This is a genomic window from Nonomuraea solani (assembly GCF_900108335.1).
GTDB lineage: Bacteria > Actinomycetota > Actinomycetes > Streptosporangiales > Streptosporangiaceae > Nonomuraea > Nonomuraea solani.
This window is the reverse complement of the sequence record NZ_FNVT01000002.1, coordinates 943,076-1,172,027: the sequence shown is the minus strand read 5'-3', so window position 1 is coordinate 1,172,027 and position 228,952 is coordinate 943,076. Positions and strand designations below refer to the sequence as shown.

Sequence of the window (228,952 nt, the reverse complement as noted above, 5' to 3'; positions counted from 1 at the left end):
GTAGGGCTGGTAGGGGCGGCAGGGCGGCAGGGCGGCAGGGCGGCCACTTATCCACAACCCAGACCCACTCACCTACCGTCATCCACAGAACCGCATTCGCCCCCGCGGCACGGCCTCCACCCTCGGCACCCTATGGGCCATGACGAGCAACCGCCCCATCCCCACCCCCGCTCCTACCTCCACCCCAACGCCTGCTCCAAATTCCACCTCCGCCTCCACCCCCACCCCTGAGCCCTGCCTGACCCTCAGCACCCCGACCGACATCCTGGCCGCCGTCCCCTACCTGGTCGGCTTCCACCCCCGCAGCAGCCTCATCGTCATCGGGCTCAACCGCGGCCAGGCCAAATTGGTCGCCAGATGGGGCCTGCCGTTCCCGGCCGGAACCCTCGACCCCCTGGCCCCTCTCTTCGACCGAGAAGGCGTCACAGAAGTCGTCACCGTCGGCTACGGCCCAGGCGACCTGGTGACCCCAGCCGTAGACGCAATACGCCTACTGGCAGCCAAATCCCATGTCCGCGTAGGGGAGGCGCTGAGGGCTCACGAAGGCCGCTACTGGTCCTACATCTGCGACCTGACAACCTGCTGCCCCGCAGAAGGCACCCCTTACGACCTGTCCACCAGCCAGATATCAGCCGAAGCCACGGTGCACGGCCTCGTCGCCTTCCCCGACCGCGAGGCCCTGGAACGCACACTGTCCCCCATAACCGGCCCCGTACGAATGGCGATGCGCCGCGCCACCGCCGACGCCATCGCCGACTTCCGAGCCAACCTCATGACCGCCACCGACCTGGACGCCTTCACCACCCAGTTCGTGTCCGACGGCCTGGCCAGAGTCAGATCAGCCCTGCACACCCACACCGAGGGCGGCCGCCTGGACGACACCGAAGCCGCCCACCTGGGCCTGGCCCTCACCATCATGCGAGTCCGCGACGAAGCCTGGACCCTGATGAACGAATCCCACGCGGCCCTATGGAAGGACCTGACCCGCAGACTGGAGCCCCGCTTCATGCCCCCGGCCGCGTCCCTCTTGGCCATGGCCTCCTGGCGAGCGGGAAACAGCGTCCAAGCCACCATCGCCCTCGAACGAGCCCTGACCACCGACCCCCACTACTCGATGGCCAACCTCCTCATGCACGCCCTGCAGAATCTCCTCTCCCCGACCATCCTCAGAGACCGCCTACCGGCCCCAGAGGAACTGGACGCCGCCATGGGCCCCGCCACCGCCGCCTGGCTAGTCCCCCTCGTCAACCTGCTAGAAGAAGAAGTCCTCCACCCCACCCCCGACCCCCCACTCTGACCACCCACACCACCAGAATGCATGGCGACGACGGGCACAACGGCGCCGGCATGGACCCGGTGCCACGATCGGACGTCCGGCCGGTCCGCACAATCCCAGAACCCTGAGCGGTCGAGTGGGACCGGCCGGGCTTCGCCACCATGCCGCGCATCAGATCAACCATCAAGCGTCAGGCCATCGCACCGCGTCAGGTGGTCGAATCACGCTGGGCGGTCGAATCGCGTCAGGCCCTAAAGCCGCTCGTCCGGCCAACAGCCACTCGTCAGGTGATGGTCGGGTGTCGTCTCGCCGAGTGGTGGATCGGCGATCTAGCGGCGGGTCACCCACTGGGCCGCATCAGGTCGCCCACCGGGTCGCATCAGGCTGTCCACCCGGCGAGGAGATCTGGCTGGACCAGCCGGCGCTGACGCACGCCTGGCCTGTGTTCCGGCGCCGGATCTCCACCACCTGCGGCGGGCTGGCGGTGCACTGGGCCCACTGGGCCGCAGCCGTGCCGCCCACTGGTCCGCCCGCTGTGCCGCAGTCGGGTCGTTTGCCGTGCCGTTCCGTACCGCTCACTGGCTCGCCCACCGGGCCGCAGTCGGGTCGTTCACCCCGCTGGTTTGCCCGCTGTGCCGCGGTCGGGTCGTGCACCAGGGTCGTACCCGTGCTGCTCGCTGGTCTGTCCGCTGTGTGGCAGTCGGGTCGTTTGCCGTGCCGTTCCCGTACCGCTCACTGGTTCGCCCACCGGGCCGCGGTCGGGCCGTCCAGTGGGCCGCGGTCGGACCGCCCGCCAGGCCGTACCCGGGGGAGGAGCTATATCGCTCGGCGGGGTGGCGCCTCGGGTGTTGCCCCGCCGAGTGTCAGGTCAAGCCGAGTGTCAGGTCAAAGGGTGCCTTCCTCCTTGCGGCGTCGTTCGTTGTAAGCGCGCATACGCTGCGGATACCCGGTGAGTTGAACGTCGTAGACCGGCAGGGCAAGGTCGCGGGCGACCTTGTGGATCACTGCCGGCGATCCGACCCTGCGCCTGGTCCACTCGCCGTCGTCGGCCACCGCCACAGCGGTCGTGTCGGTGGCAAAAGTCTCTGGCTCGACATAAAACTCGACGCCCCGCCGCGAACGAGCAAAGGCGATTAGCGCCTCGATGTCGGCGTCTGTCGCCTCACGGTCGAACTTCGCGATCTTGCGGCCGCGGAGTCGACGAATGCCGTAGCGGTCTCGCCATCTCATGAATCCTTTTTATACCGTCTGAAGCCCTCGCGTCGGGGATGATCTAGGGGACAGATCCGGGATTCTCCCGATAGCACCTGGGGCGTGGACGACGCAGTATGAGTGGTGACTGCCCGATTCTCAAAGGAGAGGCATGACGATTATGGCTGGGGTACCGAAAACCCCCGGGCCGGGACAGGTGCCGCCAGCTCAACTGCGCGTCACCAACCAGGACCGCGATCACGTTGTCGAGCACGTCAAGTCGGCCTACGCGGAAGGCCGTTTCGACAAGCTCGAGTTCGACGACAGGTTGGAGCGCGCCATGACGGCGCGCACGCACGGTGACCTGATGCCCATCATGACCGAGCTGTACGGTACCCAGGCCGTCCCCAGGCTCGCCCCGCCGCCCCCGGCCCGCTCGGGGCGGGCACCGGAGAGCAACGAGCGCCTCGGCGCCGCCGTCGGCCACGGACTGATGGCCCTCGGCATCCCGATCATCGGCCCGCTGCTCCTGATGCTCATCGGCGGCAAGACGTCGCCCTACATCCGTCGGCAGGCGGTGGAGGCGCTCAACTTCCAGCTCACGGTGGTGGGGGCGTCGATCCTGCTGCCGTTCACCGTCATCGGCATCCTGCTCGTCCCGGTCATCTGGGTCGTGGCCTTTGTTCTCGCCATCGTCGGCGGCATCTCGGCCCTGACCGAAGGCGACTTCCGTTACCCCCTTACGGTGCGCCTGGTGAAGTGAGATCCAGCCCGGCTACAAATCCGCCACCGCAATCTCTCCGCCCTGCCGAGGCCACCGCGCCTCTGCGGGGCGGCCTGTTTTCCCGCGACGTGATGCGACGTGATGCGACGTGATGCGACGTGATGCGACGTGATGCGATGCGATGCGACGCGACATGAGCGAGTGACCACATTGGCCCAGCGTTGGATCGGTCGGGTGATCGCGTCGGCCGGAGGGTGGGATCGGTCGGGTGATCGCTTCGGCCGGGTGGTGGGATTGGTTGAGTGATCGCGTTGATCTGGATGGCCGGATTGATCGGTGATCGCGTCGGCCGAATGAGGGGATCGGGCGGGTGACCGCATTTGGTCCGGCTGTGGGATCGGTTGGAGGATCGTCTTGCCCGGCGGTGGGGGATCGGGTGGGGGATCGGGTGGGGGATCGGGTGGGGGATCGTATTGCCTGGCAGCGGGGATCGGGTGGGTGGTCGCATTGGCCCTGTGGTGGGATCGGGCGCGTAGCGGTATTGGTGGGTGATCGTATTGGTCGGGTGGCGGTGTTGAGGGCTGTCGACGGTCGTGCCTTTCCGTCGTGATCGCGTGGGTGGGACGAAGTCAGTCGTCTGGTCCGCGCCTCTGGAACTTCGCTGTAAGTTCGTGCAAATCCATCGTGCCGGGGTCAAGGTGGGCGAGTTCGTGCTGCTCACGGGCGTCATGGCGGACGAAGACGGCCATTGCGGCGGCGAGCAGGGATGCGGCGCCCGCACTGTCGCCGCTCGCCGCCCGTACCGCCGCGAGGTCGCGTCTGGCCCGGGCGGCGGGGAGCGGCGTGTGCAGGGCCTCCGAGATCGCGATCGCCTGGGTCAGGTGGTCTTCGGCGAGTTCGAGGCGGCCGCAGGAGAGGTGCAGTTCGCCGATGGTGCGTTGCATGAGGGCCTCGCCGTACCGGTCGAAATGGCGGCGGCACACTTCGAGGGCGTCCAGCAGCGATGGCAGCGCGCCGGTGCCGCGTCCCTGCCGGAGCTGTGCTTTGACCAGTGCCTGTACGGCGAAGGCGATCATCAGGCGGTCGCCGCTGTCCCGCAGCAGGTCCAGGGCCTCGCCGCTGAGCCGCTCCGCCTCGGCGTAGTCGCCCAGCGCGCGGTGGACGAGGCCCCTGGTGCGCAGCGTGAGCGCCTCGCCGCGCCTGCTGCCCGCGCGGCGGTAGGCCAGCATGGCCTGTTCGAGCAAGGGCCAGGTTGCTTGGTATTCGCCGAGTTCGAGGTGGATCGCGGCGGATGTACGGGCGGTGTAGCCGATGGCCGAGTCGTCGCCCAGGGTGTGGAAGATCGCCGCGGACTTCGCGAGGTGGTCGAGTCCTTCGCGCAGGCGGCAGTGCTCCCTGCAGGCGCTGCCCATGCCCGCCTGTACGACCGCCTCACCCCGTACATCGCCTGCCTCCGTGAAGAGGGGCAGGGCCTGGGACAGATGCGCGTACACCTGCTCGAACCGGTCGAGCTTGTAATGGATCTGGCCGAGACCGGCGAGCAGCGCCGCCTCGCCCAGCCGGTTGCCCGCCCGGCGGGCCGCCGCCAGCGCGGCATCGTGGCTGGTACGCCACTCGTTCAGCCGGTTGGCCATGAACACGTGCGAGAACGACAGCGCCGCCGCCAGGTCGCAGGCCGCCACATCCAGCCCGAACGCCGCCGCCCGCGCCACGGCCACGATCAGCGCGGGCGTCTCGGCCTCCAGCCAGGCGGCGGGATCGGCCAGCACCTCCGCGGAGATCCGGTCGTCGACGGGGCGCGCGGAGGCGTACTCGGCACGCAGCTCGACCTCGCCCGACGGGGAGCGGGCGCCCGCCTGCGTGATCAGCCACAACCAGCTGCCCAGCGTACGTGAGAGCGCCGCGTCCCGATCCTCAAGATCGTCGTACGCCACCGCGCACTCGGTCGCGAACACCCGCAGCAGGTCGTGCAACCGGTACCGGGCCCGGCCGGTGGCGTCCACGGCGGCGAAGTCCACGAGCTGGGCGTCCATGAGCCGCTCGATCACGTCGTCGGCGGCGTCGGCGGACACGTCCAGCAGCGGAGCCGCGATCCAGGACGCGAAGTCGGGCACCCCCAGCAGCCCCAACCGGCGAAACGCCGCCTTGGCCTGTTCGTCGAGCAGCCGGTAGCTCAGGCTGACGCTGGCCCGCACCTCCAGGTCGCCCGCGGCCAGTTCGTCCAGCCGGCGGTGCTCGTCGGCGAGCCGGCCGGTCATGGTGGCCAGCGTCCAGTGCCTGCGAGTGGCGAGGCGCGCTCCGGCCGTGCGTACCGCGAGCGGCAGCAGCCCGCACAGACCGACGATCGTCCGGGCGGCGTCCGGTTCGGCGGCGACCCGGCTCGATCCGGCGATGGAGGCGAGCAGGATGAGCGCGGAGTCGGCGTCCAGCACGTCGAGGTCGGTCAACTGGGCTCCCGCCAGGCCGGCGAGCCGGCCGCGCGAGGTGACCAGCACCGCGCAGCCACCACCGCCGGGTAGCAGCGGGCGGATCTGCCGTTCGCCCCGGGCGTCGTCGAGGACCAGCAGGACGCGGCGCTGGGCCAGCACACTCCGGTACAGGTCGGCGCGGTCTTGCGGCGATTCGGGCAAGGCCGTCGATTCGATGCCCAGTGCGCGCAGGAACCGGCCGAGGATCTCGTGGGCGGTGGCCGGGGTGTCGCTGGTGCCGCGCAGGTCGGCGTAGAGCTGGCCGTCGGGGTAGCGGCCGGCCGCCCGGTGGGCGATGTGCACGGCCAGCGTGCTCTTTCCGACCCCGCCCTTGCCCGAGATGACCAGCACGGGTGGTGCGGCGCCGCCTGTCGAGGTCAGCAGCGGAATCAGGTCGCTGATGAGAGCGGTCCGGCCGGTGAAGTCGGGTACGTCGGGCGGGAGTTGCGCGGGTACGACCGGGGGCGCCTGCTGCCAGGTTGCGAGCGGACGGGGCTGCCGCATGCTTCCGGGCTCCGCGGGGGGTCGCGTGGCGGGTTGGGTGGCGGGTTGGGTGGCGGGGGGCTCGCCGGGTTGGGCTGCGTCTGGAGTGGTGGGGGAATGGGTGCCCGGCTGGGCGTCAGGGCCTCGGGGAAACTGCGCGCCCGATTGGGGCGGCCTGGGCGGAGTGACGTCGTCGGTGGCAAGGAGCTGGGCAGCTTCGGAGGTGGCGTAGGTGAGTGGAGCGGCTTCGGAGGTGGCGTAGGTGGGTGGAGCGGCTTCGGGGGCGGTGGGAGGCTGGGGGCCCGGCGGGGTGATGCCCCCGTGGGGGGTCGCTGAGGGCGGGGAGGTCCGGGCTGTGGCACCGGATGGGGAGGTCCAGGCTGCGGTGGCGGGCGTGGTGGGGTCGCTGTGGGGGATGGGCGGGGAGTGTCCGCCCAGCAGGAGGGTCGTGTCGCCGCGCAGGATGGCCTGGTGCAGCTCCTGGAGGTGAGGGCCCGGGTCGATGCCGAGGCGGTCCGCCAGTGCCGCCCGGCCGTCCTCGTACACCGCCAGCGCCTCGGCCGAACGTCCCAGCCGGTAGAGCGCCATCATGAGGTGACCCCGTACCCGCTCCCGGTCGGGATGCGCGCCGACCAGCGCGGTCAGCTCGGGTACCAGTTCGGCGTGCCGGTCGAGGAGCAGTTCGGCGGCGACCCGTTCCTCGATCGCGGACAGGCGCAGCTCGTCCAGACGGGCGGCCTCCGCCGACAGCGCCTCACCGATCCCGCCCAGCGCGGGCCCGCGCCACAATGCCTCCGCCTCCCGCAGCAGCCGCGCCGTCTCTTCGTGGCGCTGCGCGCCCGCCGCCCGGCGGCCCTTGGCGAGCAGGCGCTCGAAGACGTCGAGATCCAGTCGCGTTCCCTCCAGTCGCAGCAGGTAGCCGGGCGGCCGGGTCTCGATCAGGTTCGGCTCGCCGCCGGGTGACAGGCCGCGCCGCAGCGACGAGACGTACGTCTGGATCAGCGCGCGGGCGGTGTCGGGCGCGTGATCGTCCCAGATGAGCTCCACCAACCGGCTCACCGGCACAACCTGACCGGCGCCGAGCAGCAGCGCCGCCAGCAGCGCGCGCGGTTTGGGACCGCCCACAGCCAGCCGTCGGTCCGCGTGCCATACCTCGACCGGGCCGAGCAGCCGAAACTCCACCGCCACCTCTTATACGGGGATTGCAGAGAACTTACAGCAGCCGACCTCATGATCGGACAGGAGCGATCCGTTTTGAAGAGGTGTGAAGAAAATGAACGGTGCACCGATCGTGCTGATGTCCGACCAGAGGGTGTCCGCGATTCCGGTGATCGACTGCGGGGAGCCGCTGTTCGATCTGCGCGACGTACCGGAGCTGCGGCTCGACAAGCGCCTGGCCGACGAGCGGGGCGCCTTCGCCCACCTGCGCGTCGGGCTCATCGACCGGCTCCTGACCGCCCAGGCGATGCTCCCCGACGGGCTGCGGCTGCTGATCGTGGAGGGTTACCGGCCGCTGTCGCTGCAGCGCCACTACTTCGCCCGGTACGCGGGTGAGCTCCGTACGGCCAATCCGTCGTGGAGTGAGGAGTTCGTGCACATCCAGGCCAGCCGCTCGCTCGCGCCGCCGGAGGTGGGTCCCCATGTCTGTGGCGCCGCCGTCGATCTCACGCTCGTCGGGGACGATGGTGTCGAACTGGACATGGGTACGCCGGTCAACGCCAGCCCTGAGGAGAGTGGCGGGGCCTGCTACACCCACCACCCGTCGCTCGACGACGCGGTCAGGGCCAACCGGCGGCTGCTGTTCCACGCGCTGGCGGCGGCCGGGTTCGTCAACTACCCGACCGAGTGGTGGCACTGGTCCTGCGGCGACCGCTACTGGGCCTACACCACCGGCTCCACGGCGGCCCACTACGCACACGTCGACTGGCCCAACTGATCCCGCCGGGCGACCTGTCGAGAAGGATGGAGCGCATGTGTCTCATGGAGGTCGCGCCGGCGTACCGGGCCCTGGTGCCGGAGGGCGCCACTCTTCACCAGGGGCAGTTCCACCAGGTGGTGATCGGCGAGGATCGGGTCATTTGCCTGCCTCGTACCGAAGCGGCGGCGGCGCGGCTGCCGGGGCGGGCGGCTCTGCTGCGGGTGCTCGCCGGGCTCGATCTGGGCGTTGATGTCCCCCGGCCGTTGCGGGAGCAGGCGGTGGGTGAGCCGCCGTACCTGATCCTCAGCCGGGTGCCCGGAGCGCCGCTGGAGGCCGGAGTACTGACGGATCCCCAGGTGGCGGAGGTGGTCGCCGGACAGTACGCCGGGCTGCTCGCCGGACTGGCCGCGGCCGGTGAGCGGGCCCGGGCGGTGCTGCCCGTGCCGCGCGGGCGGTGGGGGAGGTTCGCGGCGGAGGTGCGCGCCGAGCTGTACGGGCTCATGTCCGAGGCCGGACGGCGGCGGGCCGAGCGGGAGCTGGCCGCTCTCGATGGCCTGCCCGACGGCGGTACGGCGGTGGTGCACGGTGATCTCGGTCCCGAGAACGTCCTGTGGGAGTACGACGGCGGGATGCCGCGGCTCAGCGGGGTGATCGACTGGGACGAGGTCACCATCGGAGATCCGGCGGAGGACCTCGCGGCCATCGCGGCCGGGCACGGGCAGGCCCTTCTGAACCGGGTGATCGAGCTGGGCGGCCTGGCGAACGGGGGCCTGGCCGCCCGCATCACCACCATCCGAAGAACCTTCGCCCTCCAGCAGGCCCTGGCCGCCCACCGGGACGGCGATCAGGACGAGCTGGCGGACGGCCTGGCCGGCTATGTGACACCGCAAGCCGACCGTGCCGGGGGCTAGTTCCAAGGCCGTGAAGTTAGTGGGTGGGTGAGGTTGTCCAGGGGGCCGTAAGCTGCGGTTTCACCGGACATGAGGAGCGGAGCCCCGGTAGAACTGGCAGTCGACCAAGACAAGCCGTTCACAAGACCGGAGGCTCCGCTGTCCGGACAGTCTGCCATCACGCGTGTCATCACGGTGGCCGGAGGCCGGTTTGCGCCCGGTCATCTCGGCGAACTCACCCAGCTCATACCTTTCGAGATGGTCGACGAGGCGCTCAGAGTTACCAGGACCGTGCAATCGCGGCTGCGAGATCTGCCCTCCCGGGTCGTGGTGTACCTGGTTTTGGCCGCCTGTCTGTTCCCAGAGGTGGGATACCCCGACGTGTGGCGCAAGCTCACCGGCGCGCTGTCGGGCCTGCCGCTGGCCGCTCCGACAGCGAGCGCGCTTGCCCAGGCCCGCCGACGTATCGGTGCAGATCCCCTGCGGTGGCTGTTCGGCCTGCTGAGGGGCCCGGCGCCCACCATGCACCCACCAGCAGCCCGCTGGCGAGGGCTGCTGGTGGTCGCGCTCGACGGCACCACCTTGACCGTCCCCGACACCCCTGCGGTCCTGACCCGGTTCACGAAGCAGGCGGGCAACCACGGCGGCACCGGCTACCCGCAAGTCCGGCTGCTCGCCCTGGTCGCCTGCGGCACCCGCACCCTCATCGACGCCGTCTTCGGCCCGACCACCTCGGGTGAGACCACCTACGCCCCGCGCCTGCTGCCCAGCCTGCGGCCCGGGATGCTCCTGCTCGCCGACCGCAACTTCGCCGCCCAACGGCTTGTGGCCGACATCGCCGCCACCGGAGCCGACCTCCTGATCCGCCTCAAGAACGGCCGCAGGATGCCGGTCCTGTCCCGCTTCCCCGACGGGTCCTACCTCTCCACCCTCGGCCCCGTGCGCGTCCGCGTCGTCGATTGCAAGATCACCGTCACCACCACCGCCGGGAAGCACACCGGCCTCTACCGGCTGGCCACCACCCTGCTCGACCACCACCGCCACCCCGCAACCGAACTGACCACCCTCTACCACCAGCGTTGGGAGATCGAAACCGCCTACCTGGAACTGAAGTCGACCATCCTGGGCGGCCGGGTCCTGCGAGCCCGCACCCCCGAAGGCATCACCCAGGAGATCTACGCCCTGCTGGTGGTCTACCAGCTGCTGCGGACCGTCATGGCGGACGCCACCAGCACCCTGCCCGGCACCGATCCGGACCGGGCCGGCTTCAGCATCGCCTGGCAAGCCGCCCGCGACCAGATCATCCTGGCCGCAGGCATCATCGCCGACACGGTCGTCGACCTGGCCGGCACCATCGGACGGCACGTCCTGGCCAGCCTGCTGCCCCCGCGGCGCCTCCGCATCAGCCCTCGCATAGTCAAACGCGCCATCTCCAAATACCAGGCCCGAGGACCACGCATCGACCGGACCAGCTACAAAGCCACCACCGGCATCGAAATCCTCTCGCCCACAGGCCCTTGACAAGCCCACACACCCACAAACTTCACGACCTTGGGGCTAGTTCTTGGCCAGGACCTCGTACTTGACGCGCATCACGCCAGCACCGATGTTGCCGATGGCGGCGAAGGCGGCCCTTGAGAGGTCGAGGCAGCGGCCCCCGATGTACGGGCCGCGGTCGTTGATGCGGACCGTGACCGAGTCGCCGTTGTCCGGGTTGGTGACGCGGACCTTGCTGCCCAGCGGCAAGGTCTTGTGCGCGGCGGTCATGGCCGCCGGGTTGAAGCGTTCGCCGCTGGCCGTCATCTGCGGGTCGCCGTAGTACGAGGCGCCGCACCTGCCGGTCGAGAGCACCTTGAACCTGGGCTTCGCGGCCTTCGTCTTGATCGGCTTGGCGACCTGTGAGGGCTTGGCGGTCTGTGAGGGCTTGGCGGCCCGTGGGGGCTTCGCGGGAGACGCCGTGACCTCCGAAGACGAAGGCGACGACGACGAAGGCGAAGACGAGGGCGAAGGCTGGGCGGCGGCCGGGGGTTTGGGGGCCGGGGTGGAGGGGCGCGACGGGTTGGGAGCCGACTTGGCGCTCAAGGACGTGTCGCGCTTCGGGGAGTCGATGGCGGCCCAGGCGGTGGTGGAGGCGGCGGCCACGACGGCGGCGCCGGCGGCCACCGCTGCCCAGCGGCGCTTGCCGGAGGAGGACGGCTTCCGCTCCTGGGGAGACGGCTGACGTGTGTGCTGGCCCAAGGTAAACCACGGTCCTAGCTAGGGGACAGGGCGAGGAAAGGCCGGACCGTCAGGGGGGCGGGGGCATACGGGGGCCGATCCGCGGGCGCGGCAGGGGATCCCGCGCAGCGAGCACGAACATATGCGACAAACAGCAGGTAAAGGCAACTTAATGGGATGTCCAGTGAAATATCTCACTTATGCCACAAGTCGCCTAGAACGCCGAGCGTACGCCGAGGATCTTCAGGTTTCCGGCGAACCGGAGAAGTCGGCGCTCAGAGCATCAGCGAGCGAACCGTCTCCACCGTGTCGGCCTCCTCGACCCGCTTGTCCGGCCGATAGCGCAGCACCCGCGCGAACCGCAGTGCCATGCCCCCCGGATAACGAGGCGACCGCTGCACCCCGTCGAAGGCGATCTCCACCACCAGCTCGGGCCGCAACATGACCGTCCACTCGTCGGTGGGCCCCTCGGCCAGCTCCAGAAAGCGCTCGGTCTGCCAGGCCAGCAGCTCGTCCGTCAGCCCCTTGAACGTCTTGCCCAGCATCACGAACCCGCCCTCCGGGTCACGAGCCCCCAGATGCAGGTTGGACAGCTTGCCCTCGCGCCGCCCATGCCCCCACTCGGCGGCGAGGACCACCAGGTCGAGCGTGTGGCGCGGCTTGACCTTGATCCAGCCCGCGCCCCGCCGGCCCGCCGCGTAAACCGAAGCGGGCGACTTGACCACCAGGCCCTCGTGGCCCGCCTTGACCACGTCGGTGAAGAACTTCTCCGCCTCCGCCACATCGCCCGTCACCAGCCGGGGCGTCAGCAACTCCGGCGGCACCGTACGCGCCAGAGCCTCCTGACGCTGGGAGTAGGGCAGATCGAGCAGGTCGGCGCCGTCGACCCGCAGCGCGTCGAAGAAGAACACGCTCAGCGGCGTCCGCTCGCGCAGCCGCGCCACCTCCAGCTTGCTGGAGACGCGGCTCGCCGTCACCTGGAACGGATGCGGCCGCCCGTCGGGCCGCAGGGCGAGCACCTCGCCGTCGAGCACCAGATCGGCCGACGGCATCGCCAGCACGGCCTCGACCAGCTCGGGCACCTGCGACGTGATGTCGTCGAGCGTGCGGGTGAAGACCCGCACCTCCGATCCCGACCGATGCGCCTGCACGCGCACGCCGTCGAGCTTCCACTCCAGCGCCGCCGGGGCGCCGGCCTTCTCCAGCGCGGCGGTCACGTTGGGCGCGCTGCCCGCCAGCATCGGCGAGACCGCCCGCCCCACCTCCAGCCGGAACTCGCGCAGCGCCGCCACCCCACCGGCCAGCGCGGCCGCCCCCACGGCGGGCAGCCAGCCGCGCAGGGTGAGCGCGCGGCGCACGTCGGCCGAGGGCGCGCCGGACGCCTTGGCCACCGCCTCGATCATGACGCCGTCGAGCGCGCCCTGCCGCAGCTCACCGAAGAGCAGGCGCCGCATGAACTGCTGCTCCTGGCTCGTCAGCCCGGCGAACAAGTCGGTCACCAGGGCCCGGCGCGCCGCCTGCGAGCCCTGCCCGGAGACGGCCTTGATCCGGCTGAGCAGCTCGTCCGTCTGGGTCAGCGTGGCGGTGGCGGCGAGTTTGGGCTGCGGGGTTTCCTCAAGCGTGCGCCAGCCCACGCCCACCTGCCGCTGGGGCAGCTCACCCGAGAGGTAGGAGATGGCGATCTCCGCCTCGTCGGGGCCCACCCGGCCAAGGAGCTCCGCCAGATGGCCGATCTTGCCAAGCCTGGCGGACGTGCGCGTCACCGCCTCGGAAACTCGTACCACGTCGATCAGAAGCACACGCCTATCGTGCCTCACGCCGCCGACAAATCCCCACTTGATATCGACATGTCGGTGGCGGGTGTCGGCGCGGGCCGCCACACCAGGCGGCCCGCGCCAGTGATCAGCAAAGACCGATCAGCAAAGACTGATCAGCTCACGCCGAGCAGGTCGACGACGAAGATCAGCGTCTCGTTGGGCTTGATCCGCGGCGGAGCGCCACGGGTGCCGTAACCGAGGTGCGGCGGAATGACCAGCTTGCGCCGGCCACCGACCTTCATGCCCTGGACACCGCGGTCCCAGCCCCCGATGACGCGCCCCCCGCCGAGGGGGAACTCGAACGGCTGGCCGCGGTTCCACGACGCGTCGAACTCCTCCCCGCTCGAGAACGAGACGCCCACGTAGTGCACGCTTACGTTCTGACCGGCCTTGGCCTCCGGGCCGTCGCCCACGGTAAGGTCCTCGATCTCCAGGTCGGCGGGCGGGTTGCCCCCCGGGAAGTCGATCTCGGGCTTTTCGAGTGCCACGAAGTGCTCCTGTTAACGGATGAGAATGGACCCGACGACTCTATGCCGTCGGGATATCGTCATCGTTCATGGCCGCCCTTTCTCCCGACGCGATCCTGCTCACCGGCCGCGTGGCCGTCGTCACCGGGGCGGCCAGAGGCATCGGGCTGGCCATCGCCGAGGCTTTCGCCGCGTTCGGGGCGCATGTTGCGGTCTGTGACCGTGACAAGCCGCAGGCGGAGCTCGCGATGACGCTCGACGTGCGCGACCAGGTGGCGGTGGAGGTGTTCGCGCAGGCCGTACGCGAACGCTGGGGCCGGGTGGACGTGCTGGTCAACAACGCCGGCGGCACATTCCACGCCGGCTTCGCCGACACCTCGCCACGCGGCGAGCAGATCCTCATCGAGGAGAACTTCACGCAGGTCACCGGCATGATCAGGCGGCTGCTGCCGATGATGCCGCCCGGCTCCTCGATCATCAACGTGACGTCGAGCGAGGCGCACCAGGCGGCGCCCGGGTTCGCCGTGTACGCGGCCATGAAGGCGGCCCTCGACAGCCTCACGAAGACGCTCGCGCTGGAGCTGGCCCCCAGGGGCATCAGGGTGAACGCGATCGCCCCCGACGCGCTGCAGACCGAGGGCGAGGCGGGCGTCCGCGAGCGCATGCTGGCCCGCCCGCTGCCCTACGACCCGGTCCGCGTCCCGCCGCTCGGCCACCTCGGGCGGCCCTGCGACGCGGCGGGGGCGGCGGTGTTCCTGGCCGGCGAGCTGGCCAGGTTCGTGACGGGCACGACGGTGCACGTCGACGGCGGCATCAACGCGGCGGGCGGCTGGCGCAGGACCTAGGTCACCAGCTCTGGTGCAGTGGCATGCCCTCCGCGTATCCGGACGAGCTCTGGACCCCCACGACCGCCTGCGCGTGAAACTCCTCCAGCGTCGCCGCCCCCGCGTACGTGCACGACGACCGCAGCCCGGCCACGATGGCGTCGATCTGGTCCTCCACGCTGGGCCGCTTCGGATCCAGATACATCCTGGACGTCGAGATGCCCTCCTCGAACAACGCCTTCCTGGCCCGCTCGAACGCCGAGTCCTCGGCCGTCCTGAGCCGCACGGCCCGCGCGGAGGCCATGCCGTAGTTCTCCTTGTACTCGCGCCCCTTGGCGTCCGTGTGCGTGTCGCCCGGCGACTCGTACGTCCCCGCGAACCACGACCCGATCATCACGTTGGACGCCCCGGCCGCCAGCGCCAGCGCCACGTCGCGCGGATGGCGTACGCCGCCGTCGGCCCACACGTGCCGCCCCAGCCGCCGGGCCTCGGCCGAGCACTCCAGCACGGCCGAGAACTGCGGCCGTCCCACCCCGGTCATCATCCGGGTGGTGCACATGGCGCCGGGGCCGACGCCGACCTTGAGGATGTCGGCACCGGCGTCCACCAGGTCGCGCACGCCGGCGGCGGTCACCACGTTGCCCGCCGCGACGGGCACGCCGGGGTCGAGGGCCGTGACGGCGCGCAGGGCCGCGATCATCTTCTCCTGGTGGCCGTGGGCGGTGTCCACGACCAGGCAGTCGATGCCGGCTTCGAGGAGTTCCTTGGCCTTGGCGGCGACGTCGCCGTTCACGCCGACGGCGGCCGCGATGCGCAGCCGTCCCCCGGCGTCGACCGCGGGCTGGTAGAGGGTGGCGCGCAGCGCCCCCGTACGCGTGAGGATGCCGACCAGCCGCCCCTCCTCGTCCACGACGGGCGCCAGCCGGTGCCGGCCCCCGTGCAGCCGCTCGAAGGCCAGGTGCGGGTCGAGCCCGGCGGGCAGCGTCAGCGGCTCGCTCGACATGACCTGCGAGAGCTGGGTGAACATGTCGACGCCCTGGCAGTCGGCGGTGGTCACGACGCCGACGGGCCGGTTCTGCCAGTCGACCACGATGACCGCGCCGTGCGCGCGCTTGGGCAGCAGTTGCAGGGCCTCGCCGACGGTGGCGTGCGAGGTGAGGGTGAGCGGCGTGTCGTGGACGAGGTCGCGCTTCTTGACCCAGTCGACGACGTTCGCCACGACGTCCATCGGAATGTCCTGCGGGATCACGGTGATGCCGCCCCGCCGCGCCACCGTCTCGGCCATGCGCCGTCCGGCGACCGCGGTCATGTTGGCGACGACGATCGGGATGGTGGTGCCCGTGCCGTCGTTGGTCGACAGGTCGACTGCGAGCCGGGAGCCGATCGAGGACCGCGACGGCACCATGAACACGTCGCTATAGGTCAAATCGTATTGAGGCTCGAGGTCATTGAGAAATCTCACGTTCATCCATCTTATGTGGTGACAGGTTCATCAAGGGGTTTCCCCCATTCGCGGGGGCTTATGATCGGCCGGGACACTTTTGGGGAGGGAGGACCTGTGGACGTCACAGAACGGGCCGAACTGGTGGTGGTCGGTTTCGCCGTACGCACCACCAACGCCGAGGAAATGGATCCGGCGCGGGCCAAACTGCCCACGCTGTGGCAGCGGGCGGGCGCGCCGGGGGCTTTCGCGCACGTACCCGGCCGCCTTGACGAGAATCTGTACGCGGTGCTGACCGATTACGAGAGCGACCACAACGGCGCCTACACACAGATCGTCGGCACCGGGGTGCGCACCGTGCCCCGGCTGCCCGAGGGCATGGTGGCCGTGCGCGTGCCGGCCGTGCAGTCGCTGAAGCTGGCGGCCCGCGGCCCGATGCCTCAGTCGCTGGTGGAGGCGTGGCAGCAGGTGTGGAAGCACACCGAGTCGGGGGGAACGCCGTCGCGGGCGTTCACGACGGATCTCGAAGTGCACCACCCGGACGGCGCCGATCTCTACATCGCCGTCTGAAGTCCGAGCGCGGCGGCCGCCGCTTCGACGGCCGCCGGCTTGACCTCCTCCGGCGGCAGGTGGGCATATTCCACCGTGCAGTCGGACATTCCGCCGAGCGCCACCGTCGCCCGGATGTGCTGCGCCTGGGTGAGCTCCGGGCCGAGCAGCAGCGTGATCAGCCGCCGCCGCCAGTCGAACATGCGCTGGCCCAGGTCGAGATACGCCAGCGTGGACATGTCCTGCATCACCATCACGATCACCTCGCGGTGCTGCCAGACGAGGTCGAAATAGTCCTCCAGCAGTTTCCCCGCCTCGCCCTGACCGCGCGTGGCGACGAACCGCTCGACGTCCTCCACCATCGGCTGCACGATGCTGCGCACCAGGTCCTCGCGTGAGGAGAAGTGGTAGTAGAGCGCCGGCTTGGTAATGCCCAGCCGGTCGGAGATCTGGCGCAGGCTGGTGTTCTGCACGCCCTGCCGCATGAACAGCTCGCGCGCCACCGCCTGGATGCGTTCCTTGGTGTCACTGGGCATGATGCCAAATATATCCCTTACCTTCCGTTAAGTAAGCCTGCGTGTTACCGTCCTTACTTAACGGAAGGTAAGGAGGGGGTCATGAGGATCCTGATCTCGGGAGCGAGCGTCGCGGGGCCGGTGCTGGCGTACTGGCTGCACAAGTACGGCCACGACGTCACCGTCGTCGAACGGGCCCCGGCGCTGCGGAAGACGGGCGGCCACGCGATCGACCTGTTCAGGCCCGCGATGGACATCGTGGAGCGGATGGGCGTGCTGGAGCCCGTGCTGGCCGCCAAGACCGGCACCGAGCGGCTGACCATGTACCGGGAGGGCGTCGCGCGCCCGGTGGAGCTGGAGGTGCGCCGCCTCATGGCCGCCGTCTCCAACCGGCACGTCGAGATCATGCGCGACGACCTCAGCGAGATCCTCTACGACGCCACCCGCGACGACGTCGGCTACGTCTTCGGCGACTCCATCGCCTCGATCGCGGACAACGGCGAGGTGGCGTTCGACAGCGGCCGGACCGACTCCTACGACCTCGTGGTGGGCGCCGACGGCCTGCACTCCAACGTACGCCGCCTGGTCTTCGGCCCCGAGTCGGACTTCACCACCTGGATCGGCGCCTATCTGGCCGTCGTCTCGGTGCCCAACCACCTGGGTCTGGACGGCCGCATGGAGGGCATCGCGGGGGTGGGCAGGATGGCCGGAATGTACGGCGCCGCCCACATGTCCGACGCGCGGGCGGTGTTCCTGTTCAGGACGCCGGAGCCGCTCGACTACCACCACCGGGACGTCGCCAGGCAGAAGGAGCTGCTGCGTGAGCGCTTCGCGGGCATGGGCTGGCAGGTGCCCAGGCTCATGGCGGAGCTGGACCGCACGCCCGCGTTCTACTTCGACTCGATCACCCAGCTCCGCATGGACACCTGGTCACGCGGCCGGGTGACGCTGGTGGGCGACGCGGGCTACTGCCCCGGGCCGGCCGTCGGGGGGAGCACGAGCCTGGCGGTCGTGGGGGCGTACATCCTGGCGGGAGAGCTGGCCGCGCACGGCGGCGACCACACGCGCGCCTTCCCGGCCTACGAGGCCGAACTGGCCGAATACGTCCGCCGCAGCCGCGCCTTCGCCGTCCGCGCGGCCAGGAGCATCGTCCCCGGCAGCCGGTTCGACCTGTGGGCGCTCACCCAGGGCGTGCGCCTGGTCACCCGCCTGCCCGTCGCGCTCACCAGGGCCGTCGTCAAGGCCGGCAGCAAGGGTGTGCGCCTGCACGACACGATCGAGCTCAAGGACTACGCAGTTCGACAGGGAACGACGTCACGCCCCTGACGAAGGCGTTGGGCAGGATCCGCGGCCCCTCCGCGTCCGCCCAGGCGGCCGAGCCGACCCGGTCCAGCCACTCCTCGAAGAAGATCCGCAGCTCCAGCCTGGCCAGCGCCGCCCCCAGGCAGAAGTGCGTGCCCAGGCCGAACGCGATGTGCCCGCCCGGCCTCCTGGTCACGTCGAACACCTCCGGATCGGCGAACACCCCGGGATCCCGGTTCGCCGACCCGTACATGAGCAGCACCTGCTGCCCCTCGGCGATCCGCTGCCCGTGCAGGGAGGTGTCGCGGGTGGCCGCGCGGCACATGTTGAGAATCGGTGTGGTCCACCGGATGAACTCCTCCACCGCCCCCTCCATCAGCCCCCGGTCCTCGCGCAGCAGCCGCCACTGGTCCGGATGCCGGATCAGCGCGTCGATCGCGGTGGCGATGACCGTCCTGGTGGTCTCGGCGCCGCCGTCGAGCAGCAGCAGGGCCTCGTTCGCGAGGTGGTGGTCGTCGTACGCGGGGCTGGCGCACCAGAGCGACAGCAGATCGTCCTGCGGGCAGGCGCGGCGCTCGGCGGCCAGGTCGAGCACGGCCTGGCCGTACTCGCCCGCGGCCACGGCGGCCTCGTGCGTGACGTAGCGCAGCCCGCCCCCGGCCACGATCGTGGTCTCCGACCAGTGCTTGAGCCGGGGCCACTCCTCGTCGGGGAACCCGAGCAGCCAGCCGATCATCCGGGCCGGCAGCGGCGCGGCCAGGTCGGGCACCACGTCCACCGAGCCCTTCTCCAGCGCCCGGGTCAGCAGCTCGACGACGACCTCGCGCACACGGTCGGCGTAGCGTTCGTGTACGTAGCGGGGGGTGAAGCGGCGGTAGACGAGCCGGCGGCGCTCGGCGTGCTCGGGGTCGTCCAGGCCGATCATGGACGGCTCCGAGGGGAGCTGGGGACGGTAGCCGACCGTGCTGGTCCAGAGCTTGGGGTCGCGCTCGATGGCGGAGATGTCGGCGTGGCGGGAGACGCCCCACAGGTTGTTGGCCGTGTCGTGGTAGGCGGGGGCGTGCTCGCGCAGCCAGGCGTAGGTGGGGGTGGGGTCGCCGGCGTACAGGTCGCCGTCGAGTAAGTCGATCATGCGAGCACTCCTTGGCCGCGTAGCTTGTCCGCCTCCTCCTGGGACAGGCCCCATCCGGACAGGTCGGCCAGGCGGGTGGCGGGGGAGAGGTCCTGCTCCGGGACGCCGAGCAGGCGGGGGGCGGGCACCGGGTGGGTGATGCCGCCGACCTGGACGAAGGAGCCGCGCGCCACGTTGTGCGGATGGGCGGCCGCCTCGGCCATGGACAGCACGGGCGAGACGCAGGCGTCGGAGCCCTCGAAGAGCGCCTCCCACTCGGCGCGGGTCCTGGACCTGAACTCCTCGGCCAGGCGGGCCTTGAGCGCGGGCCACTGGGCCCTGTCGTTCCTGTCGGGCAGGTCGGTCAGGCCCATGAGACGCACCATGGTCTCCCAGAACTGCGGCTCCAGGGAGCCGACGGCGACGTACCGGCCGTCGGCGGTTTCGTACGTGTCGTACTGCGGGGCGCCGGTGTCCAGCAGGTTCGTGCCTCGTGGTCCCCAGTGCCCGCTCTGGGCGGCCTGGTAGAACATCGAGAACAGGATCGCCGCCCCGTCCACCATGGCCGCGTCGACCACCCGGCCCTGACCGGTGCGCTCCCGTTCGAACAGGGCGAGCAGCACCCCGTACGCGAGCATGAGCCCGCCGCCGGCGAAGTCGCCCAGGATGTTGATCGGCGGCGTCGGCTTGTCCCCCTCGCGGCCCAGCATGGACAGGACGCCGGAGACGGCGATGTAGTCGATGTCGTGCCCGGCCGTCGGCGCCAGCGGCCCGTCCTGGCCCCAGCCGGTCATGCGGCCGTACACCAGCCGCTCGTTCACCGCGCGCAGATCCTCGGGCCCGATGCCGAGCCGCTCGGCCACCCCCGGCCGGAACACCTCGATCACCACGTCGGCCCGCCGCGCCAGCTCCTTGAACGCCGCCACGCCCTCGGGGGCCTTCAGATCCAGGCCGATCGTGTGCTTGCCGCGATCCATGACATCCGAGCGCGGCTGGTCGGAAACCCCCTTGATCCGGTCTACTCGGAGGACTTCCGCGCCGTGATCGGCTAGCATCATCCCCGCGAACGGTCCAGGCGCGAGCCCCGCCAGCTCCAGCACGCGCACCCCGGACAGCGGACCTCGGCGAACCTCAGACATTCGATCTCTCCTCGACTGTGGACCCTGCCTCAGTAGAACAACATTCGGTGATCTACTGCAAGCAGCCTTCGCGACCTTCCGGCGAACTCGTGGGAGGTATGGGAAACTTGCCCACTGTTGTGGCGGTCTACAGGGGTAGGACATGGTTTCGGACAGCAACCGGCTGGTGGCGCAGCGTTATCAGCTCACGCGCGAACTGGGCCGCGGGGGTATGGGCGTGGTCTGGGAGGGCCGCGACACACTGCTGAACCGGCAGGTCGCCATCAAGGAGGTACTGCTCCCGGACGGGCTGTCGCCGGGCGACCAGGAGCGTCAGCTCCTGAGGACCGCCCGCGAGGCCCGCACCGCGGCCAAGCTGAACCATCCTTCGGTCGTCGCGATCTACGACGTGGTCGAGGAGGGCGGCCGGCCGTGGATCGTGATGGAGCTGGTCAGCCATCCGTCGGTCGAGCAGGTCGTGCTCACCACGGGCGCGCTCCCGGTGCGCGAGGCGGCCGCGCTGGGCAGGCAGGTGCTGTCGGCACTGAAGTCCGCGCACGAGGCCGGCATCCTGCACCGCGACGTCAAGCCGAGCAACATCCTGCTGGCCGACGACGGCCGCGCGGTGCTCATGGACTTCGGCATCGCGACCGTCGAGGGTGACTCCTCGCTGACCAGCACGGGCATGGTCACCGGCTCGCCGAGCTTCCTGGCCCCCGAACGGGTCCGCGCCGACGAGGCGGGGCCCGCCTCCGACCTGTGGTCGCTGGGCGCCACCCTCTACGCCTGCATGGTCGGCCGCTCGCCCTTCGAGCGCGGCGACCCCATGGCGACCCTCAACGCGCTGCTCACCGAGGAGCCCGACTACCGCAGGATCCCGCCGGCCATGCATCCGATCCTGCGCGGCCTGCTCCAGAAGGAGCCCCAGGACCGGGTGAGCGCCGAGGAGGCCGACCGGCTGCTCGCGGCCATCGCCACCGCCCGGCCCGCGCACAGCGACCTCGACGACATGCCCGAGCGGCGCAGCCGGCGCAAGAAGCGCCAGGGTCCCGGCCGGGCGATGCTCGCCGTGGTCGCGACGGTGGTGCTGGTCGGCACGGGCGGCGCGGTGGCCTACTTCAGGGGCTCCTCCCCGGCGGAGGGCGCGCCGCGCGCCACCACCATGCCGGCCGCCGTGACCAGCCCGCTCACGCCGACCGCCACGGCCACCCCGGAGCCGAGCGCGACGCCGTCGGCGACCCCGACGCCGACCCCGGAAGTCCAGATCGTACGGATGTGGAAGGCGCGCGACGGCGCCTGGTCGGTGATGCGGCCCACGGGCTGGCGGGGCGCGCTGAAGGAGGCGTACACGGAGTGGACCCGCAGGGACGGCAATGCCCATTTCGGGGTCGAGGCCGTCTACTCCATGACCGACGCGAACCAGATCATGCGTAACTCGGAGGAGACCCTCAAGCAGAGCGCCCAGAACGTCGTCGGCCGCGGCCGCAGGACGGTCACGCACCAGGGCGTCAAGGCCGTGCAGTGGGAGTTCTCCTGGACCGCGGGCCCGGCGAGCGACCAGCCGTGGGTCAAGCCCGGCATGCGCTACCACGAGATACGCCGGGCGCTGGCGATCGGCGACACCGCGTACCTGCTGTCGTGGACGGTCGCCGAGAACCAGTGGCAGCGCAACAGGGCCCTTATGCGGCAGGTGATCAACAGCTTTACTGTGGGGGCATGAGCCCCTGGAACCTGCTCGCCCTGCCCCCGCTCCCCGAAGAGCTCATGCGCCGCCTGCTCGCCCCGCTCGGCGACCAGGTGACGGTCAGGGTCCCCGCCGCCCGTGACCGGGACGCGCTGATGGCCGCGCTGCCCGAGGCCGACATCGTGCTTGGCGACTGGACGGCGACGCTGGCCCTCGACGCCGAGGCGGTCAAGGCGGCGCCGCGGCTGTCGTTCGTGCAGCAGCCATCCGTGGGTGTGGACGGCCACGACCTCGACGCCCTGGCCGCGGCCGGGATACCGCTGGCCAACACGCCCGGCGTCAGCGCCGTCGCGGTCTCTGAGTGGTGCGTGGCCGCCACGTTCTCGCTGTCGCGCAAGCTGGCCGCCGCCGACGCCGCCGTACGCGCGGGCGAATGGCCCCAGCAGGGACTGCAGCCGCACGAACTGCGCGGCCGCCGCGTGGGCGTCGTCGGCTACGGCCCGATCGGCGCCACGTGCGCGGAGATGTTCCGCGCGCTCGGCTGCCAGGTCACCTACTGGACCCGCACGCCGCGCGAGGACCCCGGCTACGAGGAGCTGGCGCCGCTCCTGTCCGGCAGCGACGTCGTGGTCGTCGTGATCGCGCTGTCGGAGGAGACCCGCGGCCTGGTCGATCCCGGCCGGATGAAGCAGGGCGCGCTGCTCGTCAACGCCGCCAGAGGCGGGGTCGTGGACCAGCCCGCGCTCGTCGAGGCCCTGCGCGCGGGCCACCTGGGCGGCGCCGCCCTCGACGTCTTCGACGTGGAGCCCCTGCCCGCCGGCGACCCCCTCCGCGACCTGCCCGGCGTGCTGCTGTCCCCGCACGTCGCCGGCGTCACGCCGGAGGCCACCGGCCGGCTGCTCGCGGCCACCCTGGACAACCTGGCCGCGGCCGTCGAAGGGCGCGAGGTCGACGGCGTGCTGAACGGCGTATCACCGGTGATCACCAGGAAGTTCGCGTAAACGCCTGCAGCGGGGCGGAATCACCTGCAACGATGAACAGTTTTCGTGTCTTTAACGACCCCGGTCTGTTCCGGATAGGCCACGAGAGATACGGTCTTACGGACGATCTCTACCAGCTCAAGGGGGTGCTTTCGTGACGACGACGATGTCGACACACCAACGGGCAGTAGAGCAGATCAGGAAGTCGTACGCCGAGATCCCCGGCGACGCCTCGCCTCGTCTGGCCAAGGCCACCTCCAACCTTTTCCGGTTCCGCGACGGGGGCAGGACGGCCAAGCTGTCGGCCCGGGACCTCGACGAGGTGATCAGCGTCGATCCCGAGACCATGACGGCCGAGGTCCAGGGGATGACGACGTACGAGCACCTGGTGGACGCCACGCTGGCGCACGGGCTCATGCCGTACGTGGTGCCGCAGCTCAAGACGATCACTCTGGGCGGCGCCGTGACCGGGCTCGGCATCGAGTCCACCAGCTTCAGGGACGGGCTCCCGCACGAGTCGGTCGAAGAGCTCGAAATCCTCACCGGCGACGGGCGCGTCATCGTCGCCCGCGACGACAACGAGCACCGCGACCTCTTCCGCGCCTTCCCCAACTCCTACGGCACGCTCGGCTACGCGCTGCGGATCAGGATCAAACTCCGCAAGGTCCAGCCGTACGTGCACCTCACCCACGTCAAGTTCACCGACGCGGGCAAGTGCATGCTGGCCATGCAGGAGATCTGCGACAGCATGGTGCACGACGGCGAGGCCGTCGACTTCGTGGACGGCGTCTTCTTCGGCCCCGGCGAGATGTACCTCACGGTGGGCCGCTTCGCCGACCGCGCCCCCTACCTGTCCGACTACACGGGCATGCGGATCTACTACCAGTCGATCCAGCAGCGCACCCGCGACTGGCTGACCGTGCGCGACTACCTGTGGCGCTGGGACACCGACTGGTTCTGGTGCTCGCGCGCCTTCGGCGTCCAGCAGCCCATGGTCCGCTCACTCATGCCGCGCCGCTGGATGCGCTCCGACGTCTACCGCCGCCTGGTGGCCCTCGACCGCAAATACCGCCTGACCGACCGCATCGACCGCTGGCGCGACCAGCCCGTGCACGAATCGGTCATCCAGGACGTCGAGACGCCGGTCGAGCGGGGCGCCGAATTCCTGGAGTTCTTCCACGCCCAGGTGGGCATGACACCGGTGTGGATGTGCCCCCTGCGGGCCTCCTCGCGCTGGCCGATCTACCCGCTGGAGCCTGGCAGGCTCTACGTCAACTTCGGATTCTGGGGAATGGTCCCGCTGCCACGGGGGCAGTTCGACGGTTACTACAACCGGCTGATCGAGCACTCGGTGCACGAGCTCGACGGCCACAAGTCGCTCTACTCGACCTCCTTCTACGCCCGTGAGCAGTTCTGGCAGCTCTACAACGGCGACGCCTATTGGCCGGTCAAGCGGGAATACGACCCGAATGGTCGCCTGCTGGACCTGTACGAAAAGTGTGTACGGGGAAGGTGAGCAGATGGCTCTGGCAACCATCTTTGAAAAGATCGTCGGCTCGGACGCGAACATCGCGTTCATGGCGTACGACGGCAGCAAGGCCGGGCCGGACGGGGCCGACCTGGCGCTAGAGGTGAAGTCCCCCATCGCGGTGGCCTACATGGCCCAGGCTCCGGGTGAGCTGGGTTTGGCCAGGGCGTACATCGCCGGGCACATCGACGTGCACGGTGACCTGTACGCCCTGCTCGACCGCATGTGGAACATCACCACCAACGACCTGACCGCCTCCGAGAAACTGTCCGCAGTGCGTTCCCTGGGCGTCAAGCCGCTGCTCATGCGCGTGCCGCCGCCACCGCAGGAGATGCGCAGGAGCGCCCTGGCCAAACTGGGCTCCCGCCACGCCAAACAGCGTGACGCCGAGGCCATCCACCATCACTACGACGTCTCCAACCGCTTCTACGAGTGGGTGCTCGGGCCGTCCATGGCCTACACCTGCGCCTGCTTCCCGGAAGAGGACGCGACGCTCGAAGCGGCCCAATACGCCAAGTTCGACCTGGTGGCCCGCAAGCTCGACCTCAAGCCCGGGATGCGCCTGCTCGACGTGGGCTGCGGCTGGGGCGGCATGGTCATGCACGCCGCCAAGCACTACGGCGTCAAGGCCCTCGGCGTGACGCTCAGCCGGCAGCAGGCGGAATGGGCCCAGAAGGCCATCGCCGAGGCGGGCCTGCAGGAGCTCGCGGAGGTCCGCTTCATGGACTACCGCGACGTCCAGGAGACCGGCTTCGACGCCGTCAGCTCGATCGGCCTGACCGAGCACATCGGCAAGGCGAACGTGCCGTCGTACTTCGAGTTCCTGTACGGCAAGCTCAAGCCCGGCGGCCGCATCCTCAACCACTGCATCACCCGGCCGACCGGCAAGGAGAAGACGTTCAACAAGGGCGGCTTCATCGACCGGTACGTCTTTCCCGACGGCGAACTGGAGTCGGTGGGCTGGCTGATCCGGCAGATGGAGGACCTCGGCTTCGAGATCCGCCACGAGGAGAACCTGCGCGAGCACTACGCGAAGACCCTGCGGTTCTGGTGCGACAACCTGAGCCTGAACTGGGACGACGCGGTGCAGGAGGTCGGCATGGGGACGGCTCGCGTGTGGGCCCTGTACATGGCGGGCTGCATCGTGGGCTTCGAACGCAACAAGGTCCAGCTCCACCAGGTCCTCGGCGTCAAACTCGACCAAGACGGCCGCTCCGGAGTCCCCCTGCGCCCCGCTCTCAACTGGCCCTGAACAAGGCCTTCGCGCCTTTGGTTCAGGCCCTGCCTCCCAGGGGCTGCGCCCCTTCGACCCCCTAAAGGCGCGGTCCTCGCTTGCGCTCGGGCGTCCTGGCCCAGAGGTTCGTGGCTTCACCCCGAACCTCTGGGCGAGAGGGCTTTCCCGGTCGTGGGCCACCTTCGTCGCGTCCTTCTTTGTCGGCGAGCGGGAGCAGGGTCACGATGTGCTCGGTACGTTCGCAAATAGTCGGCTGCGGCGAGCCTGGCTCTTGTCCGCAGGGCCGGGCGGATTGAGCGTTACCCACGGCAGGCAGACCCACTGCACGACGATCACGATGCCGCCCGGTGGGCCTCTTGCTCGTGCTGTTCCGCGAGGTCGAGCCACGCGGCGGCGGCGTACCCGTAAGGGCCTCGGGCGGTCTCCTCGAACCTGGCGAAGTCGACACGGCGCAGGACGTAGTACTGGGCTCCCTCGGAGCACAGGATGTACGCCTCGCAGCAGGAGGCTTCCTTGACGTATCGCAGCCTTTGCGGGGTGTGCGGTTCCCAGATGTACACGGTGATCACTTCCGGTGGCGCGTCGTGTGCGGGGTCGCGCCTTCCTGCCCTGGGCGGCTATGCCGGGCGCCCGGCTTGGATCCCCTCAACCCGCCCAAGACGGACCGATGACGGGCTGGGGAGCTTCGCGGCTAGCCGGCGCGGGCCCGCCAGCAGTTGAACAGGTAGGTCTGCCAGGCGAGCACGGCCGCGAGGGCGATGGGGTCCGCCTCTTCGACCTCCTGCGTGATGCCGGTTGCCGCCATGGCAGGGGTGACCTCGTGGCGGAGGCGGGCCGCCCACCACATCCGTCCCGTCGCGTCGCATCCGCGCTCGATGTGCCACAGCGGGTAGGTGCCGCACAACACGGAGAGCTGAAGGAGCGTCCAGTCCTCGGCATCTCCCGATAGCGACACTACTCGAAGCAGGTCTCGATTCGCCGCGTCGAGTAGCTCATTGAGTTCGGCATCCGTCAGGGACATATCAATCGCCGTGAGCAAGGGACATTTCGGGTCTCCGTTCAAAAGTGAACCGTCAATGGCGGTGGTGTTCAATGCGTGATTCCGGAGGACGTTCACGTCGTTCAGCAGTAGCGTGGCCAGCAGACGCGGCCGGGTCCAGATAAAAGACGTTCACTCTCTTGAAGCGTCTTTCACTGGGCTCGGTGGAAAAGAGTGGAAAGATGTTGGGCGCGCTGGAGGCGGCATGGACGGCGAGACGTTCGGGCAGGTCCTGCGCCGCCTGCGCGGCAAGCGCACTCTCCAGGCGGTGGCCAACGCGGCGGACATTTCAATCAGCTACGTCCATAAGCTTGAAAACGGCCATGGAACGCCAACCCTTACAGTGGTCGAGGCGCTGGACGCGGCCACCCATGCGGGCGGTGAGCTAATTGAGGCATATGAGAGAAATGAGACGCCCACCGCTCCCATTGCGGAGTTTCGCCCCTCTACCGCCACAATGAGTCCCGTGCGTACTCTGAAAATAGACGACGCATATGGGGAGGACACCACGGAACGCCGCCGACTACTGCAGATGGCCGCCGGACTAGGAGCCGTCGGACCAACCGAGGCCCTCCGACAGCTCATCGACCTCAGCATCCCCGGCTCACGGCCGATCGAGGACTGGGAGCTGGCGTGCGCCGACCACCTGCACGCCATCCGGCATCGACCACCGGCCCAGGTACAAGCGGACGTCCGCATCGACCTCACCGCCGTCCTGCACCAGTTGCGACAGGCCACCGCGCAGCTCGGCGCTGACCATGCGCAAACGCGGGGGCTGTACCGCGCCCTGTCGGCCTTGAGCACGTTGCACGCCAACGTCCTCACCCGGCTCGGCGACCACGGGGCCGCGATCCGCTGGTGGCGCACCGCCCGCCACGCGGCCGACGCGTCCGGCGACCTGCATCTCCAACTCGGTGTCCGAAGCACCGAGGCCGGTCACGGAATCTCCGGAAGCCAGCGCGATCCGATGACGGTGCTGAGGATGCTCGACGCCGCCCAGCCGATCATGGCCCGGGCTCCAAGCTCGTACGGCGCCGCTCTGATCGATTACACCCGGGCAAAGGCGCTGTCCATGGTCGGACGCCACGATGAAGCGTGCGACACCCTGGAGCGGATCAGCGAACGGTTGGCCACTGAGCAACTCCCGGTCGGCATCATGGCCGACTACTGGCGCGCGGGCCAGCTCCCGTTCGCCCGGGTGTGGGTGTACAGCGCGGCCGGCGACGAGAGCCGCGCTGTTGACGCGCGGGAACAGGTCATCGCATCGAACCCGGACCGCCAATACCCGGTCATCGCGCGCCTGCTCACATCGCAGTGCACGGTGGTGAACGGTGGCATCGACGAAGGGCTACGAGAGGCGGCCGACATTCTGGACGAGCTGCCGGCCATGCATCGGACGACATTGGTGATGCGGGCCGGGCGGATGGTGCTGAGCGCCGTGCCGGTGGAGCAGCGGGGGCGGGCGGCGGTGGGTGATCTTCGGTCGATGCTCGCCATCGAGGCGTGACGCGGCGCCGGTGGGACCCGGCGGCATAGGGCGTCCCACGCGCTCTTGGAGCGCTGCGGCACACCCTGCCGCAGGCCGATCGAGACGACGGCCGCCCGCGGAACCCCTGCTCAGGACTATGAGATTGAGGTGACGTCGGTAAGGGCCTGGAACAGGCGGGTCGGGTCTTCCGCGATGCGGTTGCAGACGTACAGCCACCATTCATCGCCGAAGACCACGTACTCGCGGACGCGGTGGCCGCGTTCCTGCATTCTGGCCAGCAGGTCGGTGCCCAGACCGAGCAGCATCTCGTACTCGTGCCGCCCCGAACCCCCGCGCTCGTGCAGCTCGTCCAGGAGGTCGGCGTCGTGGGTGGCGATGGAGCAGGGGTGGCCGCTGCCGAGGAGCTTGGCGGCGTGGTCGAGGTAGGCGGTCCGCAGTTCCCGGCTGCCGCGCGGGTGGGCGATGGACTCGGGTTCGAGGTAGGAGCCTTTGGCCAGGCGGATGCGTCCGGGGCGGTCGAGCAGGCGGGGCAGGTCGTCGGCGGTCCTGCGCAGCCGCGCCTGAATGGTGACGCCGACGTGGTCGAAGCGTTCGCAGAGGCGCTCGTGGGTCCACAGGATGAGGTCGGTACGGTCCGAGCCCTCCATCGAGATCATCATCTCCTGTCCCGCGCCGGCGGTGGCCTCGGCCAGCCGGGTGGCGTTCGCCAGGCCGAGATCGCGATCCACCACCGAGCCGATGTGGGACAGGTCCAGGGAGACGGAGCAGTCCAGCCCGCGCTCGGCCATCTCCCGGGACAGGTTCACGAAGATCTGCGTCTCGGCCGTGGCGCGTTCGGCGTCGCGGCAGCTCTCGCCCATGTAGTCGATGGAGGCGGCCTGCCCCCGGGCGTTGATGAGGGCGGCGCGGTCGAGTGCCTCGGAGAGGGTGCGTCCGCCGACGTACCGCTGGGCGGCCCGCCAGGCGAGCTCGCGCAGCGCGGGGTCGGAGGCGATCCGGTCCTTGAGGTCTTCGTCCAGGGCCAGGGCTCGCAGGGTTTGGGCAGCCTGCTCCATCACCGTCATGGTGGTCCTTTCGGTCGGGCAGGCGGACTCTATCATCAATATAGATTTTTTTAGAAGCCGCTAGAAGGGCCGCATCTGGTCGATGACCCTGGTCGCGATCTCCATGATCGCCTCTACCTTGGGGATGTCGGCACGGACCTCCTCCGCGCTGAATCCGGGAGAACCCGGTCGCGGGTATTCGGCCTCGTTCCGGCGGCGTCGCATCCGGTCGAAGGGGCGCAGGCTCTTTCCCAGCGGTGGGTCGAGCTGCGCGACGACCGCCTCGTAGACCGCGATGTGGCCGCCTCGGCTGCTCGCCCTGAGGCCCTGGTTCTCCAGGATCGCGCCGAGTGACTTGCGTGCCGCGTCGTACAGCAACTGATAGGCGCCGATCGGATCCGACTCCATCGCCAGCCGGGCCGTCGCCACATGTCTTCCCGCCTGGTCGAGCAGGGCTTCGGCTTGGGGGCGACTGGCGGCGACCTTTTCGAGTTCGCCGCGTCCCAGCATGCCTTCGAGCGTCGCGCGCCCCTGTTCCCACCTCATTGGCCCTCGCCCATCTGAAGCCGTACCAGCGGTCGTGTCTTCACCGTTTCCAGGAAGGGGTCGCCTTCCGGGGACGCCCACGCCTCACGACTCAGCCGCCGGATGTTCACTTCCCTTCCGAGTACTCCCTCGGCGGCCCTGGCGGCGTCGTAAAGATCATCTTCGTCCGCCGAACCCACGACGAGAACGTCCACGTCGTTCGGCACGCGGCCCGGTTCGCCCGAGTATCGGGCGGCCCAAGAGCCATAGATGAAAGCCTCCTCGACGCCCGGGACCTCGGCCAGTCGCTCACCCAGCACCGCGATCGGGCCATAGGTCAACGCGAGCAGCTCGGTCAGGGGCCGGGCCACGGGGACGTCCGTGTCGGCACGGATCATGCGCATGTTGCCGGCCCTCCGCGTGGCGAGCAGCCCCGCGGCGGACAGGCGGTCGACCTCACGGGTCACGGACGCCGGCGACACCTCGAATCGCCTGGCCAGGTCCACCTGCGCGTATTCCTCTTCGGGATGCAGGAACAACCAGGCCAGCAGCTCACCCTGGAAAGGGGAGCGCAAGAGCGGAAGCAAGACGGAGGGCGGCTGTTTCATAAACTGAAACATAGCTTGCAGTTTATGCAACTTCCAGGCCCGGGGAGCCGGAACGTCACGTGCCGGCCTGAGTGGCCGCCCCCCGCCGCGCGTCAGTTCAGGTCGCCGACCCCGAGGGGGACTCGATCGCTTTCCCCCGCGCACCGCTGTCTGTCCTTGGTGTGCCGCCCCCGGCTCGGGTGATGCTCTTCCCCGTTGGAGTCCTCTTTGGGCTCCTGTGGCTGCTCTTTGGGATTGTGGCGCTTCGCGTGCCTGCCCACGTGCTCTCCTTTGCCTCTCCCAACTGCTTATCGTGACCGTATGGCTACCGACCGCATGCGGGCAAGCGTGAGAATGGCGAAGATGAATCCGTTTCCAAAGCGCAACCTTCCGTGTACGGAAAGTACCGGCCCGCTGGTCCCGGATGTCCAGCGGGCCGGTAGCCGGGAAGTCAGGCCACCGTGCAGGCGGTGCCGTTCAGCGTGAAGGCGGCCGGTTCGGCGGTGTTGCCGTTGTGGGTGGCCTGGAAGCCGAACGAGGCGGACGCGCCCGGCGCGATGGTGCCGTTGTAGCTCGCGTTCTTGGCCGTGACCTGGCCGCTGGCCGGCGTGACCGTCGCGTTCCAGGCCGAGGTGATCGCCTGGCCGGCGGGCAGGGTGAAGGCCAGGCTCCAGGAGGTGAGCTGGGTCGTGCCGGTGTTGGCGACCGTGACGGCGGTGGTGAAGCCCGTGTTCCAGGGCTGCATGGTGTACGTGATCCGGCACGCGCCCGTGCCCGGCGTGGGCGTGATGGTGGGCGTGATGGTGGGCGTGGGAGTGGTGGTGGGGCCGACGCCGCCGGACAGGCCGAAGAAGTCGATGACCCGGGCCGCCATCCCGCCCTGTGGCAGGCTGTGGCCGACACCCTGCAGGCTGATCGCCTCGACGGCCGCCATGGTGCCGGTGCCGCCGTAGCGGGTCCTGGTCCAGCCGGACTGGGGCTGGTCGGTGAGGCTGGGGGTCTGGCTCAGGCCGTGGACGTTGGTCCACTGCTTGATCTGTTCCTGGAAGTTCGGATAGCGCAGCGTGCTGTCCTCGGTGCCGTGCCAGATCTGCATGCGCGGCCGCGGCCCGCTGTAGCCCGGGTACGCCCCGCGTACGAGGTCGCCCCACTGCTGCGGCGTCTTGGTGACCTGGCCGTTGGCGCAGGCGCTGTTCCAGCTCGATCCGTCCGTGGTGGCGAAGCAGGCGAACGGCACGCCCATGAACGAGGCGCCCGCCTTGAACACGTCGGGATAGTCGCCCAGCAGGACGTTGGTCATCATGCCGCCGGAGGAGGCGCCGGTCACGTACGTGCGGTCGGGGTCGCCGCCGTGGCGCTGCTGGACGTACCTGACCATGGAGACGATGCCCACCGGGTCACTGCCGCCGTCGTGCCGGAGCGCCTGCGGGGAGGAGACGTCATAGCAGGAGCCGCTGCGGGTGGCGGAGGGGTAGATGACGATGAACTTGTACCGGTCGGCGAGCGAGGCGAATTCGGTGCCCGAGTAGAACGCCGGGCCGGAGCCGGTGCAGTAGTGCACGGCCACCAGGACCGCGGGGCGGGCGGGGACGCCGTCGGGGACGTACAGGTGCATGCGCAGGTTGCTGGGGTTCGTACCGAAGCCGGTCACCTCCGTCAACTGCGCCGACGAGGCCGGGGGCGCGGTGATCAGACCGGCGACGACGAGGGCCGCCGCGGCCGCGACGGCGCCTGCTATTCGAGCTCTCAGCTTCATCGAGTTCCTCCCGCTGCTGCTGCCGAAACGTTGCGAGTCTGTACAGAAAATTTCGGCATGACAACAGGCGGGGCATCGGGGCTGGGACGGCGAAGCGGTGAGCAGCCAAGAGGTGATGTTGGTAGATGAAAGTTTCCGAGGGTCAGGACAGCTCGGCGAGTGTGCCGGTGAGCCCTTTCCAGGACTGCTCGGCGTCCGGTGTGCGGCCGTGGGGTGAGCGGAACCACTGGATGAACTCCGCCACGTCGTCGAGCGCCCACCGCAGCCGGTAGAGCGCCAGTGCGTCCGGGTCCGGGACGCGGCCGGTGGTCTCCGCGTAGCGGGCCAGGTCGTCGTCGGACCCGGCCACCAGCCACAGGTCCCGCTCCGGTACGGCCATCCCGACCGTGTCCCAGTCGACCAGCAGCCGCCGTTCGCCGTCCCGCAGCAGGTTGCCGGGGTGCGGCTCTCCGTGGGTCACCACCGGCTCGCCGGGCTTGAGGGCCAGGCGGTCGAAGTCGGCCAGCCTGTGCCGAAGCATCGGGGCGTGACGGGCGATCAGCTCCTGGGCGGGTTCGGAGTACGGGCCGCCGAGCCAGGGGAGGGAGGAGCCCTGGAGGGACTGTTCGAGCGCCGCCCGGCCCGACAACTCCACCGGCCGGTCAGGGGTGGAGAGCGGGGGCGGGGTGGCGTGCAGGCCGGCCAGGAGGTCGATGATCAGCTCGCGCTCGGCGGCGGAGCGCTCGTCGCCGAACGCGCCGGGGACGCCGTCGGCGAACGGGAACACGCTCATGGCGTACCGGTGGCGGTCGAGGCGGCGCAGCGTGGTGCCGTCGGTGGCGCGCAGCGGGGCGACGACGAACTCCAGGCCCGCCTCCTCGCGCAGGGCCGCCGCCGTGTCCATGGCCAGCCGCAGCCCCTCGTACGTGTGCCGCCGCACGTCCGCCACGGTGACGAACCAGCGCCGCCCGCCCCGGCCGCCCGCGATCCAGTGAAAGTCGCCGAACCCCACCGGCGCGTAGTCCAGGGTGGCGGCCTCGATGCCCCACTCGCTCAGCGCGGGCCGCAGCAGCCCCTCGTCGAAGTCGTCCGGTCGATCCTGCATGCCGGTCACGCTATCGGCCCACGCCGGGCACTTTCATCCAGAATATGACCGATGGCCGCGACAACGTCCGTCACGACGTGGTCGGCGGCCCACCGCTTGAAGGCGGCCAGCCGGTCGATCAGCGTGTTGTCCAGGTCGAAGAGGGCGAGCATCAGGCGTTGCGCGCCGAGATGAGCTCGTCCGTGGCGTCGCGGTAGGCGGTGGAGGCGCGCTCGAAGTAGCCGTGCAGGGTGGCGAGTTCGGCCTGCGAGCAGCCCGCGAACACCTCGGCCAGCCGCCGCCGGGTGCCCTTCAGCACCTCGTCCAGCCCTTCGGGGGTGCCGGCCGATTCGACCATGACCTTGCGCCGGTCCGCCGGGTCGGGCGATCGCCGTACATATCCGGCCTGTTCCAGGCGGTCGATGAGCCGCGTCGTGGCGCCGGTGGTCAGCCCCGTCTGCGTGGCCAGCTCGCCGGAGGTGAGCGGCCCGGTGAGGTCGAGCAGGTTGAGCGCGTAGTAGTCGGTCGCGTTGAGCCCGGCGGCCTCGGCGGCGGCCAGGCTGTTGAGGACCATCGCGCTCATGTAGCGCCGGAACGCCCGGCTCAGGTCGGTCGACGAGGTTGACGGGTCCAAGTCCTCTTCCTTAATCTAATATCTGCATGAGAGCAGATGAACGCGCAGTGCAGATACTGCACGCTATCAGAGGAGTAATGTCATGGACCAGGGCATCCGCGACCTGTTCGCCGACCTCGAAGCCGCCTGGAACCGGGGCGACGGCGACGCCTACGGCGCGTGCTTCACCGAGGACGCGACCTACACCACCTTCGTCGGCACCGTCTACCGCGACCGCGCCGACCTCGCCGCCGGCCACCGGGCGCTGTTCGGCAGCGTGCTGAAGGGCACCAGGATGTTCAACGAGATCACCGAGATCCACTTCCACGGCCCCGGCACGGCCGTGGTCATCGGAAGGGGAGACGTGGCCAGAAAGCGGCCGGCCAGGCTCGGCAAGGTGCAGACCTACACCCTCGTCCGCCAGGCCGACGGCCGCTGGCTCATCGCCTCCTTCCACAACACCCGGCGCCGGCCGCTGATGGAGGCCGTGTCGTTCAGGTTCGTCCCGGCGAGCGCGCCCCGCCGCTGAGGCTCGCTACCGCAGCTCGCGCTTGAGGATCTTGCCCGTGGCCGTCATCGGCAGGGCGTCGCGGAACTCGACGACCCGGGGGTACTTGTAGGCCGCCATGTTCTCCTTGGCCCAGGCGATCAGGTCGTCCTCGGTGAGCGTGGCCCCGGGGGTGCGGATGACGTACGCCTTGATCTCCTCGCCGTGCGACTCGTGCGAGACCCCGACGACCGCGGCCAGCGACACGGCCTCGTGGGTCATCAGGACCTCTTCGACCTCGCGCGGATAGACGTTGAACCCGCCCCGGATGATCATGTCCTTGGCCCGGTCGATGATCGAGTAGTAGCCGTCGGCGTCGCGCGTGGCGATGTCGCCCGTACGGAACCAGCCGTCGTTCATGACCTCCGCCGTCGCCTCCGCGCGGCCGTAGTAGCCCTTCATGACGTTGTGGCCGCGGATGGCGATCTCGCCGGGGCCCTCGCCCTCGACGGTCTTCCAGTCGCCGTCGACCAGCTTCATCTCCACGCCCCAGATCGGGGTGCCGATCGTGCCGGGCTTGGCGGGCCGGCCGGGCTGGTTGAAGCTGGCCACCGGGGAGGTCTCCGAGAGCCCGTACCCCTCCAGGATGCCGATGCCGAAGGTCTGCTCGAAGTCCTTGAGCACCTCCACCGGCGAGGACGCGCCGCCCGCCACGGACACGCGCAGCGAGCGCGGCACCTCGGCGCCCTCCGCGTGGATCTTCGTCAGCATGGCCCAGTACATCGTGGGCACCCCGGCGAAGAACGTCACGTTCTCCTTGGCCATGAGCGCGAGCGCGTCACCCGGGTCGAAGCGCGGCATCAGCACCACCGTCGCGCCGCGCAGGAAGCCGGTGTTCATGACGACGCTCTGGCCGAAGGAGTGGAACAGCGGCAGCACCGCCAGGTAGGTGTCGGCCGCGTCCTCGGCCGAGGGGAACATCTTGTCGCTGACCATGGCGTTCATCAGCATGTTCTGGTGGCTGAGCTCGGCGCCCTTGGGCTGGCCCGTGGTGCCCGAGGTGTAGAGGATCACCGCGGTGTCGTCGGGCGCCGTCTGTACGGTCTCGAACGTGCCGGCCATCCCGCCGAGCGCGGCCCAGATCGACTCGCCGTACTCCGACTCGGTCGCCAGCGGGGTCGCGGGCAGCACGAAGAAGTGGTCGCAGCCCTCGGCGGCCTCGAAGCCCGCCTTGCCGCGCTCGCCCAGCGGCAGCTCGGGCGTGCCCTCGAAGCAGAACAGCGCCTTGGCGTCACTGTCGTCGAGGTGATAGGCGATCTCGCGCGACTGCAGCAGCACGTTGAGCGGCACCACCGTCGCGCCGGCCTTCAGGATGCCGTAGTAGACGAACGGGAAGTACGGCAGGTTCGGGCACGCCAGCGCGACCTTGTCACCCTTGCCGACACCCCGCGCCACCAGCAGGTTCGCCACCTGGTTGGCCACAGTGTCGATCATTGAGTAGGGCAGCCGCATGTCGCCGAAGACGATGGCGGTGCCGTCGGGGGTGTTCCTGGCGCTGTCCTCCAGGACGACCGACAGATTGAGCATGACGCCTTCCTCCCTCTAGAACGGCTTCGGCGCCATCCTCGCAGCCCGGCCATACCGCTTGGTAGGTAACGCAGGTCACAAGTGAATATGGACGCGGTCCGCCTACGTGGAGTAAGCAAGTAGGAAGTTACTTACCCCTTGGAGGGGTCATGGAGTACGACTACGTGATCGTCGGGGCCGGCTCGGCCGGATGCGTCCTGGCCAACAGGCTGTCCGCCGACCCCGGCGTGTCGGTGGCCCTCGTCGAGGCGGGCGGGCAGGACGACAAGCTTGAGATCCGCATGCCGGCGGGTTTCGCCAAGCTCTTCAAGACCGACTACGACTGGAACTACACCACGTCCAAACAGAGCGAGATGTCCGGCCGCGAGCTCTACTGGCCCAGGGGCCGCGTGCTGGGCGGCTCGTCCTCGCTCAACGCCCAGATGTGGGTACGCGGCTGCCAGCAGGACTACGACCAGTGGGGCGTACCCGGCTGGGCGTACGACGACGTCCTGCCCTACTTCACCAAGGCCGAGCGCCGCGTCGGCAGCAACCTGGGCGGCGTCTACGGCACCGCCGGCCCCCTCTACATCTCCGAGCTGCGCAGCCCCAACGTCACCACCGCCGCGTTCCTCAAGGCGTGCGAGGAGCTGGGCCTCACCCGCCTCGGCGAGCTGAACGGCCGCTCCAACGAGGGCTACTGCCAGACCCCCGTCACCCAGAACCGGGGCAGGAGATGGAGCTCCGCCGACGCCTACCTGCGCCCGGCCCTCTCGCGGCCCAACCTGCACGTGATCACCAAGGCGACCGTGGACCGGATCACGTTCGACGGCCGGCGCGCGACGGGCATCGAGCACAGCGGCGGCACCCAGGTCCGGGCCAAGGTCGAGGTCATCCTGGCCGCGGGCACGATCGGCTCTCCCTACCTGCTCATGCGCTCGGGCGTGGGCGCGCCGGGCGAGCTGCGCGACGCCGGGATCCCGGTCGTGCACGAGCTGCCCGAGGTCGGCAAGAATCTCCAGGACCACCTCTCGACCGGCGTGTTCGTCGAGTGCAAGCAGCCGGTCACGCTGTCCAAGGCCGAGGGCATCGTCAACCTGCTGCGCTACATCGTCCTGCGCTCCGGCATGCTCACCACGAACGTGGGCGAGGCGGTCGCGTTCATCAAGACCTCGGCCGAGGAGCCGGCGCCCGACGTCGAGCTGATCTGGGTGCCCGGGCCGTTCCTCGACCACGGGCTCACCCCGCCGACCGGCCACGGGCTCACCGTCGGGGTCGTGCTGCTGCAGCCGGAGAGCCGCGGCCGGGTCGGGCTCAGCGGCAGGGAGCCGATGATCGACCCCGGCTACCTGAGCGCGGAGGCCGACGTCAGGCGCCTGGTCGCCGGGCTGAAGACGGCCAAGCAGGTGGTCGCCACCGCCGCGATGAAGCCGTGGGCGGGCGGGCCGATGGCGCCCTACTGGGCGCCGGAGAGCGACGAGGAGCTGGCCCAGTGGGTACGCGAACGCGGCGAGACCCTCTACCACCCGGTCGGCACCTGCCGCATGGGCACCGACGACGCCTCGGTCGTGGACCCGGAGCTGCGCGTGCGCGGCGTCGAGGGCCTCAGGGTCGCCGACGTCTCCATCATGCCGACCCTGAACCGCGGCCACACCCACGCGCCCGCCATCATGATCGGCGAAAAGGGGGCGGATCTGATCAGGGGCTACAAGGCTTGACGTAAGTGGCCACTTGCACAAGGCTTGACGGGTATGACGCTGCCCGCCGAACTGGACATGTCGCAGATCCCGTTCTGGGGATTGCCGCAGGCCGAGCGCATGGACGCCTTCCGCCGGCTCCGTGAGCTGGACCACCCGGTGTTCATGCCGGAGCAGACCGTGCCGTTCATCGGTGGCGGCCCCGGCTACCACGCCCTCGTCCGCCACGCCGACGTGACCGAGGCCAGCAGGAACGCGGCCGTGTTCAGCAGTGAGCCGTGCTCCAACAGCATTCCCGACATGCCCCGCTGGCTGAGCGTCTATTTCGGCTCGATGATCAACATGGACGACCCGAAGCACGCCAGGCTGCGGCGGATCGTCTCCAGGGCGTTCACGCCGCGCATCCTGTCGAAGATGGAAGAAGACCTGGCCAGGGCCGCCGCCGAGATCGTCGACCGGGCGGTCGAGGAGGGCCCTGGCGACTTCGTCGCGCAGGTGGCCGCGCAACTTCCGGTACGCGTCATCTGCGACATGATGGGGATTCCCCCGAAATTTCATGATCTGGTGTTGCGGCGTACCAACGTCATCCTCGGCAACGCCGACCCCGAATACACCGGCATCGACCCCGGATTCAGCCGCGTCAACGTCGCCCGCGGCCTGGCCAAGCTGCTGCGCGCCGGCTTCTCGCTCAACCGGATGGCCGCCCGCCTGGGCGACGAGCGGCGCAAGCGGCCCACGGGCGACCTGGTGAGCCTGCTGGTCAACGGGGAGGAACGGCTGAGCTCGCAGGAGCTGGGCTCGTTCTTCATCCTGCTGGTGGTGGCCGGCAGCGAGACCACCCGCAACGCGATCGCGTACGGGCTCAAGCTCTTCACCGACCACCCCGAGCAGCGCGAGCTGCTGCTGGCCGACTTCGACGGCCGCGTGGTCGGGGCCTGCGACGAGATCGTCCGCTACGCCACCCCGGTGATCCAGTTCCGCCGCACGCTGACCCGCGACCACGAGATGAACGGCACCTCCTACCGCAAGGGCGACAAGGTGCTGCTCTTCTACAACTCGGCCAACCGGGACGAGAGCGTGTTCAAGGACCCGGACACGTTCGACATCACCCGCGACCCCAACCCGCACGTCGGCTTCGGCGGCCCCGGGCCGCACTACTGCCTGGGCGCCCATCTGGCGCGCAGGGAGATGACCGTGATGTTCCGCGAGCTGTTCACTCGCCTGCCGGCCATCAGGGCGGAGGGGGAGCCCGACTTCCTGCTGTCGAACTTCATCAACGGCGTGAAGCACCTGCGTTACACCTTCTGACGTGCTGGAGGCTTGCGGGGGTGCTAGGTTTCGCAGTCATGGAGATCAGGACTATCCACGCCAACGGGGTGGAGTTCGCGTATCTGACATTAGGTGAGGGACCGCTGGCGCTGTGCCTGCACGGTTTCCCCGACACCGCCCACACCTGGCGGCACCTGATGCCCGCGCTGGCCGAGCGCGGCTACCGCGCGGTCGCGCCGTTCATGCGCGGCTACGCGCCCACCGAGATCCCGGCCGACGGCGCGTACGAGGCCGCCGCGCTGGTCGCCGACCTCCGCGCCCTGCACGAGGAGCTCGGCGGCGGAGACGACGCCGTCGTCATCGGGCACGACTGGGGCACCTTCCCCGTCTACGCCACGGCGGGCCGCTTCCGGCGATCCGTGGCGCTGGCGGTGCCGCCGCCGGGCTCGCTGGCGGCCGTCTTCTCCGAGTACGAGCAGCTCAAGCGCTCGTTCTACATCTTCCTCTTCCAGACCGCCCTGGCCGAGTCGGCCGCCGCGGCCCCCGGGTTCATGGAGGGCCTCTGGCGCGACTGGTCGCCCGGCTACGACGCGAGCGAGGAGCTGGAGTTCGTCCGGCGCAGCATCGGCCAGCCCGCCAACCTGAGCGCGGCCATCGGCTACTACCGGGCGATGCTCGGCACCACGCCGCCCTCCGGCCGCTATCCGGCGGTCGAGCCCGGGATCGGCGGGCCCGTGCTCTACCTGCACGGCGCCCAGGACGGGTGCCTGAGCGCCGAGATGGCCAAGGGCGCGCTGGGTCACCTGCCGCCGGGGTCGAGGGCGGAGCAGGTGGCGGGGGCGGGCCACTTCCTGCACCTGGAGCGGCCCGCCGAGGTCAACCGGCTGATCCTGGACTGGCTCGACCAATAGCTACAGTCTGAGCACCGCGAGCACCGGGTGCTGCCCTGACAGGCTCACCGGGACCGCCGTCTCCACCGTGAACCCGCGCGGGATCCCGTCGTGGACCAGCGCCACGACGAGCCCGCCGGGGGCCAGCACCCGGCGGACCTCGCGCCACAGCGGGCCCAGCCCGCCGGCCAGCGACCCTCTGGGCGGCACCTGCCGTCCCCAGGGCGGGTTGACCAGCACCCGGTCCGCGCTGCCGGCGGCCACCGGGAGCCGCCCCGCGTCCGCCACGCCCCACGCCGGCGACCGCCGGGCCGCGCGGGCGTTGGTGGCGGCGGCCGCGACGGCGGCCGGGTCGTGGTCGAAGCCCAGCAGCCGCACGCCCGGCGCGCCCGCCGCCGCCTCGATCAGCGTGGTGCCCGCCCCGCAGCAGGGGTCCAGCACCGTCCCGGCCTGATCCAGCCGGGCCAGCTCCGCCATGGCGGCGGCCACCGGGGGATGCAGCGTGCCCCGGATCGACGCCGTCTTGTACGCCCTGCGGTGCAGTGGCCGGTCCGCCACCCGTACCGCGATGACGGCCTGGTCGCCCTCGATCGTGACCCGCCACGCCATCGCGTCGTGCGGCGGCCGCCTCCCGTCCCGCCTGGAGTGGTACGCCACCCGCAACGGCCGCGCCAGCTCGGCCCCGACCGCGTCCTCGATCTCGAACCTGGTGTAGTTGCGCCGCCCCACGAACGACGCCGACACCTCCAGCCCGTCGCCTGGCTTGACCAGCCGTCCCGCGTCGACCGTCCGCGCCGCCCGCGCCAGCCGTCGCAGCGCGGCGCGGTCCTGGCCGATCCCGTCCACCACGGCGACGGCGATCAGCACGTCGTCCGCGGTGCGCAGCCGCAGCGGATCGGCCTCCGGTGCGGCCTCGAACCACACCTCGCGATGACGCAACCCGCGCACCACACCGATGCGCGAACGTCGAATCTCCGTGGCCACCAGGGACTCCATGCCACGCACGGCCCTGGCCACGCCAAAGGTTGACACCTGTCTTCTCCCACGTCGCGAACCGGGACGGCGGTAGTCCGGCCGTCCCGCATCGCCGGCGGTGGGTGTCCGCGACCCGCCGGCGGATCGCTAGCGCAGGAAGAAGAAGTAGGTCGTCACGGCGCACACCCTAGGGCTCGCCGGGCGGCGGGCGCCACAGGTTTTTCCGCGCCGCGTACGTACGGTGTACGTCCTACCCATTGACGTAAGTGGCCGCTTTTCGAATGATTGGCTCATGAGCGTCCTGGACTTCGACCTGTCGGAGCGCGACTTCTGGGCCAAGCCCATGAGCGAGCGCGAAGAAGCCTTCGAGCGGCTGCGCGCGCGTGACACCCCCGCCTTCTTCGAGGAGATGGAGATGTCGTACGCGCCCAAGGGCCCCGGCTACTACGCGCTGGTCAAGCACGCCGACATCCTGGAGGCCAGCCGCAACCCGGAGGTCTTCTGCTCAGGCGACGGCGGTGCGACGAACATCCCCGACATGCCCGCCGAGTTCGCCGAGTACTTCGGCTCGATGATCAACATGGACGACCCCCGCCATGCCCGGCTGCGCAGGATCGTCTCGCGAGCGTTCACGCCCAAGATGATCAAACAGTTCGAGGCGGACGTGGAGTCGGCGGCGGCCGCCATCGTCGACGACCTGCTGGCCAAGGGCCCTGGCTGCGACTTCGTCACCGAGGTCGCCGCGCGCCTGCCCCTGAAGATCATCTGCGACATGATGGGCATCCCCGAGAGCGACTACCGGTTCGTCTTCGACCGCTCCAACCTCATCCTCGGCGGCTTCGACCCCGAATACACCGGCGGCGACCTCGACCAGCTCGCCGAACGCCTGCTCAACGCCGGCATGGAGCTGCAGCAACTGGTCCAGGACCTGGCCGCCCACCGCGCCGGCCACCCCACGGGCGACCTGATCTCGTCGCTGGTCAACGCCAACATCGACGGCGAGCGGCTGACCATGCAGGAGCTGGGCTCGTTCTTCATCCTGCTGGTGGTGGCCGGCAACGAGACCACCAGGAACGCCATCTCGTACGGCCTGCGCCTGCTCACCAACAACCCGGACCAGCGCGCGCTCTGGCTGGAGGACATCGACGGCCGCGCCCCCGGAGCCGTCGAGGAGATCGTCCGGCTGGCCTCCCCGGTGAACTTCATGCGCCGCAAGCTCACCCGCGACTTCGAGATGAACGGCCACCTCTACCGCAAGGGCCAGAAGGCTGTCCTGTTCTACTGGGCCGCCAACAGGGACGAGAGCGTGTTCGCCGACCCGCTGCGCTTCGACATCACCCGCCACCCCAACCCGCACGTCGGCTACGGCGGCCCTGGCCCGCACTTCTGCCTGGGCGCCCACCTGGCGCGCAGGGAGATCACGGTGATGTTCCGCGAGCTGCTGCGCCGCGTGCCCGCCATCGAGGGCGGCAAGCCGGACCGCCTGCACTCCAGCTTCATCAACGGCATCAAGCACATGGAGTGCCGCTTCTGAGGAACTTCAGGACTGGCCGGCGAGCTTGAGCTGGTTCATGACGACGCGGATATCGGGCAGGAGCTGCCTGCTCTCCGTCGGGATCGCGATGTAGACGATGGCCGGGACGTTGGCGCCGGTGTTGACGGCCATCGTCACGATCGTGGCCTTCTGGGTCTCCGACGTCAGCGAGTACGCGATCAGCCGTCCCGTCTGGTCGCCCACCTTGATCGCCTGCTGGGCGATCTTGCGGACCTTGTTGCCGGCCGGGAAGAAGCTCTTGCGGGCCGACAGCACGACCTGCTTGATCACCGGCTCCAAATCGTCCTGCTGGTAGTACGAGGCCAGCCGCTGCGACAGCGGGCCCGACATGACCGAGGCGTACCGCTCGGGCGCCACCTGGATGTACTGGCGGGTGTCGAAGCCGAACGTGCCCTTGACCGTGGGTCGCTGGTCGAGCTGCCAGTCGCCGCCCAGTCGCGGCACCGAGATCCCGGCCCCGGCGTCCTGGACACGGCCGATGACCGGCGAGGCCTTGCCCGAGTAGCGGGGCAGCGGGCCGATCGAGGTCGCGGTGCGGGTCGTACGCGGCTTCGCCGAGGTCGTCGCCTTGTCGGACCCGGCGAGTTTGGCACCGGCCGGCTCCGCGGTGGCCAGCGGCCCCCAGAGGAACGCCCACAGCAGCGCGACGACCAGCGCGACGGCCACGGAGCCGCCTAGCGCGTAGATCCAGATGGGCTTGCCGGGCTCGTCCTCCAGGGCATCCTGGTCGCCCATGGCCTGGTAGTTGTCGCCGAAGACGGTGTTCCAGAGCTCCTGCTGGCGCTCGGGCGGCGGGGTGCGCGAGCCGCTGATCTGGCCGGCCGTCACGAACGGGCGGTCGGGGTCGGAGGGGTCGCGGCTGAGGTTCGAGCCGGGGCGGGGGCCGGCGGCGTGGCCCTCGGCGGGGGGCGCGCCGGCGGTGGGGGGCGTGCCGATGTGAGCGGAGTCCATGGGAGGGGAGGGCACCGCGCGATCGTTGAGCAGGTTCTCGGAGTGCTGGCCGTAGGTCACCGTACGGTCGTCGGCGGGGTGGGCCTGGGGCGGCGCCGGAACCGGGGCCGCCAGCGGGACCGGAGGCGGGGCGCTCTGCTGGTCGTGGATCATCGTGCGCTCGCCCGCGTCGCCCGTGTCGCGCTCGCCCTGCGGCCAGGGGGCGGGGGTGGACAGGTTGGACCAGGCGCCGGGGGTGGGGGACGGCGGCTGCGCCCACGCGGGCACCGGGTCGGGAACCGGCTGGGACGGTGCGCCCTTGGACGAGACGTCCGGCCAGGCGGTGGGGCCTCCGGTGCTCTGCGGCGGCGCGTCGGGCCACGCCGACGGCGCGCCCTGCCCGGACGACGCCTCGGGCCAGGAGGTCGGCACGTCCTCGCGGCGGCCGGCGTCGGGCCGGGTCAGCTCCGGCCATGACTGCGCGGGCTCGGCGGCGCGGGGCGGCTCGGGCCAGGAGGGGTCCGGGCGCGGCGGCTCGGGCCAGGATGGGTCGGTGTGGGCCGGCCGCGAGGCGTCGGGCCAGGACGTGGGAACGTCGGCGACGGGGGCGGCGGCAGGAGCGTCGGCCCAGGCGGGAGCCGTGTCGCGCCGCGGCGCATCCGGCCAGGACGATGGCAGGTGAACTCCGGAATCATCCGTTGCCATTGCTGCCGGCCCTCCCGAGGTTGTGTCCGGATGTCCCGTTATATCCGGATTTGACGTCTCACGCATGATCTCATGGGATTTTCCAGGAGATGCAGGTGGTTCCGCAGCGAAACGAGCGAAGCCATGCGGATCCGTGGGCGGGTCCTGCATGGGCAGGCCGTCCTCCGGTCGATCAGGCTCAACTGGGTATACCACCGCGACAAGGCTATTCTTCTGGGACGAATGAGGTCACAACGGATACATCACCATCAGGTCTCGCCGGACCTGAAGGGTCCATTGTGCCCGTGGACGTCGATCGAGTACCTGCATTCAGCCGAAGACGTGCGCTAGGCTTGACACGTGCGTTCCGCGACCCTGCTTCTTAGCGGGCCGCGACGGCCCTGAAGATCTCGCCGTCGCGGCTCCACCCCTCGTTGTCTCTACGAGGGGTTTTCTTATGGGTCCGAATCAAGCCAGAAGGACAGTAGCCGTGAGTGAGTACGACCCGCAGGCGCTGCAGGCCAAGTGGCAGCAGCGATGGGAGGAGCAGGACACCTTCCGGGCGAGCGAAGACCCCGCCGACCCGCGTGAGCGCCGCTACATGCTCGACATGTTCCCCTACCCGTCCGGCGACCTGCACATGGGCCACGGCGAGGTGTTCGCCATCGGCGACGTCGTCGCGCGCTACTGGATGCAGCAGGGCTACAACGTCCTGCACCCGATCGGCTGGGACTCCTTCGGCCTGCCCGCCGAAAACGCCGCGATCAAGCGCAACGCCCACCCCGCCGAGTGGACCTACGCCAACATCGAGACGCAGGCCAACTCCTTCCGGCGCTACGGCATCGCCTTCGACTGGTCACGCCGCCTGCACACCAGCGACCCCGACTACTACCGCTGGAACCAGTGGCTGTTCAACCGCTTCTTCGAGCGCGGCCTGGCCTACCGCAAGGGCGGCCTGGTCAACTGGTGCCCCAACGACCAGACCGTGCTGGCCAACGAGCAGGTCGTGGCCGGCAAGTGCGAGCGCTGCGGCGCCGACGTCATCCGCCGCGAGCTGACCCAGTGGTACTTCAAGATCACTGACTACGCGCAGCGCCTGCTGGACGACATGGCCCAGCTCGACGGCTGGCCCGAGCGCCTGCTGACCATGCAGCGCAACTGGATCGGCCGCTCCGAGGGCGCCGACGTGCTGTTCGAGATCGAGGGCCGCGACGAGCCGGTCCACGTCTACACCACGCGCCCCGACACCCTGTTCGGCGCCACGTTCTTCGTCGTCGCGGTCGACGCCGCGCTGGCCGCCGAGATCGTCACCGACGAGCAGCGCGCCGCCTACGAGGCCTACCGCGCCGAGACCGCCAAGCTGAGCGACATCGAGCGGCTGGCCACCGACAAGGAGAAGACCGGCGTCTTCCTGGGCCGTTACGCGATCAACCCGGTCAACGGCGAGCGCATCCCGGTCTGGGCGGCCGACTACGTGCTGGCCGACTACGGTCACGGCGCCATCATGGCCGTGCCCGCCCACGACCAGCGCGACCTGGACTTCGCGCTGAAGTTCGAGCTGCCGGTCAAGGTCGTCGTGCACACCGGCCTGGCCGACCCGGGCGAGACCGGCGAGGCCACGCCCGGCGAGGGCGTCCTGGTCAACTCCGGCCCGCTGGACGGCCTGGACAAGACCGAGGCCATCGCCAAGATCATCGAGGTCCTGGAGGTCGACGGCAGGGGCACGGGCGCGGTCAACTTCCGGCTGCGCGACTGGCTGCTGTCCCGCCAGCGCTACTGGGGCACGCCGATCCCGATCATCCACTGCCCCGACTGCGGCGAGGTTCCCGTACCCGACGAGCAACTGCCCGTCACGTTGCCCGACCTGCGCGGCGAGGCGCTGGCGCCCAAGGGGGTCTCCCCGCTGGCCAGCGCCACCGAGTGGGTCAACGTCGAGTGCCCCAAGTGCTCGGGTCCCGCCAAGCGCGACACCGACACGATGGACACCTTCGTCGACTCGTCGTGGTACTTCCTGCGTTACTGCTCGCCCGGCTTCAACGACGGCCCGTTCGACGTCGAGCAGGTGCGCAAGTGGGGCCCGATCGACCAGTACGTCGGCGGCATCGAGCACGCGGTGCTGCACCTGCTCTACTCGCGCTTCTTCACCAAGGTCCTGCACGACATGGGCATGGTCGACTTCAGCGAGCCGTTCCTGCGCATGCTGAACCAGGGGCAGGTGATCAACGGCGGCAAGGCCATGTCGAAGTCCCTGGGCAACGGCGTCGACCTGGGTAAGCAGATCGACGACTTCGGGGTCGACGCCGTCCGCCTGACCATGGTGTTCGCCGGGCCGCCCGAGGACGACATCGACTGGGCCGACGTCTCGCCGGCCGCGTCGCAGAAGTTCCTGGCCCGCGCGCTGCGCGTGATGTCCGAGGTGACCAGCGAGCCGGGCGTCTCGTTCGACGACGGCGACCCCGAGCTGCGCAAGGTCACCCACCACACCATCGACGAGGCCACCAAGCTGGTCGACTCCTACCGCTTCAACGTGGCGGTGGCGCGCATGATGGAGCTGACCTCTGCCGCGCGCAAGGCCATCGACACCGGTCGTGGCCCCGCCGACCCGGCGGTGCGCGAGGCGGCCGAGACGCTGGCGATCCTGCTGTCGCTGGTGGCCCCCTACACCGCGGAGGAGGGCTGGGAGCGGCTGGGCCGCACCGGGTCCGTCTCGTTCGGCGGCTGGCCGGTGGCCGACCCCGCGCTGCTGGTGCAGGAGTCGGTCACGTGCGTGGTGCAGGTGGCGGGCAAGGTGCGCGACCGCCTGGAGGTGCCGCCCGGCATCGGCGAGGACGAGCTGCGGGAGCTGGCCCTGGCCTCGGAGAAGGTCGCCTCCTACCTGCGGGGCACGCCCCGTAAGGTGATCGTCCGCGCGCCGAAGCTGGTCAACATCGTTCCCTAGATAGTTCGCAGGGCCGGCAGCAGTTCCTCCTCCGCCCAGGTGAAGAAGGGCTGCTGCTGGTCGTGGCCGATCTGCACCAGGGCCACGTGCGTGTAGCCCGCGTCGGCGAACTTCTTGACGCCCTGCACGACGGCGTCCACGTCATTGCCGCACGGCACGCTCTCGGCCACGTCCTCGGGCCGCACCGTGCCGGCGGCCGCGGCGAAGTTGACCGGGCCGGGCAACTCGGCCATCACCTTCCAGCCGCCGACGCTCGACCAGCGCCACAGCTTGTGCGCGCGCTGCTTGGCGGCCTCGGCGTCGGTGTCGTACGCGATCGGCAACTGGCCGTAGATCGGCCTGCCCTCGCCGCCGAACGCCTTGAACTGCCGCACCACCTCGGGCATCGGCTCGTTGATGACCAGCACGTCGCCGAACTGGGCGGCCAGCTCCGCCGACTGACCGCCCGAGGCGGCGATGCCGATCGGCACCGGCTGCTCCGGCAGGTCGTACAGCTTGGCGGAGTCCACGTCGTAGAACTCGCCCTGGCGGGTGATGTAGTCGCCGCTGAACAGCTCCTTGATGATCTGGACGGCCTCGGCGAACATCCGGTGCCGGGTGTCGACGGGCGGCCAGCCCTCGCCGATGACGTGCTCGTTGAGGTTCTCGCCGGCGCCCAGGCCGAGGGTGAACCGGCCCTCGCTCAGCACGCCCATGGTGGCCGCCTTCTGCGCCACGACGGCCGGGTGGTAGCGCATGATGGGGCAGGTCACGTACGTCATGAGCGGCAGCCGCTCGGTGACCTGGGCCGCGGCGCCGAGCACCGACCAGCAGTAGGGCGAATGCCCCATCTCCTCGATCCACGGGAAATAGTGGTCGGAGATGACCGCGTAGTCGAAGCCGATCCGTTCGGCCGTGGCAGCGTAGTCGACCAGCTCGCGAGCCGGGGTCTGCTCGGACATCAAGGTGTAGCCGATTTGTACCATGTGTCCCGGGCTACCCGACTTGGCCGTACTTAGTGGTCAGGGCGCGGAGATCAATCATGGTCGCGCTCGCACAGTTCCTCGATCACCAGCCCGAGGCCGATGCCCAGCAGCCAGAGGTCCTTGACCATGCCGATGCCCTGCTGCGTGGGGCGCAGACTGCCTTCCTGTCGCAGGCCCGGCACCTTGACGTAGAGGCCGAGCAGGCTCGCCGCGAACCCCGTCAGCGCGGCCCCGGCCAGCAGCGACGGCACGAACGGGGCCAGCAGCGCGGCGCCGAGCACGATCTCGCCCCTGGACAGCAGGCGGGCGAAGGTCACCGGGTCCATGCGGCCGAGGAACGGATAGGCGGTCGTGGCCATGCCCTGCAGGCCCGCCGCGGTCTCCGCGTCGGCGCCGGCCTTGCCGAGACCGGAGTTCAGAATGACGGCCGCGGCGGCCAAACGGCCCGGGAGCTGATGCGGGCGAACGAACATCTTCATGGCTCTCCTCCGAAAGCAGGCCTTTCACCTCCTTCCCGGCAGATGCCGGTGCTTGCGCTGGTGGGGAAATTTTGGGCTGCGCTTGGCATCCCGCATTAGTGTGCAGCTGTGACAAATGGCGCATACCTGAGATATCCGCATCTGCATGGTGACCTGGTCACCTTCGTCGCCGACGACGATGTCTGGCTGGCTCCGCTCGCCGGGGGAAGGGCCTGGCGGTTCACCGCCGACCGCGTACCGGTGTCGCATCCGAGGTTCTCACCCGACGGCCGCCGCATCGCGTGGACCGGCACCAAGGAGGGCGCCTCCGAGGTGTTCACGGCCGAGGTCAACGGCGCGGACGGCGAGCGGCTGACCCACTGGGGCAACAGCGCGACCTCGGTCCGCGGATGGACCGGCGACGGCGACGTGCTCGCGATCAGCGCGGCCGGGGAGAGCTCGGACGCCAGGAGCTGGGCGTACGCGGTGCCGCTCGACGGCGGCCCGGCCGCGCGGCTGCCGTACGGGTGGCTGAGCGACGTGGCGGTCAACGGCGAGAAGGTCGCCACCGTGTCGTCGATGTGGCGCGAGCCGTCCCAGTGGAAGCGGTATCGGGGTGGCACGGCGGGCAAGCTCTGGGTGGACGCCACGGGCGACGGGGAGTTCGCCCGGCTGTTCGCCGACAGCGCGGCGCAATACTGGTCGGTGAGCTGGGCCGGGGACCGGCTCGTGTTCCTGGCCGACACCGACGGCATCGGCAACGTCTACTCCGCCCTGCCCGACGGGTCTGAGCTGCGCAAACACAGCTCCCACGAGGAGTTCTACGCCCGGCACGCCACCGGTGACGGTGAGCGGGTGATCTACAGCCACGCCGGTGACCTGTGGCTGATGGAGAGCCTGGACGCGGAGCCGTACCGGCTGGAGATCACGCTCGGCGGCCCGCGGCCCGGGCGGGCCAGGCGGCCGGCGCCGCTGCGCGCCGGCGCGTTCTCGCCGGACGCCACCGGGCGGGCCAGCGCGGTCGAGATCCGCGGGACCGCCCACTGGGTCACCCACCGCGACGGGCCCGCCGGCGTGCTGCGGGCCGAGCCCGGCGTCCGCGTACGGCTCCCGCGCGCGCTCGACGCCGACGGCAAGGCCGTGTGGGTGTCCGACGCCGGCGGCGAGGACGGCCTGGAGATCGGCACCCCCGGCGGCGAGGTCAGGACGCTGGCCACCGGGCAGCTCGGACGCGTGCTGGAGCTGGTCGCCGCGCCCGATGGCAAGCACGTGGCCGTGGCCACGCACGACGGGCGGCTGCTGGTCGTCGGCCTGGAGAGCGAGAACGTCCGTGAGCTGGCCAGGACCACGCAGGGGGACGTGAGCGGGCTGGCGTTCTCGCCCGACTCCGGCTGGGTGGCCTGGGAGCACCCGCACGACGTACGGCTGACCCAGATCAGGATGGGCCGGGTGGACGGCGGCTCGGTGATCGAGGTGACGCCGCCACGGTTCGTCGACTCCGACCCGGCGTTCACCAAGGACGGCAAGCACCTGGCGTTCCTGTCGGTGCGGACGTTCGACCCGGTGTACGACGAGCACGCCTTCGACCTGTCGTTCCCCTCCGGGTGCCGGCCGTACATCGTGCCGCTGCAGGCCACCACGCCGTCGCCGTTCGATCCGTCGCTGCAGGGGCGTGGGTGGAACGGGGAGGACGACAAGCCCGCCAAGGACGACAAGAAGGACGACGCGCCGCCGCGTACCGACGTCGACCCCGACGGGATCGCCTCCCGCGTGGTGCCGGTGCCGGTGCCGGCGGGCCGCTACACGAACCTGCGCACCGCCAAGGACGCGCTGCTCTGGCTGCGTTCCCCGCTCACCGGCCTGCTCGGCGACGGCACGGAGCACACCTCCGAGATCGTGCTCGAACGGTACGACCTCAAAAAGCGCGCCAAGGCCGAGCTGGGCAAGGAGGTGCGGTCGTTCGAGGTCAGCGGCGACGGCTCCCGGCTCGTCACCAACGGCAAGAACGGCCTGCAGACCCGCGCCGCGAGCGAGGGCGACGAGGTCGTCACCATCGAGCTCGACCGGATCAACGTCCAGGTCGACCCGGTGGCGGAGTGGCGGCAGGGCTACCGCGAGGCGGGCCGGCTCATGCGCGACCACTTCTGGCGCGACGACATGAACGGCGTGGACTGGCAGGGCGTGCTCGACCGCTACGAGCCGCTGGTCTCGCGCATCGGCTCCCGCTCCGAGCTGATCGACCTGCTCTGGGAGACCCAGGGTGAGCTCGGCACCTCGCACGCCTACGCCTACGCCGTCGGCCCCGGCGCCGACCCCCGGCGCCGCCAGGGCCTGCTCGGCGCCGACCTGGCCAGGGACGACGAGGGGGTGTGGCGGGTGACGCGCATCCTGCCCGGCGAGTCGTCCGACCACGGCGCCCGCTCGCCGCTGCTCGCGCCCGGCGTCGCGGTCCGCCCCGGCGACGCGATCCTCGCGGTGGGCGGCCGCCCGGTCGATCCGGTACGCGGACCGCTCGCCCTCCTGGCCGGCACCGCGAACCAGCCCATCGAGCTGACCGTGCGGCACGCCTCCGGCGGCGACGTGCGCCGGGTCGTGGTCAACCCGATCGCCGGCGAGTCGCGGCTGCGTTACCACGAGTGGGTGGAGGGCCGCCGCGCCTTCGTCAGGGAGGCGTCGGACGGCCGGCTGGGCTATCTGCACGTACCGGACATGGTGGCCTCCGGCTGGGCGCAGTTCCACCGCGACCTGCGGACCGAGATGGCCTACGACGGGCTGGTCGTGGACGTGCGGGAGAACAGCGGCGGGCACCTGTCGGAGCTGGTGCTGGAGAAGCTGTCGCGCAAGGTCACCGGCTGGGCGCTGGCCCGCGGGTACAAGCCGATGCGCTATCCCGAGGACTCACCCCGCGGCCCCGTCGTCACGGTCACGGACGAGTTCGCGGGCTCCGACGGTGACATCGTCAGCGCGGGCATCAAGAACCGCGGGATCGGGCCGCTGGTCGGCGTGCGGACCTGGGGCGGGGTGGTCGGGATCGACTCTCGCTACTCGCTGGTGGACGGGACGCGGGTCACCCAGCCCCGGTACTCGTTCTGGCTCGACGGGCCCGGCTGGGGAGTGGAGAACCACGGCGTCGACCCGGACATCGAGGTGGTGATCACGCCCCAGGATCGCGTGGCGGGGCGGGATCCCCAGCTGGAGAAGGCCATCGAGCTCGCGCTGGCCGCGCTCGGCGAGAGCCCGGCCGCCACGCCGCCGGAGCTGCCGCCGCTGACCTAGAGGGCTTTGGCGAGGCGCGTCAGGATCTCGTCCAGGATGGCCTCGGTGGTGGCGAAGTTGAGCCGGACATGGTGCTCGCCGCCGGGGCCGAAGGTCGCGCCGTCGTTCAGGCGTACCTTGGCCTGCCGTTCGAGCACCTCGGCCTGGCCCGGCCGGCCCAGGTCGAGCCAGGCCAGGTACGTCGCCTCCGGGATCCGGTAGCCGACCGTGGCGGGCAGGCGTTCGGCGATGGTGCGCCGGTGGCGGTCCAGGAGGGCCACCGTGCGCGCCAGCCAGGCGTCGCCGTGCCGCCAGGCCGCGACCGTGGCCTCGACACCGAACACGTTGGCGGAGCCGTACACGAAGGGGGGCTGGGCCGCCAGGGCCTCGCGGACGCCCTGGTGGCCGAAGTGGGCCACCGAGCAGCGGATGCCGCCCAGGTTGAACGCCTTCGTGGCCGACGTGATCGTGACCGTGCGCTCGGGCAGGATCGTGGCGAACGGGATGTGCCGGTGCGGTTCGTACACCAGGTCGGCGTGGATCTCGTCCGCGATCACCAGCAGGTCGTGGCGTTCGGCGTGCTCGGCCAGCTCGGTCAGCTCCGCGCGGGTCAGGACGCGGCCGGTCGGGTTGTGCGGGTTGACCAGCAGGAGCACCCGGCAGCCTGTCAGGTCCGGCACCTCGTAGCGCCAGGAGTCGCCGTCCGGCTCGAACCGGATGGGGCGCAGGGGGCGCCCCATGACGCGCAGCGTGTCGAGGAACGGGTGGTAGGCGGGGGTGTGCACGGCGACGCCGTCCCCGGGCCTGGTCCAGAGGTGGAGGAGCACCTGGAGGGCCTGGTTGAGGTCGTTGAACGGGCGTACGTGGCCGGGGTCCGGCGCCCAGTCGTAGCGGCCGGACATGCGCTCGGCGAACGCCTCGGCCAGCGGCCCGGCGTTCGGCTCCAGCAGCCAGGCGGGGTAGCCGAGGTCTCCGGCGGCCCGCCGCCGCAGCGCCTCGGTCACCTCGGGGGCGGTGGGCAGGTCCATGTCGGCGACCCAGGCGGGGATGACACCGGGTTCGACGGCTGCCCACTTAAGGCCATCATGTGTGGATTTGAGGTCTACGGGGGGATATGCGTCGTTCACCCGGTCATTCTAGGATTCTTGAATCCGATAGGTCCGTCGCGTGGATTGTGGCAGGCTGGGAGGTCATGACGCCCCACCCGAAGATCGATGCGATTGTCGAGACGTACCTCTCTCTGGCCGACGCTGAGGCTCCCGGGCTGGTGGAAGGTCTCTATCTCGAGGGTTCGGCGGCGCTGGGCGACTACCGGCCGGGCACGAGCGACGTCGACTTCGTCGCCGTGACGGCCGAGCCGCCACCGGCCGAGGTGCTCGAACGCATCCACACCAAACTCGGCGCCCACCCGTTCGACGGCGTCTACCTCACCTGGGACGATCTCCGGCGCGACCCCGGCTCGCTGGGCGAACGCCCGCAGGCGCACGCCGGTCGGCTCAACCGGCGGGGCGCGGTCAACCCGGTCACCTGGCACACGCTGGCCGCCTGCGGGCTGACCTGCCGCGGGCCCAAGCCGGGCGAGCTGGAGCTCTGGAACGATCCCGGCGCCCTGGCCGCCTGGACCGACGCCAACCTCGACCGCTACTGGCGGCGGCTCGTCACCCGCGCCTCGAATCTGGCCACGCCCTGGGGGCTGACCTGTCTGGGCGGTTATGGGGCCGTGTGGGTGGTCACGGGGGTTTCGCGGCTGCACTACACGCTCGCCACCGGCGAGATCACGTCCAAGACCGGGGCGGCGCGGCACGCGCTGGAGGCGTTTCCCGAGCGCTGGCGCCGGGTGGTGGGGGAGGCGCTCCGGCTGCGCGAGGAGGACACGGCGCTGCCGACGCTGGCGAGCGCCGTCTCGGGGCTGGGCGATCACTTCGGTACGCCGCGGGCCTCCCTGTACGGCTCGCCGTTCGAACGCAGGCGTGACGTGCTGGACTTCGCCGATCATGTGATCACCTCGGCCCACGGGCTTTACCGGTCTTGACTGGGCGGGTCGGCCGGGATACGAATACGCGCGAACGCCATCACCACACCGTCGTGGGGGATGTTAACGCTAACATCACCTTCCGTGGAGGGCCGGATGCGTCTGATCCTGGTGTTGTTACTGGCCGCCGTCCTGATGCCCGTTCCGGCTGCTCACGCCGCCGGGCCCGCGCCCCATTACCTGATGACGGCGTTCACGAACGCCAGCGAGTCGAACATGTACGTCTACGACTCCGCCAACGCCACCGGCTTCAACCTCGTCCGGGCCAACGCCTACACGCCACCGTCCGGGCTGATCCGCGACCCGAGCGTGATCCGGCACACCGACGGCTACTACTACCTCGTCCACACCACGAACTGGACCGGGGCCACCATCGGCTTCGCCCGCAGCGCCGACACCGTGAGCTGGACGTTCCTGCGCAACGTCACCGTCGGGCTGAACGGGGCCACCGGCAGCACCTGGGCGCCCGAATGGTTCAAGGACTCCGACGGCAGCGTGCACGTCATCTTCTCGGCGTCCACGACGGGCACGGCGGGGCAGTTCAGGCCGTACCGGATCACCGCCACCAACACCGCGCTCTCCACCTGGAGCGTCCCCGTGGCGTTGGGCATCCCGGCCAACTACATCGACAGCTTCGTGGTCAAGTCCGGCTCGACGTACCACAACTTCCTGAAGAACGAGACGACCAAGTACATCGAGCACGCCACCGCCACCTCGCTCACCGGGCCGTGGACGTTCACCGGCACGGGCAACTGGGCGGGCTGGGGCTCCGGGCTCGAAGGGCCGGCGCTGACCCGGCTGCCGGACGGCAGGTGGCGGATCTACTTCGACAACTACACCGGCGGGCGCTACTACTACGCCGACAGCTCGAACCTGTCGTCGTTCGGCGCCAAGGTGGAGCTGGCCGGGCTGTCCGGGACGGCCCGGCACTTCACCGTGCTCCGCGAGGACGTCGGGGACAGCACGGCGGTGCCCACCGGCAACCGGTCACTGCGCTCGGCCAACTTCCCCGACCGGTATGTACGCCATCGCGGTGGCCTGGGCTACATCGACCCGCTGTCGGCCGCCAGCCCGCTCGCCGACCGCCAGTCGGCGACGTTCACCGTCGTCGCCGGGCTGGCGCACTCGGGCTGCTACTCCCTCCAGTCCGTCAACCAGCCCGGCTACTACCTGCGGCACTTCAACCTGCGGCTGACCCTGCAGCGGGACGACGGGTCGGCCATCTTCAAGGGCGACGCCACGTACTGCGGGCGGGCGGGGCTGGCGGGCGGGGGGACGATCTCGCTGGAGTCGTACAACCTGCCGGGGCGTTACCTGCGCCACTACAACTACGAGCTGCGGATGGACCTGCGGGCGTCCGACTCGGTCTTCGCCTCCGACGCCTCGTTCACGGTCACCTCGCCGCTCGCCTGATCGCCGCCTGATTGTCGCCTGATTGGATGACGCGCCCATGCACCCCCTCCGCCTACTGGTGGTTACGCTCCTCATCGTGACCGTCAACCTGCTCTTCCCGGGCGCCGCGCACGCCTCTCCCGCCGTGCAGTACACCAACCCGATCGCCGCGCAGCGCGCCGACCCGCACATCTTTCGCCACACCGACGGCTACTTCTACTTCACCGCCACCGCCCCCGAGTACGACCGCATCGTGCTGCGCCGCGCCACCACCATCCAGGGCCTCGCCACCGCTCCCGAGACGGTCATCTGGCGCAGGCACGCCAGCGGGGAGATGGGTGCGCACATCTGGGCGCCGGAGATCCACTTCATCAACGGCAAGTGGTACGTCTACTTCGCGGCGGGCCGCGCCGACGACGTGTGGCGCATCCGCATGTACGTCCTCGAAAGCTCCAGCGCCAACCCTCTGACCGGCGCCTGGACCGAACGCGGCCGCATCACCACCCCGTGGGACACCTTCTCCCTGGACGCCACCACGTTCGCCGTCAACGGCGTGCGCTACCTGCTCTGGGCGCAGCAGGAGCCCGGCATCGCCACCAACTCCAACCTGTACATCGCGCGCATGGGCGCCAACCCGTGGACGATCACGGGCGCGACGACCCGGCTCACGGTGCCCGCACTGGCCTGGGAGACCCGGGGCTACAAGGTGGCAGAGGGCCCCTCGGTGCTGCAACGCAACGGCCGGCTCTTCCTCACGTACTCGGCCAGCGCCACGGACGCCAACTACTGCCTCGGCCTGCTGACCGCCGCCGCCACCGCGAACCCGCTCCAGGCCGGCTCCTGGACGAAGAGCCCCAACCCGGTCTTCGCCACCAACGCCACGACCAGCCAGTACGGGCCTGGGCACAACTCGTTCACGGTCTCGGAGGACGGGCAGAGCGACCTGCTCGTCTACCACGACCGCAGCTACCGCGACATTTCCGGCGACCCCCTCAATGACCCGAACCGCCGCACCCGGGTCCAGAAGGTCTACTACCGAGCCGACGGTACCCCGGACTTCGGCATCCCGATCCCGGACGGCCTCACGCCCGCCCGGCTGATCTCCTACGACACGCCGGGCGCCGCCGTACGGCACTGGGACTTCCGGGCCCGCCTGGAAACGAACGTCACGCCCCTGGCCGACTCCCAGTTCCGCCTCGTCGCCGGGTTGTCGGGCTCAGGCACGGTCTCCCTGGAGTCAACGAACTACCCCGGCTACTACCTGCGGCACCGCAACCACGAGGCCTGGGTACAACAACGCGACGGAACCACCCTGTTCAACGCGGACGCCAGCTTCATCCGCCGAACCGGCCTGACCGGCTCAGGCACGATCTCCCTGGAGTCGGCCAACTTCCCGGGCTACTTCCTGCGGCACCGGGCGGGGCAGGTATGGGTGGAGCAGAACGACGGCTCGGCCACGTTCCGCAACAACGCCAGCTTCACCCTGGAGTAACCACCCCACGCCCCTGACCGCCCCCCGCAACCCGCCACTGACCCTCACACCTGGGCTGACCTCAGCAACGCGGCAGTACCTCCCACGTTTTTGACTGACCTCCGGCGACCCCGGCAGACCCCCCACCCCTTTGGTTGACCTCAGCCACCCGGTGTCGACCCCACGCTCCTGATCGCCCCGAGTGACCCCCCGGCAGCGACTTCCACGCCCTTTGACTGACCTGAGCCACCCCGCAGTGACCACCCATGCCGCCTTCAGCCACCTGGTGGGCCCCCCAGTAGCTCTGCGCCAACCCACTGACCCGGCATCGACCCGGTGAGTTCGGTGCCACTCTCCGCTGGCCCCCGGTGGCTCTGCACCAACCCCTGCTGCCTTTGCGTGGGTCTATGCCCTTGCCCCGATCTCTTGGCTCCACGCCGACCCACTCGCCCCACACGACCGCCGCCTCACGCGGACCGTTCTCCCAAGGCCCCACTCCGCGCCGGCCACCCCGGCCCGCCCCGCCCGCACCGGCCATCCCAGCCTGACCCGGCCACCCGGTAACAGCCCTGTCACCCATCACAGGACAACCGCGCCACCCGTCACGGTCGCTGCGTCTGGCGTCGTCCTGGGAGATCTTCACAAGGGGAGCTCCGAAGCCCAACACGACAAAACCCGTCACCAGCCCAACGTGGCCGGTGGCGGTGGCGTACCCCGTATTCGTGTGTTTTTGGCGCGCGCCGATGCGCGGCGCGGCGATTGGACGCGCGCCCGAGTCGTCGCCCCTGCTACTTACTAAAGGAGCCCAGAGACGCTAGAGGCGGCGCAGGACCGCTACGACCTTGCCCAGGACGCTGGCCTCATCGCCCGGGATGGGTTCGTAGTTGGGGTTGTGGGGGACAAGCCAGACGTGGCCGTCCTTGCGCTTGAACGTCTTGACGGTGGCTTCGCCTTCGATCATGGCGGCCACGATGTCGCCGCTCTCCGCCACCGGCTGCTGGCGTACGACGACCCAGTCGCCGTCGGCGATGGCGGCCTCGATCATCGAGTCACCGGCGACCTGCAGGAGGAACAGCGTGCCCTCGCCGACGAGCTGCTTGGGCAGCGCGAAGACGTCCTCGACACTCTCCTCGGCCAGGATCGGGCCACCGGCTGCGATGCGGCCCACGAGGGGGACGTAGGCGGCCGTCGGGCGGCTGATCGTGGGCTCCACGTCGGAGGAGGCGTCGGGGTCGACCCACAGCACGGGCTCGCCAGGAAGGCGGACCTCGAGTGCGCGCGGCCGGTGCGGGTCGCGGCGCAGATAGCCCTTGCGCTGTAGCGCGGTGAGCTGGTGCGACACGCTGGACGTGCTGGTCAGCTGCACCGCTTCGCCGATCTCGCGCATGGACGGCGGATATCCGCGCTGTTGTACCGAGTCGCGGATCACTTCGAGGATCTTGCGCTGCCTGGGCGTCAGGCCCAGGGAGTCTCGTCGGCGCACCGCGAGGTCGCTGACCCCGTTTGCGTCATCCCGCTCGGTCATGCTCTGCCTCCTCGCCTGGCGGCCCGCCTCACCGGCGAACCTCCCAGTCCGTGGTCTTGATGTCGCACACAGCGACCGTATCGCTGATGAAGATCATCTTCAAACAATTGTTCGAGTCTTCCTCGAAATTGTCGCCAGCGTGGTGTACAACATCGTACGGGAGTTCGATCGACACCGTGTTCGATTTGCTGATCTTTATTTGGCCTTTTCCTCAGGCCACACGGCAGGAGGTCAACCATGCGAACACCCACAAATACGGACATGACCAGCGAAGACGCCAACCGGTTGACGCTCATCGCCGATGCCACGCAGAGTAATGATCGACGGGGAGACAATACGCGGACGGAGCCCGATCCCCGGCGGAATTCGGGGAAGAGGTTGGGGCCCCGTTCGACTCGTGGGGGAAGGCCCCATTTGCGACTCGTCCCGCCACCACGTACGGGCAATGACACGGACGACACGGTGCCTCCGGCGAGAGGGAGAGCCCGTGCGGACGGCGGGGTGCCGGATAACGACGACGAAACGATGACGGACAGAAGACCACCCCCGCCGGCCTCGGACGGCACCCGAAGGGATGGGCCGTCTGCCTCGAGTGGCCTTCGAAGGGGTTCGAAGGCTGCCCGGGGGGACAGGTCACCCGGCTCGGGTGGTCCGCGAAGAGGGTCGGGGGAGGGCCGGGGAGGCGGGTCGTTCGGTTCGGACGCCACCCGGAGGAGTTCGAAGGGCTCCCGAGGGGACAGGCCGCCTGGTGCGGATGCCCGGCGAAGGGAGGACGGCCGAGGGGGTGCGCCGCTTGGTTCGGAAGTCACCGCAGGGGGATCGAAGGGTGCCCGCGGGGATGGGGCGCCTGCTTCGAGGGGCGGCCGAAGAATGCGGTTGTTCGGTTCGGGCGGGGGTGGCGCGGCGAGGTCGGTCGCCGGTCCGGATCAGGGTTCAGGAGGTAAGGCGGCAGGACGAGGTATGCGGGGGCGGTCCGCTGCCGCGGATGCGCGGAAGCGGGCGGCTGCGGTCGCCGGAGCGGGATCGGGGAAACGATGGGGCAGGCGCAAGAGCGGTGAGAGCCGGGCCGGTGGTCCAGGGGACGCGACCTCCCGCCGCCGTCCAGACGCCGGCGCGGGGTTCGACGGCGGTTCTGAAATCGGTGGGGTGTTCAGGGGCGTTTCTGCGCCCGGCAGAGCGGCCAAGGGCGGCCCCGCGGATGGTGGGGCGGCCAACGGTGGTCCCAGGGATGGCGGGGCGGCCGCCGGCAGTTCCGGGGTTGGTCGGCTGGCCAAGGTCGGATCTGCAGTCGGCAGGTTTCTCAAGGGCGGCTCCGGGCTTGACAGGGTCGCGAAGGGCGGTTCTGGGGTTGGCAGGGTCGCCAAGGATGGTTCTGCGGTTGGCGACGGCGCCAAGAGCGGTTCTGCGGTTGGCGGGACGGCCGAGGCCGGAATTGGCGTCGGTGGCGCGTTCGAAGGCGGCGGCTCTGGAGTTGGCGGGGTATTCAGAGGCGGTTCTGGTTTTGGCAGAGCGACCAAAGCCGGCGCTGGAGTTGTCAAGGGGACGAAGGCCGGCGCTGGAGCTGGCAGGGCGACCAAGGCTGGCATTGGCGTCGTCAAGGGGAGCAAGGCTGGCACCGGAGCTGGCAGGGAGACCAAGCCTGGCACTGGAGTCGGCAAGGGGACCAAGGGCAGCTCTGGGGTCGGCGGGGCGTCCAGGGGCGGTGCCAGGGGCGATAAGGCGACCGAGGGCGGATCTGGAGTAGACGGGGGGCGGCAACGTGCCGGAGGTAGGGGCTTCCGGAGGGGTGGTGGCCGGATGGCTGGCCGGTCGTGGAGTGATATCAAGCGCAGGAAAGAGACGAAACGGCCGTGGGGTCGGAGGGTTGCGCGGCGGCGTGATCTGCTGGCCGATCGGCGGGTTACGGCGCGAGTCGGTCAGGAGCGGCGGTCCACTCCGCCGGTGCGGCTGACTCGGCGGGGGCGGTTTGTGCTGGTTGTCGCGGTGGCGCTGCTGTCGCTGGGCGGGTTCTGGCTCGGTACGCGCGCGGCCGGGCATGCGGAGGTGCGGGTCGTGGTGCCCAGCCACGCGGGGCTGCCCTGGGTGGAGGTTCACGAGGGCGACACGCTGTGGAAGGTCGCCGACGCGCTCTCCGGAGGAAACGACCCCGGAGCCGTGGTGGAGGAGATCAAGCGGCTGAACGGCCTGCCCGACTCCCTCATCCGGCCCGGCGCCCGCCTCTACGTCCCGGCCGACATCGCCACGTTACGTTGATCGCCACGCTGCGGATGTGGGCGCCGCCGTGGTGAACGCCGCCGTTGCGGAGGGCGGCGGACTGTAGACCGGCCCACGCCGGCGACACCACCAGCCTCGATGCCTGGCACATCTGGATAGAGGCTGGTGACCGCCCCTTGCAGAGCCCGGCGCCGTTGCGAAGCTCGCGTTGTGATCGATGGTCCTCTCTGTGCTCGTGAGCCTTCAGGTGATCGTCGTCACCCAACTCCGGGACGTTCGTCGTAACGCGGCACCGTTCTATGGGATGTCACTTCGGCGAGTGGCGAGTGGCGAGTGGCGAGTGGCGAGTGGCGAGTGGCGAGTGGCGAGTGGCGAGTGGCGAGTGGCGAGGCAGGGGGTGGAGGTCGTTTCCGCCTGCGGCTGGTATCTGTGACCGGCACTTGCGGGCAGCGCTTGTCGGCGACACTCGCCAACGGCGTTCCTGCGGCCGGTTTGGGTCGGCCGTTCTGGACGGTGCCTCTGGGCGGCGTCTCTGGGTGGTGGTTCGCCACGGCGGTTTCGGGTGGCGTCTTCGGGCTGCGGCTTTGGGCGGCGCTTTGCGATGGAGTCGCTGGGTGGTGGTGTTCCGGGCGGCGCTCGCCAATGGCCGGTCCCGGGTCGGTTCGGGCGGCAGTTAGCGACGGCGGTTTCGGGCGGCGGTTTCGAGTGGTGGTTCGCAACGGCGGGTTCCGGATGGCGCCTTCGGATGGTGGCTTCGGGCGGTGGTACTCCACGGCGGTTTCGGATGGCGCCTTCGGGTGGCCGGTTTGGGTGGCGCTTCGCGATCGAGTCGCCGGGCGGTGGTTCCGGATGGTGCTTGAGGGTGGCGCTCGCCAACGGCGGGCCCGGTGTCGGCTCGGGGTGGCGATTCGCGACGGCGTCGCCGGAGGGTGGTTCGCCACGGCATTGCCGGATGGCGCCTCCCTGGTGTCGGTGCCGCCGGGCGGTGCTTCGCCAAGGCGTTTCCGCCTGCTGGCTCCGGCGGTGGTTCGCCTGACGGTTCTGGGTGGCGCTTTCGGGCGGCGTTTCCAGGCGGCGTTTCCGGGTGGCGGTTCGACGCGGCGCTTCTCAGCGGAGCCTTTGATGGCCTTTTCGTGGTCTGGGGTGATGGGTTGCTCTGTTCGATCCGTCACACGTCGGAGGTAGCGATGGGGGTCTTCGGGGGTGGGATTGGGCTCCCCGCAGACCTGCCCCGGTGGGTGGGTGAGTGGGGGCCGAGTTGGGGTAGTGGCATCCGGTACCTTTGTGAGGTTTGTTCACGAGCGAGGCCCGGCGCAACTCATGTGACGCCCTCACCTGCACAAAGATCGTCAGAAGGCGGCGACACGCCCGGGGCGGCTGGGGATGGTGGGCTGATCAGCGACTTCGGCTCGAAGGGGTCGCTCAACTTGCGTTCATGGTCGCTCGCTTCTACGGTTGGACCACAACATCTAGTAGTTACACCGATGTAGTTCACCACACCTTGTGTTTCCGTGACCGCTCCATGGTCAGCCGTGGAGTGTGCGCGAGCGTCCCGTCATGACGGTTGTGCGCGTGTGGTGGCCGCAGGTCTTGGAGGCGAGAAGCGTGCACTGTCCGTTCTGTCGCCACCCTGACACCAGGGTCATCGACAGCCGCTCCACGGACGACGGGGCGGCCATCAGGCGCCGTCGTACCTGCCCCGAATGCGGGCGCAGGTTCACCACGCAGGAGACCGTACTGCTCATGGTGAGCAAGCGCAGCGGAGTCACGGAACCGTTCTCGCGGGACAAGGTGGTCGCGGGCGTGCGGCGGGCCTGTCAGGGCAGGCCGGTCAGCGAGGATTCGCTGGCGCAGCTCGGGCAGCGGGTGGAAGAGGCGATCAGGGCCAAGGGCGCGGCGGAGCTCCCGTCCAACGAGGTGGGCCTGGCGATCCTCGGCCCGCTGCGGGAGCTCGACGAGGTGGCCTACCTGCGATTCGCATCGGTATATCGCGGTTTCGAGAGCCTGGCGGACTTCGAGGCCGAGATCTCACAGTTGAAGGCGGAGAAGGGGGAGTCATGACGGAGACGGCGAGCGGTTCAGTGGCGCGCGGGGGTAAGCGTCCGCGTAAGGGGCTGAAGATGAAGCGGATCTTCACCAAGCCCGGTGTGCACCCATATGACGAGATCCAGTGGGAGCGCCGCGATGTCGTCATGACGAACTGGCGCGACGGGTCCATCAACTTTGAACAGCGGGGCGTCGAATTCCCCGAGTTCTGGTCGGTCAACGCGGCCAACATCGTGACGACGAAATACTTCCGCGGCGCCGTGGGCACCCCGCAGCGCGAGTGGAGCCTGAAGCAGCTGATCGACCGCGTCGTCGGCGTCTACACCAAGACCGGGATCGAGCACGGCTACTTCGCCACCGACGAGGACGCCGAGATCTTCGACCACGAGCTGAAGCACGCCCTGGCGCACCAGGTGTTCGCGTTCAACTCGCCGGTCTGGTTCAACGTGGGCACCGCGTCGCCGCAGCAGGTCAGCGCCTGTTTCATCCTCTCCGTGGACGACCAGATGGAGTCGATCCTGGAGTGGTACAAGGAAGAGGGCGTGATCTTCAAGGGCGGCTCCGGGTCGGGCGTCAACCTGTCCAGGATCCGTTCCTCGAAGGAGCTGCTCAGCAGCGGCGGCACGGCCAGCGGGCCGGTGTCGTTCATGCGGGGCGCCGACGCGTCCGCGGGCACCATCAAGTCGGGCGGCGCGACGCGCCGGGCGGCCAAGATGGTCGTCCTCGACGTCGATCACCCCGACATCGAGGAGTTCATCGAGACGAAGGCGCGCGAAGAGGACAAGGTCCGCGCCCTCCGTGACGCCGGGTTCGACATGGACCTGGGCGGCAAGGACATCGTCAGCGTCCAATACCAGAACGCCAACAACTCCGTACGCGTCTCCGACGAGTTCATGCGCTCGGTGGAGAAGGGTGGCGACTTCGGCCTGCGGGCGCGCCTGACCGGCGAGATCATCGAGAAGGTCGACGCCAAGGACCTGTTCCGCAAGATGGCCAAGGCCGCCTGGGAGTGCGCCGACCCCGGCGTCCAGTACGACGACACGATCAACGACTGGCACACCACCCCCGAAACGGGGCGGATCACGGCCAGCAACCCGTGCTCCGAGTACGTCCACCTGGACAACTCCTCCTGCAACCTGGCCAGCATCAACCTGCTGAAGTTCCTGAAGGACGACAACTCCTTCAACGTCGCCGACTTCGTCAAGCTGACCGAGCTGATCATCACCGCGATGGACATCTCGATCTCCTTCGCCGACTTCCCGACCGAGAAGATCGGCGAGACCACGCGGGCCTACCGCCAGCTCGGCATCGGCTACGCCAACCTGGGCGCGCTGCTCATGGCGACCGGCCACGCCTATGACTCCGACGGCGGCCGGGCGGTCGCCGGGGCGATCACCTCGCTGATGACCGGCGTGTCCTACCGCCGCAGCGCGGAGCTGGCCGGCGTCGTGGGCCCGTACGACGGTTATGCCAGGAACGCCGAGCCGCACAAGCGCGTCATGCGCAAGCACGCCGCGGCCAACGACGACCTGCGCACGGTCGGCTCCATGGACGCGAAGATCCACACCGAGGCGTCGCGCCAGTGGTCGGAGTGCCTCAAGCTGGGCGAGAAGAACGGCTACCGCAACGCCCAGGCCAGCCTCCTCGCGCCCACGGGCACGATCGGCCTGATGATGGACTGCGACACGACCGGCATCGAGCCCGACCTGGCGCTGGTCAAGTTCAAGAAGCTCGTCGGCGGCGGCTCCATGCAGATCGTCAACCAGACGATCCCGCGGGCGCTCAAGCAGCTCGGCTACCAGCAGGAGCAGATCGAGGCCATCGTCGAGTACATCGCCGAGCACGGTCACGTCGTCGACGCCCCGGGCCTGCGCCTGGAGCACTACGAGGTGTTCGACTGCGCGATGGGCGAGCGGGCGATCGCGCCCATGGGCCACGTACGGATGATGGCGGCCACCCAGCCGTTCCTGTCCGGCGCCATCTCCAAGACGGTCAACCTGCCCGAGTCGGCCACGATCGACGACATCGAGCAGGTCTACCTGGAGGGCTGGAAGCTCGGCCTCAAGGCCCTGGCCGTCTACCGCGACAACTGCAAGGTCGGCCAGCCGCTCTCGGTCGGCAACGGCTCCAAGAAGGAGGAGCCGAAGGCGGCGGCGGAGCCCGAGGTCAAGGTCATCGAGGTCAACCGGCCGACCAGGCGGCGCATGCCGAACCAGCGGCCGAGCATGACCACCCGCTTCACGGTGGGCGGCGCCAAGGGCTACATGACCGCTTCGTCCTACCCTGACGACGGGCTCGGCGAGGTCTTCCTCAAGATGTCCAAGCAGGGCTCCACCCTGGCGGGCGTCATGGACGCGTTCTCCGTGGCGATCTCCATCGGGCTCCAGTACGGGGTGCCGCTGGAGACGTACATGAGCAAGTTCGTCAACATGCGCTTCGAGCCGGCCGGGATGACGGACGACCCGGACATCCGGATGGCCACGTCGGTGATGGACTACATCTTCCGCCGCCTGGCCCTGGACCACCTGCCCTACGACGAGCGGGCGGCGCTCGGCATCTTCTCGGCGGCCGAGCGCGCCGCGCAGCAGCGCGGCGAGGACCCGGCGGCCCTGCAGGAGACGGTCGAGGCGCTGGCCCAGTCGGCGCCCATCGAGGCTGCCAAGCCGAAGGGCGAGGTGGAGCAGCCGGCCCAGGCCCAGTCTCAGGAGCTGACGCTGGAAAGCCACCAGCGCTTCACCGCTGACGCGCCGCTGTGCATGACCTGCGGCACCAAGATGCGTCCGGCGGGCAGCTGCTACGTCTGCGAGGGCTGCGGCTCGACCAGCGGCTGCAGCTGAATTTTGGGCTCCAGCTGGATGTGAAATGCCTGGTCGGCAACGGGGCGTCGGTGACGTGCTGACGCTCCGTCCCCAAATCTGGTGCCAGTTGTTGCGCTCGATGCAATTGTACGGCCGGCCGTACGGCTTGATGATCAGTACGCGACGTACTTGACGTACTTACGAGAGCGTGGCATCGTGGAGGTGCGCTTAACTGGGAGGTTCGTCATGGCCGCTGTTCACTTCGACAGCTATACGGAAGCTCGTGCACATCTCAAGGCGCTTTTGGATGCAGCCGAGAGAGGTCGCGTGGCAACGGTGCGTCGTGAGTCGGCCGTGACCGCCTTCGTGGATGTTGAAAGACTCCGGCACTACCTCGCGGTGGTCACTCCTTCTCGAGCACAGGTGCTTCCTGAAGCTGGCGGCTGGTCGGTTTTCATTCCTGGGCTACCTGTCGCCGCGGACGGTGCGACCTTTGATCAAGCCACTGCGGAGATGATCGAGGCCCTCCGTGAGTACGCGGAGGATTGGCAGAGCCGTCTGCTCGACGCGCCGAACCACCGCGAGAACTGGGGGCTTGTGCAGTTGATCAGCCTCAGTGATGACGAGCAACTGCGCGAATGGCTGGTAGGGAAGGACCGGTGAGCTGGCCTCAGCCTGCCCGTGAGCATCACGACCGGTTCTGTCGGATCGAGGGCTGGCGTCTGGTGCGGAACGCCCGGGGAGGCACGGGGACGCACCATGTCACCTACGAGCTGGATCTTGCCGATGGCAGAATTCTGAGAACCCGGATCTCTCACCCGGTCGACCGAAGCACCTACGGCCCGGGTATTTGGAGTCATATTCTCCGCGATCAACTTCAGGTGGACGAGGCGACCTTCTGGGCGTGCGTTCAGAACGAGGTGAGACCCGATCGCGGAGCCCCCGAGCTGCCATCGGAGTCCCTGCCCGCAGACCTCGTGTTCATGTTGATCTCCAGGGTGGGTCTTGACGAGACGACCGTGGCGGGGATGAGCAAGGAGGAGGCCATCGCGCGGCTTCAGAAGTACTGGACCGACGGGACCTGATCCTGAGGAATACCGCACCTCTCGAATAAGTGCACTGCCCCAGTAGTTGCGGCGGATGCGACAACTGGGCAACCGCTTGGACGAACTGCGGATACCTCAATAGAGGTGGTTCCCTCCGGGTCATGGCCTGGAGGGACAACCAGGTTCCGTCTTGGTCGTCGGTATGACGGCCGATACGCCGAGCGCCTAGCCTTCCACAAGGCCAGGCGCTCGGCGCGATCAGGAAGCCGATGTTCCTGGTCGGAGCAGGAACCTGCATGACATCGGCTTCCGGGTCGCCATGCAAGCGACTCGGAAGCGAAACCTGCGCCAGACCAGCAGTAAGGCTGCGTCTGCCGCCGGCAGGACGCGGTCCAGCTCGAAGTCGAGCAAGGCGGCTCGCGCGCTTTCCCAGACACCGACGCGCGGGCGTCGGAAGTGATGCAGGCCGTCCGAGGCCCACACCTCGGGCGGCTCAAGTGTGCCGTGGCACAACTCCCCCCGTATCGCGGGCGTCGAGGCGAGTAATGCCTGGTCAGGGCAGAGCGCCGGCATCTCTGAAGCCCAATCGCGGACCGCCGTCGGAGGCGTTGCCCGCCGATCTCGTCGTCATGTTGATCTCAAGGTGGTCTCGACGAAATGACTGTCGCAGCGATGAGCAGGCCATCGTCAGACCGCGGAAGTACTGGATCGACGGCCCCTGATCAGAGGCAGTACAGCGCCCTTCGAATAAGCGCACTGCTCGACCGGCCACTGGCGGCGACCGGCCACGGGGGGCTCTTCGGTCGCTGGTCAGGCGGGGAATGGGGATGCCCCGGTTCCCTGTCTGGGCCTACGGTTGAATCTTGTGACGGACGACTATTCCGACGTGTTCGCAAGGTTCGGCATCGAGCCGCAAAGATCGATATACCCCTACGCTCCCGTTTTCCGTGGCGTGATCGGCGGCGTGGCCGTTGCCGTGAAGCGCACCCACTCGGCCGAGGCCATGGGCCGGTGGGTGCGCTCCCTGGCGGAGGGTGGGTTTCCGGTGGTTTCGCCAGTGGTGGGGCCGTATCGGATCGGTGAGGACGACTGGGTCGCCTATCCGTGGGTCGAGGGGCGTGCCTACGACGGCTCGGCGGCGGATATTCGGGCTGCAGGTGATCTGCTGGGACGCCTGCATGCGGCCGGTGACGCGGCAGCCGGTCTGGCCGGCTTCGAGTGGCCTGATCATGACGAGGAGTCGGTCGAGGAAGACGTCACGGGCCTGGACAAGGTGCTCGCGGCCTACCGGCCCGGGCTCCGGCGCGAGGTGCTCGGCCGGTTCGAGCCGTTGCTGCGGTCGTTCATGACCACCACGCTTCCGGCCATCCGGGACGCCGGTCTGCCCGTGGCCGACGTCTCCATGGACTACAAGGCGGTCAACCTCGTGTACGGCGAGGCCGGGCCCGTCCTCGTCGACCCCGACAACGGGGAACGGGCGCCGAGACTGCTCGACCTGGCGCTGGCCGTGCTGCTGTTCCACAACGATCTGCCAGGTCGGCCGGGGAGGTTGTTCGACGAGACGGAGTGGGTGATCTTCCGCGACGCCTACCTGGGACACGTGTCGCTGACGGCGCGGGAAGAGCGGCTCTGGCCGGCCGCTCTTACGTACATGCTGCTGGAGTGGGGGGTGTGGACGGCCATCAACGGGGGTGAGGTCGGGGACTGGGATGATCCGCGGCAGGCGGATTTCCTCACCGGCCTGCTCACCGTGGACGTCAGCGCGTTCAAGCTTGGATGACGTCGTCCAGTACGTCGGGCCTGTTGGTGATGATGCCGTCCACTCCGTAGCCGAGCAGGCGGCGCATGGTGGCCGGGCTGTCGACGGTCCAGGTGAGCACCTTCATGCCGAGGGCGTGGACGCGCCGGACGTACGCGGCCGTGAGGGTGCCGTAGGGCGGGTTGATCTGGTCGGCGTACTTGGCCAGTGCGGGCAGTTCGCCGGTCGAAGGCGTGCCCAGCAGCCCGATCGGCACGTCCGGCAGCCGCCGGTGGAACTCCCGCATCGATCCCCAGTCGAACGACTGCACCACCAGCCGGCCCGGCGAGAGCCAGGAGGAGTGGCGGCGCAGCTCGGTGGCGACGCGGGCCTCGATGCCCGGGTAGAGGTTCGGGGCCTTGACCTCCAGCAGGAGCCCCATGCCGGAGCCGCTCATCTCACTCAGCGCCTCGCCGAGCGTGGGCACCCGTTCGTCGTCGTAGGTGCCGGACAACCACGACCCGGCGTCGAGCTTGCGGATCTGGGCGAGCGTGAGGTCGCCGACGTTCCACGGGGACAGGCCGGGAAAGACCTGTTCGGCGTTGGTGGTACGGGCCAGCGTCGTGTCGTGCATGAGCACCAGCTCGTGGTCCTTGGTCTCCTGGACGTCGAGCTCGAACATGTCGGCTCCCTGAGAGCCGGCGAGGTCGAAGGCGGCGATCGTGTTCTCGGGGGCGTAGGCGGAGGCGCCCCGGTGCGCGACGTTGACGGCGGTCGCGGCGTTGGCCGGTGCGATGAGGAAGGTGGCGAGGGTGGCGGCGAGGAAGATCGCGAGGATGATGGCGAGCCGTCTGAACATGGGTCTCCTCTGACGGAGGGAGGCCGACGTCTCGACGGTGACAAGATCTCATGACTTGAAGTTGATGGAAGAGTAACTCGCCGGTGCCGCGCAAATGAGCATTGAACACGGGTGCCCCGGGGGAGGGGACGCAGGGCAAACGTTCTAGCCTGAATATCGTGAAATATGGCGGAACGCTGGCCATCCTGCTCTCGGCCTGGTTCATGGCCCAGTTCGACTTTTTCGTGGTCAACGTGGCCGCTCCCTCCATCGAACGCGACCTCCACGCCGGCCCCGCCGCCCTGGAACTGATCGTCGGCGGCTACGCCTTCACCTACGCGGCCGGCATGATCACCGGCGGCCGGCTCGGCGACCGCTACGGCTCCAAGCGCATGTTCGTCTGGGGCGTGGCCGCGTTCACGATCGCCTCACTCCTCTGCGGAATCGCCGCGGACCCGATCCAACTGGTCGCCGCCCGCCTGCTCCAAGGGCTGGCGGGCGCCGTGATGGTGCCGCAGGTGCTGGCCACGATCTCGGCCGCGTTCCCGCCGGAGGAGCGGGGCAGGGCCATCGGCTGGTACGGCGCCGCCGGCGGCCTGGGCTCCATCGCCGGTCAGGTGCTCGGCGGGCTGCTGCTGACCGCCGACGTGCTCGGCCTCGGCTGGCGGATCATCTTCCTCGTCAACCTGCCGATCGGCCTGGCCCTCGTACCGCTGGCCGCCTGGCTCCTGCCCGAGGTCGAGACCGCCCGGCGGGCCAGGCTCGACCTGCCGGGAGCGGCCGGACTGGCAGCCGCGCTGGCACTGGTCCTGGTGCCGCTCGGCCTCGGCAACAGCCTGGGCTGGCCGGTCTGGACCTGGATCTGCCTGGCGGTGAGCATCCCCGTGTTCGTGCTGACCTGGCGCCGCCAGCGGACGCTCGGAGCGCGCGGCGGGCAGCCGGTGCTCGACCTGGAGCTGCTCAAGGTGCACTCCTACCTGGCGGGCGTCGGGGCGATCGTCGCGTTCATGGCGTACTTCGCCGCGTTCATGTTCACGCTGACGCTGCTGCTGCAGGGCGGGTTCGGGCTCACCGCGTTCCAGGCGGGGCTGGCGTTCGCGCCGATGGGCGTGCTGTTCTCGATCACCTCGCTGCTGGGGACGCGGCTGGTCAGGAGGTACGGCCTCGTCGTCGTCATGGTCGGCGGCACGATCACGGCGCTCGGTCTGGGCCTGCTGGTGATCACGGTGGGGGAGGGGCTGCCGTACGTCATGGCCGCGATGATCCTGATCGGCGCGGGCAACGGCCTGGTCCTGCCGCAGCTCATCGGCGCGGCGCTGGTCGAGGTGGCACCGCACCAGGCCGGCATCGGCTCCGGCATCCTCAGCACGGCCCAGCAGTTCGCGGGCGCGGGCGGCGTGGCCGTGATCGGCGCGGTCTTCTTCGCGACGGCGGGGTCCACCACCGCAAGCGCGCAGCACGTCCTGGCGATGCGTTACTCGGCCGCCATCGACCTGGCGCTCGTCCTCGTCGTGATCGCGACCGTGGCCTACAACAGGCGCCGCGCTATTCGGAGGGAACAGGCAGAGCGGTCCCGTACAGTCGCGACACCCGGATCCTGATCACCAGCCGCCGATCGGCGACCATCTGCGCCAGGAACGCCTGCGCGTCTGTCGGCTCGGCGAACGGCGGCTGCATGGCCAGCAGTTCCAGGCCCGTCTCGTCACCCGGCGTGGTGCTCACCGGCGACAGCTCCGCCTTGCCCTCCGCGACGGCGTACGACCAGAAGTCGTCACTGGCCACGTAGAGCGCGCAGCGCGGGTCCTTGTGCAGTTGCCGCACCTTGAGCCGGTCGTCGATGGTCGAGATCCGCACCACCCGCTGCTCGGGATCCCAGGAGTAGACGACCGTGGACATGTGCGGGTGACCGCTGCTCTTGTTGGTGGCGAGCGCGCCGAACCGCTGCTGCGTCAGCAGCTTCGTCAGCTCGTCGTCCTGCAGGGACCGAGGCCCGGGGCCCGCGCCAGGCCCGTAGTTCTCCGACATCCACCATCCCTCGTCCTATGAACGGAGATGTCAGCCTATCCCGAGCTGCCTGCCGAACGTCTGCGCGTCCGAGATCACCCAGTACTCGGAGAACCGCCCGTCCCGAGCACGCAGGATGTCGTGCCCGCTGAAGGCCACCCTGGTGCCCTCGGCCGCGGTCGCGCCCGGAATGCCGCCCCGGTAGGCGCCGCCGAACGTCCACCGGGCCGACACCAGGTCCCCGTCCACGATCGGCCCCACGTCCAGCGTCACCTTGACGTCGCCAAACGGTTCGTGGCCTTGCCGGAGCGCCTCGATCAGCCCTTCGGGCCCGGACACGTCCATGCCGGGCCAGTGCCCGGTGAAGTCAGGGGTGACGAGCTCGTGCGCCAGCTCGAAGTCGCCGTTCCACAGGTCGAGCAGCCATCGTCTGTACAGGTCGGCCATCATCTCGGCCCCCTACCCGCCCAGCGGTAGGTTACGACTCATGAATATCGCCATTACCAGCGGATATGTCGTCCCGGTCGACGGAGAGCCCATCGACGGTGGCACCGTGCTCATCCAGGACGGCAGGATCACCGCGGTCGGCCGCGACGTGACCGTGCCCGACGGCATCACGGTCGTGGACGCCACCGGCGGCTGGGTGCTGCCCGGCTTCGTCGAGGCCCACGGCCACCTGGGCGTGTACGAGGAGGCCGAGGGCTGGGCCGGCCAGGACACCAACGAGATGACCGACCCGAACGGCGCCCGCCTGCGCGCCCTCGACGCCATCAACCCGGCCGACCTGGGCTTCGGCGACGCGCTGTCCGGCGGCGTGACGACCGCGGTGATCAAGCCGGGCTCCGGCAACCCCATCGGCGGCCAGACGGTCGCGGTCAAGTGCTGGGGCAGGTCGGTGGACGAGATGCTGCTCAAGCAGCCGGTCAGCGTCAAGAGCGCGCTGGGCGAGAACCCCAAGCGCGTGTACGGCGACCAGAAGAAGCTGCCCTCCACCCGCCAGGGCGTGGCCGCCGTCATCCGCGACGCGTTCATGAAAGCCCAGGACTATCAGGCCAAGAGGGCCGCCGCCGAGGAGGAGGGCAAGCCGTTCGACCGCGACGGCACGCTGGAGATCCTGTCCCGCGTGCTGGACGGCGAGCTGCCCTGGTGCCAGCACACGCACCGCGCCGACGACATCGCCACGGCGCTGCGGCTGGCGGACGAGTTCGGCTACCGGCTGGTGATCAACCACGGCACCGAGGGCCATCTGCTGGCCGACACGCTCGCCGAGCGGAACGTTCCCGTCATCATCGGCCCCCTGTTCACCAGCCGCTCGAAGGTCGAGCTGCGGCACCGCTCGCTGCGCAACCCGGGCATCCTGGCGCGGGCGGGCGTCGAGCTGGCGATCACCACCGACCATCCCGTGGTGCCCATCCATTTCCTGGTCCACCAGGCCACGCTGGCGGTCAAGGAGGGGCTGGACCCGGTCGAGGCCCTGCGCTCGATCACGCTCAACCCGGCCCGCATCATGGGGCTCGACGACCGGGTGGGCGCGCTGCGGCCGGGGCTCGACGGTGACGTGGTCATCTGGTCGGGCGATCCGCTGGATGTCATGAGCCGGGCGTTGAGGGTGTTCATTTCCGGCCGGGAGGTGTATTCGTACACGGACGGTAATGCTGTCGTGGCGGATCCGTACTACCGCGAATCAAGTGACCGTTAAGCGCCTGTAGATGCTGGGCGCGCATAGTGGAGCGGATCAATGGGAAGAGAGGCAGCACAATGACAGCTCCGTCGCTCGCCCAGCGCCCCAGCAAGGCACTGCTGATCGGACTCGTCGTCTCAGGCGTTCTCGCGCTCGTCGTGCTGGCCATCATGCTGTACGACGGCGGCCCTGTCGGGTTCGGCCTGTCCGCGCTGCTGGCGGTGGCGCCCCTGCCGGTGCTGCTCGCGGCCGTGCTGTCAGTCGACAGGCTGGAGCCCGAGCCGAAGCTGCACCTCGCCTTCGCCTTCGTGTGGGGCGCGGGGCTGGCCATCGTGCTGGGCGTCGCGCTGACGCTCCTCGGCCAGCAACTGTTCCTCAGAGCCGGCTACGGCTCCGCGATCACCGAGGACATCGGCGCCGTCATCCTGGCGCCGGTGATCGAGGAGGCGCTCAAGGGCTCGGCCCTGCTGCTCCTCCTGCACCGGCGCAGGGAGATCGACGGGCTGACCGACGGCATCGTGTACGCCTCCATGGCCGGCCTCGGCTTCGCCGCCGTCGAGAACGTCGGCTACTACCTGCTCACGTTCAAGGCGGAGGGCGCCGGCGCCACGGTGCAGCTCTTCGTGATCCGCGGGCTCATCGACCCGCTCGGCCACCCCATCTACACCTCGATGATCGGCCTCGGCGTCGCGTACGCGCTCACCCGCCGCACCGCCGGCCGCTACGCCGCCATCCCGCTCGGCTACCTGGCCGCGGTCTTCCTGCACGCCCTCTGGAACGGCGCCGCCACCACCGGCGTCCTGAACTGGGTGATCGGCGCCTACCTGGTGATCATGGTCGCGCTGGTCCTCCTCATCGTCGTGACCGTCGCCGAGCGCCGCCACCTCGTCGCCAAGATGCGCGCCTACCTGCCCGGATATCAGCAGACCGGCCTGATCACCGACGCCGACGTCACCATGCTCAGCACGCTGCCCGCCCGCAAAGCGGCCCGCAAGCAGGCCAGGAGGGCCGGGTTCGGCCGGGCCATGAGCGACTACCAGCAGGCGGCGACCGAGCTGACCATGCTGCACCTGCGCGCTGAGCGGCAGGGCATGGACCCGGTCAAGTTCACCCAGGAGCGCGACACGTTCCTGAACGCGATGGCGTACGCCCGCCGTTGGTGAGTGAATCCCTGACAAAATGGGGGAAAGCCCCCGAAGGGAGATCATATGAGCTGGGCGGAGATCGGGTCGGAGGCCGAGCTGCGCGAACTGCTCGGCGAGGTCATGCCACGGGCCGTGACCAAAGAGCGGGTACGCCTGCACGAGCGCGACGTCGAGTGGCTGGCGGCGACGCCGTTCTGCCTGATCGCCACCTCGGACGAGGCGGGCAACTGCGACGTCTCACCCAAGGGCGACCCGGCCGGCTTCGTCCACGTCATCGACGACACCACGATCGCCATCCCGGACCGCCCCGGAAACCGCAGAGCGGACGGATTCCTCAATATCCTGAAAAATCCGCATGTGGGGTTGATCTTTCTCATCCCGGGCCGCAACGAGACCCTGCGTATCAACGGCCGCGCCCGGCTCGTCCGCGAGGCCCCCTTCTTCGACCAGTTGATCGTCAAGGGCCACCGCCCGCACCTCGCGCTCGTCGTCGAGATCGAGCAGATCTTCTTCCACTGCGCCAAGGCGTTCCTGCGCTCGTCCCTGTGGAAGCCTGACAGCTGGGGCGCCGACACCCTGCCCTCACACGCGAGGCTGGTCAAGGACGTCCAGAAGGTGGAAGAGAGCGTCGAGGAACTGGAGAGCTATTACGGCGACGCGTACACCAAGCGCCTCTACGCCACCTGATCAGGCGGCGGGCGTGGGGCCGCCGGGGAAACGGATGACGTTCCTGCCGGAGTAGGCGCGGAGGTCGATCACCTTGGGATCCGTGGGCGGCTTGTGGCGGTCGCCCGCGTGAATATCGCGGACCTTGTGCCTGGCAACGTGTGGCGGCACCACCACAAGCCTCTTCATCGTAAGCCCCCCGTGATGTTTCTGTTACCTATGTTATCTACAGATACCCCCGTAAGTTCGCTGTAAGGAGGAAGTCAGTAGGGGAGTGTGCGACCCGCCGGTGATCGCAGATCCAGCTCTGTGGCCAGGCGTGTGCGCCGCTTGCCGGCCTTCGTGACTCTGACGCGTTTCATGGTCTCCCCCTCTCGAAGCGCGTCTCTCCTTCACCAACCGTGCCCGCCGCCGCTTGCCGGCGGCATGACGGGCGCTTGCCGCCCGCCATGCGCGCCAACCTAACCGGCCGGTCCGGTTCGCTCAACGTATTTCTGCTGAGTGGCTCACGCCCCCGGGACGAGCCGCGCGGTGACGCCGATCCGGTTCCAGGCGTTGATCATCGCGATCGCCACAATGAGCAGGGAGAGCTGCTTCTCGCTGTAGTGCTCGGCCGCCTCCTGCCACACCGCGTCCGGCACCGCCTCGCGGTCGGCCAGCCTGGTCGCCTCCTCCGTCAGCGCCAGCGCGGCCCGCTCGGCCGGGGTGTACACGGTGGCCTCGCGCCAGGTCACCACCGACCACAGCCGCTCGTCGCTCTCGCCGGCCTTCTTCATGTCCCGGCTGTGCAGGTCCACGCAGTAGCCGCAGCCGTTGATCTGGCTGGCGCGCAGCTTCACCAGCTCGCGGGTGGCGGCGGGCAACTCGCTCTCGCCCAGCAGCTTCTCCACCGCTATGAACAGGTGGTAGGCCTCCGGCAGGTGCTTGGCGACGTTGATCCGCTGAGTCATCTCAACCCTCCGTAGTTTCGGTCATACGCCTGTTGGACGAGACGGCTCGTCCCGATGTGACAACTTCGGAGGTGCTTTTTGAGGGTCAGCCCCGGCAGTTGCCCCAGGACTTGCGCTCGCCCCACGCCTCGACCCGGCCGCGCGGGTCCTTGGTCCAGCCGGCGTACCGCACGCACTTCCACCTGCCGTCGATGTGGCCGGTCTCGGCGTAGTACCGGTACTTCTGCTCGTCCTCCGTCCTGCCGCCGCCCCTGACCTCGAGGTAGGCGCCGGTGACCGTGCGGGTCCCCTTGAAGGCGGTCTTGATCGCGGCGACGCAGTTCTTGCCGCTGCGCGCGTTGTACATGAGATACACGTGCCCGAAAACGGCGCCTTGGCGCGTCTTCATGGCCCGGTGGCCGTCCTTGACCTTGTGGAAGCCGGAGCCGCAGACGCGTTCGGGGGTATAGGCGGCCGAGCCGGCGTACGCGGCGGAGGGGGTGGCGGCGATCCCGGCGGCGACCAGGGCGGCCGCGATGACCGTACGGGTGAACACGAGGTTCCCTTCAGTTGAGGGTAATAAGGACATCGACGATCTTTGCCATGACTTGACCGAATTTCAAGGGGGCCGGTCGAATGCCGCTCATCGCGGTCTGCGCCGTTTGGGGCGTCTTCTGGGGCGCGTGGTCGGCCCTGCTGCCCGCCATCAAGCTGGAGCTGGGCATCTCGGCGGGCGATCTGGGGCTGGCGCTGAGTGCCGTACCGGTGGGGGCGCTGCCCGCGATGGCGCTGGCCGGGCGGCTGGCCCGGGGGCGGGAGCGGACGGCGCTGATGGCGGTCATGGTGCTGTTCGCGCTCAGCGTCGCCGGCATCGGCCTGGCCGGCACCGCCTGGCAGCTCGCGCTGGCGCTGCTGCTGGTGGGCGCCACCAGCGGCGCGCTCGACATCGCGCTCAACCTGGCCACAGGGCGGGTCGAGCGGGAGAGCGGCCGCCGGCTCTTCAATCCGGTGCACGCCGCCTTCCCGGTCGCGGTCATCGCGGCGGCCCCGGCCACCGGGCTGGCGCGTTCGCTCGGCCTCGGCGTCGGGGCGGTGCTCGTGGTGATCGCCCTGATCGTGCTGGCCACGTCGCTGGCCGTGCTGACCCTGCCCCTCGGCCCCGGCCCGCGAGAGGCCCAGGACACCGACCGGCGCCGGCTCTGGGGTGCCGCGCTCGTGCTCGGGGCGCTGATGGGCTGCGTGCTGATCATCGAGAACTCGGTCGAGCAGTGGTCGGTCCTGCTGCTCGAAGAGCACCGCGGCGCCACGCCGCTGGTCGCCAGCGCCGCGCCCGCCGTCTACATGGCGGCGCTGACGGCCGGGCGGCTGGTGGTGCAGGCCCTGCCGCGGGTGCCGCTGAGGGTGCTCTACCTGGTGGCGGGGGTGGGCGGGGGAGTGGGGATCGCCGTGGCCGGGCTGGGCGGCGGTGTGCTGATCTCCCTGGCCGGGTTCGCGGTGACCGGGCTGGCGCTCGGGCCGATGGTGCCCGCCCTGCTCAGCCATGCCGCCGCCGACGACGTGAGCGGGCGGCTGGTGTGGGGGGTGTCGACGATCTCGTACACGGGGTTCGTGGTCAGCCCGCTGCTCGTGGCCGGGCTCAGCGGCCCGTTCGGGCTGCCCGCCGCCCTGGCCGTGCTCGGGCTCCTGGGCCTGCCGCTGGTGGTCCGTTTCGCCGTACCGTGAGGGGAATATGGTGGTCTCTTGGGGAGAAGCCACCACGGAACCGGGTATCCCCCCGGCGCATCGACTGCAAAGGGGATCACCATGGCTGTCTGCGAGACCTGTGGCAACGACTACGACATGGCGTTCGAGGTGCACGCGCAGGGGGCGGTGCACACCTTTGACTGCTTCCAGTGCGCGATCGAGGCGATGGCGCCCATCTGCGAGCACTGCGGCACCAAGGTCATCGGGCACGGGGTGCAGTCGGGCGAGCACTGGTACTGCTGCGCCCACTGCGCCCGCGAGGAGGGCAACAAGGGCCTCGTGGACCGCGTGATGGCGGGCACCGCGGCCCCCTAACCGGCCACAAGGGCTCTGACGCGGGCGACGGCCGCGTCGAGCGGTGCCTGCGGCACGGGTTCGGCGAGGTCGAGCGCGATCTCGCCGCCCTTGGCCTCCCACGTGCCCGCGACCCGCCCTTCGTGGACGACCACGGGGGAGATCCACCCTGCCTGCCGGCTGACCTTGGACTTGAGCGCCGGCGGCACGAGCGGCGCGAGCGTGCGCGGCGCGCCCAGAATGTACTGATCGAAGCCGGGCAACAGGTGCACCTCCGACGACGGCGCGGTGGCCGCTAGGTCGTCGAGGTGCTCGGTCAGCGCGAGCAGCGGCATGCCGTCGTCCGCCTCGATCTCCGTCAGCTCGGGCCCCAGCTCACCGAACCACCCCTTCAGCACGCCCTTCCTCGCCACACCGCCGAACAGCCACTTGTCGAACATCTCGGGCGTCGCCGGCCCGTGCGCTCCCAGGAACGCCCGCGCCACCCGCACCCCGGCCTCCTCATAGGGCGGCAACCCGCCAGGCCACCCCGGCACCCAGGATCGCGGCGCGGTGAAGGTCACCTTGCCGTCGCGGGGCGGCCCATAGCACAGCTCGCCCAGCCGGCTCAGCGGCTTGAGCAGCACGCCCCAGCCGGACGTCAGCGCCTGCCTCAGATGGGCGTCACCTGTGGCCGCCACCACGGCGTCGACCAGCTCCTCCCTGGTCAGCGCCCGTTCCCCTAAGGCGGAGGGCACCGCGTCGATGATCGCCGCGATCTCGGCCGCCGTCACGCCGTGCCCGCGCTGCCAGGACCCCTTCTCCCAGAAGCGCAACGAGGCCAGGGCGGAGCAGTGGCCGGCCAGCTCACCGGCGGGCAGCAGGTGCAGGGTGCCGCGCATGAGCCACGTCTTCACCAGTGTCCGGTCGGTCCACAGGGCCCGGTCGATCGCGCCGGGGTCGGGCTCGGCGCTCCTGACCGCCACGGCCAGCCGGGCCGACGAGGCGACCTGGGCCTGCACGCCGCACAGCCTCTCGACCACCGCCACGGCGCCGGGGCCGTCGGCCGCGCTCACGAACTGCCGGCGCAGCCGCCAGGCGAGGATCTGCGGCCAGGTCACTTTCGTCGTCATGCACCCGTTCTAACGCATGAAGCCGATGTCCTCGTAACGCAGGGCGTAGAAGCCGCGCGCGCCCACGTTGGCGAGCGCCTGCCGCACCGCCACGTTCTGCGGCCGCTGGTAGAGGGGCAGTACGTTCACCTCGGGCCAGAGCAGCCGGTCGGCCGCGTTCGTCTCCGTACGGGCCCGGTCCGGGTCCAGGCTCTGGCCCGCCCGGCTCATGGCCTCGTCGATGGCCGCCGACCCGGTGCGTCCGAAGTTAGCGTTCCAGTTCTCGCCACTCGGTGCGTCGGCGTAGATCCCGTAGCTGCTGGAGATGGGGAACGGCGTGCCGATGTAGGCGAAGGGCGTGATGTCGAAGTTCCCCGGGATGACGTACTTGGTGAAGAAGTCGTCGCTCGGCACCGGCTGGAGGGTGAGCTTCACCCCGATCTGGGCGAGCATGCTCTGCGCCAGCTCCCCCTCCGACTTGCTGAGCTGCACCCCGGACGGCACCACGAATCGCAGGTCGAGCGGCTTGCCGTTCTTCTGCCTGACGGCACCGTTCAGCTTCCAGCCGGCCGCGTCCAGGAGCTGCTTGGCCTTCTCCGGCTGGTACGTCCCGAGCTCGCCGGCGTTGTCCTGGTAACCCTCTTGCGTGTTCATGAAGAAGTGGTTGTTCAGCAGCGTGGTCGGCCAGTCGAGCCCCTGCAGGTCGGACTGGGCGATGGCCTGGCGGTTGATGCCGAGCTGCACGGCCTGCCGGACGGCACGCTCCTTGAGGAGCTCACTGGAGCCGTTGAAGGTGAAATGCCGGAAGTCGGGCCCGGCCGCCTGCCGTACCTGGGCTCCCGAGGTGGCCTTGGCGCGCGCGTAGTCGGGTGCGGACGGCCCGACGTCGATGACGTCCAGCTCGCCGTTGCTGAACGCGCCGATCAGCGAGTCCTGCTCGGAGGCCCGGAAGATGATCTTGTCGAGCTTGGCCCTGGCGCCCCACCACTTGTCGTCCCGTACCAGCGTGATCGTCTTGGCCGTCTGGTCGAACCCGCCGAACTTGAACGGCCCCGCCGTCACCGGGATCTGGTTCAGCCAGGCGTTGTTGAAGGCTTCGGCCGACCCGTTCGTGGCGGCCGGCAGCAGCGGCCCGAACAGCGACTGCCAGTCGCCGAACGGCTTGCCGAACGTCACCACCACCTGATGGTCGTCCTTGCCCCGCGCCACCTTCTCGATGTCCTGGTAGCCGGTGGACGAGACGATGCGGAACGCGGGATCGCGCCCGCTGAGCGCCTCCCACTGCGCCCGGTAGTCGGCCCAGGTGATCGGCTTCCCGTCGGACCACCTGGCCTTCGGGTTCAGCGTGTACGTCACCACCTGCTTGGGCCGCTGCGCGGTCACCTTCGCGTCGAGCACGTAGTTCTGGTCCGCCGAGATCTCCGCCTTCTCGTTGGACACGAACGGCCCCGGCAGCAGCGCGTTACTGATCACCGCCGCCATGGCCAGGTTGCCGTCGACGTGGTTCCTGTTCCACTGCGCGGGGAACTCGTTGATGCCCCAGCGCAGCGTCCCGCCGTCCTTGATCTTGTCGCGCGGCTGCGGGTTGATGTCGAAGGCCCTGATCGTACGCTCGTCACCGCCGCTGGCCGGGCCCCCCGTGCCGCTCCCCGGCCCGCCACCGCAGCCCGCCAGCAGCAGCGAGCCCGCCACAGTCACAGCGACAAGACGTGATGCTTTCATCGAGCGATTTCCTCCTGATATGAGCGAGATCTAGACGACCTCGCGCCTCTCGGCGTAGTGACAGGCCGCCCCCTGGTCCTCGCCCAGCGACCGCACCTCGGGCTCGGCGGCCACGCAGAGCCGGCGCTCCACGTCGTCGAGCTCGGCGCGGAACTTGGGGCACCTGGTGCGGAATCGGCAGCCCGTCGGAGGGTTGGCCGGGCTGGGCAGGTCGCCTTCGAGCAGGATCCGCTCCCGCGAGCGCTCGTGTACCGGATCGGGCAGCGGGATCGCCGAGAGCAGAGCCTGCGTGTACGGATGCGCGGGCGCGTCATAGACGCGGTCCACCTGGCCGATCTCGGCGATCCTGCCGAGATACATCACCGCGATCCGGTCGGCGAGATAGCGCACCACGGCCAGGTCGTGCGCCACGAACAGATAGGACAGCCCCAGCTCGGCCTTCAGCGCGTCGAGCAGGTTGAGCACCCCCGCCTGGATCGACACGTCGAGCGCCGAGACCGGCTCGTCCAGCACCAGCAGCCGGGGCTCCAGCGCGAGCGCCCTGGCGATGGCGATGCGCTGCCGCTGCCCGCCGGAGAAGTCCTGCGGGTAGCGGGCGGCATGGGAGGGGGCGAGCCCGACCAGCGCCAGCAGCTCGGCGATCCGCCGGCCGGGCCGCCGGTGCCCGTGGGTGACCAGCGGCTCGGCCAGGATGTCGTGGACGGTCATGCGCGGATCGAGCGAGGCCATCGGGTCCTGGAAGACGACCTGCATCTCGCGCCTGATCTCGGTGCGCTCGGTGCGGTTCAGCCGCGCGATGTCGTGCCCGAGGACGACGATCCGGCCCTCCTGCGGCGGCGTCAGCTCCAGGATCTGCGTCAGCGTGGTCGTCTTGCCGCTGCCCGACTCGCCGACCAGCGCCAGCGTCTCGCCCTGCCGGATGTCGAAGCCGACCCCGGCCACCGCGTGCACCGTGCCGACCCTGCGCTTGAACACCGCGCCCTTGAGCAGCGGATAGTCCTTGACCAGGCCGCTCACCTCCAGCACGGTGCGTTCGCCACGCACCCGCGGCTCGCGCGGGCCGGCGGCGGCCTGCGCGCCCGGGCGCACCTCCTCCCAGCGGATGCACGCGGCCCGGTGCCCGTCGGCCACGTCGAACAGCGGCGGCTCGGCCGCGTCGCACGCGCCGATCCGCATCGGGCAGCGCGGCGCGAACGGGCACCCGGGCGGCAGCTCGGCGGGCGCGGGCGGGTTGCCCTCGATGGGCGTCAGCGCCGCGCGGCCGCCGTCCACGCGCGGGATGGAGGCCAGCAGCCCCGCTGTGTACGGCATCCGTGTCCGGTAGAAGATGTCGTCCACGTCGCCCACCTCGACCGGGCGGCCGGCGTACATGACCAGCACCCGGTCGGCGAAGCCGGCCACCACGCCCAGGTCGTGCGTGATCATGATGATCGCGGCGCCGGTCTTGCGCTGCGCCCGCTTCAGCACCTCCAGCACCTGCGCCTGGATGGTGACGTCGAGCGCCGTCGTCGGCTCGTCGCAGATGATCACGTCGGGGTCGTTGGCGATGGCCATCGCGATCACCACGCGCTGCCGCATGCCGCCGGAGAACTCGTGCGGGAAGGCCAGCGCGCGCTCGGCGGGATGCGGGATGCCGACGAGTTCGAGCAGCTCGATGGCCTTGACCAGGGCGGTCTCCCTGCTCACCCGCTGGTGCACGCGCACGGCCTCGGCGATCTGGTCGCCCACCCGGTAGACGGGCGTGAGCGCGGAGAGCGGATCTTGGAACACCATCGACATGGTCTTGCCGCGAAAGGCCGTCAGCGCCCGGTCGGAGGCGCCGATCAGCTCCTTGCCGTGCAGCCGCGCCGACCCCGTGACGCGGGCCCCCGGCGGCAGCAGCCCCATGATGGCCGCCGAGGTGACCGACTTGCCGGAGCCGGACTCGCCGACGATGCCGAGCACCTCGCCGGGACGTACCGAATAGCTGACCCCGCGCACGGCGTGCACAGCGCCGAACGACACGTTGAGGTCCTCGACCTCCAGGACCGGGATCATCGGCCCCCCTTCGCCGACGGGTCGAACGCGTCGCGCAGCGCGTCTCCGATGAGGTTGACCGCCAGCACGGTCACCACCAGCAGCCCCGCCACGAACCAGAACGTCCACGGCGCGTAGACCGCCGTCTTCGAGCCGTCGGCGATGAGCGTCCCGAACGACACGTCCGGCGGCTGGATGCCGAGCCCGAAGTACGACAGCGAGGTCTCGGTGAGGATCGCCGTGCTGACGTTGAGCGTGGCGTCCACGATCAGCAGCGACGACAGGTTGGGGATCACGTGCCGGAAGATGATCCGCACCGGCGGCACCCCCATGTAGCGCGCGGCCCTGACGAACTCCCGCTCCTTCAGCGAGATCGACATCCCGCGCACGATCTTCGAGGTGACCATCCACAGGAAGAGCGCCAGCATGATCACGAACAGCGGCCACTGCCCCGACCCGAACAGCGGCGACATGATGGCCAGGATGAGGAACGCCGGCAGCACCAGCAGCAGGTCGGTCACCCAGCTCAGCGCCCGGTCGGTCCAGCCAAGGAAATAGCCGGCGAACGCGCCGACGACGGCCGCCAGCGCGGTGGACACCAGCGCCGCCAGCAGGCCGACGACCAGCGACTTCTGCATGCCGCGCAGCGTTACCGCGAAGACGTCGGCGCCCGTTTGGAGCGTTCCGAACCAGTGGCGCGGCGACGGCGGCTGCAGGAACGCGGTGAAGTCCTTGTCGGTGTAGGTCCACGGGCTGACCAGCGGCCCCGCGAAGGCCAGCACGAACATCAGCGCCAGCACCGCGAAGCCGATCCGCCCCTGCCCGGAGCGGAAGAAGTCGCGGGTGACCGTCCGCGCCCGCGACGGGGCCCTGGGCAGGGTCAGCTCCTCGGCCAGCTCCTCCTCGGCGAGCGTCATCAGGCCCGCACCCTCGGGTCGAGCGCCGCGCGCAGCAGGTCGGCGGCCAGCGAGGCGGCGAGCACGGCGATGGCGGCCAGCAGGGAGATGGCCGCCACGGTGTTGACGTCGTTGCTGAAGACGGAGTTGATGAGCTGCTCGCCCAGCCCGTGCCAGCCGAAGATCTTCTCGGTGAACGTGGCCCCCGTCAGCAGCGCCCCGAACGTGAACGCGAAGTAGGTCACCACCGGGATCAGCGCCGTCCGCAGCGCGTGCCGGGTCAGCGCCCGCAGCCTGCTCAGCCCCTTGGCCCTGGCGGTGCGGACGAAGTCGGCCCCGATCACGTCGAGCATCATGTTGCGCTGGTAGCGGCTGAAGACCGCGATCAGCCCGACCGACAGCGAGATCGTCGGCAGCACCAGGTGCTGCAGCCGGTCCGTCACGTGCCCCCAGAACCCGGTGTCGAGGCCGTCGCTGTATTCGCCGCTGACCAGGAACAACTGACGGCCGAACAGGTGCTCGTTGGCCCAGGTGGCGACCAGGATCAGCATGTTGGCCAGCACGACCACCGGCACCGCGAGCACCACGAACGACAGGCCGGCCGAGAGCCGGTCGAACCAGCCGTACTGGCCGACCGCCGCCAGCGCCCCCGCGAACACCCCGAGCAGGCTGCCGAAGATCAGGCCCAGCACCACCAGGCGGAAGGTGACGCCCATGCGGCGCTTGAGGTCCGCGCCGACCGGCGAGCCGGCCACGGTCTTGCCGAAGTCGCCGTGCAGCACGCCGCCGGCCCAGGTGGCGTAGCGCTCAAGGAGCGGCGTGCGGTCATTGAGGTTGAGGGCGGTGAGCTGGGCGTCGACCACGGCGGGCGGCGGTTTGGGGGTGCGGTCGGCGTAGTTGGAGCGGGGATCGAGGGCGACGGCGGCCATCAGGTAGGCGAGGCTGGCGGCCACCACGACGAGCACGGCGTAGTTGAGCAGCCTGCGGGCCAGGAACCCCGCCATCGCTCCCCCTCCGACGCGCGACCCACACGGGCCGCTCCACACGGCGCACAGTAGTCATATTGCTACACCATGTGTGCATCCCGGCGCACGCAACCTGCGAAAGAGGTCAACGTCCGGTCAGTTCGTCGACCGCGGTGCGGACGTCCTCGCCGGTGATGGTCGTCAGGTCGGCCGAGCTGGCGGAGCCGCCGCCGGCGGCGTGGGCGGCCAGGCGCACGTCGCGGCGCATGGCGGCCCGCTCGAAGAGCGACCTGGCGAAGCGGCCGTTGCCGAGCCCGTCGATCAGCCGCTGCTCGCACACGTACGCGAACACCTCGTCGAGCCGGACCAGCCCCTCGTCGTCGAAGGTGTCGCCGGACTTCTCCGCGAGCAGCACCGCGATCTCGGTCAGCTCGGGCGGCGAGTAGCTGGGGAAGTTCACTCGCTGGTTGAACCGGCTGGCCAGGCCGGGGTTGCTGGCCAGGAAGGTGCTCATCTCGCGCTCGTAGCCGGCCAGCACGATGACGAGCCGGTCGCGGTCGTCCTCGGCCCGTTTGAGCAGGGTCTGCACGGCCTCGGCGCCGAACGCGTCGCCGCCCTGGTAGCCGGGGTTGACCAGGCTGTAGGCCTCGTCGATGAACAGCACGCCGCCGAGCGCCCGGTCGACCAGCTCGTTGGTCTTGATCGCGGTCGCGCCCAGGTGCTGGCCGACCAGGTCGGCCCGGTGCGCCTCGACCACGTCGGGCCTGGCCAGCAGGCCGAGCGCGGCGAACACCCGGCCCAGGACCCTGGCCACGGTGGTCTTGCCGGTGCCGGGCGGCCCCGCGAACACGAAGTGCCGCATCTGCGCCGGCGTGGGCAGCCCGCGCTCCTGCCGCATCCTGGCCACCTGGAGCTGGGCCGCGATCGCGTGCACCTGCCGCTTGACCGGCGCCAGCCCGGCCATCCTGTCGAGGTCGGCCAGCGCCTCCTCCAGCGTGGGCGTGGCCACGTAGCCGCGGAAGCGGGCGGTCAGCTCGCCGAACGCCTTGGTCACGTCGGGCGTGGTGGTCGTCACCAGGTCTTCGGTGGTGGGGGTGCCGCCGGCGCCCACCACGCGGACGTCGCGGGCCTGCGCGGCGGCCTCGGCCAGGCTGCGCGCGAACCTGGCGTTGCCCAGCTCGTCGATCAGGCCGCGCCGGTGCACGTCGTCGAAGAGGCCGAGCAGCACCCGGCGCGTCTCGTCGCTCATCGTGTCGCCCCTGCGCCGCTGCAGCAGCCCGGTGACCTCGACCAGCTCGGCGGGGGAGTAGCCGGGAAAGCGCACCCGGGTCGCGAACCTGCTGGCCAGGCCCGGGTTGCTGGACAGGAACGAGCCCATCTCCTGCTCGTAGCCGGCCAGGATGATGATCAGGCGGTCGCGGTCGTCCTCGGCCCGTTTGAGCAGGGTCTGCACCGCCTCGGCGCCGAACCGGTCGGGCTGGCCGTCGGAGGAGTTCATCAGGCCGTACGCCTCGTCGATGAACAGCACGCCGCCGAGCGCCCGGTCGACCAGCTCGTTGGTCTTGATCGCGGTCGCGCCCAGGAACTCGCCCACCAGGTCGGCCCGCTGCGCCTCGACCACGTAGGGGGTCTCCAGCAGGCCGAACGCGTAGAAGATCTTGGCCAGCGCGCGGGCGACGCTGGTCTTGCCGGTGCCGGGCGGGCCGGCGAAGACGAAGTGCCTGGTGGGCCGCTCGGTGGTGTAGCCGGCCTCGGCGCGCAGCCTGGACGCCTCGATGGAGGCGGCGATGGAGCGCACCTGCTCTTTGACCGGCGCCAGGCCGATCATGCTCTCCAGCTCGCTGAGCGCCTCCTCGACGGAGATCTGCGGCGGCGCGCCCGTCCGGTCCTGCGGCGCCTCGGGCCTGCCCTCGCGCACCCTGACGCGGACCTGCCGCTCCTCGGCGGCGGCCTTCGCGGCCCTGGCCTTGCGGGCGAGCACGAACCGGTAGACGAGGACGGCCGTGGCCGCGGCGTAGGCCGCCCAGAGCGAGGCGCCCTCGGAGGCGGGGGAGACGGCGGCGCCGAGCAGGCCCGCGGGCACGAGCGCGAACAGCGTGCTCACCCACGGCGTCACCCAGGCGATGAGGTGCGCGGCGGCGGCCACGGGCAGCGCGAGCGCGACCATCAGGTGCACCGAGGCAGAGCCCGGGGGGAAGAGCCCGGAGAAGACCGGCAGGGCGAGCGCCACCCAGCCCGCGACCACCAGGGCGGTGGCGGCGGCGCGGGGAAAGCGCATGGTCAGCGCGACGAAGGCGAGCAGCATGAGCACGAGGGGGAAGGTCTGGATCAGATCCCAGCCGAGTGCGGCGCCCACGCCCATGGTGACGACGAGGACCGCCACGTAGAGCACCCGGCGCACCGCCGGGGGGATCTGGAAATAACGCTGCCGCACCTTCTCGAACAGATCCCGCGCCGCGGCCCGCCCCGCGGCCTGGGTCCTGCCGGACTCCTGCATCACGCCTCCCCGGTCCGCCCCCGGTTATACCGCACCGGACGGACGATTGGGCGGTCCTGACACGCTAGGTGGAGGTCACGAAAACGGCGATCTGACGCCCCAGATCGGAGCCCGCGTCCTCCTGGAGGAAGTGCCCGGCGCCCTTGATCACAGGATGTCGCAGGCCAGACGAGGTCCACCGCGATCGCGCGCAGCCCGGCCGCGGCCAGCTCGCGCATGACGTGCCGGTAGAGGAACGACCAGCTCGGCTCGCCGTGCAGCAGCACGACGGGCTCGCCGCCGGTGGGGCCCGCCTCGACGTAGGCCATCCGCGGGCCGCCGGGGAGGTCGGCGTAGCGGGGCTCGTAGGGGAAGCCGGGGAGGTTCGCGAAGCGCTCTTCGGGGGTGCGCAATACTCGCATAGAACAACATTCTAGTTCAGCGCCGCTGGTGCCGGCCGGGGAATTCGCCGACGAGGACCTGCTTGGGCGTGACGCGCAGGACGTCCGAGTCGGCCAGGGCGATCCCGCGCACCTCGACCCAGAACCGCCGCTGCAGCGGGTCGGCGGCGAACACGGCCACCCGGGGGTCCTCCTCGATGGCGTCCCAGGCCTCGGTCTCGGCGATCAGGCGCAGCTCGCCCGATGAGGTGACCGAGGCCACGGCGCCGGCGACCCGGGGGCCGAGGGCGTCGCCGTAGGACAGGACGATGCCGCGGGCATAGGAGAAGGTCTGGCGTACCTCCGAGTCCAGCGCGACCGACGGCTCGGCCCCCATGGGCAGGTCGCACATGAGCAGGGAGGAGCGCCACGGCCCCGGGCCGCCCCGCCACCACGCGCGCAGGGCGCGCGCCACGAACACGACCACCGTCGCGCCGAGCGCGCCCAGCCCGATCCGCCACGCCCACGCCGACCCCAGCGGCCCGGCCACTGCGCAGGCGGCGGCCGACAGCACGACGAGCCCGGTCGCGGCGAGCAGCCACCCGTCGTCGCCGTAGCGGGCGCGCAGGCAGCTCCGCACCAGCGGGTACGGCACCACCACCGCCACCACGGCCGCCGCCGGCTCCACCACGAGGGCCACGGCCACCACGAGCACCAGCACCGACCAGGTCCTGCCGAGCAGAGTCCAGAGTGTGATGCCGAGGTTCCTTCTGGCCGACCGCTCGGCCGCCCGCGCCCGTTCCAGCTCGGCCAGGGCCCGCAGCGGCCGCCCGCGCCAGGCCTCGGTCAGCGCGCGCACCGCCGCCAGCGCCGGCCAGCCCAGCATCAGGATGCCCGCCAGGCCGGCCCGTACGGGATCAAGGGTGGACGGCGGGACCGGGCCCAGCAGCAGCCAGACCGCGAACACCGCCACCGACAGCGCCGCCGCCGCGACGGACGCCCCCAGCCAGGGGTCCGCGCGGAACATCGCCGGCACGTACGGCCAGACGCCGACCCGCCGCGCGTGCCTGACCGTGAGCGGCACCAGCAGGGCGAGCACGGCGAAACCGCCGATCTGCGCCCCCAGATCGAGAAGGAGCGCGCACGCGGCGATCGCGACCGTGGCCACGGCGACCAGCAGGCGCACCTGACGGGACCAGACCTCCAGCGCGCGCCTGGCCCGGCCGGTGTCGCGCGGATCGACCGGCCAGGCCGGATCGTGGTGCGGACGGGGCCGTTCCCAGCGCAGCAGGGCCAGCCCCAGGTTCACACGGGCCTGGGCGGCGCCGGGGTCAATGGCCAGCGCCTCCCGGTAGGACCGCTCGGCGCGGGCGTGCTCGCCGCGCAGCAGGGCCAGGTCGCCCAGCATGATCGCGGGCCACGGCCGCTCGGGCGCGAACTTCCCGGCCAGCGTGGCGTGCTCGGCCGCCTCCCGCCAGCGGCCGGGCACCCGGCGCAGCAGCGAGGCCAGCCGCAGCCGGGCCGGCCAGGAGCCGCGGGCCAGCTCCACGGCCCGCTCGGCGGCGGGCAGCGCGTCGGCGTCACGGCCCAGCCGCTCATGGGCGAGGCTGATGAGCCGGTGCGGCCACTCGGCGGCCGGATCGAGGTCCGCGGCCCGGCGGGCGGCCTCCAGCGCTGACTCGGGACGGCCCGCGGTGAGCCTGGTCAGAGCCTCGTCACACCAGTCGCGTGCGGACCGGTCGGATAGGTTGCCTTTTCTGCCACGTCCATCGGTCCCCACGAGTCCCATGATCGGTTGGCGGACGAATGTTGGATAGATACCGACATATGGCTGTATCTCTCTAGAGAGGTACGGGCTGACCCCGGATCAGCCGATACCGCTATGACAAGTCCCTGGCATGGCCTAAGCTGCCACGCAAGCCGGAGCGCCGGAGCCAGGTGGCCGAGCTCGGGAGGAGCGAGCGCCAGGTCGCGGCTCCGCCGACCAACAGCACGCGCGGGCCCTGTGACACGGATTCGGCCTGCAAGGAGGCCCATGACCGTCACACAGGCCGCACCCCTCGTACGGACTGCCGACCGGGAGCACGGAGACCACCGCTGGTCCATTCTCGTGCTGCTCTGCCTGAGCCTGCTGCTGATCACGGTGGACGCGACGGTCCTGCACATCGCGGTGCCCGCCCTCACCGCCGCGCTCGAACCGTCCGCGGTCCAGCTCCTGTGGATCATCGACATCTACTCGCTGGTGGTCGCGCCGCTGCTGATCATGTTCGGCACGCTCGGCGACAAATACGGCCGCAAACGACTGGTCCTGCTCGGCTTCGTGCTGTTCGGCGTGGCCTCGGCCGCGGCCGCGTTCGCCCCCACGGCGCTGAGCCTCATCCTGGCCAGGGCGCTGCTCGGCGTCGGCGGCGCGATGATCATGCCGGCCACCCTCTCGCTCATCCGCCAGGTGTTCACCGACCGGCGCGAGCGGGCCATCGCGCTCGGCGTCTGGAGCGCGGTCGCCGCGGCCGGCGCGGCCGTCGGGCCGCTCATCGGCGGCGTGCTCGTCGGCTGGTGGTGGGGCGCGGTCTTCCTCATCAACGTGCCGATCCTGCTGGTGCTGCTGCCCGCCGCCGTCCGGCTGCTGCCGGAGTCGCGCCTGCGCCGGGACCGGCCATGGGACGCCGTCAGCGCCGTGCTGTCCGTGCTCGGCATCCTGGCGCTGGCCTTCGGGCTGAAGGAGGCGGGCTCGGGCAGCCTGATGCCGCTCTGGGCCTCGATCCTGGTCTTCCTGACCGGGCTGGGGCTGCTGGTGGCGTTCGCGCGGCGGCAGACCCGGCTGCGGGCGCCGCTGCTGGAGGTCGGCCTGTTCAGGCGGCGCGAGTTCACGACCGGGGTCGTGGGCGTGCTGCTCGGCGTGTTCGCGCTGGTGGGCCTGCAGCTCATGCTCGCCCAATATCTGCAGCTCGTGCTCGGCGACAGCCCACTGCGGGCCGCCGTCAGGATGTTGCCCCTGGTCGTCTCCGCCATCTCCGGCGGGCTCGCCGCCGCCCACATCCTGCCGAAGATCGGCCTGCGGGCCACGATGAGCGGCGGTCTCGCGCTCGTCGCGCTGGCCCTGACCCCGACGCTGACGTGGGGCGTCGAGGGCCACCCGGTGATGCTGGCGCTCTGCTTCATCGGCATCGGGTTCGGCGTGCAGGTGGCGCTGCTGGCCGCGTCCGACACGATCATGTCCTCGGCGTCGGAGTCCCAGGCGGGCGGCGCCGCGGCCATCGAGGAGACCGCGTACGAACTGGGCGCCGGCCTGGGCGTGGCCGTGCTCGGCACGATCACCGCGATCGTGTACGCGCCCGGCCTGCCCGCCGTGCCCGGAGTGTCCGAGGGTGGAATGGACAAGGCCCGGCAGTCGCTGGCCTCCGCCGCGCACGTCGCCGGCGAGATCGGCGGCGGCGCGGGCGGCGCGCTCCTCGACGCCGCCCGATGGGCCTTCGTCAACGCCCTGCACACGACCGTGGTCGTGAGCGTCGTCCTGCTCAGCCTGACCGCCGTCGCGGTGGCCATGCTGCTCAGCCGTGATTGAGGTGTGCCATGTCCCGATTAGGGCAGACAAATAGCGTGAAACAGGTCCTTCGTGATCTTGCTGCATTAGTCGCCCGCGTAGGTGTGGGCGGTATTTTCTTCGCCAATGGCTGGACCAAGCTGGAAGACGGTCTGATCACCACCGGCGCGAAATTCCTTGAGCAGGGCGCCCCGGCTCCCGGAGCCTGGGCCACGGTCACCATGCTGGCCGAGCTCATCGGCGGCGCGCTGCTGATCGCCGGTCTGGCGGTCTCCACCACCGGCCTCATCCTCTTCGCCGAGGCGCTGGCGGTCTTCCTCGTGGCCCCGCCGCTCAACCCCATCAGCCTCAACGAGCTGATCCTGCTCGGAGCCGCCTCCCTCCTGCTCGCCGTCGTCGGCGCGGGACGGGTGTCGGTCGACCACATGGTGGTGATCCGCCGGAGGGAATCGGAGGCGGCGAGCGAGTTCGCCGCCGACAACGAGGCCGACCAGGTCATCGCCTCGCTGCGCGATCCGGACAAACCAGCCGAGTCCGCGCAGGAGAAGAAGAAGGAGCCGGAGGCGTCGGCCTCAGAGGACACCAAGCCGCATCCCCGGGTTCGCGCGCAGAGCGGTGAGGCGAAGCCGAAACCGGCCGAGGAGTCCGCCCCCGCTCCTGGGGACACGCTGGTGGCCGGTCGCAAGAAGCCGCCGCCCCGCGGTCGCCGTACCACCGCCGAATAGCGGGCGGCAGGGTGCGCGCGACCGTGCGCGACGTCGCCGCCGAGACCGGCCTGTCCATCGCGACCGTCTCACGGGTGCTCAACGGCCGGTCCAACGTCGCCCCGCACACCCGCGACCTGGTGCTGCGGGCCGTCGGCCGGCTCGGCGACCAGGCGCCCAGGCCCCGCGTGGCGCCGGACGCGCCCGTGGGGGCCGTCTACGTGCGCTGCCCGTACCTGCTGACCGACTATTTCGGGCACATCGTCTCGTCGGTCGGCGAGACCATCGAGCTGCACGGCCGCCAGATGATTTTGGGGGCGGGGGAGGCGGCCCAGGAGAGCGAGGTGCTGCCGGGGCTGCCCGACCGGCCCGGGGTGGCGGGCGCGATCCTGATCCTGCCGCCCGAGCCGGGCGACGAGCTCGTACGCCTGCGCGACCGCGGCTTCCCCTTCGTGGTGATCGACCCGAGGACCCCGCCGCCGAAGGACATCGTGGCCGTGTCCGCCGCGAACTTCGCCGGCGGGCGCACCCTGATGGCCCACGTGGTGGAGCTGGGCCACCGCCGGGTCGGGATCATCGGCGGCCCGGTGGAGTGGCTGCCGAGCGGGGCCCGGCTGGCGGGCTACACCGCCTCGCTGGCCGACGCCGGGGTGCTGCCCGCGCCCGAGCTGCTGCGCCAGGTGCCCGAGCCGAACACCGAGCACGGCTATCGGGCGGCCTGCGAGCTGCTCGACCTGCCGGAGCGGCCGACGGCGCTGGTGGCGTTCAACGACAAGATGGCGGTCGGGGCGCTGCTGGCGGCCGCCGAGCGCGGGCTGAGCGTGCCCGGTGACCTGTCGGTGGCGGGGTTCGACGACATCGACGTCAGCAGGGCGACCTCGCCCGCGCTCACCACGGTGCGCCAGCCATTGCAGGAGATGGGGCGGATGGCGGTGACGCTGCTGATGCGGCTGCTCGGCCGGCACACGCTGGAGGCGCTGCACGTCTCGCTGGGCACCGAACTGGTCGTCCGGGGCTCCACGGGGCCGGTCTGACGGCGGTTGTTTCATTTGTTTCATCGCATTGACGCGTGCCTTGACACATGTTGCACTGCTTTTGCGAAGGAAAGTTTCCTTTTTGTTTCATGTGTTACAAGGGCATACCCCCCGAAAGGACCCCAGCCGTGCTCAGGATCCTTCTCGCGTTAGCCTGGGCGGTGGTCACGCCCGTCCCGGCCCTGGCAGCCGGCGAACCGGTGGACGTCTGGCTCACCACCACCTCCGACGCGGGCGGCCGCACCGTCACCCGCGGGCTCCAGCAGCAGTCGCCCCTCGCCTTCGGCCCCGCCGGCGGCAGCGCGAATCACACGATCACCGTCAACGAGGGCACCACGTACCAGCAGTTCGAGGGCGGGGGTGCGTCGATCACGGACACGACCGCGTACCTGCTGCGTGGCGGCCCCGTCAGCGCCGCCACGCGCGACGCGACGATGCGCCGGCTGTTCTCGCCGACGGACGGGATCGGCCTGTCGTTCGTCCGCAACCCGATCGGCGCCTCCGACCTGTCCCGTCCCGGGATGGTCTCGCTCGACGACACCTGCTGCGACCTGAACGACTTCGGCGCCAACGGCTACGACACCGACGTGCGGCTCCTGACCGCCCAGGCCAAGCAGCTCAACCCGGCGCTGCGGGTCAAGGGCGTGCCGTGGAGCGCCCCCGGCTGGATGAAGGACAACGGCCGGATGGACCAGATGGGCTGGCTGAAGTGGGAGCACTACGCCACCTACGCTCAATACCTGGTCAAGTACGTCCAGAGCTACCAGGCCGCCGGGATCCCGGTGAACTACGTCTCCGTCCAGAACGAGCCCAACTGCTGCCAGGCGTCCAACCCCACGGCCATGAACTACCCCGGCATGTCCTGGAACGCCTCCGGCCTGATCGAGCTCACCAAGAACTTCGTCTACCCGGCCTTCCGCGCCGCCGGGATCACCACGAAGGTGCTCGTGCACGACTGGAACTACGGCGACTACGGTCAGATCGGCAGCCCCATCCTGGCCGACGCGGCGCTGCGCGGCGACCCGCTGTTCGGCGGCATCGCCTGGCACGGCTACGGGGGCGACCCGGCGGTCGGCACGCAGGTGCACCATCAGTATCCGTCGGTACGGCAGTTCAGCACCGAGCACTCGGGCGGCACCTGGATCGGCAACCAGCACAACGAGGACATGGCCGACATCGTGACGTACGCCCGCAACTGGAGCGGCAGCCTGGTGAAGTGGTCGCTGGCGCTCAACCAGAGCATGGGGCCGCACAACGGCGGCTGCGGCACGTGCACCGGCCTGATCACCGTCCAGGAGGGCGGCTCGCGGGCGGGGCAGGTGGACTACACGATCGAGTACTACACGACCGGGCACCTGACCAAGTTCGTCCGGCCGGGGGCCTACCGGATCGACTCGACGGCCAACGGCACCGTCCAGAACGTCGCCTGGCGCAACCCCGACGGCTCCAAGGCCCTCATCGCCCACAACGGCGGCACCTCGGCCCAGTCCGTCAGGGTGAACTGGGGCGGCCAGTCCTTCACGTACACGCTGCCGGCCCGTACGACGGCGACGTTCACCTGGTCCGGCACACCGGGCTCAGACGGTCAGATCACCGGGCTGGGCGGCAAGTGTGTGGACGTGGCCGGCGGCAGCAGCGCCGACGGCGCCGCAGTCCGGCTCCACACCTGCAATGGCACCGCCGCCCAGCAGTGGACCCGGCCCGGCGACGGCACGCTGCGCGCCCTCGGCAAGTGCCTCGACGTCGTCGGCCACGGCACCGCCGACGGCGCCAAGCTGCAGTTGTGGTCGTGCGGCGGCACCCCCAACCAGCAGTGGGCCTACACCGGCGGCCGCGACCTGGTGAACCCGGCCGCGAACAAGTGCGCCGACGTCACCGGCAACACCGCCGCCGACGGCACCCGCCTGCAGATCTGGACCTGCACGGGCGCCGCCAACCAGAAGTGGACCCTCTCGTAGGTGACGCGGGCCCGGCTCACATCTCCGCGGTGAGCCGGGCGACCGTCCGCATCTTGTTCATCGCGTCGAGCGCCGCCACCTTGTACGACTCCGCCAGCGTCGGATAGTTGAACACCGCGTTGACCAGGTAGTCGATCGTCCCGCCGCACCCCATGACCGTCTGCCCGATGTGCACCAGCTCCGTCGCCCCCGTGCCGAACACGTGCACGCCGAGCAGCCGCCGGTCCTCGGAGGACACCAGCAGCTTGAGCATCCCGTACGAGTCGCCGATGATCTGCCCCCTGGCCAGCTCCCGGTAACGCGAGATGCCCACCTCGAACGGCACCTTCTCCCTGGTCAGCTCGTCCTCGGACTTCCCGACGAAGCTGATCTCGGGAATGGTGTAGATCCCGATGGGCGGCAGCTCGTGCAGGTCGCCGGCCGGTTCGCCGCAGGCGTGCTGCGCGGCCAGCCGGCCCTGCTCCATCGACGTGGCCGCCAGCGCCGGGAAGCCGATCACGTCGCCCACCGCGTAGATGTGCGGCACCTCGGTGGCGTAGTTCTCGTCCACCGCGATCCGGCCGCGGTCGTCGGCGGCCAGGCCGGCGGCCTCCAGGAACAGCTCGGAGGTCTTGCCCTGGCGGCCGGCCGAGTACATGACGCAGTCGGCGGGGATCTTCTTGCCGCTCTCCAGCAGGGTCAGCGCCCCGCGCGGGCGGCGCTCGACGGCGGCCACGCTCTCGCCGAACCTGAAGGTCACCGCCAGGTCGCGCAGGTGGTATTTCAGCGCTTCGACGATCTCCAGGTCGCAGAACTCCAGCATGCGCTCGCGCCGCTCCACCACCGTCACCTTGGTGCCGAGGGCGGCGAACATGGAGGCGTACTCGATGCCGATCACCCCGGCGCCCACCACGACCAGCGTCTCGGGGACCCGGTCGAGGTGCAGGATCGCGTCGGAGTCGATGACCGTCCTGTCGTCGAACTCGACGCTGGACGGCCGGGCGGGCGAGGTGCCCGTGGCGATCACGATCTTCTCGGCGGTGATCTTCTTCTCCTCGCGCTCCTCCTCGGCGGTGATGCCGATCGTGTGGGCGTCGAGGAAGCGGCCGGTGCCCTGCAGCACGGTCACGTGGTTGCGGGCGAGCTGGCTGCGGATCACCTGGATCTCGCGGCCGATCACGTGCTGGGTGCGCATTCCGAGGTCGGTGACCGTGATCTCGTCCTTCACGCGGTAGCTGGCGCCGTACAGCTCCCGCTGGTTGAGTCCGGTCAGATAGAGGACGGCCTCGCGCAGCGTCTTCGACGGGATTGTTCCCGTGTTGATGCAGACGCCGCCGAGCATGTGTCGTTTCTCGATCACCGCCACGCGCTTGCCGAGTTTCGCCGCGGCGATCGCGGCCTTCTGCCCACCAGGTCCGGAACCCAGGACCACAACATCAAAGTCCGCCACACCGTCCAGTCTGGGGGCGGCGTGTTAACGGGAAAAGACCTGTCTGGGAGACTCCGGAGTATGTTGCGCCGATTCACGCAGGTCGATGTGTTCCCCTCCGGCCCCTATCTGGGCAACGCGCTCGCGGTCGTGCTGGACTCCGAAGGGCTGAGCACGGAGGACATGCAGCGGTTCGCCAGGTGGACGAACCTGGCCGAGACCACCTTTCTGCTGCCCCCGAGCACGCCCGAGGCCGACTATCGGGTACGGATCTTCACCACCGAGTCCGAGCTGCCCTTCGCCGGGCACCCGACCCTGGGCACCTGCCACGCCTGGCTGGAGTCGGGAGGCCGGCCGCGCAAGGACGGCGAGGTGATCCAGGAATGCGGCGCCGGGCTCGTGCCGCTGCGCATGACGGACGACGGGCCGGCGTTCCAGGCGCCGCCGCTGATGCGCTCGGGGCCGGTGGCAGAGGAGCTCCTGGAGCGGATCGCCGCCTCGCTCGGGATCGGGCGGGGCGACATCGTGGGCGCCGAGTGGGCCGACAACGGTCCCGGCTGGATCGGGGTGCTGCTCGCGGACGCCGCGACGGTGCTCGCGCTGCGTCCCGGTGCGGTGCCGCACGAGGTGGGCGTGGTGGGGCCGTATCCGGCGGGGTCGCCGTACGCGTTCGAGGTCAGGGCGTTCATCGCCCATGAGGGCGCCACCACGGAGGACCCGGTGACGGGCAGCCTGAACGCTTCCCTGGGCCAGTGGCTGCTGCGCACGGGCCGCGCCACCTCGCCCTACGTGGTCTCCCAGGGCACCGCGATCGACCGCGCAGGCCGGATCCACGTCTCAGCAGACCCCGAGGGGAACGTCTGGGTGGCCGGCGCCGTCCGCACCTGCGTCAACGGCCACGTCGAGTTGTGAACCGCACCTCGTCACCCGGCCTGAGCTGCGCGGCGACGGGGATGTCCGCGGTCCTCACGACCCCGATGACGGGGTAGCCGCCCGTCGGCGGGTGGTCGGCGAGGAACACGATCGGCTGCCCGTCCGGCGGCACCTGGATCGCGCCGGCCACCATGCCCTCGCTCGGCAGCTCGCCCTCCTTGGCCCGGGCCGGCCCGGGCCCGGTCAGGCGCACGCCGACGCGGTTGCTGTCCTGACTCACCGTGTACGGCCCCGCGCACAGCGTCTCCAGCGCCTCCGGCACGAACCAGTCGTCACGCGGCCCCGGCAGGATCCCCAGCACGGCCGGCCCGTCGGCGGGCCCCGGCAGCGGCGCCAGGTCCACGGAGATCACCCCCTCGGGCCGCCCCACGGGCAGCAGCGTGCCCGCCCGCAATGGTTCGGGCCCGAGCCCCGACAGCGAGTCGGTGGAGCGGCTGCCGAGCACCGGCTCGACCGCGATCCCGCCGCGCACGGCCAGGTAGGTGCGCAGCCCGCGCACGGGCGCCCCGAGCCGCAGCTCACCGCCCGCCGGCACCCAGAACGGCGCTCCCATCCCGGCCTCCGACGCCAGCGGCGCGCCCGCCAGGGCCACCCAGGCCGCGTCCAGGAAGCGCAGCCGGGCCCGCCCGAACGTCAGCTCGATCCCCGCCAGCCTCTCGGGGTTGCCCACGAGCCGGTTGGCCAGCCGCAGGCTCGGCGCGTCGGCCGCCCCCGACCGGGGCACCCCCAGGTGGGCGAGGCCGGGCCGCCCCAGATCCTGGACGGTCGCGTACGGGCCCGGCGTCACGACCTCGATCATGCGGGTTCGAACCGCACGCGTGTCCCCGGCCTGAACAGCGACGGCGGGTCCGCCGCCACGTCCCACACCCGCACGGAAGTGCGCCCGATCAGCCGCCACCCGCCGGGAGAGGCCGCCGGATAGACGGCCGAGTAGGGCCCCGCCACCGCCACCGACCCGGCGGGCACCGACGTGCGCGGCCTGTCCAGCCTGGGCGTCTCCAGCAGCGGATCCAGCCCGGTCAGGTAGGCGAACCCGGGCGCGAACCCCAGCCACCCCACCACCAGCTCCCGCCCGGTGTGCCGGGCGACCACCTCGCCGGCCGGGATCCCCGCCAGCTCCGCCACGGAATCGAGATCCGCGCCGTCATAGACGACGGGAATCGTCACCACGGGCCCTTCCGCCGCCCCGCCGCTTTTGCCGCGTTCTTCGGCGACGAACGCCTCCAGCCGCGCGCGCAGCCGCGCCCGATCCACGCCGGGGGCCACCACGAGCACGGTGTCGGGCCCGGGAACGATCTCCACGACCCCTTCCGGCCGTTTCGCCCGCAGCGCCGCGTCCAGCCGGTGCGACAACTCCAGGGAGCCGGTCTCCACCAGCAGCCCGTGCTCCCCGGCCGCCCGGATCACGCGAACGCCTGCAGGACCACTCCGGCGGCCAGCAACTCGTCACGTACGCCCTGCGCCAGACGTACCGCGTCAGGCGTGTCTCCGTGCACGCAGATGGAACGCGCCGAAATCCGCACAGAACTCCCGTCAGCGGCCACTACAGAGCCGTCCACGGCCATCTGGCGCGCCCTGGCGGGCACCGCGGCGGCGTCATGGATGACCGCGCCCTCCTCGCGGCGCGGCACCAGCATGCCCTGCGGCGTGTACGCCCGGTCCGCGAACGCCTCGCTCACCGTCGGCACGCCCTCGGCCGCCGCCACCTTGTGCACCACCGAACCGGGCAGCGTCAGCACCGGCAGCGACGGGTCGTAGTCGGCCACCGCGTCGATCACGGCCGCCGCCTGGATCTCGTCGCGGCAGATCCGGTTGTAGAGCGCGCCGTGCGGCTTGACGTAGGAGACCCGGCCGCCCATGGCCCTGGCGATGCCGTCGACGGCCGCGAGCTGGTAGAGCACCTCGGCGCACAGCTCCTCCGGCTCGACGTCCATCTCCCTGCGCCCGAAGTGCGCCAGGTCGCGATAGGACACCTGCGCCCCGATCGTGACACCGCGGTCGACGGCCGCGGCGCACGTGCGCCGGATCGTCACCGGGTCGCCCGCGTGGAAGCCGCAGGCCACGTTGGCGCTCGTGACGATGTCGAGCAGCGCGAGGTCGTCGCCGAGCCGCCAGATGCCGAAACCCTCACCCAGGTCCGCGTTGAGGTCGATCACCATGCACAGAGGCTATCCCGGGGAGGCTACCTAGGGGTCACGAAGAGTGTCTGCGTCGCCGTGCCGAGTTCGCCGGTCTCGTCGTACAGCGTGGAACGGGTCAGGCCCCGGCCGCCCGGGCCGATGACGGTGGTGGCGTCCATGCAGAACCACTCGCCGGCCGGGGCGCGGAACAGGGAGATCGTCAGATCCACGTTCGCGAACACGTAGGCGTCGAAGTCGAGGGCCATGCTCACGCCGTTGCCGCTGTCGGCGAACGCCGCCAGGCCCTCCATGGGCGTGAGCTCCTCGCCCTCGACCAGCGGCGTCGTGAGCCTGCCCCAGACCGTGGCGGGGCCGAGCCGCAGGGGGCCGCCGGTGACGAAACGCCAGTCGAGGACCTTGCCGTACCCGAAGCCCGAGCCCAGCCACGAGCGGCGGTGCTCCTCCGAGGGCGGCGGGATGGGGGCGGGCGGTCCCGGCACCGGCGTCGGCGGCGTGGCGGCCGCGCGGATGCGCCAGGCGCTCGCCCTGACGTATTCGCGGCCGCCGGACGAGACGCTCGCCGTCAGGCACTGCACCCGCTTGCCGTCGCGCGCCACCTCGGTCGTGACCTGCAGCTCGGCCAGCGGCACCGGCGCGAACACGTCCACCACCAGCCTGGACGGCTCCAGCCCCGGGCGTGGCGCGGTCAGGGCGAGCTCGTGCGCGATCAGGGCCGTGACGGGCCCCATGTGCTGGGTGCCGGGATCCCAGGGCCCCTGCGTGTGCTCGGATGCCAGGTAACGGCCTTCACCGATCCGGCTGTACATCGCCATAGAACAAGATTCTAGATCTCGTCGGGTATGTCGGCGATGTCGTCGAGCGCCGCCGCCAGCTCCTCCGGGTCGCCGCCGATCCGCTCGGCGATCTCGATCAGCACGTGGAGCACGTCGTGGCGGTCGTGCCCCAGGTCGAGCAGCCGCTGCGCGGCCTCCCAGAGCTGCGGCGGGTCGCCGTCCCACAGCCGGGTGGCGATCTCCTCGTGCCAGGCCAGGTGCTCCTGGTCGATCGCGCCGCCGTGGTCGATCTCGAGTAACGTACGGCGGTCGGCCTGGTCCGCCGGGTCGAGCCGGTCGAGGTCGATGCCGTTGTGCACGCCCTGCAGATAGGGGAACGCGAAGGCCCGCCTGGCCAGCGCCGACAGGTCGCCGTCGGGCAGCAGCCGCTCCAGCAGCGGCCGGTCGATGCCGAACGACGTCGGGTCCCGGTAGGCCTCGGGGAACTTCCCGATCGCCTCCCACACCGCGTCCAGCGTGGCCTTCAGCCCCTGCTCGGGCAGCGCGGTGCGGCGGGCGGCGAAGCGTACCCACGCCGCCAGCACGTGCGGCATCGCCTCCTGCTCCGCCTCGCTCAGCATCACCTTGCGCGGCAGCCAGTCGAGCAGGAAGGTCTCGCACTTGGTCGGGCTCACCCGCAGCGGCCGGTTGAAGTCCTGCTCGCACCCGTAGTCGATGATGTGGTCGGCGCAGCGCGAGGCCGCCGACGGGTCGGACAGGTGCTCGGCCGCGTCGGACGCCAGGAACTCCGCCGCCAGCATGGCCCGCCGCTCCCTGCTGTACGGGGCCTCGATGTGCAGCGGCGCCGGCCGCTTGCGCCCCGGCGGCAGCGCCTTGAGCCGGGCCCTGGCGAAGGCGTGGTAGGCGCTGAAGCTCTCGCTCACCGGCGGCGGCGTCTTCGGCTCCCTGGTCGCCTTCATGGCCGACTCGAGCAGCGCCCTGGCCTGCTCGGGCTGGATCTCCTCGAACAGCAGCAGCGGGTTGCCCGCCGCCTCGGCCCTGGCCTCCTCCAGCAGCTTGTCGACCTGGGAGGACACCCACGCGTCGCGGGCCATGCCCCTCATGTTGTAGTCGACCACCATGACCAGCGCGTGCCGGTCGATCGGGTGCTCGCTCTCGTTCCAGCGATAGTCGAAGGTGCAGATCACCGTGTCCTGGTCGCCGTAGGCGTCGCGGGAGACGTAGCAGCCGGCCGGCTTCACCGCGCCCACCCGGTCGGCCCAACCGGGCCTGGCCACCCCCGTCTCCATCATCGCCAGCGCCACGCCCTCGGCCTTGGCGCCCTGGCGGGCGGTGCCCAGATAGGCCAGGCAGATCATCAGCGTCAGCGACGCCGGCGTGCCGGCCTTGGCGGCGTAGTCGACGAGCCCTTCGCCGAGCACCTGCTCCACGTCGCCGCCCCGCACCCGCCTGCCCCACCAGGCGCCGATCATGTCGGAGACCATCAGCTCCGCGTCGAGGGGGGTGCGCACGGCCAGCAGCTCACGGGCCGCCTGCACCATCTCCTTGAACACGTCGTCCGGCGGGGTGCTCTCCCTGGGATCTCGTCGGTGTCGGCGCACACCCTCACTCTCTCGTATTCCAGGCGCAAACGGTGCGTACAACTCGGCCTGGTGACCCCGATGTTATCGGGGAAGGTCGCGCGGAGGGCGCGCTAGCGGAGGCTCCTGGGCGGCGGTGCGGAGTTCACGATGGCGAGCAGATGCTCGCGGGCGATGCGTTCCACGATCTCGGGCGTCGCCGAGACGCCGAGGTGCTGCGTGCACGCGCACGCGTCGGCGACGCAGCGGTCGATCGTGTCCACGGGTACGGTCAGGAACTCTTCGGCCAGCCGGAGGCTGACCGGCTCCCGGAGAAACCGTGTGGCCAGAGCGAGCATAGATGTGAGATTCCTCTGGAGGCCCTGGGGCAAACCCCCAGGAATGTCTGCAGGGCGACTTGCGCTCTCATTTCATCTTTTCTCGGGCTGGTGTCAAGCCTCCGCGACGCCTGTGTTCACTTCATCGGGCGCCCATCCGTGCGAAGCTGTCTTCATGCGCATCCAGCTCGCCCAGCGGAGCGAGGCAGACGAGCTCCTCGGCCGCAGCCCGATCGCCTTGCTCGTCGGCATGCTGCTCGACCAGCAGATCCCCATGGAATGGGCGTTCACGGGGCCGCATACGATCTCCGAGAGGCTCGGCCACGACCTCACCGCGGCCGAGATCGCCGCGTATGATCCGGAGGCGTTCGCCGCGCTACTGGCGGACAAGCCCGCCGTGCACCGTTACCCCAAGTCCATGGCGGCCAGGGTCCAGCAACTGGCGGCCTACCTCGTCGAGCACTATGACGGGGAGCCGGAGCGGATCTGGGCCGACGCCCCGGACGGCAAAGAGTTGTTGAAACGACTGATGGCCCTGCCGGGATACGGCAAACAGAAGGCTCAGATTTTCTTGGCATTGCTGGGGAAGCAGTTGGACGTCCAGCCGTCAGGCTGGCGGGAGGCAGCCGGACTCTACGGCGAGGAGGGGTCACACCGATCGGTCGCCGACGTGGTCGACGCCGACAGCCTTGCCCGCGTGCGAGCAGCCAAGCAGGAGGCGAAGCGCGCGGCGAAGAATCCGTAGCGGTGGCAGAAATCCGCCGCGGCGAATCCGTAGCCGTGGCAGAAATCGGCCCCGGCAATCGGGCGCTGTAACCTGATCTTGCTGCGCAACGTGGAGCGACTTTGACAGGATGCGTAGACCCTAGAGGCGACCGGGCATCGGCGGGGGCTTCCGTCCGCACATGCCCATCGCCGATGATGTACTGCAGGATCCGGTCGCCCGGAGCTGCGCTACGCCGATACATAGTTATGGAGATGTGCCGCGTGGGAGACCCTGGCACGCGACGGAGGTGCGGACTATGAGCGCCGAGACCTCCGTTCCCCGTCCCCGGGAGTCGGATGTGGACATCTCAGACTCCGCCCTCTTCAAGGGCATGCTGTCGGAGGCAGAGTTCGCCTTCGCGTTCTTCGACGGCGATGGCCGCTTCCAGCGGGTCAACGCCGTGTTCAGCGATGTCGTCAACGTGCCCGCGGAACGCATGGCCGGCCGGCCGCCCGTCGAGGTGCTCGCCGCCGACCTGAGCCAGATCATCACCCACGCCGTGCAGGCCGTCATCGAGAGTGACGCGCCGGTCACCGAGGGGCGCGTACGCGTGCGCTCCGCCGAGGGCGACACCAGGCACTGGTCGCTGTCGTTCTCGCCGGTCCACGAAGAGGGCGGCGAACTTCGCGCCATCGCCCTGGTGGGCCTCGACGTGACCGAGAGCCGCCAGACCGAGGAGGCCCTGCGCCGCAGCGAGGAGCGCTACCGCTCGCTGGTCGAGGCGCAGTCCCAGCTCGTCTGGATCACCTCGCCCACCGGCGCCGTCGTCGAGGACGCGCCCCAGTGGCGCGCCATCACCGGCCAGGGCCTGGAGGAATACCTCGCCAACGGCTGGCTGGAGGTCGTCCACCCCGAGGAGCGCCCGCAGACCGAGGAGGCCTGGCGGGAGGCGCTGCGCGGCCGCACCATGTTCGAGTGGAACTACCGGGTGCGCACCCGGGCCAGCGGCTACCGCCACTTCGAGGTGCGCGCGGTGCCGATCATCCGCCACGGCAGGGTGGTCGAGTGGGTCGGCGCCAACACCGACGTGACCCCGCAGCGCGAGGCCGAGGAGATGCGCGGCCGGCTGACCGACCAGCTCGGCGCCGCCGCCCTGCGCACCGCCCGGCTCCAGGGCGCCACGGCCATGCTGGCCGAGGCGCTGACGGTCGAGCAGGTGGTCCAGGTCATCATCGACGTGGGCCGCACCGCCCTGGCCGCCGACCGCTCGGCGGTCGCGCTGCTCGACACCGATCGCGCCACGCTCAAGCTGATCAACGGCGAGGGCATCATCGAGGCGTCGGGCGCCACCGGCGACGAGATCCCGCTGTCGCACTCCAACGTGATGACCATGGCGGTCAACAGCCGCCGGCCCGTGTTCGCCGAGTCGCCCGAGTCGCTGAAGGCCCAGCTCCTGGAGGCCGGCGGCGACGAGGAGGTCCTGGCCGGCTTCCTGGCCCACGGCGACGAACGCGCCTGGGTGGGCCTGCCGCTGCTGGCCGCGGGACGCGCTCTGGGAGCGCTCCGATTCTCCTTCACCCGGCCACAGAAGATCTCCCAGGAGGACGGCGTCTTCCTGGAGGCGCTGGCCGGTCAGTGCGCGCTGGCGGTCGAGCGGGCCACGCTCTTCGAGCGCGAGCACCGCACCGCCGAGACGCTCCAGCGCAGCCTGCTGCCCGACCGCCTGCCGGTGGTCAAGGGCCTGGTGCTGGCCCAGCGCTTCCGCTCGGGCAGCCGCCACGTCCAGGTCGGTGGCGACTGGTACGACGCCTTCGTGCTGCAGGACGGCCGCGTGGCGGCCGTCGTCGGCGACGTCATGGGCAAGGGCGTCAAGGCCGCGGCCGGCATGGGCCGCATCCGCAACGCCATGCGCGCCCTGGCGCTGACCAACCCGCCGCCCGCCGCCGTGCTCACCGGGCTCGACCGGGTCTTCGAGGCCACCGAAGAGGAAGAGCAGGTCACGACCCTGGCCTACATGGTCGTCGAGCCCGTCACGGGCGAGGGGACCCTGGCCATGGCCGGCCACCCGCCACCCGTCCTGGTCTCGCCGCAGGGCACCGCCATCCTGTGCGACGCCGAGCCGGGCACTCCGCTAGGCTGGCCGACCAGCCGACGGCAGTTCCGGTTCGTGGTGCCGCCCGGCCATACCGCCGTGCTCTACTCCGACGGTCTCGTCGAGAACAGGAAGCGCGGGCTGGATGCCGGTCTCGCAGAGATTTGCAGTGTTGTGACCGAAGCGCCACCTGAGGTCGTGAGTAGTCCGCACATGTTGCTGGACTTCCTGGTTGACCGGATGTTGTCTGGATATGAACAGGATGATGACGTTACCGCGCTCGCTATTCACGTCCCGCCAGCCACGAAGAGTGACTGAATGAAACAGTCATAACGGTTGCTTTCGGGTATCAGTGCCCCGCTTACGTACGCACTACTGTCTCGGTCGGCCTAGGGTGGAGGTCAACCGCCGGGAGGTGGCCGTATGGATTGCGGGGCCGTGCCACAATGCTGTGCAGGTCCGTCGCGGTCCGCACGGCCTCACCGTTCTCCGAGAGAGGCAACAGCCCCCCAGCGGGCATCTGGGTCCATTGTCGCCACGCGTTCGTTCGAGAGGTGTTCGTGTCGCCTGCAAGTTCGACTCGCTCGAAGCCACAAGAGCTGAACGAGCCCGTCATTCAGCGACTGCTCGAGCGTGGGCGCTCGCAGGGTTTCCTCGAGTCCGAGGATGTCCGTCAGGCCTTCGAGGAGGCGGACATCCCGATGTCGCACGCCGCCGCGTTCTTGCGGAACCTCAGCAAAGAGGGCGTGACCCTGAGGGTGACCGCCGCGGATTCGGCTGCGCCGAAGAAGTCTCGTCCAGCTAAGCGCCGCACCGCCGCCCCCGTCAAGACCAAGACGGCGGCGGCCGCCAAAGAGCAGCAGCCCGAGACCGTGACAGCGGTCGTGGGCACCGCTGAAGCCGAGTCGGCCGCCAAGAAGGCGGCCCCTGCCAAGAAGGCCGCGGCTCCCGCCGCCGCCAAGAAGGCCGAGCCGAAGAACGGTGGGCCTGCCGACACCAAGCCGAAGGACCCCGGGGCCAGGGGCGACGCGGACGATGACGAGGATCTCGAGCTCGACGGCGACGTGGAGCTGGAAGACCTCGAGGACATCGACGTCGACGACGAGGAGATCGTCGCCGAGGCCGACGCCGACTCCGAGGGTGACTCCGACTCCGACGACGACTCCGAGGAGGAGCCCAAGGCCGCGGTCGAGGTCGTCAAGGAGAAGACCGAGGACGAGGTCCTCATCCTCTCCGACGACGACGATGACGCCCCTGTGGCGCAGGTCGCCGCCGCCGGTGCCACGGCCGACCCGGTCAAGGACTACCTCAAGCAGATCGGCAAGGTCCCCCTGCTCAACGCCGAGCAGGAGGTCGAGCTGGCCAAGCGCATCGAGGCGGGCCTGTTCGCCGAGGAGCAGCTGGGCGGTGGGGAGACCGAGGGCCTGCCCGTCGACGTCAAGGCCGAGCTGGAGTGGATCGCCGAGGACGGCCGCCGGGCCAAGAACCACCTGCTGGAGGCCAACCTCCGGCTCGTGGTCTCGCTGGCCAAGCGCTACACCGGGCGCGGCATGCTGTTCCTCGACCTGATCCAGGAAGGCAACCTGGGCCTGATCAGGGCCGTCGAGAAGTTCGACTACACCAAGGGTTACAAGTTCTCCACCTACGCCACGTGGTGGATCCGGCAGGCGATCACCCGCGCCATGGCCGACCAGGCGCGGACCATCCGCATCCCGGTCCACATGGTCGAAGTGATCAACAAGCTGGCCCGCGTCCAGCGGCAGATGCTGCAGGACCTGGGTCGCGAGCCCACGCCGGAAGAGCTCGCCCGTGAGCTGGACATGACGCCCGAGAAGGTCGTCGAGGTCCAGAAATACGGGCGCGAGCCCATCTCGCTCCACACCCCGCTGGGTGAGGAGGGCGACAGCGAGTTCGGTGACCTCATCGAGGACTCCGAGGCCATCGTGCCGGCCGACGCCGTCAGCTTCACGCTGCTCCAGGAGCAGCTGCACTCCGTTCTCGACACGTTGTCGGAGCGGGAGGCGGGCGTCGTGTCGATGCGCTTCGGTCTCACCGATGGTCAGCCGAAGACGCTGGACGAGATCGGCAAGGTTTACGGGGTGACCCGTGAGCGCATCCGGCAGATCGAGTCGAAGACCATGTCCAAGCTGCGCCATCCGTCGCGCTCCCAGGTCCTCCGGGACTACTTGGACTAACCAGCACCACCCAACGCCCCGCCCGGGATCTTTCCTGGGCGGGGCGCTGGCATTCCGGCCCTTCACCCCCGACCTGACCCTGTCCGATCGGGCCATGCCCGGCTGGGGTCATTTGACCGGCTCACGTCCGGCTGGGGTCGTTTGGTCGGGTCACGTCGGGTTGGGGCTGTCCCGATTGGGCGATGCCCGGCTGGGGCCGTCCGATCAGGCCACGTTCGACTGGGACAGTACGCCCGCCCTGCCCCAGCCGGCCCCACTGCCATCGGGCCGGGGCTCGCCGCTTTCGGGCTGGGGAGTGTGGCCGGGATCGTCCGTCTGGAGTAGTCCGATCGGCGTGGTCTGACCGGCGCCGGCGAAGGTCGGGACCGTGCCCCGGAGCCTCAGGCTTCACGTCGTCACGGCGATCGCCCGGCCCGCCGATGGCGAGCCCATCGGCCATGCCTCACCACCATCGGGTTGGGGTCGTGCGGTCGGGATCGGCTGGGAGGGTTTGATCGGCGCGGTCCGACCGGCACTGGCCGAGGGCGGGACCATGCCCCTGAACCCCGGGCTTCACCGTCACCGTGGTCGTCCGGACGGCGAGCCCGCCGGTCAGGGCCCCGCGCCCATCCGGCCAGCGACCGTTCCACTCCCCAAGCGCCCGTCCACCTGGCGGCATCACCTTCGAAAACCGCATCGAGCCGCGCCGTCCTGCCGGACCCCACAGAGCCAAACGGAGGCACCGCCCAGCCTCGGCAAACGTCGTCAGGCCGCGACGCACTGCAGCATTGCCGGACACAGGTCGGATGGTGGCTTGGTGGGCGGTGTCCCGGTTGGGCGGTGCCCCGGTTGGACGGAGCCTCGGGTTGGACAGCGAGTCGATCGGATGCTGCTCCGATTGGGCGGTGAGTCGGTCGGATGGTGCTGCTCGGCAAGCGAGTTGGATGGCACTGGCCGGTCGGATGATGCCCGGTCAGATGATGTCTGGTCAGATGGCGAAGAGCAGGGCGGCGCTGAGCAGGACGATGATGGCGGTCGCGAAGTGGATGCCGAACGCGGTCGCCTTGGGGCCACCGTTGCGCAGCACGATCAGGGTGTCGCCCAGCGGGATCAGGGCGACGATCAGCATGAACCAGGCTTCGGCACTGGGGCCGGCGAAGGCCAGCAAGGCCAGGCCGACCAGGCCGAAGGTGCCGTCGCGCAGGCCCTTGACCGTCAGGTAGGCGCTGTCCTCCCTGGCGGGCACCCCATAGCCGATGGCGGCGGCGCGTGGTGTGAACAGAAAGCGGTACCCAAGGAACAGGCAGAACAGATTGAGGACGATGGCAAGGCCGTAGGCAATGGTGGTGAGCATGCTTATCTCCAACATCTAGCGCTGCTAGGAACAGAAATTATGCTAGCCGAACGCGGCCACTTGCGCTAGCAGTGCTAGATTTCAAAGCATGTCGATCCAGGGGCGCAAGGAGCGCGAGCGTGCGCAGCGGGAGAAGCTCATCATCACGGCCGCCCGCGAGCTGGCAGAGGCCGAGGGCTGGGAGGCGGTGACCACCCGGCGGCTGGCCGAGCGGGTCGAATACAGCCAGCCCGTCCTCTATAGCCACTTCAAGGGCAAGGACGCGATCATGACGGCCGTGGCCCTGGAAGGCTTCGCCGACCTGGTCACAGAGCTACGCGCGGCCCGAATGGGGGCGCCGGACCCGAGTCGCGCCCTCGCCGAGATCGGTGCCGCTTATGTGGCGTTCGCCGAGCGGCGGCCGGCGCTGTACGACGCCATGTTCAGCCAGAGCGTCAACCTGCCCTTCGCCACACCTGAGGCTCCGGCCACGCTGCACGCCGGGTTCAACGAACTAGCCGAGGCTGTCGGCCCACACGCGAACGGCACCGACCTGGGCGCGATGACCGAGACCTTCTGGGCCGCCCTGCACGGCCTGGTGACCCTGATGCGCGGCGGCCGGCTCCTACCCGAAGCCCACGACCGCAGGCTGGCGATCCTCCTGGCGCTCTTCACCCAGGAGCCACCAGGCACCGATCACTCCCCCTGACATCCCAGCCACCCACACCGGCCCCGGGTCCCTCGCGCCGACCTCGGCGCTCGGGTCGCGGCGATGGGTCGCGGTGCTCGGGTCAAGGGGACTGGGCTACGGGATGGGTTGGGGGAGATTCCGGCCAAGAGGTAGCCGTCACGAGCGGCTTGGCTCACGGGCCTGGGTCATGTCCACGGGCCGGGTTGCGGTGCTGAGGTCGTCCGAGGGCTGAGGTTGCGCGGGTCTGAATCGCGGCGCGTGGGTCGCGGTGCCCAGAAGACAGTCCTGAGCCGGCTCGCGGCTTCCATGCTGCGACTGGTCGTCGTGGGCCAATGGGTTGTGGCGCAGGCGCCGATGTTGGGCTGCTGAAGGCTGAGGCCAGGCGGGCGCGGTTTGTGGCACGTGAGTCACGGCGCTCGGGCCACATGGCTGAGCCGGCCTGCGGGTTCCCACGTTCCTGCTAGCCGCTTTGGGTCGATGGGCAGTGGTGCGGCCCGAGTTTGGCTCGCGGTTCCCACGTCTCTGCCCGGCCGCTCTCGTAGGCCGAGAAGCCGTGGGTGGCAGTGGTGGCAACGGCCGCGTGTAGGTGCCAGGTGCCCCGCTCTTCCCCGGCTCTCGTGATGAGGGTTCTCGGGTGCCCGGTCGGGTCAGGAGAGGTCGGTTATGTGGACGTCCAGGGTCCAGGGGCGGTTGGGGCGGGGTGGGGGTGTGAGGTTCAGGGTGTAGCCCAAGGTGTCGAGGGTTTTGGCCAGTTCGTCGGGTGTGGAGGGGGAGGTGTCCTGGTGGAGGAGGGCGCGGGCTATCTCGCCCCTGGTCGCCTTGGCCATGTGGCTGACGACCTTGCCGTCTCTGAAGACGCGTACCGTCACCGAGCGCTCGCCCGGTTGCCAGGCGCCCGCGTACGTGGCCGAGCGGAGATCCACCACCAGGCCCGGAACCCGATCCAGTTCCTTCGACACCGCCGGGCGCCAGAACGACGCCAGACCCCCGAGCGGTGGGAGGTTGACCCCCATCGAGAGGCGGTACGGCGGGATCTGGTCTGTGATCTTCACCACACCCCATAGGCCGGAGAAGATCAGTACGGACTCCTCTGCCCGGTTTCTGGCCTCGTCTTCCAGGGTGTCCAGGCCGAGGTTGTCGTAGAGGACGCCGGTATAGAGGGCGGCGGCGGGCAGTGTGGGGGCGGTCTTGAGGGCCGTGTTCTTGGCCAGTTCGCCTGCCAGCCCCGGCGTCAGGCCGAGCGTGTCGAGGGCGTCGCGGCGTTTGGAGGCCCGGATGAGTGCGTTCAGTACGCGTTTGCGGGCCTTGTCGAGGGCGGGCATGGACAGCTCGCCGACGGGCGGCCCGTTGCCTTCGGACGCCTTGCCTTCGGACGGTGGCAACAGGATCAGCACAACCACCTACCTTATTGGCCCTGGCCCGTGCCCCTTTCCGGTGGCCGGCTCACGCGGTGCGGCGACGTCTTCTGGGAAATGATGGCGTCGGTCCGCATATGCGCTAGTTGTCCGTGGGGGTGCCACGGAGGGGATCAGGCATGGGTCCGCACGTAGATGGCGAGCTACTGCGCCAAGCTATTGGGACACATGCTGACTTATCCCCTCGTCTGCGGCGTGTTTGGGCGATTCTTCGCAAGGTGTCGCGTCAAGGGGTCGTCGTCGGGTCCGCAGTACCGACCTCGACGCCGCATTGGCCGACCGGTGCGGAAGCTTCCGGACGGCGGGGCCAAGGGAGAGGTAGGCGCTCGGGAGTCTGTCCGATGGGGCTGGGGGATGCTTTCGCAGGTGGGCTAGGCTGCGTCGGTGGATTTCGACCTTCTTGTCCATAATGCCTGGCCTGCCTATGAGCAGCGTTCTCATGATGGATGGGTGCTGCGGTACGCCGGTGGCGTGACCAAGCGGGCCAACTCGGTGCTCGCGCTGGACGTACCGGATGATTTGGACGATGCCATCGCGGCGGCGGAGGCGTTCTACGGCGAGCGCGGGCTGCGGTGTGTGTTCTCCGTGGGGCCGGGCGCCACGCCCGGGCTGGATGCGGAGTTGGAGCGCCGAGGGTACGAGGTGGTCGATCCGACGGTCATCATGGCCGGTACGCCCGTTGCCGAGCCCGATCGCGAGGTCAGGATCGAGGAGCGGCCGTGGCGGGCCTGGCTGGAGGCGTGGTGGGCGGTGGACGGCCGCTATGGCAGTGGTGTCGATGAGGCCGAGCGCATCTGCACCGGCGTACCGGCTTGGTACGCGGCGGTCGAGGAGGACGGCGTGCCACTGGCGGTCGGGCGGGGCGTACCGCAGGGCGACACGCTCGGGATCTACTGCATGGCGACCATGCCCGAGGCCCGCCGCCGTGGGCTGGCCAGGGCGGCACTTCGAGGGTTGGTACGGCATGCGGGCGCCGGCTCGGCCTACCTGGTGACCACGGCGGGCAACGAGGGTGCGCAGGCCCTGTACCGGAGCGAGGGTTTCGAGATCGCCGACCGGTATCACTACCGCGTCCGCTGATCTCGTCGCGCAGACTGGCCGGCCGAGGGGTCTTGGAGGGACCACCGCCCGGGGACGAGTGCCAGCGGCAGGAGGTTCAGGTGGCGCTGGTGGGACGGTCGAGCCCATGGGTGGCCCAGTCGGGTGCCGCTGGCGGGCGGCCGCGTGTCGTTGACGGAAACGCTCGGTGTCCGCTGGCGGGAGGGCCCGGTTGCCGTCGGTGGGCGGGTCGCCGCGTGTCCTGGGCCGAACGTCCCAGGTGCCCGCTGACCGGGCGGTTGGCATTGATATGTGGACGGGCGCCGTGGCTGGCCCAGCAGAAATGGTCGGCTGGCCGAGTGCCATCGGCGAACGCTGGCGGGAGGGCGTCGGTAGCCATCGGCATGGGCGGAGTTTCACGTGTCCCCTGGCCAGACGGGTGGCGTTGGCTGAATGCCCTGGGCGGGAGCGGGCCTGTAGCCGTTGGCGGGAGCGGCTCGGTCGCCGTTGTGGGTTGCCGCGTGTCAAGGGCGGAATGCTCAGGTGCCCGCTGGCCGGGCGGCCGGCGTTGGCGGAGCCTCCGGTGTCCACTGGCCGGACGGGTGGTGTTGGCCGGCTGGCCGAGCGCCATTGGCAGGCCGGTCGGGGGCGGCTGGCAGGCTGGGCGGGCATCGTCGGGCGAACGCTGGCAGGCAGGCTGGGCTGGCATCATCGGGCAAACGCTGGGAGGTTGGCCGGGCGGAACGGCTGAGGTGACCGCTGGCAGGTTGCCGCGTGCCACCGGCAGAACGGGTTGGGCGACCGTCGGCAGGTTGGGCATGTGCCGTCGGCAGAAACGGCCAGGGCGACCGTTGGCGGGTCGGCCGCGTGTCGTCGGCGCAACGGCTCAGGCGGCCCGCTGGTGGCGGGACGCCGGGTGGCGTCGGCGCAACGGCTCAGGCGGCCCGCTGGTGGCGGGACGCCGGGTGGCGTCGGCGGGGCGCTTGGCTGGGCGCTCGCTGAGGCAGGCGGATGTTCCCGGCCAGACGGTCCGGGGCGGGCCGGTGTGGCTTTGGGAACGTTAAGGAGAGCAGGCGGACTACGGGGCGCCTGCTCGGGGTTTTACCCAGAACGGCGGCCCCGGGCGGGCCGGGGTCGCCGTTCTGGTCACGCAATATGTGGTTATCTCATCACGACCAGCGCTGGGTCAGCGTTCGTCGTTGGGGGCATTTGAAGGGGTTTCGCTGAGTCGAGCCGACTCGTCCAAGATGTCGGCGCCCTTTTCGCGCAACGCTGCAACGTGCTGACGCCCATGGTGAGCGCAGAACAGCAACTCCCCACCCACAGGCAGGGTTGCGCGAATGTAGGCCTGGGCGCCGCAGCGGTCGCAGCGGTCGAGGGCCGTCAGCGGCTTAACGGGGGCGAGAGCTCCAGTCACGTATCGCCTTTCGGGTCACCCCCGCCGAAGCGAGGATCTGGCGTCAGTCACTTGGAACAACATCTAACCGGACCTGGACGTTCCCAACCGCCCGCTCTCTACGCCGAGAGCGGAATGTGTCCCAAAGTAATGACGATCAGCCGGTTGGTAACGGCAAACGTGACGCCATGGCAAGCTTGTACGCGCGCGTAGGGGAAGAACGGTAGGCTACGCACACCTGTTCGATGCCTAAACCAGGGGAGCTGGAGTGACGCTAGTGGAGGCGGGTTACACGGCTCGTCACCTGTCGGTGCTTGAAGGCCTGGAGGCCGTACGCAAGCGCCCGGGCATGTACATCGGGTCGACCGACAGTCGCGGGCTCATGCACTGCCTCTGGGAGATCGTGGACAACGGTGTCGACGAGGCCCTGGCGGGGCACTGCGACCGGATCGAGGTCGAGCTCTTCGCCGACGGTTCCATCGAGGTGCGCGACAACGGTCGTGGCATCCCGGTCGACATCGAGCCCAAGTCCGGCCTGGCCGGCGTGGAGCTCGTCTACACCAAGCTGCACGCGGGCGGAAAGTTCGGCGGCGGCTCCTATGGCGCCTCCGGCGGTCTGCACGGCGTGGGCGCCTCGGTGGTCAACGCCCTGTCCGCGCGGGTGGACGTCGAGGTCGACCGCCACGGCAAGGTGCACGAGATCAGTTTCCGGCGCGGCGTGCCCGGGATCTTCGACGGCGACGGCCCGACCGCGAAGTTCAAGAAGAAGTCCGGCCTGCGCATCGGCGACAAGCAGCCGGCGAATCCCACCGGCACCCGCGTGCGCTTCTGGGCCGACAAGCAGATCTTCCTGCCCGACGCCGAGGTCTCGCTCGACGAGATTCACGTGCGCCTGCGGCAGACCGCGTTCCTGGTGCCGGGGCTGACCCTGGCCGTTCGCGACAGCAGGCACGAGGAGCCGGTCGAGGAGGAGTTCCGCTTCGACGGCGGCATCTCCGAGTTCACCGAGTTCCTGGCCCGCGACGAGGCCGTCTGCGACGTGCTGCGCCTGCAGGGCGTCGGCCACTTCCACGAGACCGTGCCGGTCCTCGACGACCAGGGCCACATGACGCCCACCGAGGTGCAGCGCGAGCTGACGGTGGACGTGGCGGTCCGCTGGGGCAAGGGCTACGAGTCCACCGTGCGCTCGTTCGTCAACGTGATCGCCACCCCCAAGGGCGGCACCCACCTGACCGGCTTCGAGCGCGGCCTGGTCCGTACGATCAACGAGCTCCTGCGCGAGACCCGCCTGCTCAAGAACGGCGACGACCCGGTCACCAAGGACGACATCTCCGAGGGCCTGACCGGCGTGGTCACGGTCCGCGTGCCGGAGCCGCAGTTCGAGGGCCAGACCAAGGAGGTGCTCGGCACCTCGGCGGCCACCCGCATCGTCTCCCACGTGGTCTCGCGCGAGCTCAAGGAGCTCTACGCCAACCCGCCGCGCGGCTACAAGCAGCCGCTGCGGGCCGTGCTCGAGAAGATCGTCGCCGCCGCCAAGGCCCGCATCGCGGCCCGCGAGCACCGCGACAACCAGCGGCGCAAGAGTGCGCTGGAGAACTCCGCGCTGCCGGCGAAGCTGGTCGACTGCCGCAGCGACGACGTTGACCGCAGTGAGCTGTTCATCGTCGAGGGTGACTCGGCCCTGGGCACCGCCAAGCTGGCCCGCGACTCGGAGTTCCAGGCGCTGCTGCCGATTCGAGGCAAGATCCTCAACGTGCAGAAGGCGTCCGTGAGCGACATGCTCAAGAACACCGAGTGCGCCGCCATCATCCAGGTGGTCGGGGCCGGTTCCGGGCGCTCGTTCGACATCGAGGCCGCCCGCTACGGCAAGGTCATCCTCATGGCCGACGCCGATGTGGACGGCGCCCACATCCGCTGCCTACTCCTGACCCTTTTCCACCGCTACATGCGGCCGATGGTGGAGGCGGGCCGGGTCTTCGCCGCGGTGCCGCCGCTGCACCGCATCGAGCTGACCAACCCGGGCCGGGGCAAGGAGAAGTACATCTACTGCTACTCCGACGCCGAGCTGCACAAGGTGCTGCGCGATCTGGAGCGGCGCGGGAAGCGGTGGAAGGACCCGGTGCAGCGCTACAAGGGTCTGGGGGAGATGGACGCCGATCAGCTCGCCGAGACGACGATGGATCCGCGGCACCGGATTCTGCGGCGGGTGCGGATCGAGGACGCCGAAGGGGCTGAGGGCATCTTCAACCTGCTGATGGGGAGTGAGGTCGCTCCTCGGCGGGAGTTCATCGTGAACAGTGCGGCCGAGGTCGATCGCGACCACATCGACGCTTAGGAGTCTTGGGTCCGGGCCAAGGGCGGTTGGGCGGCAGAGGTGAGGGTGCCTCGGGGGCGGTAGAGGGTCTCCAGGGGCCTCTGAGCCTCTCCCCGGACTCTTGCCCTGGGTCAAGCGGCCCTGGGGGTCTGTAGACGCGCTGGGGCTGGCTGCCTGGGGTGGGGTGACGCAGGGTTCGCCATCCGGCCGGGGTGTGATGACGTTGGCGGCCTGCGGGCCTGCGATGGTCCGCCGGAAGCGGGCTGGGGCGCGGGCGGTCAGGCCTTGCGTGCCCGCTGGAGGTGCTGCGGCTGGGCGAGTCCTGATGGAGCGCGGTCGGAGCGTCTTGCCGCACAGGCATGGTGACGACTGCTGGAGCGTTTGCCTCACGGGCGTGGTTGCGGCTGCGGGAGTTGCTTGCCAGGGGGCACGGTGGCGGCTGCGGGGACGTTCTTGCTCGCCGGGCTTCGCAAGCATGCTCGGCGGGTGGGTTCGCGGAAGGTCGCGGGGTGTGCTCGGCGGTTGGGTTCGCTGCACGTGGCGGGATGTGCTGGGCAGGTTCGCTGCACGTCGCGGGATGTGCCCGGCCGGTGGGTTCGCCGAAGGTCGCAGGATGTGCCCGGCGGGACGCTGCGGGAGCGCTCTTGGTGGGTGTGGGGCTGGGTGAGGAGAGGTGCGGCGGAGCCGGGGGCTCCGCCGCTTTTGCGTTAGTGGGTGGAGGCGGTCAGGCGGCCTGTGTGGACGTCGTAGATGCCGCCGGCCACCGGCATGCCCTCGGGGAAGAACGGGGTGGTGCGGATGCGGGTCAGGTCGTGGCGGAGGGCTTCGTTCTGGTCGGGCACCGTGTGGAACTCCAGGCTGCGGGTGTCCACGCCTCGTTCGCTGGTCAACATGTGTACGTCCGCGTCGGAGACCTTGGCCATGCCGCAGTCCGTATGGGGCATGACGAACACGCGCTCCACCCCGAGCAGGTAGACGGCCAAGACCAGGGTCCGGAGGACGTCGTCCGTCACCCGGGCGCCCGCGTTCCGCAGGATCTTGGCGTCGCCGGGCTTGAGGCCGAGCAGGCCCAGAGGGTCGATGCGGGAGTCCATACAGGTCACGACGGCTAGCCCACGGGCTGCGCGGCCGGTTAGCCCAGAGTTGCCGAAACGCTTCGCGAACTTCGCGTTGGCGGCATACAGGTCGTCGAACGCACTCATGTCACAAATGATGGCTGACGCCCCAGAGCTGCTGTCTTGCGGGGTGGCGACTGGCCGGACTTGGCCAACCTCCCACGGAAAGCCTTCACTTTGAGTGATGATGTCGTAGCCGTATGTACGTGATCGAAGAAGGTTTTGTCGTGAGTAGGTCTGAATCGCTTGCCGCGTACCTCCGAGCTCAAGCCCGGCGCCGTCTCGACCGCGTGGAGTCCAAGGACGACGGCCGCAACGCCAAATGTGCCCTGGCACTCCTCGACACCGCCGCCTACGCGGCGAGTCTGCCCGAGGACGACCCGCTGATCCTGATGCTGGACCAGGCGGGATGTTACGGGCCCTTGGGGTGTGAGCGGTTCGACCCGGGGGAGGCCGGCGCCGGTCTGATCCGGCACTGGCGGGGTGGCGAACCGCACGAACTGCTGCTCGCCCTCCCGGCCGCCATCGCCGCCGCCACCTAAGCGGGTCAGGGCTTGTGGGCCACGCCTACGTACCACCATTCGCTGCCCGCGAGCTCCTTCTCCCAAGCCTCGTCAGGCCGCCAGTCGGCCACATGCGTGACCCCGGGATCGACCAGGTCGAAGCCGTCGAACATGTGGGTGACCTGCTTGTGGCTGCGATGGATCAGGGGCGCGTCGGCGTCCTCGTACACCTCGCGGGCCGCCACCCCCACCTCCGGGTGGGCGTCGTCGGTGAGGTGGGAGATGACCACGGCGCTCCCGGGGGCCATGCGGTCGCGGAACTCCGCCACCACGCCCCACGGGTCGTCCTTGTCGGTCAGGCAGTGCAGGACGCCGAGGAAGATCACGCCGACCGGCTTGCTGAAGTCGATCAGCCGCCTGGTCTCTGGGGCGTCGAGGATGGCCGCGGGCTCGCGTACGTCCGCGTGCACGATCGTGATGCCGGCGTCGGTGCCGGCCAGCAGGGCGCGGGCGTGGACGATCACCACCGGGTCGAAGTCCACGTAGACGATGCGCGCCTGCGGGTGCGCCTTGCGGGCCACCTCGTGGACGTTGTTCTGGTTGGGCAGCCCGGTGCCGAGGTCGATGAACTGGTCGATGCCCTGCGCGGCCACATGGCGTACGGCCCTGCCCAGGAAACGCCGGTTGGCCAGGCAGATCTCCCTGCTCGGACCCAACGCCATGATCTTTTCCGCGGCCTCGCGGTCGGCCGCGAAATTGTCTTTTCCGCCGAGGTAGTAGTCGTACATGCGCGCCGAGTTGGGGATGCTGGGATTGATCCCCTTCGGGACGCGCGAGGGGTTGGTCATCTCGGCCCTTCGAAATCCACACCGCTGACTGCTCAGCAGATCGTAACGCTCATGTGACAGATTTGTGGATCTTTCGCGCTAATCCATCCGATGTCTGAGGGCGTGATCCAGGCTGACGGCACCCAGGATGAGCAGCCCCTCGACCATCGGACGATATGTGGAGTTCCAGCCGAGCAGGTTGAAGCCGTTGCCGATGAGCGTCAGGATCAGCACGCCGACCATGCCGCGCCAGATCGCGCCCCGGCCGCCCAGGATGCTCGTGCCGCCGATCACGGTCGCCGCGATGGCCGTCAGCTCCAGCAGCGTACCCATGTCGGGCTGGGCCGAGCCGCCGCGCGCGGCGAGCACCAGGCCGGCCAGGCCCGCGCAGATCCCGCTGATGGCGAACACGCCCACCCGGACCGAGCGCACCCCGATCCCAGACAGCCAGGCGGCCGAGGGATTGCCGCCGACGGCGTACACGCGCCTGCCGAACGTGGTGCGCGCCAGCAGCACCGACGTGACCACGGCCACCGCGACCAGGAGCAGCGAGGACGCGGTGACGCCGCCCAGGACCGTGGGCCAGCTCAGCGACTGGAACTCCTCCAGCCGGGCCGGGCCCGGATAGACGATGGCGCCGCCGGCGATGACCAGCGCCAGGCCGCGGTGCACGATGCCGAGCGCGAGCGTGGCGATGAACGAGTGCACGCGCGACAGCACCACGACCACGCCGTTGAGGGTGCCGAGCAGGCCGCCCGTGATGACGGCGGCCGCGTACCCGGCGGGGACCCCGGCACGCTCGGTGACGATGACGGCCACGATCGCGCTCACGGCGAGCACCGCGCTCGCCGACAGGTCGAAGACGCCGCAGATCACGCACAGGGTCATGCCGCAGGCGAGCAGCCCGGCCACGACGGCCTGGTCGAGCAGGTTGACCAGGTTTCCCGAGGTCAGGAACGTGTCCGTGGACAGGGAGAGCACCGCCACGAGCGCGGCCACGGCCAGGAGGATGCCGTGGTCGCGCAGGGAGCTCGCCGAACGGGCAGAGCCGATGACGCGTAAGAAGCGCACGCCGTCACTCGTCGTATTCGCCGGTCACCTGGGCCAGCGCGTCCTTGGTCCCCATGCTCGTGCCGGGCTCGACGTCGGTCATCACGTTCGTGTCGGGCACCTGCTCGCCGAGCGCCTTGTTCAGGCCCAGCTCGGCCGCCTTCGCGCCGAGGGTCTTGACCGGCAGGTAGTAGGCGGCGTACCAGCGTCCCTCCTGGACCGCCTTGACGGTCTGGCGGGAGGCGCCGTTGGCGACGTACATGATGTCCTTGCCCTTGGCCACCGCCTCGGCCCCCAGGATGGCCTGCGACGCGCCGATGATCACGTCGATGCCGGGGTCCTTCTGCAGCACGTCCTGCATGGCCTTGCGCCCGCTCTCCTGCGTGTACCCGCCTTCGAGCCGGGCCTTGACCTCCACGCCCGGCGCCGCCTCCAGGACGCCGACGGCCGCCTGGGTGCGGGCGTTGTCGAGCGGCAGCGCCTTCAGGCCCTCCAGGTAGCCGACCTCGCACGGGTTCAGCTTCTTGCTCTCACACGCCTGGACGGCCAGCCTGCCGAGCCCCTCGCCGTTCAGCGCGGGCGGGTCGATGAGCGTGATCGTGCCGTCGACCTGGGGCTGGGCGGTGTCGTAGCGGGTGCCGACGGGGGTGAAGTGCACGACGACGGAGATTCCGGCCTGTACGGCGGAGCGGATCGCCGGCACCACGGCCGCCCCGTCGTTGGCCTGCACCACGAACACGTCGAACCGCCTGGCCGTCACCGCGTCCTGGAGCTGCCTGACCTGCGCCTGGGCGTCGAAGTTCGGGTCGAGGAACTCGGCCGTGGCGCCATTGGCCCTGGCATACTCCTCGACCCCGGCGAACGTCGCCGCCGCGAACGAGTTGGCCTTGGCGAAGCCGAAGAACCCGATCCGCTTGGGCCCGCTGGAGGCGGTGGTGGCCGACGGGGTGGCGGACCCCGCGGTGGAGCTGGGATTGACGCAGGCGGTGGCGAGCAGGGCCACCGCGGCTAACGCAGTCCATCGTGCGAGCATCTCGATCTCCATTCGCATCGTCGGCGACTCACCCGGGACTTCGTGGTGGTGATCATAGAGAAACCCGGGAGGTTCCGGGACTTCTCAGGCCGACGAGGCGAAGGATTCAGGCGGGCTCGTTGCCCGGCTTCCACTTGATGCCGCAGCCGAGCGACGGCACCTGCTCCTCGGGCACCGGCGTGTCGTCCAGCAGGGCGTCGATGGCCGCGCGCAGGGACGAACCGGTGACCGGTACGGCGTTGCCCGGCCGCGAGCCGTCGAACTCGCCGCGGTAGACGAGCCGGAACTGCCCGTCGTACAGGAAGAAGTCCGGTGTGCACGCCGCCTGATAGGCCTTGGCCACCTCCTGGGTGTCATCCAGCAGGTACGGGAACGCGAACCGGGCCCTGGCGGCCTGCTCCGCCAGGTGTGTCGGGTCGTCGTCGGGGTAGTTCACGGCGTCGTTGCTGCAGATGGCGACGATCGACAACCGGGCGCCGTAGTGCTTGGCCAGGGCGCCGAGGCCGGATTCGATGTGCCGCACGTACGGGCAGTGGTTGGACAGGAACATCACGAGACTGGCGGGAGATCCCTTGAGGTCCTCCAGCGAGACGCTGCCGCCGTCGATGGCGGTCAGATCGAAGGCCGGTGCGGGAGTGCCGAGCGGAACCATGAACGAGTTGGCAGCCATGGCATCCATTGTCGTCTGAGAGAGGATGGAAACGATGGGCGGTATCGCCGAGTTCCGAAGTGTCGTGCTGGACTGCGCCGATCCCAAGGGCCTGGCCGACTCGCCCCCGGCCACCAGCCGCCCCGCTGGCCCGACCCTGGCCGCCCGCAGCAGATCCATCTCGATCTGGACGTGGCGGACCTGGACGAGGCCGAGGCGCGGGCGATCGAGATCGGGGCGACCAAGCACGAGCACCAGCCGAGCGAGGACGACGAGTTCCGGGTGTTCCTCGACCCGGCCGGGCACCCGTTCTGCCTCTGCCGCACCTGACGGGACCGCTCAGGGGCCGGCCCGGCCTTGCGACCGGCCCTCTCAGGGACCGGTCCCGCTGAAGGACCGGTCCCTGACGGTCAGGCGATGGATCGGGTCAGCAGGTCCACCGCCTTGCGCAGGTTGCCCGCCGCCAGCTCGTGGTCGGCCGACGCCTGCAGGTCGGGCCGCCTGCCGGCGCGCTGTGCCACGTCCCTGGCCACCGAGACGACGGCGTCGTCCACGGCGTACGAGTCGCTGGCCGACTGTTCGAGCAGCGACGCCGCCGTGGCCAGGCGGCCCAGCACGGTCCGCGCGTCGCCGACGGAGCCGTCGGCGTTCCAGTAGCGGGCGCCCAGGGCCAGCAGCAGCTCCGCGGCGGCGTCCTTGGAGCGCCGGTCGCCGCCGGCGAGCTCCTGCTGGGCGGCGTCGAGCCGGTCCCGCGCCCGGTCGGTACGCAGCCCCCACCCATACGGGAACAACGGGTCATACGAGGCATCGCCCACGTTGATCGGCACCTGCGCCACCGAACGGAACCACGTGAACGGCAACCGCCCGGTATACGGCCGCGCCCCGAACAGCGGATCGGCCACCCCGTCGCCCTCGGTGCCGGGCAGCCAGGACGCCACCACGGCCTCGACGCCCGACAGGTCGCCGAGTCGCATCGGCCGGCCGGACACCACGAGCACGACGCACTTCATCGCCCCGCACACCTTGGCGACCGCGGCCTGGTCGGCGGCGGACAGGTCCAGCGTGCGCCCGGCGCGCCCCACATCGCCCTGCCCCTCGGCGTACGGCGTCTCGCCCACCACCACGACGCCCACGTCATGCCCGGCCAGGCCGGCGGAGGCGTCGCGTGAGTAGGTCACGGAGGCCGCGCGCGAGCGGATGCCCCGCAGGATCGTGGTGCCCTCGGTGATCGGGCCCGGCGAGCCCTGCCAGGTGATCGTCCAGCCGCCGCTCTGGTTGCCCAGGTCGTCGGCGTTCGAACCGGCCACGTACACCTTGGCGTCGCGGCGCAGCGGCAGCAGCCCGCCGTCGTTCTTCAGCAGCACCTGCGATTTGGCCGCCGCCGTACGGGCGACCGCCCGGTGCGCCGCCGAGCCGACGTCGCCGATCCGGGACCGGTCGGCGTACGGGCGCTCGAACAGCCCCAGCCGGAACTTCTGCGTCAGAATCCTGGCCACCGCGTCGTCCACCCGCGCCACCGGCACCCGCCCGGCCTCGACCTCGGCCTTCAGCGTGCTCGTGAACTGCGGATACGCGTACGGCACCATGATCATGTCGAGCCCGGCGTTGATCGACGTGCGCACGTCGCCCGGGTAGTCGCCGGGGATCTGGTCGATGGCCTGCCAGTCGCTGATCACGAAGCCCTTGAAGCCGAGCCGGCCCTTGAGCGTGCCGTTGATCAGCTCGGCGTGGGCGTGCATCTTCAGCGGCCCGGCGCCGGAGTCCACGCTGGAGAACGACGGCATCACGGTGGCGACGCCCCGTTTGACCGCTTCGGCGAAGGGCGCCAGGTGGACGGCCTCCAGCTCCTGCCGGCTCACCTTGGTGACGCCCTGGTCGATCGTGTAGTCGCCGGTCGTCGAGGACCCGTACGCCGTCCCGCCGTCGCCCACGTAGTGCTTGGCCGTGGCCAGCACCCCGTGGTCCTGCAGGCCGTCGATGACCGTGGCCATCCGGGTCACCAGTGCGGGGTCCTCGCCGAACGACTCGTACTCCCGGCCCCAGCGGTCGTCACGCGCCACACACAGGCAGGGCGAGAAGTTCCACGGGATGCCGGTGGCCTTGACCTCCTTGGCGGTGATCTCGCCGGCCCGCTCGACCAGGCCGGGGTCGCGGGTGGCGCCCATGCCGATGTTGTGCGGGAAGATCGTCGCGCCCACGACGTTGTTGTGGCCGTGCACCGCGTCCACGCCGTAGATCAGCGGCACCTGCAGGCGCGTCTGCCGGGTCTGGAGCTGGAAGACGTCGATCATGTCGGCCCACGCCGCCGGGGTGTTCCGCGGGGGCGTCGAGCCGCCGCCGGACAGCAGGGAGCCGAGACGGTAGGCGGCGATGTCGCTCTGCTTGGCCAGCGCGCCGCGTTCGGCCTGCGTCATCTGGCCGATCTTCTCGTCCAGGGTCATCCGGCCCAGCAGGTCGGCGACGCGCTCCTTGACCGGTTTGTGGGCGTTCAGGTACGGAAGGCCGTGCGCGTTGATCACGATGACCGGGGACTCGGCGGGCGGCCTGGTGCCGGTGCCGGACAGCTCGACCGGGATGGTCTCCGCCACCTCGTCCTGGCCGTCGCGCAGCGTCCTGACCGTGAACGTCTTCGCCGATCCGGAAGCCGTGCCCGCCGGGAACCTCAGCGTGCCCTGGGCCGCCGTGTAGTCGCCGCCCGGGGTGGCGGTGCCGGTGCCGGTCTTGTAGTCCACCGCCAGGTCGGCGGGGAGCGGCGCGCCGTCGGCCGTGGTGACCGTGACGGCGATCTCCGCCTCGCCCCGCTCGTTCACCGGGTAGACGGGTTTGTCCGTGGACAGCCGGACCGGGCGCGGCGGCGCCGTGCCGTAGATCTGGAACTCGTCCCAGGTGAGCGTGCCCGACGTGGCGGGCAGGCGCATCGCGTAGCCCCAGATGGCGACCAGGTCCAGCTCGCCGTCGGTCGGCGCGCCGCCCGGCTGGTAGTCGGTGCGGCGGGTGAAGCTCGAGAACGGCACCACCACCTTCCGCCAGCCGGCCGTGTCATCGGTGAACGACGACTCGAACAGCTCGGAGGAGGCCGGGCCGCCGCCGTCCTTCAGCTCGAAGAAGATCCGCTGGCCCGAGCCGGTGCCGTTCACCCAGAAGGAGAAGCCTTCGTACGGGGACCAGTCCTGCGTGGCGGGCAGATCGTGGGACCAGCCGCCCCACTGGCTCACGTTGTAGACGGACTTGAGCACCCGGTTCGTGGCGGGCGCGTCCGGCCGGTCGGCGCCGGGCTCGACGGTGAGGGCCGGGGTCGAGGCCGCGTCGTTGCCCCAGGCGTACACGCCGGTGGGCACGCCGTCCGACTCGAAGTCGGTGATCGTGAGCGGCTCGGCGGCCGCCAGGGCGGGCGGGGCGGCGAGGAGTGAGGCCAGCAGGGTGAGGGCCACCCATAACGGGCGGCTGGATCGGAACACGGTACCTCCATCAGGGGAGAGAGCGCTCTCCCAGATGAGATCGGCACCGGGGCCGGTTTCATAACAGCGAAACGCACTGGGGCCGGTTTCATAACTGCGAAACAGCGCGCCACCGCTCGGGTGACGCGCTGTCATCGACGCCGAGGCCGTCCGGTGCGGCCAGGACACGGCCACTCCATCCGGCGGGCCGGCCCTGCTCGGTCTGGAGCGGTCGGGGCTACTCCTCCGGCAGGGCAGGGGGCTGCTGTGCGGTGTCGCCGGGCAGGAGCTCAGGCCCGGCGGCCAGGGCGCCACCGATGGCGCCGATGGTGTGGGTGAGCCGGACGCCCGACCCGTCGCGGCGCCCGATCTCCTCCGGCAGCGGCACCGGCTTGCCCACCGCCGACACCGCCTTGGCCGGCGCCGGGCCCGCCCAGGCCAGCAGCAGTTCGTCCTCGCCCTTCAGGAACCGCTGGGCCCGGACACCACCCGTGGCGCGCCCCTTGGCGGGGAACTCCGCGTAGTCGGACACCTTGCCGCCGCCCACCTGCGTGCCGGGCAGCGCCGTGGAGGACCCCGCCACCGTCACCACCTGCGCGGGCAGCTCGGGATCCACCACGCCGAACCAGATCACCCTGGCCGGGCCGTCGAGCCGGATGCCGGCCATGCCGCCCGCCGGACGGCCCTGCGGCCGCACCAGCGCGGCCTGGTAGCGCAGGAGCTGGGCGTCGGAGGAGATGAACACCAGGTCGTGCTCTTCGGAGACCAGCTCGACGGCGCCCACCACGGTGTCGCCGTCCTTCAGGGTGATCACTTCGAAGTCGTCGCGGTTGGCCGGGTAGTCGGGCACCACCCGCTTGACCACGCCCTGCGCCGTGCCCAGGGCCAGCCCGGGGCCGTCGGGATCGAGGGAGCCGAGGCCGACCACCTTCTCGTCGGGCTGCAGCGACACGTATTCGGACACCGGATGCCCGCCCGACAACGACGGCGGGTTGGCCACGGGCGGCAGCGTCGGCAGGTCGACCACCTGGACGCGGATCAGCCGGCCCAGCGACGTCACGACGCCGACCTCGCCGCGCACGGTGGTGCGTGCGACGCTGACCAGCACGTCATGGGCCGAGCGTTCGCCCTCGCCCGGGAGCGGCTCGGCGTCGGAGGTGCGGGCCAGCAGGCCGGTCGAGGACAGCAGCGCCAGGCACGGGTCGTCGGCCACCTGCAGGTCCGTCGCCGGGACCGGGGTGCGGGCGACGCCGGGCGCCTCCAGCAGGACGGTGCGGCGTGGGGTGCCGTATTTCTTGGCCACCTCGGCCAGCTCGCCCGAGACGACCTGGCGCAGCTTGGTCTCCGAGGAAAGGATCTCCGTGAGCTTGGCGATCTCGTCGCTCAGGACCTCCTTCTCGCGGTCGAGCTCCAGCTTGTCGTAGCGGGTCAGGCGGCGCAGCGGCGTGTCGAGGATGTAGGCGGCCTGGATGTCGGTCAGGTCGAACACGTCCATCAGCCGCGTGCGGGCCTGCGCCGAGTCGTCGGAGGCCCGGATGACCTGGATGACCTCGTCGATGTTCAGCAGCGCGATGATGAGGCCGTCGACCAGGTGCAGGCGCTCCTCGCGCTTGCGGCGCCGGTATTCGGACCTGCGGCGCACGACCTCGATCCGGTGGTCGACATAGACCTGCAGCAACTGTCGCAGCCCGAGCGTGCGGGGCTCGCCGTCGACCAGGGCGACGTTGTTGATGCCGAAGGTCTCCTCCATCGGCGTCAGCCGGTAGAGCTCCTCCAGGACGGCCTCGGGGATGAAGCCGTTCTTGATCTCGATGACCAGCCGCAGGCCCTTGTGCCGGTCGGTGAGGTCTTTGAGGTCGGCGATGCCCTGGAGCTTCTTGCTGGTCACCAGCTCCTTGATCTTGGTGACCACGCGCTCGGGGCCGACGTTGTAGGGCAGCTCGGTGACGATGATGCCCTTGCGGCGCGGCGTGATCTGCTCGACCACGCACTTGGCCCGCATGCGGAACGTGCCACGCCCGCTCTCGTAGGCGTCGCGCACGCCCTGCAGCCCGATGATCGAGCCGCCGGTCGGCAGGTCGGGGCCCGGCACGAACCGCATCAGCTCGTCGAGCGTCGCGTCGGGCTTCTTGATCAGGTGCCGGGCGGCGGCGACGACCTCGGTGAGGTTGTGGGGGGCCATGTTGGTGGCCATGCCGACCGCGATGCCGCTGGTGCCGTTGACGAGCAGGTTGGGGAACGCCGACGGCATGACCCCCGGCTCGGTCTCCTGGCCGTCGTAGTTGGGCTTGAAGTCGACGGTGTCCTCGTCGAGCGACTCGACCATGAGCATCGCCGCCGGGGCCAGCCTGGCCTCGGTGTAACGCATGGCGGCGGGCATGTCGTCGGGCGAGCCGAAGTTGCCGTGGCCGTCGACGAGGGGCAGGCGCATGGAGAACGGCTGCGCCAGGCGGACCAGGGCGTCGTAGATCGCGCTGTCGCCGTGGGGGTGGAGCTTACCCATGACGTCGCCGACGACGCGTGAGGACTTGACGTGCCCACGGTCGGGGCGCAGGCCCATCTCGCTCATCGAGTAGAGGATGCGACGCTGCACCGGCTTGAGGCCGTCACGAGCGTCGGGCAAGGCCCGCTGATAGATCACCGAGTAGGCGTACTCGAGGAAGCTCGTGCGCATTTCCGAGGACACGTCGATGTCGACGATCCGCTCCTCGAAGTCCTCAGGCGGGGGTGCTGTCGTGCGTCGGGCCATCTTGTGCTGCGCCGGCTGCCCCGGCCGTCGCGCCGAGGGGAAGCGCATCCTCCTTCTGCTCTTGTGCTGTAACCGTAGCCGTCAGCCCGCTGAAGAAGCGTCAGATCGGCGTGCGAGGCTTCGACGTAACCTGCCCACGTCGTGACGCGATGACGGCCGGAAGTGCGAACGGCCACGCGACCGGAATGGGTACCAACGTGTTTGCCCCTGGAGATGATGGCACGAGCCAGGTCCCTGTGGCGTATCCGAACGCATCGAAGCCGCCTCCTTGTCGCCGACCGGGCCCGTCTTCCACAGAAGGCAGATCCTACTCGATCCCCGCCACTTCTCGCTGACTTGTTCGATTGGCGTTTTCCATCTTGACCAAGCAATTGCTTGGGTCGTACGTTCGTGGCGTGGGCTCTCACCTGTCACCGGAGGCGTCATGATCGAGTTCCATCCCGTGACCAAGCACATCGGCGCCGAGGTCACCGGGGTCGATCTGCGCAAGCCGCTCTCCCAGGAAGAGGTCGCGACCCTGCGGGCGGGCTGGCTCAAGCACCTCGTGCTGTTCTTCCGCGACCAGCCCATCGACGACGAGCAGCACCTGCAGTTCGCCCTCAACTTCGGCACGCTCAACCACCCGGCCTTCAAGAAGGACTCCACCAGCCCCATCCACATCCTCGACCAGACCTCACCCAAGGGCGAGGGCGGCGACGAGTGGCACAGCGACAACACCTTCGAGCCGACGCCGCCCATGGGGTCGCTGCTGCGCTGCGTGCAACTGCCCAGTGTGGGCGGGGACACGTGCTGGGCCAACACGTACCTGGCGTATGAGACGCTCTCGCCGTCGATCCAGCGGCTGTGCGACGAGCTGACGGCCGAGCACGACATCACGATGTCGATGAAGAAGGCGATCTCGAAGGGGCACCCGTTCGACCTGGCCGAGATCCAGGCCGCGTGGCCGCCCATCGAGCGGCCGGTGGTGCGGGTGCACGCCGAGACCGGGCGCAAGGCCCTGTTCGTCAACCGCGCCTCGACGACGCGGCTGGTGGGGCTGAGCGATCGGGAGAACGAGGCGCTGCTGCCGTTCCTGATCGATCACATCAGGTCGCCGGAGTATCAGCTCCGCCTCAGGTGGCGCCCGGGCACGCTGGCCTTCTGGGACAACCGCCCGACCCAGCACTACGCGGTCGCCGACTACACCGAACGCCGCCGCATGCACCGCGTCACGATCAACGCCTTCCCGGAGCACACCGACAAACCCTGACCATCCCGTACGGCTTCGCCACCTTGGCCGCCACCCGCCGCACGTGGCCGGCGGCCTCCAGGAACACGGCTTCTGACCCGCACGTGGCCGGGCGCCGTCACGTGCGCACACTTGACCGTCTGGGTGGTCAAGCGGTTCCCGCCCGATGACACCGGACCACCCCCCAGTGGCTCGCCGCCGGTGTCATGTCTTTCCTGGGGGAACTGTTGTCACCACCCAGACGGCCCACGATGCGCGCGTGGCGGCGCCCGGCCCTGTGCGGGTCAGAGGGCGTGTTCCTGGAGGTCGGAAACCCTGTGCGGCGGGTGGCGGCCGGGGTGGCGAAGCCGTACGGGATGGAAGTTGGGAGAGCACGCGGCGCAAAGGAGCGGCCGAGCAAACGGGGGATGCATATATCGTCGGGGGCATGATTGACGCGCCGGACGCCGGGATGCTGCGGGAAGAGGCTGAGGAGCGGCTGCGGGCGCTGGCCGGGGAGCACGCCCGGCTGCGCGACGACCAGTGGTCCGCCATCGAGGCCCTCGTCCTCGACCGCCGCAGAGTCCTCGTCGTGCAGCGCACCGGCTGGGGCAAGTCGGCCGTCTACTTCGTGGCCACCGCGCTCCTGCGCGAGCTCGGCGAGGGCCCCACCGTCATCGTCTCGCCGCTGCTGGCCCTCATGCGCAACCAGATCGCCGCCGCCGAGCGCGCCGGCATCAGGGCCGTCACGATCAACTCCGCCAACCCCGAGGCGTGGGAGGAGATCTACGGCCAGGTCGCCGAGGGCATGGTCGACGTGCTGCTGGTCAGCCCCGAGCGGCTCAACAACCCCGACTTCCGCGACAACGTCCTGCCCGAGCTGGCCGAGAGCGCCGGGCTCGTGGTGGTCGACGAGGCCCACTGCATCTCCGACTGGGGCCACGACTTCAGGCCCGACTACCGCAGGCTGGCCACGCTGTTCGCGGAGCTGCCGCCCGGCATCCCCGTCCTGGCCACCACCGCGACCGCCAACGCCCGCGTCACCCGCGACGTGGCCGAGCAGATGCGCCTGCCCGAGGAGCTGCGCCCCGACGGCGAGGACACGCTCGTCCTGCGCGGCGCGCTGGAGCGCGACAGCCTGCACCTGAGCGTCGTCCGCCTGCCCAGCGCCGAGCAGCGGCTGGCCTGGCTCGCCCAGACGCTCCGCGACCTGCCCGGCTCCGGCATCGTCTACACCCTCACCGTGGCCGCCGCCCACGAGATTGCCGGCTACCTGCGCGAGCAGGGGCTGGAAGTGGCCGCCTACTCCGGCCAGACCGAGCCGTCAGAGCGGCTGGCGGCTGAGGAGGCGCTGCTCAACAACAAGATCAAGGCGCTGGTGGCCACGAGCGCGCTCGGCATGGGCTTCGACAAGCCGGACCTCGGGTTCGTGGTCCACATGGGCGCGCCTCAGTCGCCCGTCGCCTACTACCAGCAGGTCGGCCGGGCCGGGCGTGGGGTCGAGCGGGCCGAGGTCATCCTGCTGCCCGGCACCGAAGACCGCGACATCTGGGCCTATTTCGCCTCGCTGGCGTTCCCGCCCGAGCCCGTCGTACGCGCCACGCTGCAGACCCTCGAAGAGCGCGGCCTCATGTCCACCCCGGCGCTCGAAACCGCCGTCGACCTGAGCCGCAGCCGCCTGGAGATGATGCTCAAGGTCCTCGACGTCGACGGCGCCGTCCGCCGCGTCAAGGGCGGCTGGGAGGCCACGGGGCAGCCGTGGGAGTACGACACCGAGCGCTACGGCCGCATCGCCGCCGAGCGCAAAGCCGAGCAGGACGCCATGCTCGCCTACCTGACCACGACCGAGTGCCGCGAACAGTACCTGCGCAGGCACCTCGACGACGACGGCGCCACACCGTGCGGCCGCTGCGACAACTGCACCGGCCGGCACCGTTCGCCGGAGATCGGCGCGCAGGCCGTCGAGACCGCCCGTGAGCGGCTGAGCAGGCCCGGCGTCGAGATCGAGGCTCGCAAGCAGTGGCCGACCGGCATGCCCGACCTGTCCGGGCGGATCAAGCCCGACCTGGGCGCCGAGCCCGGCCGGGCGCTCGGGCGGCTGACCGACATCGGGTGGGGCAACCGGCTGCGTGAGCTGTTCAACGCCGAGGACGGGCCGATGGCCGACGACATGTTCGCGGCCGTGATCAAGGTCCTGTCGTCCTGGGAGTGGCGTGAGCGTCCCGTGGCCGTGGTCAACGTGCCGTCGGGGGCGCGGCCCAAGCTCGTACGCGGGTTCGCCGAGCGGCTGGCCCAGGTCGGGCGGCTGAACTACCTGGGTGAGCTGGGCTATCGGGCGGGCTCGCCCGGGCAGCAGTTCAACAGCGCCAAGCGGGTGCAGGCGATCAGGGGCACGCTCGCCATGCCCAAGGATCTTGGGGCGGCGATCGCGGCGTGCGGCGGGCCCGTTCTGCTCGTGGACGATCGCGTCGACACCGGGTGGACGATGACGCTCGGCGCCGCCCTCATCCGCCACGCGGGCGCCCCGGCCGTCCTGCCCCTGGCCCTGGCGACCGTCAGCTAGGCATTGCGACCGGCCAGTCGACACCGCGACCGGCCGACTGACACCGCGACCGGCTGAGTGGCACCGTGACCGGCCAGTCGACACCGCGACCGGCCGACTGACACCGCGACCGGCCGACTGACACCGTGACCGGCCGACTGACACCGTGACCGGCCGAGTGGCACCGTGACCGGCCAGTCGACACCGCGACCGGCCGGCGGTTTGTCCGCCGGTCAGCCGACGTGGGCGGCGATGGTCCGCGCGCACGCCAGAGACTCGGTGCGCGTCGTGTCCACCTCCAGGTCGTAGGTCACGCCCTTGTGGACGATCTCCGCCTGCAACGCGGCCATGCCCTGGACCCGATCCCCGCGTGCGACCTCACGGCCGGCGGCGACCTCGCTGTCGCACTTCACGCCGACCCACAGCACGTCCAGGTCGCCCAGAACCTGCTGCCAGCGCCGCTGGGACGCCGGTCCGCCGAGAAAGACGTCGTCGACGATGACCTTGGCGCCCGCACGGGCCATCGCCACGATGCCCCGCATCCATGCCGCGTCCAGCGCCGTGAAGTCCGCCCCGACGTTCACCGAGCCGTCCGCCCCGATCTGGAGCCCGTCGTCCGACGCCTGCAGCCTGGCGGGCAGCGCCTCGACGAACGAGTCGACCCCGAGCGCCAGCCACGGATCGGGAAGCACGGCCTGCAGGCAGCGGACGATGCCGGACTTTCCCGAGCTCGAACCGCCGTTGATAATGATCATCTGCGTCGTCACCACGCCACAGTAGGACACCGCCCGCACGGTCCGGAAACGCATTTCGGCAGGCGACGCCCTGGAACGGCGGACGGCTGGAACGGCGGACGGGCTAGAACGGTGGGCGCGCGCCCAGGTGCATGATCGCCTTGGCCGCCAGCCGGCAGCCGGCGGTGAGCGCCTCGGCCGGAGGCTTGCCCTCGAGCCAGGCGGGCAGGAAGCCGGCGGAGAACGCGTCGCCCGCCCCCGTGCCGTCCACGATCTTGTCGACCGGCTCGGCGGCCACGCGGACGGGGTCGGGGCGGCCGTTGCTGTACCACAGCGCGCCCTGGTCGTTCATCTTGATCACGACCTGCGGGAACCACGCGGTCAGCACCTTGGCGGCGGCCTCGGCGTCGTCGCGGCCGGTCAGCACCTTGGCCTGGTCGGCGTTGGCGAACAGCAGCTTGACCCCGTTGGTCCACTCGAGGAAGGGCTCGGCGCCCGTGCGCTCCAGCGGCGCGGACGAGGCGCAGTCGACCGAGATCGACATCCCGTTGCGGCGAGCCATGTCGAGCGCCGCCAGACCGGCGTCGCGCGACCCCTCGTTGATCAGCGTGTAGCCGGAGATGTGCAGATGTGTGCCCTGGGCGAACAGGTCGCGCGGCAGATCCTCCGGCGAGAGCGCCGCGTTGGCGCCGGGGTCGGAGAGCATGGTGCGCTCGCCCTTGTGCGTGACGAGCACGACACACGTGCCGGTCGGCCGCTCAGGATCCATGACGAGCCGGGCGTCGACGCCGTAGCCCATCAGCTCCATGTCGCGGTTGCGCCCCGTGATGTCGGCGCCCCTGCGGCCGATGTAGGCCACCTCGGCACCCTCGACGGCCAGCCACGAGGCGATGTTCGCCCCTGAGCCGCCGCCGTGCATGGTCACGATCGCCGGGGTGTCGCTCGCCCTGGCGAGCGCATAACGGGCGCGCGCGACCGCGTCGGTCATGAGATCGCCCACCACGACGACCCGCGTCATGATGTCACCACCTTGCTGCCTTCAGAACGAGCCTGGCCACGGCAAAACTAACAGCTTCCGGGCTGCCCGTGGGGCGGACCGATGACACCGGCCGATAGTCGATGCACAAGCGTTGCCCAACAGGCCCCCCGGTCTTGGCATTTGGGATGCGGGTTTACGCTCGAGGCTGTGGAGGCACAATATCCGGCCCATTGGGAAGCTGACGTCGTCCTGGCCGATGGCGGCACCGCGCACGTCCGGCCGATCAGGCCCGCCGACGCGGACCGCCTCCGTTCCTTCTACTCCCGTCTGTCCGACGAATCGATCTATTTCCGGTTCTTCGGGCCACGGCCCCGGCTGTCCGACCGGGAGGTCGAGCGGTTCACCAACGTCGATTACATCGGCCGGGTCGCCCTGATCGCCACGATCGGCACCGAGATGGTGGCCGTCATCCGCTACGACCGCACCGGTCCCGGTGAGGCCGAGGTGGCCTTCCTCGTCGAGGACGCCCACCAGGGCAGGGGAGTGGCCTCCGTCCTGCTGGAGCACCTGGCGGCCACGGCTCGCGAGCGCGGCATCGAACGGTTCATCGCCGACGTGCTGCCCGCCAACATGCGCATGACGGGGCTGCTGCGCCAGGCCGGTTACACGGCCCAGAGCCAGTTCGAGGACGGCGTCGTACGCATGACGCTCGACCTCACCCCCACCGACACCTCGACAGAGGTGACGGCCGCGCGCGAGCACCGGGCCGAGTCCCGGTCGATCGCCAGGCTGCTCACCCCAGGCTCGGTCGCGGTCATCGGCGCCTCGCGCGAGCCGGGCGGCGTCGGCCAGACCGTGCTGCGCAACCTGCTGGCCGCCGACTTCACCGGCCCCGTCTATCCCGTGCACCGGGAGGTGCGCGCGGTGGCGGGCGTGCGGGCCTATCCGAGCGTGGGCGAGATCGACGGCGACGTCGACCTGGCCGTGGTCGCCGTCCCGGCCGAGGGCGTGCTCGACGTCGTCAAGGAGTGCGCGGAGAAGGGCGTGCACGGCCTGATCGTGGTCTCGTCCGGGTTCGGCGAGACGGGCGCGGAGGGCAGGGCCAGGCAGGACGAGCTGGCCCGCATCGCCCGCTCCTACGGCCTGCGCGTCGTGGGCCCCAACTGCCTGGGCATCGCCAACACCGACCCCGCCGTCAAGCTCAACGCCACCCTCGCCGCCACCGTTCCGGGGCGGGGCAAGGTGGGCTTCTTCAGCCAGTCGGGCGCGCTCGGCACCGCGCTGCTGCAACGGGTGGCGCAGCGCGGGATGGGCATCTCGTCGTTCGTCTCGGCCGGCAACAGGGCCGACGTCTCGGGCAACGACCTGCTGCAATATTGGGAAGAGGACGACTCGACCGAGGTGATCCTGCTCTACCTGGAGTCGCTGGGAAATCCGCGCAAGTTCACCCGGCTGGCCAGGCGCATCGCCCACCGCAAGCCGATCGTGGTGGTCAAGAGCGGGGGCACGCCGACCGGCCACTCGGCCGAGGAGCTCGGGCTGCCCGACTCGGCGATCAGCTCCCTGTTCGCGCAGGCGGGGCTGATCAGGGTCGACGACCTCATCCAGTTGTTCGACGTGGGGCAGTTGCTGGCGTATCAGCCGTTGCCGGCGGGGCCCCGGGTCGCGCTCGTGACCAACTCCGACGCGCTCGGCCTGCTCGCCGCCGACTCCTGCCTCGCCGCCGGTCTGGAGCCCCGTAGCCCGGTCAACCTGGGTCCCGCCGCTGGTCCGGCCGAATTCGGTGCTTCCCTCGCCGGCGAGCTGGCCTCCCCCGACGTCGACGCGGCCGTCGTCGTCTACATGCCGCCGATCCCCGGCAAGACGGACGAGGTGGCCGCCGAGCTGCTGCGGGTCTCGAAGGACTCCGGCAAGCCGGTGCTGGCCACGTTCCGGGGGCATCTGGGCATGGATCCGGCGCTGCGCGTCGAGGCGCCCGGCTCGGTTCCGGCGCGCGGCTCCATCCCGTCCTATGCGGCGCCGGAGGAGGCGGTACGCGCCCTCGCCCACGTGGTCCGCTACGCCACCTGGCGCGCCCACCCGGCGGTGCCGCCGCCGGAGCTGGACGACATCGACACCGCCTGCGCCCGCTCGCTGGCCCGGAACACGCTGGCCGCGGCCGTCCCCGACGTCGAGGGCGCGGTGGCCGGGTTCGCGCAGGCCGGGCCGCCGGTGGAGATCGACGCGGCCGAGCTGCTGTCCTGCTACGGCCTGACCGTCTGGCCGGCCGAGGTCGTGCGCTCGCCCGATGAGGCGCTGGCCGCCGCCGAGCGGCTGGGCTGGCCCGTGGTGCTGAAGGTGGCCGGCCCGGAGGCCTCGCGCCGTGCCGGGACCGTGCGGCTGGGGCTGACGGGGCCGGAGATGGTGCGGCACGCGTACGCCGAGTTCACCGAGCAACTGGGCGAGGAGGTGGAGCTGGCGGTGCAGCGGATGGCGCCGCAGCCGGCCGTCCCGACGGTCGTGGGCGTGGTGGAGGATCCCGCGTTCGGTCCCGTGGTGTCGTTCGGGCTCGGGGAGGTGACCGCGCGGCTCCTGCTCGACCAGGGGTTCCGGCTGGCCCCGCTGACCGGGGAGGACGCCTCGGAGCTCGTACGATCCGTACGCGCCGCGCCCCTGCTCTTCGGCCAGTACGGCTACCCGCCCGTCGCCGTGGACGCCCTCGAAGACCTGCTCGTGCGGGTCGGCCGGCTGGCCCACGACCTGCCCGAACTGGCCCGGCTGGACCTGGACCAGGTGCTGGTGGGGGAGTCGGACGTACTCATCCTCGGCGCCCGCGCCACCCTGCGCACCCCGGCGGGCCCCCGCCTGGACGGCGGCCCCCGCAGACTCTCCTGACCCACCCGCTCTGCTTTCCCGATCCGCTCTCAGCGAAGGGCGGGAACCGAGTGCCCCAAGGTGCACGGACAAAAGACGTTATAGAGCGTTATGTCCGGCGGGTGAGTGCACTGCCCGGTCCTGGCAGGATGGAGCCATGAGGGAAACCCGAGTCTCAGCCGCGGGCCTGCGTGAAGCGATCGAGCGCAGCGGCTACTACCCCGACCTCGTCACCGATGCGGTCGAATCCGCGCTGGGCAAGGAGGCCGTGACCGCGTTCGTGGTCCATCACGAGGCCACCTTCGATCCCGCGATGGAGGTCCGCAGGCACGTCACCGTCCTGGTGCTGTCGGCGACGCGGCTGCTCGTCTGCCACACCGACGAGCACCCGGCCGTCGAGGGCGTCTCGGCCTCCCACGCCTCCACCACCACGGAGGCCGTGCGCCTGAGCCGCGTCCAGTCGGTGGCGGTCACCCGCGTCGTGCCCGACCCCGCCTCCTACGTCCCCGGCGTCCCTCCCACCGAGGTGACGCTCACGATCGGCTGGGGTGCCATCTCCCACGTGGACCTCGAGCCGGCCACCTGCGGAGACGAAAACTGCGAGGCCGACCACGGCTACACGGGCGCGATCACGGCCGACGACCTGTCGCTCCGCGTCAGCGAGGCGGCCGACGGCCCGGAGGCCGTCACCCACGTCCTCGCCTTCGCCAAGGCTCTGTCCGAGGCCACCGCCCGCGCCGCCTCCTGACCCCGGCCTTCCCCCGCAGACCCACCCCCTCCTGACACCCGGCCCTTCCGGAACACCCGCCCCCTCCAGGCCCCAGCCCCTCCCGACCCCAGCCGCTTCGGGCCCGGCACCCTCGACGCCCTGCAGCGCTTCAAGTCCCGTAACGCGCTGTCGACCTGGGACAGCGCGATCGCCGCCCTCCTGGAGCGAGCGGAGACCGGGCCATGATGACGCGTCTGCCGGCGGCGGTGGTGGTGATCGTGATCATCGACTCCCTGCCGGACATCAAGCGCTCCCTGACGATCCGCGCCATGTGACCAGGTGATCGGGGGTGGGAGATCGCGGAGGGCTACACTGAGCGCCATGCTGACGCCGGGATACGGCGGCGGATCACTCACGGATCTGCCCGACTCGCTGCTGGCCGCGCTGGGCCTGCGCGGCCCCAACGCGCTCGCCCTGGAGCCCGCCGACCGGGTCTGCCTGTTCCTGGTCGACGGCCTGGGCGCCGACCTGCTGCGCGCCCATCCCGAGGCCGCGCCGTTCCTGTCCGGGCTGGCGGGCCGCACCCTGACCGCCGGATTCCCCGCCACCACCGTCACCAGCCTCTGCTCCCTGGGCACGGGCCTGACGCCGGGCGAGCACGGCATGCTGGGCCTCATGCTCGCCGTGCCGGGCACCGGGCACCTGTTCAACTGCCTGCGCTGGACCCTGCCCGGCCACCAGGTCATGGACCCCGAGGAGTGGCAGCCCGCCACGACCGTCTACCAGCGCGCCGCCGAGGCCGGCATCCAGTCCGTCTACGTCGCCCCCGCCGAGTTCGAGGGCACCGGGCTGACCCAGGCCGTCTACCGCGGCGTCCGCTACGCCTCCGCCGAAACCGTCGACGAGCGCGTCGCCCGCGTCCACGAGGCGATGCGCGAGCGGCCCGCCCACGTCACGGTCTACTACGGCGACCTGGATGCCATGGGCCACATGGTCGGCTGGGGCGGCGACGATTGGCTGCGCCAGCTCGCCATCGTCGACGACATGGCCCAGCGCATCGCCGAGGGCCTCCCGCCCGGCTCGGCCCTCTACATCACCGCCGACCACGGCATGGTCAACGCCACCGAGAAGATCGACGCGGAGAGCGTCCCCGAGCTGGCCGAAGGCGTCGCCCTGCTCGGCGGGGAGGCCAGGGCCAGGCACGTGTACGCCCGTCCTGGAGCCGCGAAGCAGGTGCTGGAGTCCTGGCGCGCGACCCTGCGCGACAAGGCGTGGGTCGTGTCCAGGGAGGAGGCCGTCGAGTCGGGCTGGTTCGGGCCGCGCGTGCGCGACGCCTGGCTGGAGCGCATCGGCGACGTCGTGGCCGTGCCGCACACCGACCTGGCCATCACCGCCTCGGCGACCCACCCGTTCGAGGCGCTGTTCACCGGCTACCACGGTTCGCTGACGCCCGCCGAACAGCACGTCCCGCTTCTGGAGGTACGCACGTGACGAGCCCGCTGATCACCCCTGCCGAGTTGGCCGCCCTCGACGGGGCGACCGTGCTCGACGTGCGCTGGCGGCTCGGCGGCCCGCCCGGGGCGGAGTCCTACCGCGAGGGCCACATCGAGGGCGCCGTCTACTGCGACCTCGACACCGATCTGGCGGCCTCGCCCGGCGAGGCCGGTCGCCACCCGCTCCCCGGCGCGGAGGCGTTCCAGGCCGCGATGCGCCGCCTGGGTGTCTCGGACGACCGCCCGGTGGTGGTCTACGACGACGCCGCCTCCACGGTCGCCGCCCGGGCCTGGTGGGTGCTCCGCTACTACGGCCACCGGCGGGTCCACGTCCTCGACGGCGGCCTCCCCGCCTGGACCGCGGCAGGTCTCCCCGTCACCAGGGACGTTCCCGAGCTGCGGGAGGGCGACTTCACCGCCCGCCCCGGCGCCATGCCCACCCTGACGGCCGGCGAGGCCGCGACCCTGGCGGCGGAGGGCACGCTCCTTGACGCCCGGGCCGCCGAACGCTACCGGGGCGAGGTGGAGCCGGTCGACCCGGTGGCCGGCCACGTCCCCGGCGCGATCAGCGCCCCGACCACGCAGAACGTGGGCCCCGACGGCAGATTCCTGCCCTCCGCCACCCTCCGCACCCACTTCACGGACCTGGGCGTCCGCGAAGGAGCCCCGACCGGCGCGTACTGCGGCTCGGGCGTGACGGCCGCCCACGAGGTGCTGGCCCTGGAGGTGGCGGGCATCCCGGCGGCCCTCTACGTGGGCTCCTGGTCGAACTGGGTGGCGGACCCGTCAAGGCCGGTGGCGACAGGTCAGTAGAGGGCTCCGTCGCCGGCGCCGAAGCACGAGAAGCCCAGCTCGCCCGTCTTGGCGGCCGCCAGGGCCAGCGCCGCGTCCGGCGCCTGCCCTGACGCCACCAGCTCGTGGAAGGTGCTCATCAGCGCCCGCGCCGACTCGTCCCGCACCGGCACCAGGCCCGCGATCACGCACGACGACCCCTTGGCCAGGAACGTCCCCGGCAACCCCAGCGGTGCCCCCTCCATCGGTGTCCGCGACATGCCCGAATTGCACGCCGACAACACCACCAGCCCGGCCGCCCGCCCCAGGTCCAGCAGGTCGTACGCCATCAGCGACCCGTCCTCCAGCGTGATCCCCGACACCAGCGGGCTGCGCGCGTGGAACACCCCGTGCGCCGCCAGGTGCACCACGTCCGCCGTCCCCAGCGCCTCCAGCACCGTCTCGATCCGCCCGGGCACCTCGCGCCCGCCCCGATGGCAGGACAGCACGTGCGCCACCTCGGCGTGCGCGTGCGCCAGCGCGGGCCCGGCCGCCGCCACCACCGAGACGGGCCCGCCCGAGCGGGCCACGCGCTGCTGCCGGGCCCGCACCCAGGCGGCCGCGCTCGCGGCCACGCTCACCGGCCGCTCGCGCAGGCACGGCAACGCCCCCCAGGGCAGCGTGTGCAGCGCGCCCACCGGCACCACCACCAGCGGCCGGTCGCCCAGCTCGGGCGCCAGCGGCCGCAGCACCAGGCGTTCGACCTCGACGGCCGCGGCCTCCACGTCGTGCGGGGCCCCCTGCCGCCGCAGCGCGTAGCGCAGTCGTACGATCGCCTCCCCGACCTGCCGCATGCCGCCCAGCCGCCGCAGCACGGTCCGCTCGTCGGCGACCAGCACGGCCAGCAGCGTGTCCTGGTCGGCCACGAACTCGACCAGGGCGCCGTGCCCCAGCTCGGCGCGTACGCGGCCCGGATCGACCAGCGAGCAGGCGTGCGCGGGAGCCGCCACCGCCCGCCACCGCTCGGCCCACTCGAACACCTCGTCCGCGCACCCGTCGCGCACCGCCAGCCCCAGCCCGAACGCCGCGAGCTGCTCCCCGGCCCGGGCCGCGTGGGCGCGCAGCGACGGGTCCTCGAACGTCTCCACCCGCCCGCTCACCTCCGCCAGCCCGTCGTGCACCGCGCGGAAGGCCCCCGTGACGTCCTCCTGCAGGGACGCTTGCAGCGCGAGCGCGTGCTGCCGCACCGGCACCGGGATCTGCGACGCCTGCGCGAGCTGCCTGGCCTGCGGCTCGGAGGCCAGCGAGGTCAGCCGGGTGCCGGCCGGCATCCACCGCTCGCGCCGCTCGGCGTGCCGGGTGAGCCGGGCGAGCTGCGCCGAGGCCGTCGGGTGGTCGTCGACGGCGAGCGCCGCCTCGGCCGCCGCCAGCCGCAGCGCCGCCGAGCCCGCCCGGTGGGCGAACCCGTCCTCCAGCTCGTCGGCGCACGCGATCAGCTCGGCGACCAGCTCGGGCGTGACGGGTTCGAGCGCCAGCCGCGAGCGCAGGACCACCTCCCTGGCCAGCGGCAGCCACGACATCCGCTCCTGCGCGGCCAGCTCGCCCGCCGCCTGCTCGGCCACCTGCCTGGCCCGGTGCGGGTCGCCGGTCAGCAGCTCCACCTGGGCCAGCTTCAGCCGCGCCTCGGCCAGCGCGACGTAGGCGCCCGACGCCTCCAGATCGGGTACGGCCAGGCTCAGCATCGCCCTGGCCTCACCCGGCAGATGCGCCGCCAGCAGGGCGCCGGCGAAGTCGGCCCGCATCGTGGCCAGCCGCTCGGGATAGCCGAACAGGGTGTCTTCAGCCTCGCGGTAGTGCTTGAACGCCCCGGCGAGGTCGCCCCGCCGCACCGCCAGGAAGGGCAGGTTGGCGGCCGACAGCCGGGCCAGGTGCCGCAGCCCGGAGTGGCTGGAGATCTGCAGGCAGGCGGTGAGGTCGCGCATGGCGGCGTCCCAGTCGCCGCGGTAGGAGTGGATGAGGCCGCGGTTGAGCAGCCCGCCGGCCAGGAACCTGCGGTCGTCGATGGTGCCCGGCGCGGTCACGAGGGCCCGTAGCGCCCGGTCGCAGGAGGCGATGGCCTCCTGGTAGCGGCCCAGATGGGCGAGCGCGACCGCGCGCTGGGTGTCGAGCTTGGCGCGGTCGAGCGGGGCGAGGTAGGCCCAGGCCAGCGCCGCCACGCGCAGGGCCTGCAACGGGTGGCCGCGCTCGGTGCGTACGGTGACGAGGGAGAGCCGGGCCTGCGCCAGACGCACGGGAGGGGCTCCCGGCGTGCCGATGGCCGCGCGCAGGTGCTGCTCGGCGCCTTCGAGGTCGCCCAGCTCGCGGGCGGCCAGCGCCATCGCCCTGAGCGCCATGACCCGGGCCTCCAGGTCGCCGGCACGATGGGCGCTCTCCAGGATGATCTTGCCGGCCCGCATGGCGTGGTCGGGGTCGATCAGCGCGCGCATCATGGCGGCCTCGGCCGCCCTGGCGAGGGGGCCGAGGTCGCAGGACGCGTCCTGGTCATCCGGTGTTGCGCTCATCGGCTGGCCTTGGTCGAGATCTTGCGGTGGCGGGTCAGGGCCGGATGCGCACCCAAGCGGTCTGTACGGGTGCGTGACCGGGCCGATGGCACACCACGCTGAGCCAGCCGGGCGGCAGGCCGGTGGCGGCGAAGTGGCCGGTGCCGGTGACCCGCCGGGTCAGGGTGAGATGAGGAGTTCGTACATCGACGAGGGCGCCCTCTCCCGGGTAGGGGAAAACCTGTCCCGCGACATCGATGAGCCCGTCTCCCTCCGTCACCTCGAGTTCGAAGGTGAGACCGGCCGCGACGAAGCGCACCAGGTGGGATCCGTCGTCGTCGCGCACGCCGCGGATCGCGGCGCACTCGGCGGGAACGGCGGTCACCGCGCTGGGGACCCGGAGCCCGTAGACGTCACGCGCGGCCGCGGACACCTGACTCGGAATCGGATCGTTCCCGGTGGCCAGCCGGAGTGCGGCCAGAAAATAATCGTCATTGATCATTGCGCCGTCTCCTGTAGCGAGATCAGAGTGCGCAGTTTTTCCAGGCAGCGGGCCTTGGTCGGGCCGACGCTGCCCACGGGCAGGGCGAGCCGTGACGCCACCTGCTGGTTCCCAAGATCGATCGCGACCAGCTGGAGGAGTGAGCGGCAGGGTTCTTGCAACGTGGAGACCGTCTGCCAGAGCAGGCGCCGGCCGTCGGCCTCCAGGACGGCGGCCGCCGGGTCGGGGTCCTCGACGATCTCGGGGACGAAGACGCCGGAGCGCTCCTTCCGCAGCAGCAGGAGGGACTCACGGCGGACGGTCGTCATGAGCCAGCCTCCTACCGCCGAGGGATCCCTGATGCTCTGGAGATGCTGGACCAGGCGCAGCCAGGAACCCTGGACCGCGTCCGCCGCGTCGGCGGGGCTCAGGCCGCACGCGCGGGCGACGGCCCACATGTGCGGCCCGAACCTGGCCACGAGCTCGTCCCAGGCCGAATGATCGCCGCCGGCCGCGGCTACGAGCAGCTCCGCCGAGTCGCGCACGCGGCCTCCTTTCGTCCGGCACGGGAAGGCGATCATGCCTCCTCGTGATTGACCGGGGACTGTGAGTGAACTCTACAGATTCGCCGGGACGAGAACTCCCAGATCCGGAATTTGCCGGGTCTCCTCAGAGTCAAGGAGCCGGTCGGCCGCCCGCCTCGCGGGCTCGTCCCTGGCCGCGTGGGCGATGGCCCCGGCCACCAGGGCGGTGGAGAAGGAGGTGCCGCTCCACGCGGCGTAGCCGGCGAAGTCTCCCGTTTCGAGATAGCTGCTGGTCAGCCAGTCGCCCCTGGCACACGCGTCGACCCAGGTGCCGTGGCCGGAGTAGGGCGCCCGGTCCTGCAGGCCGGCGTCCAGGGCCCCCACGCCGATCACGCAGGGGAGCGCGGCGGGCCAGAACGGCCGGTCCGAGCCGGTGTTGCCCGCGCAGGCGACCGTCACCGTCTGGGTCAGCGCGCCGATGGCGTCGCCCAGCAGGGGCGGCGGCCGGTCGTCGAAGGTGTGGCCGCCGAAGGACAGGTTGAGCACCTGCGGGGGGTTGCCGCGCAGGCGGTGCAGGACGCGTACGACGGACGCCTCGTCGGCGAGGCCGTCGCCGTCGAGCACCCGGTGCGGGCGCAGCGACACGCCCGGCGCCTGCCGCGCCAGCAGGCCGGCGATGAACGTGCCGTGACCGGCCTGCGTCCCCTCGGTCGCGTCGGCGTCGTCAGGGCCGAGACGGCCGTACCAGTCGCTGCCCGCCCACCACGGATGCTTGGCGACGCCGGTGTCGAGCAGGCCGACGACCACGTCGGAGCGGGACCGGCCCTGCTTGAAGCCGACGGGCGGGGCGGGGAAGACCCGGGACGCCGGACCGCCGAACCACAGGGGCTGGCCGCGCAGCACGTGGTTGGGCGAGGCCCGCAGGCCCTGACCGCGGAGATCGGCGGTGACCTCGCAGGGGTCGACGCCCGCCGAGAGGTGGATGACGCAGACGCCGTCCGCCTCGGAGACCGCCTGGGTCCAGCGCGACGCGGCGGAGAGCGCCGTCCGATCGGCCAGTAGCTGACCTGGGCGGATGAACGCTTCGCCGACTGATTGGATTTCCATGAGCGGGTATGTATCCCCATGGAGACGAGCTGTCACGCGCCACTCCCGCACCAACTTGGTATGGCCCTGCACTGGTGCCGGGTGGCGACCGACGGTAGTCTCTCCCTAGTCACTTGTGATCATCCCGATACGAGGCCGTTGGGGAAGGCGCACCTCGTACCGAAACGGGAGGTCCGGTGTCTGCTCGTGGCGTCCTTTACGTCCACTCGGCTCAGCCCGCGCTGTGCCCTCACATCGAATGGGCAGTCGCGGGTGTCCTTGGCGTGCCCGTAGATCTGACGTGGACTCCGCAACCCGCCGCGCCCAACGTCGTGCGCGCACAGGCGGAATGGGAAGGCCGCGCGGGGATCGCGGCGGCCATCGCCTCCTCGCTCATGGGCTGGCAGCGCCTCAGGTTCGAGATCACCGAGGACGCCTCACCCGGCGTTGACGGGTCCCGGCATGCCTACACGCCGACGCTCGGCGCGTACACGGCGGTGATCGGCGCGGCCGGTGACATCATGGTCCCGGAAGACCGGCTGCGCGCCGCGATGATGATGGCCGCCCAGGGGCGGTGCGTCCTGGAGGACGAGCTGGACAAGATGCTCGGCCGGCCGTGGGACGAGGAGCTGGAGCCGTTCCGCTACGCGGGCGACGGCGCCCCCGTCCGCTGGCTGCACGCCGCCGTCTGACTCCCTTTCCAGGCGCGGACGTACGGATGGCATGATCGCCGTGCTCGCGCGCCGGTGCGCCAGGAAGCCGCGGCCCTCGCCCCGCCCCGGAACCGCCACTTCGTACGGCCGGAAGACCCCGGAACGGCGGAAGGCCCCGCACCGAAGCAGGTGCGGGGCCTTCCGTGTGTCCGTCTAGAGCGGGATGTTGCCGTGGGCGCCCCTGGCCGGGGTGGCCTGGGCGAGGACCTTGGCGATCGCGCCACGCGTCTCCGCCGGCTTGATCACCTCGTCGATGACCCCCAGCTCCTGCGCCCGCGTGAGCCCACCGGCGAGCTTCTCGTGCTCCTCGGCCAGACGCTGCTCCAGCTCGGCCCGCTCCTCCTCGGGCGCGGCCGCCAGCACGCGCCGCTTGAGGATGCGCACCGCGGCCACCGCGCCCATGACCGCGACCTCGGTCGTCGGCCAGGCGAAGACCTTGGTGGCGCCGAGCGCGCGGGAGTTCATCGCGATGTACGCCCCGCCGTACGCCTTCCGCGTCACCAGCGTGACCCGCGGCACCGACGCCTCGGCGAAGGCGTGCAGCAGCTTGGCGCCGCGCCGGACCACGCCGTCGTGCTCCTGCCCGACACCCGGCAGGTAACCGGGAACGTCCACGAGGACGACCAGCGGAACGCCGAACGCATCGCACATCCGGACGAACCGGGCGGCCTTCTCGGCCGACGTGGCGTCGAGGCAGCCGCCGAGCCGCATCGGGTTGTTGGCGATCACGCCGACCGTGCGGCCACCGAGGCGGCCGAGCGTGGTGACGATGTTGGGCGCCCACTTGGGGTGCAGTTCGAGGCCGGGCTCGTCGAGCAGGCCGTTGACCAGCGGCTTGACGTCGTAGGCGCGGCGCGCCGACTCGGGCAGCAGCGAGGAGAAGTCGGTCTCCTCGATCTCGGTGGTGCGCACCCGGCCCTGGTGGCCGAGGAGCACGGCGAGCTGCCGGGCCTTGAGGTAGGCGTCGGTCTCCGTCTTGGTGATCACGTGCACGACGCCGCTGCGCTTGCTGTGCGGCTCGGGGCCGCCCAGGGCGGCGCTGTCGACGTTCTCGCCGGTGACGCTGCGGACCACGTCGGGGCCCGTGACGAAGATGCGGCCGGAGTCGGCCAGGATGACGAGGTCGGTGAGCGCGGGACCGTAGGCGGCGCCGCCGGCGGCGGGGCCGACGACCACGGAGATCTGCGGCACCACGCCGGACGCCTTGGTCATGGCGGCGAAGACCCGGCCGACGGCGTGCAGCGACTCGACGCCTTCGGCGAGTCGCGCACCGCCGGAATGCCAGATCCCGATGACCGGCACCCGTTCACGGACGGCCACGTCGTAGGCGTGCACGATGTGCTCGCAACCCTCGCTGCCCATCGCGCCGCCCTGGAAGCGGGCGTCACTGCAGAAGGCGACGACGGGAACACCCTCGACGCGGCCCATGGCGGCCAGGACGCCGCTCTGGTCTTCGGAGGTGATGAGCCGCAGCGAGCCCTCGTCGAGCAGCGCGGTCAGGCGGACGATGGGATCACGGGGATCGGCGGGCTCCTGGTCGGAGCCCTCGGTCACCACCCGGTTGTCGAGCACGGTCATTTAAGCCCCCTTAAACACGACGGTCACGTTGTGGCCGCCGAATCCGAACGAGTTGTTGACCGCGGCGATGTCGCCTTCCGGCAGCGCGCGGTTCTCGCCGTGGACGATGTCCACCTCGATGCCGTCGTCGATGTTCTCGAGGTTGATGGTGGCCGGGACGATCCGCTCCTGGAGAGCCTTGATCGTGAAAACGGACTCGATGCCGCCCGCGCCGCCGAGCAGGTGCCCGGTCATGGACTTGGTGGAGGTCACCAGCGGGTGGGTGCCGATGGCCTTGGCCACCGCCTGCACCTCGCCGACGTCTCCCGCGGGGGTGGAGGTGGCGTGCGCGTTGACGTGCTTGACGTCGAGCCCGGTGATTCCGGCGTCGGTCAGCGCCTGCGTCATCGCCATGATGATGCCCCGGCCCTCGGGCTCGGGCTGGGTGATGTGGTGGGCGTCGGCGGAGTAGCCGACCCCGGCGCAGTGCGCGTAGATCCGCGCGCCGCGCGCCTTGGCGTGCTCTTCGGACTCGAGCACCACGATGCCCGCGCCCTCGCCGAGCACGAACCCGTCACGGTCGCGGTCCCACGGCCGGGACGCGCCTTCCGGGTCGTCGTTGCGCTGGGACATGGCCCGCGCCGCCGCGAAGGCGGCCATGTTGAGGCCGTGGATGGCGGCCTCGGTGCCACCCGCGACGACCATGTCGGCGCGGCCGGCCCTGATCATGTCCATCGCGTAGCCGATGGCCTCGGCGCCGGACGCGCACGCCGACACCGTGGCGTGCACCCCGGCCTGGGCGCCCAGGTCGAGCCCGATCCAGGCGGCCGGGCCGTTGGGCATGAGCATCGGCACCGTGAAGGGCGACAGCCGGCTCCAGCCGCGCTCCTTCCAGGTGTCGTACGCGCTCAGCGTCGTCGAGATGCCCCCGATACCGCTGGAGACGACGACACCGAGCCGCTCGGGCGCCACGTCGGGAGCGCCGGCGTCCTGCCATGCCTCCCTGGCGGCGACCATCGCGAACTGCTCGCTGCGGTCGAGGCGGCGAGCCTCGGGCCGCGGCAGGACCCCGGCCGGATCGACCATGGCCGTCCCCGCGAACTTCACGGGGACGGAGTCGATCCAGTCCGTGGTCAGGGTCTTGACGCCCGACTGACCGGCGAGGAGCGCCGTCCAGGTCGAGGTGACGTCTCCACCGACGGGCGTCGTCGCGCCAAGCCCGGTGACGACGACACGTACCCGGTTCGCACTCACGTTTTCGCGCTCCTTACTGTTCAGTCGGGTATTGCCTAGTGCTGGATGAAGGTGAGGACGTCCTTGACCGTCTTCAGGTTCTTGAGCTGGTCGTCGGGGATCTCGACGCCGAACTCGTCCTGGGCGGCCACGGCGATCTCGACCATGGACAGGGAGTCGATGTCGAGGTCGTCCACGAAGTTCTTCTCGGGGGTCACGTCGGACGCCGGAATGCCGGTGATCTCGTTGATGATCTTGCCGAGGCCCTCGAGGATTTCCTGCTCGGTGGCAGCCATGTCGCTAGTTCTCCTTGTTGGTTATCTGGGTTCTGTACGGACACGCCGCACAAGCTCGATCGAACAGATCGGATTCTAGGGAATCTCGATCACTTGGCCCGCGTAGGTCAGCCCCGCGCCGAAACCGAGTGTCAGTGCGAGACCGCCGGAGCGGACCTCGCCGCGCTCCAGCATGCGCGAGAGCGCGAGCGGGATGGAGGCGGCGGAGGTGTTGCCCGCGTGGACGATATCGCGGGCGATGACCGCCTGCTCGGCGCCCAGCTTGCGGGCGATGGCCTCGATGATGCGGAGGTTGGCCTGGTGGGGCACGAACGCCGACAGCTCCGACGGGTCGACACCGGCGCGGGCGCAGGCTTCGAGCGCCACCGGGTGCAGCGCGGTGGTGGCCCACCGGAAGACCGTCTGGCCCTCCTGGTAGAGGTAGTTGTCGCGGTCTTTGATGGCGATCGCCTCCGACTTGTCGCCGGAGCTGCCCCACACCACGGGGCCGATGCCGGGCACGTCGGAGGGGCCGACCACCGCGGCGCCCGCGCCGTCGGCGAAGATCACGGCCGTGGACCGGTCGGTCCAGTCGACCCACGACGACAGCTTCTCCGAGCCGACGACCAGCACGTGCCTGGCCGATCCGCCGCGTACGGCGGCGCTGGCGGTGGCCAGCGCGTAGCAGAAGCCGGCGCAGGCGGCGTTGACGTCGAAAGCGCCCGGCGCCTTGATGCCGAGACGGTGGCCCACGACCGCGGCGGCGTTGGGGATCTGGGTCTCAAGGGTGCAGGTGGCCACGATGACCAGGTCGACGTCTTCGGGGGACAGGCCGCTCGCGGCGAGCGCCTTGCCGCCGGCGATGGTGGCCATGTCCTCGACCGACTCGCCGTCGGGGGCGACCCTGCGCTCCTTGACGCCGACGCGGGACTGGATCCACTCGTCGTTGGTGTCCATCGTCTTGGCCAGGTCGTCGTTGGTGACGATGTTGGCCGGCTGGTAGTGGCCGAGAGCCAGCACCTTGGCGCCGGGGGCGATGTCGGGGATCCTCACTTGATCAGCTCCCTGGCCGCTTCGAGGTCGTCTGGGGTCTTGAGCGCCACGGTCTGGACGCCGCGCAGGCCGCGCTTGGCCAGGCCCGTCAGCGTGCCGCCGGGCAGCAGCTCGATCATCTTCGTGACCCCGAGACCGGCCATGGTCTCCATGCAGGCGTCCCACCTGACGGGGTTGCTGACCTGCTTGATCAGCCGGTCGAGGAACTCGGCGCCGGTGGCGACCGGCTGCCCGTCGGCGTTGGACAGCAGCTTCACGCCGGGGTCGGCGGCGACGACGTCGGAGGCGGCCTCGCGCAGACTCTGCACGGCCGGGGCCATGTGGTGGGTGTGGAAGGCGCCCGCGACGGAGAGCGGGATGAGACGGGCACGGGCCGGCGGGTCCGCCTTGAACGCGGCCAGCTGCTCCAGAGTACCCCCGGCCACGAGCTGCCCCGCACCGTTGCTGTTGGCGGCGGTCAGCCCGTGCTTCTCGACGCCGGCCAGCACCTCTTCCGCGACGCCGCCGAGCACGGCGGTCATGCCGGTCTCGGTGGCGGCGGCGGCCTTGGCCATGGCCTGGGCGCGCTCGCGTACCAGGGTGAGCGCCTGCTCGGGGGTGAACACCCCGGCCAGCGCGGCGGCGGCGAACTCGCCGACGCTGTGGCCGGCGAGCAGGCCGGGGGCCGCGCCGAGGGCCTCGGCGGAGGCGAGCGCGGTGGCCACGAGCAGCGGCTGCGCGACGGCGGTGTCGCGGATCTCGTCGGCGTCTGCGGTGGTGCCATAGGCGACCAGATCGAGCCCGACGACCTCCGACCAGGCGCCGAGTCTGTCGGCCAGACCGGGCAGCTCAAGCCAAGGGGTCAGGAAGCCTGGTGTTTGGGCACCTTGGCCCGGAGCGACGAGTACAAGCACAAAAACCACCATGCCCTGTAGAACTTCGACACGCGGATGGAGATCCGTACGAACTTTGTCCGGGGTGTTTTGTAGGAACCCTACAGTGGGGATTTCGGCCCGATTACGTTAGAGCGCGCCATGTTACGGCGCTTTCCGAGAGCCTGCCGAGGATGAGGCCGACCTGCAGGGTGAAGGCGGAGCGGCCCTCCGTGGGCTGGTAGCCGGTCAGCTCCGTGATCTTCTTGAGCCGGTAGCGCACGGTGTTGGGGTGGACGAACAGCAGCCGCGCCGTCGCCTCCAGCGAGGTGCCCTGCTCCAGGTACGTCGCCAGCGTGTCGAGCAGCGGCGTGCCCGCCAGCGGCAGGTAGACGTTCTCGATGAGCTGCTCCCTGGCGTCGATGTCGCCGTCGAGCGCCCGTTCAGCCAGCAGGTCCTCGGCGTGCACCGGCCTGGGCGCGTCCGGCCAGCCGGAGGAGGCCTTCAGCCCGGCCAGTGCCGCTCTGGCGGACCTGGCGGCGGCGTGCAGGTCGGGCACCTCGGGCCCGATGACGATGGGCCCCACGCCGAACCGCGCCACGACCTGCCTGGCCGCGTCGTCGACGCTCCCGGCGCCGCCCACGATGACGATCAGCCGGTCGGCCTGCACCCCGGCCAGCAGGTCCATGCCGATGCGGCGGCCCTTCTCGCGCAGGCCGTCGATGACCGCCCGCGGGTCGCCCTCGGGGGCGTGGCCGGCGATGACGACCACGGGGGAGGAGGTCCAGCCGAGCGCGGCGGCCCACGAGTGCAGCCCGTCGTCCACCTCGCCGCGGACGAGGGCGTCCACGATCAGCGCTTCGAGCCGGGCGTCCCACGAGCCCCTGGCCTCGGCCTCGCGGGCGTAGACGTGGGCGGCGGCGAAGGCGACGTCGCGCGTGTAGCGCAGCATGGCCTGCTGGAGCTGGTCCTCGCCGCCGGCCGCGGCCAGCTCGTGGGCCTGCGCCTCGACGACCTCGACCACGACCCGCACGATGTCGACGGTCTGCTGCAGCGAGATCGAGCGCTTGAGCTCGCGCGGCGCGGTGCCGAAGAACTCGATGCTGGGCGTGTCTCGCCCCGCCTGCTGGAACCACTCCACGAACGCGGCGATGCCGGCCTGGGCGACGAGCCCCACCCACGAACGGTCCTCGGCGCTCAGCGCGCGGAACCACGGCAGCTGCTCGTCCATGCGCGCCATCGCCGCCGTGCCGAGCGAGCCCATGGCCCGCTCGAGCCTGCGAGTGGTGTCCTCCCGGGTCCGGTCTGTCACGCCTCCTAGAGTGCCAGGTCCGTCCCGGTGACCGGAACGGAGGTCGCCGCCGGTCTAGATCACCGCGGCTAGATCACCGCTACGGCGGTGATGAGGCCGATGGCCAGGTGGGTGACCGCCAGCAGCCGCGCGCCCGGCTCCAGCTTGGGCTCCTTGATGAGGTCGCGTACGGAGATGCCGACGATCTTGTCGAACATCAGCATCGCGACGGTCTGCACCACGATGCCGACCAGGCCGAACACCGCCGTGCTCGCGAGCCCCTCGGCCAGCCGGCCGCCGGAGGCCCAGATGGAGGCGGCCACGATCAGGCCGACCGCGGCCAGGGCGGAGGTGGTGAGCAGGGTGGCGTTGGGGTTGCGCTCGCTGCGGATGATCTCGCTGAGCTTGCCGGGCGTGGCCCAGTCGATCACGTAGAAGCCGATGATCATCAGGATCACGCCGACGGCGGCATATGAGGCGATGGCGCCCGCGCCACGGGCGAGGGTCTCGAGAAGGGTCACTTCAGGTCCGTTCTAGCGAAGAAGGGGGTCACACCGCGATGCGATGTGGCACGAAAGATGAGGTGTCGTCGGTGATGAGGCCGGTCGTCTCCCTGACGCCCAGGCCGGCGGCCTCGTCGGCGACCATCCAGGCGCCGAGCACCGGCCGCTGCCCCTCGAACACCGGCAGCGCCTCGAAGCCCTGGTAGACGTAGCCCTCCCGGCCGTAGATGCCGGGCGTCTCCTGGGTGCCCTCGGGCGTGACGATGCGCATCGAGGCGCCCTCCCTGCCGAGCAGCGGCTTGGCGATGTAGGAGGTCAGGTCGCGCGGGCCGTCGAGGTAGGCGGGCAGCAGGTTCGGGTGGCCGGGGTTGAGCTCCCACAGCACCGCCAGCAGCGCCTTGTTCGACAGCAGCGTCTTCCACAGCGGCTCGATCCAGGTCGAGTGTCGTACGGCGTGGCGCCCGAAGTCGTCGGTCAGCATCCACTCCCACGGGTAGAGCTTGAAGGCCGAGCGGATCATGCGCTCCTCGACGTCGAGGAAGCGGCGGTTGAGGGAGTCCCAGCCGATGTCCTCCATGGCCACGGCGACGGTCTGCAGGCCCGCCTGCTCGGCGGTCTCCTGCAGGTAGGCCACGGTCATGGCCTCTTCGCCCGTCTCGTCCGCGTTCGTGAACGCGAAGTGGGTGGGCCCCGGCGGCAGCCGCAGCTCGCGCCAGCGGTCGATCAGGCGCTCGTGCAGCGAGTTCCACTGGTCGTCGTCCGGGAAGACGTCCTGCAGCCAGAACCACTGCACGACCGACGACTCCACCAGGGAGGTGGGCGTGTCGGCGTTGTACTCCAGCAGCTTGGCCGGCCCCGTGCCGTCGTAGCGCAGGTCGAAGCGGGCGTAGAGGTAGGCGTCGCGCCGCTCCCACGAGCGGGCGACCTCCTCCCACGACCATTCGGGAAGGGCGAAGTCGGCGAAGCGCCCGGCCGAGACCACGTGCTCGACGGCCCGCAGGCACATGCCGTGCAGCTCCTCGACCTGCGTCTCCAGCTCCTCGACCTCGTCCATCGAGAAGACGTAGTGAATGGATTCGTCCCAGTACGGGCGGCTCAGCCCGGCAGGATGCGCGGCACGGTGGTAGGCCAGTCCCTGGCTCTCGATCGTCTTCTCCCAGCCGGCCCTGGGAGTGGAGTGTTCGCGGCGCATGTCGTCAGCTCCCGCCGCCCCAGCTACGGCCGAAGCCGCCCCGCTGGATCTCCTTGCCGCTACGGCTGCTGATGTTGGTGTCGGAGGGCCGCACCGTGGTGCCGCCCTGCATGCGATTGCCCACTCTGTGCCCGCCGTAGTACCACATGTACGCCCCGCGTGATCCCCCGTAGTACACCGTGGTGCGGTTGTCATCGTCACAGTAATCGTCGTCGACGACCTCGTAGGTGCCGTCCTCCAACTGGACGACGCAGTCCGCGGTGACGTCCTCGTCGTCCGTCACGGCGGCGCAGTAACCGACCACCATGACGGACAGGACCCCGAGAACGACCAACGGGACGACTTTCGACGACTTGCGCGGCGGCGGCTGGTGTTGCGCCGGATGTGCCATCAAACTCCTGCTTTCCTGGGCCGATCAGCCTATCGGCGGCCCTCATCCCCGTTCAATGTGTAGATCCCCGTGGTTGTCGTTCACTTGGGTATGAATGAACGCATGAATCCGGTCGAGGCCCTGCGCGAGATCGCCTTCCTGCTCGAGCGCGCGGGCGAGCCCACCTACCGCGTGCGTGCCTTCCGCCGCGCCGCCGCGGTCGTGGACGATCTGCCCGAGGACGAGCTCGTCCGGCTGGCGCGCGGCGGCGGGCTCGGTGATCTGCCCGGAATCGGGAAGGTCACCGCCCTTGTGATAAACGAAAGCCTCAATGGTGAGGTTCCAACGTACTTGCGGAGAATGCGGGCAACCGCGGGCGTCGAGCTCGACGAGGAGACCGCCGCGCTGCGTACCGCGCTGAAGGGCGACCTGCACAGCCACTCCGACTGGTCGGACGGCGGTTCGCCGATCGAGGAGATGGCGGAGGCGGCCCTCGGGCTCGGGCACGAATACTGGGCGCTGACCGACCACTCGCCGCGCCTGACCGTGGCCAAGGGGCTGTCGGCCGAGCGGCTGGAGCGGCAGCTCGAAGTGGTGGCCAAGCTGAACGAGCGGCTGGCGCCGTTCCGGATCCTGACCGGGATCGAGGTCGACATCAACCTGGACGGCTCGCTCGACCAGGAGCCCGAGCTGCTCGGGCGGCTGGACGTGGTGGTGGCCAGCGTGCACTCCAAGCTGCGCATGGGCGGGGAGGACATGACGCGCCGGATGGTCACGGCCGTGGCGAACCCGCTCGTGGACGTGCTGGGGCACTGTACGGGGCGGGTGGTGCAGGCCGGTGGGAAGCGGGGGGAGAAGCGGCCTGAGTCGGAGTTCGAGGCGGAACTGGTCTTCGAGGCGTGCCGGCGGTTCGGGGTGGCGGTCGAGATCAACTCCCGGCCCGACCGGCTGGATCCGCCCAAGCGGCTGATGCGGCTGGCGTACGAGATGGGGTGCGTGTTCTCGATCGACTCCGACGCGCACGCGCCCGGGCAGCTCGACTGGCAGCGGAACGGGTGCGAGCGCGCCGCCCGCTGCGGGATCGAGGCCGAGCGGATCGTGAACACCTGGCCGCTGGACCGGCTCCTCGACTGGACGCGCGCGACCGCCTGAGGCCGTGTTCGGACGGGTGGAAAAACGGCGCTTCGTTGCGTTTGTGAGAAGTCGGCGGGCGCGGAGCGCCGTGGGACACTCGCCGAACCGTGAGACCCCTGTGGCCGCGCGGTTACGTGGGTGTGCCGGGGCGGGCGGGCGACCCGCGATTGTCGGTGGCGCGGCGTAGCGTCTCGGCTGTGAATCGTACCGACCGGCTCTACGCGCTCGTCGAGGACCTGCGTGCCATCGCGCCCCGCTGCCGTTCCGCCCGCGAGCTCGCCAGGCGGTTCGAGGTCAGCGTGCGCACGATCGAGCGCGACATCACCGCGCTGCAGGAGTCGGGCGTGCCGATCTACGCCGAGGCGGGCCGCAAGGGCGGTTACGCCATCGACAAGAAGATGTCCCTGCCCCCGCTCAACTTCACCCCGGCCGAGGCCGTGGCCATCGCGGTGGCGCTCAGCCGGGCCGGCGACCAGCCGTTCGGCCGGCAGGCGCGCAGCGCGTTACGCAAGGTCGTGGCGGCGATGCCGGGCACCGAGGGCGAGCTGGCCAGAGAGCTGGCCCGGCGCGTGCAGCTCATCCGGCCGCGAGACGAGCCGGGCAGCGAGATCCAGCCGCTCGGCGCCGAGGGCATCTCCCGGGCCATCGAGGAGGCGCTGCTGCGCCGCCGCGTGCTCAGGCTCGACTACGCCGACGCCAAGGGCGCGCTGACCTCGCGCGACGTCGAGCCGGGGGTGTTCCTGGGCGGGCGGGGCGGTTTCTGGTATCTCGTGGCGTGGTGCCGGCTCCGCGACGACGTGCGGGTCTTCCGGCTCGACCGGATCGCGGCCGCCACCGTCACCCCCGAGCGCTGTCCCGACCGGCCGCTCGAAGGCTTCGCCAGCGAGGTGCCGGAGATGATCGTCCACGGCACTCTGCTCGATTAATCAATCGAAAACACCGACATAGGGTTGTCGCCATGACGTTAGATCGTTGTCTTGTTCGAGAAATAAGGGAGACGACGATGGACAACACGGTGACCTGGTTCGAGGTCGCTACCGACGACCCCGAAGACGCCCAGCGGTTCTACGGCGGGTTGTTCGGCTGGACGTTCGCCGCCGGTGAGGAGGGGCCGGTCGACTACCGCATGATCGGCCACCCGGGCGCCGAGCAGCCGGCGGGCGGGCTCTACAACACCAAGGGGGAGTTTCCGGCCCACGCGATCTTCCACGTGCAGGTGGCCGACGTCGAGGCGACCTGCGCCCAGAGCGAGTCGCTCGGCGGCAAGGTGATCATGAAGGTGATCGACGACGGCGCCGGCACCGATTTCGCCTACCTGAGCGACACCTCCGGCAGTGTCTTCGGAGTCTTCCACCGCAGGTGATCACGCGTTCGCCCGGCCGGGACTGCGCCTTCCCCGCGACACCCCGCACGGCGAGCGGACCGATCACCGATCGCCCTGGACACGCCGCCGATCGCCGAGCGGCGGCGCGTCCAGGGCCATTTCACGAAGTCCAGGGCCATTTCACGAAGTCAGAAGACGGTTTCAGAACGCCGCGGCGGCCAGCCAGCGGTCCAGGAGGGCCCGGTCGCCGTAGACGGTCAGCGCGTCGGGGGAGCGCCGGCCGTAGAGCAGGAGCAGCAGGTCCGCCACGGGGCCCTGCACGGCCACGTCGCCCTTGGCGTGGCCGCGCGCCCATGTGATCTTCCCGGCGGGGCCCTGAGTGATGGTCCACTCGCCGTCGGCGTCGTTCGCGTGGAGGTGGATCGTGGCCCCCTCCGCGCCGAGCTCCGCCAGCCGCCGGGTCACCCAGGCGGCGTGCGGCAGGTTGTGCAGGAACTCCTCGACGCCGTCGATCGCGGTCTCCGCGGGGATGGCCGGGTCGGCGCCGAGCGCGAGCTCCGCGTCGGCCCGGTGAATCACCAGCTCGAAGAGGATCCGGCGGGGCCACCAGGACGCCCGCTCGTCCGGCCCCCACGTCCACACGGTCATCGACGGGTCGGTGGCGCGCAGGGTCTCCAGCAGTTCGGCGGCCCCCGCCGCGAGCCAGTCGGCGTCGCCGTTCTCGCCCTCGGCCAGGTCACCGGGCACCTGCCGTGACCAGATCCGCTCCCGCACCTGGTTGCGCAGGACGTGCGTCGCCCAGCGGTGGGTCTGGCCGACATGGGTGATGAGCTCGGCGAGCGTCCATCCCGGGCACGTGGGCACCGGGACGGACAGGTCGCCCGCCAGGGCCGCCAGCCGCGCGGCCTCCGTCTGGATCTGCGAGTGGTAGTCCGTCACCCGCCCCAGACTAGGCCGCCCAGACCGGACCGCTCAGACAGGGCCGCTCAGACCGGACCGCTCAGACAGGGCCGCTCAGGTTAGGCCGCCGGGCAGGTGGCGCCCCGCTCGGGCATCTTGCCGTCGACCAGGTACGAGTCCACCAGCCCCTGCACGCACTTGCTGCCCGACAGGTACGCCCCGTGCCCCTCGCCCTGGTACGTCACCAGCGTCGCGGTCTTGAGCTGAGCCGTCAGCTTGGGCGCCCACTCGTACGGCGTGGCCGGGTCGCCCTTGCCGCCCACCACCAGGATCGGCGCCGACCCGGTGGCGTCCACCCGCCGCGCCTCGTCACTGCCCTTGGCCGGCCACACCCGGCACAGCCCGCCCGACCCCTCGCTGCCGAACAGCGGCGAGATCTTCAGCGCGGCCGCCTCGGTGCGCCGCAGCGACGCCTCGTCGGGCCGTTCGGCGGTGTCGACGCAGGTGATGGCCGGGAAGCTGGTCATCTGCGTGGAGTAGGTGCCGTCCTCGCTGCGCCCGGTGTAGGAGTCGGCGAGGTACATCAGCGCCTCGCCCCGCCCCTTGAGCGCCTCGCCGAGCGCCTGCTCCAGGAACGGCCAGGTGAGCTCGGAGTAGAGCGCGGCGGCCACCCCGGTGGAGGCCAGGCCCTGGGTCAGCTCCCGGCCGTTGACCTGCAGGGGCTTGCCGGCGAGCCGGTTCATCAGCTTCCCGACGTTGGCGTTGGCGGTGGCCTGGTCTTGGCCGACGGGGCAGGCGCCCTTGACGCACGCGCGCAGGAAGCTCTCGTACGCCTTCTGGAAGCCGCGCGTCTGGGCCAGCGTGCGCTGCTCGAACGTGACCGTGGGGTCGAGGGGCGCGTCGAGGACCATGCGGCCCACGTTCTTCGGGTATTGGGTGGCGTAGACGCCGCCGAGCTGGGTGCCGTACGACATGCCGACGTAGTTGAGCTTGGCGTCGCCCACGGCGGCGCGGATGCGGTCCATGTCGCGGGCGGCGTTCACGGTGCCGATGTGGGGGAGGATCTTGCCGGAGTTCTGCTGGCAGAGCTTGGCGAACTCCTTGTTGGCCGCCTCGATCGCCCGCTGCGTCTCGTCGTCGTTGGGGAGCGTGTCCAGCGAGGTGAACCGGTCCATCGCGGCCCCGTCGCCGCAGCGCACGCCGGAGCTGCGCTCGACGCCGCGCGGGTCGAAGCTGACCAGGTCGTAGCGGGCGCGCAGCGTGGTGAGCATCTTGGCGGCCTGGTCGAGCGTGTCGACGCCGGAGGCGCCGGGGCCGCCGAAGTTGAACACCACCGAGCCCAGCCGCTTGGCCTTGCCGGTGGCCGGCAGCTTGATGAGCGCCAGGTCCAGCCGCTCGCCGTCGGGCTTGGCGTAGTCGAGGGGAACCGCGAGCTTGCCGCAGCGTACGGAGGCGTCCTGGCGGGCCGGCGGCTCACCGTCGGGGCGCTTCAGGTCGGTGCACGGCCCCCAGGCGATCTTGTCCGGTTCTGCGGTGGACTGCGAAGCCGGCTCGGCGGGTGCGGTGGAGCACCCGGCGGCCGCCACGAGCAGGGCTGCGGCAAGGACGCGACGCATACGAAACTTCCCCTCACGGATCTCAGGGGGAAGTAGTGCCCACAATACGTGACCCTGCACCAAACCTGGGTGAGGCGGCACGTACCCCTCCTGAACGTGCCGCCTCACGGGCCAAGGCGCGGAAGGCCGGTCATGGCGACGCTGACATGACGGCGCTCCCGCGAAGAGTGATTCGCGGGAGCGCCCCTATCGGATGACGGCTCAGACGCCCATGGACTGGGTGTCGTTGCTCTCCGCGCCGCCGGCCTCGGTGACGCCGTTCTTGAGGTGGTAGCGGGCGATGGCCTCGCGCAGCACCTCGCCGTCCAGCTCGCCCCGCTTGACCAGGCTGGTCAGCACGGCCAGCGTGATCGAGGCGGCGTCCACGTGGAAGTGGCGGCGCAGCGCCGAGCGGGTGTCGGACAGGCCGAACCCGTCGGTGCCCAGCGAGGACCAGTCACCCGGCACCCACTGCGCGATCTGGTCCTGGACGGCCTTCATGTAGTCGCTGACGCCCACGAACGGACCCTGCGCCCCGGAGAGCGCCTGGGTGACGTAGGGGACGCGCTGCTCGGCGTCGGGGTTGAGCAGGTTGTGCTCCTCGGCCGCCAGCCCGTCGCGGCGCAGCTCGGACCATGACGTCGCCGACCACACGGTCGCCGACACGCCCCAGTCCTCGGCCAGCAGCCGCTGCGCCTCCATCGCCCACGGGCCGGCCACGCCCGAGGACAGGATGTTGGCCTTCGGGCCCTGCGTCTGCGGGCCGTCGGCGAACTTGTACAGGCCCTTGAGCAGGCCCTGCACGTCGATGTCGGCCGGCTGGGCGGGCTGCAGGTAGGGCTCGTTGTAGACGGTCAGGTAGTAGAAGATGTCCTCCGGCTGGTCGCCGTACATCCTCCGCAGGCCGTCCTTGACGATGTGGGCCACCTCGAACGCCCAGGACGGGTCGTAGGAGACCGCGGCCGGGTTGGTCGAGGCGATGAGCGGCGTGTGGCCGTCCTCGTGCTGCAGGCCCTCGCCGTTGAGCGTGGTGCGGCCGGCGGTGGCGCCGAGCAGGAAGCCGCGCCCCATCTGGTCGCCCATCTGCCACATCTGGTCGCCGGTGCGCTGCCACCCGAACATCGAGTAGAAGATGTAGATCGGGATCATGTGCTCGCCGTGCGTGGCGTAGGCCGTGCCGGCCGCGATGGCGGAGGCCATCGAGCCCGACTCGCTGATGCCCTCGTGCAGGATCTGCCCCTGCACCGCCTCCTTGTACGACAGCAGCAGCTCCCTGTCGACGGCCTCGTAGGTCTGGCCGTGCGGGGAGTAGATCTTCGCCGTCGGGAACATGGCGTCGAGACCGAACGTGCGGGCCTCGTCAGGGATGATCGGCACGAACCGGTGGCCGATCTCCTTGTCGCGCATGAGGTCCTTGAGCAGGCGCACGAACGCCATCGTGGTGGCGACCTGCTGCTTGCCGGAGCCCTTGGCGAACGAGCCGTAGACCTCGTCGCCGGGCAGCTTGACCGGCTTGGCGCGCATGACGCGCTTGGGCAGCACGCCGCCCATGGCCGCGCGGCGCTCCTTCATGTACTGGATCTCGGGGTCGTTCTCGCCCGGGTGGAAGTAGGGCGGCAGGTCGCCTTCGAGAGCGGAGTCCGGGATCGGCAGGTAGAGCCGGTCGCGGAACTCCTTCAGCTCGGCCTTGGTGAGCTTCTTCATCTGGTGCGTGGCGTTGCGCGCCTCGAAGTCCTTGCCCAGTGTCCAGCCCTTGATGGTCTGGGCGAGGATCACCGTCGGCTGGCCGACGTGCTCGCGGGCCGCCTTGAAGGCCGCGTAGACCTTGCGGTAGTCGTGCCCGCCGCGCGACAGCTTGCGGATGTCGTCGTCGTTGAGGTGCTCGACCATCTTGCGCAGGCGCGGGTCGCCGCCGAAGAAGTTGTCGCGGATGTAGCCGCCGGACTCGACCGAGTAGGTCTGGAATTGGCCGTCGGGCGTCGTGTTCATCTGGTTGACCAGCACGCCGTCGACGTCGGCCGCCAGCAGCGGGTCCCAGTCGCGGCCCCACACGACCTTGATCACGTTCCAGCCGGCGCCGCGGAAGTAGGACTCCAGCTCCTGGATGATCTTGCCGTTGCCGCGTACCGGGCCGTCGAGGCGCTGCAGGTTGCAGTTGATCACGAAGGTGAGGTTGTCGAGCTCCTCACGCGAGGCCAGGCCGATCGCGCCGAGCGACTCGGGCTCGTCCATCTCGCCGTCGCCCAGGAACGCCCAGACGTGGCTGCGGCTGGTGTCCTTGATCTGCCGGTTGAGCAGGTAGCGGTTGAACCGCGCCTGGTAGATCGCGCCGATCGGGCCCAGGCCCATGGAGACCGTCGGGAACTCCCAGAAATCGGGCATGAGCCGCGGGTGCGGGTAGGAGGGCAGCCCGTGGAAACCGTGCGACAGCTCCTGGCGGAAGGCGTCGAGCTGGGCCTCGTTGAGCCGGCCCTCCAGGAAGGCGCGGGCGTAGATGCCCGGCGCGGCGTGGCCCTGGAAGAAGACCTGGTCGCCCGACTCGCCGTGGTCCTTGCCGCGGAAGAAGTGGTTGAAGCCCACCTCGTAGAGCGAGGCGGCCGAGGCGTAGGTGGCGATGTGGCCGCCCACGTTGGTGCGGGCGTTGGCCCGGGTCACCATGATGGCCGCGTTCCAGCGGATGTAGGCGCGGATGCGGCGCTCGACGTGCTCGTCGCCGGGGAACCAGGGCTCGCGCTCCGGCGGGATCGTGTTGATGTAGTCGGTGCTGCGCAGGCCCGGCACGCCGACCTGGTGCTCGCGGGCCCGCTCCAGCATGCGGAGCATCAGGTAGCGGGCTCTGGTGCGGCCTTCGGTCTTGACGACGTTGTCGAGAGACTCGAGCCACTCGTTGGTCTCGCTGGGATCGACATCAGGCAGCTGGCTGGGTAGGCCGTCGCTGATGATCGAGAATCGCTGGCGTCCGGAAGCCACTGGGTCTCGCCTTCCGAGATGGACTGATGTCTGGTCTGGGTCGCCTTCCATCCTGGTCGCTAGCCGTAGAAAACGCATCTCTACTAGCCAGTAACCAGAGTGTCCCTGCTGGCAGGGCCATCTACGATGGCCTAGACCACCGATGGTAGGACGAATTGCCCACAAAGGTTACATCCTGGGGTCAATTTAACAAGACGGGAAAACGAACGAAATTTCGCTCGAATGCCTTGACGCCCGGGATGCCGCCTCCGTAGCCGTAACCTCCCCCGAGGGGGAGGAATCTCACTCGCGGCGGGCGAGTCTAGCCGTCGTGTCCCGAGCCTGCTCGGCGCGGGCCTCAGAGTGCCTCGTCGAGCGGCACCAGGCCCTGCTGGAGCGCGTAGATCGCGGCCTGGGTGCGGTCGGCCACGCCGAGCTTGGCCAGGACGCTGGAGACGTGCGACTTGACCGTCTCCCTGCCCATGCGCAGGTCTCTGGCGATCTCGGCGTTCGAGCGCCCTCTGGCCAGCGCGGCGAGCACCTCGCGCTCTCTCGGGGTCAGCGTGTCGAGGGGCCGCCGCACCCTGCCGAGCAGCAGCGCCGCGATGCCCGGCGCCAGCACGCCGTCGCCGCGCGCGGCCGCGCGCACCGCCTCGACCAGGCGGTCGACGGCCGAGGTCTTGGAGAGGTACGACAGCGCGCCCAGCCGTACCGCCGCCACCACCCTGTCGTCCTCCTGGAACGAGCTCAGCACGATCACCGCCGGCCGCTCCTCAGGCAGCCGTTCCAGCACCCCCAGGCCGTCCACGCCGGGCATGACGAGGTCGAGCAGCATCACGTCGGGCCGCAGCGCCTCGACCGCGCGCAGCGCGCCCTCCCCGTCGCCGCTCTCGCCCACGACCTCGATGCCGTCCTCCTGATCGAGGACGAACCGCAGGCCCTGCCTGACCACCTCGTGGTCGTCCACGATGAGCACCCTGATCGTCATGCCGGCCGTACCGTCGCCGTCACCGTGGTACCCCCTTCGCCGCTGCGGACCTCCAGCCCGCCGCCGAGCTCCGTGACCCGCTCCCGCATCAGCTTCAGCCCCATTCCGTGCCGGGTGGCCGGGCCCGCCGGGTCGAAGCCGGTGCCGTCGTCGCACACCGACACGGTGACCACGCCGTCGCGGGCGCTCAGACGTACCTCGATCCTGGTGGGGTTCGCGTGCTTGACCGCGTTGCCGAGCGCCTCCTGCACCAGCCGCAGCACCGCGTGCTCGGCCTGGGGCGGCAGCGCGACCTCCGCCAGCACGGCCTCGACCGCGATGCCCAGGCGCTCCTCGTAGGCGTGGCACAGCTCGTCGAGCGCGGGCAGCAGGCCCGCGTCCTCCAGCGCCACCGGGCGCAGCTCCAGCAGCAGCGCCTGCATCTCGCGCATCGCGCGGGCGGCCGTGCGCTCCATCGACTCGGCCTGTTCCTGTACGGAGTCAGGTGCCGCCCTGCGCATGCCCGAGGCCAGCAGGCTCAGCGAGAACAGGTCCTGCGAGATCGAGTCGTGCAGCTCTCTGGCGATCCTGCCGCGCTCGGCCTGGCGCGCCTCGGCGTGCGCGGTCGCCGTGGCCGCCGCCACCGCCGCGCCGAGGCGGTCGGCCATGGCGTTGACCGACTGCTCCAGCGTGCTGACCTCGTCGGCCCCCGTGACGGGGATCCGCGGGCGGAAGTCGCCGGCCGCCACCGCCGTCGTGACGCCCGCCAGGCGGCGTACCCTGCTCGTCAGCCTGCGCGTGCTGAGCAGGCCGAACACCAGCCCGACCGGCACCACCAGCGCCAGCACCAGCGCCGCCGGCACCAGCATGGGCCACGGCGCCGGGGTGATCACGGTGCCGGCCGGCACCTGCAGGTAGACGTATCCGATCACGTCGAAGCCCGACGCCTGGTCCGGCGCCTTGACCAGCACCGGACTGAAGTGCCAGGTCGCCCGCCCCGTCCGGGTGCCGGCCTCGCGAGCGCGCTCCGGCAGGGGGACGTCCAGCGCGCCGTCGCGCCCCGGCGGGGGACGGTCCGGCATGCCGTCACGGCCCGGCAGCGGGACGTCCAGCGTGCCGCCCACCGGGTAGATCGCGGGCGCCGAGCTCGCGACGACCACGCCGGCCGTGTCGACGGTCGCCGCCAGCATGGCCAGGCCCGGCTCCCGCCTCGGCCGGGCGCCGCCCGCGACCGTACGGCCCTCCGTCGCGGCCGTCGCCGACTCCAGCAGCTCGCGCGGAGTCTGTCCGGGGGCGGCGGTGGAGATCCGGGCCAGCGCCAGATTGAGCACTTTCGTATCGTTACCCGCTTGTTCGCTCAGTACGGCCGCCAGGTCGGTGGCGTAGGCCTGCGGGAGCAGGTAGAAGCCCGCGATCACCGCCTCGACCAGGAGTACCGCGGTCGCGGTGACGAGCACGTACGAGGCGGCCATCTTGCCGCGCAGCCCCCAACGCCACATCCGCGCAGCGTAACGTTTTGGTCATCTTTCTTCCTCCCCCTCTCGGGGGAGCAAAACTTGCGAATCAGGCTTTTCGTTCGGCTCGGGGCGTACCAATGTGGGAGGTATGAATGCAGCGGTAGGCGACCGGCTCCTGGTGCACGGGAATACCGTTGGCGAAAGGGACCGGCGCGGAGAAATCATGGAGGTCCTCAGCCCGGACGGCGGGCCTCCGTACATGGTGAGGTTCGACGACGGGCACACCGGACTGGTGTTTCCCGGCCCGGATGCCGTCGTCGTGCCTAAGTAAGATTTGCCCGTGAGATCTGAAATCATCTCCGTGGCCACCGGGTCGCGAGAGACGGTGCACGACATCACGGCCGCATGCGCCGACTTCGTACGGGCGCAGGGAGACGACGGGCTGCTGCACGTGTTCGTGCCGCACGCCACGGCCGGTGTCGCCCTGCTCGAGCTTGGCTCGGGCAGCGACGACGACCTGCTGGCCGCCCTGCGCGACCTGTTGCCGGCCGACGACCGCTGGCGTCACGCGCACGGCTCGCGCGGCCACGGCAGGTCACATGTCATGCCCGCGCTGATCCCACCGTACGCCACGATCCCCGTGCTGGGCGGGCGAATGGCGCTGGGCACATGGCAGTCCGTGGCGCTCGTGGACCTGAACGTCGACAACACGCAACGCCAGGTTCGCCTGTCGTTTTTGTCTGATTGATTCTGGCCGACTACGGCCGTACCCGTGGCGACCGTTGACGACTGAGGGTCACAGCGTGTGGACTGTGCCGAAGCGATAAACCGCATAAGCGGGGCCACTCAAGCAGGAGGGATAAACGTGAGCGCGACCGCGGGTCAGGCGCAGGGCGAGCGCGGCCTGGCCGAACGACTCGGCCTCAAGCCGGGTCAGGTGGTGCAGGAGATCGGTTGGGACGAGGACGTCGACGACGAGCTTCGCGACTCCATCGAGGACCTGACCGGCAACGAGCTGCTGGACGACGGGAGTGACGACGTCGTCGACGTGGTGCTGCTGTGGTGGCGCGACGGCGACGGAGATCTCTTCGACGCCCTGACCAGCGCCATGCGAGCACTCGCCGACGGCGGCCAGATCTGGTTGCTGACTCCCAAGGCCGGGCGCGACGGCCACGTGGAGCCGAGCGACATCGGGGAGGATGCCGCTACCGCGGGTCTCTCGCAGACGAGCAGCATCTCCGCCGCACCCGACTGGTCCGGGACGAGGCTCGTCCCGCCGAAGGGCAGCCGCCGATAAGGGAGCCCGAGCGCCAGCCGTAGGGCAGGATGATGCCTGTGAACGCACATCCTGCCGAGGTCGGTGCCCTGGCTCCGGATTTCGAGCTACAGGACCAGCACGGCACTCCGGTGAGCCTCGCCCAGTTCCGGGGCACGAGGGTCGTGCTGGTCTTCTACCCGCTGGCCTTCAGCGGGGTCTGCCACGGCGAGCTGTCGGCGCTGCGCGAGCGTCCCATCGAGGGCGCGCAGGTGCTGACCGTCTCCGTGGACTCCATGTTCACGCACCGTGCGTGGGCGGATCGTGAGGGTTACACGTTCCCCCTGCTCTCCGATTTCTGGCCACACGGACAGGTCGCGCGGGCGTACGGTGTGTTCGATGAGGCGAAGGGGTTCGCTCAGCGGGGGACCTTCATCATCGACGGCGAGGGCGTGGTCCGGTGGTCGGTGGTCAATCCGATCTCTGCGGCGCGCGACATCGCCGACTACGTGAAAGCACTCGCCGATATTTCATGATCTCTTCTTGACTTCGGATTTCGGAGGGAAGGATGCCCTGCTATCGCTGCGGGGCCCGGCAGACCGACCCGGTGCGCGGCGCCAGCCCGTGGCAGCGCGGGGTGCGCAACGAGTCCCAGGTGTTGATCTGCCCGGACTGTCAACGACTGCACGACCTCGACCTGGACGCGTGCGCGACCTGCGCGTCCACGGCGCTGATCTGCCGGTTGGGCGAGGTGGAATGCCGGTCCTGCGGGGCGGTACGGCTGGCCCGCTCGTCCGACCCCCTCAGCCCCGCCGGCCCGGTGGCCTCGCCGCCAGGGCTGTCGGCTGAGGTGGAGGCGGCACTGAACCGGGTGCTCGGACGGGCCTGAGCGGCTCTGGGGGCCGTTTCGTGGGCCGGTGGCCTTCCCCTGTCGCTGTCGCGGCTGCGGGGGCTTCACGGGCGGCTTGGGGGCTCCGTGAGCCGCGGCCGCCTGGAGCACTGCGGGCTCAGGAGTGATGCAGGTGTTCGCCCACGCCCTGTGGCCTCTTCCATGAACCCGCTTCCCTTTGGGTTTCGGTCCGGCCGCCGGGGTGACCGCCTTTCCAGACATTTGCTGAGCTGCGCTATCGTCTCCTTCCGTGTCCGCTATGAGTTCGTTCGTTGTCGCGCTCGATGTCGGTGGCACGTCCATGAAGGGCGGCCTGGTCAGCGAGTCGGGTGCGGTGTTGCTGAGCGAGCGGCGTCCGACCCCCCGAGCGGAGGGCCCGGACGCGGTGGTGGCCGCCATCTCCGACTTCATCAGCCACCTGGCCGCCTCGGGCGACGGCATCCCGGCCGGCGTCGGCCTGGCCGTCCCCGGCCTGGTGTCGGAGGACTCCGCCATCTACGCGGCCAACCTGGGCTGGAGCGACGTACCGGCCACGGACTTCACTTCCCTCGACATCCCCGTCATGCTGGGGCACGACGTGCGTACCGGCGGGTTGGCGGAGAGCATCCTCGGCGCGGGCCGCGGCCTGACGGACTTCCTCTTCCTCCCCATCGGCACGGGCATAGCCGGCGCCTCGATCATCCGCGGCGAGCCGTACGGCGGCTCGTCGGGCTGGGCGGGCGAGATCGGCCACACCCCGGTCTTCCCGGACGGGGAGCAGTGCGCGTGCGGCCAGCTGGGCTGCCTGGAGACGTACGCGTCGGCGGCCTCGGTGGGGCGCCGCTACAGCGAGCGGGCGGGCGTGGAGGGCGTCAAGGCGGAGCAGGTGGTCTCGTCGGACGATCCGATCGCCATAGAGGTGTGGGACGAGGCGGTGGAGGCGCTGTCGCTGGCGCTGGCGACGTACACGCTGCTGCTGGACCCCTCGGTGATCGTCCTCGGCGGCGGCCTCGCGGAAGCGGGCCCGGCCCTGTTCGACCCGGTGCGCACCCGCCTGATCAAACGCCTGGCCTTCCGCGACGCACCCCCGCTGACGCCCGCGGCGCTGGGAGTGGACGCGGGCATGCTGGGAGCGTCCCTCCTGGGCTGGCGCGCGGCCGGCCGCCCTGAGCTGGGCCCCGGGTGGGCGCTGGATGTGCGATCGGCCCCGTTGGTGTCGTAAGGTGTAGTGCCGATCAGGGGCGGTTAGCTCAGCGGTAGAGCACTCGCCTTACAAGCGAGGGGTCACTGGTTCGAACCCAGTACCGCCCACCTGCAGAAACATCCTGTGTGCGATCTTGGAAATTGCGTCCGAGTGACTGGCTCCCGAAGATCTTGTCCATCGCCGCAGCTCCTTGCATGATCACGGGCCTGATCTGGTGCCGGTAGACCGTTTCGGTGACCACCGTGTTGGAGTGGCCGACCAGGCGCGAGATGTCCTCGATCGGGACGCCGGAGTCTGACAGCACGGACACAAAGCTGTGCCGCAGTTCGCGAGGTGACCACTCCCGTCCGGTGAGCCCGGCCGCCTCCACGACCTTCCGGAAATCGCGCCGTACGTTGTGCGCTGTGACGGGAGTGCTTCCGGTGCTCGGGCCTGGAGGCCCTGTGCTCCGGGTCGGGTTGCGTTGCCATCGATTCACCCGGGTCGCTGCCCGTGGTGGTACCCGGGTGCGGTGCAGGAGTCACTTCAGCCTGGTCTCCGCCTCCAGGTTCGCGGCCAGTTCGGTCGACGTCTCCCCACAACGGACGTTGGACAGCCCGCTCGCGCGAGGAACCAGGGTCCTGCGCATGGCCACCCAGCCTTGAGCCAGGTCCTGGATGCGCCATGCCGGGTAGTTCCTGATCAACTGCTCCAAGGTCACGCGCACGGCGGCGCCCCGGTGACCGTCGTAGAGGACGAGTGAGCCTTCCGCAGTTGCGCGTAACGCCGTGCGATGCGGTCGGCGGCCCGAGCAGGTTCGGTGAAGGGGTGCCAGGCGTAGATGACACGTTGCCGTCGCGCATCCCAGGCCGCCCGCCACCAGTACCGCCCGCCGTGACACCAGACGACCAGTCCGGCCCAGACGGACACCAGGGCCAGGCCGTAGCCGTCGTGCACGTCTACGGAGACGTTCTATGTCATACGGGTCCTCCCGGGGCTGATCGGCGAAGCTCACCACGCGGCACGTGTCGGTGCGGGCGATGCGCGCCTGTCAGCGCTGGGCGTGCTCGGGCAGGTCTATCACGCTACCGCCAGCATCCTGACCAAGGTGGGCGAGGCCGATCTCGCATGGATCGCTGCCGAGCGGGGCCTGACCTTCGCGCGGGAATCCGGCGATCAGCTCATCACGGCCTCATTGCTTCGCTGTGTCACGCACGCATTGCTGGCCAACGGTCGGTACACGGCAGCCAAGCAGCTCACCGTGGACGCCGCCGAACTGCTGTCTCCCGGCCTTCCGCTCGCCACGCCTGAACTGCTGTCGGTGTACGGAACGCTGTACCTCGCCGGGTCGATGGCGGCAGCGCGAGATGAGGACCGGGATGCGACGCGTGCGTTCCTCGCCGAAGCGAGGGAGTCGGCGGCACGGCTGGGCAGGGATGCCAACTACGTGTGGACTGCCTTCGGGCCGACGAACGTCCGCATCCACCAAGTGGCGACGGCGATCGAACTGGGAGACATCCAAGTCGCAGTGGACGTCGGGGCAAGACTGGACACCAGCGGGCTTCCGATCGAACGTCGCCGCGCTCGCCATGGTCTCGCCGTGGCGCATGCCTTCAGCCTGCGGAACCGCACCGAAGATGCTCTGACAGCACTCTTGGACGCTGAGATCATCGCGCCCGAGCAGGTGCGCATCATTACCTGAGCCGCCAGCTCACGATGTCCTGGATCAGGAGGCAGAAGGGCAAGCCCGGCTTCCAACTCGCCTCGCTCGCCCGGCGTCTGAACATCGTGTGAGAGCCGGCCTTGTGGCGTAAGGTCGAGGCCGTGAACAATCAGGAGGCCGTGCGGTTCGCTCATGCCCGCGCTGCCGCTGGAGTGCTGTTCTTCGATGATGCTGAGCGTGTGCTGCTGGTCCGGCCCACGTATAAGCCGTATCTGGACATCCCTGGTGGGTACGTCGAGCCGGGGGAGACTCCCTATGCGGCATGCGTCCGGGAGGTAAGCGAAGAGCTGGGCATCCAGCCGACCATCGGCCGTCTTCTCGTGGCCGATTGGGCACCTCTGGCGCAGGAGGGCGACAAGGTTCTGTTCGTGTTCGACGGCGGCATCCTGGACGACGAGGAGATCAAGCAGATCAGGTTCGCCGACAAGGAGCTGAGCGCCTATGAATTCCGTCGTGTTGACGAACTGGACGGCCTGATGATCGAGCGTCTCGCCCGTCGTCTCAAGGCCGCTGCCATCGCCCGTGAGCAGGGCGAGACCATCTACCTGGAGCACGGCCGGACCGTCCCCGCTGAGTGACTATCTGAGTGACAACGGCCTGGGACGAGCATGGACAGCGGGGGATCCGGGTGGAGCGTTCGCCGAGGTGAGACCTCCGCCGCTGGGACATCTGCTCACTCGACATCGGCGGCGACTGGACACGCGAGCAGGCCGTCGAAGGCGAGTATGCGGCAAGCCACCTTCATCCGGACGAAGCCATCCGTATTCTGCCGGCTCTCCATACGCAGTGGCTCCAGCGATCCGGCGCCGGCTGAGTTCGTCGAGGGGCGTCTGGCTGGTCCGAGGGGTGCCGGGGCCCGATATACAAGTTGCGCCCATATCGGGGGCCCGCAGTACGATCTGCCCCTATCCAGTCAGATCTCTTGAGGAACGGACTCCGCACGTGGCGAAGCTGAACCAGATTCTCGCCGTCGAGAAGGGCGTCAAGGCCAGCACGCAGCGCGCGGTCACCGACGCCTACCACACCATTCAGAAGAGCCCGCTCCTGTCGGGTCTGTCGCGCACGTACCAGCCGATCGACGACGAGGGCGAGCAGTTGCCGCCGGAGTCCACTCGCGTCCAGGTGAAGACCGAGCAGGTCCTCACCGACGTCGGTGCCGCGCTGACCCGGCTGTTCGACGTGACCGCGACGAAGGACTGGACGAACACGGTCGCCAAGGCCGACGTGGTGGTGGACGGGCAGACCCTCATCGAGGGTGCTCCGGTCACCTATCTGCTGTTCCTCGAGAAGCAGCTGGTGGACCTGCACACGTTCGTGTCCAAGCTGCCGACGCTCGACCCGTCGGAGACGTGGAGCGTCGACGAGAACACCGACACGTGGCGGACGGACCCGGTCAAGACGACGCGGACGAAGAAGGTGCCGCGCAACCACGTGCTGGCGGAGGCCACGGACAAGCATCCGGCGCAGGTTCAGGTCTACAACGAGGACGTCGTCGTCGGTTACTGGACGAAGATCGCCTTCTCCGGCGCGCTGCCGGCCCGGAGGGTCAACGCGCTGCTGGCCCGGGTGCAGAAGCTGCAGGACGCCGTGAAGTACGCCCGCGAAGAGGCCAACGGTGCCGTCGTCGAAGACCGCGAGGTCGGCGAGGCCGTGTTCCGTTATCTGTTCGCCTAACCTGGAGACTCCCCGTTTGAGCGCGGGGTGCGCGTAAAGCGCGAAGCTGAAGCTCAGGCTGAAGCTGACGAACGGTCACAGTGGGGGTTCGAAACCCTCCCGGGGCATTCCGGGCCCCGGTAGCCCAAGTGGTAGAGGCAGCCGATCAGACTCAGATTCTCGCTCGAGACTCAGCATTGACCGCCGGTGCCAGATCAACCGAGGGTGGACTTTGATTGTTGAGATGCCGGTTCGAATCCGGCCCGCGGCTCTTCGTGCCGCGGTGGCTCAATGGCAGAGCACACGTCGTGAGGACTGATCCGCCCTCTTAAACGCCGCTGGCGCCGTACATGGCGGCAACCATCAAGGCCCCCCGGCTTGGGTAGTCCGGGGGGCCGCTGCCATTTCACCCGCTTTACCGGGGGCCCTTTTTCTTGCGGCCGGCCGGTGCGGCGCGGCGGCCGGAGCCGCCCTGTGCGGGTTTCGGTGCCTGGCGCTGTGCCGGTTTTTTAGGGGCGGGAGCGGCGGGGGTGCGGCCCCTTGAGCTGTTCGCCGTCCGGCCGCGGACGATGCCGATGAAGTCTTCCATCAGGTCGGTGGTCGCGGCCGTGGGCCAGGCCAGCGCGACCTGAGACTGTGGCGCGTCCGTCACCGGCCGGTAGGTGAGATCCTTGCGGTGGTGGAGGCGGGCCAGGGACTGCGGAACCAGGAGCAGCCCGCTGCCGGCCGCCACCAGCTCGACCGCCTCCGCCGTGGTGGCCGGGCGGGTGAACGCGGGCAGCCCGGGCCGGTCCGTCCACTCGATGGTGTCGTCCAGCGGATGGAACACCTCGTCGTCGGCCAGGTCGGCGGGGGACACCTCGTCGGCGGCGGCCACCGCGTGGTCCTTGGGCACCATGACCACCGTGGTCTCCACGTAGAGCGGGATCACGCTGAGCCCGTCGCGGTCGATCGGCAGCCGGACGAACGCGGCGTCGGCGCCGCCGTCCCGCAGGAGCCCCACCGCTTCAAGAGTGGGAGCCGTGACCAGGGTGAGCGGCACGTCCGGCAGCCTCTCGGTCCAGACGTTGACCCATTTCGCGGGGGTCACCCCGGGTGCGTACGCCAGCCGGAACGCCTTGCCGGTCTCTCCATCAGTCACCCGCTCAGGGTACCGATGTCCTGGGAACCCGTTGCGACTGACTACGCTTGACGCCATGACCTCGCCCAAGCCGAAGAGCGTCCAGACGATGAAGCCCGAGACCGCGGCCAAGAAGCTGGGTGTGCTCTTCTCGGCCACTCCCGCCGAGTTCCAGGCGGGTGTCGTCTCCAGGGACGAGCTGAACAAGTTGCAGTCGGCGCCGCCCGCCTGGCTCGCCGACCTGCGCCGCAACGGCCCGCACCCCAGGCAGGTCATCGCCGCGAAGCTCGGGATCTCCACGTCCGGCCTGGCCAGAGGCGGGATCACCGAAGCGCTCACCACCGCCGAGATCGACGCCCTGAAGGCGGAGAACCCGGAGTGGCTGGAGCGCGAGCGGTCCATTCAGGCCGACGTCCGTAAGGAAGCGGTCCGGCTCAAGCAACGCTGATCAGACGGCTTCCCGGGATTGTCCCGGCGGTCGCTCAAGGTGTGCGGCGGGGAGTCATTGCCAGGAACAGCAGGCGGGAGATTCGCTTGGTGGTCAGCGTGTACATCCCGAGTGCGGCGACGATGCGCCCAAGCGCTGACAATGCTGCCCACCCCACTGTGAGGGCCACTTCAGTCAGCTCCTTGGCGGCTGGCGAAGGGTATTACGGGCGGAGACCGTCAGAACGAGCATCCAGACGCTGCCGCCCAGCATGCAGGCGGATCCCAGCAGGCCCACAGCCAGGGATGCCAGGGCAGAGCCGCTCGTCAGCAGCGAGTTCAAGGCGTTGACCGCGACGCCGATGCCGACGAGGATCAGCGCGGCGCCGGCGGGGCGAGGTCGGGGCGAAGGTTGCCTGCGGGTGAGCAGGCGCGGGACCTGGCCGGCCGCCACCGTGTAGACGCCGAGCGCGAGGCACACGCATGCCGTGGCCAACCCGACCAGGTGAAACGGGGAAAGGTCCATGGGTGTCTGCTCTTCCGTCGCTGAGATGGCGAGGATCAAGCTAACGCTTTTTTCTGGCGCGTGTGACATGGCGGAAAGGCGACCCGCCGGGGACGGCGAGAATTCCGTTCGTGTCGATGTTTCCGGCGAACCAGACCTCGTCCTTGATTCCGGGGCCCGGCACGGGAAAGGAGCACTGGCTCTGGCCGTCCGGCTTGAGGAGGACGAGGCGGCTGTCAGAGCTCCAGCGGCGGCCGCCGGCGCGTTTGCCGCTCGCCGCGACCACGCGGACCTTCTCGACCCGGCAGGGTCAGACCTCCCACGGGCTGGACCGGAGAATGCGCGATTCCGTACGGCGGGCCCGTTGCCAGGCCGCGACGACGCCGAACGTGATCACTGTCACGACGGCCAGCAGCACGCCCAGGAAGCCCGCCGGGCCCTCCTGAGGGAGCAGCCAGGCCGTGAGGCAGAGTTGTACGGCCAGCACCGGTATGCCCCAGCGCAGGCCCGTTCTCGCCTGTCCGCGTGCGGTGTCCAGCACCTCGGGGGTGGTCTGTGCGGCGGTGCCGGGGAGGATCCGATGGCCGTAGTCGTGAGCGGTCATGTCCGTTAGGGGATCACGAGGGGTTCGCCGTTGGCCAGGACGTTCTTGAGCACCAGATCCTCGACGTGCTCGACCACGACGGGCGTCGCGGTCGTGCCGAAGTTCACGTCGGTCAGGGTGACGCCGCGGATCGGCGCGTCGGCGTACCCGCGCAGGTTGAGCGCCCTCTTGGCGGTCTGTACGGTCACGTCCCGCACGTCGATGCCGCCCACCACGGGGTTGAAGCCGTGCCCGGGCCCTTCCTCGTAATAGAAGTTGATGTCGATGACCGACCCGCCGACCTGGCCGATTTCGAGGTCCCTGGCGTAGAAGCCCTCCACGAAGCCGCCGCGCACCGAGTTCGTCTTGAAGCGCAGGGCGATGTCGAGGTTGGGGCTGGACATCGCGCAGTCCCTGATGAAGACCTCGCGCACGCCGCCGGACATCTCGCTGCCGACCGTCATGCCGCCGTGCCCGTCGCGGAACGTGCAGTTCTCGACCAGGATGTGCTCGCTGGGCACGTTCACCCGCCGGCCGTCGGCGTTGCGGCCCGACTTGATGGCGATGCAGTCGTCGCCGGTGTCGAACGTGCAGCCGCGGATCACGACCATCCGGCTGGACTCGGGGTTGCAGCCGTCGTTGTTGGGGCCGTGCGTCCTGACCGTGACATTCTGGACGAGGACGTTGCGCGACAGGGTGGGGTGGATCTCCCACATCGGCGAGTTGACGATGGTGACGCCCTCGATCAGCACGTTCTCGCAGCGGTAGGGCTGGATGAAGGACGGGCGCAGATAGCCGCCCTCGCCATACCGCCGCCGGCGGACCGGCACCCCCTGCTCGGCCTGGGCGAACAGGGCGGTTCTCGCCTCCTGCTGGCGGGGTTCGCCGGGCTCCCAGCCGTGATCGCCCGAGCCCTTCCACGGCCACCAGTGGTCGTCGTCGGCCTGCCCGTCGAGTACGCCGGAGCCGGTCACCGCGACGTCGCGGCTGCCGTACGCGTAGATCAGCGGGGAGTAGTTGTAGAGCTCGACGCCCTCGAACCGGGTCAGCACCAGCGGGAGGTAGGCCTTCGGGTCGGTGCTGAACAGCAGCGTCGCGCCCGCGGTGACGTGCAGGTCCACGTGGCTCAGCAGATGAACGGCACCCGTCAGGTACCGGCCCTCCGGCACGTCCACATGCCCGCCGCCCGCGTGGTGGCAGGCCCTGATCGCGGCGCGGATGGCCGCCGTGCAGTCGGTCACCCCGTCCCCGGCCGCGCCGAAGTCCCTGATGTCGAAGCGGCGGCGCGGGAACCGCGGGCCGCGTACGCGCGCCGCGATGTGATCGGCCCGCGCCCACGGGTCGGTCGCCTTGAGAGAGTCGGGAAGGTTGAGGGCGAGGGCGGACATCGCCATGGCGCGCATGGCGTTGCGGCGGCTTAACATGAGCGGCTCCCTACCGGCTCGGGACGCCCGGATCATATGCCGACCCGTTGTAGTGATCTAGCCGTGGCGGCCACATCGGGCCAGGAGAAGGGCGGCAACCGGTTGCAGAAAGGCTGGAGTCGCCTCTGCGTGAGGCGGCTCCAGCCGATCGAGCCGATCAGTGGCCGTCACCAACCTCCGTGTCCGCCGCCTCCGTGGCCGTTGTCCCAGCGACACCAGACGCGGTGCCATTCGCCGCCCCACTTGCAGTACTTGCAGCCGTGCCGCCACCTGCACTTCGCCGCCGTGTCCTGAACGAGGGTGCCCGTGGCGGCCGAGGTGACGCACGGTGTGCCGTTGGCCGCGGCGGACGCCGGTGTGCTCATGGATCCGGCGCCGACGAGTGTGGAAGCCACCAGAGTGGCGGCGACGAGGAGTCTTCTGAACATGCGAGATCACTCCACTTGCCGTGATGAGATCGCCCGGCCTTGTCGGAACCGCCGGCCGGGGCGTGGCGGAGTGTCGCTTCGGCGCCCTCGGGAGACGCCCTGCGGCGCTCCGAATCAGACCCACCCTAAGCACGGCGGCGCGCCGCGGTCATCCGGAAGCAAGCAAAACTCATTTGCCGTGATTTCACTAAATAACCGTCAATGTGCTTCCGCCGCTGGAAATGCGAAGGGATCGGGAAGAAAGCCCAGGGCGAGGGCCGGGTTGTTGACCGTTTCCTCACTTGTCGCGCCTCCACAGGCTGCCCGTCCGCAGGTCGAGGTGGTGAACGCGTTCGTCATCGCCGATCTCGATCAGGAAAGGGCCACGTTTCGACCAGCCCAGGCCGCTCCCGAGCCAGTCGTCGGCGCCCAGCTTGGGCGTGAGCCTGGCCACCCGCTTGCCGGACTCCGGCAGGTAGGTGTCGACCTGGTTCTCCCTGGCCCGGATGACGACGAGCAGACCGCCGTCCGGGCGGAGGTGGTAGGTGTCCTCCAGCGCGTCCTCCGCGAACTTTCTCAGGGTCAGGCTCATCCGTTCCCTGCCCTTGTGGTCGAGTACGAGGACCTCGGAGTCGGTCGTGGCCACGATCCCGTTGCGGCTGAGGTCGTGGACTTTACGGGCGCCGGGGATCGGCAGCGTGCTCCAGTCCTTGGTGTCGACGATCCGTACGTCGTCCCCGGCCAGGGCGAGATATCTGTTCTGCCTGGTGAACGTGACCGTGGGCAGGCCGGTGTCCGGCAGGCGGCCGGTGAGGGGGTGGGTGCCCTCGGCGTTCTGATAGACCAGGCGGCGGTCCTTCGCGTGCAGGTACACGACGGCTTTTCTGTCGGGGCTGAGCACGAAGGGCGCGTGCTGCGGCGCTCCGCCCGTTCTGACGATGTACGGGGCGGCCTGCGGAAACGGATTCTCGTTGACCAGCCACGTGCGGCAGGGTGCGTCCACCTGGTCCATCCAGGGGCAGGTGGGAGCCTCGATGTCGTCGGCCGTCTGGAACTCGGCCGCGTATTCGCCCCCCATCCGGGGCATCGTGTACTCCGGCGTTTCGGGAAGCGGCGCGCGGCCGGGAACGAGGAGCGCGGCCGACAGCGCTATCGCGCTTGCCGCCAGGTAGACGTTCCGGGTCGACAGATCGCGAATCGCGGAGGAGGCGCCGGCGCCGAGATTTCGGGCGGAGAAGGGCACGGCGGCCGCCACGACAATCACGATGGCGGCATGAACGAGAAACGCCGGAGTGACGCCTTCATCCGCGACCAGAATGTTTCCCGTTACCGCGGCGACACCCAAAGTGAGCAGCCAGGCGCCACGATAGACGCGCGCCTCGGCGGAAATACGGAATGGCGCGAGCGGAAAGCGGACGTCGCGAAGGACGAAACCGACGCACCAGCCGAGCACCAGGTAGAACGGGTCATTGGTGAAGCCCGCCAGCGGGGCCGCGACCAGGAGGGCAGCCAACCGCCAGCGGCGCAGGCCGGTGACATGGTCGATGACCTGACGGGCATTGTCCGGCGTGATGGTGAGGCCGTTCGATTTGGCGAATCGATTGAGCCGTTCCCGCGTGACCGGTGCCGCCGCCGGCACTACGGTGATCGCCGCAATTGCCCAGAGAATCATCGGGGGTACTGTCACGAGGTGCCACCATATATGGTGCTGGATCATGGATCCGGATGACTTATGGCAGCAATTTGGCATCACCAGTCGAATTGCGCAGCGCCGGCGGATACGCGCCATGGTGTGGAGTTGTGTGGCGCTGGTCTTCGCCGCGATGACGCTGTGGGTGACGGGGGCGACGGCTCCACAACTCCGCTGGGGCGTCGGGAGTTTCGGCGTGTACGCTTTCGTGGATGACGATGGGGTGCTCTCCAGCCATCTCTTCATCGAGGCGGAGAACCTGACGATGGTCTCCGTCATCCTCGCCGGACTTTCCATGGACATCCCGGGTGTTCGCCTCCTGCCCGTGAGCAAGGACGAACGGGCCGAGATCACCGTGGGAGCCGGTGAGTCCGAGACGTTCGAGAGGCGCCTGGTCATCACCGACTGCGCGGCGGTGCCGCATGAGCCGCGACCCGTTCGCTTCACGTACCGGACCTGGCTGGCCTCAGGGGAGTCGGAGGTGACGATGGACTCCTGGCCCGAGCGGCCCGAGCGGCCCGAGCGGCCCGAGCGGCCCGAGCGGCCCGAGCGGCCGGAGCGGCCGGAGCGACTGGAGGGATCGGGGCAGGAGGACGAGGACATCCTGGTCGCCTGGCAGCGGGCTCTGGCGAACAAGGTCTGCGACGACGCGTTGCGATCACGGTGAACGCCTACGGCAAGATCGCCACCGGCTTCGTGTTCGCCTTCGGGTCGTTCAACGTCAACGGCTTCGACCTGCTGCTCGACCCGGTCGGATGGGGTCTGTGCGTGTCGGGGCTGGACGGGCTGGGGCGGTCCATGGGCGAGGCCGCCTACCGGGCCAGGTCCGCCGCCGTCCTGATGGTCTTCGTCTCGATCTTCGAGCTCCTGGGCTTCTTCACGCGTTCGGATGAAGACGAGGGGCGCATCTCGTACGTCTTCGGCGTGCTCGCGTCGGTCGCCGCCTTCGTCACCGTGTGGATGGTCGCCGGCGCCATCGTCGAACGGCTGCGCCCCCAGGGCGACCTCGCCGGTGCCGCCCTGCTCGACGTGCTGCGCTGGGCCGTGCTCGGCCTGGGGACGCTCGCCGTCCTGGCCGGGTCCGGCTATGTCGTCCTCGGCCAGGTCGCGCTCATCGCCTGGTTCGCGGCCATCGCGGCGCTGGTCATCGTGCTGTACGCGTGGGCCAGGGCGTGAATGAGTAGTGACTACTCATGACCCCTGTCCTCGCCCGGGGTGACGCTGGCTGCGTGGACGACGACTAGGAGGACGTCATGGCCAACATCACCACGCAGAACAACTGGCGCTTCTGCCGCAAATGCTTCGCCCTCTGGTTCAACGGGTTCCCGACGAACGGGACCTGTCCGGCCGGCGGAGCGCACGATGGCGGCGGGAGTTGGAACATGTACCTGGTTACCAACCCGGACGAGCGCATCTGACGCGAGACCAAGGTCCCGTCCATCCCAGCCGGGGTGGGCGGGGCTCGTCTATAAAGGGCAGGTCAATACGGGGGCTCGTCTATCCGGGGCACGGGGCGCTGGCGCCCGCGCGGATCGAGTAGAGGTTGACCTGGCGGGAGGCGGGCGGGACCACGCCTCGGCCTGCGCAGAGGGTGAAGTCGCCGGTCAGGGCGTGCAGGACCACCCGGCAGCCGGGCAGCGGGCGGTTGTCGAAGGAGCCGACGCGCTGGCCGGGGACCCTGCCGACGAAGTTGTCGCAACTGGTGTAGGAGACGTTGTTCGTCGGGCCGGTGAAGTTGGGGGCGGAGAAGAGGGTGAGCAGGCCGGGTGAGGCCGCGGCCGCCGGGGTGGCCATGAGGGCGAGTGCTGACAGCAGGGTGGCGGCCGCGCAGAGTGGACGTAACATGCTTCTCCTCGGAGAACGAAGGCCGAAAAACGCCCTCATCATCAGCGACCGTCCCCCTTCTGTAAAGATCCCGCCGGGCGGAAGCCGCCGCAACCGCCCGGCGGGGCTCAAGGACGGTCAGCCCCGGGTTTCCACCCAGACGCTGACCGTGGTGTGCGGGCTGATGCCCGTGTACGACACCGTGCCGACCGGCTGCCACGGGCCTTCGATCGGGATCAGCCCTATTTCCGGCAGGAAGTGCCGTTGCAGGACCCTGATGCGGTGTTCGCCCGTGCCGCTGGTGCACAGGCTCGTGGCCCAGCGTTCGCCGGTGCTGATCTGGTAGCCGCAATCGGCCGGTGCGGCGTAGGCGCTGGGCGCGCCCGCGACCAGGATGGCGGTGGTGAGGAGTGCGGCGCCGGCCGCCCTTGTTCTCGCGTGCATGGAGGGCTCCTTGGCGAGAATGCTTAGGAAAGTTTCCTAAAGGTAAATGGGCGGGCGGCCGGCGTCAATGGGCTACCAGCGGTCGTGGATCTGGGGCCGGATCAGGTCGTCGTAGATCGACTGGATCTCCGCCAGCGTGGCGGGCTCCAGGGGCGGCAGGGCCGCGGCGGCGGCGTTGGCCGTGGCCTGGGCCGGGTTGCGGGCGCCGGGGATCACCACCGAGACGCCCTCCTGGTCCAGGATCCAGCGCAGGGCGAACTGGGCCATGGTGACGTTTGCGGGAACCAGGGGGGCCAGGCGGCGGACCGCCTCCAGGCCGGTGGCGAAGTCGACGCCCGAGAAGGTCTCCCCGACGTCGAACGCCTCTCCGCGCCGGTTGTAGGTCCGGTGGTCGTCGGCGGCGAACGTCGTGTGCTCGTCGTACTTGCCCGACAGCAGGCCGCTGGCCAGCGGGACCCGGGCGATGATGCCCACTCCGGCGGCGCGGGCGGCCGGAAGGACCTGCTCCAGGGGCTTGAGCCGGAAGGCGTTGAGGATGATCTGGACGGTGGCCACCCCCGGGCGGGCGATGGCGGTGAGGGCCTCGTCGCAGGTCTCCACGCTGACGCCGTACGCGGCGATCTTCTTCTCGGACACCAGGGTGTCGAGCGCGTCGTAGACCGCGTCCGTCGAATAGACGGGCGCCGGCGGGCAGTGGAGCTGCACCAGGTCGAGGGTGTCCACGCCGAGGTTGCGGCGGGAACGCTCGTTCCAGGCGCGGAAGTTGGACATGACGTAGTTCGACGGGATCTGCTCCAGGCGGCGGCCCATCTTGGTGGCCACGGTCAGCTCGGGGCGGTCCTTGGCGAAGCGGCCGACGATTTGCTCGCTGCGCCCGTCGCCGTAGACGTCGGCGGTGTCGATGAACGTGACGCCCTCGTCCACGGCGGCCCGCAGCGTGGCGGTGGCCTCGTCCTCCGTCACCTGGCCCCAGTCGGCGCCGAGCTGCCAGGCGCCCAGACCGACGACGCCGATCTCGCGTCCCGTACGTCCCAACAGGCGGTGTTCCATCACTTGACGACCTTTCGGCATGCGAAGTCCTGAGCGGCACCAACAATATTCGGATGTGGCCCGGACGGCCTTTCAGTACAGTTCGCGAGGGGGCGCGGGTCGAAGTCCGTCGGTTATGTGAGTCGCGGGTTCGAGTCCCGCCGTGCGGCTGTGGCCGGGCGTAGCTCAGTTGGCAGAGCAACAAGATCCCGGCGGGCGACCCCACATCCGCGCCCCCTTTTGTCCGCCGCGAAGGAGAACTCCATGGTCCGGGCGCGCAACGCGGCGGGCGGTGACGTCTTCGCCAAGGACCTGTGGACCAGGCTGGAGGACTTCCTCATCCTCGGCCCACGCGCGGGCGGGCTCACCCGGCAGAACGCCGGCGCGCGGATCCATCCGATGGAGGTGTTCCTCGCGCTGCGCGTGTACGGCTCGGGACGGGCCAGGGGACAGCGGTGGCGGCCGCTCCCGGCCGTCAAGGACGCGCTGGAGGAGGCGTACGAGCGCTCGTTCGGCCACGTCGAGCCGACCGGCAGGCGGCGGTGCCGTTCACGTGGGCCCAGAGCGAGGGGCTGTACGCCGACGGCGTCGTCGTCCTGACGGACAACGAGACCTGGGCCGGTGACACGCATCCGGCGCAGGCGCTCGGCCACTACCGCGAGGCGGTCAGCCCCCAGGCGGACGTCGTGGTCGTGTCGTTGACGGCCGCCGGATATTCCATCAAGGATCCTGAGGACGAACGGGTGCTCAACGTCGCCGGGATGGACGCCTCACTGCCGCTGGTCGTCAACGCCTTCATCAGGGGTCAGGGCCGCCACACGTAGGGCGTCGTGGTGGTGACCGCCTGGAGGCCGAGCCGCTGCAGGATCGGGCGGCTGTCCTCCGAGGCGTCCACCTGGAGGTGAACGACGCCCGCCGCCACCGCCAGCCGGGCCCGCGCGGCGACCAGGGCGCGGTAGATGCCGCGGCCCCGGAACTCCTTCAGCGTCGAGCCGCCCCACAGCCCGGCGAAGCCGGTGCCCGGCTTGTGCACGAGCCAGGCCGCCGACACCACCCGGTCGCCGGCCTCGGCCACCAGGATCGTGATGGCGCCGGGATCGTCGGCGACCCGCCTGATCAGGTCGTCGGCCACCCAGCTCCAGTCTTCACCCCAGACCTCCGACTCCATCGCGGCGATCGCCCGCAGGTCGTCGTCGGCGGTGACCTGGCGGATGGTCACACCCGCCGGGGGCGGGGAGCCGGAGTCGAGGTCCTTGGCCAGGCCGACCAGCACCGTCTCCGGGGTCTCGGGGACGAAACCGGCGCGGGTGAGCCGGTCAGGCAGGTCGGCGGGCAGGTCGTGGCCGCGCGTCTTCCACTCGAACGCCTCGCCGCGCGCCGCGAAGTAGGCGCACTGCCGGGCGATCAGCTCGTCGAGGTAGGCGGCCTGGAGCACGGGCGGCCCCTCCACGAAGCCCTGGTGCATGCCGGTGATCCGGAGCAGCGGCCCGTCGAGCTCATAGGAGAGCCCGCCGGGGATCAGTTCGGGAATCCACCGGCGGGTCCGGTCGTACGCCTCAAGGAGGGTTTCGTTCACGAACGGGCACTCTAGCCGAGGAACAGGTAGTCGGCGTTGTAGAGCACCGACGCCTTCGACCCTTCCACGCAGGTGCCACTGGGGGCGACGCCGCCCTTGGTGTTCAGGCGCAGGATCTGCGTCGCGTGGGCGAGCAGGCCGGCGCCCGCGCCCGCCTGGGTGGCGTCGAGGACGAGTTCGGGGATGTTGCCGTCGCCGTTCGGCGTCCTGCTGACGACCGCGCCACGGACGGCGCTGTGGTCGGGCGCGATCCACTGCGGCGGGCCGGTGACGGGCTGGACGAAGCTGTGGTCGATGCTCCGCCGCAGCTTGGCGCTGACGTCGAACTGGGTGAACGCCAGGCTCCCGCCCGGCTGCCTGGTGCAGGCGTAGATCTGTGCCCCGAGCAGCACGTCGGCTGTCAGCGCCCGGGGGTGCTTGGGCGGCACGGTGGACAGCCGCTCCCGTACGACGCCGCCTTCGAGGCTGCGCAGAACGGCGTCGAACGCCTGCGGCTGGTTGACGATGCGCTTCAGCAGCGCCTTGTCGACCGGGGCCTCACCCGCCAGTCCGGTCAGGTTCGGCTGCAGGCCGTCCGGGTCCTCGAACAGCTCCGCCGACGCGACGGCCCCGAAAGGAACGCCTTCGATATGGCCGCTGACCGGCGGCAGGACGCCCGACCAGGTGGCGGTGAAGGCCATGGACGTGGCGGACGCGGGCCGCAGCCACCAGCCGTCCAGCCGCGACGAGATCGTGGCCTGGTCGGCCCCGTGCAGCACGCCGCGCAGGTCGATGGCCCGGTTGAGCCGGTGGAACTGCCCGCGTACGGCGCCGCTCTCGAACGCGTCGTTGTGCAGGTTGGCGTAGAAGCCGTTCGGGTTCGCCACGAGGGCGGCGACCAGGGCCGGGTCGGCCTTGGCGGTGCCGGCCACGCCCAGCGCGGTCTTCGGCAGCCGCCCCTGGAGCAGGTCAAGCCGGACGTCGCCGTTCGTGCCCCTCGCGCCGAGATGGATGTGGGCGGCCTTCGGGCCGTCGATCCTGTCCCAGCGGATGGCGAACGACACGTCGTCGCCGGAGATCTTGAGCGCGACCGTGGCCAGGCCGTCCGGGTCGCCGGGAGCGCCGACCTCGTTCGCCCCGCGCAGCCCGGCCACGAGGTAGACCGGGTCCTCCACCGAAGCGGAGGTGGCGGGAAGCAGGGTCAGGCCCATCGCCGCGATGACGAGGGTGCGGATGAGCATGTCGTTCACCTTCTCAGGGAGAGAAAACCGCACCCCGCCCCCAGGGTGGTGGTGGGAGGGGCGGGGTGCGAGCCGCGTCGGCGCGGCCACCTCCCTCACGTTGCGCCCGCCCGGGAAGCCCGGCCCAGGTCCAGAGAGCGGGCATTCCGCGCGGGTAGTGGCCGGTTCCAGCCGGTTCCATCCGGGGTCAGCGGGGACAGGCTCCGTGATGCGTGGAACCCGACCTGAGCAGCAGGCGCTTGGCCAGGATCTCGGCCGCCACGTCGGCGCCCATCGCCAGCCCGTCGAAGTTGCTGAAGGAGAAGTGCAGCCCGCCGAGCACCCGCGAGCGCCCCGCGTCGGCCGCGGCGGCGGAGAAGCCGGGGAAGCTCCGCCGCCACGGCTGCCCGGTGGCCGGATCGACCGGCGCGGAGTCGGTGACCAGCGTGAACGGGATGCGGTCGGCGCAGAAGAAGCCCGCCAGGGCGGCCGCGCCCGCGCCGCTGAAGGAGCTGTGGCCGGAGATGTACTCGGGTGAGCCGCCCGGGTTGCCCGCCCGCGCGAGCCAGCCCGGCACCTGTTCGGTCTGGGCGTTCCCGTCCGTGTCCGCCTGCTGGATGGCCGCCTGGGGCCGCCAGTGGCGGTGGACGTACTTGGTCATGACCGTCGGGATCGAGGTGTCGGCCAGCGCCATGCCGAGCAGCGCGAACAGCCGCGCCTTGTCCGGCAGCGGCAGCGGCCTGGGCACGGCGAGCCCGATCTTGATCCACTCGCCGGGCGGCTGCGCGGTGCCGGTGGGCAGCGACCAGTACTGGAAGACGGCCGACTTGGCCGCGTCCGGGAGGCCGGCGTCGCCGAGCAGCCTGACCTCGGCGAACGCCGCCGCGTAGTCGAGGCTCGCGAGCGGTGGCGGGCCTTGCCCGACGTACGGGGCGGCGTCGGCGAGGCCGAACGGGGTCATGTTCCGGTACTGCACCCCCGACCACGCCTGCCCGAACACGCCCGGCCCCGAGCCCGCGGGCTGGGTCTCCACCGGCGCCGAGCCGTCGTCCAGCCGGGCCGTGTACACGTCCCCGCCCACGGTCTCGCCCCAGGCGCGGCCGGCGGTGATCCACGGCCCCGTCCCTAACCGGGCCAGGTCCGCCGTCAGCCGATCACTCAGGCTCTTCTCCTGGCGCGGGTAGAGGCGGGTGAGGACCGCGTGGGCCGCCGCCAGGGCCGCGGCCTGCTGGTCGCCCCGCGCGGGCGCGCCCTTCGCGTCGCGCAGGGCGGGCGTTCTGGACTGGCGGTCGCCGCGGGCCACGGCGATGCCGTTGACGGCGTCGTACATGCCGATGTTGACCATCGCGTACGTCCGGGCCGCGTCGGCGTCGGAGGCCCGCTCAGCACGGACGACCGCCAGTGCTTGTTCGTTCCACACCTGCACCGCGTCCACGTCGGGAACGCCGGAGGGGACGCTCGCGGGCACCCCCACGGGCACTCCCACGGGCACCCCCATGGGCGGGACCACCAGCAGCAGCGCGATGAACGTGTTCATGAGAGCTCCTTTCGATCTCATGAAAAGGTGCGCCTCAGGCGGCGATCTCGCCACTATCCCCATGGGTCAGGCCGCTGTGCGGCGGCTCAGACGGTGGTCGTCGAGCGTGCGCGCCATCGCGTGCAGCGCCCTGCGCAGCGTGATCGCGTCCAGGTGGCCGTAGCTGAAGACGATCCCGTTGCCGGGCACGCCGCGCGGGTGGTGGTACGCGCTCAGCTCCGCAACCTGCACCCGCCGCGTCCGCAGCCGGCCCACGACCGACTCGGCCCGGACCGACGACGGCAGCAGCAGGGTGGCCGCCGCGCCGGTGTCCGCGCCGAGCAGCCGGATGTCCGGGTACGCGCCCAGCGCCTGGCGGACGAGCGCCCGCTTGGCGTCGTACAGGAGCGCCAGCCGCTCCGCCCGCCTGGCCACGGTGCCCGACCCGAGCAGGTCCGCCACCGCGAGCTGGCAGGTGAACGACGGCTGCCCGTGCCCGCCGGACAGGCCCTCCTCGACCGCCCGCGCCAGCCGCCGCGGCACCACCGCGAACGACAGCCGCAGCGTCGGCGTCAGCAGGTCGCAGAACGAGCCCACCATCGCCGTGGACCGGACGTCCCCCATGGCCAGGACGCTCGGACGCGGGCTGAGAGCGGTGTTGAACAGGCCGTCGAAGGCCGGTTCGAGCACCAGTCCGCCGCTCTCGCGCGCCCACGCGGCCAGGGCCAGGCGGCGCTCGACCGGCATCCGCGCGCCGAGCGGGTTGCCCCGCTCCGGCAACACCGCCACGACGTCACAGGACTCCGGAATCAGATCCGGGCGCGCCCCCGAACGGTCGACGGGCAGCGGCACCACGGTCCCGAGCCGGCCGAGCAGCGTCCGCAGCCCCGGCGCCGCGGGATCCTCCAGGGCGATGACCGGCGGCGGGCCGCCCTGCGCGCGCAGGATCAGCTCCAGGGCGTCGCCGTAGCCGGCCGTGACGACCACCTCGTGGCCGTTCAGCACGAGCCCGCGCGACTCGCGCAGGTAGGCGGCGATGGCCGCGCGCAGCTCGGGCAGCCCGGCCGCGGGCGGCTCGTCGAGCGGCGGCCGGTGACCGGCCCTGCGCCAGGCCGCCCGCCACGCGGCCAGCGGGAACGCCTGCCCGGTCGGCCGGTCCTGGCGCATGTCGATGAGCGGCCCCGTGGTCGGCACCGGCTGACCGGGCCGCTGAGTGAACCGCTGGCGGGGCCGCTGATCGGCCGCCGGTTCGGGCGCGGTCCTGGCGAGTGACTCGCCCTTCGGGACCGACACGTACGTGCCGGAGCCGTGCCGGCCGGAGATGTACCCCTCGGCCAGCAGCGTCTCGTACGCCGCCAGCGCGACACCGCGCGAGATCCCCAGCACGTCGGCCAGGGTACGGGTGGACGGCATCCGGGTAAGGGCGGCGAGCTGGCCCCGGATGATGGCCTGCCGGAGCTGGGCGGCGAGCTGGTCGTGCAGCGGATCCGGCAGGTCGCGATCAAGATGGATCGGTACGTTGAGCCTTTGCGGATGACGCATGGATTCTTCCCCCAGTGAATGCTGGAACCGGGCCCCTCCCTTTAAAGGCGTGACATTCCGTTCCATCGGGGGTTACCGGGCTAACCGGGGCCGGTAACAGCAGCGCACCCCCATCTGCACCGTCGCGCGCAGCTCCTCACCGATCGTCTGGTCCACCGCCGAGACCCTGGTCAGCGCCCTGCGGATGGCCTTGCCGACGGCGATCCTGGCGCGTTCCTCGCTCCCCGTGAACGGCCGCGCCCGGCCGCCGATGCCCGTCGCCGCCGCCAGTTCCGCCACCAGCCACTCGCGTTCCAGCCGCAGTGCCGCCGCCCGTTCCAGGTCGTTCATCGACTCCAGTTCGTCGATCTCGGCCTGTAGGTGGTTCAGCCGCTGCCGGTAGGTGTCCCTGGCCAGGTCGTCGAGGACCGGCTGGGCCGACTCGCCCTCCCGGGGCCCCTTCGTCCCGGCCGCGAGGTCGGCGGCCAGGTCGGCGGCCAGGATCTCCCTGCCGGGGTTGGCGACCAGCGTGGCCAGGTGCGCCATGCCGACACTGTGCTCGACCAGCACCACCCGCCCGCCCAGCTCCACCTGCCAGTGCCGCCCGTGCCGGCGGATCCGGCAGGGACCCTGCGCCGCGGCGGCCCGCCCGGCCGGGACCTCGGCCGTGGCCCCGGGGCCGTCCGGCAGCACCATCCCCAGCTCCCTGGCCTCGTGTGCGGCCAGGGACTGCTCCCGTAGCGCGTCCTGGTCGTGGGTGCCGTCGCGCAGCGCCAGCGCCTGCCCCAGCCGGCAGCGGGACAGCGTGGCGGCCGGCCAGTGGCCCAGCGCCAGGTTGTCGTGCACGGCGGTGCGCAGGTGCTCGACGGCCAGGTCGAGGTCGCCCATGGTGAGCGCGGCCATGCCCAGCGAGTGGCACACCGAGCCGAAGCACACCACGCCGAGGCTGCCGATCACCGGCAGCCGCGCGTACGGCGACAGCAGCGCGTACGCCTGGACGGCCGTGTCGGCGTCCTGGAGCAGGTGGGCCGTCTCCACGGCGCAGTACAGCGAGAACAGCCACGTGCTCGAACTCGGCAGCTCGCCCAGGTCCCGGCCGCGCAGCCGGGCCAGCTGACCGGCCGCCTGCCGCCGGTCGCCCGCCACGGCCGTGGCCAGGGCCAGGCCCGCCAGGTAGGAGTTGTCGATGGGGCTGAGCGTGGGGGAGCTGACCAGGTCCGTCAGCGCGGGCACCAGCTCACCGGCGCGGCCCTTGTACCAGAGGATGGCGCCGAGGTGGCCGCCGTACCAGCCGGTGGCGTCCAGGTCGCCGGCCGCGACGCCGCGCTCGAAGCACGCGCCGGCCTGGGCCTCGGCCTCGTCGAAGCGGCCCGAGCGGATGGTCAGCATGACGTCGATGGCGCTGACCACGTACCCGATCGCCAGGTGGGCGTGCTCGTCCAGCAGGCGGCGCAGCTCCGCCAGGCAGCGCTCGGCGTGCGGGTCGGCGGCCAGGTAGAGGTCCACCGTCCGCCACAGCAGGCCCATGAGCAGATCGCCCCGGCGCTCGGTGATGGCCGCGTGGCCGATCAGCTCGCCGGCCAGCTCCAGCCGGAGCGCCCCGTGCTCCGGGCCGAGCAGGCAGTGGTGCGCCAGGCTCAGCGCCTCGGCCAGCGCGAGCCCGTCACCCGAGCCCCTGGCCTGGGCCAGCAGCCGCAGGGTGCCCGCGTGCTCGCCGCCCCGGTAGTCCTGCTCGCCGCGCATCCGCGTGCGCAGCCGCAGCGCGATCGAGGAGCAGGGATCGATGAGTGACAGCGCGTGCCGCTGGCGGGCGCGTACCATCTCCGACTCCGCGCTGGTCCGCTGCTCCTGGACCCAGATCCCGCTGAGCCCCAGCGCGGCCCTGGCCAGCGCCGGCGGATCGCCGCACGACTCCGCCTGGCGGTAGGCGGTGTCGTACCAGCGCCGCGCGGTCTGCAGGTCTCCGTTCACGTACAGCGCGCGTTCGCCCAATAAGAGGGCCAGTTTGAGGTCCGAACACGAGGGCGGGAGCTCCCGCAACCCCTGGACAACGCTCATATCTCAGCTCCCCCCTGCCGGTCATGAAGATTGAGCGTCCGAACGGTTCCCCGAATACCGTTCTAGGTATAGACGTACGGCATGTTGTTAAGGGTTCAACCGCCCGTACGCTGATTGGCATGATTCGTCCTGCGACACCCGCCGACGTGCCAGAGATCATCAGCATGATCCGCGAGCTCGCCATCTATGAGAAGGCCGAGCACGAGGTGCGTGTGACGGAGGAGCAACTGCGTGACACGCTCTTCCGCGACCATCCGGCCGCCTTCGCGCACATCGCCGAGCACGACGGCGAGGTGGCCGGCTTCACGCTGTGGTTCCTGACGTTCTCGACGTGGCGCGGCGTGCACGGCGTCTACATGGAGGACCTGTACGTCCGCCCGCAGCACCGGGGCGGCGGCCACGGCCTGGCCCTGATGCGGGAGCTGGCCGGCATCTGCGCCGAGCGCGGATACCAGCGGCTGGAGTGGGCGGTCCTCGACTGGAACGAGCCCAGCATCGGCTTCTACGACAAGCTCGGCGCCGTGCGCCAGGACGAGTGGCTGAAGTACCGGCTGACCGACGACCCGCTGCGGCGCCTGGCCGCCCGGCGCGACTGAGCCTGAACACGCGGCACGCGGGTCACGCACAGTGACGTGACCCGCGTGACGTATCCGTCATACGCCGGCGTGTGACCGGCTGCGCATGCCCTCCGACTGTTCGTACATTCCCATCTCCGGCTCGTCCAGATCCCGATGGGTCTCTTCCATCCGGAGTGCGACCCCGAGCGCGATGAACGTGGGCGCCCACTCCCCGATGAAGATCCCCCAACGGTCGGCCCGGTCCAGGCCGGACGCCTCCGTGTTCTTCGACAGGAACCAGCTTCCGCAGGACAGCCCGATGGACACCACCCCCGCGGTGTACATGTGGCTCGACCGGATTCCCATCTGATGCAGCTTCTTGATCATGCTTCCCCCCTCGCTGTGAGTGCTGTTACCCCAGCCAGGGGCACGTAACCGATCATTACGGGCGTGTTTCGAGCGTGACACTTGTGCGTGGCGTGTTACCGAGGTGAATCACCCGTAACGAACGCACGGACACGCACGGTCAGTGTGCGTAACGAGCGCTTCCTACCTTGGAGATCCCGGACGCCGAGTGTAGGAGAGGTCGATGGCGCGCTGGATCGCCGAATGGCACCCAGATGACCCAGCCTTCTGGGAGAACTCAGGCAAGCGCGTGGCACGACGCAACCTGATCTTCTCGATCGTGGCCGAGCATCTCGGATTCACCGTGTGGACGTTGTGGAGCATCGTGGCCACCAAGATGGGGGCCTACGAGTTCACCACCGACCAGTTGTTCTGGCTGGTGGCGCTGCCGAACCTGATCGGCTCGGTGCTGCGGGTGCCCTACACGTTCGGGCCGGCCAAGTTCGGCGGACGGAATTTCACCGTGGTCAGCGCGCTGCTGCTGCTCATCCCCGCCGTGCTGCTCGGGGTGGCGGTGAGCAATCCGGCCACGCCCTACTGGCTCTTCCTGGTGATCGCGGCCCTGGCCGGGGTCGGCGGCGGGAACTTCGCCTCCAGCATGGCCAACATCACCTACTTCTACCCCCGCAGCAAGCAGGGGGTCGCGCTCGGGCTGAACGCCGCCGGCGGCAACATCGGCGTCAGCTCGGTCCAGCTCGTCATGCCGCTGGTGATCGGCTCGCTCGGGCTGGCCGCCGCCGGCTGGTTCTGGATCCCGTTCATCATCGTGGCCGGCGCCTGCGCCTGGTTCTTCATGGACAACCTCACCAGCGCCAAGGCGAACCCGCGCGAGCAGCTCGCCGTCGCGGGCCGGGCCCAGACCTGGATCATGTCGTTCCTGTACATCGGCACCTTCGGCTCGTTCATCGGCTACTCCACCGCCTTCCCGCTGCTGAGCAAGAGCCTGTTCCCCGAGGCCCCGTTCGCCGTGGTGGCCTTCGTCGGGCCGCTGCTCGGATCGGCGATCAGGCCGGTGGGCGGCTGGCTGGCCGACAAGCTCGGCGGCGCGCCCGTCACGCTGTGGAACTTCGCCGCGATGGGCGGCGGCGTGCTGCTGGTCTGGACGGCCAGCTCCTCGGGCAACTTCTGGCTCTTCTTCCTCGCCTTCCAGCTGCTCTTCCTCACCGCGGGCATCGGCAACGGCTCGACGTACCGGATGATCCCCGCCATCTTCCAGGCCAAGGCCGTCGCCGAGCGCGGCGAGGGCGAGGAGGCCCTGCTGTACGGCAAGCGCCAGGCCGCCGCCGCCATCGGCATCATCTCGGCGGTCGGCGCGCTCGGCGGGTTCCTCATCAACCGGGCGTTCGGCATGGCGTTCGCCGCCGCCGGCACCCCCGCCCCCGCCTTCCTCGCCTTCGCGGTCTTCTACGTGGCCTGCTTCGCCCTGACCTGGTGGTGCTACACCCGGACGGTCGGCGTCAAGGTCGTCGCGAGCCTCGCGTACGCCAGGGTCTGACATGACGGCGACGAAGACCCACTGCCCGTACTGCGCCCTGCAGTGCGGCATGGAGATCGGCCCGGGGCTGACCATCACCCCCAGGACCGACATTCCGGCCAACGCCTCGGGGGCGCTGTGCCAGAAGGGATGGACGGCGGGCGAGCTGCTCACCAACGGCGAGCGCCTGACCTCCCCCCTCCTGCACGGCGAGCCCGTGGAATGGGACGTCGCACTCGACTACGTGGCGTCCCGGCTGTCGGCCATCCGCTCCGAACACGGCCCCGACGCCGTGGCCGTGTTCGGCGGGGGCGGGCTGACCAACGAGAAGGCGTACTCGCTCGGCAAGTTCGCCCGGGTCGCCCTCGGCACCAGCCAGATCGACTACAACGGCCGCTTCTGCATGTCCTCGGCCGCCGCCGCCTCGCTCAAGGCGTTCGGCATGGACCGGGGGATGCCGTTCCCGATCACCGACCTGGCCGACGCCGACGTCGTCCTGCTGGCCGGCGGGAACGTCGCCGAGACCATGCCCCCGTTCGTGCGCCACCTGACGGGCCCGCGCATGATCGTCATCGACCCCCGCCGCACCCAGACGGCCAAGCTGGCCTGGCTGCACCTGCAGCCCACGCCCGGCACCGACCTGGCTCTGGCGCTCGGGATGCTGCACCTGGCCATCGCCGACGAACTGGTCGACGAGGCGTACGTCGCCGCCAGGACCACCGGGTTCGACGAGGTACGCACCTCGCTGGCCTCCTGGTGGCCCGAGCGGGTCGAGCGCATCACCGGGGTGCCCGTGCACCAGATGCGGCAGGCGGTCAGGGCGCTGGCGGCGGTGGGCAAGGCGTACATCCTGACCGGGCGCGGCGCCGAGCAGCATTCCAAGGGCACCGACACCGTGAGCGCGTTCATCAACCTGGCTCTGGCGCTCGGCCTGCCCGGCGTGCACGGCTCCGGGTACGGCTGCGTGACCGGTCAGGGCAACGGCCAGGGCGGCAGGGAGCACGGCCAGAAGGCCGACCAGCTCCCCGGCTACCGCAAGATCGACGACCCGGCGGCCCGCGAGCACGTGGCCGGGGTGTGGGGCGTGCCGGCCGCGGACATTCCCGGCCCTGGACGGTCGGCGTACGAGCTGCTCGACGCCCTCGGCACCCCCGGCGGCCCGCGGGCGCTGATGCTGTTCGGGTCCAACCCGATCATCTCCGCCCCCGCCGCCGAGCACGTGGCCGAGCGCATCGCCGCCCTCGACCTGCTCGTGACCTGCGACTTCGTCATGTCGGAGACTGCGGCGCTGGCCGACGTGGTCTTCCCGGTGACCCAGTGGGCCGAGGAGAGCGGCACCATGACGAACCTGGAGGGCCGCGTCCTGCTGCGCCGCCGGGCCGTCGCGCCGCCCGAGGGCGTCAGGAGCGACCTCGACGTCATCGCCGCGCTGAGCGAGCGGCTCGGGCACCACTTCGAGACCGAGCCGGTCAGGGTCTTCGACGAGCTGCGCCGCGCCAGCCAGGGCGGCCCGGCCGACTACTCCGGCATCACCTACGAGCGCATCGCGGACGAGACCGGCGTGTTCTGGCCCTGCCCTTCGACAGAGCACCCGGGCACGCCGCGCCCGTTCCTCGACTCCTTCGCCACCCCGGACGGACGGGCCAGGTTCGTCCCCGTCCAGCACCGGCCCCCGGCCGAGGAGATCGACGCCGACTACCCCGTCTACCTGAGCACCGGCAGGGTGCTCGCCCACTACCAGAGCGGAGCCCAGACCCGCAGGATCGCCGCGCTCGTCCAGGCGGCCCCGGAACCGTTCGTCGAGCTGCACCCGGATCTGGCCGAGCAGCTCGACATCGCGCCCGGGGACGTCGTGCGGGTCAGCAGCAGAAGGGGCGAGAGCAAGGCCGTGGCCAGGATCAGCGACGCCATCAGGCGCGACACCGTTTTCATGCCCTTCCACTGGGAGGGCGCCAACCGGCTCACCAACCCGGCACTCGACCCGACGTCGAGGATGCCGGAGTTCAAGATCTGCGCGGTCAGGGTGGAGAGGGACTCATGAGGCTCGTCGTCGTGGGCAACGGGATGGCCGGGTCGCGGCTGGTCAGCGAGGTGCGCACCCGTGACCCGCACATGAAGATCACGATTCTCGGCGCGGAGACGTGCCAGCCGTACAACCGGGTGCTGCTGTCCAACGTGCTGGCCGGCAGCTCACGGCCCGAACAGGTGCGGCTGCTCGACGCCTCCTGGTACGAGTCGCACGACGTGACGGCCGCCTTCGGCAGCACGGTGGCCCACATCGACAGGGAGACCCGGCACGTCGTGACCGAGGACGGGCGGCGCGAGCCGTACGACCTGCTGGTCCTGGCCACCGGCAGCGACGCCATCGTGCCACCGATCCCCGGCGTGGAGCGGGCGATCCCGTTCCGCACGCTGGACGACTGCGAGCGCATCATGGACTCCGCCGACCAGGCCCACGCGGCCGGTCAGCGGGCCGTCGTCATCGGCGGCGGCCTGCTCGGCATCGAGGCCGCCCGCGGCCTGGCCGGGCGCGGCCTGCCCGTGACGCTCGTGCACCTGGCCGGGCACCTGATGGAACGCCAGCTCGACGTCGAGGCCGGCGAGGTGCTCGGCGAGACGCTGGCCGGGCTCGGCGTGGACATCCGCACCGGCGTCAGCGCCGCCGGCGTCGAGGCGGACGGCGTCCGGCTCACCGACGGCGAGCTGATCGAGGGCGACCTCGTCATCCTCGCCTGCGGCGTCCGACCCGTGACGAAGCTCGCCGCCGAGGCGGGCCTGGAGGTGCGGCGCGGCGTCGTCGTGGACGACGAGCTGCGCACCGACGACCCGTCGATCTTCGCCATCGGCGAGTGCGCCGAGCACGCCGGCACCGTGTACGGCCTCGTCGCCCCCGCCTGGGAGCAGGCCACCGTGGCCGCCGACGTGATCACCGGCGGCAAGGCCCTCTACCGGGGCTCCCGGCTGGTCACCCGGCTCAAGGCCAAGAGCGTCGAGCTGGCCGCCATGGGCGAGACCCAGCTCGGCGAGGAGCACGCCGAGGTGGTCCGCTTCAGCCACCGGGCCCGCGGCACCTATCGCAAGCTCGTCATCCGCGACGGCCGGCTGGTCGGCGCGATCCTGCTGGGCGAGAGCGACGCCGTCGGCACGCTCACCCAGCTCTTCGACCGTGGCGGGCCGCTCCCGGGCGACCGCGCCGGGCTGCTGTTCCCCGGGCTGTCGTCGGCTCCCGTGGCCGACAGCCCGACGCTGATCCCCGACGCGGCCAAGATCTGCCAGTGCAACAACGTGACCAAGGGCCAGATCAGGGCGTGCTGGGAGGCCGGGGCGCGGGACGTGGCCGGAGTGGCGGCCGCGACCAGGGCCACGACCGGATGCGGTACCTGCCGCGATGCCGTAGAGGGCATCGTCGGCTGGCTGTGCGAGCAGGAAGGGATCTCCGTATGAACAGGATCGTCGTCGTTGGGTACGGTCCGACGGCTCACCGGCTCGTCGAGACCCTCGCGAACAAGGGTTTCGGCGGCACCGTGACCGTGATCGGGGAAGAGTCGCGGCCCGCCTATGACCGGGTGGCCCTGACCTCCTACCTGAACGGCACCACCGCGGAGGACCTCACCTACGAGGTGCCCGCCGGGATCGTCACCAGGCTGAACACCCGGGTCACCGGCATCGACCGGGACGCCCGCCTGGTCACGCTGGCCGACGGCGGCACCGAGCCCTACGACGTGCTCGTGCTGGCCACCGGCTCCGCGCCGTTCGTGCCGCCGGTCCCCGGCGCCGAGCACGCCTTCGTCTACCGCACGATCGACGACCTCGACGCGATCAGGGTGGCCGCCAAGGACGCCGTGGAGGGCGTCGTGGTCGGCGGCGGGCTGCTCGGCCTGGAGGCCGCCGACGCGCTGCGGGCGCTCGGGCTGAAGGCGCACATCGTCGAGATGAGCCCCTGGCTGATGCCCCGCCAGGTGGACGAGGGCGGCGGCTCGGTGCTGAAGTCGCACATCGAGGGGCTCGGGCTGAGCGTGCACGCCGGCGCGGGCGTCCAGGAGATCGTCACCACCGACGGGCAGGTCACCGGGCTGCGCAAGCCGGACGGCACGCTCGTCGAGGCCCAGGTCGTGGTGTTCTCGGCGGGCATCAGGCCGCGCGACGAGCTGGCCAGGGCGTCCGGCCTGGAGGTCGGCGCGCGCGGCGGCATCGTCGTCGACGCGGGGATGCGCACCTCCGACCCGTCGATCTACGCGGTCGGTGAGTGCGCGCTGGCCGGCGGCATGGTCTACGGGCTGGTCGGGCCGTGCAACACGATGGCCGAGGTGGCCGCCGACCGGATCACCGGCGGCGCCTCGACGTTCGACGGCGCCGACATGTCCACCAAGCTCAAGCTGCTGGGCGTCGAGGTGGCGCAGTTCGGGGCGATGGAGGGGGCGCTGGACGTCACCTACATGGACCCGGTGGGCGGCGTCTACAAGCGGCTGTTCATCAGCGACGACGCGCGGACGCTGCTCGGCGGCATCTGCGTGGGCGACGCCTCGCCGTACACCTCGCTGCGGCCCTTCGTGGGCAAGGAGCTGCCCGCCTCGCCGTCGGACCTGCTGTTCAGCGGCGCGGGTGCCAGCCTCGACCTGCCGGATGAGGCGCAGGTGTGCTCGTGCAACAACGTGTGCGCGGGCGACGTCCGTACGGCCATTGCCGACAAGGGCGTCACCGACGTGCCCGGGATCAAGGCGTGCACGCGGGCCGGCACCACCTGCGGCAGTTGCGTGCCGATGCTCAAGCAGCTCCTGGAGAAGTCGGGCGTCGAGGTCAGCAAGTCGCTGTGCGAGCACTTCACGTACTCGCGGGCCGAGCTGTTCGACATCGCCCGGGTACGCGGCATCACCACCTTCTCCGAGCTCATCTCCCAGCACGGGCAGGGCCGGGGCTGCGACATCTGCAAGCCGGCCGTGGCCTCGATCCTGGCCTCCCTGCACAACGGGCACGTGCTGGAGGGCGAGCGCGGCACCCTGCAGGACACCAACGACGCCTTCCTGGCCAACATCCAGAAGAACGGCACCTACTCGGTCGTCCCGCGCATCCCCGGCGGGGAGATCACGCCCGACAAGCTCATCGTGATCGGCGAGGTGGCCCGCGACTTCGGCCTCTACACGAAGATCACCGGCGGGCAGCGCATCGACCTGTTCGGCGCCCGGGTCGAGCAACTGCCGGAGATCTGGCGGCGGCTGGTGGACGCCGGGTTCGAGTCCGGGCACGCGTACGGCAAGGCGCTGCGCACGGTCAAGTCCTGCGTGGGCTCGACCTGGTGCCGCTACGGCGTCCAGGACTCGGTGGGCATGGCGATCGCGCTGGAGCTGCGCTACCGGGGCCTGCGCTCGCCGCACAAGCTCAAGTCCGCCGTCTCCGGCTGCGCCCGCGAGTGCGCTGAGGCCCGCTCGAAGGACTTCGGCATCATCGCCACCGAGCAGGGCTGGAACCTGTACGTCGGCGGCAACGGCGGCTTCAAGCCCCGCCACGCCGACCTGCTGGCCAAGGACCTGAGCACCGACGAGCTGATCAGGACCATCGACCGGTTCCTGATGTTCTACATCCGCACCGCCGACCGGCTGCAACGCACCGCCGCCTGGCTGGAGGGGCTCGACGGCGGGCTCGACTATCTCCGTGAGGTGATCATGGAAGACTCGCTCGGCATCTGCGCCGACCTGGACGCGCAGATGGAGCACCACACCGCCACGTACGCCGACGAATGGCAGGCCACCTTGGACGACCCCGAGAAGCTGAGCAGGTTCGTGAGCTTCGTCAACGCCCCCGGAGTCCCCGACCCGTCGATCGTGTTCGGCAACGAGCGCGGCCAGATCAAGCCGGTGATGGCCCGATGAGCTGGACGAGGATCTGCGCCTACGACGCCCTGCCCGCCGAGCGCGGGGTCTGCGCCCTGGTCGAGGGTGAGCAGGTGGCCCTGTTCCGCACGTACGACGGCGGGGTGCACGCGCTGGGCAACCTGGACCCGTTCAGCGGGGCGTACGTGCTCTCGCGCGGCATCGTGGGCACCAGGAAGGGCGAGCCGACCGTGGCCTCGCCGCTGCACAAGCAGGTGTTCTCGCTCGTGTCGGGCCGCTGCCTGGACGAGGAGGGCACGTCGGTGCCCGTGTACGCCGTGCGGATGGTGGACGGGTACGTCGAAGTGGGCCCCGCGGTCCTGGCCGAAGCTCAGGACAAGGTCGCGGTGGCCGTCTAGGAAGTCCGCGCCCAGGTCGTGCCTGGGCGCGGCGGGTCATGCCAGGGATTCGGCCGGTTTCACCTCTACCGGTGGGTAGACGTGTGGGCTCCGATGGGCCTCTGGCAGTACGCACCGCCGTCCGGACTCGACGCTTTCGCAGCGTTCGGCGTCATCGCGCTGAGGGAGGGGTTCGGGATTCGCCTGGGTTCGCGGCACTGAATTGACGCTATCCGCGGTATCGGGCGAGCTGGTTACATGGTGACAACGAATCAAGCTCTGAACGGTCTCTCCAATTTCAGTGAAGCATTACGGTGAGTAATACCCGGACCGGGTAAAGGCGTTGTCCGAAGTGCCTAAAGCCCGCATTCGCGCAGGTCCGGCCTGGGCATCAAAGCGGCTATGAGCAAGATTTCTCAGCGCAGGGCACTCCTGCTGGCGGCGCTCCTTCCCGCCCTCCTCGTCTCCGGCTGCACCGCCGGGGACAGCACACAGGCGGTGAAGGGGGCGGGCCTGGCGTCGCCCACCGACATGGACTCCGGGATGTCGCCCGACGAGACGTCCACCGACGGCGCGAGCCCGTCGGACACGGGGACCGAGGGCGGCCCCGGCGGGCAGGCCAGGGCGGTCGTGCAGGGGTACTTCAACGCGCTCAAGTCGGGCAACGTGGACCAGGTCGTCAGCGCTTTCGCCGACGACGCCATGGTGGCCATGGACGGGCAGGCCACGGCGGAGGGCGCCGACAAGATCCGCTCGCTGTTCCAGAAGGAGCTCCAGGGCGCCAACGAGATGGCGCAGGGGACGCACACCATCGAGGAGCCGCGGACGCTCGGGGGCGACGACGCCGTCGTCACCGCCACCAGCAAGCAGGGCGACGACGACTACCGGGAGCTGTTCCTGCTCTCCCGGGACGGCGGTGAGTGGAAGATCGCGCAGTTCATGAACAACCAGGCGAACTGAACGGGGCACGGCCGGGAGGCCAGGGCTTCCCGGCCGGTTACGGAGGGTGAACCTCGTTCGTTTACCGAGCGTTATCGCTTGATTAAGAAATGGCAAATCTGATTATTTGAGCTGGTGAGTTAATTAGGGGCGGTGTCGCCGGGGATGCGGGGGCGGATCCGGCGTTGGTCGACCAGGGCGAGGTAGACGGCGAAGGCGCCCTGGGTCCACATTTCGGCCTGGTCAGGGGTCAGCCTGATCTCCTCGCCCTCGTGCGAGACGATCATGTAGCCGCCCGGGGGCATGCGGCGCCACGCGACGAGCATGTTCTCGTAGACGAGCACGTCGAGCATCGCGGTCAGATATTCACGCCCGGCGGCGGACACGGCGCAAGCCTCCTTGCTCCTCGCCGAATTGTCGCCTCTCTTCCATTGTGCGCGCCCTATCGGGAAATGTCGCAGTTTCTTGGGGCGGCCGTCGCGGGCCGGGGAACCTCGGCCGCGCCGCCGGTGTATCTAGACCGGAGGTGGTCCCATGAGGGCGATTCTGGTCCTGCTGGCCTCGGTGGTGGCGCTGGTCATCGGGGGTCTTCCCGTTTCCGCCGCCGGAGGGTGGGCGGTGACGTACCTGGATCCGCGGCCGGCGCGGTTCGAGGGCGGCACGCCGTACGCGCTGGGGTTCTGGGTGCTGCAGCACGGCACCCACCCGTTCGAGGGGGATCTGGGGGGCGTCGGGCTGCGGCTCACGGGTGCGGACGGCAAGAGCATGCTCTTCGACGGCACCGCCCTGCCCGAGGCGGGGCACTACGCCACGTCGGTGGTGGTGCCCGAGGGCGTGTGGAAGGTCGAGGGGGTGCAGGGGCGGTTCCAGCCGTACGACGTGGGCACGCTCACCGTGCCCGGCGAGCTCAAGATCAACCCGGTGCCGCCCGACCTGGTGGCGGCCTTCTCGGCGGACGGCAGAGACTACTGGGGCGCCGTCCGGCCACCGGGCTTCCCGCGCGGCGAAGGGGCACCGGTCGAGGTCGCCCAGGCGTCGCCCCAAGCCGCCCCGGGGGTGGGCGCGTCGGCTTCGTCACAGGCCGTCCCGGGGGTGGCCGCGTCGGCTTCGTCACAGGCCGCCCCGGCTGAGCGGGCGGCCGGTGGGGTGCCCGCGTACACGCTGCTGCTCGCCGCGGCCGGGGGCGCGCTGCTGGCGGCGGCGGGGCCGGCGCTTCTGGGGCGCAGGCGGAGGGAGCCCGAGGAGGAGCCGGATCCGTCGGCGGACACCGTCATCATTCCCGGCTGATCGGGTAGCGGGCCGGGGGTAGACCGCCGGGGTGTGCTCGCGACGCCGTTCTCCCGAGCGGCACGCGTCGGGGCCCACCCCGGCTTTGCCATTGAGGCGGTCGTCCATATACCCTCTGGGGGTATACATCAGAGGAGGAACCATGCGACGCCTGACCGCCCTCGACCCCGACGAGGCGCCCGGCAAGTCCCGCGAGCTGCTCACCGACCTCGTCGAACGGCACGGCTCGGTGGGGGAGATGGTCGCCACGATGGCCCACTCGCCGGCCCTGCTGGAGGGCTACCTGGGGCTGACCAGGGCGATGAAGCGGTCGAAGATTCCACGGCCGCTGAGCGAGAAGATCTCCCTGGCCGCGCAGGAGTGGATCGGCTGCGAGATGTGCAGGCAGGCGCACGCGCAGGCCGCCCGCAAGGCCGGGCTGAGCGAGCAGGACATCGCGCTGGCCAGGCAGGGCACCGCCACGGACGCCCGCGAGGCCGCGCTCATCGGCGCGGCGTTGCGGGTGCTCACCGAACCGGCGTCGTTCTCCGACGAGGACGTGGCCGAGCTGCGGGCGCACGGCTGGAGCGACCGCGTGCTCGCGGAGATCGTCGGCCTGGTCGCGCTCAACCTCATGACGGGTGCGTTCAACCTGCTCGCGGGCATCGAACCGGCCCCCGACCCGCCGGCGGGCATCGAAGCGGCCCCCGACCCGCCGGCGGGCATCGAAGCGGCCCCCGACGCCTCCTGACGGGGCCGCCCGGCCCCCGGCGGCCCGGCCGGCCCGTCCCGACGATCGGCCGACCGGCGCCTCCGGTGCTCAACCGGTGCTCAGCCGGTGCTCAGAGGTCGCGTTCCTGCTGGTCGAGGATGGCGATGGAGACCGCGATCGCCCTGGCCGCGTCGCCGTCCTCGATCGCGTTCAGCAGGTCGTCGTGCGAGGTGTCCGGGTCCAGGGCCGCCTCCTCCTGGTCCCTGACGCTGTCGCGTATCGCGTCGCTCATGCTGCGGTAGAGGTCGGCGAGCAGGGCGTTGTGCGCCGCGTCCGCCACCTGCAGGTGGAAGTCGACGTCGGCGTCCGCGAAGCCGTCGAGGTCGCCCGCCCGCCCGGCCGCGTTCCTGCGGCCCAGGGTCTCGCGCATCGCGGCCACGTCCTCCTCGGTGCGCCTCCCCGCCGCCAGCCGGGCGGCCACCAGGTCGAGCCCGCGGCGCACGTCGATGATGTCCATGGCCGCCGCCGTGTCGAGCCGCCGGCGCAGCGCGACCCTGGACTCGTCGGTCGCGGTCACGTACGTGCCGTCACCCTGCCGGGTGTGCAGCAGGCCCGCGTGGGCTAGGACGCGCACCGCCTCCCGTACGGACAGCCGGCTCATGCCCAGGCTCTGCGCGAGCTGGCTCTCGGACGGGATCTTGGTGCCGACGGGCCAGACGCCGCCGGCGATCTCCCGGCGGAGCTCGTCGATGGCGGCGTCCACGAGCGAGGTCCGAGCGACGTTTCGCATGCGCCTTCTCCTCATCGGCTGAAGAAACAACCACCCTAGACGGACGCTGCCAAGGCTAGGGCCGCGCCGCCCCGGGGGCGAGGTGTGACGCGACGATCGGGTCAGGTCCAGCCGGCGGCCACGACCAGGCGCTCGATGGTGTCGCGGCCTTCCAGCGGGGTCAGCCAGGCCGCGGGCAGCGCGGCGGCGCCGTACATCGTGCCCACGAGGTTGCCGCAGACCGAGCCGGTCGAGTCGCTGTCACCCGAGTGGTTGACCGACAGCAGCAGGGCCTTCTCGACGGACGGCTCGACGAGGGCGCAGTAGACGCCGATGGCCAGCGCCTCCTCGGCCACCCACGCGCCCCCCAGCGACTCGACCCGCTCAGGAGAGGGCTCACCGCTCGTCGCCAGCGCCAGCGCGCCGATCAGGGCCTCCGTGGTCTCCTCGTGCGCGGGGCAGCGGGTCAGCAGCTCCAGGGCGCGGTGTACGGCGTCCTCCAGCCCGTCGCCCGCCATCAGGCGCGCGACGATCGCCGCGAACGCCCCGGCGGCCAGGTAGCCCGTCGGATGCCCATGGGTGATCTGCGCGCACGCCGCCGCCAGATGGAACGCCTCCTCGGCCTCCGGCATCCGCGGCATGAAGCCGAACGGGGCCGAGCGCATCACCGTGCCGCACCCCTTCGAGTCCGGGTTCACCGGCCCCGGCACGCCCGTGGGAGCCGGGCCGCCGAACGGCCGGCGCAACCCCGACAGGCAGGCGTTGCCGGGCGCGCGCCGCGAGTAGAGCCACTTCTCCTCCCGCAGCCATCCTGTGTGATGCGGCAGGCCCGCGGGCGGCGGGACCTGGTGGTCCTGGGTGTCCAGCCAGCGCAGGTACGCGTCTCGCACCGACCGCGTGGACGCCCGCATGTCGCCCGCCGGCGGGCCGCCCGGCCCGGTAACGTGCGTCTCCAGGAGCCCCTCGACGGTGAAGAGGGTCATCTGGGTGTCGTCGGTGATGAGGGCGCTCTTTCCTCGCCACGTCGTGACATATCCCGTAATGCCGTCCGTCCCATGATCCCTGCGGATCTCCCGCAACGACTGGAACTCGATCGGCGCGCCCAGCGCGTCCCCGATCGCGCCGCCCAGAAGGCAGCCCCGCACCCGATCCCGAACTTCCATACCCCGAATCTTGTCAGGCTCCAGGCCGTCTGAGAGATTGCGGTTTGTCCCGCCCAGCGTTCCGGAGGTCACGCGTGTCACCCTTACGCCCGGCCCTCATCGCCGTCGCCCTCACCGTGGCGATAGCGACCCCAGCCCAGGCGGCCCCGGCTCAGACGGCGGCTCAGACGGCCGCCGTTCCGGGGATCACCGTCCAGAACGGCCGTACCCAGCCGGTCTTCTCCTACGCGGACGCCGTCCGCGAGCACGTGTACGTCGAGTCGACCGTGGACAGCGACCTCGACGGCAACCTCGACAAGGTCCGCGTCGACATCATCCGCCCCAAGGAGTCAGGTCCCGGGCTCAAGGTGCCGGTGATCATCGATGAGAGCCCGTACTACGACAACTCGGGCCGTGGGAACGAGGCCGAGCGCAAGGTCTACGACGCTGCCGGAAATGTCACGAAATTTCCGCTCTTCTATGACAACTACTTCGTCCCGCGCGGCTACGCCGTCCTCAACGTCGACATGCTCGGCACCACCCGCTCCGAAGGCTGCCCCGACATCGGCGGCAAGGCCGACGTGCTGGGCGGCAAGGCCGTCATCGACTGGCTGAACGGCCGCGCCAAGGCCGTCAGGGCCGACGGCACCCCGGCCGTGGCCGACTGGACGACCGGCAAGGCCGCCATGATCGGCAAGTCGTACGACGGCACCCTGGCCAACGCCGTCGCCGCCACCGGCGTCGAGGGCCTGAAGACGATCGTGCCCATCTCGGCGATCAGCTCCTGGTACAAGTACCAACGCTCCAACGGCGTCATCTACAACTACGACTACGCCTCCTGGCTGGCCAACTACGTCGACACCGACCCCGAGGCCAAGTGCCAGCCGGTCCGCGACAGGATGGACGCCGAGGACGGCGACGACACAGGCGACTACAACCCGTTCTGGGCCGAGCGCGACTACATCAAGGGCCTGCTCGGCGACGCCTCCAAGGTCAAGGCCAGCGTCTTCGTCATCCACACGGTCAACGACCTCAACGTCAAGCCCGACAACTTCTCCGCCTGGTGGAAGGCCCTGGCCGACCGGAACGTGCCGCGCAAGATCTGGGTCGGCCAGACCCAGCACGTGGACCCGTTCGACTTCGAGGGCCGCAGGACGCTGTGGGTGGACACGCTGCACCGCTGGTTCGACCACTGGCTGCACGGCGTGCGCAACGGGATCACCAGCGAGCCCCGCGCCGACGTCGAGATCGGCCCGGCCCGGTGGATCACCCAGCGCGACTGGCCGGCCCCGTACGCGCTCAAGGCGTCCCTGCGCCCCGCCGCCGACGGCTCGCTCGGCCTCAAGCCCGCCGCCAGGAACAGCACCGCGACCTTCACCGACGTCGCCATGAGCGAGACCGACATGGTGGCCGACGTGGGCACGCCGAACCCGGGCCGGGTGGCGTTCACCACGGGCGCGCTGCCGCTGAACCTGCGCCTGTCCGGCACGCCCACCGCCGACCTGCGGGTCAAGCTGGACAAGCCCACCTCCAACCTGACGGCCCTGCTGGTGGACTTCGGCGACGACACCCGCGTCGACTGGCGCAGAGGCCAGGGCATCACCACGCTCACCGAGGAGGACTGCCACGGCGAGAGCACCGCGGCCGACGACGCCTGCTACCGCAAGGTCGTCACGAACGTGGCCACCCGGCCGCTGGAGATCGTCGCCCGCGGCTGGATCGACGTACAGAACCGCGACTCGCTCAGCCAGTCCAAGCCGCTGCCCGCGGGCACGTACGGCACGGTCAAGTGGCTGACGCTGCCGCAGGACTACACCTTCAGGAAGGGCCACAGGATCGGTCTCGTGATCGCCGGCACCGACTCGACCTACACCGACGAGGGCGGCACCGGCGCGAACGTCACCGTCGACCTGGCCAGGAGCAGCGTCACCGTGCCGTTCGTGCTGGGCACACCGCTGGCCGACGTACCGAAGGACGCGTCGGTGTTCCGCGGGCCCGAGCGGGTCGAGCTGCCCGAGCCCGAGCCCGAGTTCCAGTTCTTCTAGACCGGTAGGTAGGGGCCTCGTGCGCGGGGCCCCTACCCGCACACGCGCCAGAGGTCGTGGTCGCGGCTCGCGACCGTCCAGGCCACCCGCATCGTCAGGGTGCCCGCGGCGGTCGTGGTGCCGCCGGTGGTGCGGCCGTCGCCGGTGGCCCGGCCCGCCCAGCGGACGGTGATCGTGCCGCGCTCCACGCTCGCCCGCTCCGTGCAGCCGAACCGCGAGCGCGGCGCGTCGACCCGGAAGCCGGTCCCCTTCACGTCGATGCCGTCCGTGCCGGTGGCCGAGGTGATCGCGCACCGGCCCGTGCAGGCCAGCGCGAACGATCCGGTACGTTTCCCGCCCAGCCACAATGACGACGGCGACAGCCTGGCCACCGGCGGCTCGGGCCTGGGCAGGACGACCTTCCTGGGCACGGCCCGCAGCCCCGCGTTCACGACCGGCTCGGGAGCGGTGACCTCGGCCACCCAGCGCGAGGGTTCCTCCAGCAGCACGCTCGTCTGCGCGGCCGCCTTGGTGATGGTGGCCGGGTGCGCGCGGGCGTTCAGCACGGCCCAGACCAGGCCCGCCGCCAGCAGCCCCACGCCCACGATGAGCCCGAGCCTGGCCACGGCCCTGATCGGCGCGCCGGCCTCGGGGTCGTCGTCCTCGGGCCGGTCCCGCCAGAACTCCTGCCACTGGGCGCCGTCCCCGCCCGGCGGCTGGTCGAAATGGGACAGCGTGATGCCGCCGTACCGGATGATCGCGCCCTCGCTGTGGGAGCCGTTGCTCTCGCCCTTGGTGACGGCGCTGTAGACGAGCTTGTCGCCGTTCGCGCCGCCGCGGAAGGCCCTGGTACGGCTCGGCGGCGTGAACGGGTGCCGCCCGCGCACGGCGGGAGCGGCGGGCTCCTGGTCGGCGGCAGCCGCGCCCGCCGCCGACCAGGGCTTTCCCGCGGTCGCCGTCGTGGGGTCGGCGACCGGGGCGGGCGGCATGGCGCCGGCGACCGGTGGCACCGGCTCAGGGCCGGCCTCCACCAGTGTGCGGGCCTGCACAGGGAAGCCGTCCGCCCGCCAGATAGGCCCCTCGCCGGGCAGCGGCTGCGCCAACGCCAGCCGATTGGGAAGCGTGCCGGGCACCGCGGCGATCGGCAGCCGGCGCAGCAGCGCCCCCGCCGTCATGGTCCTGGGCGCGGCCCGGCAGGTCGCGCAGGACTGGATGTGGCGGCCGATCCTGGCCCTGGCCCGCCGGCCGGGGGCCCTGACCCATTCCGCCATCCGCGCCGTCAGATCGGGGCAGCCGTCACGGGCGCGCGCGGCGGCGATCGCGGCGAACCACTCCTCCAGGCCCTCGGCGGCCCGGGTGACGATGGAGCGCACCTCGGCGGGCGGCAGCTCGAAGATCGCGCTGAGCTCGGCGTCCGCGAGGCCGTGCCGTACGGACAGGTCGAGCAGCTCGCGGTGCGGGCGCTCCAGGGACAGCAGCGCCTCGGGCAGCAGCTCCGACATGCGGCCGGGCCGCGACCACGAGCCGATGCTGGCCGGCTTGGCGACGACCGTCCGGTGGGCCCGCGCCACCGCGTACAGCCAGGGCCGTCGCAGGGCCGGATCCGCCACGCGGTCCGCGTACAGGTGCGCCGTGATCACGGCGCCGGCCACCGCCTGCTCGGCGTCGCCCGTGGCGAGCTCGGTGCGGCAGTAGTCGTAGAGGCGGGCTCCATGCTTGTCGCACAGGTCGCGAATGGCCTGGCGCGCGTCATCCGACAGCGTTCGCCACATCCGGTGTCACCTCCTCCAATCGGTACGCGGACGTTCAGGTCCTCCCCACGGGCTTCGGTACGGTGTCGAGCAGCGACGCCTGCGCCAGGTACGCGCGCGTCGCGTCGGGGTCGCCGGCGATCGCCCGCAGCCCGGCCATGGCCGCCGCGAGCCGGGCACTGTCGCGCTCCCGCACCCCCGCCGGCCGGGTCTCGCCGCGCGGCACCACCCGGTGCAGCAGCACCGAGCGCCGCCGCCAGGCCCACGCCTCCAGCGCGGCGGGCGCGGTGTAGCCGCCGACCACGGCCGCGATCACCTGGCCGACCTCGGCGGCGTCGTGGATGCCCGCGTTCATGTTGAGCCCGCCGACCGTGGAGGTCAGGTGCGCCGCGTCGCCCACGAACAGCACCCGCCCGCACCGGTACGACGTCAGCACCCCCCTCGACAACCCGAACCGGTCGGCCCCGGTCACGTGGATGGGTTCACCGGCCCCCGGTAAAGCCCGGCGGACCAGCAGTGACAGGTTCGACGGGGACAGCGGCTCGTGCGTGTCGCAGGGGATCTTGAAGATGATCCGCCAGTGGTCGGGCAGCGCGATCAGGGTGCACGACTGCTGCACGTCCCGTACGTACGTCAGCGGCGCCAGGCTCGGCAGCAGCCGGTCCAGCGGAGAGTCGCTGAACACCCGCAACGCCTGCGTCGGATAGCCGGACCTGGGGAACGGCAGCCCGAGCGAGCCGCGTACGGTGCTGTTGCCGCCGTCGGCGGCGATCATGTACCGGGCCCGCGTCCAGGTGTGGCCGACGCGGACCCGGATCCCTGTGCCGCCCTCCACCACGCCGTCCACGTGGGTGCCGAACCGCACGTCCACGTCCGGGTAGACGTTCAGGGCGGCGAGCAGCAGCGGGGTCAGCGCGGCCTGGTCGGCGTGGATCCTGAAGGGATGCTTGGTCAGGCCGTCGAGCCGGTTCATGCCCATCTCGGCCAGCACGATCCCGGACCGGTCGCGCCACTGCACCCGGTCCACGACCCGGCCCTTGGCCACGAGTTGGGCGGCCACCCCGAGGTCGGCCAGCAGGTCCAGCGTGGCGGGGTGGAAGGTGCAGGCCCGCGGCTGCCGGTTGAGCTCGTTCTCGCGCTCCAGCACCGTGACCGGGATCCCGGCTCTGGCCAGCGAGAGCGCCGCGGTCAGGCCCGCGGGTCCCGCTCCGACCACGATGACGCCGTTCATGCCGAGCGCTCCCCTCGCGCCGCCATGGGGCGGCGGTAGGGCACCCGGCTCAGCGTCACGTGCCGGCCGACGGCCCTGGACAGGGCCCACCAGGCCGTGCAGAGGTTGGAGGTGAGCAGGACGCGGTCGTTTCCGGCGCTGAGAGGGCCCAGGACGGGCAGTGTGGCCAGTCCGGTGCCGGTGAACAGCAGCACCGCGTCCGCCGGCGGCTCCGCCAGCTCGACCTGGCTGACCAGCTCGGCCGGGGTGACGCCGTAGGGGGAGTAGCCGTCGTGGGCGCGTACCTGCACGACCTGGGTGACGTTCATGCCGGACGACTTCCAGAACCGCTCCGCCAGCTCCGTCACCCACGGCTGGTACGGCGAGATCAGCACGATGTCGCTCACCATGACGTGGTCCATCGCCTCGCGCGTGGCCAGCGTGGCCGAGGCGAACGGCACCCCGGTCGCGGCCGCCAGCTCGGCGCACTGGTCGCGGTCCTCGTCGGGGCCGAGCAGGTAGCGCGGCTCGCTGCAGGCGGCGACCATCGCGTCCAGCCGCAGGCCGCCGAACGCGCCCGCCAGGGCGGGCAGGTCCCTGTTGTAGCCCTCCAGCCGGTCGGCCAGGGACAGCCCCGGGCGTACCGGGAAGCGGGTGACGTGCATGTCGGCGCGCGACCCGAGCAGCCGGGTCAGCTCCGGCTCCGCCGACGGGTTCGCGGGCGCCACGATCACGCCGACCCTGCCGCGGCTCACTGTGTGCCCCGGACGGTGCACATGGTTTCCTCCTGCGAGGGACGGACGGGAGTCAGGACGCGCGATACCGCGGCGGAGCTTGGCCGGTGATGCCCTGTACCTTGCGGATGCGGCGCAGCCGATGCACGGTGCGCCCCGGTTCCCGGATCTCGTCCCGGTCCTCGGAACGTACGCCGCGCGCGTGCACCTCGTGTGGTCGTGACCTGCGCATCTCGTCCGTGAGCATGATCGCTCCCTGCTATCTGTTCGGGCTATCTATCCGGGTGGTGGACGCCGCGCGGCCCGGCGAGGGGCCGGCGGAACATCGCCGGCCCCTCTTCCGCCGCGCGCTGAGACCGGAGGTCCGATCTCACGTCCCGACGCCCCGGCGACCCGCACCAGCGCCGTGGCGGCGAGCAAGACGGCGGCCAGGGGTACGGCCACCGCTACGGTGGCGCTCCCCTGGGGGAGTGGCCGGTCGGTCGGTGCCGTGACGCCCATGACGCCGATCGTCCCGCCCGATGTCGTCCCTGCGCCGATGGCGCGACCTCCGCCGAAGTCAAGCCAGCCCCAGCCGCTACCTCTCGAGATGACCAGCACGCCAGCCGCTACCGCGCTGGTCAACAGCACCGCGCCGACTAGGTCGGGCACGTGCCGCACGGTGCTGAGGGGGTGAGGAAGCGCTGGGGCCAGCGCTAACAGCGCTACCACCTGTCCCGCACACCTGGCGGACGGGCCGGGCCGGCCGTACTCGGCCGGCCTCCTCCCGCCGCCGGGTGGCAGCGCCAGCATTCCGGCGCCCGCGCACAGAGGCGGCGCGGACGCGATCGTCCTTGGGCTTGTGCTCGTGCTCGTGACGCCGTGGTCCCGCGCCGGCCGCCTTCCCCTCCGGTCCTGCCGGGACGCGGCCGTGATGACCGCGGTCGCGCCCGGACGGCCGGTGGCCGGACCGGACCGGGAAGGGTCCGGCCGGCCGGAAGGCTCGGCTGACACCGGTGCCCGTCCGGCCCGGTGTCCGCGCGGGGGCGTCGGCGTCATCGCGCCTTCACCGCGCTCAGGGTCAGATTGGGCACACTCACACAGACCATGCGTTCCGTCAGGCCCGTGCGCGGTGTCGTCGTGTGCCGGCGGGGCGGCATCGCACCGCCGGCCACCGTGCGCGCGACCTTCGAGGCGAGCGTCAGGTGCTCGCCGCAGCGACGGCTCACCTTGGCCTCCAGCCCGGCCACCTGGGCCAGTCTGAGCCTCAGCGGCTCCAGCGACGACCTGCGTTCGAGGCCGTCGAGATCGGCCAGCCGGGCGGGCCAGCGCAGCGCGTCGCCGCAGCGAGCGACCACCTCGGCCGGAAGTTCCTCGCCCGGGAACCCCTCGTGACGCAGCCGGGTGGCGATCATGACGGCCATGAACGCCGTCTTGTCGAAGTCGGCCAGCCGCCCCGTCAGGGCCGCGGCCAGCATTCTCGCGCGGTGGCTCAGGCAGACCGCACTCCACCCGAGCAACAGCAGCCGATCGGGCCCCGTCTCCGTGTGCCAGCCGGACAGCCGCAGCTCGCGGGCCATCCGGTGATAGAAGCGCCAACGGTGGCGGGATTCGTCCAGCCAGACCTGGAGTCCGCCCAGCGGCAGGCTCGCGACGTGCACTCCGGCGCCGATGTCCGGCCCCGCCACACGTGCGCAGATGCGTTGGACGACCTGTTCCTGGCCGGTGGAGGCCGGATCTTCCAGGAACCAGGAACCGCCCGGGGAATCCATGGTCACGCTCGGCCACCTCCTCGCCCGGGGAACTTCCCAGAACCCTGGTGCTGTTAAGCCTCACTTACCACGCGCTCCGATAGTCCGCTTACGAGCGCTACTATGTCAACTGACAGTTTGCGCATAAGTTGATACCTGCCCGCGTCGCAGAGCTTGCCCGCATGGCAGGGGACACTGCGCTCCGCGTCCCTTACGCTGGAAAAGTTCACGGGCGGTAGGAGGTGTGCCGTGGCGAACTTCGCCGAACGGCTCGATCTCGCGCTGACCAAGCGCGGCTTCACCGGCGCTCAGGTCGCCTCCGCCCTGACGGAGGCGGGCATCCCCATCACCCGTGCCTACGTCAGCCAGCTCCGCACCGGCAAGCAGACCAACCCGACCCTCCAGGTGCTCAGAGCCCTGGCCACCTGTCTTCAGGTGAGCGTCGGCTGGCTGGTCGGCGACGACTACCTGGAGTCGGGCGCGGTGGAGGACCTCCAGCTCCGTGCGGCCACCATCGGCCTGTCCGCCTCCGGCCTTTCGGAGGGCTCGCTGGCCGTCCTGCGCGGCGTGGTCGAGCTGGCCCGCAAGGCCGAGGGCCTGCCCGAGGAGCCCGAGCCCACCTCCGACATCCCGGAGGCGGTCGCGCCGCTGAGCGGCCCGCAGCGCCGGGCGCTCGGCAAGCGCCTGTCCGGCCTGCGCCTGGCCGCCCAGCTCTCCGTCGAACAGGTCGAGACGGCGCTCGGCAGAGGAGCCGCCGCGATCCCGGCCATAGAGGAGGGCCGGCTCGCCCCCGCGCCCATCACGGTCGAGCGCCTGCTGACCGTCTACGGCGTCGGCGCCCCGCCCATCCGCGAATACGTGCTGTCGCTGGCCAGGGGCGAGCGCGAGGCCGCCTGGTACGACGCGCAGTCGGTGCCCGTCTGGCTGGCCACCTCCTACGCCCTGGAGCAGCGCGCCACCGTCATCCGCACCTACCACGGCCAGTTCGTCCCGCCGCTGCTGCAGAGCGAGGAATACGCCAGGGCCGCCCTCGCGGTGGCCGGTCCCGCGATCCTCGGGCAGTCCACGGTGGCGGAGGCGCTCGCCCTGGTGCTGGCCCGGCAGGAGGCCGTCGGCCGCGACGGCGGAGTGGTGCTGTGGGCCGTGATCGACGAGAGTGTCCTGACGCGCTCGATCGCCGGGCCGCACGCCCAGCTCCGCCAGATCGACCTGCTCATCGAGCACGCCAAGCGGCCCAGCGTCTCGCTGCACGTGGTGCCGATGGACGACCCCGCCTACGTGCCGCGCACCGGCCCGTTCACGATCTGGCGCTTCGCCGAGGCGTTCGAGCCCGACATCGCGTGCGCCCACGGCATCGAGTCCGACGAGCTGCTCACCGAGATGGCCGTGGTGGAGGCGTACCACCAGGCTTTCACGAAGTTGTCGGTGACCACGTCGACCCGCGAAGAGACCTTCGAGGTGCTGAATTCCCATCGTGAGCGCATTTCGCGTTCGCTGGGTAAATGATCTGCGGTACCCACGAGGAGATCGTCTATTCGTTCCATTGGTTAGGCACATATACCCAAATCCAATGGCTTTTCAGGTTGTCTTCCGCCCTGAGGCGAGGATCATATGTTGTGGGTCATCGAGTGGGGTCCGAAAGGACAGCTTTTCCCGAGATAGTGGGCGAGGGGAAAGGGGCAACACTCAATGCGTCAGCGTGCCATCCGAAACTTGGCGAAGCTGGACATGACCCAAGCAAGGATCACCCGGATTCTCGACGCCGCCGCGGGTGGAAAGAACAATTTCGTGGCGGACCGGGAGGTCGTGCGTCGCTATGACCAGGCCGCCCCCATCACGACGACGGCCGCTCGGGCCGTGCTCCAATATTTATGCCGTGTGGTCCGTCATCTGGCGACCGAGGGAGTGGACCAGTTCGTGATCGTCGGGAGTGGTGTCCCGAGCGGTCTACCTGCTGGAAGACAGTTGCATGACATCGCCGCGGGCGCTCTGGGCGCCTCGGTGCCGCGTGTGGTCTACGTGGAGAACGACCCGATGGTGCTGGCCGGCGCCAGGGCGACCATCGAGCCCGTCACCGACCTCGTACGCGTCGTAGAGGGCGACGTACGCGAGATCGACGACATCCTCGACGGACGGGTCCTGCAGACGTTCCTCGACTGGGACCGGCCCATGGCCGTGCTGCTGCTGGCGACCCACAGCCTGAACGACGACGAGTACTTCCACTACGTGATCAAGCGCATCCGGCAGGTGGTCCCTGAGCGGAGCTACCTGTCGCTGCTGCAGACCACGTTCGACGCCATTCCGCCGGAACTGCTGCCCGCCATTCACGATCTGCTGGCGATGACGCTGCCCGGCCACGCGATTCGCACCCGGGAGGAGGTTGAGGCGTTGCTCGATGGCCTGGTGCTGGTGGAGCCGGGGCTGGTGTGGGTTCCGGACTGGCGGCCGAACGGCCAGGACAGCGCCTGTGTTGACGAACCCAGCGCGTCGGGGAACTACGGCGCCGTGGCCCGGATTCCCTGACACCGCCTGACGCACCGAGGGTTCGGCCGGCCGACCGGCCGGGCCCCTGTGCGGCACCGCCGTATCGGCTCAGTCCCACCAGAAGGACCAGGAGTGCCGGCCGATGATGTGGTCGGCGTACCCCTGGAGATCACCGGGCCCCTGGACCACGTTGTCCGGGCAGAACGCCCAGTGCTCGGCCGCCACGTGTAACGCGTGCTCAGGGTCGACGGGCGGCCCGGCCACGCTCAGCTCCAGCGTGTTGAAGCCGATGCTCACCACGCGGGCGCCGAACCGGTCCTCCCAGCTGCGCACCACGGCCGCCATCGGCACCATCCACTCGTTGTGGTGCAGCGCACCCTGCCAGCCCATCACCGCCAGCGCGTCCGCGCTCCTGGCCGCGGCGACCAGGCCGAGCAGCATCCCCCTGGGAGCCAGCTCGCCCGCCAGCCAGTCGGCCACCGCCCCCGGCGTGGCCTTGAGCGTGCCGGGCGCCGCCGGGCCCGGGCAGATCGCGCCGTACGGCTCCAGCTCCTCCAGCGCCTCCCGTGGCATCTGCGCCACCCACTCCTGCCACACCTCGGCCATGAACCCCTCGGCGGTGAAGTGGTGGATCTGACGGGGATCGTCGGGCACGACCTGCCCGACCGCCCAGGGCTGCGCCGACTCGTCCAGCAGGATCGGCCACAGGCCGCTGTCCGGGTGCCACTCGCGCAGCCGCGCCCAGTCGGCGCCGGTCACCGCCTCGTCGCTCATCCAGAACGCCGGCCGTGACGCCTCACCCTGCCCGGTGTAGCCGGGGTCCGGCCAGACCACGTCGCCGGGCGGCAGCCTGGCGGGCAGCCGCCGTCCCCTGCCGCCGTCGGCGAACAGCTGGCACAGCTCGCGTGGCAGCCGGTGATCGCTCATGCCCTACCGTTCCGATGCCGAATCCTGTCTCGGAGATGGTAGTGCCGCCGGTCGCCTCAGCACCTGTGACGGGCCCGCGTAAGAGGCACAATGGTCGACTGTGATCCCTTTTGACGCGGTTCTGTGTGACCTTGACGGCGTGCTGCGCCACTTCGACCACGCCGCCCAGGCCGACATCGAGGCCCGTTACGGCCTGCCGCTGATGGAGACGGCCTTCGACCCCGAGCTGATCATGCCCGCGACCCTCGGCCAGGTCAGCGAGGCCCAGTGGGTGGAGTCGATCATCGCGGCGCTGGGCGGGGACGAGCGCGTCCGCCAGGCCATGGCGGAGTTCGTGACCATCCGCTTCTGGGTCGACGAGGAGGTCAGGACGCTGCTGGCCAGGGCACAGGCGCAGGTGCCCGTGATCCTCGTGACCAACGCCATGGACACGCTGGAGGAGCACCTCGACCTGCTGGGGCTCACCTACTTCGCCGACGACGTGGTCAGCAGCGCACGGGTCGGCGTGGCCAAGCCGGACCGGCGGATCTACGAGATCGCGGCGGAGCGCGCCGGGGCCGCGCCCGAGCGCTGCCTGTTCGTCGACGACCGGCTGCAGAACGTGGAAGCCGCCAGATCGCTCGGAATGACCGGCGTCCACTATCGGTCATTCCAGGACCTGGCGGCCGTCCTCGGTTAACTCGTGCGGTTAGCTCGTGCAGTCAGCTCGGTGCGGTGCTCATCGCCGCTTCCCCACGGCCATGTCGAAGAACGCCCGTTCGAGCTCCACCGCCCGCCGGAACACCCCCAGCACCTCCTGCCGGCGCTCCTCATCGAGGCCAGAGCCCAGGCGGTCGAGCTCGCCGCGCAGGAAACCCACCCAGGCGCGGAACTCCGCGCCCTCGTGCAGCTCGATCCACTCCCGGTGCACGAAGCTCTCCGGGAGCGGCTCCGTGGCCCGCTCGGCCCAGCCGAGATAGCACCATTCGGCCACACAGAGCACGGCGGCGATCAGCGGATAGTCCTGTGCCGCGCGTACCTCGTCCATGAGGCCCTTGAACGCCGCCGTGACCGGCTCCAGCTCCACCTCGGTCCGCCCGCCCAGCTCGGCCAGCGCCCGGTGGAAGTACGTCTTCTCCTCGGTGGTCGCCACCTGCCCGAGGAACTTGCCGTACGGCACCCGCGCCTCGAAGGTGTCCGCACTCGCCACGGCCGCCCCGAGCAGGGCCGTGAAGGAGTCCACGAACTGGAAGTCCTGCTCAAGGTAGCGCCGCATGTCGTCGTCGGCCGCCACCCCCTGGTTGATCGCCATGGCGAACGGATGGGTCACCACGGACGTCCACTCGGGTTCGCACTGCCGCCTGAGCCACTCGCTGAAGGATCGCTCGTTCACGGCCACGACTGTAAACCCCAAGGTTGTTTCCGGCGCGGCTCGCGCCAGCCGCGCCGGAAACGTCGTGTGACCGCCGCCCCCACCTTTCATCGGCGAGCTGCGCTTCTCGCCAAGCCGGGGGCGGCGGCGTCCGAGCGCCTGTCAGTACCCGCCGTAGGGATTCTGGGAGGATGGCGAGGTGGTGGCAGGGCTCGACCGGTGGCCCGAGTGCGTCGGGCTGGCAGAGGGGCTGGCCGACGGGCTGGCGGACGACCCGTTGGAGCTCACCTTCGTGCCTTGTGGAGCGATGACGCCGATGAGGCCGTGCTTGGTGCCGTCGATGCCGGCGGAGAACCACAGGGAGCTCTCGCCGCCGGTGGCGGCGGTGCCCGGCTCCAGGTCCCACAGGCCGGGCAGCTTGATCGCGCGGCCGTCCGACGCCCGCAGGGAGCCCAGGTGCCGGCCGTTCCGATAGGCGTGTACGGTCCCGTCGCCGAAGTTGCCGACCAGCAGCGCGCCCTCGTACTGTCCCCAGCCCTTGGGTGCGGCGGTCAGGCCCCAGGGGGCGTTGAGCCCGGTCCTGGCGATCCGGCCGGTGAGACGGCCACTGGCGTTGAAGCGGCTGACGAAGCCCTTGCCGTTGCCGAAGACGGGCTTGCCGGTGTCCGGGTCGCGCAGGGCGTACGACACCCAGATGTTGTCGTTGGCCACCGCCACGTTGTAGGCGTGATAGCCGTCGGGCAGCGCCCGGTCCTGGAACTGCCCGCGTCGCAGGGAGATGCGCTCGAAATCCTCGTCGAAGGCGTGGATGCGCCCGCTGGCGAAGTCGGCGGCCAGCAGGAAAGCCTCGTCGTCCTCGGTCTCGACCAGCTCCAAACCCTTGTAGTCGGCGCCGCGGGTGAAAGCCGCGATGATCGCGTTGGCCGGGTCGACCTCCGCGTTCCAGCCGGTGATGGCGCCGCTGGGGCTGGAGAAGATGAAGGTGGCGGGCTTGCCCTTCACGGTGAAGCCCTCGCCGGGGTTGAACACCTGCCCCGTCGGGGCGCCGCCTGGAATGGCGACCTCGGTCTTCTCCTTCTTACCGGTGCCGGAATATACGGTGGCGCTGCCGGTGCCGGTGTTCGAGACCCACAGAGTCTTGCCCATGGCCAGGCCCCACGGGTTGACGACCTTGGGGTCGGTGACAGGGGCTTTGCCACTGACATCCGACACAAGGTTGATGACGTCGAAACGAGTCCTGGTGGTGGCGTGTGCGGGAGTGGTGAGAGTCGCTCCCAAAACGACCGCAACAGCGCAGAGTGTGATGATGCGTGGCCGCATCCGGTGCCTCCTAGTTAGCGCTTGTGACGCGAGATACGCGGAGGGCGTGGAGCGGGTTCAGTCGGGCCCGGAATTATCGTGGCGTGAGTTTTTCGTCACTGACAGGGGAGAGGGAAAACCATGAACGTATTGGGCATCGACATCGGCGGCTCGGGCATCAAAGGCGCACCGGTCGACACGAAGGCCGGAGAACTGGTCGAAGAGCGCCTGCGCATTCCCACACCCGAGCCGTCGGGACCCGATGAGGTGGCCGCGGTGGTGGCCGAGATCGTCAAGCATTTCCACTGGAACGGTCCTGTCGGCGTCACCTTTCCCGGGGTCGTCATGGACGGGGTCATCAGGTCGGCCGCCAACGTGGCGCACTCCTGGGTCGGTGTGGACGCGGCCGCCCTGTTCGGCGGGGCGACCGTGCTCAACGACGCCGACGCGGCCGGCCTCGCCGAGATGACCTTCGGGCGCGGTAAAGGTGAGCGGGGGACGGTGCTGGTGCTCACCTTCGGCACCGGGATCGGCAGCGCGCTGTTCACCGACGAGGTCCTGGTCCGCAACACCGAGCTGGGCCACCTGGAGCTCCGGGGCAAGGACGCCGAGCACCGGGCCTCGGCAAGGGTCCGCGAGGAGCACGACCTGACGTGGGAGAAGTGGGCCGAGCGGGTCGAGGAATATCTGCGGCACGTCGAGATGCTGTTCTCACCGTCACTGATCATCATCGGCGGGGGTGCGAGCAAGAAGGCCGACAAGTTCCTGCCCCACGTCGACATCGCCACCCCCGTGGTGCCGGCCGCCCTCCAGAACGAGGCGGGCATCATCGGCGCCGCTCACGCCGCGCATCCGTAGGCGCACCCGATATTGGGATGCGCGGAGGCCACGCGGTCAGGCACGATGGGCCGTTGGCTCCGAGGCCGCGGGGCTCAAATATCCTGAAAGCAGTATGGGAACGCCTTCGTTGTCCTCTCCACTCGCCGAGCTCCAGTCTCGCCTGCCCGATCTCATGCCGCGCGACCAGCGGCGGTTGCGGCGCAGGCTCGATGGCATGCGCCGGGTGCGCTCCCGGGATGCCCGCGACAAGATCGTCTCGGAGATCCTCGCCGACGTGGAGCGAGCCGAGCAACGCCTGACACGGCGCCGAGACGCCGTACCAGAGGTGAGATATCCGGAAAACCTGCCGGTCTCCCAGCGCAAGGACGACATCCTCGCGGCCATCCGCGACCACCAGGTCGTCATCATCGCGGGCGAGACCGGCTCCGGCAAGACCACCCAGATCCCCAAGATCTGCCTGGAGCTGGGCCGCGGCGTCCGCGGGCTGATCGGCCACACCCAGCCCCGCCGCATCGCCGCCCGCACGGTCGCCGAGCGCATCGCCGAGGAACTCGGCACCGAGCTCGGCCAGGTGGTCGGCTACAAGGTCCGCTTCACCGACCAGGCGAGCGACCGCACCCTGGTCAAGCTGATGACCGACGGCATCCTGCTGGCCGAGCTGCAGAACGACCGGATGCTCGACCAGTACGACACGCTGATCATCGACGAGGCCCACGAACGCAGCCTCAACATCGACTTCATCCTCGGCTACGTCAAACAGCTTTTGCCGAAACGCCCCGACCTCAAGGTCATCATCACCAGCGCCACGATCGACCCCGAGCGATTCTCGCGCCACTTCGACGACGCGCCGATCATCGAGGTCTCCGGCCGCACCTACCCCGTCGAGGTGCGCTACCGGCCGCTCGACGAGGACGACGACCAGACGCAGGGCATCGTGGACGCCTGCCGGGAGCTGATCACCGAGGGGCAGGGCGACGTCCTGGTCTTCCTGTCGGGCGAGCGGGAGATCCGCGACGCCGCCGACGCGCTGGCCAAGGCCGAGTTCCGCAACACCGAGATCCTGCCGCTCTACGCCCGGCTGAGCGCCGCCGAGCAGCACCGCGTCTTCCAGCGCCACACCGGCCGCCGCATCGTGCTGGCCACCAACGTCGCCGAGACCTCGCTCACCGTTCCCGGCATCAAATACGTCGTCGACCCCGGCTTCGCCCGCATCTCCCGCTACAGCCACCGCACCAAGGTGCAGCGCCTGCCCATCGAGCCCATCTCGCAGGCCAGCGCCAACCAGCGCAAGGGCCGCTCCGGGCGCACGTCAGACGGCATCTGCATCCGGCTCTACGAGGAGGAAGACTTCCTCAGCAGGCCGGAGTTCACCGACCCCGAGATCCTGCGCACCAACCTGGCCTCCGTCATCCTGCAGATGACCTCGATCGGGCTCGGCGACATCGAGGCGTTCCCGTTCGTCGAGCCGCCGGACCGCCGCCAGGTCAAGGACGGCGTCAACCTGCTTCACGAGCTGGGCGCGTTCGACGCCCAGGGCAACCTCACCGGCGTCGGCCGCAAGCTCGCGGCCCTGCCCGTCGACCCGCGGCTCGGCCGGATGGTCCTGGAGGCCGAGAAGAACGGCTGCCTGCGCGAGGTCATGGTGATCGCCGCCGCCCTGTCCATCCAGGACCCGCGCGAGCGGCCCTCCGAGAAGCAGCAACTGGCCGACGAGAAACACCGCCGCTTCGCCGACCCCGAGTCCGACTTCCTGGCCTACCTCAACCTGTGGAACTACCTGCGCGACAAGCAGAAAGAGCTGTCCTCCAGCGCGTTCCGGCGGCTGTGCAAGGCCGAGTTCCTCAACTACCTGCGCGTCCGCGAATGGCAGGACATCTACAGCCAGGTCCGCCAGTCGCTCGGCGCCCAGCCCAACAGCCAGGCGGCGGAGCCCTACCACGTGCACGTGTCGCTGCTCGTCGGCCTGCTGTCGCACATCGGCGTCAAGGACGTCATGGACAAGCAGCGCGGCCAGGATGGCCGGCGGCCCATCCAGGAATATCTCGGCGCCCGCAACGCCCGCTTCGCCATCTTCCCCGGCTCGGCGCTGGCCAAGAAGCAGCCGCAGTGGGTCATGTCGGCCGAACTCGTCGAGACCTCCCGCCTGTGGGCCCGGGTCAACGCCAAGATCGAGCCCGACTGGGTCGAGCCGCTCGCTCAACACCTGGTCAAACGCACCTACTCCGAGCCGCACTGGGAGAAGAACCAGGGCGCGGTGATCGCCCTGGAGAAGGTCACCCTCTACGGCGTGCCGCTGGTCGTCGGTCGCAAGGTCAACTACGGCCGCATCGATCCCGACCTGTCGCGTGAGCTGTTCATCCGGCACGCGCTGGTCGAGGGCGACTGGGACACCCACCACCGCTTCCTGAAGGACAACCGGCGGCTGCTCGAGGAGGTCGAGGAGCTGGAAAACCGTGCCCGCCGCCGCGACATCATGGTGGACGACGAGGCGCTCTACGACTTCTACGACCAGCGGGTCCCCGCCGACGTGGTCTCGGCCCGCCACTTCGACTCCTGGTGGAAGAAGATCAGGCAGGAGCAGCCGGAGCTGCTCACGTTCTCGCCGGAGATGCTGGTCAACGAGGGTGCCGACGTCAGCACCCACGACTACCCCGACACCTGGAAACAGCTCGGCCAGCGGATGAAGCTGACCTACCAGTTCGAGCCCGGGGCCGACGCCGACGGCGTCACCGTGCACGTGCCGCTGCAGGTGCTCAACCAGGTCAGCTCCGACGGCTTCGACTGGCAGATCCCCGGGCTGCGCGAGGAGCTCATCACCGCGCTGATCCGGTCGCTGCCCAAACACCTGCGCCGCAACTTCGTGCCCGCCCCCAACTACGCCAAGCAGGTGCTCGCCGGGGTCGAGCAGGGCGGGGAGCCGCTGCTGGCGGCCGTGGAGCGCGAGCTGCTGCGGCTGACCGGCGTACGCGTGCCGCACGACGCCTGGCAGCTCGACCTGGTGCCCGAGCACCTGCGGATCACCTACCGGGTGATCGACGAGCGCCGGCGCACGGTGGCCGAGGACAAGGACCTCGACGCCCTCAAACGCCGCCTCGCGCCGCGCCTGCGCCAGACGCTCTCCCAGGCCGGCGACGACCTGGAGCAGACCGGACTGCACACCTGGAGCTTCGGCCGCCTGCCCAAGGTGTTCGAGCAGGGGCGCATGAAGGGCTATCCGGCGCTGGTGGACGCCGGCGACTCGGTCTCGATCAAGATCTTCGAGACGGAGGCCGAGCAGCGCCGCTCCCACTGGCCCGGCGTACGCCGCCTGCTCCTGCTCAACGTCACCAACCCCGCCAAGTCCCTGCTCGGCGGCCTGTCCAACCAGGCCAAGCTGGCCCTGTCACGCAGCCCGCACGGCGGGGCGGTGGCCCTGTTCGACGACGTGGTCAACGCGGCCGTCGACCAGCTCATGTCCGACGCCGGGGGCGCCGCCTGGGATCCTGTCGGCTTCGACCGCCTCTACCAGCACGTGCGCGCCCACCTCTACGACACGGCCAAGGACGTGCTGGCGCGGGTGGAGCAGATCCTCAGCGTCTGGCACGAGGCCGGCGCCCGGCTGGACGCCCTGCGGGCCAACGCGTCGACGGAGGACGTCAGGGAGCAGCTCGCCAGGCTCGTGTACGCGGGCTTCGTGACGGCCACGGGCCATCGCCGGCTGCCCGACATCCTGCGCTACCTCAGGGCCATCGACCGCCGCCTGGCCAAGCTCCCGGAGGAGCCGTGGCGCGACCAGGAGTGGATGGACAAGGTGCACAAGGTCGAGGACGACTATCACGACGTGCTGGAGAAACTGCATCCGGCTCGGCGGGGGGATCCGGACGTGGTGGAGATCCGGTGGATGATCGAGGAGCTCCGGGTGAGCTTCTTCGCCCAGACCCTCGGCACCCCGACCCCGGTATCGGAGAAGCGGATCGCGAAGGCACTGGAGAAGCTCACACCATGAAGATCGGCTAACCGCATGCGGAGTCACGCGGGCACGCCGGACACATCCCGTTCGTAGAAGCGGTGCCCCGCCACCGCCTCGATGAAGGGCCCGGTGATGTCGTCGCCGGCGATCACGCCGACGTCGTCCGGCAACCCGGCGGCCTCCACGAGCCGCCGCCCCGAGCCGACCGCCCCGATGGCCTTGCCGTGTTTGAACGCCTCCAGGATGAAGAAGCGCGCCGGGCCCGCGGACGACAGGGCCGCGCCGTCGGCGGCCACCACGGCGTCGTAGAGAACCGAGCTGGCCGCGCTGAGCTGACGGTCCACCGGCATACCCCCGACCTCGCCCTCCTGCGGCGCCACGATCTCGCAGATCGCCCCCTGCCCCTCCAGCGCCCGGCGCAGGGTGGTGACGGCGGTGGCGTCGGTGCCGTCGCCCATGAGGAAAGCGATCTTGCGGGTGGCGACACCGGGCGGCTGGCCGGTCATGCTGAGCGCCGGAGAGGTGTTCGTGTGGACCGGGCCGCCGCCGGGCGCGGGCAGGCCCAGGCCCGCCGCCACCTCCGCCCCCAGGTCCGGGTGGATCTTGCCGAGATGGGTGAGCACGCCCTGCTTGATGTGCCCCCGCTCCACGTGCCCCAGCTCGAACAGGAACGCCGCCACGATGTGCCGCTTCTCCCAGCCCGCCATGCTGTTCCAGAACAGGGTGGCCTGGCTGTAGTGGTCGGCGAAGCTGGGGCTGCGGGTACGGATCTTGGCGCCTTCCACCTTCTCCTGGTAGTGCCGGTAGCCGTCCCTGACCTGCGGGCGGCTGTCGCTGATGCTGTTGGGGGAGTAGCTGGTGCGCGACTCGTGGATCTGGTGCTGGTGGAAGCCGTCGCGCTGGTCGTTGCGCACCTCGTTGATGGGCCGGTTGATCGGGATCTGGGTGAAGTTGGGCCCGCCCAGGCGCAAAAGCTGGGTGTCGAGGTAGGAGAAGTTCCTGGCCTGCAGCATCGGGTCGTTGGAGAAGTCGATGCCGGGCACGACGTTGGCGGTGTGGAAGGCCACCTGCTCGGTCTCGGCGAAGAAGTTCTGCGGGTTGCGGTTGAGGGTCATCTTGCCGATGGGACGCAGCGGCACCAGCTCCTCGGGGATGATCTTCGTGGCGTCCAGCAGGTCGAAGTCGAAGTCGTGCTCGCGCGACTCGGGCACGAGCTGCACGCACAGCTCGTACTCGGGGCCGGCCCCCCGCTCGATCGACTCCCACAGGTCGCGGCGGTTGAAGTCGGGGTCGTTGCCCTGGATGCGCAGCACCTCGTCCCACACCAGCGAGTACGTCCCCAGCACCGGCCGCCAGTGCCACTTGACGAACGTCCCCTGCCCCGAGGCGTTCACCAGCCGGAACGTGTGCACCCCGAACCCCTGCATCATCCGGTAGCTGCGCGGGATCGCCCGGTCGGACATCAGCCACATGACCATGTGCAGCGACTCGGGCTGGAGCTGGACGAAGTCCCAGAACGTGTCGTGCGCCGACTGCCCCTGCGGGATCTCGTTGTGCGGCTCCGGCTTGACCGCGTGCACGAAGTCGGGGAACTTGACGCCGTCCTGGATGAAGAAGACGGGGAAGTTGTTGCCGACGATGTCGAAGTTCCCCTGCGTGGTGTAGAACTTCGTGGCGAACCCGCGCACGTCCCGTACGGTGTCGGCCGAGCCGCGCGAGCCCTGCACGGTGGAGAAGCGCACGAAGGTCGGCGTCTTCACCGAGGTGTCGTTCAGGAACGCGGCCGAGGTCAGGTCGCCGAGCGGCTCGTACAGCTCGAAGATCCCGTACGCGCCCGAGCCCCTGGCGTGCACCACCCGCTCGGGGATGCGTTCGTGGTCGAAGCGCGTCATCTTCTCGCGGAAGTGGAAGTCCTCCATGAGCGTGGGCCCGCGGGTGCCCGCCTTGAGCGAGTTGTCGGTGTCGTCGACCGTAACGCCCTGATCCGTGGTCATACCGTGGTCGTCCACGGGGACGCGGTACTCGTCGAGCCGGCGGTCCTTCGCGTCGCGCTCTGATTGCATGAAAAAATCCCCCTTGAAGGTGTCCGTCCGGTTCTCGGCCGTGGCGGATGTGGTGAGGCGAGGCTGTTCGAGCTGGGGGATTCATGATCAAGGCCGTGGTGTTCGACGTCGGCGAGACGCTCATCGACGAGACGCGCATCTGGTCGCGCTGGGCCGACCGGCTCGGCGTGAGCGTCTTCGTGCTGATGGGCGCGCTCGGCGGCATGGCGGCGCTGGACCGCCCGCACGGCGACGCCTTCCGTCTCGTCCGGCCCGATTTCGACCTGGGCGCGGAGGAGGCGGCCTGGGAGCGCGACGACCCCGGCGGCATGCGCAACCGCTTCGACGCCGATGACCTCTACCCGGACGTACGGGAGGCGCTGGCCGCCCTGCGCGCCGCCGGCTACCAGGTGATCATCGCGGGCAACCAGCCGAGGCGGGCCTACGACGCGCTGGTCGCGATGGACCTGCCGGCCGACTCGGTGCACACCTCCGAGGGGTGGGACGTGGCCAAGCCGGACCCCGGGTTCTTCGCCAAGGTCGCGGCGGTCGCGGGGCGTGAGCCGGCCGAGATCCTGTACGTGGGCGACCGGCTCGACAACGACGTGCTCCCGGCGGGGCGGGCGGGCATGCGTACCGCGCTGCTGCGCCGCGGCCCGTGGGGCTACCTGCACGCCGAGCGCCCGCAAGCGGAGGCCGCCGACGTGATCGTCGACGACCTGCACGCTCTTCTTCCCGCCCTGCGGCTTATGTGAGGTTCTCATCGGGGTCGATGCGGACCGCGCGCTCCTCCGCGGAGAGGTCGTCGCGCGTCGCGTATCCCACCCCGATCTCCTCGTCGTCCACGTCGGGCTCCAGCCCCTCGTCCGGCTGGGTCAGCTGGTGCTTGGGGCGGGGCGCGTGCAGCTTCTCGGGCGCCTCGCGCCGGAGCCGCTCGTCCAGGGAGTCGTGGTGCGCCGGGTCGTCAGGAACGACTTCGTGACGGAAACCGAGGTCGTCGGTCCACTCCTCGACCTCGATCTCCTGCTCGTCGCTGTAGCCGTATCGGTCCGGAGGCTGTTCGGTCATACGCGGTCCCCTACCCAGGGATCGGACCGAAATCCTAGGACTTGGCCTCCCCTGGGGCGCGCACCAACGCTTCCTTGTCCAAATGGGCCTCAGCGGCCGATCGCCGCGCCGATGAGGGAACGCGGGTCCGCCGCCCCGGCCAGCATTCCGTCGGCGCGTACGTCGATCAGGTGCGCGTGCCCGAACGACCCCCCGTACGGCAGCGCCGCCACCCTGTGCCCGAGCGCCGCCAGGCCGTTGGACCAGGTCGAGCCCTCCTCCAGGTCGATGACCGCGTCGTCGGGGGCGTCCCAGGTGTCGAACCCGGTGCCGCCGGTGCCCAGCCGCCAGCGCGGCGCGGCGATCGCCTGCCCCGGCTCCTCGCCGTGGCGCAGCAGCCTGGTGATGACCTGCAGCAGGATCTGGGGCTGCGCGTCGCCGCCCATCGTGCCCACCACCGACCGCAGCGTGCCGTCGGGGCGGGTGATCAGCGCGGGCGTCAGCGTGTGGGGCGGGCGGCGGCCTGGGGCGTATTCGGCGGGATGGCCGGGCTTGAGGGAGAAGCCGATGCCGCGGTTGTGGAGGTTGATCCCGGTACGCGGTTCGAACACCATCCCCCCGAACCCCGACGCGTTCGACTGGATGAGCGACACGCCCATGCCGTCACCGTCCACCGCGCACAGGTACGTCGTGTCGCCCCCCTCGGCCCGCCCCCGCAGCCGCAGCCGGGAACGCGGGTCGATGAGCGCCCGCCGCCGCGCGATCTCGGCGGGGTCGAGCAGGTCCTTGGCGCCTTCGTGCAGCACGTCGAGGCGGTCGTGCCCGGCCACTCTGGCGGCCTCGGCCAGCAGATGGGACCAGGCGGAGTGCTGCGGCGAGCCGGGCAGCCGCAGCCCGTCGGCGATGGCGAGCGACATCAGCAGCAGGTAGCCCTGCGAGTTGGGCGGCATCGTCCAGACGTCGTGGCCGAAGGCGCGCACCTTGAGCGGCTCCGCCCAGTCGGCACCGGGGGCGGCCAGGTCGGCCTCGGTGTACTCGCCGGCGCCCAGCTCGATCAGGCCCTGGCCGAACTCGCCCAGATAGAAGCCGTTCCTGCCGTCGGCGGCCACGGCCTGGAGCGCGCGGGCCACGCCGGGCCTGGTCACGCGGTCGCCCGCGGCGCGTACCCGGGCGAAGTCGCCGCCACCCGGGCGCCGGGCGGCGGTCATCGCGCCCGCGAGCATCAGCGGCGAGGCGGGGAAGCCGTCGCGGGCCAGCCGGATCGCGGGCGCGAGCAGGTCGGCCATGGGCAGGCGGCCGTGGCGGGCGTGCAGCGCGGCCCAGCCGTCCACGCAGCCGGGCACCGTCGCGGACCTGACGTCGTGCAGGTGCGGCATGCGGGTGTGGCCCTCGGCCCGCAGGCGGTCGGCGTCGGCACCGGAGCCCGCCCGGCCGGAGGCGTTCAGCGCCGTCACCCCGCCGTCGTGGCCGCCATCGTGGCCGCCATCGTGGCCGCCGCTGTGCCCGCCGCCGTACCCGCTGTTGTGCCCGCCGTCGTGAACGAGGGCGAACAGGTCGCCGCCCAGGCCGCACATGTGCGGGGCGACGACGGCGAGCACGGCGTTGGTGGCGATGGCCGCGTCGGCGGCCGACCCGCCCCGGTCGAGCATCGTCAGCCCGGCGGCGGAGGCCAGGTGGTCGACGCTGCACACCATTCCGGACGGCGCGTATCTGGTGTTGTGCACGTCAACGAGGGTACGCGCCCGTGTCCCGCGGCGGTCACCCGAGCGCGCGGATCCGCGCGCGGGCCCTTTCGAGCTCCTGGCGCAGAATGGCCACCTCTCGTTCGAGTTCGAGGATGCGGCGGATCGCGATGAGCGTCATGCCCTCCTCCGTCATCCGCGTGACGTGCTGGACCACGATCACGTCGCGGCGGGAGTAACGCCGCTGGCCGCCGCTCGACCGGCTCGGCCTGATGACGTCGTGCTGGTCGAGCCGGCGCAGAAAGGCGTGCTGGACCTGCAGCATCTCGGCCACCTGCCCCAGGGAGTAGAGAGGCGCGTACTCGTCGTCGAAGGGCAGGTCGGGCATGCGTGATCTCCTTGTGGTCCGGGGGCGGTCGCCCGCCCCGGACCGCGTGTCAGGCCTTGATGGCCTTGCTCTCGCTGCGCTGGATGGCCACCTTGCGCGGCTTGGCTCGCTCCAGCACCGGGATGCGGACGGTGAGGACGCCGTTGGCGTAGCCCGCGTCGATCTTGTCCGCGTCGAGGTGCTCCGACAGGTAGACCCGCCGCGTGAACGTGCCCATCGGGCGCTCGCGCACGAACAGCCGCTCGTTCTCCGCGATCTCCTGCTCGCGCCCCGCGCTCACGCTGAGGACGCCGCGATCGACCGTCACCTCGATGGACTCGGGGTCGATGCCGGGGAGGTCGAATCGGAGGAGCACGTCGTCGTCACGGCGCAGACCGTCCATCGGCATCACGGCGGAGCCGCTGTCGAGGGTCTGGCGGGTGAGGCGGTTGAACTGGCGCTCGAACTCCTGGAAGAACGGGTCGATGGAGGTCAACAGCATTTTCCCATCTCCTTGTTGGGCGTTCGGTGGAAGCTAACCTCTAACTTCAGTTGTAGGTTAGCTGCACTCGCCCATGCATGCAAGAGGGCAGGGGCCACCAGGTCAGGCGTTCTCCAGGCGGGGCCTGAGCCTGATCGTCCGGTCCGGCAGCCGGGTCAGCGCCACGGCCGCGAGCAGCGCGGCCGCCACGCACGCCACGCCGCCCACCTCCAGCGCCACACGCGGCCCCAGCGTGTCGCTGAGCCGGCCGAGCAGCGGCCCGCCGAGCGCGCCGGACCCGGCGCTGACGATGGACAGGGCCGCGATGACCCGCCCGCGCATCTCCTCGGGGCTGTCGAGCTGCGCCCGGGCCGAGACGGTGGTGTCGAGGGCCACCGCGCCGGCCGCGATCGGCGGCATCAGGGCGGCGAACGTCCACAGCGACGGCATCAGCCCGCTCAGCGCCTGCGCCACCCCGGTCACGAACACCATGACCAGCAGCAGCCGGATCGTCAGGTGCGACCGGGTGGCGGCCAGGAAGCCGCCCAGCACGGTGCCGACGGCGAAGACCGTGGACAGCAGGCCGTACCCGCCGGCGCCCGCCTCCAGGGGGCCGGCGCTCATGGCGGCCATGGTGACCTGGTAGTTGCGCCCGAGGCTGCCCGACACGAACCACAGCGCCAGCACGATGAGCAGCCAGGGGGTGCGCAGGACGTACCGCAGGCCGTCGAGGACGGCGCCGGGCTGCCGCTCGGAGGCGGCGAGGACGTGGAACTCCTCCCGCCGCATGGCCGCCACCGCCGCGATGACCACGAAGAAGCTGACGGCGTTGATGACGAAGAGGCCGCCGTTGCCGGTGAACGGCAGCATGACGCCCGCCAGGCTCATGCCGAGGATGCGACCGGCGGAGTTGAGGATCGAGCCGAGCGCCATCGCGTTCGGCAGGTCGTCGGGCGGCACCACCTCGGAGCCGAAACGGCCGAGCGCGGGCCCGCCCAGCGCGGTGACCACCCCGCCGGCCAGCGCCACGCCGTAGATGGGCAGCACCGACTGCACGCCCGTCAGAGCGATGACCGCGAGCACGGCGGCGAGCAGGGCCTGCGCGACCTGCGCGGCGATCACGACGGGCCGGCTCGGGAGCCGGTCGGCCAGCGCGCCGCCCCACATGCCCAGCAGCAGCGTGGGCAGCGCCTGCATGACGAGACTCAGCCCGACGCTGGCCGCCGAGCCCGTCAGGGTGAGGATGAGCCAGTTGACGCCCAGCACCTGCATCCACGTGCCGGTCACGGAGACGATGTCGGCTCCCGCCCAGAGCCGGTAATTGTGGTGACGCAGGGCTCTGAACGTGGCGGAGGAGAAAGACAAAACCGATCCTTGCCTGGGGAATGCACCGGGGGAACAACACGCTCCTCCGGAGCCCCGATTCCGGTCTGGCCGGAATGTGAGGCAAGACACGTTTGAAATGCGTTAGGCCACTTCAGCGGGCTGGTCGCGGCTCACCAGCGCCGCGTAGGGGCCGCCCGTGGCGATCAGCTCGTCGTGGGTGCCGCGCTCGACGATGCGCCCGTGGTCGAGGACCACGATCTGGTCGGCGTCGCGGACGGTGGACAGCCGGTGGGCGATCGTGATCGTGGTGCGCCCCCGCGCCAGCGTGTCGAGCGCCTCCTGCACGGCCCGCTCGGTCTGCGTGTCCAGGGAACTGGTGGCCTCGTCGAGGATCAGGATCGGCGGGTCGCGCAGCAGTGTGCGGGCGATGGCCAGGCGCTGCTTCTCGCCCCCGGAGAACCGGTAGCCGCGCTCGCCGACCATCGTGTCGTAGCCGTCGGGCAGCGAGGAGATGTGGTCGTGGATGCGCGCCGCCCGCGCCGCCTCCGCCAGCTCCTCGTCCGTGGCCGAGGGCCGGGCGAAGCGCAGGTTGTCGGCGATCGAGGCGTGGAACAGGTAGGTCTCCTGCGACACCACCCCCACCGCCTCGCTCAGCGTCTCGAAGGTCAGCTCGCGCACGTCCACCCCGTCGATCGTGACCCGCCCGCCGGTGACGTCGTAGAGGCGGGGCAGCAGGTAGCTGAGCGTGGTCTTGCCCGAGCCGGTCTCGCCGACGATGGCCAGGCTGGTGCCGGCGGGCACGGTGAGGTCGACACCGGTGAGCGTGGGGGCGTCGCCGTAGGAGAAATCGACGTCGTCGAAGCGCACCTCGCCGCGTACGCCCGCCAGCTCGCGCGTGCCGGGATGAATGTCCACCGGCAGGTCCAGATACTCGAAGATGCGCCCGAACAGCGCCAGCGACACCTGCACCTCGACCCCGAGCCGCAGCAGCGAGACCGCCGGACGGAACAGGCTCACCTGCAGCGTCGTGAACGCCACCAGCGTGCCCACCGAGATCGCGCCCGTGTGGCCGACCGCCCAGTAGATCATCGCGGGCATCGCGGCCATGACGAACTGGATGACCGACTGCCGCCAGCGCCCGGCCATGTTCGTCTGGACGCCCAGCTCGGCCAGCTCGTCGGAGGCCTTGCCGAAGCGCCGGGTCAGCTCGGGGGAGCGGCCCATCGTGCGGCCCAGCAGGATGCCGCTGATCGACAGCGACTCCTGCACCATCGAGGCAAGGGTGGCCAGCTTGCGCTGCCGGTCGGCGGTGATGCGCTTGCGCTCCGTACCGACCCGGCGGCTGAGCCACACGAACACCGGCAGCAGCACGAGCGAGACCAGCGTCAGCCGCCAGTCGAGCGCGAGCATGGCGACGATCGTGGCGATCACGGTGGTCAGGTTGGAGACGATGGAGGCGGCGGTCGTGGTGACGACGGACTGCATGCCGCCGATGTCGTTGGCGATGCGCGACTGCACCTCGCCGGTCTTGGTCCTGGTGAAGAAGGCGAGCGACATGCGCTGCAGGTGGCCGTAGACGGCCAGGCGCAGGTCGTGCATCACCCGCTGGCCCACGGTGGTGGAGACCAGCGTCTGCAGGACGTCGAACACGGTGGTGACGATCGCCACCGCGATCATGCCCAGGGCCAGCAGCGTCAGCAGCCCGGCGTCCCTCGCCGGGATGGCCACGTCGAGCACCTCGCGCAGCAGGAACGGCGAGGCCAGGCCCACCAGCGAGGACAGCAGGATGAGCGAGCCCACCACGGTCAGGCGGCCACGGTAGGCGGTGAAGAGCTTGATGATGCGCCCAAGCGGCGCGCGTGGTTCTTCCTCCAAGTGGCGCTCCTTTCAGATGTCCACTCAAACAGAGGTTAGCTCATAATTAATCCGGCTAAACTTCACAAGTATGGGAGAAACGGAGCTCGCCGAGCTGATGCACCTGGTCGGCAGGCGGCTGCGGCACGGATTCGTCCGGCGGCTGGTGCCGCTCGGGCTCAACCCCGGTCAGGTGCGGGCCCTGCGCGCGCTGGCCGAGGCCGGGCGGCCGCTGCGGATGGTGCGGCTGGCCGACGAGCTGCGGATCGTGCCGCGCTCGCTCACGCCGGTCGTGGACGCGCTGGAGGAGGCGGGGCTGGTGCGCCGGGAGGTCGATCCGGCCAGCCGCCGCTCGACGCTGGTCGTGCTCACGCCCGAGGGCCGCGATCGGTACGAGGGGGCGCGCGACGCCCGCAGGCAGGCCGGTGAGGAGTTGTTCGCGGTGCTGTCGGGGGAGCAGCGCGAGCAGCTCAGGGAGTTGCTGAGCCTGGTGGACGAAGGGGCCGAAGGGGGATGATCACGGGGTGACGACGCCGCCGACGATCGTGCCGAGGCAGGGGGGCTGGGCCAGCAGGGCGGCGTACGGGTAGCGCCCGCGGGCGTCGAACACGGCGAAGTCGGCGCGCGCGCCGGGGGCCAGCGACCCGATCCGGCCCTTGCCCCGGTGCATGCCGAGCGCCATGGCCCCGCCCAGCGTGGCCGCCTCGACCAGCCGCCGGTCGAGCCCCCGAGGGCGCAGGCCCAGCTCACGAGCATGCCGCCGCACGCCCGCCGCCAGCCCGAGCGGGCCATCCGAGGTGCCGCCGCGGGTGCCGAAGGCCACGATGTTGCCCTCGTCCAGCAGGGCCAGCGCGTCACCGGCGGGCCCGGGCGGGCAGAGGGCGACCACGGTCTTGCGCAGCCTGAGCAGCTTGCGCTCCCCGGGGTCCAGCGGCCGGGCGCACGCCACGTGGCACAGCGACCCCAGCACCCCGGCCTCGTCCAGCGCCGCGGGGGAGTGCCGGGCCAGGTCGGCCAGCAGTCGCAGCCCGAACGTCCTGGCCAGCACGGCCACCTCTTCCAGCACCTGGGCGTCCCGGGGGTGCGCCGCGATGCCCACCGCGCACGGCCGGTCGACCTCGCGGATCGCCGTGATGACCGCGTCCCGCTCGCTGTCCTCCCACTCCTCCTCGCTCGCGCTGGACACCTCGACGTACGAGATGCCGGGAAAAGTGGTGGGATCGGCTGGATCGCACACCACGCTCGCCCGCGCGGTCACCCCGGGAACGCGCGGAGAGGCGGCGCAGGCGTCGACCATCCCGGCCACGATCATCCCGGGCCACCGCAGCTCCTCGGCGCCGGGATGGGACGAGCGCAACTCGGCCCGCGAGGCCACCTTCAGCACCCGGTCGCCCTTGACCGCCACCGCCCCGTCGCGCAGGGGATCGGCGCAGATGGGCAGCACGATCGGCGCGGAATGGAGCACGACGGGCCGGACGGCGGACGCGGACGCGCGCCGGCCCACGGCCGTGTCGGCGCGCTTCGCAGACGGCATCGTCACTCCCGTCGGATCTTCCCCTCAGGTGATTAAACGTGACGCGGGGACAAGGACGCAATCAGGACGAACCATGCGAATCTCTAGGTAAGTACCGCCCGGACAACCGGGCGAGCTTGAGGCTGAGATGCAGGGCGAGCCGCTCGCCGCCGTCCTTCAGATCGGTCCGCGCCAGCTCCTCGACCCGCTGCAGCCGGTAGTACAGCGACGTCCTGTGCAGCCGCAGCGCCCGCGAGGTGGCGACCGCGCTGCCCGCCAGGTCCAGGTACGTCTCCAGCGTCTCCAGCAGCGGCAGATACTGCGCGTCCGCGAGCAGCCCCTCCAGCCCGGGATGCAACTCCTGGTCGGGCATGTGGGTGAGCATCCGGTAGACGCCCAGCCGCGCCCACTCCGCCGTCCGCCCGAGCCCCGGCACCCGCGCGGTCACCTCGGCGGCGTGCCTGGCCTCCCGGTACGACCCCGCCGCCTCCGCCAGCGCCGGCCGGCTGCGCCCGATCCCGACCACCACCGGCACCGGCATGACCGCGTGCAGCTCGTCGGCCGAGACCGCCGGCCCGGCGGTGAGCAGCACGGCGTGGTCGTAGCGGACCAGGTGCAGCGGATGGTGCCCGCTCAGCCGCCGCCGTAGCGTCAGCAGCCCCTGTTCGAGTGCCAGCCTGAGCGCGTCGTCCGGCTCGGCGGTGCGCGGCCTGGCCACCTGTACGGTCACCGGCCGCGCCTGCGGGAACGCCCCCGCCTCGATGAGCTGCCTGGCCGCGTCCGGCTCACCCTGCAGCAGCCCGTTGACCGCCTCCAGCTCCCGGTGCGAGGCCAGCCCGCTGGCCAGGCTCTCGTGGAACAAGGCCAGCCCAAGAGCCGGGGCGGCGGCCGCGGCCTCGTCGATCTGGGCGGCGGACATGGGCGGGTCGGCGTCGATGAACCACAGGAAGCCGAGCAGGCCGTCGGCATGCCGCACCGGGAGGCAGACGCGCGGCAGCAGCCCCAGGTGCGGCGCGCCCTCAATGCGCAGGGGACCGGTGGCCTCGTGGATGCCGGCCGCCCGCAGCCACTGCCGCACCTCGGGGGCGGTGTGCCGGCGCAGGATGGAGTCGCGGCGGATGTCGTCCATGGCGCCGCTCTGCTCGCTGTAGGCGACCACGCGCTGCACGCGGTCTTCGAGCAGCAGGGGGCGGCCGAGACGGGCGGCGAGCTCGTCCACGATCCGCTGAAGATCCGCCACAGCCACACCTTTACATGGATTTTTCAACAAATGTCGGAAGCATTGCTACATGTCTTCCCTACAACTGCTCGGTGATCTCCGTCAATAACGTCTATACCGTCAATCCGTGACAGTCCCGAAGAAGCTGCTGAAGGGTTTGCTGGCGGCCCTCGTGCTGATCCCGGTGAGCCTCATGGCGACCCCCGCTTCCGCAGCACCCCCCGCAGACCCCGAGTACCCATGGCGGCAGAACCACTGGCCGCAAACGCAGCCCTGGCAACGCGACGCACCCCCCGACGGCCAGGCCCTGCGCAGCCGCCCTCCCGGCGGCATTCAGCCCATAGACCCGCAGAACTGGGAGAATCCCGACCACATGACGTGGGCGGACTACAAGAAGCCGCCCGGCACCCAGTGGAACGACCCCGCCGTGAAGGGGTCGAAGCGCACCTTCAAGGGCGCGCTCGTGCTGCTCGACTATCCCAACCAGGCGTTCGTGGTGACCCAGCCCAAGGGCTCGACGATCTACGCGAACCCGAGCGCCGAGGCCCACGACGTCCCGCGTGACCAGGTGGCGAAGTTCTACCAGGACTTCCTCAACACCCCGAACGACCTCAACAAGGGTCACACCATCCACGAATACTGGATGGAGGACTCCGGCGGCCGGTACGGCGTCGACCTGACGGGCTTCGGCCCGTACACGATGCCGGGCAAGGACCACGAGTACGCCATGGAGCCGAACTTCAACGGCACCGAGGCCTGCCCCGCCGGCGACTCGTGCGACAAGGACCTGCGCGCCGACGGCAACGCCGCCTGGCTGGCCGCC

Annotated in this window: 206 protein-coding genes, 1 tRNA gene and 1 pseudogene (1 of these 208 only partly in view); 93 read left to right on the top strand and 115 right to left on the bottom strand. The window is 70.4% G+C overall.

Annotated features, from left to right (window positions below; all coding sequences use genetic code 11):
• The first annotated feature begins 139 nt into the window (after positions 1-139).
• A complete protein-coding gene (locus C4V41_RS11035; RefSeq protein WP_103955637.1) occupies positions 140-1,297 on the top strand; it encodes a DUF4192 domain-containing protein in 1,158 nt (385 codons plus the stop codon).
• 864 nt (positions 1,298-2,161) lie between these two features.
• Here the strand turns inward: C4V41_RS11035 and C4V41_RS11030 are convergent.
• Positions 2,162-2,506 carry a hypothetical protein gene (locus C4V41_RS11030; RefSeq protein ID WP_103955636.1) on the bottom strand — a complete coding sequence of 115 codons (345 nt, stop codon included), beginning with the start codon at positions 2,504-2,506 and terminating at the stop codon, positions 2,162-2,164.
• 133 nt (positions 2,507-2,639) lie between these two features.
• On the opposite strand from C4V41_RS11030, the gene C4V41_RS11025 reads away from it, so the two are divergent.
• Positions 2,640-3,230: a DUF1707 and DUF4870 domain-containing protein gene (locus C4V41_RS11025; RefSeq protein WP_235030033.1), complete on the top strand. Its 591-nt coding sequence runs from the start codon at positions 2,640-2,642 to the stop codon at positions 3,228-3,230.
• Positions 3,231-3,820: 590 nt separating this feature from the next.
• On the opposite strand, the gene C4V41_RS11020 is transcribed toward C4V41_RS11025, so the two are convergent.
• Entirely contained in the window at positions 3,821-7,324 is a 3,504-nt protein-coding gene (locus C4V41_RS11020; protein ID WP_200823873.1) for an AfsR/SARP family transcriptional regulator, read from the bottom strand.
• 91 nt (positions 7,325-7,415) lie between these two features.
• Here C4V41_RS11020 and C4V41_RS11015 point away from each other — a divergent pair, with 91 nt between their 5' ends.
• The 3 genes from C4V41_RS11015 to C4V41_RS11005 all read left to right on the top strand — a co-directional run bounded on the left by C4V41_RS11015 (position 7,416) and on the right by C4V41_RS11005 (position 10,471).
• A complete protein-coding gene (locus C4V41_RS11015; RefSeq protein ID WP_103955633.1) occupies positions 7,416-8,078 on the top strand; it encodes a M15 family metallopeptidase in 663 nt (220 codons plus the stop codon).
• Positions 8,079-8,113: 35 nt separating this feature from the next.
• Positions 8,114-8,971, top strand: coding sequence for a phosphotransferase family protein (locus tag C4V41_RS11010; RefSeq protein WP_235030032.1), 858 nt, complete (start codon positions 8,114-8,116; stop codon positions 8,969-8,971).
• A gap of 69 nt (positions 8,972-9,040) precedes the next feature.
• On the top strand, positions 9,041-10,471 hold the full coding sequence (locus C4V41_RS11005; protein ID WP_268808570.1) for an IS4 family transposase: 1,431 nt from the start codon (positions 9,041-9,043) through the stop codon (positions 10,469-10,471).
• 36 nt (positions 10,472-10,507) lie between these two features.
• Here the strand turns inward: C4V41_RS11005 and C4V41_RS11000 are convergent, their stop codons facing one another.
• Positions 10,508-10,801 carry a septal ring lytic transglycosylase RlpA family protein gene (locus tag C4V41_RS11000; protein WP_235030031.1) on the bottom strand — a complete coding sequence of 98 codons (294 nt, stop codon included), beginning with the start codon at positions 10,799-10,801 and terminating at the stop codon, positions 10,508-10,510.
• 106 nt (positions 10,802-10,907) lie between these two features.
• Between C4V41_RS11000 and C4V41_RS10995 the strand changes: the two genes are divergently transcribed.
• A complete protein-coding gene (locus C4V41_RS10995) occupies positions 10,908-11,171 on the top strand; it encodes a hypothetical protein (protein WP_146103619.1) in 264 nt (87 codons plus the stop codon).
• A gap of 271 nt (positions 11,172-11,442) precedes the next feature.
• On the opposite strand, the gene C4V41_RS10990 is transcribed toward C4V41_RS10995, so the two are convergent.
• Both C4V41_RS10990 and C4V41_RS10985 read right to left on the bottom strand, forming a co-directional pair.
• Positions 11,443-12,966 (bottom strand): ATP-dependent DNA ligase, encoded by a 1,524-nt coding sequence (locus tag C4V41_RS10990; protein ID WP_103955629.1) that lies wholly within the window; start codon positions 12,964-12,966, stop codon positions 11,443-11,445.
• Between the two features lie 131 nt (positions 12,967-13,097).
• Positions 13,098-13,472, bottom strand: a complete 375-nt coding sequence (locus C4V41_RS10985; protein ID WP_103955628.1) for an FKBP-type peptidyl-prolyl cis-trans isomerase — start codon at positions 13,470-13,472, stop codon at positions 13,098-13,100.
• Between the two features lie 68 nt (positions 13,473-13,540).
• Between C4V41_RS10985 and C4V41_RS10980 the strand changes: the two genes are divergently transcribed.
• Positions 13,541-14,296 (top strand): SDR family NAD(P)-dependent oxidoreductase, encoded by a 756-nt coding sequence (locus tag C4V41_RS10980; protein WP_103955627.1) that lies wholly within the window; start codon positions 13,541-13,543, stop codon positions 14,294-14,296.
• A gap of 1 nt (position 14,297) precedes the next feature.
• Here C4V41_RS10980 and C4V41_RS10975 read toward each other — a convergent pair whose 3' ends face one another.
• Positions 14,298-15,737 (bottom strand): GuaB1 family IMP dehydrogenase-related protein, encoded by a 1,440-nt coding sequence (locus tag C4V41_RS10975; protein ID WP_103955750.1) that lies wholly within the window; start codon positions 15,735-15,737, stop codon positions 14,298-14,300.
• 96 nt (positions 15,738-15,833) lie between these two features.
• Between C4V41_RS10975 and C4V41_RS10970 the strand changes: the two genes are divergently transcribed.
• Positions 15,834-16,286 carry a GyrI-like domain-containing protein gene (locus tag C4V41_RS10970; protein WP_103955626.1) on the top strand — a complete coding sequence of 151 codons (453 nt, stop codon included), beginning with the start codon at positions 15,834-15,836 and terminating at the stop codon, positions 16,284-16,286.
• Here C4V41_RS10970 and C4V41_RS10965 read toward each other — a convergent pair.
• Positions 16,271-16,801, bottom strand: coding sequence for a TetR/AcrR family transcriptional regulator (locus C4V41_RS10965; protein ID WP_103955625.1), 531 nt, complete (start codon positions 16,799-16,801; stop codon positions 16,271-16,273). The two genes, C4V41_RS10970 and C4V41_RS10965, sit on opposite strands and share 16 nt — an antisense overlap.
• Positions 16,802-16,882: 81 nt before the next feature.
• Here C4V41_RS10965 and C4V41_RS10960 point away from each other — a divergent pair, with 81 nt between their 5' ends.
• Positions 16,883-18,106, top strand: a complete 1,224-nt coding sequence (locus tag C4V41_RS10960; RefSeq protein WP_103955624.1) for an FAD-dependent monooxygenase — start codon at positions 16,883-16,885, stop codon at positions 18,104-18,106.
• Here C4V41_RS10960 and C4V41_RS10955 read toward each other — a convergent pair.
• The gene (locus C4V41_RS10955; protein ID WP_103955623.1) at positions 18,063-19,214 is read right to left on the bottom strand and encodes a cytochrome P450; all 1,152 of its coding nucleotides are present in this window, start codon (positions 19,212-19,214) and stop codon (positions 18,063-18,065) included. The genes C4V41_RS10960 and C4V41_RS10955 overlap by 44 nt on opposite strands.
• Positions 19,211-20,332 (bottom strand): CaiB/BaiF CoA transferase family protein, encoded by a 1,122-nt coding sequence (locus tag C4V41_RS10950; RefSeq protein ID WP_103955622.1) that lies wholly within the window; start codon positions 20,330-20,332, stop codon positions 19,211-19,213. The genes C4V41_RS10955 and C4V41_RS10950 overlap by 4 nt, the downstream gene beginning before the upstream one ends.
• A gap of 142 nt (positions 20,333-20,474) precedes the next feature.
• Here C4V41_RS10950 and C4V41_RS10945 point away from each other — a divergent pair, with 142 nt between their 5' ends.
• From C4V41_RS10945 to C4V41_RS10930, 4 genes are all read left to right on the top strand, one after another.
• Positions 20,475-22,031, top strand: coding sequence for a serine/threonine-protein kinase (locus C4V41_RS10945; protein ID WP_103955621.1), 1,557 nt, complete (start codon positions 20,475-20,477; stop codon positions 22,029-22,031).
• Complete coding sequence (locus C4V41_RS10940) at positions 22,028-22,996, top strand: NAD(P)-dependent oxidoreductase (protein ID WP_103955620.1); 969 nt, start codon at positions 22,028-22,030, stop codon at positions 22,994-22,996. The genes C4V41_RS10945 and C4V41_RS10940 overlap by 4 nt, the downstream gene beginning before the upstream one ends.
• A gap of 145 nt (positions 22,997-23,141) precedes the next feature.
• Complete coding sequence (locus C4V41_RS10935; RefSeq protein ID WP_103955749.1) at positions 23,142-24,491, top strand: FAD-binding oxidoreductase; 1,350 nt, start codon at positions 23,142-23,144, stop codon at positions 24,489-24,491.
• Between the two features lie 4 nt (positions 24,492-24,495).
• The gene (locus C4V41_RS10930; protein WP_103955748.1) at positions 24,496-25,755 is read left to right on the top strand and encodes a class I SAM-dependent methyltransferase; all 1,260 of its coding nucleotides are present in this window, start codon (positions 24,496-24,498) and stop codon (positions 25,753-25,755) included.
• 314 nt (positions 25,756-26,069) lie between these two features.
• On the opposite strand, the gene C4V41_RS10925 is transcribed toward C4V41_RS10930, so the two are convergent.
• Both C4V41_RS10925 and C4V41_RS10920 read right to left on the bottom strand, forming a co-directional pair.
• Entirely contained in the window at positions 26,070-26,297 is a 228-nt protein-coding gene (locus C4V41_RS10925) for a hypothetical protein (protein ID WP_146103618.1), read from the bottom strand.
• A gap of 131 nt (positions 26,298-26,428) precedes the next feature.
• Positions 26,429-26,758 (bottom strand): hypothetical protein, encoded by a 330-nt coding sequence (locus tag C4V41_RS10920; protein WP_146103617.1) that lies wholly within the window; start codon positions 26,756-26,758, stop codon positions 26,429-26,431.
• 223 nt (positions 26,759-26,981) lie between these two features.
• Here C4V41_RS10920 and C4V41_RS10915 point away from each other — a divergent pair, with 223 nt between their 5' ends.
• Positions 26,982-28,283: a helix-turn-helix domain-containing protein gene (locus tag C4V41_RS10915; RefSeq protein ID WP_103955617.1), complete on the top strand. Its 1,302-nt coding sequence runs from the start codon at positions 26,982-26,984 to the stop codon at positions 28,281-28,283.
• A 116-nt stretch (positions 28,284-28,399) separates the two neighbouring features.
• Here C4V41_RS10915 and C4V41_RS10910 read toward each other — a convergent pair whose 3' ends face one another.
• The 7 genes from C4V41_RS10910 to C4V41_RS10885 form a co-directional block, all read right to left on the bottom strand.
• Entirely contained in the window at positions 28,400-29,329 is a 930-nt protein-coding gene (locus C4V41_RS10910) for a proline dehydrogenase family protein (protein ID WP_200823870.1), read from the bottom strand.
• A gap of 60 nt (positions 29,330-29,389) precedes the next feature.
• On the bottom strand, positions 29,390-29,818 hold the full coding sequence (locus C4V41_RS10905) for a HEPN domain-containing protein (protein ID WP_200823869.1): 429 nt from the start codon (positions 29,816-29,818) through the stop codon (positions 29,390-29,392).
• Between the two features lie 32 nt (positions 29,819-29,850).
• Complete coding sequence (locus tag C4V41_RS10900; RefSeq protein ID WP_200823868.1) at positions 29,851-30,408, bottom strand: MarR family transcriptional regulator; 558 nt, start codon at positions 30,406-30,408, stop codon at positions 29,851-29,853.
• Positions 30,409-30,871: 463 nt separating this feature from the next.
• Positions 30,872-32,176: an extracellular catalytic domain type 1 short-chain-length polyhydroxyalkanoate depolymerase gene (locus tag C4V41_RS10895; protein ID WP_103955613.1), complete on the bottom strand. Its 1,305-nt coding sequence runs from the start codon at positions 32,174-32,176 to the stop codon at positions 30,872-30,874.
• 142 nt (positions 32,177-32,318) lie between these two features.
• A complete protein-coding gene (locus tag C4V41_RS10890; RefSeq protein ID WP_200823867.1) occupies positions 32,319-33,260 on the bottom strand; it encodes a phosphotransferase in 942 nt (313 codons plus the stop codon).
• A gap of 5 nt (positions 33,261-33,265) precedes the next feature.
• The gene (locus tag C4V41_RS61770) at positions 33,266-33,412 is read right to left on the bottom strand and encodes a hypothetical protein (RefSeq protein WP_160150240.1); all 147 of its coding nucleotides are present in this window, start codon (positions 33,410-33,412) and stop codon (positions 33,266-33,268) included.
• Entirely contained in the window at positions 33,412-33,873 is a 462-nt protein-coding gene (locus C4V41_RS10885) for a MarR family winged helix-turn-helix transcriptional regulator (RefSeq protein WP_235030030.1), read from the bottom strand. Before C4V41_RS10885 ends, C4V41_RS61770 begins: the two co-directional genes overlap by 1 nt.
• An 82-nt stretch (positions 33,874-33,955) precedes the next feature.
• Between C4V41_RS10885 and C4V41_RS10880 the strand changes: the two genes are divergently transcribed.
• On the top strand, positions 33,956-34,381 hold the full coding sequence (locus tag C4V41_RS10880) for an SgcJ/EcaC family oxidoreductase (RefSeq protein ID WP_103955612.1): 426 nt from the start codon (positions 33,956-33,958) through the stop codon (positions 34,379-34,381).
• A gap of 6 nt (positions 34,382-34,387) precedes the next feature.
• Here C4V41_RS10880 and C4V41_RS10875 read toward each other — a convergent pair whose 3' ends face one another.
• Positions 34,388-35,926 (bottom strand): long-chain-fatty-acid--CoA ligase, encoded by a 1,539-nt coding sequence (locus C4V41_RS10875; protein ID WP_103955611.1) that lies wholly within the window; start codon positions 35,924-35,926, stop codon positions 34,388-34,390.
• A gap of 149 nt (positions 35,927-36,075) precedes the next feature.
• Here C4V41_RS10875 and C4V41_RS10870 point away from each other — a divergent pair, with 149 nt between their 5' ends.
• From C4V41_RS10870 to C4V41_RS10860, 3 genes are read left to right on the top strand one after another with little or no spacing between them, the layout of a single operon-like run.
• Positions 36,076-37,623, top strand: coding sequence for a GMC family oxidoreductase (locus tag C4V41_RS10870; protein ID WP_103955610.1), 1,548 nt, complete (start codon positions 36,076-36,078; stop codon positions 37,621-37,623).
• A 33-nt stretch (positions 37,624-37,656) separates the two neighbouring features.
• A complete protein-coding gene (locus C4V41_RS10865) occupies positions 37,657-38,910 on the top strand; it encodes a cytochrome P450 (protein ID WP_103955609.1) in 1,254 nt (417 codons plus the stop codon).
• Positions 38,911-38,948: 38 nt separating this feature from the next.
• A complete protein-coding gene (locus C4V41_RS10860) occupies positions 38,949-39,782 on the top strand; it encodes an alpha/beta fold hydrolase (RefSeq protein ID WP_103955608.1) in 834 nt (277 codons plus the stop codon).
• Here C4V41_RS10860 and C4V41_RS10855 read toward each other — a convergent pair whose 3' ends face one another.
• On the bottom strand, positions 39,783-40,793 hold the full coding sequence (locus tag C4V41_RS10855; RefSeq protein WP_235030029.1) for a methyltransferase domain-containing protein: 1,011 nt from the start codon (positions 40,791-40,793) through the stop codon (positions 39,783-39,785). It lies immediately after the preceding gene.
• Positions 40,794-41,028: 235 nt separating this feature from the next.
• On the opposite strand from C4V41_RS10855, the gene C4V41_RS10850 reads away from it, so the two are divergent.
• On the top strand, positions 41,029-42,270 hold the full coding sequence (locus C4V41_RS10850) for a cytochrome P450 (RefSeq protein WP_103955606.1): 1,242 nt from the start codon (positions 41,029-41,031) through the stop codon (positions 42,268-42,270).
• A 6-nt stretch (positions 42,271-42,276) separates the two neighbouring features.
• On the opposite strand, the gene C4V41_RS61765 is transcribed toward C4V41_RS10850, so the two are convergent.
• The gene (locus tag C4V41_RS61765; RefSeq protein ID WP_160150239.1) at positions 42,277-43,926 is read right to left on the bottom strand and encodes a hypothetical protein; all 1,650 of its coding nucleotides are present in this window, start codon (positions 43,924-43,926) and stop codon (positions 42,277-42,279) included.
• Positions 43,927-44,362: 436 nt separating this feature from the next.
• On the opposite strand from C4V41_RS61765, the gene leuS reads away from it, so the two are divergent.
• Positions 44,363-46,843: a leucine--tRNA ligase gene (gene leuS / locus C4V41_RS10835; protein ID WP_103955604.1), complete on the top strand. Its 2,481-nt coding sequence runs from the start codon at positions 44,363-44,365 to the stop codon at positions 46,841-46,843.
• Here leuS and C4V41_RS10830 read toward each other — a convergent pair.
• Together C4V41_RS10830 and C4V41_RS10825 are read right to left on the bottom strand one after the other, a co-directional pair.
• Positions 46,840-47,808, bottom strand: a complete 969-nt coding sequence (locus C4V41_RS10830; protein WP_103955603.1) for a TIGR03557 family F420-dependent LLM class oxidoreductase — start codon at positions 47,806-47,808, stop codon at positions 46,840-46,842. The two genes, leuS and C4V41_RS10830, sit on opposite strands and share 4 nt — an antisense overlap.
• A 50-nt stretch (positions 47,809-47,858) precedes the next feature.
• Complete coding sequence (locus C4V41_RS10825) at positions 47,859-48,287, bottom strand: hypothetical protein (RefSeq protein WP_103955602.1); 429 nt, start codon at positions 48,285-48,287, stop codon at positions 47,859-47,861.
• A gap of 108 nt (positions 48,288-48,395) precedes the next feature.
• On the opposite strand from C4V41_RS10825, the gene C4V41_RS10820 reads away from it, so the two are divergent.
• Entirely contained in the window at positions 48,396-51,542 is a 3,147-nt protein-coding gene (locus C4V41_RS10820; RefSeq protein WP_103955601.1) for a S41 family peptidase, read from the top strand.
• On the opposite strand, the gene C4V41_RS10815 is transcribed toward C4V41_RS10820, so the two are convergent.
• The gene (locus C4V41_RS10815) at positions 51,539-52,549 is read right to left on the bottom strand and encodes a MalY/PatB family protein (RefSeq protein ID WP_103955600.1); all 1,011 of its coding nucleotides are present in this window, start codon (positions 52,547-52,549) and stop codon (positions 51,539-51,541) included. The genes C4V41_RS10820 and C4V41_RS10815 overlap by 4 nt on opposite strands.
• Positions 52,550-52,713: 164 nt before the next feature.
• Here C4V41_RS10815 and C4V41_RS10810 point away from each other — a divergent pair, with 164 nt between their 5' ends.
• From C4V41_RS10810 to C4V41_RS10800, 3 genes are all read left to right on the top strand, one after another.
• The gene (locus C4V41_RS10810) at positions 52,714-53,553 is read left to right on the top strand and encodes a nucleotidyltransferase domain-containing protein (protein WP_103955745.1); all 840 of its coding nucleotides are present in this window, start codon (positions 52,714-52,716) and stop codon (positions 53,551-53,553) included.
• 96 nt (positions 53,554-53,649) lie between these two features.
• The gene (locus tag C4V41_RS10805) at positions 53,650-54,966 is read left to right on the top strand and encodes a glycoside hydrolase family 43 protein (RefSeq protein ID WP_200823866.1); all 1,317 of its coding nucleotides are present in this window, start codon (positions 53,650-53,652) and stop codon (positions 54,964-54,966) included.
• 76 nt (positions 54,967-55,042) lie between these two features.
• Positions 55,043-56,437, top strand: coding sequence for a family 43 glycosylhydrolase (locus tag C4V41_RS10800; RefSeq protein WP_200823865.1), 1,395 nt, complete (start codon positions 55,043-55,045; stop codon positions 56,435-56,437).
• Positions 56,438-57,230: 793 nt separating this feature from the next.
• Here the strand turns inward: C4V41_RS10800 and lexA are convergent.
• Entirely contained in the window at positions 57,231-57,941 is a 711-nt protein-coding gene (gene lexA, locus C4V41_RS10795) for a transcriptional repressor LexA (protein WP_103955597.1), read from the bottom strand.
• A gap of 1,968 nt (positions 57,942-59,909) precedes the next feature.
• Between lexA and C4V41_RS61760 the strand changes: the two genes are divergently transcribed.
• The 6 genes from C4V41_RS61760 to C4V41_RS10760 all read left to right on the top strand — a co-directional run bounded on the left by C4V41_RS61760 (position 59,910) and on the right by C4V41_RS10760 (position 67,825).
• On the top strand, positions 59,910-60,194 hold the full coding sequence (locus tag C4V41_RS61760; protein WP_160150238.1) for a LysM peptidoglycan-binding domain-containing protein: 285 nt from the start codon (positions 59,910-59,912) through the stop codon (positions 60,192-60,194).
• Between the two features lie 1,566 nt (positions 60,195-61,760).
• Positions 61,761-62,216 (top strand): transcriptional regulator NrdR, encoded by a 456-nt coding sequence (gene nrdR / locus C4V41_RS10780; RefSeq protein ID WP_103955744.1) that lies wholly within the window; start codon positions 61,761-61,763, stop codon positions 62,214-62,216.
• Positions 62,213-65,038, top strand: coding sequence for a vitamin B12-dependent ribonucleotide reductase (locus C4V41_RS10775; RefSeq protein ID WP_103955595.1), 2,826 nt, complete (start codon positions 62,213-62,215; stop codon positions 65,036-65,038). Before nrdR ends, C4V41_RS10775 begins: the two co-directional genes overlap by 4 nt.
• A 207-nt stretch (positions 65,039-65,245) precedes the next feature.
• Positions 65,246-65,662, top strand: a complete 417-nt coding sequence (locus C4V41_RS10770) for a prevent-host-death protein (protein WP_103955743.1) — start codon at positions 65,246-65,248, stop codon at positions 65,660-65,662.
• Positions 65,659-66,084 (top strand): cytotoxic translational repressor of toxin-antitoxin stability system, encoded by a 426-nt coding sequence (locus C4V41_RS64130; protein WP_235030028.1) that lies wholly within the window; start codon positions 65,659-65,661, stop codon positions 66,082-66,084. Before C4V41_RS10770 ends, C4V41_RS64130 begins: the two co-directional genes overlap by 4 nt.
• Positions 66,085-67,009: 925 nt before the next feature.
• The gene (locus C4V41_RS10760) at positions 67,010-67,825 is read left to right on the top strand and encodes a phosphotransferase (protein ID WP_146103615.1); all 816 of its coding nucleotides are present in this window, start codon (positions 67,010-67,012) and stop codon (positions 67,823-67,825) included.
• Here the strand turns inward: C4V41_RS10760 and C4V41_RS10755 are convergent.
• Entirely contained in the window at positions 67,812-68,642 is an 831-nt protein-coding gene (locus C4V41_RS10755; protein WP_103955592.1) for a glycerophosphodiester phosphodiesterase, read from the bottom strand. The two genes, C4V41_RS10760 and C4V41_RS10755, sit on opposite strands and share 14 nt — an antisense overlap.
• A gap of 158 nt (positions 68,643-68,800) precedes the next feature.
• On the opposite strand from C4V41_RS10755, the gene C4V41_RS10750 reads away from it, so the two are divergent.
• Complete coding sequence (locus C4V41_RS10750; RefSeq protein ID WP_200823864.1) at positions 68,801-70,222, top strand: MFS transporter; 1,422 nt, start codon at positions 68,801-68,803, stop codon at positions 70,220-70,222.
• On the opposite strand, the gene C4V41_RS10745 is transcribed toward C4V41_RS10750, so the two are convergent.
• Together C4V41_RS10745 and C4V41_RS10740 are read right to left on the bottom strand one after the other, a co-directional pair.
• Positions 70,167-70,646, bottom strand: coding sequence for a TIGR03618 family F420-dependent PPOX class oxidoreductase (locus tag C4V41_RS10745; RefSeq protein ID WP_103955591.1), 480 nt, complete (start codon positions 70,644-70,646; stop codon positions 70,167-70,169). The two genes, C4V41_RS10750 and C4V41_RS10745, sit on opposite strands and share 56 nt — an antisense overlap.
• Before the next feature lie 30 nt (positions 70,647-70,676).
• Positions 70,677-71,075, bottom strand: coding sequence for an ester cyclase (locus C4V41_RS10740; RefSeq protein WP_103955590.1), 399 nt, complete (start codon positions 71,073-71,075; stop codon positions 70,677-70,679).
• 37 nt (positions 71,076-71,112) lie between these two features.
• Between C4V41_RS10740 and C4V41_RS10735 the strand changes: the two genes are divergently transcribed.
• Genes C4V41_RS10735 through C4V41_RS10725 form a run of 3 tightly spaced genes read left to right on the top strand, consistent with a single transcriptional unit; the run spans position 71,113 to position 74,138 of the window.
• Positions 71,113-72,324: an amidohydrolase gene (locus C4V41_RS10735; protein WP_103955589.1), complete on the top strand. Its 1,212-nt coding sequence runs from the start codon at positions 71,113-71,115 to the stop codon at positions 72,322-72,324.
• 59 nt (positions 72,325-72,383) lie between these two features.
• On the top strand, positions 72,384-73,469 hold the full coding sequence (locus C4V41_RS10730; RefSeq protein WP_103955588.1) for a PrsW family intramembrane metalloprotease: 1,086 nt from the start codon (positions 72,384-72,386) through the stop codon (positions 73,467-73,469).
• Positions 73,470-73,514: 45 nt separating this feature from the next.
• Positions 73,515-74,138, top strand: a complete 624-nt coding sequence (locus C4V41_RS10725) for a pyridoxamine 5'-phosphate oxidase family protein (protein WP_103955587.1) — start codon at positions 73,515-73,517, stop codon at positions 74,136-74,138.
• Here the strand turns inward: C4V41_RS10725 and C4V41_RS61755 are convergent, their stop codons facing one another.
• The 3 genes from C4V41_RS61755 to C4V41_RS10715 form a co-directional block, all read right to left on the bottom strand.
• Positions 74,139-74,306 (bottom strand): hypothetical protein, encoded by a 168-nt coding sequence (locus C4V41_RS61755; protein ID WP_160150237.1) that lies wholly within the window; start codon positions 74,304-74,306, stop codon positions 74,139-74,141.
• 317 nt (positions 74,307-74,623) lie between these two features.
• The gene (locus tag C4V41_RS10720) at positions 74,624-75,067 is read right to left on the bottom strand and encodes a carboxymuconolactone decarboxylase family protein (RefSeq protein WP_103955586.1); all 444 of its coding nucleotides are present in this window, start codon (positions 75,065-75,067) and stop codon (positions 74,624-74,626) included.
• An 85-nt stretch (positions 75,068-75,152) separates the two neighbouring features.
• Positions 75,153-75,602 carry a hypothetical protein gene (locus C4V41_RS10715; protein WP_103955585.1) on the bottom strand — a complete coding sequence of 150 codons (450 nt, stop codon included), beginning with the start codon at positions 75,600-75,602 and terminating at the stop codon, positions 75,153-75,155.
• An 80-nt stretch (positions 75,603-75,682) separates the two neighbouring features.
• On the opposite strand from C4V41_RS10715, the gene C4V41_RS10710 reads away from it, so the two are divergent.
• Both C4V41_RS10710 and C4V41_RS10705 read left to right on the top strand, forming a co-directional pair.
• A complete protein-coding gene (locus C4V41_RS10710; protein ID WP_103955584.1) occupies positions 75,683-76,768 on the top strand; it encodes an MFS transporter in 1,086 nt (361 codons plus the stop codon).
• Positions 76,769-76,849: 81 nt separating this feature from the next.
• A complete protein-coding gene (locus tag C4V41_RS10705) occupies positions 76,850-77,104 on the top strand; it encodes a hypothetical protein (RefSeq protein WP_103955583.1) in 255 nt (84 codons plus the stop codon).
• Here the strand turns inward: C4V41_RS10705 and C4V41_RS10700 are convergent.
• From C4V41_RS10700 to C4V41_RS10665, 8 genes are all read right to left on the bottom strand, one after another.
• Entirely contained in the window at positions 77,101-78,195 is a 1,095-nt protein-coding gene (locus tag C4V41_RS10700) for a DNA glycosylase AlkZ-like family protein (RefSeq protein WP_103955582.1), read from the bottom strand. The two genes, C4V41_RS10705 and C4V41_RS10700, sit on opposite strands and share 4 nt — an antisense overlap.
• Positions 78,196-78,204: 9 nt before the next feature.
• Complete coding sequence (locus tag C4V41_RS10695; protein WP_235030027.1) at positions 78,205-79,872, bottom strand: ABC transporter family substrate-binding protein; 1,668 nt, start codon at positions 79,870-79,872, stop codon at positions 78,205-78,207.
• A 54-nt stretch (positions 79,873-79,926) separates the two neighbouring features.
• The gene (locus C4V41_RS10690; RefSeq protein ID WP_103955580.1) at positions 79,927-81,933 is read right to left on the bottom strand and encodes a dipeptide ABC transporter ATP-binding protein; all 2,007 of its coding nucleotides are present in this window, start codon (positions 81,931-81,933) and stop codon (positions 79,927-79,929) included.
• Positions 81,930-82,829, bottom strand: coding sequence for an ABC transporter permease (locus C4V41_RS10685; RefSeq protein ID WP_103955579.1), 900 nt, complete (start codon positions 82,827-82,829; stop codon positions 81,930-81,932). Before C4V41_RS10685 ends, C4V41_RS10690 begins: the two co-directional genes overlap by 4 nt.
• Positions 82,829-83,812, bottom strand: coding sequence for an ABC transporter permease (locus tag C4V41_RS10680; protein WP_103955578.1), 984 nt, complete (start codon positions 83,810-83,812; stop codon positions 82,829-82,831). Before C4V41_RS10680 ends, C4V41_RS10685 begins: the two co-directional genes overlap by 1 nt.
• Positions 83,813-83,918: 106 nt before the next feature.
• Positions 83,919-86,270: an AAA family ATPase gene (locus C4V41_RS10675; RefSeq protein ID WP_103955577.1), complete on the bottom strand. Its 2,352-nt coding sequence runs from the start codon at positions 86,268-86,270 to the stop codon at positions 83,919-83,921.
• A complete protein-coding gene (locus C4V41_RS62835) occupies positions 86,270-86,671 on the bottom strand; it encodes an alpha/beta hydrolase family protein (protein ID WP_200823863.1) in 402 nt (133 codons plus the stop codon). The genes C4V41_RS10675 and C4V41_RS62835 overlap by 1 nt, the downstream gene beginning before the upstream one ends.
• Before the next feature lie 16 nt (positions 86,672-86,687).
• Complete coding sequence (locus C4V41_RS10665; RefSeq protein WP_235030026.1) at positions 86,688-88,418, bottom strand: tetratricopeptide repeat protein; 1,731 nt, start codon at positions 88,416-88,418, stop codon at positions 86,688-86,690.
• A 246-nt stretch (positions 88,419-88,664) separates the two neighbouring features.
• Between C4V41_RS10665 and C4V41_RS10660 the strand changes: the two genes are divergently transcribed.
• The 4 genes from C4V41_RS10660 (at position 88,665) to C4V41_RS10645 (ending at position 93,869) form a co-directional block, all read left to right on the top strand.
• Positions 88,665-90,194, top strand: a complete 1,530-nt coding sequence (locus C4V41_RS10660) for an MFS transporter (RefSeq protein WP_103955575.1) — start codon at positions 88,665-88,667, stop codon at positions 90,192-90,194.
• 8 nt (positions 90,195-90,202) lie between these two features.
• Positions 90,203-90,898 (top strand): DoxX family protein, encoded by a 696-nt coding sequence (locus C4V41_RS10655; protein ID WP_103955574.1) that lies wholly within the window; start codon positions 90,203-90,205, stop codon positions 90,896-90,898.
• A gap of 23 nt (positions 90,899-90,921) precedes the next feature.
• Complete coding sequence (locus C4V41_RS10650) at positions 90,922-91,911, top strand: LacI family DNA-binding transcriptional regulator (protein ID WP_103955741.1); 990 nt, start codon at positions 90,922-90,924, stop codon at positions 91,909-91,911.
• Between the two features lie 128 nt (positions 91,912-92,039).
• Complete coding sequence (locus tag C4V41_RS10645; protein ID WP_200823862.1) at positions 92,040-93,869, top strand: ricin-type beta-trefoil lectin domain protein; 1,830 nt, start codon at positions 92,040-92,042, stop codon at positions 93,867-93,869.
• Positions 93,870-93,885: 16 nt separating this feature from the next.
• On the opposite strand, the gene sthA is transcribed toward C4V41_RS10645, so the two are convergent.
• Positions 93,886-95,298, bottom strand: a complete 1,413-nt coding sequence (sthA, locus tag C4V41_RS10640) for a Si-specific NAD(P)(+) transhydrogenase (protein ID WP_103955572.1) — start codon at positions 95,296-95,298, stop codon at positions 93,886-93,888.
• 60 nt (positions 95,299-95,358) lie between these two features.
• On the opposite strand from sthA, the gene C4V41_RS10635 reads away from it, so the two are divergent.
• Positions 95,359-96,189, top strand: a complete 831-nt coding sequence (locus tag C4V41_RS10635) for a PhzF family phenazine biosynthesis protein (protein ID WP_103955571.1) — start codon at positions 95,359-95,361, stop codon at positions 96,187-96,189.
• Here C4V41_RS10635 and C4V41_RS10630 read toward each other — a convergent pair.
• The 6 genes from C4V41_RS10630 to C4V41_RS10605 all read right to left on the bottom strand — a co-directional run bounded on the left by C4V41_RS10630 (position 96,167) and on the right by C4V41_RS10605 (position 101,042).
• The gene (locus C4V41_RS10630; RefSeq protein ID WP_103955570.1) at positions 96,167-97,009 is read right to left on the bottom strand and encodes a 5-oxoprolinase subunit C family protein; all 843 of its coding nucleotides are present in this window, start codon (positions 97,007-97,009) and stop codon (positions 96,167-96,169) included. The genes C4V41_RS10635 and C4V41_RS10630 overlap by 23 nt on opposite strands.
• A complete protein-coding gene (locus C4V41_RS10625; RefSeq protein ID WP_103955569.1) occupies positions 97,006-97,617 on the bottom strand; it encodes a 5-oxoprolinase subunit B family protein in 612 nt (203 codons plus the stop codon). The genes C4V41_RS10630 and C4V41_RS10625 overlap by 4 nt, the downstream gene beginning before the upstream one ends.
• Positions 97,614-98,369 carry a LamB/YcsF family protein gene (locus tag C4V41_RS10620; RefSeq protein WP_103955568.1) on the bottom strand — a complete coding sequence of 252 codons (756 nt, stop codon included), beginning with the start codon at positions 98,367-98,369 and terminating at the stop codon, positions 97,614-97,616. The genes C4V41_RS10625 and C4V41_RS10620 overlap by 4 nt, the downstream gene beginning before the upstream one ends.
• 23 nt (positions 98,370-98,392) lie before the next feature.
• Positions 98,393-99,163 carry a thioesterase family protein gene (locus C4V41_RS10615; protein ID WP_103955567.1) on the bottom strand — a complete coding sequence of 257 codons (771 nt, stop codon included), beginning with the start codon at positions 99,161-99,163 and terminating at the stop codon, positions 98,393-98,395.
• Positions 99,164-99,174: 11 nt separating this feature from the next.
• Positions 99,175-100,725, bottom strand: a complete 1,551-nt coding sequence (locus C4V41_RS10610; protein WP_407669952.1) for a hypothetical protein — start codon at positions 100,723-100,725, stop codon at positions 99,175-99,177.
• A 92-nt stretch (positions 100,726-100,817) separates the two neighbouring features.
• Positions 100,818-101,042, bottom strand: coding sequence for a hypothetical protein (locus tag C4V41_RS10605; RefSeq protein ID WP_103955565.1), 225 nt, complete (start codon positions 101,040-101,042; stop codon positions 100,818-100,820).
• 154 nt (positions 101,043-101,196) lie between these two features.
• Here C4V41_RS10605 and C4V41_RS10600 point away from each other — a divergent pair, with 154 nt between their 5' ends.
• From C4V41_RS10600 to C4V41_RS10590, 3 genes are all read left to right on the top strand, one after another.
• Positions 101,197-101,766: an HhH-GPD-type base excision DNA repair protein gene (locus tag C4V41_RS10600; RefSeq protein WP_103955564.1), complete on the top strand. Its 570-nt coding sequence runs from the start codon at positions 101,197-101,199 to the stop codon at positions 101,764-101,766.
• Positions 101,767-102,043: 277 nt separating this feature from the next.
• Positions 102,044-104,137, top strand: a complete 2,094-nt coding sequence (locus tag C4V41_RS10595; protein WP_103955563.1) for a SpoIIE family protein phosphatase — start codon at positions 102,044-102,046, stop codon at positions 104,135-104,137.
• A 242-nt stretch (positions 104,138-104,379) separates the two neighbouring features.
• On the top strand, positions 104,380-106,014 hold the full coding sequence (locus tag C4V41_RS10590) for an RNA polymerase sigma factor (RefSeq protein ID WP_103955740.1): 1,635 nt from the start codon (positions 104,380-104,382) through the stop codon (positions 106,012-106,014).
• Positions 106,015-106,981: 967 nt separating this feature from the next.
• Here the strand turns inward: C4V41_RS10590 and C4V41_RS10585 are convergent.
• Positions 106,982-107,347 carry a DUF4267 domain-containing protein gene (locus C4V41_RS10585; RefSeq protein ID WP_103955562.1) on the bottom strand — a complete coding sequence of 122 codons (366 nt, stop codon included), beginning with the start codon at positions 107,345-107,347 and terminating at the stop codon, positions 106,982-106,984.
• A gap of 88 nt (positions 107,348-107,435) precedes the next feature.
• On the opposite strand from C4V41_RS10585, the gene C4V41_RS10580 reads away from it, so the two are divergent.
• Positions 107,436-108,035, top strand: a complete 600-nt coding sequence (locus C4V41_RS10580) for a TetR/AcrR family transcriptional regulator (RefSeq protein ID WP_103955561.1) — start codon at positions 107,436-107,438, stop codon at positions 108,033-108,035.
• 629 nt (positions 108,036-108,664) lie between these two features.
• Here the strand turns inward: C4V41_RS10580 and C4V41_RS10575 are convergent.
• Positions 108,665-109,411, bottom strand: coding sequence for a YaaA family protein (locus tag C4V41_RS10575; RefSeq protein WP_103955560.1), 747 nt, complete (start codon positions 109,409-109,411; stop codon positions 108,665-108,667).
• Positions 109,412-109,816: 405 nt separating this feature from the next.
• Here C4V41_RS10575 and C4V41_RS10570 point away from each other — a divergent pair, with 405 nt between their 5' ends.
• Positions 109,817-110,512, top strand: coding sequence for a GNAT family N-acetyltransferase (locus tag C4V41_RS10570; protein ID WP_103955559.1), 696 nt, complete (start codon positions 109,817-109,819; stop codon positions 110,510-110,512).
• A gap of 1,144 nt (positions 110,513-111,656) precedes the next feature.
• Here the strand turns inward: C4V41_RS10570 and C4V41_RS64125 are convergent.
• Positions 111,657-111,887, bottom strand: a complete 231-nt coding sequence (locus tag C4V41_RS64125) for a DUF7455 domain-containing protein (protein WP_103955558.1) — start codon at positions 111,885-111,887, stop codon at positions 111,657-111,659.
• Between the two features lie 247 nt (positions 111,888-112,134).
• Between C4V41_RS64125 and C4V41_RS10560 the strand changes: the two genes are divergently transcribed.
• Positions 112,135-114,201: a DNA gyrase/topoisomerase IV subunit B gene (locus C4V41_RS10560; protein ID WP_103955557.1), complete on the top strand. Its 2,067-nt coding sequence runs from the start codon at positions 112,135-112,137 to the stop codon at positions 114,199-114,201.
• 686 nt (positions 114,202-114,887) lie between these two features.
• On the opposite strand, the gene C4V41_RS10555 is transcribed toward C4V41_RS10560, so the two are convergent.
• Complete coding sequence (locus C4V41_RS10555; protein ID WP_103955556.1) at positions 114,888-115,382, bottom strand: beta-class carbonic anhydrase; 495 nt, start codon at positions 115,380-115,382, stop codon at positions 114,888-114,890.
• A gap of 140 nt (positions 115,383-115,522) precedes the next feature.
• On the opposite strand from C4V41_RS10555, the gene C4V41_RS10550 reads away from it, so the two are divergent.
• Positions 115,523-115,837, top strand: coding sequence for a hypothetical protein (locus tag C4V41_RS10550; RefSeq protein ID WP_103955739.1), 315 nt, complete (start codon positions 115,523-115,525; stop codon positions 115,835-115,837).
• Positions 115,838-115,842: 5 nt separating this feature from the next.
• On the opposite strand, the gene C4V41_RS10545 is transcribed toward C4V41_RS10550, so the two are convergent.
• The 4 genes from C4V41_RS10545 to C4V41_RS10530 form a co-directional block, all read right to left on the bottom strand.
• Positions 115,843-116,646, bottom strand: coding sequence for an SAM-dependent methyltransferase (locus C4V41_RS10545; protein WP_103955555.1), 804 nt, complete (start codon positions 116,644-116,646; stop codon positions 115,843-115,845).
• 78 nt (positions 116,647-116,724) lie between these two features.
• Complete coding sequence (locus C4V41_RS10540) at positions 116,725-117,696, bottom strand: ABC transporter permease (RefSeq protein ID WP_103955554.1); 972 nt, start codon at positions 117,694-117,696, stop codon at positions 116,725-116,727.
• A gap of 4 nt (positions 117,697-117,700) precedes the next feature.
• Entirely contained in the window at positions 117,701-118,708 is a 1,008-nt protein-coding gene (locus C4V41_RS10535) for a sugar ABC transporter substrate-binding protein (RefSeq protein ID WP_103955738.1), read from the bottom strand.
• A gap of 106 nt (positions 118,709-118,814) precedes the next feature.
• Entirely contained in the window at positions 118,815-119,378 is a 564-nt protein-coding gene (locus C4V41_RS10530) for a thioredoxin family protein (RefSeq protein WP_103955553.1), read from the bottom strand.
• On the opposite strand from C4V41_RS10530, the gene C4V41_RS10525 reads away from it, so the two are divergent.
• A complete protein-coding gene (locus C4V41_RS10525; RefSeq protein ID WP_160150243.1) occupies positions 119,325-119,687 on the top strand; it encodes a VOC family protein in 363 nt (120 codons plus the stop codon). The two genes, C4V41_RS10530 and C4V41_RS10525, sit on opposite strands and share 54 nt — an antisense overlap.
• 80 nt (positions 119,688-119,767) lie before the next feature.
• Here the strand turns inward: C4V41_RS10525 and C4V41_RS10520 are convergent, their stop codons facing one another.
• Positions 119,768-122,815 carry a glycoside hydrolase family 3 N-terminal domain-containing protein gene (locus C4V41_RS10520; protein ID WP_235030024.1) on the bottom strand — a complete coding sequence of 1,016 codons (3,048 nt, stop codon included), beginning with the start codon at positions 122,813-122,815 and terminating at the stop codon, positions 119,768-119,770.
• 217 nt (positions 122,816-123,032) lie between these two features.
• On the bottom strand, positions 123,033-125,543 hold the full coding sequence (locus tag C4V41_RS10515) for a DNA gyrase/topoisomerase IV subunit A (protein ID WP_103955736.1): 2,511 nt from the start codon (positions 125,541-125,543) through the stop codon (positions 123,033-123,035).
• Between the two features lie 424 nt (positions 125,544-125,967).
• Here C4V41_RS10515 and C4V41_RS10510 point away from each other — a divergent pair, with 424 nt between their 5' ends.
• Both C4V41_RS10510 and C4V41_RS10505 read left to right on the top strand, forming a co-directional pair.
• Positions 125,968-126,792: a TauD/TfdA dioxygenase family protein gene (locus C4V41_RS10510; protein ID WP_103955552.1), complete on the top strand. Its 825-nt coding sequence runs from the start codon at positions 125,968-125,970 to the stop codon at positions 126,790-126,792.
• 406 nt (positions 126,793-127,198) lie between these two features.
• Positions 127,199-129,313, top strand: a complete 2,115-nt coding sequence (locus tag C4V41_RS10505; RefSeq protein WP_235030023.1) for a RecQ family ATP-dependent DNA helicase — start codon at positions 127,199-127,201, stop codon at positions 129,311-129,313.
• A 212-nt stretch (positions 129,314-129,525) separates the two neighbouring features.
• Here the strand turns inward: C4V41_RS10505 and cpt are convergent, their stop codons facing one another.
• Both cpt and C4V41_RS10495 read right to left on the bottom strand, forming a co-directional pair.
• Positions 129,526-130,101, bottom strand: coding sequence for a chloramphenicol phosphotransferase CPT (gene cpt, locus C4V41_RS10500; protein WP_235030022.1), 576 nt, complete (start codon positions 130,099-130,101; stop codon positions 129,526-129,528).
• A 49-nt stretch (positions 130,102-130,150) separates the two neighbouring features.
• Positions 130,151-131,044 carry a carbohydrate kinase family protein gene (locus tag C4V41_RS10495; RefSeq protein ID WP_103955550.1) on the bottom strand — a complete coding sequence of 298 codons (894 nt, stop codon included), beginning with the start codon at positions 131,042-131,044 and terminating at the stop codon, positions 130,151-130,153.
• Positions 131,045-131,212: 168 nt separating this feature from the next.
• Between C4V41_RS10495 and C4V41_RS10490 the strand changes: the two genes are divergently transcribed.
• From C4V41_RS10490 to C4V41_RS10475, 4 genes are all read left to right on the top strand, one after another.
• Positions 131,213-133,879: a bifunctional acetate--CoA ligase family protein/GNAT family N-acetyltransferase gene (locus tag C4V41_RS10490; RefSeq protein WP_235030021.1), complete on the top strand. Its 2,667-nt coding sequence runs from the start codon at positions 131,213-131,215 to the stop codon at positions 133,877-133,879.
• 136 nt (positions 133,880-134,015) lie between these two features.
• Positions 134,016-134,606 carry a DUF5998 family protein gene (locus C4V41_RS10485; protein WP_103955548.1) on the top strand — a complete coding sequence of 197 codons (591 nt, stop codon included), beginning with the start codon at positions 134,016-134,018 and terminating at the stop codon, positions 134,604-134,606.
• 342 nt (positions 134,607-134,948) lie between these two features.
• Entirely contained in the window at positions 134,949-136,058 is a 1,110-nt protein-coding gene (locus tag C4V41_RS10480; protein WP_103955547.1) for an alkaline phosphatase family protein, read from the top strand.
• On the top strand, positions 136,055-136,873 hold the full coding sequence (locus C4V41_RS10475) for a sulfurtransferase (protein WP_103955546.1): 819 nt from the start codon (positions 136,055-136,057) through the stop codon (positions 136,871-136,873). The genes C4V41_RS10480 and C4V41_RS10475 overlap by 4 nt, the downstream gene beginning before the upstream one ends.
• Here the strand turns inward: C4V41_RS10475 and C4V41_RS10470 are convergent.
• The 4 genes from C4V41_RS10470 to C4V41_RS10455 all read right to left on the bottom strand — a co-directional run bounded on the left by C4V41_RS10470 (position 136,867) and on the right by C4V41_RS10455 (position 141,483).
• Positions 136,867-139,392, bottom strand: coding sequence for a CHAT domain-containing protein (locus C4V41_RS10470; RefSeq protein WP_103955545.1), 2,526 nt, complete (start codon positions 139,390-139,392; stop codon positions 136,867-136,869). The genes C4V41_RS10475 and C4V41_RS10470 overlap by 7 nt on opposite strands.
• Before the next feature lie 34 nt (positions 139,393-139,426).
• Complete coding sequence (locus C4V41_RS10465; protein ID WP_103955544.1) at positions 139,427-139,873, bottom strand: hypothetical protein; 447 nt, start codon at positions 139,871-139,873, stop codon at positions 139,427-139,429.
• A complete protein-coding gene (locus C4V41_RS10460; protein WP_235030020.1) occupies positions 139,870-140,397 on the bottom strand; it encodes an RNA polymerase sigma factor in 528 nt (175 codons plus the stop codon). Before C4V41_RS10460 ends, C4V41_RS10465 begins: the two co-directional genes overlap by 4 nt.
• A 72-nt stretch (positions 140,398-140,469) precedes the next feature.
• A complete protein-coding gene (locus C4V41_RS10455; protein WP_103955542.1) occupies positions 140,470-141,483 on the bottom strand; it encodes a S8 family peptidase in 1,014 nt (337 codons plus the stop codon).
• Between the two features lie 176 nt (positions 141,484-141,659).
• Here C4V41_RS10455 and C4V41_RS10450 point away from each other — a divergent pair, with 176 nt between their 5' ends.
• Positions 141,660-142,154, top strand: a complete 495-nt coding sequence (locus tag C4V41_RS10450; RefSeq protein ID WP_103955541.1) for a DUF3145 domain-containing protein — start codon at positions 141,660-141,662, stop codon at positions 142,152-142,154.
• Between the two features lie 174 nt (positions 142,155-142,328).
• Here the strand turns inward: C4V41_RS10450 and C4V41_RS10445 are convergent, their stop codons facing one another.
• The 9 genes from C4V41_RS10445 to C4V41_RS10405 form a co-directional block, all read right to left on the bottom strand.
• Positions 142,329-143,753, bottom strand: a complete 1,425-nt coding sequence (locus C4V41_RS10445) for a carboxyl transferase domain-containing protein (RefSeq protein ID WP_103955540.1) — start codon at positions 143,751-143,753, stop codon at positions 142,329-142,331.
• Complete coding sequence (gene fabF / locus C4V41_RS10440; RefSeq protein ID WP_103955539.1) at positions 143,754-144,986, bottom strand: beta-ketoacyl-ACP synthase II; 1,233 nt, start codon at positions 144,984-144,986, stop codon at positions 143,754-143,756.
• 35 nt (positions 144,987-145,021) lie between these two features.
• On the bottom strand, positions 145,022-145,261 hold the full coding sequence (locus C4V41_RS10435; RefSeq protein WP_103955538.1) for an acyl carrier protein: 240 nt from the start codon (positions 145,259-145,261) through the stop codon (positions 145,022-145,024).
• A 75-nt stretch (positions 145,262-145,336) separates the two neighbouring features.
• On the bottom strand, positions 145,337-146,293 hold the full coding sequence (locus C4V41_RS10430; protein ID WP_103955537.1) for a beta-ketoacyl-ACP synthase III: 957 nt from the start codon (positions 146,291-146,293) through the stop codon (positions 145,337-145,339).
• The gene (locus tag C4V41_RS10425) at positions 146,290-147,186 is read right to left on the bottom strand and encodes an ACP S-malonyltransferase (RefSeq protein WP_103955734.1); all 897 of its coding nucleotides are present in this window, start codon (positions 147,184-147,186) and stop codon (positions 146,290-146,292) included. Before C4V41_RS10425 ends, C4V41_RS10430 begins: the two co-directional genes overlap by 4 nt.
• Before the next feature lie 103 nt (positions 147,187-147,289).
• Positions 147,290-148,408: a PucR family transcriptional regulator gene (locus tag C4V41_RS10420; RefSeq protein WP_103955536.1), complete on the bottom strand. Its 1,119-nt coding sequence runs from the start codon at positions 148,406-148,408 to the stop codon at positions 147,290-147,292.
• A 116-nt stretch (positions 148,409-148,524) separates the two neighbouring features.
• Positions 148,525-148,956 (bottom strand): DUF350 domain-containing protein, encoded by a 432-nt coding sequence (locus tag C4V41_RS10415; RefSeq protein WP_103955535.1) that lies wholly within the window; start codon positions 148,954-148,956, stop codon positions 148,525-148,527.
• Positions 148,957-148,984: 28 nt separating this feature from the next.
• Positions 148,985-150,130: a glutathionylspermidine synthase family protein gene (locus C4V41_RS10410; RefSeq protein WP_103955534.1), complete on the bottom strand. Its 1,146-nt coding sequence runs from the start codon at positions 150,128-150,130 to the stop codon at positions 148,985-148,987.
• Positions 150,131-150,134: 4 nt separating this feature from the next.
• On the bottom strand, positions 150,135-150,464 hold the full coding sequence (locus C4V41_RS10405) for a hypothetical protein (protein ID WP_146103614.1): 330 nt from the start codon (positions 150,462-150,464) through the stop codon (positions 150,135-150,137).
• A 159-nt stretch (positions 150,465-150,623) separates the two neighbouring features.
• Here C4V41_RS10405 and C4V41_RS10400 point away from each other — a divergent pair, with 159 nt between their 5' ends.
• The 3 genes from C4V41_RS10400 to C4V41_RS10390 all read left to right on the top strand — a co-directional run bounded on the left by C4V41_RS10400 (position 150,624) and on the right by C4V41_RS10390 (position 152,997).
• The gene (locus tag C4V41_RS10400; RefSeq protein ID WP_200823861.1) at positions 150,624-151,652 is read left to right on the top strand and encodes a PHP domain-containing protein; all 1,029 of its coding nucleotides are present in this window, start codon (positions 150,624-150,626) and stop codon (positions 151,650-151,652) included.
• A gap of 179 nt (positions 151,653-151,831) precedes the next feature.
• Positions 151,832-152,560 carry a helix-turn-helix transcriptional regulator gene (locus tag C4V41_RS10395; RefSeq protein WP_103955531.1) on the top strand — a complete coding sequence of 243 codons (729 nt, stop codon included), beginning with the start codon at positions 151,832-151,834 and terminating at the stop codon, positions 152,558-152,560.
• 77 nt (positions 152,561-152,637) lie between these two features.
• Positions 152,638-152,997 carry a VOC family protein gene (locus tag C4V41_RS10390; protein ID WP_103955530.1) on the top strand — a complete coding sequence of 120 codons (360 nt, stop codon included), beginning with the start codon at positions 152,638-152,640 and terminating at the stop codon, positions 152,995-152,997.
• Between the two features lie 162 nt (positions 152,998-153,159).
• Here the strand turns inward: C4V41_RS10390 and C4V41_RS10385 are convergent, their stop codons facing one another.
• The 5 genes from C4V41_RS10385 to C4V41_RS10365 form a co-directional block, all read right to left on the bottom strand.
• On the bottom strand, positions 153,160-153,897 hold the full coding sequence (locus C4V41_RS10385) for a maleylpyruvate isomerase family mycothiol-dependent enzyme (protein ID WP_160150235.1): 738 nt from the start codon (positions 153,895-153,897) through the stop codon (positions 153,160-153,162).
• An 80-nt stretch (positions 153,898-153,977) separates the two neighbouring features.
• Positions 153,978-155,474: an alpha/beta hydrolase gene (locus C4V41_RS10380; RefSeq protein WP_103955528.1), complete on the bottom strand. Its 1,497-nt coding sequence runs from the start codon at positions 155,472-155,474 to the stop codon at positions 153,978-153,980.
• A 201-nt stretch (positions 155,475-155,675) separates the two neighbouring features.
• A complete protein-coding gene (gene aceE, locus C4V41_RS10375; RefSeq protein ID WP_103955527.1) occupies positions 155,676-158,423 on the bottom strand; it encodes a pyruvate dehydrogenase (acetyl-transferring), homodimeric type in 2,748 nt (915 codons plus the stop codon).
• Between the two features lie 337 nt (positions 158,424-158,760).
• Entirely contained in the window at positions 158,761-159,390 is a 630-nt protein-coding gene (locus C4V41_RS10370) for a response regulator (protein ID WP_200823860.1), read from the bottom strand.
• A complete protein-coding gene (locus tag C4V41_RS10365) occupies positions 159,387-160,868 on the bottom strand; it encodes a sensor histidine kinase (RefSeq protein ID WP_103955526.1) in 1,482 nt (493 codons plus the stop codon). Before C4V41_RS10365 ends, C4V41_RS10370 begins: the two co-directional genes overlap by 4 nt.
• Before the next feature lie 106 nt (positions 160,869-160,974).
• On the opposite strand from C4V41_RS10365, the gene C4V41_RS10360 reads away from it, so the two are divergent.
• The 7 genes from C4V41_RS10360 (at position 160,975) to C4V41_RS10330 (ending at position 164,260) form a co-directional block, all read left to right on the top strand.
• Positions 160,975-161,157 (top strand): DUF1918 domain-containing protein, encoded by a 183-nt coding sequence (locus C4V41_RS10360; protein WP_103955525.1) that lies wholly within the window; start codon positions 160,975-160,977, stop codon positions 161,155-161,157.
• Between the two features lie 9 nt (positions 161,158-161,166).
• Positions 161,167-161,574, top strand: a complete 408-nt coding sequence (locus tag C4V41_RS10355) for a secondary thiamine-phosphate synthase enzyme YjbQ (RefSeq protein WP_103955524.1) — start codon at positions 161,167-161,169, stop codon at positions 161,572-161,574.
• Between the two features lie 117 nt (positions 161,575-161,691).
• Positions 161,692-162,123 carry a DUF3052 domain-containing protein gene (locus C4V41_RS10350; protein ID WP_103955523.1) on the top strand — a complete coding sequence of 144 codons (432 nt, stop codon included), beginning with the start codon at positions 161,692-161,694 and terminating at the stop codon, positions 162,121-162,123.
• 32 nt (positions 162,124-162,155) lie between these two features.
• On the top strand, positions 162,156-162,617 hold the full coding sequence (locus C4V41_RS10345) for a peroxiredoxin (protein ID WP_103955732.1): 462 nt from the start codon (positions 162,156-162,158) through the stop codon (positions 162,615-162,617).
• A 32-nt stretch (positions 162,618-162,649) separates the two neighbouring features.
• On the top strand, positions 162,650-162,970 hold the full coding sequence (locus tag C4V41_RS10340; protein WP_103955522.1) for a hypothetical protein: 321 nt from the start codon (positions 162,650-162,652) through the stop codon (positions 162,968-162,970).
• Positions 162,971-163,229: 259 nt separating this feature from the next.
• Positions 163,230-164,171: an ROK family protein gene (locus C4V41_RS10335; protein WP_103955521.1), complete on the top strand. Its 942-nt coding sequence runs from the start codon at positions 163,230-163,232 to the stop codon at positions 164,169-164,171.
• 17 nt (positions 164,172-164,188) lie between these two features.
• A tRNA-Val gene (locus C4V41_RS10330) sits at positions 164,189-164,260 on the top strand.
• 116 nt (positions 164,261-164,376) lie between these two features.
• Here the strand turns inward: C4V41_RS10330 and C4V41_RS65290 are convergent.
• From C4V41_RS65290 to C4V41_RS10315, 3 genes and pseudogenes are all read right to left on the bottom strand, one after another.
• Positions 164,377-164,631: pseudogene (locus C4V41_RS65290) on the bottom strand (tyrosine-type recombinase/integrase); the annotation flags it as partial.
• 42 nt (positions 164,632-164,673) lie between these two features.
• Positions 164,674-164,859, bottom strand: a complete 186-nt coding sequence (locus tag C4V41_RS10320; RefSeq protein ID WP_103955520.1) for a hypothetical protein — start codon at positions 164,857-164,859, stop codon at positions 164,674-164,676.
• Entirely contained in the window at positions 164,850-165,089 is a 240-nt protein-coding gene (locus C4V41_RS10315; RefSeq protein ID WP_103955519.1) for a hypothetical protein, read from the bottom strand. Before C4V41_RS10315 ends, C4V41_RS10320 begins: the two co-directional genes overlap by 10 nt.
• A gap of 106 nt (positions 165,090-165,195) precedes the next feature.
• Here C4V41_RS10315 and C4V41_RS10310 point away from each other — a divergent pair, with 106 nt between their 5' ends.
• From C4V41_RS10310 to C4V41_RS10300, 3 genes are all read left to right on the top strand, one after another.
• Positions 165,196-165,834, top strand: a complete 639-nt coding sequence (locus tag C4V41_RS10310; RefSeq protein ID WP_103955518.1) for a hypothetical protein — start codon at positions 165,196-165,198, stop codon at positions 165,832-165,834.
• 122 nt (positions 165,835-165,956) lie between these two features.
• Entirely contained in the window at positions 165,957-166,433 is a 477-nt protein-coding gene (locus tag C4V41_RS10305) for an NUDIX domain-containing protein (RefSeq protein WP_103955731.1), read from the top strand.
• Positions 166,434-166,797: 364 nt separating this feature from the next.
• Entirely contained in the window at positions 166,798-167,529 is a 732-nt protein-coding gene (locus C4V41_RS10300) for a DUF7873 family protein (protein ID WP_103955517.1), read from the top strand.
• Positions 167,530-167,923: 394 nt separating this feature from the next.
• Here the strand turns inward: C4V41_RS10300 and C4V41_RS10295 are convergent, their stop codons facing one another.
• Complete coding sequence (locus C4V41_RS10295) at positions 167,924-168,649, bottom strand: LysR family substrate-binding domain-containing protein (RefSeq protein WP_235030019.1); 726 nt, start codon at positions 168,647-168,649, stop codon at positions 167,924-167,926.
• 55 nt (positions 168,650-168,704) lie between these two features.
• On the opposite strand from C4V41_RS10295, the gene C4V41_RS10290 reads away from it, so the two are divergent.
• A complete protein-coding gene (locus C4V41_RS10290; protein ID WP_103955516.1) occupies positions 168,705-169,076 on the top strand; it encodes a DUF5997 family protein in 372 nt (123 codons plus the stop codon).
• Between the two features lie 174 nt (positions 169,077-169,250).
• Here C4V41_RS10290 and C4V41_RS10285 read toward each other — a convergent pair whose 3' ends face one another.
• From C4V41_RS10285 to C4V41_RS10270, 6 genes are all read right to left on the bottom strand, one after another.
• On the bottom strand, positions 169,251-169,619 hold the full coding sequence (locus C4V41_RS10285) for a hypothetical protein (protein ID WP_146103613.1): 369 nt from the start codon (positions 169,617-169,619) through the stop codon (positions 169,251-169,253).
• Between the two features lies 1 nt (position 169,620).
• Complete coding sequence (locus tag C4V41_RS60650; RefSeq protein WP_146103612.1) at positions 169,621-169,845, bottom strand: hypothetical protein; 225 nt, start codon at positions 169,843-169,845, stop codon at positions 169,621-169,623.
• Positions 169,846-169,869: 24 nt separating this feature from the next.
• Entirely contained in the window at positions 169,870-170,163 is a 294-nt protein-coding gene (locus C4V41_RS10280; RefSeq protein ID WP_103955514.1) for a hypothetical protein, read from the bottom strand.
• Between the two features lie 5 nt (positions 170,164-170,168).
• Complete coding sequence (locus C4V41_RS10275; protein ID WP_103955513.1) at positions 170,169-171,566, bottom strand: glycoside hydrolase family 28 protein; 1,398 nt, start codon at positions 171,564-171,566, stop codon at positions 170,169-170,171.
• Between the two features lie 167 nt (positions 171,567-171,733).
• Positions 171,734-171,994, bottom strand: coding sequence for a hypothetical protein (locus C4V41_RS60645; protein ID WP_146103611.1), 261 nt, complete (start codon positions 171,992-171,994; stop codon positions 171,734-171,736).
• 277 nt (positions 171,995-172,271) lie between these two features.
• Positions 172,272-173,762 carry a hypothetical protein gene (locus C4V41_RS10270; protein ID WP_146103610.1) on the bottom strand — a complete coding sequence of 497 codons (1,491 nt, stop codon included), beginning with the start codon at positions 173,760-173,762 and terminating at the stop codon, positions 172,272-172,274.
• A gap of 13 nt (positions 173,763-173,775) precedes the next feature.
• Between C4V41_RS10270 and C4V41_RS10265 the strand changes: the two genes are divergently transcribed.
• The 3 genes from C4V41_RS10265 (at position 173,776) to C4V41_RS61750 (ending at position 175,081) form a co-directional block, all read left to right on the top strand.
• Positions 173,776-174,330, top strand: coding sequence for a hypothetical protein (locus C4V41_RS10265; protein ID WP_103955511.1), 555 nt, complete (start codon positions 173,776-173,778; stop codon positions 174,328-174,330).
• Positions 174,327-174,839 (top strand): hypothetical protein, encoded by a 513-nt coding sequence (locus C4V41_RS10260; protein WP_103955510.1) that lies wholly within the window; start codon positions 174,327-174,329, stop codon positions 174,837-174,839. The genes C4V41_RS10265 and C4V41_RS10260 overlap by 4 nt, the downstream gene beginning before the upstream one ends.
• A 77-nt stretch (positions 174,840-174,916) precedes the next feature.
• Positions 174,917-175,081: a hypothetical protein gene (locus C4V41_RS61750; RefSeq protein WP_160150234.1), complete on the top strand. Its 165-nt coding sequence runs from the start codon at positions 174,917-174,919 to the stop codon at positions 175,079-175,081.
• 79 nt (positions 175,082-175,160) lie between these two features.
• Here C4V41_RS61750 and C4V41_RS10255 read toward each other — a convergent pair whose 3' ends face one another.
• From C4V41_RS10255 to C4V41_RS10245, 3 genes are all read right to left on the bottom strand, one after another.
• Entirely contained in the window at positions 175,161-175,508 is a 348-nt protein-coding gene (locus tag C4V41_RS10255) for a hypothetical protein (protein ID WP_103955509.1), read from the bottom strand.
• A gap of 117 nt (positions 175,509-175,625) precedes the next feature.
• Positions 175,626-175,931, bottom strand: a complete 306-nt coding sequence (locus C4V41_RS10250) for a hypothetical protein (RefSeq protein ID WP_103955508.1) — start codon at positions 175,929-175,931, stop codon at positions 175,626-175,628.
• 72 nt (positions 175,932-176,003) lie between these two features.
• A complete protein-coding gene (locus tag C4V41_RS10245; protein WP_103955507.1) occupies positions 176,004-176,981 on the bottom strand; it encodes an aldo/keto reductase in 978 nt (325 codons plus the stop codon).
• 243 nt (positions 176,982-177,224) lie between these two features.
• On the opposite strand from C4V41_RS10245, the gene C4V41_RS10240 reads away from it, so the two are divergent.
• On the top strand, positions 177,225-177,560 hold the full coding sequence (locus C4V41_RS10240; RefSeq protein ID WP_103955506.1) for a TROVE domain-containing protein: 336 nt from the start codon (positions 177,225-177,227) through the stop codon (positions 177,558-177,560).
• Entirely contained in the window at positions 177,503-177,784 is a 282-nt protein-coding gene (locus C4V41_RS10235; protein WP_103955505.1) for a hypothetical protein, read from the top strand. The genes C4V41_RS10240 and C4V41_RS10235 overlap by 58 nt, the downstream gene beginning before the upstream one ends.
• On the opposite strand, the gene C4V41_RS10230 is transcribed toward C4V41_RS10235, so the two are convergent.
• The 5 genes from C4V41_RS10230 to C4V41_RS10210 form a co-directional block, all read right to left on the bottom strand.
• The gene (locus C4V41_RS10230; protein WP_103955504.1) at positions 177,766-178,536 is read right to left on the bottom strand and encodes a GNAT family N-acetyltransferase; all 771 of its coding nucleotides are present in this window, start codon (positions 178,534-178,536) and stop codon (positions 177,766-177,768) included. The genes C4V41_RS10235 and C4V41_RS10230 overlap by 19 nt on opposite strands.
• Positions 178,537-178,547: 11 nt before the next feature.
• Positions 178,548-179,756, bottom strand: coding sequence for a CHRD domain-containing protein (locus tag C4V41_RS10225; protein ID WP_146103609.1), 1,209 nt, complete (start codon positions 179,754-179,756; stop codon positions 178,548-178,550).
• Between the two features lie 187 nt (positions 179,757-179,943).
• A complete protein-coding gene (locus C4V41_RS10220; protein WP_200823858.1) occupies positions 179,944-181,272 on the bottom strand; it encodes a vanadium-dependent haloperoxidase in 1,329 nt (442 codons plus the stop codon).
• A 66-nt stretch (positions 181,273-181,338) separates the two neighbouring features.
• Entirely contained in the window at positions 181,339-182,793 is a 1,455-nt protein-coding gene (locus C4V41_RS10215; protein WP_160150233.1) for an aminotransferase-like domain-containing protein, read from the bottom strand.
• A 72-nt stretch (positions 182,794-182,865) separates the two neighbouring features.
• Positions 182,866-184,830 carry a hypothetical protein gene (locus C4V41_RS10210; RefSeq protein WP_103955501.1) on the bottom strand — a complete coding sequence of 655 codons (1,965 nt, stop codon included), beginning with the start codon at positions 184,828-184,830 and terminating at the stop codon, positions 182,866-182,868.
• Between the two features lie 119 nt (positions 184,831-184,949).
• Between C4V41_RS10210 and C4V41_RS10205 the strand changes: the two genes are divergently transcribed.
• Positions 184,950-185,426: a GNAT family N-acetyltransferase gene (locus C4V41_RS10205; protein WP_103955500.1), complete on the top strand. Its 477-nt coding sequence runs from the start codon at positions 184,950-184,952 to the stop codon at positions 185,424-185,426.
• A gap of 57 nt (positions 185,427-185,483) precedes the next feature.
• Here the strand turns inward: C4V41_RS10205 and C4V41_RS10200 are convergent, their stop codons facing one another.
• Positions 185,484-185,774, bottom strand: a complete 291-nt coding sequence (locus tag C4V41_RS10200; RefSeq protein ID WP_103955499.1) for a hypothetical protein — start codon at positions 185,772-185,774, stop codon at positions 185,484-185,486.
• A 202-nt stretch (positions 185,775-185,976) separates the two neighbouring features.
• On the opposite strand from C4V41_RS10200, the gene C4V41_RS10195 reads away from it, so the two are divergent.
• The 6 genes from C4V41_RS10195 (at position 185,977) to C4V41_RS10170 (ending at position 194,431) form a co-directional block, all read left to right on the top strand.
• Entirely contained in the window at positions 185,977-187,287 is a 1,311-nt protein-coding gene (locus C4V41_RS10195) for an MFS transporter (RefSeq protein WP_103955498.1), read from the top strand.
• A 1-nt stretch (position 187,288) separates the two neighbouring features.
• Positions 187,289-189,307 (top strand): molybdopterin oxidoreductase family protein, encoded by a 2,019-nt coding sequence (locus C4V41_RS10190; protein WP_103955497.1) that lies wholly within the window; start codon positions 187,289-187,291, stop codon positions 189,305-189,307.
• Positions 189,304-190,710: an FAD-dependent oxidoreductase gene (locus C4V41_RS10185; RefSeq protein ID WP_103955496.1), complete on the top strand. Its 1,407-nt coding sequence runs from the start codon at positions 189,304-189,306 to the stop codon at positions 190,708-190,710. The genes C4V41_RS10190 and C4V41_RS10185 overlap by 4 nt, the downstream gene beginning before the upstream one ends.
• Positions 190,707-193,133, top strand: coding sequence for a nitrite reductase large subunit NirB (gene nirB, locus C4V41_RS10180; RefSeq protein ID WP_103955495.1), 2,427 nt, complete (start codon positions 190,707-190,709; stop codon positions 193,131-193,133). Before C4V41_RS10185 ends, nirB begins: the two co-directional genes overlap by 4 nt.
• On the top strand, positions 193,130-193,492 hold the full coding sequence (gene nirD, locus C4V41_RS10175; protein WP_103955494.1) for a nitrite reductase small subunit NirD: 363 nt from the start codon (positions 193,130-193,132) through the stop codon (positions 193,490-193,492). Before nirB ends, nirD begins: the two co-directional genes overlap by 4 nt.
• Before the next feature lie 381 nt (positions 193,493-193,873).
• Positions 193,874-194,431: a YybH family protein gene (locus C4V41_RS10170; protein WP_103955493.1), complete on the top strand. Its 558-nt coding sequence runs from the start codon at positions 193,874-193,876 to the stop codon at positions 194,429-194,431.
• Between the two features lie 119 nt (positions 194,432-194,550).
• Here C4V41_RS10170 and C4V41_RS10165 read toward each other — a convergent pair whose 3' ends face one another.
• Complete coding sequence (locus C4V41_RS10165) at positions 194,551-194,796, bottom strand: hypothetical protein (RefSeq protein ID WP_103955492.1); 246 nt, start codon at positions 194,794-194,796, stop codon at positions 194,551-194,553.
• Positions 194,797-194,944: 148 nt separating this feature from the next.
• On the opposite strand from C4V41_RS10165, the gene C4V41_RS61745 reads away from it, so the two are divergent.
• Both C4V41_RS61745 and C4V41_RS10155 read left to right on the top strand, forming a co-directional pair.
• On the top strand, positions 194,945-195,697 hold the full coding sequence (locus C4V41_RS61745) for a hypothetical protein (RefSeq protein WP_160150232.1): 753 nt from the start codon (positions 194,945-194,947) through the stop codon (positions 195,695-195,697).
• Between the two features lie 142 nt (positions 195,698-195,839).
• Positions 195,840-196,427 (top strand): carboxymuconolactone decarboxylase family protein, encoded by a 588-nt coding sequence (locus C4V41_RS10155; RefSeq protein ID WP_103955491.1) that lies wholly within the window; start codon positions 195,840-195,842, stop codon positions 196,425-196,427.
• Between the two features lie 91 nt (positions 196,428-196,518).
• Here the strand turns inward: C4V41_RS10155 and C4V41_RS10150 are convergent, their stop codons facing one another.
• Positions 196,519-197,178, bottom strand: coding sequence for a FadR/GntR family transcriptional regulator (locus C4V41_RS10150; protein ID WP_103955490.1), 660 nt, complete (start codon positions 197,176-197,178; stop codon positions 196,519-196,521).
• Between the two features lie 101 nt (positions 197,179-197,279).
• Entirely contained in the window at positions 197,280-198,320 is a 1,041-nt protein-coding gene (locus tag C4V41_RS10145) for an ADP-ribosylglycohydrolase family protein (protein WP_103955489.1), read from the bottom strand.
• 74 nt (positions 198,321-198,394) lie between these two features.
• Here C4V41_RS10145 and C4V41_RS10140 point away from each other — a divergent pair, with 74 nt between their 5' ends.
• Entirely contained in the window at positions 198,395-200,344 is a 1,950-nt protein-coding gene (locus C4V41_RS10140) for a Xaa-Pro dipeptidyl-peptidase (protein WP_103955488.1), read from the top strand.
• A 32-nt stretch (positions 200,345-200,376) separates the two neighbouring features.
• On the opposite strand, the gene C4V41_RS10135 is transcribed toward C4V41_RS10140, so the two are convergent.
• The 5 genes from C4V41_RS10135 to C4V41_RS10120 all read right to left on the bottom strand — a co-directional run bounded on the left by C4V41_RS10135 (position 200,377) and on the right by C4V41_RS10120 (position 205,775).
• Positions 200,377-202,095 carry an RNA polymerase sigma factor gene (locus C4V41_RS10135; protein WP_103955487.1) on the bottom strand — a complete coding sequence of 573 codons (1,719 nt, stop codon included), beginning with the start codon at positions 202,093-202,095 and terminating at the stop codon, positions 200,377-200,379.
• A gap of 34 nt (positions 202,096-202,129) precedes the next feature.
• Positions 202,130-203,305, bottom strand: coding sequence for an FAD-dependent oxidoreductase (locus C4V41_RS10130; RefSeq protein WP_103955486.1), 1,176 nt, complete (start codon positions 203,303-203,305; stop codon positions 202,130-202,132).
• Positions 203,302-204,039, bottom strand: coding sequence for a maleate cis-trans isomerase family protein (locus C4V41_RS10125; protein WP_103955485.1), 738 nt, complete (start codon positions 204,037-204,039; stop codon positions 203,302-203,304). The genes C4V41_RS10130 and C4V41_RS10125 overlap by 4 nt, the downstream gene beginning before the upstream one ends.
• Before the next feature lie 52 nt (positions 204,040-204,091).
• Entirely contained in the window at positions 204,092-204,265 is a 174-nt protein-coding gene (locus C4V41_RS61740; RefSeq protein ID WP_160150231.1) for a hypothetical protein, read from the bottom strand.
• 787 nt (positions 204,266-205,052) lie between these two features.
• The gene (locus C4V41_RS10120) at positions 205,053-205,775 is read right to left on the bottom strand and encodes a hypothetical protein (RefSeq protein WP_103955484.1); all 723 of its coding nucleotides are present in this window, start codon (positions 205,773-205,775) and stop codon (positions 205,053-205,055) included.
• Between the two features lie 222 nt (positions 205,776-205,997).
• On the opposite strand from C4V41_RS10120, the gene C4V41_RS10115 reads away from it, so the two are divergent.
• Both C4V41_RS10115 and C4V41_RS10110 read left to right on the top strand, forming a co-directional pair.
• Positions 205,998-207,254: a Scr1 family TA system antitoxin-like transcriptional regulator gene (locus C4V41_RS10115; RefSeq protein WP_103955483.1), complete on the top strand. Its 1,257-nt coding sequence runs from the start codon at positions 205,998-206,000 to the stop codon at positions 207,252-207,254.
• A 183-nt stretch (positions 207,255-207,437) separates the two neighbouring features.
• On the top strand, positions 207,438-208,271 hold the full coding sequence (locus C4V41_RS10110) for an SAM-dependent methyltransferase (RefSeq protein WP_327536658.1): 834 nt from the start codon (positions 207,438-207,440) through the stop codon (positions 208,269-208,271).
• Between the two features lie 69 nt (positions 208,272-208,340).
• Here the strand turns inward: C4V41_RS10110 and C4V41_RS10105 are convergent, their stop codons facing one another.
• Entirely contained in the window at positions 208,341-209,159 is an 819-nt protein-coding gene (locus tag C4V41_RS10105; protein WP_103955482.1) for a DUF4253 domain-containing protein, read from the bottom strand.
• 100 nt (positions 209,160-209,259) lie between these two features.
• Between C4V41_RS10105 and C4V41_RS10100 the strand changes: the two genes are divergently transcribed.
• Complete coding sequence (locus C4V41_RS10100) at positions 209,260-209,838, top strand: HAD family hydrolase (protein WP_103955481.1); 579 nt, start codon at positions 209,260-209,262, stop codon at positions 209,836-209,838.
• Between the two features lie 39 nt (positions 209,839-209,877).
• Here C4V41_RS10100 and C4V41_RS10095 read toward each other — a convergent pair whose 3' ends face one another.
• Together C4V41_RS10095 and C4V41_RS10090 are read right to left on the bottom strand one after the other, a co-directional pair.
• Entirely contained in the window at positions 209,878-210,531 is a 654-nt protein-coding gene (locus C4V41_RS10095; RefSeq protein WP_235030018.1) for a TenA family protein, read from the bottom strand.
• A gap of 141 nt (positions 210,532-210,672) precedes the next feature.
• On the bottom strand, positions 210,673-211,722 hold the full coding sequence (locus tag C4V41_RS10090) for a TIGR03118 family protein (protein WP_160150230.1): 1,050 nt from the start codon (positions 211,720-211,722) through the stop codon (positions 210,673-210,675).
• A gap of 228 nt (positions 211,723-211,950) precedes the next feature.
• Between C4V41_RS10090 and ppgK the strand changes: the two genes are divergently transcribed.
• Together ppgK and hrpA are read left to right on the top strand one after the other, a co-directional pair.
• Entirely contained in the window at positions 211,951-212,667 is a 717-nt protein-coding gene (gene ppgK / locus C4V41_RS10085; RefSeq protein WP_103955478.1) for a polyphosphate--glucose phosphotransferase, read from the top strand.
• 94 nt (positions 212,668-212,761) lie between these two features.
• Entirely contained in the window at positions 212,762-216,634 is a 3,873-nt protein-coding gene (hrpA, locus tag C4V41_RS10080) for an ATP-dependent RNA helicase HrpA (RefSeq protein ID WP_103955477.1), read from the top strand.
• Positions 216,635-216,657: 23 nt separating this feature from the next.
• Here the strand turns inward: hrpA and C4V41_RS10075 are convergent, their stop codons facing one another.
• Positions 216,658-218,661, bottom strand: a complete 2,004-nt coding sequence (locus C4V41_RS10075; protein ID WP_103955476.1) for a catalase — start codon at positions 218,659-218,661, stop codon at positions 216,658-216,660.
• An 83-nt stretch (positions 218,662-218,744) separates the two neighbouring features.
• On the opposite strand from C4V41_RS10075, the gene C4V41_RS10070 reads away from it, so the two are divergent.
• Positions 218,745-219,395 (top strand): HAD family hydrolase, encoded by a 651-nt coding sequence (locus C4V41_RS10070; RefSeq protein WP_103955475.1) that lies wholly within the window; start codon positions 218,745-218,747, stop codon positions 219,393-219,395.
• On the opposite strand, the gene C4V41_RS10065 is transcribed toward C4V41_RS10070, so the two are convergent.
• The 6 genes from C4V41_RS10065 to C4V41_RS10040 form a co-directional block, all read right to left on the bottom strand.
• Positions 219,388-219,708, bottom strand: a complete 321-nt coding sequence (locus C4V41_RS10065; protein ID WP_103955474.1) for a hypothetical protein — start codon at positions 219,706-219,708, stop codon at positions 219,388-219,390. The genes C4V41_RS10070 and C4V41_RS10065 overlap by 8 nt on opposite strands.
• An 89-nt stretch (positions 219,709-219,797) precedes the next feature.
• On the bottom strand, positions 219,798-221,411 hold the full coding sequence (locus C4V41_RS10060; RefSeq protein WP_103955473.1) for a gamma-glutamyltransferase family protein: 1,614 nt from the start codon (positions 221,409-221,411) through the stop codon (positions 219,798-219,800).
• Between the two features lie 34 nt (positions 221,412-221,445).
• Positions 221,446-221,757, bottom strand: coding sequence for a MerR family transcriptional regulator (locus C4V41_RS10055; protein ID WP_103955472.1), 312 nt, complete (start codon positions 221,755-221,757; stop codon positions 221,446-221,448).
• A 49-nt stretch (positions 221,758-221,806) separates the two neighbouring features.
• Positions 221,807-222,238 carry an Hsp20/alpha crystallin family protein gene (locus C4V41_RS10050; protein ID WP_103955471.1) on the bottom strand — a complete coding sequence of 144 codons (432 nt, stop codon included), beginning with the start codon at positions 222,236-222,238 and terminating at the stop codon, positions 221,807-221,809.
• Between the two features lie 102 nt (positions 222,239-222,340).
• Complete coding sequence (locus tag C4V41_RS10045) at positions 222,341-223,582, bottom strand: MFS transporter (protein WP_200823857.1); 1,242 nt, start codon at positions 223,580-223,582, stop codon at positions 222,341-222,343.
• Between the two features lie 102 nt (positions 223,583-223,684).
• Positions 223,685-225,418, bottom strand: a complete 1,734-nt coding sequence (locus C4V41_RS10040) for an ABC transporter ATP-binding protein (protein ID WP_103955470.1) — start codon at positions 225,416-225,418, stop codon at positions 223,685-223,687.
• A gap of 70 nt (positions 225,419-225,488) precedes the next feature.
• On the opposite strand from C4V41_RS10040, the gene C4V41_RS10035 reads away from it, so the two are divergent.
• Entirely contained in the window at positions 225,489-225,914 is a 426-nt protein-coding gene (locus C4V41_RS10035; RefSeq protein WP_103955469.1) for a MarR family winged helix-turn-helix transcriptional regulator, read from the top strand.
• Here C4V41_RS10035 and C4V41_RS10030 read toward each other — a convergent pair whose 3' ends face one another.
• Both C4V41_RS10030 and C4V41_RS10025 read right to left on the bottom strand, forming a co-directional pair.
• Positions 225,915-226,931 carry an amidohydrolase family protein gene (locus C4V41_RS10030; protein ID WP_146103607.1) on the bottom strand — a complete coding sequence of 339 codons (1,017 nt, stop codon included), beginning with the start codon at positions 226,929-226,931 and terminating at the stop codon, positions 225,915-225,917.
• Between the two features lie 61 nt (positions 226,932-226,992).
• Positions 226,993-228,150, bottom strand: a complete 1,158-nt coding sequence (locus C4V41_RS10025) for a PucR family transcriptional regulator (protein WP_103955467.1) — start codon at positions 228,148-228,150, stop codon at positions 226,993-226,995.
• A gap of 106 nt (positions 228,151-228,256) precedes the next feature.
• Between C4V41_RS10025 and C4V41_RS10020 the strand changes: the two genes are divergently transcribed.
• Positions 228,257-228,952, top strand: the beginning of a protein-coding gene (locus C4V41_RS10020) for a M6 family metalloprotease domain-containing protein (RefSeq protein WP_235030017.1). Its footprint extends 1,410 nt past the window's final position; the window shows 696 of its 2,106 coding nt (coding positions 1-696); the start codon lies at positions 228,257-228,259; the stop codon falls past the right edge of the window.

Bases quoted from the DNA above. Each gene is read 5' to 3' on its own strand.
- C4V41_RS10195 (WP_103955498.1), top strand. From the start codon at position 185,977: ATGGCGCGCTGGATCGCCGAATGGCACCCAGATGACCCAGCCTTCTGG.
- C4V41_RS10680 (WP_103955578.1), bottom strand. From the start codon at position 83,812: ATGGCGGGGTTCCTGGCCCGCAGGCTGCTCAACTACGCCGTGCTCGTC.
- nirD (WP_103955494.1), top strand. From the start codon at position 193,130: ATGAGCTGGACGAGGATCTGCGCCTACGACGCCCTGCCCGCCGAGCGC.
- C4V41_RS10240 (WP_103955506.1), top strand. From the start codon at position 177,225: ATGGTCCGGGCGCGCAACGCGGCGGGCGGTGACGTCTTCGCCAAGGAC.
- C4V41_RS10145 (WP_103955489.1), bottom strand. From the start codon at position 198,320: ATGGAAGTTCGGGATCGGGTGCGGGGCTGCCTTCTGGGCGGCGCGATC.
- C4V41_RS10530 (WP_103955553.1), bottom strand. From the start codon at position 119,378: ATGGCTGCCAACTCGTTCATGGTTCCGCTCGGCACTCCCGCACCGGCC.
- C4V41_RS10070 (WP_103955475.1), top strand. From the start codon at position 218,745: ATGATCAAGGCCGTGGTGTTCGACGTCGGCGAGACGCTCATCGACGAG.
- C4V41_RS10485 (WP_103955548.1), top strand. From the start codon at position 134,016: ATGAGGGAAACCCGAGTCTCAGCCGCGGGCCTGCGTGAAGCGATCGAG.
- nirB (WP_103955495.1), top strand. From the start codon at position 190,707: ATGAACAGGATCGTCGTCGTTGGGTACGGTCCGACGGCTCACCGGCTC.
- C4V41_RS11025 (WP_235030033.1), top strand. From the start codon at position 2,640: ATGACGATTATGGCTGGGGTACCGAAAACCCCCGGGCCGGGACAGGTG.
- C4V41_RS10465 (WP_103955544.1), bottom strand. From the start codon at position 139,873: ATGATCAATGACGATTATTTTCTGGCCGCACTCCGGCTGGCCACCGGG.
- C4V41_RS11015 (WP_103955633.1), top strand. From the start codon at position 7,416: ATGAACGGTGCACCGATCGTGCTGATGTCCGACCAGAGGGTGTCCGCG.
- C4V41_RS10515 (WP_103955736.1), bottom strand. From the start codon at position 125,543: ATGGCCCGACGCACGACAGCACCCCCGCCTGAGGACTTCGAGGAGCGG.
- C4V41_RS60645 (WP_146103611.1), bottom strand. From the start codon at position 171,994: ATGTTCAGAAGACTCCTCGTCGCCGCCACTCTGGTGGCTTCCACACTC.
- C4V41_RS10510 (WP_103955552.1), top strand. From the start codon at position 125,968: ATGATCGAGTTCCATCCCGTGACCAAGCACATCGGCGCCGAGGTCACC.
- C4V41_RS10170 (WP_103955493.1), top strand. From the start codon at position 193,874: ATGAGCAAGATTTCTCAGCGCAGGGCACTCCTGCTGGCGGCGCTCCTT.
- C4V41_RS10915 (WP_103955617.1), top strand. From the start codon at position 26,982: ATGGACGGCGAGACGTTCGGGCAGGTCCTGCGCCGCCTGCGCGGCAAG.
- cpt (WP_235030022.1), bottom strand. From the start codon at position 130,101: ATGCGTTTCCGGACCGTGCGGGCGGTGTCCTACTGTGGCGTGGTGACG.
- C4V41_RS10245 (WP_103955507.1), bottom strand. From the start codon at position 176,981: ATGGAACACCGCCTGTTGGGACGTACGGGACGCGAGATCGGCGTCGTC.
- C4V41_RS10225 (WP_146103609.1), bottom strand. From the start codon at position 179,756: ATGCTCATCCGCACCCTCGTCATCGCGGCGATGGGCCTGACCCTGCTT.
- C4V41_RS10930 (WP_103955748.1), top strand. From the start codon at position 24,496: ATGGCTCTGGCAACCATCTTTGAAAAGATCGTCGGCTCGGACGCGAAC.
- C4V41_RS10825 (WP_103955602.1), bottom strand. From the start codon at position 48,287: ATGAAGATGTTCGTTCGCCCGCATCAGCTCCCGGGCCGTTTGGCCGCC.
- C4V41_RS10815 (WP_103955600.1), bottom strand. From the start codon at position 52,549: ATGGACCTGCCCACCGCCCCCGAGGTGACCGAGGCGCTGCGGCGGCGG.
- C4V41_RS10035 (WP_103955469.1), top strand. From the start codon at position 225,489: ATGGGAGAAACGGAGCTCGCCGAGCTGATGCACCTGGTCGGCAGGCGG.
- C4V41_RS10495 (WP_103955550.1), bottom strand. From the start codon at position 131,044: ATGACGCGGGTCGTCGTGGTGGGCGATCTCATGACCGACGCGGTCGCG.
- C4V41_RS10960 (WP_103955624.1), top strand. From the start codon at position 16,883: ATGAGGATCCTGATCTCGGGAGCGAGCGTCGCGGGGCCGGTGCTGGCG.
- C4V41_RS10875 (WP_103955611.1), bottom strand. From the start codon at position 35,926: ATGCTCAATCTGTCGGTCGTCCTGGAGGACAGCGCCAGGAACACCCCC.
- C4V41_RS10700 (WP_103955582.1), bottom strand. From the start codon at position 78,195: ATGACGACGAAAGTGACCTGGCCGCAGATCCTCGCCTGGCGGCTGCGC.
- C4V41_RS10075 (WP_103955476.1), bottom strand. From the start codon at position 218,661: ATGCAATCAGAGCGCGACGCGAAGGACCGCCGGCTCGACGAGTACCGC.
- C4V41_RS10370 (WP_200823860.1), bottom strand. From the start codon at position 159,390: ATGACGATCAGGGTGCTCATCGTGGACGACCACGAGGTGGTCAGGCAG.
- C4V41_RS10435 (WP_103955538.1), bottom strand. From the start codon at position 145,261: ATGGCTGCCACCGAGCAGGAAATCCTCGAGGGCCTCGGCAAGATCATC.
- C4V41_RS10755 (WP_103955592.1), bottom strand. From the start codon at position 68,642: ATGTTCAGACGGCTCGCCATCATCCTCGCGATCTTCCTCGCCGCCACC.
- C4V41_RS10545 (WP_103955555.1), bottom strand. From the start codon at position 116,646: ATGACCAACCCCTCGCGCGTCCCGAAGGGGATCAATCCCAGCATCCCC.
- C4V41_RS10390 (WP_103955530.1), top strand. From the start codon at position 152,638: ATGGACAACACGGTGACCTGGTTCGAGGTCGCTACCGACGACCCCGAA.
- C4V41_RS10365 (WP_103955526.1), bottom strand. From the start codon at position 160,868: ATGTGGCGTTGGGGGCTGCGCGGCAAGATGGCCGCCTCGTACGTGCTC.
- C4V41_RS10810 (WP_103955745.1), top strand. From the start codon at position 52,714: ATGACGCCCCACCCGAAGATCGATGCGATTGTCGAGACGTACCTCTCT.
- C4V41_RS10895 (WP_103955613.1), bottom strand. From the start codon at position 32,176: ATGAAGCTGAGAGCTCGAATAGCAGGCGCCGTCGCGGCCGCGGCGGCC.
- C4V41_RS10410 (WP_103955534.1), bottom strand. From the start codon at position 150,130: ATGCGCCGCGAACACTCCACTCCCAGGGCCGGCTGGGAGAAGACGATC.
- C4V41_RS10130 (WP_103955486.1), bottom strand. From the start codon at position 203,305: ATGAACGGCGTCATCGTGGTCGGAGCGGGACCCGCGGGCCTGACCGCG.
- C4V41_RS10945 (WP_103955621.1), top strand. From the start codon at position 20,475: ATGGTTTCGGACAGCAACCGGCTGGTGGCGCAGCGTTATCAGCTCACG.
- C4V41_RS10935 (WP_103955749.1), top strand. From the start codon at position 23,142: ATGTCGACACACCAACGGGCAGTAGAGCAGATCAGGAAGTCGTACGCC.
- C4V41_RS61770 (WP_160150240.1), bottom strand. From the start codon at position 33,412: ATGCTCGCCCTCTTCGACCTGGACAACACGCTGATCGACCGGCTGGCC.
- C4V41_RS10745 (WP_103955591.1), bottom strand. From the start codon at position 70,646: ATGTCGGAGAACTACGGGCCTGGCGCGGGCCCCGGGCCTCGGTCCCTG.
- C4V41_RS10905 (WP_200823869.1), bottom strand. From the start codon at position 29,818: ATGCTGGGACGCGGCGAACTCGAAAAGGTCGCCGCCAGTCGCCCCCAA.
- C4V41_RS10470 (WP_103955545.1), bottom strand. From the start codon at position 139,392: ATGAGCGCAACACCGGATGACCAGGACGCGTCCTGCGACCTCGGCCCC.
- C4V41_RS10635 (WP_103955571.1), top strand. From the start codon at position 95,359: ATGTTGCGCCGATTCACGCAGGTCGATGTGTTCCCCTCCGGCCCCTAT.
- C4V41_RS11010 (WP_235030032.1), top strand. From the start codon at position 8,114: ATGTGTCTCATGGAGGTCGCGCCGGCGTACCGGGCCCTGGTGCCGGAG.
- C4V41_RS10380 (WP_103955528.1), bottom strand. From the start codon at position 155,474: ATGCGTCGCGTCCTTGCCGCAGCCCTGCTCGTGGCGGCCGCCGGGTGC.
- C4V41_RS10600 (WP_103955564.1), top strand. From the start codon at position 101,197: ATGCGCATCCAGCTCGCCCAGCGGAGCGAGGCAGACGAGCTCCTCGGC.
- C4V41_RS10665 (WP_235030026.1), bottom strand. From the start codon at position 88,418: ATGGGACTCGTGGGGACCGATGGACGTGGCAGAAAAGGCAACCTATCC.
- C4V41_RS10220 (WP_200823858.1), bottom strand. From the start codon at position 181,272: ATGAACACGTTCATCGCGCTGCTGCTGGTGGTCCCGCCCATGGGGGTG.
- C4V41_RS10335 (WP_103955521.1), top strand. From the start codon at position 163,230: ATGAGTTCGTTCGTTGTCGCGCTCGATGTCGGTGGCACGTCCATGAAG.
- C4V41_RS10580 (WP_103955561.1), top strand. From the start codon at position 107,436: ATGTCGATCCAGGGGCGCAAGGAGCGCGAGCGTGCGCAGCGGGAGAAG.
- C4V41_RS10555 (WP_103955556.1), bottom strand. From the start codon at position 115,382: ATGAGTGCGTTCGACGACCTGTATGCCGCCAACGCGAAGTTCGCGAAG.
- C4V41_RS10445 (WP_103955540.1), bottom strand. From the start codon at position 143,753: ATGACCGTGCTCGACAACCGGGTGGTGACCGAGGGCTCCGACCAGGAG.
- C4V41_RS10710 (WP_103955584.1), top strand. From the start codon at position 75,683: ATGCCGCTCATCGCGGTCTGCGCCGTTTGGGGCGTCTTCTGGGGCGCG.
- C4V41_RS10280 (WP_103955514.1), bottom strand. From the start codon at position 170,163: ATGACCGCTCACGACTACGGCCATCGGATCCTCCCCGGCACCGCCGCA.
- C4V41_RS10920 (WP_146103617.1), bottom strand. From the start codon at position 26,758: ATGTCCCTGACGGATGCCGAACTCAATGAGCTACTCGACGCGGCGAAT.
- C4V41_RS11035 (WP_103955637.1), top strand. From the start codon at position 140: ATGACGAGCAACCGCCCCATCCCCACCCCCGCTCCTACCTCCACCCCA.
- C4V41_RS61745 (WP_160150232.1), top strand. From the start codon at position 194,945: ATGAGGGCGATTCTGGTCCTGCTGGCCTCGGTGGTGGCGCTGGTCATC.
- C4V41_RS10950 (WP_103955622.1), bottom strand. From the start codon at position 20,332: ATGTCTGAGGTTCGCCGAGGTCCGCTGTCCGGGGTGCGCGTGCTGGAG.
- C4V41_RS10535 (WP_103955738.1), bottom strand. From the start codon at position 118,708: ATGCTCGCACGATGGACTGCGTTAGCCGCGGTGGCCCTGCTCGCCACC.
- C4V41_RS10865 (WP_103955609.1), top strand. From the start codon at position 37,657: ATGACGCTGCCCGCCGAACTGGACATGTCGCAGATCCCGTTCTGGGGA.
- C4V41_RS10205 (WP_103955500.1), top strand. From the start codon at position 184,950: ATGATTCGTCCTGCGACACCCGCCGACGTGCCAGAGATCATCAGCATG.
- C4V41_RS10135 (WP_103955487.1), bottom strand. From the start codon at position 202,095: ATGTGGCGAACGCTGTCGGATGACGCGCGCCAGGCCATTCGCGACCTG.
- lexA (WP_103955597.1), bottom strand. From the start codon at position 57,941: ATGACCGAGCGGGATGACGCAAACGGGGTCAGCGACCTCGCGGTGCGC.
- C4V41_RS10400 (WP_200823861.1), top strand. From the start codon at position 150,624: ATGAATCCGGTCGAGGCCCTGCGCGAGATCGCCTTCCTGCTCGAGCGC.
- C4V41_RS11030 (WP_103955636.1), bottom strand. From the start codon at position 2,506: ATGAGATGGCGAGACCGCTACGGCATTCGTCGACTCCGCGGCCGCAAG.
- C4V41_RS10870 (WP_103955610.1), top strand. From the start codon at position 36,076: ATGGAGTACGACTACGTGATCGTCGGGGCCGGCTCGGCCGGATGCGTC.
- C4V41_RS10630 (WP_103955570.1), bottom strand. From the start codon at position 97,009: ATGATCGAGGTCGTGACGCCGGGCCCGTACGCGACCGTCCAGGATCTG.
- C4V41_RS10595 (WP_103955563.1), top strand. From the start codon at position 102,044: ATGAGCGCCGAGACCTCCGTTCCCCGTCCCCGGGAGTCGGATGTGGAC.
- C4V41_RS10030 (WP_146103607.1), bottom strand. From the start codon at position 226,931: ATGCCGTCTGCGAAGCGCGCCGACACGGCCGTGGGCCGGCGCGCGTCC.
- C4V41_RS10190 (WP_103955497.1), top strand. From the start codon at position 187,289: ATGACGGCGACGAAGACCCACTGCCCGTACTGCGCCCTGCAGTGCGGC.
- C4V41_RS10270 (WP_146103610.1), bottom strand. From the start codon at position 173,762: ATGGCGCGTATCCGCCGGCGCTGCGCAATTCGACTGGTGATGCCAAAT.
- C4V41_RS10860 (WP_103955608.1), top strand. From the start codon at position 38,949: ATGGAGATCAGGACTATCCACGCCAACGGGGTGGAGTTCGCGTATCTG.
- C4V41_RS10850 (WP_103955606.1), top strand. From the start codon at position 41,029: ATGAGCGTCCTGGACTTCGACCTGTCGGAGCGCGACTTCTGGGCCAAG.
- C4V41_RS10890 (WP_200823867.1), bottom strand. From the start codon at position 33,260: ATGCAGGATCGACCGGACGACTTCGACGAGGGGCTGCTGCGGCCCGCG.
- C4V41_RS10345 (WP_103955732.1), top strand. From the start codon at position 162,156: ATGCCTGTGAACGCACATCCTGCCGAGGTCGGTGCCCTGGCTCCGGAT.
- C4V41_RS10455 (WP_103955542.1), bottom strand. From the start codon at position 141,483: ATGGAAATCCAATCAGTCGGCGAAGCGTTCATCCGCCCAGGTCAGCTA.
- C4V41_RS10615 (WP_103955567.1), bottom strand. From the start codon at position 99,163: ATGGCGATGTACAGCCGGATCGGTGAAGGCCGTTACCTGGCATCCGAG.
- C4V41_RS10255 (WP_103955509.1), bottom strand. From the start codon at position 175,508: ATGTTACGTCCACTCTGCGCGGCCGCCACCCTGCTGTCAGCACTCGCC.
- C4V41_RS10215 (WP_160150233.1), bottom strand. From the start codon at position 182,793: ATGCGTCATCCGCAAAGGCTCAACGTACCGATCCATCTTGATCGCGAC.
- C4V41_RS10730 (WP_103955588.1), top strand. From the start codon at position 72,384: ATGACAGCTCCGTCGCTCGCCCAGCGCCCCAGCAAGGCACTGCTGATC.
- C4V41_RS10050 (WP_103955471.1), bottom strand. From the start codon at position 222,238: ATGCTGTTGACCTCCATCGACCCGTTCTTCCAGGAGTTCGAGCGCCAG.
- C4V41_RS10910 (WP_200823870.1), bottom strand. From the start codon at position 29,329: ATGACGGTGATGGAGCAGGCTGCCCAAACCCTGCGAGCCCTGGCCCTG.
- C4V41_RS10660 (WP_103955575.1), top strand. From the start codon at position 88,665: ATGACCGTCACACAGGCCGCACCCCTCGTACGGACTGCCGACCGGGAG.
- C4V41_RS10775 (WP_103955595.1), top strand. From the start codon at position 62,213: ATGACGGAGACGGCGAGCGGTTCAGTGGCGCGCGGGGGTAAGCGTCCG.
- C4V41_RS61750 (WP_160150234.1), top strand. From the start codon at position 174,917: ATGGCCAACATCACCACGCAGAACAACTGGCGCTTCTGCCGCAAATGC.
- C4V41_RS10655 (WP_103955574.1), top strand. From the start codon at position 90,203: ATGTCCCGATTAGGGCAGACAAATAGCGTGAAACAGGTCCTTCGTGAT.
- C4V41_RS10055 (WP_103955472.1), bottom strand. From the start codon at position 221,757: ATGCCCGACCTGCCCTTCGACGACGAGTACGCGCCTCTCTACTCCCTG.
- C4V41_RS10770 (WP_103955743.1), top strand. From the start codon at position 65,246: ATGGCCGCTGTTCACTTCGACAGCTATACGGAAGCTCGTGCACATCTC.
- C4V41_RS10185 (WP_103955496.1), top strand. From the start codon at position 189,304: ATGAGGCTCGTCGTCGTGGGCAACGGGATGGCCGGGTCGCGGCTGGTC.
- C4V41_RS10585 (WP_103955562.1), bottom strand. From the start codon at position 107,347: ATGCTCACCACCATTGCCTACGGCCTTGCCATCGTCCTCAATCTGTTC.
- C4V41_RS10830 (WP_103955603.1), bottom strand. From the start codon at position 47,808: ATGGTACAAATCGGCTACACCTTGATGTCCGAGCAGACCCCGGCTCGC.
- C4V41_RS10735 (WP_103955589.1), top strand. From the start codon at position 71,113: ATGAATATCGCCATTACCAGCGGATATGTCGTCCCGGTCGACGGAGAG.
- C4V41_RS10200 (WP_103955499.1), bottom strand. From the start codon at position 185,774: ATGATCAAGAAGCTGCATCAGATGGGAATCCGGTCGAGCCACATGTAC.
- C4V41_RS10505 (WP_235030023.1), top strand. From the start codon at position 127,199: ATGATTGACGCGCCGGACGCCGGGATGCTGCGGGAAGAGGCTGAGGAG.
- ppgK (WP_103955478.1), top strand. From the start codon at position 211,951: ATGAACGTATTGGGCATCGACATCGGCGGCTCGGGCATCAAAGGCGCA.
- C4V41_RS10880 (WP_103955612.1), top strand. From the start codon at position 33,956: ATGGACCAGGGCATCCGCGACCTGTTCGCCGACCTCGAAGCCGCCTGG.
- C4V41_RS10065 (WP_103955474.1), bottom strand. From the start codon at position 219,708: ATGACCGAACAGCCTCCGGACCGATACGGCTACAGCGACGAGCAGGAG.
- C4V41_RS10155 (WP_103955491.1), top strand. From the start codon at position 195,840: ATGCGACGCCTGACCGCCCTCGACCCCGACGAGGCGCCCGGCAAGTCC.
- C4V41_RS61740 (WP_160150231.1), bottom strand. From the start codon at position 204,265: ATGCTCACGGACGAGATGCGCAGGTCACGACCACACGAGGTGCACGCG.
- C4V41_RS10605 (WP_103955565.1), bottom strand. From the start codon at position 101,042: ATGCTCGCTCTGGCCACACGGTTTCTCCGGGAGCCGGTCAGCCTCCGG.
- C4V41_RS10110 (WP_327536658.1), top strand. From the start codon at position 207,438: ATGCGTCAGCGTGCCATCCGAAACTTGGCGAAGCTGGACATGACCCAA.
- C4V41_RS10705 (WP_103955583.1), top strand. From the start codon at position 76,850: ATGGCTGTCTGCGAGACCTGTGGCAACGACTACGACATGGCGTTCGAG.
- C4V41_RS61765 (WP_160150239.1), bottom strand. From the start codon at position 43,926: ATGGCAACGGATGATTCCGGAGTTCACCTGCCATCGTCCTGGCCGGAT.
- C4V41_RS62835 (WP_200823863.1), bottom strand. From the start codon at position 86,671: ATGCGAGTATTGCGCACCCCCGAAGAGCGCTTCGCGAACCTCCCCGGC.
- C4V41_RS10740 (WP_103955590.1), bottom strand. From the start codon at position 71,075: ATGATGGCCGACCTGTACAGACGATGGCTGCTCGACCTGTGGAACGGC.
- C4V41_RS10690 (WP_103955580.1), bottom strand. From the start codon at position 81,933: ATGATCCCGGTCCTGGAGGTCGAGGACCTCAACGTGTCGTTCGGCGCT.
- C4V41_RS61755 (WP_160150237.1), bottom strand. From the start codon at position 74,306: ATGAAGAGGCTTGTGGTGGTGCCGCCACACGTTGCCAGGCACAAGGTC.
- C4V41_RS10685 (WP_103955579.1), bottom strand. From the start codon at position 82,829: ATGACGCTCGCCGAGGAGGAGCTGGCCGAGGAGCTGACCCTGCCCAGG.
- C4V41_RS10725 (WP_103955587.1), top strand. From the start codon at position 73,515: ATGAGCTGGGCGGAGATCGGGTCGGAGGCCGAGCTGCGCGAACTGCTC.
- C4V41_RS10290 (WP_103955516.1), top strand. From the start codon at position 168,705: ATGACCTCGCCCAAGCCGAAGAGCGTCCAGACGATGAAGCCCGAGACC.
- leuS (WP_103955604.1), top strand. From the start codon at position 44,363: ATGGGTCCGAATCAAGCCAGAAGGACAGTAGCCGTGAGTGAGTACGAC.
- C4V41_RS10150 (WP_103955490.1), bottom strand. From the start codon at position 197,178: ATGCGAAACGTCGCTCGGACCTCGCTCGTGGACGCCGCCATCGACGAG.
- C4V41_RS10980 (WP_103955627.1), top strand. From the start codon at position 13,541: ATGGCCGCCCTTTCTCCCGACGCGATCCTGCTCACCGGCCGCGTGGCC.
- C4V41_RS10275 (WP_103955513.1), bottom strand. From the start codon at position 171,566: ATGTTAAGCCGCCGCAACGCCATGCGCGCCATGGCGATGTCCGCCCTC.
- C4V41_RS11005 (WP_268808570.1), top strand. From the start codon at position 9,041: ATGAGGAGCGGAGCCCCGGTAGAACTGGCAGTCGACCAAGACAAGCCG.
- C4V41_RS10250 (WP_103955508.1), bottom strand. From the start codon at position 175,931: ATGCACGCGAGAACAAGGGCGGCCGGCGCCGCACTCCTCACCACCGCC.
- C4V41_RS10720 (WP_103955586.1), bottom strand. From the start codon at position 75,067: ATGACTCAGCGGATCAACGTCGCCAAGCACCTGCCGGAGGCCTACCAC.
- C4V41_RS10805 (WP_200823866.1), top strand. From the start codon at position 53,650: ATGCGTCTGATCCTGGTGTTGTTACTGGCCGCCGTCCTGATGCCCGTT.
- C4V41_RS10965 (WP_103955625.1), bottom strand. From the start codon at position 16,801: ATGCCCAGTGACACCAAGGAACGCATCCAGGCGGTGGCGCGCGAGCTG.
- C4V41_RS10620 (WP_103955568.1), bottom strand. From the start codon at position 98,369: ATGGTGATCGACCTCAACGCGGACCTGGGTGAGGGTTTCGGCATCTGG.
- C4V41_RS10420 (WP_103955536.1), bottom strand. From the start codon at position 148,408: ATGGGCTCGCTCGGCACGGCGGCGATGGCGCGCATGGACGAGCAGCTG.
- C4V41_RS10210 (WP_103955501.1), bottom strand. From the start codon at position 184,830: ATGAGCGTTGTCCAGGGGTTGCGGGAGCTCCCGCCCTCGTGTTCGGAC.
- C4V41_RS10480 (WP_103955547.1), top strand. From the start codon at position 134,949: ATGCTGACGCCGGGATACGGCGGCGGATCACTCACGGATCTGCCCGAC.
- C4V41_RS10675 (WP_103955577.1), bottom strand. From the start codon at position 86,270: ATGCAGGAGTCCGGCAGGACCCAGGCCGCGGGGCGGGCCGCGGCGCGG.
- hrpA (WP_103955477.1), top strand. From the start codon at position 212,762: ATGGGAACGCCTTCGTTGTCCTCTCCACTCGCCGAGCTCCAGTCTCGC.
- C4V41_RS10105 (WP_103955482.1), bottom strand. From the start codon at position 209,159: ATGAGCGATCACCGGCTGCCACGCGAGCTGTGCCAGCTGTTCGCCGAC.
- C4V41_RS10955 (WP_103955623.1), bottom strand. From the start codon at position 19,214: ATGATCGACTTACTCGACGGCGACCTGTACGCCGGCGACCCCACCCCC.
- C4V41_RS10360 (WP_103955525.1), top strand. From the start codon at position 160,975: ATGAATGCAGCGGTAGGCGACCGGCTCCTGGTGCACGGGAATACCGTT.
- C4V41_RS10940 (WP_103955620.1), top strand. From the start codon at position 22,028: ATGAGCCCCTGGAACCTGCTCGCCCTGCCCCCGCTCCCCGAAGAGCTC.
- C4V41_RS10340 (WP_103955522.1), top strand. From the start codon at position 162,650: ATGCCCTGCTATCGCTGCGGGGCCCGGCAGACCGACCCGGTGCGCGGC.